Here is a 230,686-nt window from a genome sequence, read left to right on the forward strand (position 1 = left end):
CCCGCGACGTATTTGACCAGCGGGGAGTAGTGCAGGATCAGCTGCTCCCGCAGGCGTTCGTCGCCGGTGGCTTTGTAGGACCGCCACAGTTCGTCGAGCGAGGAGGGGGCGGCGGGGCGCGCGGCGCCGTCGTCGGCAGCCGCCGCCACTGCCGTGCGGTCAGGCCCGGAGGTGTGCTGAGGCATTCGTCGCCTTGAGCCGTTCTGCTGTGAGGTAGGTGAGGTGGACGAGCGGGCGCGCTCCCGTCGGCCACCTCGCGGACATGGCGTGACGGAGACGTCGCGGTAAGCGAGGGATGTCGGTGCGGTGCTGCGCGGATGCGGTCATCGCCTCAACCCTTTCACCCGATTGCCCCAAATCTATGGACCGCCTCGCCGTGCGGCGCCGTTCCTGGCGTCGATGCGGACCAACACCCAACGATCGCCTGCGCGTTCGACGAATCCCAGGGCGAGCAGCTCGTGGAGTCGTGTCAGCGCTTCGTCACGGCTGGTCCCCGCCTCGCGGGCCACCTCTCGCACGTCACTGCCGCCCTGTGCCGACAACGCGTCCAGCACGCGTGCCGTCACGGGAGGGAGCGTGTCGCGTGCGATGAGCGGCCCGCGGCGCGCCGGTGCGAGCTCCCCGATTCCGCCGACCATCTCGACCACTTCGGCCGGGTCGGTGACCAGGACGGCCTCGTTGCGCAGCAGTTCGTGCACGCCGGCGGAGAGCCCGCTGGTGATCGGGCCCGGGACGCCCATGGTGACGCGGCCGAGCGCCTGGGCCTTGCGGGCGGTGACCAGCGAGCCGCTGCGGTACGCGGCCTCGACGACGACCGTGCCTCGGGTCAGGGCGGCGATGACCCGGTTGCGGAGCAGGAATCTGGCCCGGGTGGGGTGTCCGCCGGGCGGCAGTTCGGCGATGACCAGGCCCTGTTCGGCGATGCGCTGGATCAACCCGGCGTGCGCCCGGGGGTATGGGGTGTCCAGGCTCGACGCCAGTACCGCGATGGTCGCGCCGCCCGCCGCGAGCGCCCCCCGGTGCGCGATCGCGTCCACGCCGTGCGCCGCGCCGGAGACCACCGCCCAGCCGCGCTCGGCGAGCCCGGATCCGAGGCCGGAGGCGACGTGCGAGCCGTAGTCCGAGCAGGCCCGGGCGCCCACCACGGCCACCGAGCGCAGCGCCCACAGCCGCAGTGACGGTGAGCCGCGCACCCACAGCCCGATCGGCCGGGCATCGCCCAGGTCGTCGAGTTGCCGGGGCCAGTCGAGGTCACCGGGGCAGATGAACCTGCCGCCGATCCGGTCGACGGCGGCCAGGTCGGCGGCGGGGTCGAGTCCGGTGGCGCGGAGCGCGCATCCGGCCAGCCGCTCGCCGGAGGCTCCGCTCGGTGGCGCCGCCGCGCCGGTCAGGGCCTGGTGCAGTTCGACCGGGCCCATGTCGCGCAGCCAGCGGCCCACCTTCTCGTCGCCGGGCTCCACCAGCCGGGTCAGGGCGGCCCGGGCCAGCCGCTCCTGCCACCCGACGCCGTACCAGCCCGGCGGGCCGCAGGGCGGGGCCGGGGCCTCGTCCCCGGGGCCGGCGCTCACCGCTCCCCCACCGGGACGGGAACTCCGCGGGACAGCCCGGTGCGCAGTTGCAGGGCATGGGCGACGTCGTCCGCGGTGGGACGGGCGTGTCCGGCGAGGTCGGCGATGGTCCAGGCGACGCGCAGCACCCGGTCCAGGCCGCGGGCGGTGAGCAGGCCGCGCTCCAGGTCCTGCTCGGCCTCCCGCAGGGCGCCGGGCTCGGGGTGGAAGCGGGTGCGCAGCTCATGGCCGGGCACCTCGCTGTTGGCGGCCCAGGGGGTGCCGGCGAGGCGGGCCAGGGCGCGGCCCCGGGCCTCGCGGACCCGGGCGGCGACCGAGGCGGTGTTCTCCGCCTCGCCCGGCGGGGCGGCCAGCTCGGCGCGGGTCACCGGGGCGACCTGGACGCGCAGGTCGACGCGGTCCAGCAGGGGTCCGGAGAGCCGTCCCTGGTAGCGGCGGATCGCCATCGGGGTGCAGTCGCAGCCGTCGCCGAACTGGGTGTGGCGTCCGCAGGGGCAGGGGTTGGCGGCGAGGGCCAGCAGGAAGCGGGCGGGCATGCTCATCATGCCGGCGGACCGGGCGACGACGACCCGGCCCGACTCCAGGGGCTGGCGCAGCGCGTCCAGTGCGCGGCCGCTGAATTCGGGCGCTTCGTCCAGAAAGAGCACGCCACGGTGGGCCAGGGATACCGCTCCGGGTCTCGGCAGGCCGTTTCCGCCGCCGACCAGGGCGGCCATGGTCGCCGAGTGGTGCGGTGCGCAGTAGGGCGGGGCGTCGACCAGGGGCTTGCCGGGCGGGAGCACCCCGGCCACCGAGTGCACCGCCGTGACCTCCAGGGCCTCTTTGGGGGTGAGCGGGGGGAGCAGCCCGGGCAGGCGTTCGGCGAGCATGGTCTTGCCCGCGCCCGGGGGCCCCATGAAGAGCAGGTGGTGGCCGCCCGCCGCGGCGACCTCCAGGGCCTTGCGGGCGGCGTGTTGTCCGGCGACCTCGGACATGTCGGGCCGGCCCGGGGGGCTGAGGGAGGTGGCGAGGACGCCGGTGCCGGCTCCGGCTCCGGGCACCAGCAGGCCGGAGAGCATGGCGTCCGGCCTGCCGTCCTCGGCGAGGTCTTCCTCCTCCTCGGGCACGGGGGCGTCGGTGAGCACGGCGATGAGCTGCCGCAGGCTGCGGACGCCGAGCACGGAGACGCCGGGGACCAGCGCCGCCTCGGCGGCGGTCTGCTCGGGGACGACGACCTGCTGGTAGCCGGCTTCGGCCGCGGCGAGGACGGCGGGGAGCACGCCGCGCACCGGCCGCACCCGGCCGTCGAGCCCCAGCTCGCCGATCATCATCAGGTGGGCGAGCTCGCGTGGGTCGATGCACTCGGCCGCGCCGAGCACCGCGCAGGCCACGGCAAGATCGAAGCCGCTGCCGCCTTTGGGGACGGAGGCGGGGCTGAGGCCGACGGTGAGTTTCTTCTGGGGCCATTCGGCGCCGGAGTTGACCACGGCGGCGCGGACCCGGTCCCGGCTTTCGACCAGGCTCTTGTCGGGCAGGCCGACGAGGGTGAAGGCGGCGACTCCGGGCTCGAGGTCGGCCTGGACCTCGACCACGACGCCTTCGACGCCGACCAGTGCGACCGAGCAGGTGCGGGCGAATCCCATCACTCCACCCCCCGCACGTGTTCGACGACGGGGGCGCCGCGGTCGGGCAGAGTTACGGCGACCACGTCGATGCGCACCCCGCCCGGCGGCGGGCCACCCCGCGGCTCCAGCCAGCGTTCGGCGAGCAGGCGCAGCCGCTCGGTCTTCTTCGGCGTGACGGCGGCCAGCGGGTGTTCGAAGGGGCCTGCTCTGCGGGTCTTGACTTCGCAGACGACCAGTGCGTCGCCGTCCCGGGCGACGATGTCGATCTCACCGGCGCGGCATCGCCAGTTCCGCTCCAGGACGACGATGCCCGCCTCGGTCAGTCGGCGAACCGCCAGGTCCTCGCCCCAGCGGCCGAGGGCCTGTCGGCCGAGTGAGCGGTCGGCCGGGGCCTGGCCGCCGGGCGGCCGCGTGCGTCCGGGCGGCCGGGCGCCCGGCGCCGGGGAACCTTGAGCCAGGGGATCTTGAGCCAGGGGCTTCGGTGAGCGGGCGCGGTCGGCGGATGCGGGGGATCGCCCCCGGGAAGACTGCGGCATCGGTACCACCTCCGGCACCGATGCTGGGGTCTGTGCGCCGCGCCCGGGGATCTTGGACGAATCCTGTGGACGGTCGACCGCTTGGGGATAACTCAGCCACCCGGAAGGTCGAGGTCGCTCTTGTTGAGCTCTTCGATGTTCACGTCCTTGAAGGTGAGCACCCGCACCTGCTTGACGAAGCGGGCCGGCCGGTACATGTCCCAGACCCAGGCGTCCGCCATGGACACCTCGAAGAAGACCTCGCCCTGGACGGAGTGCACCTGCATCTCGTAGTCGTTGGTCAGGTAGAAACGCCGCTCGGTCTCGATCACGTATTTGAAGAGACCGACGACATCGCGGTACTCCCGGTAGAGCTTGAGCTCCATCTCGGTCTCGTACTTTTCGAGGTCCTCGGCGCTCATGGCATGTTCCCCTTCAGCCGTGCGTCCCCCCATTGTGCGTCAGACACGCTCAGTCTCCAGGATCAGTGGAGTGGCCGGGGGGCCGTCGTCGAGCAGCGTACGCAGCAGTGCGGCGAGCCTGGTGGGATACACCGTCTCATGAGTGGTGGCCAGTTCCTCGCATGTCCACCAGCGGAGGCCGGTCACACTGCGCCGCTCCAGCTCGGTGAGCGCTCCCGGCCGGGCGTCGGTGGCCTGGGTGCGGCCGAGGAAGTACCACTCGTCCTGGTCCCAGCGGCGGCCGTCGAAGGGGAAGGAGCAGATGCGCCGCCAGATCACCGGGCCCAGCTCGACGTCGGTGATCCCGGTCTCCTCGGCCAGCTCGCGGCGGGCGGCCTGTTCCCGGGTCTCCTCGCCCTCCAGCCCGCCGCCGGGGGTGAACCACCAGGTCGAGGAGGGGTCGTCCGGCTCGTAGCCGTGCAGCAGCAGGATGCGGTCGTGCGGGTCGAGCAGGACCACGCGGGCGACCTTCCGCAGCCCGCCGTCAGCCATGGACGGCCTCCGTGGTGCGCTCCGGCCGCCGGTCCCGTCGGCGCGAGACCAGCCGGGCGATCGGCCCGTAGGCCGCGCCGGCCATGATCAGCACGGCGCCGGCGACGACGGCGATGGTGAGCGGGCGCAGCGGGCCGGGTTCGGAGATCCCGCCGGGCAGGTCCGCGAAGCCGGTGGGCCGCTCCAGCATGCCGAAGCCGTCCATGGGCCAGGCGGTGGCGTCGACCCGCGCGTCCACCGCGCCGGCCGGCACCGTGCCGTGGCTGCGGTCGGTGAGGTGCTCGGGCGAGTCCACGGAGTCGTTGCGGTGGTCGCCGAGGAGGAAGAGTTCGCCCTCGGGCACGGTGGCGCTGAACTCGCCGGGCGAGGCGGGCTTGCCGTCGTCGGGCAGATACGGTTCTTCGATGGGCTTGCCGTTGACCATGAGGCGGCCCTGTGCGTCGCAGCAGGCCACCTTGTCGCCGCCGACGCCGACGACACGCTTGACCATCGGCACGTCGCCCCAGACCTTGTCCCGGAAGACGACGACGTCGCCCCGGCGGACCTCGTCGCCGTCTATCCGCTCGGCCAGCACGCGCGAGCCCTGCTCGATGGTCGGGGCCATCGATTCGGTGGGGACGGTGTACGGCCGGTAGAGGATGGCGCCCCAGACGAAACCGCCGAGGAAGAGCACACAGCCGAGGGCCACGGCCAGCCCGGACAGCATCCTGCCCGGTCCGCCGCGGCCGTCACCCGTGCTTCGTGCTCCGCTGCTCATCCTGGTGCTCCCGCCTCGTCGTGCGGATCCTGGGGGATCTCGCGTAGAAGGTCCGGTTCCGTATGCCGTGGGGCATGGGAATCGCACCCTACCGGGCGGTTCGGACGCGCGTCAGCTGTCCTGTCGTCCGCCGGTCTCCGCGGTGGCCTTGCGGATCAGCCTGCGGCGGCGCCACAGCACGATGGGTGCCGCGCCGGCCAGCCCCAGGGCCGAGGGCGCCGCCGCCATCGCGGTGCTCAGCCCGGACTGTCCGAAGGTGTCCGGAACGGGCAGCGTGGCCCAGCGGTCGATCGGCCAGGCGACGACGATCGCCCGCCCCACGACATCGTCCTCGGAGATCGTGCCGTTGTGCAGGTTCTGGTGGTAGCGGGAGTCCATCGAGTCCTGCCGGTGGTCGCCCATCACCCACAGCCGGCCCTCGGGGACCTTGATCGGCCCGAACGGCTCGTCGTTGCAGGGGCTGTCGCCGGGGAAGATGTACGGCTCGTCGAGCGCCTTGCCGTTGACCTTGACCGGGCCGTACTTCTTGCACTCCACGGTGTCTCCGCCGACCGCGATGACCCGCTTGATCAGGTCCTTCTCGTCCGCCGAGGGCATCAGGCCGATCTTGCTGAGCACCGTCTGAATGCCTTCGGCCACGGGGCCGGAGTCGGTCTTCTCCGACTCCCTCAGCCAGCCGCCCGGGTCGTGGAAGACGACGACCTCGCCGCGCTCGGGCTTGGAGCCGAACCACGGGGTCAGCTTGTCGACCAGGACGCGGTCCCCGCGCTGGAGGGTGTTCTGCATCGAGTTCGAGGGGATGGAGAAGGCCTGCACCAGGAAGGTCTTGATCAGCAGCGCCAGCAGCAGCGCGATGCCGACCAGGATGGGCAGCTCCTTCCAGAAGGAGCGCTGCTTCTTCTTCGCGGCGGGCTTGCCGTCACCCTCGCCGCTCGTCCCGCTCTCGCCGTCCTCGGAGGCCGGTGCGCCGGGGGGCGGTCCGTCCGCGGCCGGTCCCTGGGAGGCGGAGCCCTCGGATGGGGGCTCGGCCTCCGGCGCCTGGGCCCGGTCGTCCGCCCCGGCCATGGACGGCCCGGGGGCGGGCGCCTGCTCCCCAGGCTTCCCCCCCGTCGTCCCGGGCTGCTCCTCGGGCTCTTCGTGACCGGATCGTGCGCCGACCGCCAAATCCCCCACATCCACTCCTCACGCCGCTCTGCCGTCTGCGCCACGGACGGCGCAGAACCACCACTCCCATAACGAGCGGGAGTTCCGCAGGGGTCGGGAGCCGGACCATTCCTTCCTGGTCCTTGGGGGCAAGACTATGCGCCGAACCGTCCGCCTGCGGATTGCTCGTCGGCGCGTCCCGCACCGAAGCATATGCGCCACGCTCCTCCAGCCGCCGCCAGTGGCCGAACGGCCAGGCGATCACCACGGCACGGCCGACCACCAGATCCTCCGAGATGGTCCCGTGCCCCTTTTCGTCGAGGTGGTAGCGGGAGTCCCGGGAATTGGCCCGGTGATCGCCCAGCACGAAGATCCGGCCCTTGGGCACCTTCACCTCGAACTCGATCTCCGAGGGCTTGTTGCCCGGGTGGATGTACGGCTCGTTGATCGGGGTGCCGTTGACGGTGACCCGGCCGTCCTTGTCGCAGCACCGCACGGTGTCACCACCGATGCCGATCACCCGTTTGATCAGGTCCTTCTCATCCTCCGAGGGGAGCAGTCCGATGAAGCTCAGGAACTGCTTGCCCTGCTTGATGCCCACCGGGTCGTCGTTCTTCGGCTTGGGCTCCTCGTCCAGCCAGCCGCCCGGGTCCTTGAAGACGACCACGTCGCCCCGCTCGGGCTTGGATCCGAACCAGGGGGTGAGTTTGTCCACCAGCACCCGGTCCCCGATCCGGATCGTCTGCTCCATCGAGCCGGAGGGGATGACGAACGCCTGGACCAGGAACGTCTTGAGGAACAGCGCGATCAGCAGCGCCACCCCGATGAGGATCGGGACCTCTCGGACCGCGGAGCGCCGGCGGCGCCGCTTGATCCGGCGCAGCGCCTTGCGCCGCTCGGCCCGCCCGCCGGTCGCCCGCCGCGTCGGGGTCGGGGCGGTCTGAGGATCCTCCGGTCCGCCGGTTGCGGGCTCGGCTTGCGGCTCGGTCGCGCCGACGCCGGTGACGGGCGCTCCGGGCCCGGTGACGGGGGCGGTGAAGGGCCCGGTGACAGGGGCGGATGTGACGGGGGCGGGAGTGGCGTGCCCGCGGCGGCGCGAGGACTTCGGCCGCCCACGGCTACCCATGGGCCCCGCCCGGCTCGGGGATCTTGTCGAAGGCCCGCGGCCGGTGCAGCCGGGTGAGCCTGTCCAGCGGCCAGCCGATCCAGTCGGCCCGGCCGATCACCTTGTCGACCGGCACCGAGCCGCCGCCCGGCGCGCCGAGGAGGTCGCGGGAGTCCCGGGAGGCGCTGCGGTGGTCCCCCATCAGCCACAGCCGGCCCTGGGGGACGACGATGTCGAACCGCACGCGCGAGGGCGCGTCCCCCGGGTAGAGGTAGTCCTCGTCCACCGGTCGGCCGTTCACCTCGATCCTCCCCCGTTCGTCGCAGCAGGTGACGCGGTCACCGCCGACTCCGATCACGCGCTTGATGTAGTCGGTCTCGGCCGGCTCGGCCAGCCCCACGGCGGCGCCCACCGTGCGGATCAGCCCGGTGACCGGGTTCTCGTCAGGCTCCTCCCGCACGAAGGAACCCGTCCCGTCGAAGACCACGACATCGCCGCGGCGCGGCTCATCACCGAAACGGTACGCCAGCTTGTTGACCAGCACCCGGTCCCCGGGCCGGAAGGTGTTCTCCATGGAGCCGCTGGGGATCAGGAAGGGCTGCACGAGGAAGCTGCTGACGAGCAGGGTGACCGTGCAGCAGATGGCGGCGATCAGGGCGTACGGCCGCCAGGTCCGCCAACGCGAAGAGCGCGGCCGCTCCGCCTGGCCCTCTTCGGGTTCGGCGGAGCGGTCGCGCTCGTGAAGCGTTGCGTCGGTGTCCATCGGCCAGAGCCTATCCGGCCCTGCCCGGACATCCGACACGTGTTCAGTTGTCGCGCTTCTCCTTGATCTTCGCGGCCTTGCCGCGCAGGTCACGGAGGTAGTACAGCTTCGCACGGCGCACGTCACCGCGGGTGACGACCTCGATCTTCTCGACGATCGGGGTGTGCACCGGGAAGGTGCGCTCGACGCCGACGCTGAAGCTGACCTTGCGGACCGTGAAGGTCTCGCGGACGCCCGAGCCCTGGCGGCGGATCACAACGCCCTTGAACTGCTGCACACGGGAGCGGTTGCCCTCGATGACGCGGACGTGGACGTTGACCGTGTCGCCGGGGCGGAAGGTCGGGATGTCGCTGCGCAGCGACGCGGCGTCGACGTTGTCGAGCAGGTGAGACATGAGTGTCTGCTTTCCTCGCTGATGCCACAGGTCATCAGCGGTATGTCGTGAGGAGTGTTCGGATGCCGGCCGGTCGGCGGGCGTCGTGTCCCCCTGTGGCAGGGGCGCGCGCCGGACGGATGGCAGCGGTCTATTCTTCCACGGCCTCGCCCGGCCGCCCAAATCGGCCGTCGGGGAGCTCCTGCCAGCCCAGTTCCGCCAGGATCTTCCGGTCGTGCTTGTCGAGCGCGGCTGGGTCGCAGCGTTCGATCAGGTCGGGCCGGTGGCGGGTGGTGCGGCGGAACGCCTCGTCGCGCCGCCAGCGGGCGATCTTGCCGTGGTGGCCGCTGACCAGCACCTCGGGGATGGAGCGGCCGCGCCACTCGGGGGGCTTGGTGTAGACCGGGCCCTCCAGCAGGTCGGCCATGGCGCCGGGCGCGAAGGAGTCGTCCCGGTGCGATTCGGCGTTGCCCAGGACGCCGGGGAGCAGCCGGGCGACCGCCTCGGTGATCACCAGCACCGCGGCCTCTCCGCCCGCCAGCACGTAGTCGCCGATGGAGACCTCGCGGACGTCGAGGCGCTCGGCGTAGTCCTCGATGACGCGCCGGTCGATGCCCTCGTACCGGGCGGGGGTGAAGACCAGCCAGGGCTTCGCCGACAGCTCGACGGCCAGCTCCTGGGTGAAGGGCCGGCCGCTGGGGGTGGGCACGACGAGCACCGGCAGCTCCTCGCCGGTGCCCGAGGCGATGATGTCGTCCAGCGCCTCGCCCCACGGCTCGGGCTTCATGACCATGCCGGGGCCGCCGCCGTAGGGCGTGTCGTCCACCGTGTTGTGCCGGTCGTGGGTCCACTGCCGCAGGTCGTGGACGCGTACGTCCAGCCGGCCGCGGGCCCGCGCCTTGCCGACCAGGGAGACGTTCAGCGGCTCCAGGTACTCGGGGAAGATCGTGACGACGTCCAGCCGCATCAGGACTCGCCCCCGCTGCCGGTTTCCTCGGCCGTGGCGGGGTCGGTGGCCCGGCTGCCGGCGATCTCCGCATCGCTGTCGTCCAGCAGGCCCGGCGGCGGGTCGACGACCGCGCGCTGGGCCTCCAGGTCGATCTCCGGGACCATCTCGCTGACGAACGGGATCATGACATCCCGGCCGTCGGGCCGCCTGACGACCAGCAGGTCCTGGTACGGCAGGTGGGCGATCTCGGCGATCCGGCCGATCTCGGTGCCGCCCACGGTGACCACGTCCAGGTCGACCAGCTGGTGGTCGTAGAACTCCTCGGGGTCCTCGGGGGTCTCCTCGGGGTCGACCTCCGCAATCAGCAGGACGTTCCGCAGCGCCTCGGCGGCGTTGCGGTCCTTCACGCCCTCAAAGCGCAGGAGCAGCCGGCCGCTGTGCACCCGGCCGGCCTCGATGGTCAGCGGCCCGGCCGAGGCGGGGTCGGTGGCGAGCACGGCGCCGGGCCCGAGCCGCAGCTCCGGCTCGTCGGTCCGGACCTCGACCGTGACCTCGCCCTTGATGCCATGGGCGCGGCCGATCCGCGCGACTACCAGCTGCACTGTCTCCTCAGTCCTTTCACGCACACGGGCCGGGGAGGGCCCAAGCCCTCCCCGGCCCGTGCCGGTGCTCTATCTTCTCGCTGCTCAGCGGACCTGGTCGACGTCGACGAGGTCGACGCGGATGCCACGGCCGCCGATAGCGCCCACGACGGTGCGCAGGGCACGCGCGGTGCGGCCGTTGCGGCCGATCACCTTGCCGAGGTCATCGGGGTGCACCCGGACCTCGAGAACCTGCCCGCGCCGCAGGTTGCGCGAGGCGACCTGCACGTCGTCGGGGTTGTCGACGATGCCCTTGACCAGGTGCTCGAGGGCCTCCTCGAGCATGCTCAGGCCTCGGTCGACTCGGTGGACTCGGCAGCCTCGGCCGCCTCGTCCGCCTTCTTCTCCGACTTCTTAGCCTTCTGGGTGATGGCCTCACCCTTCGGCTCGTCGCCGGCGTCCTTGGCCGCGGCCTCGAAGAGGGCGCGCTTGTCGGCCTTGGGCTCGGCGACCAGCAGCGGCGCCGGGGCCGGCAGACCCTTGAACTTCTGCCAGTCACCGGTGAGCTTCAGGATGGCGAGAACCGGCTCGGTCGGCTGCGCGCCGACACCCAGCCAGTACTGCGCGCGCTCCGAGTCGACCTCGATGCGCGAGGGGTTCTGCACCGGGTGGTACAGGCCGATCTCCTCGATGGCCCGGCCGTCACGGCGGGTGCGGGAGTCGGCGACGACGATGCGGTAGTGAGGCGAACGGATCTTGCCCAGACGCTTCAGCTTGATCTTGACTGCCACGGGAGTGGTGTCTCCTGGTCTTGACGTGGTGGGGCACGGGCGGGTTGCCACGTGGGGTTGCGGTACCCGAGTGCCCGATGGACGCGTCAGCCGGAGGAGAGAGGGGTCCTGGTCGGCTGTCGAGTACAGCTGACCATTGTGCCACACCACGGCAGCGCCGCCGCACGCCGATCACTCGCCGGGCGGCGGCCCTCAGCGTCGAAGAACGCCGGTGTCACCGGGGCCGCCGGGAGCTCCGCGCGGCAGCCCGGAGCGGACGACCGGCACCGCATGACGGCAGGCCGGACCGGGCCGTGGGCCCGCCGGGTGACGGGCCGGACCAGCGGCCCGCCGGGTGACGGGCCGGACCGGGCGGCGATCACCGTCTCAGGCGACGGCGGCCGCCTCCGGGATACGGAACGGCTTGCCGCAACCGCCGCACATGATCGGCGCCTGCGCCAGCACCGACGGCACGACGCGCACATTGCGGCCGCAGTCACAGACCGCCTTCACCCGCACTCCGCCCCCCGACGAGCCGTGCCGGGCGGCCGGGCCACGGAAGGTGCGCGAGGTGTCGGCGGTGGTGGCGGCGGTGTGCGCCTTGAGCGCGCGCTGCAGCCGGTCGATCGTCGGCCGGTACCGCCGTCTCGCCTCGGCGCTGAGGGTGACCAGGGAGAACCCACTGCTGGGATGCGGCTCCTCCGCGTGGTCCAGCCCCAGCTCCTCGGCGATCGCCAGGAACCGGCGATTGTGGTAGCGGCCGGCACGAGAGGTGTCCCGGATACCCCGGGCGGCGGCAATGCCGTGCACCGCTTCGTGCAGCAGCCTTTCGAAGGAGAGCTCCGATCCGCAGGCGGACGAGGACTCACCGATGAGGGATTCGGGCGCGGCGAGATCCGGCAGCTCGGAGTGGTGCCGTTGAATGTCGGCCCACGCCTGCGCCAGCTCCGCGGCGAGAACAGGTGGTGTCGTGCTCACGTCGTGACAACGACTCAGGTACGCCCAGTGTTCCGATTCCGGGCCATCTTAATAATTTGCACTTACCAGTCAGTTCCCGCCGATGGGCGCCGATGTGTCCTGACGAGGGCGGGTCCGCAGATCTGCGGATGAGAGCCCCCAGCCCCCGTCAAGACGGTACGTACCGGTGCCTTGGGGCTCAGTAGGCGCGCGCGACGATCGCGACGTTACCGGGGGCGTCGTCAGCATCCGGAACCGACCCGTCCGCAGCCACCAGGCAGCGGACCGAGACGGCCTGCTCGGCGAGCTTGGCCTCGCCCTCCGGGCCGAGGTCGGCCCACGGAATGCGCGCCCAGCCGCCGGCGACCGCGGCCTCGGCCGCCTCGCCGATGGTCCGCGCCTCCACGGTCTTCGCCTCGCGGCGCTCACGCGACTGCTGGAGCAGCAGCGCCTGGTCGTCCTCGAGCATCTTCGGCAGCAGCTCGGCCAGCGCCTCGATGCGCACCGGCTCCTTGCCGCCGGGGATCCGGCGGGCGACCATCGCGGTGCCACCCTCCAGATCGCGCGGGCCCACCTCGATCCGGACCGGAACGCCCTTGAGCTCCCAGTCGACCGCGCGACGGCCGAAGGGGGTGTCGGTGCGGTCGTCCACCTGGACCCGGATGCCCGCGGCCCGCAGCACGTCGCCGATCTCGCGGACCTTGGCGATCACCGCGTCGTCGCCCTTGATGGCGAGCACGACGACCTGCACATGGGCCAGCCGGGGCGGGACCCGCAGGCCGCTGTCGTCGCCGTGGGACATGATCAGGCCGCCGACCATCCGGGTGGAGACACCCCAGGAGGTCTGCCAGACCAGCTCCTGCTTGCCGTCCTTGGAGAGGTAGGCGGTGTTGAACGCCTTGGCGAAGTTCTGGCCCAGCTCGTGGCTGGTGCCCAACTGCAGCGCCTTGCCGTCGCCCATCATGCCTTCGAGGGTGAGCGTGTTGATCGCCCCGGCGAAGCGCTCCTTGGCCGTCTTGCGGCCCAGGACCACGTCGATGCCCAGCACGTTGACCATGAAGTCGGCGTAGACGTCGCGGTGGATGCGGGCGGCGTAGTCACGCGCGTCCTCGTAGCTGGCGTGCGCGGTGTGGCCCTCCTGCCAGAGGAATTCGCTGGTGCGCAGGAAGACCCGCGGGCGCATCTCCCAGCGGACCACGTTGGCCCACTGGTTGATCAGCAGGGGCAGGTCGCGGTAGCTCTGCACCCACTTGGAGAAGTACTCGTTGATGATGGTCTCGGAGGTCGGCCGGACGACGACCGGCTCCTCCAGCTCCTTGCCGCCGCCGTGGGTGACCACCGCCAGCTCAGGCGCGAAGCCCTCGACGTGCTCGGCCTCCCTGGTCAGGTAGGACTGCGGGATGAAGAGCGGGAAGTACGCGTTGGCCGCGCCCGCCGCCTTGATCCGCGCGTCCATCTCCTGCTGCATGCGCTCCCACAGCCCGTAGCCGTACGGCCGGATGACCATCGTGCCGCGCACCGGGCCGTTGTCGGCCAGCTCGGCCTTGTTGATCAGATCCTGGTACCAGCGCGGAAAATCCTCCGCCTGGGGGGTGAGAACGGGAGCCTTTGCCATGGCGACGATCGTACGGCGGCGGCGCACGGAAACGTGAATCGGGCCGGAGCGAAGCAGACACCGGCCGGACCCCTGGACGCGCGGGCGGATGCGCAGTTCTCTTGCTTACGGGCCCCTCGGCGAGGGCGCCGCACGGGGGAAGGAAGTGAACTCGGCACGGAACTCGGCGGATTGGGGCGCAATCAATGACACCCACGCTCGTCCAGCGGGACGACCCGTACCGTCTCTCCTTGACGACCAGCGAACCCCTTCCCCGGTCGTCGCCGGCAGGTCCCCGCGGCGCGGCGGACGCGGGGGACGCGATGGATCAGCACGCCGGGGCGGACGCACCCCACACCCTGGCGGACACGGCGTTTCCGCACGTCCGCGCCGACGACCGGGCACGGACCCAGGAGCTGCGGGCCCGCGCCGTCGACTGGGCGGAGATCCAGGAACGGATGCTGGTGCCGCTGTACGAGGCGGTCTACCAGCGGCTCGACGTCGGTCCCGGCACCCGCCTGCTCGGCCTGGGCTGCGGATCCGGGCTCGCCCTGCTGATGGCCGCCGCCCGGGGCGCCACGGTGGCAGGCACGGACCCGGACGACCGGCGCCTGGCACTGGCCCGGGAGCGGCTGGCGCGCGGCAGGCCGACGGGGGCGCCCGGGGGCGCACCGCCCGGTGGTGCGCGCGCAGAGCGCGGAGCGGGGGGCGCACACGGTGCATGGAGTGACAGAGAGCAGCCCGGGTCTGCTTCTGTGCGCCTGGCGGCCGGTCCGCCCGCCGGAGTGCGGGCGCCGGACAGCGCGCCCTTCACTCTGGTGACGGCGTTCGACCTGGCGGTGATGTCCGGCACCGCGACGGCGGTGGAGGCGCTGGGCGAGGCGGTCGCGCTCGCCGCGCCCGGCAGCGCGGTGGTGCTCGCGGGCTGGGGACCGCCCGAGCGGTGCACCACATCGACGGTGCTGCGGGTGGCGGCGCGGTTGGCGGACCCGGCGTACTCCCCCGGGCACGGGCAGCCGTCGCCGGGGGTGCCTCCCATGCCCCAGGGGCTGTGGGGGCGGGACGATCTGGAGATCCTGGCGCAGCGGGCCGGACTGCGGCCGGACGGGTCCGGCCGGGTGGCCTGCCCGTTCGGATACGCCGATGTGGCGAGCGCGGTGCGCGGGCTGCTGTCCACCGGGCTGTTCGACGCGGCGGAGCGGGCCACCGACCCGGCCCAGGTGCGCAAGGAGGTCACCGAGGCGGTGTACCCGCACCGGCGCCCGGACGGGACGGTGTGGATGCCGAACGTCTTCCGCTATGTCATAGCCCGTACGTCATAGCCCGGGTGTGAGCCGCCGGACGCTCCCGGCCGCGCCGCTTCGGATACGCGCGCGGGCGGCGTGCTCGCGCACGCCGCCCGCTTCACCGCTTGTGATCGCCGCTTACTTGGGCGGCAGCATGTCCCGGAACTCCTTGGGCAGTTCGAAGGAGCCGGCGTCCTGGCCCGCGCCGGGCAGCCCGAAGGCTCCGCCCGGCTGGCCGTCGGCGCCCGCCGCCTTCCGCTCCGCGGCGGCCTGCTCCTCGGCCTTCCGCTTCATCGGGTTACCCGAGCGCTGCTTGCCCTTGGCCTGCTTCTGCTTCTTCTTCTGCCGGCCGGGGCCGCCGCCCATGCCCGGCATCCCCGGCATGCCCGGCATGCCGCCGCCCTGGGCCATCCGGGACATCATCTTGCGGGCGTCGAAGAAGCGCTCGACGAGGTTCTTCACCGCGCTGACGTCCACGCCGGAGCCCTTGGCGATACGGGCGCGGCGGGAGCCGTTGATGATGGTGGGGTCCTGGCGCTCGGCCGGGGTCATCGACTTGATGATCGCGGCGGTGCGGTCCACGTCCCGCTCGTCGAGGTTGTTGATCTGCTCCTTGATCTGCCCCATGCCGGGCAGCATGCCGAGCAGCTTGGAGATCGAGCCCATCTTCCGGACCTGCTCCATCTGGGCCAGGAAGTCGTCGAGGGTGAACTCCTTCGGGCCCTTCGCCAGCTTGGCCGCCATCTTCTCGGCCTCGGCCTGGCTGAAGGTCTGCTCGGCCTTCTCGATGAGGCTGAGCATGTCGCCCATGCCGAGGATGCGGGACGCCATGCGGTCCGGGTGGAACGCGTCGAAGTCGTCCAGCTTCTCGCCGTTGGAGGCGAACATGATCTGCTTGCCGGTGATGTGCGCGATGGACAGCGCGGCACCACCGCGGGCGTCACCGTCGAGCTTGGAGAGCACCACACCGTCGAAGCCGACGCCGTCGCGGAAGGCCTCGGCGGTGTTGACCGCGTCCTGACCGATCATCGCGTCGACGACGAACAGGACTTCCTGCGGCTGCACCGCGTCCCGGATGTCCGCGGCCTGCTGCATCATCTCGGCGTCGATACCGAGGCGGCCCGCGGTGTCGACGATGACGATGTCGTGGACCTTGGTCTTGGCGAACTCGATGGAGTCCTTGGCGACCTGCACCGGGTCGCCCACGCCGTTGCCCGGCTCGGGCGCGAAGACGGCCACCCCGGCGCGCTCGGCGACGACGGAGAGCTGGTTGACGGCGTTGGGGCGCTGGAGGTCACAGGCGACCAGCAGCGGGCTGTGGCCCTGGCCCTTGAGCCAGCGGGCCAGCTTTCCGGCCAGGGTGGTCTTACCGGCGCCCTGGAGACCGGCGAGCATGATCACGGTCGGCGGCTGCTTGGCGAACCGCAGGCGGCGGGTCTCGCCACCGAGGATGCCGATCAGCTCCTCGTTGACGACCTTGATCACCTGCTGCGCGGGATTCAGCGCCTGCGAGACCTCGGCGCCCAGCGACCTTTCCTTGACCTGCTTGATGAAGGCCCGGACGACGGGCAGCGCGACGTCCGCCTCCAGCAGGGCGATGCGGATCTCGCGAGCCGTGGCGTCGATGTCCGCCTCGGAGAGCCTTCCTTTGCCCCGCAGGGTCTTGAAGGTATTCGCCAAGCGGTCGGAGAGAGTGTCGAACACGGCGCTCGTCGGTCCTCAGGGTCGGGGGCGGAGACAATCGCCATCCAGGGTATCCGGACGCGCAAGCAATGCGTCCCTGCCCGCCGGGAAGCGGCGGGCGGGGACGGAAAACCCCGCGACGGCGGGGACTCATATCCGCGAGGCCATCTCCCCAGACGACATCCTCGGATCACCCCCGCCTGCGCGGGGACCACGCCCTGCTCAACGCGACGCCAACACCGCGGGTCACGCCCTCACCGCAAGGCGTCCTCCACCGTCTTCGCCACGGCTGCCGCCTCCGCCTCCGTCAGCAGCGAGCCGTCCACCCACGTGACGTAGACCGTGTCCACCGCGTTCGCGCCCAGCGTGCTGACGTGCGCGCTGCGCACCATGACGCCCGCGGTCTCCAGGGCGCGGCCGATCCGGTGCAGCAGGCCCGGGGCGTCCTGGGCGCGCACCTCGATGACGGTGGCGAGCTGGGAGCCGCCCTGGGCGACCGTCACCCTCGGTGGCGGGGCGTGCACGCGGCGGCGCGGGTACTTCGCGTATGCCGCCTCGCGCTCGGCGAGCCGGGCCGCGATGTCGAGCGTGCCGTCCAGGGCGCGTAGCAGGTCCTTGCGGAGCCGGGCGGCCTGCGGGAGCGAGCCGTACTCGGCGGCGACCCGCCAGTCGAGCAGCAGCACCCCGGCGCCGGGGGTGGTGAGCTCGCCGGGGAGTTCGACGGCGTGCAGGTCGGCGGCGCGCACGGTCAGCCGGTGGAGGGCGAGCACCCCGGCCGCGGCGGCGAGCACGCCGGGCTGGTCGGGGACGGCGATGAGCAGTTCGACGCCGATCGGTTCGGGGCCGTCGTCCGCCCGGTCGCCCGGGTCGCCGGGGTGGTCGGCCTCGGGGCGGGGCTCGGGGCGGGCGCGCAGCGCGAGGACCGGGCCGCCGGTGCGCCATGCCTCGATGGCCAGCCGTTCCTGTTCGGCCGTCGGCTGCCGGGTGGCGGTGCGCTCGGTGTGCGGTTCCCCGGCGAGCTGGGCGGCGACGCGCCGGACGAGGTCGGCGACGAGCGAGCCGCGCCAGGCGCTCCAGGCCGCGGGGCCGGTGGCGAGTGCGTCGGCTTCGGTGAGGGCGTGCAGCAGTTCCAGGGTGCCGGCGCCGCCGACGGCGTCGGCCACCGAGCGCACGGTGGCCGGGTCGTCCAGGTCGCGGCGGGTGGCTGTCTCGATGAGCAGCAGGTGGTGCCGTACGAGGGTGGCCAGGACGGCCACGTCGGCGCGGTCGAAGCCGATCCGGGCGGCCACGTCGCGGGCGATGGTCTCGCCGACCACCGAGTGGTCGCCGGGCCAGCCCTTGCCGATGTCGTGCAGCAGGGCGGCGACCAGCAGCAGGTCGGGGCGGCTGACCCGGCGGCTGAGCGCGCTGGCCCGTACCGCGGTCTCCACCAGGTGCCGGTCGACGGTCCAGCGGTGGACCGGATTGCGCTGCGGGCGGCAGCGGACCCGCTCCCAGTCGGGCAGCAGCCGGGTGATGAGCCCCTCGGCCTCCAGCGCCTCCCACACCTCGACGGTGGATTCGCCGGCGCCGAGCAGCGTCACCAGCGCTTCCCTGGCTTCCGGTGGCCAGGGGACGGGGAGCGGGCGCACCTCGGCGGCCTGGCTGAACTGCCGGACCGCGTGCCGTGACAGCGGCAGCCCGGCCTGGGCGGCGGCCGCGGCGGCGCGCAGCGCCAGGACCGGGTCGCGCTCGGGGCGGGCGGTGCGGGCGGGCACCACCTCGCCGTCGTGTTCCACCACGCCCTCGGCGAGCGGGCTGCGCTCCCCGGCCGGGTCCGCGCCCGGCTGCCCGCCGCGCCGGCCGGCCTTGGGGGTGGCGGATCCCAGCAGGCCGCGGAGGCGGGGGCGGGTGGTGCGGGCGCGCAGCACCCGGCCGACCTCGCGCCAGGTGACGTCGCTGGCGTAGGCGACGGTGCGGGCGGCCTCGTAGATCTGGCGGAGCAGGGTGTCGGCGTCCAGCAGGCCGAGTCCGGCCGCGACCTGGTCCTGTTCCTGGAGGGCGAGCCGGTCGGTGGCCCGGCCGGTGGTCAGGTGGAGGGCGTCGCGGGTGTCGAGCAGCCGTCCGCGTGCCTCTTCGAGCCCCTCGCGGGGTGCGTCGGCCAGCCAGGAGGCGGCGACGGCGCGCAGTGCGGTGGCGTCGCGCAGTCCGCCGCGTGCCTCCTTGAGGTCCGGTTCCAGCAGGAAGGGGAGTTCGCCGTGGCGCTGGGCGCGTTCCTGGCACAGTTCGCGCAGCTCGGGGAGGCGGCGGGGGGCGTGGGCGCGCCAGTCGGCGAGGATGGTGGTGCGCAGGCTCGCGGTGAGGTCCGCGTCGCCGGCGATGTGCCGGGCGTCGAGGAGTCCGAGGTGGGCCTTGAGGTCCTCGGCGGCGGTCTTCCGGGCCTGTTCCGGGGTGCGTACGGAGTGGTCGAGGGCGAGGCCGAGGTCCCATACCGGGTACCAGACGCGATCGGCGAGGGCGGCCAGCGCGGTCGGGTCGGCCGACCCGTCGTGCAGCAGCAGGACGTCGAGGTCGCTGCGCGGGGACAGTTCGCCGCGGCCGTAGCCGCCGACGGCGACCAGGGCGACTCCGGGGGCGTCGCCGAGCAGCCGGGTGAGCCAGCGGTCGGTGAGGCGGGCGAGCTCGGCACGGCGCGGCGGCCCGGACCGCGGATCCTCCTGGAGGAGGCGCAGCCGGGCCGCCGGGTAGCCGCCGGGCTCCGAGTCGGGCGTCTGGGTCGTGGTGACACTTTCCGTCAACTCGGGTTCTCCCTGATCTTGTCCGGGTCGCTCGGGGACCGGTTGGCCGGGAGGACCGGGCGGACCGGGCGGTTGGTGCGCCCGGTCCGGTCCGCCGGCTCGATCCGCGGGGGCGGCTTGGAGGTCCTCCCTAGAGGGCGTCCGGGCCGCGCTCGCCGGTCCGGACCCGGACCGCGGTCTCCACGGGGACGCTCCACACCTTGCCGTCGCCGATCTTGCCGGTGCGGGCCGCCTTGACCAGGACCTCGATGAGGTCGTGGGCGTCGTCGTCCTCGGCCAGCACCTCGATGCGGACCTTGGGCACCAGGTCGACGGTGTACTCCGCGCCCCGGTAGACCTCGGTGTGGCCGCGCTGCCGGCCGTATCCGCTGGCCTCGGTGACGGTCAGGCCCTGGACGCCGAACGCCTGGAGGGCTTCCTTGATCTCGTCGAGCCGGTGCGGCTTCACGACCGCGGTGATGAGCTTCATGCGTCCACCTTCTTGCTGCGCGGCGCGGCCGCGGGGATCTGGTCCTTGGGGGCGGGGGCCACGCTACGCCCGGCCGCGGCGCCGCCGACCGCGCTGAAGTCGTAGGCGGTCTCGGCGTGGAACGCCTGGTCCACGCCGCTGATCTCGTCGTCCTCGGTGGCCCGGAAGCCGATGGTGGCGTCCACGAACTTGGCGAGGATCCAGGAGACGACGAAGGAGAAGGCCATCACCGAGAAGGCTCCGACGGCCTGCTTGCCGAACTGCTTCAGGCCGCCGACGCCGTCGGTGGCGAGGAGGCCGACCAGCAGGGTGCCGAGGACACCGCCGACGAGGTGGACGCCGACCACGTCGAGGGAGTCGTCGTAGCCCAGCTTGTACTTGAGGCTGACGGCCCAGGAGCAGACGACGCCGGCGATCAGGCCGATGGCGATGGCGCCGCCGGCGTTGACCGCGGCACCGGCGGGGGTGATGGCGACCAGGCCGGCCACCGCGCCGGAGGCGGCGCCCAGGGTGGTGAAGGCGCCGTGCCGCAGGCGCTCGTAGCCGAGCCAGCCGAGCATGGCGGCGCCGGTGGCGACCTGGGTGTTGAAGGCCATGTTGGCGGCGACGCCGTTGGCGGCGAGTGCGGAGCCGGCGTTGAAGCCGAACCAGCCGAACCACAGCAGGGCGGCGCCGAGCATCACCAGCGGCAGGCTGTGCGGCCGCATCGGGTCCTTCTTGAAGCCGATCCGCTTGCCGACGACCAGGACGGCGGCGAGCGCGCCGATGCCGGCGTTGATGTGGACGGCGGTTCCGCCGGCGAAGTCGATCACTTCGAGCTTGAAGAGCCAGCCGTCGGCCTGCCACACCCAGTGCGCGACCGGGAAGTAGACGACGCTGACCCACAGGGTGATGAACAGCGCCCAGGCGCTGAACTTGACGCGGTCCGCGAGGGCGCCGCTCATCAGGGCGGGGGTGATGATCGCGAACATCAGCTGGAAGAGGGCGAAGGCGAGGACGGGGATGCCTTCCTTGCCACCGGTCAGCGTCTCGGGGTCGATGCCCTTGAAGCCGATGTGGTCGAAGTTGCCCAGCAGCCCGCCGCCGATGTCGTCACCGAAGGTGAGCGAGTAGCCGTAGGCCACCCAGACGACGCTGACGATGCCCAGGCTGATGAAGGACATCATGAGCATGTTGAGGGCGCTCTTCACCCGCACCATGCCGCCGTAGAAGAAGGCCAGGCCGGGTGTCATCAGCATCACGAGCGCGGCACTGATCAGTACGAATGCGGTATCTGCGCCATTCAATGTCGACGTCTCCTCGAAAGCGACGGCCCGTGCGGGCGAGGACGGGGGGTGGGCCGGTTTTCGCCAAGACATTGACGCAGGGGGGTTTCCGTCGATGCCGCTCGGTGTTTCGCCGCAGTGACGAACCGGAAGCGGGTGTTACGGGCGGATGAACCGCAAGATCAAGCCATCTCCCGTCCGTTACCGTGCCGCAACCATGCCGAAGCCGGCCGCGGCGCGGCGCGGCCGGCTCAGGTCGGCATGTCGGTCCGGCAGGACGGATCCGGCCGGGTGGTGCCCGGTCTCAGCCGGGTCCCGGTCTCAGCCCGGGCCGGGCCTCAGCCGGGGCCCGGCCTCAGAGGAGGCGGGTCTTGGACCGCGGCCGGGTCTCAGACCGGGAGTCGGGTCTCAGACCGTGGCCGGGCCTCAGACCGCGGTCCGGGCCTCGGCGGAGTCCGGCATCTGCTCGGCGAGGCGCTCGCTGAGCTGGATCACGGCGGGCACGTCGCCGAAGTCGCGTACCGCGGTGTCCACGGTCTTGCGCAGCCGGTTGTTCACCCGCTCGGAACGGACCTTCCTGGCGAAGGGCAGCGCCTGCTCGGCGAGGACCACGCCCTGCTCGGGCTCGCGCTGGAGCAGGTGCACGGTGGCCATGCCGATGAGGTTGAGCGCGTAACTGCGCTGGTGACCGCCCTCCTGGTCCGCCTCCTCGCCGAACAGCTCGACGGCCCGCTGCATGAAGGGGGTGGCGAGGTTGGCGTAGGTGGGGCTGCGCCCGGCGACATAGGCGAGATCACGGTAGGAGTGGGCGTTCTCGGCGTTCAGCTCGGCCTCGGAGAAGAAGCGGATCCAGTCCGGGTCGCCGTCTCCCTTGCCGCAGTCGCTGAACGCGTCCTCGGCCATCCGCACCGCCCGGTGGCACTTGGTGGGCTGGCCGATATTGGCGTAGGCGCGGGCCTCCATCGCATACAGCATCGCCTGGGTCCGCGAGGTGGCGCTCTCCCGGCTGCCGTACTGGGCGAGGTGGATCAGCTCCAGCGCGTCGTCCGGCCGGCCCAGGTGGATCATCTGGCGGCTCATGCTGGAGAGGATGTACGAGCCCAGGGGGCGGTCCCCGGCCTCCTTGGCCGCGTGCAGGGCGAGGACGAAGTACTTCTGGGCGGTGGGCTGCATCCCGATGTCGTAGCTCATCCAGCCGGCCAGCTCGGCGAGCTCGGCGGCGATGGTGAACAGCCGCTTGGAGGTGTGCGCGGGATGCGACTCCTGGAGCAGGTCGGTCACCTCGTGCAGTTGGCCGACAACCGCCTTGCGACGCAGCCCGCCGCCGCACTGGGCGTCCCACTGCCGGAACATCACCGCGGTGGCCTCCAGCAGCTCCAGCTCGGGGCCGGAGAGCCGGGTGGGGCGCCGGGAGCGGTCCGCGGCCGACTGCTGCGGCAGCGCCGGGCCGGAGGGCGCGGGCGCCAGCCAGCGCTGCATCGACTCGACCAGAGCGGGCCCGGCGGCGAGCGCGAGCGAGGTGCCCAGGAAGCCCCGGCGGGCGAGCATCAGGTCGCTGCGGGAGAACTCGCTGAGCAGCGAGACCGTCTGCGGTCCGGCCCAGGGAAGGTCGACCCCGGAGACCGAGGGCGCCTGGTGTGCCGGGCGGAGCCCGAGGTCCTCGATGCCGACCACGCAGCCGAAGCGCTCCGAGAACAGCTCGGAGAGGATGCGGGGAATCGGCTCGCGCGGCTGCTCGCCGTCGAGCCAGCGACGCACCCGCGAAGTGTCGGTACTGACGTGGTGGGCACCCAACTGCCGTGCCCGGCGGTTCACTTGGCGCGCCAGCTCGCCCTTCGACCAGCCGCTGCGCATGAACCACGATCCCAACTGCGCATTGGGGCGCTTGTCAGCACTTCCGCCGTTGCCGCCCACTGGAGGCCCCCATCCCGCGAAATCTCTAGCCTGAATCCCCATCAGAATGCCTGCCACTGCGGCCAGTTGCTGTCCGTCCAGCTGCTTTTGAGCCAGTCGGCGAGCGGGCGCATCGCAGAATCGTTGCCTCCGGCATACCCACCGACCGAGGGCGGCACCCCATCTTCGTGCACTGAAAGTAACCTCGTGATCACTGTGCTCGCGAGGCGCTTCCGGGAAACGCCACCTTTCGCCACCCCTTCGAAGGAACTGCTGTCCCGGTTCGCACGATTCACTTGACCCAGGACGACCTGGAGTGGGTCCTGGAGTGGGTGCGGCGGCCGGGAAACCCCGGGCGGATTCGGGGGAAAAGCTTGCGGCGCACGCGGCGCGGCGCACCACCCGTCGTGCTCCGCCGCGCCGCCCGCGACCGGCGGCGACCCGCGCGCGGGGCCGGGACTTTCGGGTCGTAACCATCGAGGAAGCGACCCGTTGGAGGAGGCATGGGCTTCACGATCGGCGGCATCCGGGACAAGCGGTCCGGTACGCGGCGCCGCGGCCGCGCGTCCGACTGCACGACAGTGGCGGAGTACACCGGGCTGTGGGGCTGGGATGTGGTGCCCGGCGCGCGTGCCGCTCGGGCGCCCGGTTCCCGCAGAAACGAATGCTCATGCGGTGACGTGCGGTGTCCCGCGCCGGGGGCGCATCCGCTGGCGTTCGCGGCCCCGGTGCCGGCCGGCGCCACCCTCGACGACGCGGTGGCTGCCTGGTCCGAGGTGCCGGGCGCGGCCGTGCTGCTGCCGGTGGGCCGCTGCTTCGACGTGCTGGAGGTGCCCGAGCGGGTCGGCCGCCGGGCGCTGGTGCGGCTGGAGCGGATGGGTCTGCCCCTGGGCCCGGTGACCGCGACGCCGCACGGCGTCACGCAGTTCTTCGTGGCGCCCGGCGCGGCGGCCGAGTTGCCCGCCCTGCTGTACCGGATGGGCTGGGACGGCGCCGACCTCGATCTGCGCTGCCTGGGCCCCGGCGATCATCTCACCGCCCCGCCCTCCGACCTCGGTGGTCTCGGTCCGGTGCGCTGGCTGCGTCCTCCGTCCCTGGACACCGCGGCGTGCCCGCCGGAGGCCCGGTTGCTGCTGGGCACGCTGGCCTATGTCTGCCGCGGCTTCGGGCCGCTGTGCAACTGACCGGCCGATCAGACGACGGTGCGGCCCCCCTGGCATGAGGGGGGCCGCACCGTGGTGTGGAGCACATCCCAGCCGTGGCCGGGGGTTGATCAGGCGCCGTTGCCGATGAGGGCGTCGACGAACGCCTCCGGCTCGAAGGGCGCCAGGTCGTCCGCGCCCTCGCCGAGGCCCACCAGCTTCACCGGGACGCCCAGCTCGCGCTGGACGGCGACCACGATGCCGCCCTTGGCGGTGCCGTCGAGCTTGGTGAGCACGATGCCGGTGATGTCCACGACCTCCGCGAAGACCCGGGCCTGGACCAGGCCGTTCTGGCCGGTGGTGGCGTCCAGGACGAGCAGCACCTCGTCGACCGCGCCGTGCTTCTCCACGACCCGCTTGACCTTGCCCAGCTCGTCCATCAGGCCGGTCTTGGTGTGCAGTCGGCCGGCGGTGTCGATGAGGACGACGTCCGCGCTCTCGGCGATACCTTCCTTCACCGCGTCGAAGGCGACGGAGGCGGGGTCGCCGCCCTCGGGGCCCCGGACGGTACGGGCGCCCACGCGCTCGCCCCAGGTCTGGAGCTGGTCGGTGGCGGCGGCGCGGAAGGTGTCCGCCGCGCCCAGCACCACGGACTTGCCGTCGGCGACCAGGACGCGGGCCAGCTTTCCGGTGGTGGTGGTCTTGCCGGTGCCGTTGACCCCGACGACCATGACGACGCCCGGCTTCTCCTCGCCGTTGGTGCCCACCCCTGGCTCGGTGTGCACGCTGCGGTCGGCCTCGGTGCCGATCAGGTGCAGCAGCTCCTCGCGCAGCAGGCCGCGCAGCTCGTCCGGGGTGCGGGTGCCCAGGACCTTGACCCGCTCGCGCAGCCGCTCGACCAGCTCCTGGGTGGGCGCCACACCGACGTCGGCGGTGAGCAGGGTGTCCTCCACCTCCTCCCAGGTCTCCTCGTCGAGGTGCTCGCGGGAGAGCAGCGTGAGCAGGCCCTTGCCCAGCGAGTTCTGGGAGCGGGAGAGCCGGGCGCGCAGCCGGACCAGCCGGCCGGCCGTCGGCTCGGGCACCTCGATCGCCGGCGCCTCGGGCTCGGCGGGCGGGGCTTCGGGCGCCGCCTCGGCCTCCGGGGCGGGCGGGGCCTCGGTCGCCGGCAGGCCCACCTCTTCGATGGTCCGGCGCGGCTTCTCCAGTACGGGGGTTTCGGCCTCCTCGCCGACGTGCGGCTCGGCGGGCGGCGCGGTGACGGACGGGCTGCTCGGCGGGGCCGGCGGCAGCTGCTTCTTCTTGCGGCTGCTGACGACGAGCCCGCTGATCGCGGCGAGCGCGATCACAGCGATGGCTACAGCAAGGATGACGAATTCCATAACCCTCTCAGTATCAGCCACGTATGCGGAATCGCTGCCCCGTGTTTGGTGATGAGGACCAAAGCCTCCAATGGCTCAAAGTTGGAGCAAGCCACGATGGCATGCGACGCTGTGACGCGCGTAGAGTCCTGCGCGTTCCCCTGTACTCCGGTCGGGCCCCCGTCTGTCCACGGTCAGGTGCCCGACCCTCCCCGCACGGAGCTCCTCCCCATGGACCACTCCCCCGCTCCCGCCGCCGCCGACGGCGAAGGCGCCATCGAGACCCGAGGCATCGAACCGGTACCCGACAACGAGCGGCACGGCAGAGCGCGGGAGCTCTTCCCGACCTGGGTCGCCGCCAACATCAGTGTGCTGCTGCTGACCATGGGCGCGGGCCTGGTGGTGTTCAACGGGCTGAGCCTGTGGCAGGTGCTGCTCGTCGGTGTCTGCGCCTCCGCCGTCTCGTACGGCATGGTCGGACTGGTCTCGCTCGCCGGCAAGTGGGGCGGGGCGCCCGGGCTGATGCTCTCCCGCGCGACCTTCGGCGTCCGCGGCAACTACTTCCCCGGCATGATCCTTTGGATAGCCCGGTTCGGCTGGGAGACGATCAACGCGGTCACCGGCGCGTACGCGATCCTGACCGTGCTGAAGCTGCTGTTCGGCATCGAGAGCAGCACCCCGCTGATCGTCGTCACCCTCTTCGCCTTCGTCGCCTGCACCTTCCTGGTAAGCGGCATGGGCCGGAAGGTGCTGGCGGTCTGCAACACCTGGTCGACCTACCTCTTCGGCGCGTTCAGCGTGGCCGTGCTCGGCTACCTGATCGCCACCGTCCACTGGGACGAGGTCTTCTCCCGCCCCTCGGGCAGCACCTCGCTGCTGATCGCGGGCATCGGCACCATCGCGGCCGGCGGCATCAGCTGGGTCCCCTCCGGTCCGGACTTCACCCGCTACCTCCCCCGCCACACCAGCAGCCGCGCCATCGTGGGCACCACGGTCTCCGGCGCCGCGATCGTGGTCGTGCCGATGGTGCTGATGGGCGCGGTGATGGCGGCCTCCCGGCCGGACCTGGCCTCGGCTCCGGACCCGGTCTCCTTCCTCGGCGACGTGCTGCCGATCTGGCTGGCGGTCCCTTACCTGATCACGGCGCTGGTCGGCATGCTGCTGATCAACAGCCTGTCGATGTACTCGGCCGGTTTCACCGCGCAGACGATGGGTGTGAAGCTGCCGCGCGCGCTGGCGGTCAGCATCAACGCCGTCATCTCCCTGGTCGGCGGCCTGGTGCTGATGCTCGTCGCCAAGAGCTTCCTGTCTTCCTTCATCGCCTTCCTGACCCTGCTCGCCGTCTCCTTCTCGGCGTGGATCGGTGTCTTCTCCGTCGACATGGCGCGCCGCCGCCGGCGTGCGGTGCGCTATGACGAGGAGGCGCTGACCGACACCGGCCGGGGCAGCCGCTACTGGTACTCCGGCGGCTTCTGCTGGCAGGCGATGACGGCATGGGTGGCGGCGCTGGCCGTGGGTCTGTGCTTCACCAAGGTCGAGTGGTTCACCGCCCCGCTGGCCGACAGCTGGATCGGCCGCAACGGTCTGGGCTGGGCGGTGACGATCCTGGTCGCCGCGGTGCTCTTCGCGGTGCTGCCCGCCCCGCGCGAGGGTTCCGGTGAGGGGAGCCCGGCCGAGTCCGAGCGCGAGATGGCCTCCGCCGGCTGATCCGAGCATCGTCCGCGCCGTTCGGAAAACACCGCTGCCCCGGCTCGTGTGAGCCGGGGCAGCTGCGTGTGGAGAGTGGACTGGCGGGGGGTTAGCCCATCTCCTCCAACGCCTTGCCCTTGGTCTCCGGCACCCACTTGAGGATGAACGGGACCGAGAGCGCGGCGAAGACGGTGTACATGATGTAGGTCGCCGACAGGTTCCACTCGGAGAGGCTGGGGAAGCTGGCGGTGATGGCCCAGTTGGCGATCCACTGCGCGGAGGCGGCGACGCCCAGCGCGGCGGCGCGGATCTTGTTGGGGAACATCTCGCCGAGCAGCACCCAGACCACCACGCCCCAGGAGAGGGCGAAGAAGAGCACGAAGGCATGGGCCGCGATCAGGGCGACGGTGCCCTCGGTGTCCGGCAGCACGACGGTGTCGCCCGAGCCGGTCTTCGCCGAGAACGCCCAGGCCACCAGGGCGAGGGAGAGCGCCATGCCGACGGAGCCGATGAGCGCGAGCGGCTTGCGGCCGATCCGGTCGACGAAGATCATCGCGATCACGGTGCCGACGATGTTCACGATCGAGGTGGTGAACGAGTAGAAGAAGGAGCTGCTCGGGTCGACGCCCACCGACTGCCACAGCGTCGAGGAGTAGTAGAAGGCCACGTTGATGCCGACGAGCTGCTGGAAGACCGACAGGCCGATGCCGATCCAGACGATCGGCAGCAGTCCGAAGCGGCCGCCGAGCAGGTCCTTGAAGGTGGACTTCTCCTCGCTGTGCATGGCCTGCTCGATCTCGGCGACCCGGGCGTCGAGATCGACGTCCTTGCCCTCGACCTCGGCGAGCACGGTCTTGGCCTTGTCGATCTTGCCGACCGAGATCAGGAAGCGGGGCGACTCGGGGATGGCGAAGGACAGCAGTCCGTAGAGCGCGGCGGGCACGACCATCACGCCGAGCATCCACTGCCAGGCTTCGAGACCGGCGATCTCACCGCGCTGTTCGCCGTCGGCGAGGTTGAGGATGCCCCAGTTGACGAGCTGGGAGATGGCGATGCCGATGACGATCGCGGCCTGCTGGAAGGAAGCGAGGCGACCGCGGTACGCGGCCGGGGCGACCTCGGCGATGTAGGCCGGGCCGATCACCGAGGCCATGCCGATGCCGATGCCGCCGAGCACCCGCCACATGGCCAGGTCCCACAGCGAGAAGGGCAGCATCGAGCCGACGGCGCTGATGGTGAAGAGCACCGCGGCGATCTGCATGACCCGGATGCGGCCGATCCGGTCGGCGAGCCGGCCGGCGGTGGCCGCGCCGACCGCGGAGCCGATCAGGGCGATGGCGACGACCTGGGCGAGGGCCGCGGAGCCGATGTCATAGCGGCCTCGGATCGCCTCGACGGCGCCGTTGATCACGGAGCTGTCGTATCCGAAGAGGAAACCGCCCATCGCGGCGGCGGCGGTGATGAAGATGACGTGGCCGAGGTGCTCCGGTTGGGCCTTGCGGCCTCCGGGTTCCTTCGCCGTCGCGGTGGTGGTGGTCAACGTGAACTCCCTGACTCGATAACGTCGCCGAACCTTGAAGGTAAAAGCAACGTTGCAGACCCTATGCCTTCAAGTTTCGAAGTCAATAGCTTGTGACTAAGAAGTCTGGGCAGCTGACTATCGGGCTTGCCGAGCATCGACTTCAAGAAGTGAAGGGCGCAGGGAACCAGGGAGAGGCGGCGGAGCTCAGCGCAGTCGCTGGCTGATCACCTTGGAGACGCCGTCGCCCTGCATGGAGACGCCGTAGAGCGCGTCCGCGACCTCCATGGTCCGCTTCTGGTGGGTGATCACGATCAGCTGCGAGCTCTCCTGGAGCTCCTCCATGATGCGGATCAGCCGCTGGAGGTTGGTGTCGTCGAGCGCCGCCTCGACCTCGTCCATCACATAGAAGGGGCTGGGCCGCGCCTTGAAGATCGACACCAGCAGCGCCACCGCGGTCAGCGACCGCTCCCCGCCCGACAGCAGCGACAGCCGCTTGACCTTCTTGCCCGGTGGACGGGCCTCCACATCGACCCCGGTGGTGAGCATGTTCTCCGGGTCGGTGAGCACCAGGCGGCCCTCGCCACCCGGGAACAGCCGGGAGAAGACCCCCTCGAACTCCCGGGCGGTGTCCCGGTACGCCTCGGTGAAGACCTGCTCGACCCGCTCGTCGACCTCCTTGACCACCTGGAGCAGGTCGGCCCGGGTCTTCTTGAGGTCCTCCAGCTGCTCGGTGAGGAACTTGTGCCGCTCCTCCAGCGCCGCGAACTCCTCCAGCGCCAGCGGGTTGACCTTCCCCAGCTGCTGGTAGGCGCGCTCCGCGGCCTTGAGCCGCTTCTCCTGCTGGGCGCGTACGAACACCACCGGCTGGTTGCGCGGATGGTGCGGGTCCTCCGGCAGCTCCTCGCCCTCGGCCGGCGGGGAGGCGGGTACGAGCTGGTCGGGGCCGTACTCGGCGACCAGCCCGGCCGGCTCGACGCCCAGCTCCTCCAGCGCCTTGGTCTCCAGTTGCTCGATCCGCAGCCGCTTCTCGGCGCCCAGCACCTCACCACGGTGGACCGAGTCCGTCAGCTTGTCGAGCTCGGACTTGAGCTCGCGCCCCTGGTTGCGCTCGGCGACGAGCTCCTGTTCGCGGGCGGCCTTGGCTCGCTCGGCCGCGTCGCGTTCCGCCTCCGCCCGGAGCAGCGACACCTCGACGTGGGCGAGCAGCTGCCGGGCGCCGGACGCGACCGCGGCCGCCACCTGCGCCTCGTGCCGCAGCCGGGCGCGCCGCTGCTCGGCCCGCGCCCGCGCCTCGCGCTCCGCGCGCGCGGCGCGGTCCAGCGCGTCGGCGCGCCCCGCGAGCCCCTTGACGCGCTCCTCGTGCGTCCGCACCTGGAGCCGCGCCTCCATCTCGGTCTGCCGGGCGTTGGCGCCGTCGGCCGCCAGCCGGTCGCGCACCGAGGTGTCGGGCTCGTCGTCGGCGTCGGCGGCCACCTCCTCGGCCACGGCGAGCCGTTCGGCGAGCACCTCGGCCTCCTCCTGGGCGCGGAAAAGCGCCTCCTCGGCCCGGGCGGCGGCCGCGGTCGTCCGCTCCGCTTCCCCGGCGGCTGCCCGGGCCGCACCGGCGAGGCGGCCCAGAGCCTGCGCGACCTGCGACTTCTCCCGGTCGGCGGCGCTGCGCCGGGCGGCCAGTTCCTCGACGAGCGCGGCGGCGGCGGTGCGCCGCTCCCCCGCCGCGCGCTGCCGCTCGGCCAGCTCCTCGCACCGCACGTCCAGCTCGGCCAGCTCGGCGGCGGCCTCGTCGACCGCGGCCTGGACCTCCAGCAGGCTGGGCGCCCCGGCGGAGCCGCCCTGCGCCAGGTGCGTGCCGAGCAGGTCGCCCTCGGCGGTGACGGCCGTCAGACGCGGGTGCGCGGCGACCAGGTCCTCGGCGTCCTCCAGGGTGGGAACGACCACGACGTCGCGGAGCAGCCGCCGCACCGCGGCCACCAGGCCGGCGGGCCCGCGCACCAGCTCCGCCGCGCGCAGGGCGCCGTCGACGCCGGCCGCCTCCTCCCCGGTTGCCTCGGCGGCGTACGGCCCAACCTGTGCCGGAGCGGCCTGGTGCGTACCGGGGGCGGCCGAGGACGGCGCGCCGTGGCCAGTGGATCCGTCTGCCGCGGCGGGTCCGGCCGGCTCCGCGCCGAGCCGCGTGGACGTCCCGCCCGAGGCCGCGGCCTGGCCCGAACCGTCCGGGCCACGCCCCGATCCCGGCTCCGGGCCGCCGGGGCACGCTCCGGGCTGGGGGGCGCCGGGGCGCGCTCCGGAACCAAGAGAGAGGCCCTGCGCAGGAACGTCCGGGCCGGAACCGTGCGCCAGAGCCTCCGGCCTGGGCCCCTGCCCCGGCACTCCCGGCACAGGCCCGTCCCCTGGGACGTCCGGTCCGGGCCCCTGGCCGGGCACGGAAGGGGCGGGTCCGCCGGCGAAGCGGTCCGCGCCGGCCGCCCCGGGCTCGCCCGAGGAAGGGGCCGACGGGTCCGGTGGGCCGCCCAGCAGCAGGGTGGCGCGGCCCGCGTCCTGCTTGCGCAGCAGGCGCAGCGCTTCGGCGGCCGTGGCCGGGTCGGTGACGGCGAGCGCGTCGGCGGCGGCGCCCAGGGCGGCGGCGACCGGGATCTCGTGGCCGGGGGCGACGGTGAGGAGTTCCGCGGCCGGGCCGAGCAGCCCGGTGAGCCGGTCGGCGGCGGCCAGCAGCGCCCCGGTGCCGTCCTTTCTGCGCAGTCCCAGGGCGAGGGCGTCGTGCCGGGCGGCGGTCGCGGCGCGCTCGCGCTCGGCGGCGGTGGCGGCCTCGCGGGCCGCGCTGAGCAGGGCCTCGGCCTCGGCGAGCTCCTGTTTCGCGGTCTCGTGGCTGCCGGCCAGTTCCAGGTCGCCCGCGTCGAGTCCGTCGACCTCGGCCCGCAGGTGCTCGTACTCCTCCTCGGCGGTGACCGCCCGCTGCCGCGCCTCGTCGCGGGCGGCGGCCAGCCGGTCGATCTCGGCCTGGGCGGAGGCGGCGCGTCCGCGGGCCGCGTTCACCTGGCCGTGCAGCCGGGCGAGGCCCTCGCGGCGGTCGGCGATGGCCCGGGCGGCGTCCTTGAGCCGGCGCTCCTCCTCCGCCAGTTCACGCTCCAGTTCGGCGCGGTGCGCGGCGGTGTCCTCCAGGGCCCGGCTCGCCGCCTCCAGCGCGGCTTCCAGCTCGGCCTCCTGCTCGCGGATGCGGGCCGCCTCCCGCTCCATGTCCTCCGGGTCGCGTCCGCGCCGCTCCTCGGTGGGCGCCGAGGTGGCGCTCTTGACCCGGGCGTCGGCCAGGCTGATGGTGCCGCGGACCCGCTCGGCGAGCTGGGACAGCTCGTACCAGGTCTGCTGGGCCTGCTGGAGCCGGGGGGTGAGCTGCCGCACCTGCTCCTCCAGGGCGGTCTCCCGCTGCTGGGCGGTGCGCAGCCGCGCCTCGGCCGCCTCCTTGCGCTCCTTCAGCGCGGCCTCGTCGGCGATCTCGGCGCGCAGCGCCTCGCGCAGGGTCACCAGGTCGTCGGCGAGCAGCCGCAGCCGGGCGTCGCGCAGGTCGGCCTGGATGACGGCGGCGCGGCGGGCCACCGCGGCCTGCCGGCCCAGCGGCTTGAGCTGGCGGCGCAGCTCGTCGGTGAGGTCCTGGACGCGGGCCAGGTTGGCCTGCATGGCGTCCAGCTTGCGCAGCGCCTTCTCCTTGCGCTTGCGGTGTTTGAGGACTCCGGCGGCCTCTTCGATGAAGGCGCGGCGGCCCATCGGGTCGGCGTGGAGTACGGAGTCGAGCTGGCCCTGGCCGACGATGACGTGCATCTCGCGGCCGATGCCGGAGTCGGAGAGGAGTTCCTGGATGTCCAGCAGACGGCAGGTGTCGCCGTTGATCTGGTATTCGCTGCCGCCGTTGCGGAACATGATCCGCGTGATGGTGACTTCGGCGTATTCGATGGGCAGCGCGCCGTCGGAGTTGTCGATGGTGAGGGAGACCTCGGCGCGGCCCAGCGGAGGGCGGCCGGTGGTCCCGGCGAAGATGACGTCCTCCATCTTGCCGCCGCGCAGCGACTTGGCACCCTGCTCGCCCATGACCCAGGAAAGGGCGTCCACGACATTGGACTTGCCCGAGCCATTGGGGCCGACGACGCAGGTGATGCCCGGTTCGAAGCGCAGCGTCGTGGCGGAGGCGAAGGACTTGAAGCCTCTGAGGGTCAGGCTCTTGAGGTGCACGCCGTCGGACTCTACTCCCTGGTCCGGGCCCTCCCGATTCCGTCACCTTTTCGGTTTCGCCCAGGAGGGCGAGGGGCACAAAGGTCGGTAAGGAACGCCAGGGGTGCCGCTGGAGCAGCGTCGGGGCCGGGTGTCCGTGGGAATCCCGGGACACTCGGGGAGCGGGGGGAGATACGACGAAGGGACGCCGGGGCGTCCCTTGCAGATTCTCAAGCGGCTGACGTTTCAGCCTGACCTGCCCGAAGGCTTTGGTCAGGCGAGCGCAGGCTCCGCCTTGGGTACGTCGATGCCGTCGAGCAGCGAGTCGCTCCGGTGTGCGGCAGCCGAAAGCGCGTCGTTCTCGGCCTGGATCCGGATAAGCTCGGATTCAAGGTCCTGGACGCGCTGCTGAAGCCGTCGCATCTCGGCGAGGACTCGGGGGTCGGAGCCGCCGACGTAGCCGAGTAGCGCCTTTGCCATGATGGATGGTCCTCCACACTGAGTGACCGACCTAAGCGGTGTGGGTCGTGAGGGATTCGCACCCGCGATGTCTGTCATCATTGCGGTGCTCAATGCCAAACAATTAAGGTGCGCGGGGCTTCCAGCGTCTCACCAAAAAGTTTGACGGTCAACACGATCACACCCCGTATCGTCCGCCGAGCCCGGGGGCAGGCTCCCGCATATTCGGCGGAAGCGGCCCCTCCGCAGGCCCCGGAGGGGTGGAGAGATCATCCTTGAAAGGCAGCCTTCCACGGCGCGGCCCGATTGGCAACCACCTGCCCATTCCTCCCCCGCGCGGCTGCCTGCGGCACCCCTGGAAGAGGGGCCGGGGGCGCCCGGGGGCGGGTCCGTTCAGCGGGCCTCGAAGGTGTCGTATCCGCCGCGCGCGGTGTCCCAGATTTCCGTGACGCCGTCCACGCGGCCGGGCGTGTCGCCGCACTGCAGCCAGTCGAGCAGCTGTTCGCATTCCGCGCGCGGCCCCTCCGCCACGACCTGCACCCGCCCGTCGGCGAGGTTCGACACGAAGCCGACGAGGCCGCCGATGCGCAGCGCGTTGGCCCGGGTGAACCAGCGGAAGCCCACGCCTTGCACCCGGCCCCGGACCCAGGCGGTGAGGCGGACGTTCTCGTTCATATGGGAACGCTAACCGGCTGATTGTCCCCGGGACACATCGGCCCCGGCGGCCATGGCGTAGAGTCCCGGCCCAACACCACTCACCCGAACGGGTGAAAGACGCTTGCCGCCGATGACGTGAGGAAGGCAGTGGATGGGCCGCCATCGACGCTCTGCCCCCATACCCCCGGCAGCACCGCCGGCCGACCCCGAACCCGATCCGTCCTCCGGGCGCCGGCGGGCCGGCCACCGGGGCACGCGTCGTCGCGGTCCTCTGACCCCGGTACGGACCGGCCTGCTGGGCGCGTCCGCTGCCGTGGTGCTCGGCGCGGCGGCGATGAACTCCGGCATGCTGCCCGGCGGTGATCACATGCTCGGCGCGAACGACGGCGCCGGCCGGGTCCGCACCGACAGCCTCCCGACGAGCGACCCCGGCACCCAGGGCGTACCGTCCGCCACGCCGACCGACCGCGGCACCCCGTCGGCCAGCCGGAGCAGTGACCGCTCGAAGGCTCCCACCCGCGCCCCGAAGCCTTCCGCCGACCCGTCCCGGAAGCCGTCGGCCAAGCCGTCGCCGTCCCGGACGGCGGACCCGCGGGAGCGGACCGGGGACAGCGACACGCGGCCCACCCCCTCCCGGACGGCCACCCCCACGCCCCGCCCGAGCAGTACGCCGAGCACCCCCTCCGACCCGGAGACGGCCGCCGAACGCGAGGTGCTCGATCTGGTGAACCAGGAGCGGGCCCGGGCCGGCTGCTCACCGCTGACCGCCGACCCCGAACTCGCCGAACTGGCCGGGGACTTCAGTGCGGACATGGACGCCCGCGACTTCTTCGACCACACCGATCCGGACGGCCTGGACCCCTTCGAACGGGCCGAACAGGCGGGCGTCACCAACCTGGGCGGCGAGAACATAGCGCGCGGCCAGGCGAACGCGCAGTCGGTCATGGACTCCTGGATGAACAGCGCCGGCCACCGCGCCAACATCCTCAACTGCGACTTCCGCACCATGGGCGTCGGCGCGCACTTCGCCGAGGGCGGCCCGTGGTGGACCCAGGAATTCGGCTTCTGAGCCGGTCAGCGTCCCCGCGCCGCGAGGGAGGGACGTGGCGGACGCTGGCAGCGCGGGCAGAAGTAGCTGGACCGGTTCATCCAGGGGCGGCGGCGGATCGGCGTGCCGCAACGGCGGCACGGCTCGTCCTCGCGGCCGTAGGCGTCCAGCGACCGTGAGAAGTAGCCGGACTCGCCGTTCACATTGACGTAGAGGCTGTCGAAGCTGGTGCCGCCGGCAGCCAGCGCGTCGCTCAGCACCTCCCGGATGTGCCCGAGCAGTTCGGCGGTGCGTGGCCGGGCGAGGGTGGCCGTGGGCCGCTCGTAGTGCAGCCGGGAACGCCACAACGCCTCGTCGGCGTAGATGTTGCCGACGCCGCTGATCAGCGACTGGTCGAGCAGGGCGCGCTTGATGGTGGTGCGACGCCCGCGCAGCGCTTCGTGGAAGGCCGCGTCGTCGAACGCCGGGTCGAGCGGGTCGCGCGCGATGTGCGCGATGGCGTCCGGCAGCCCGTCGGTGGCGCCCGCGGCGACGCCGTGCAGCGACAGACCACCGAAGGTGCGCTGGTCGACGAAGCGCAGCTCGGTGCCGGCCGCCTCACCGAGCGCGGCGGGCACCGGCGAGTCGGTGAACCGGATGCGGATCCGCAGGTGCTTCTCGTCGGGCACGTCGTGCGGCTGGACCAACAGCTGGCCGCTCATGCCGAGATGGGCCAGGACGGAGATATCGGCGCCCTCGACGGGCAGCCACAGGTACTTTCCGCGCCGCCGGGCCTCGCCGATGCGCCGGCCGGTGAGGCGGGCCGCGAAGTCCTCGGCGCCGGCGGGATGGCGGCGGATTGCCCGCGGGTGCAGCACCTCGACCGAGGCGACGGTGCGGCCGCTGACCCAGCGGTCCAGCCCGCGCCGTACGACCTCGACTTCTGGGAGCTCGGGCAAGGGGTCTCCTCCGCGAGTGGCTCTTCTACGTGGGCAGCGCTTGCCGCCGAGAGCTGAGGTTTCGTATGCGAGGTGCGGCCGGTGGCCGGGTTGTGCCCACCCTCCCCCAGACTTCGTCCGGGGGTGCCCCCATCGCCCTGCGGAACGGCTGCCCACAACCGGGGGCAGGCGCGCCGGACGGCGGGAGGGGGTGGGGCCGGGTGCCGCCCGCAGTGCGGCGATTCGCCAGCCGCGCCCCGCGAGCGACCAGTAGATCGCCGCCGAGGACCGTGCCCCGGCCCGCACCCGACCACCCGCCGAACGTCAGCAGCCCGGCGAGCGGCGAAAGGGCACCATGCCCGCCGGTTGATCCGGACGGGCACGGCGCCCTGTCGTGCGTCTCAGCGCGCAGCGTCCTCCGCGGCGCCGGCAGCGGCAGCCGCCGCGGCCTCCGCCTTGGCGGCCTCAGCCTGCGCGGCGTCGGCGGCCGCGCGGATGGCCCGCCAGGCGGCTTCCGCCGCCTGCTGCTCCGCTTCCTTCTTGCTGCGGCCGGTGCCGGTGCCGTACGCGACACCACCGACGCGGGCAGCAGCCGTGAAGGTCTTCTCGTGGTCGGGACCCGTCTCCGAGACCAGGTACTCGGGCACGCCCAGACCCTCGGTGGCGGTCAGCTCCTGGAGGCTGGTCTTCCAGTCCAGGCCGGCGCCGAGGTTCGAGGACTTCTCGATGAGCGGGTCGAAGAGCCGGTGCACCAGTTCGGCAGCGGCGTCGAGGCCCTGGTCGAGATAGACCGCGCCGATCACCGCCTCCAGGGTGTCGGCCAGGATGGACGCCTTGTCCCGGCCTCCGGTGCCCTCTTCACCCCGGCCGAGCCGGATGAAGGCACCGAGGTCAAGGCCGCGGCCCACCTCCGCCAACGCGCGCGAGTTGACCACCGCGGCCCGCAACTTGGCCAGCTGGCCTTCGGGCAGGTCGGGGTGGATGCGGTACAGCGTGTCGGTGACCACCAGGCCGAGCACCGAATCCCCGAGGAATTCCAGTCGCTCGTTGGTGGGCAGACCGCCGTTCTCGTACGCGAAGGAGCGATGGGTCAGCGCACGCACCAGAAGGGCGGACTCAAGTTGGTACCCGAGCCGCCCTTCCAGAATCGTGTGGGACGAGGCTGTGTCCGTCGGCGTCTTCTTCGACGAAATGCCGTCTGACATGGAGCCTGTCACCCGCCGATCAGACCGCGAGGACCTGACGCTTGTTGTAGGTGCCGCAGCTCGGGCACGCGATGTGCTGCAGCTTCGGCTCCTGGCAACGCTCGCACGCAACCAGGGTGGGGACCGCAGCCTTCCACTGCGACCGGCGGTGGCGCGTGTTGCTGCGCGACATCTTCCGCTTCGGAACAGCCACGGCTACTTCTCCTGCTTCTCGTCGACGCCCGCTTCGGCGCCGCTCATCTCGTCCTTCTCGCCGCCCTGGATGGTCTCGGCGAGTCCCTGCAGTGCCGCCCAACGGTTGTCGACGGCGTCGTGGTGGTGGTCCGGGTCGTCCGCCAGCCGCGCCCCGCAGTCGGGGCACAGACCTGGGCAGTCTTCCTGGCACACCGGCTGCAGCGGCAGTGCCAGCACCACCGCGTCCCGCAGCACGGGTTCGAGGTCGAACATGTCGTCCTCGAGGAAGAGCCTGTCCTCCTCCTCGGCGTCGTCGTCCGAGTCCGCTTCGCGGCCCCAGGCGTCGGCGTCGGGGTAGGAGAACATCTCCTGGAAGTCCGCGTCGAGCTCTCGCTCCAGCGGCTCCAGACACCTTACGCACTCCCCCGTCAGCGGCGCACGGGCGGTGCCTGTGACAAGCACCCCTTCCATGACCGACTCAAGGCGGAGGTCGAGCTCCACGGTCGCGCCCTCACGCACCCCGATGACCTCGATGCCGAGATCCGCGGGTGCGGCGATCGAGCGGGAGAGGCGCTTGAGCGCACCGGGACGCCGACCCAGCTCGCGTGTGTCGAACACGAGCGGGGCACGGTGGTCGAGGCGGGCGTTCAGGGCTTCCTGCTTTCTACGCTGCGGCACGGACCGCCCGGCGCGATGCGCCGCGGGCAGCCGAGATCGCGGACGTACTCGCGACCGAAGAACCAGGGTACTGGACGGGTCGCCATAGACCCAATCCGAGCCCCCTCGTCTTCGGCCCGGGCACGGATCGGAAGGCGGGACCGGGCGCGGGGCGGAGCCGGCGGGCCGGCGACCGCACCCGCCCTAACGGCCCTGCTCGTACTCGCGCAGCTGGTCGAGGTTGATCATGCTGGTGTCGAAGAAGCTGGTCTCGTCCAGCGCGGCGGGAGCCTGCGGAGCGTGCTGCGGGGCGTGGGGATGGCCGACCGGCTGGCCGTGCGTGCCGCTGTGCGGGTCGGGCGCGGTGGCGTAGCCGCCGTCCTGGGCATAGCCCTGGTAGCCGTCGTAGCCGCCGTGGGTGTCGTAGCCCTGCTGCTGCCAGCCGTAGCCGTCCGACTGCGGGTAGCCGCCCTGCGTGGCGTACGCGTCGGCGGCCTGCGGGTACTGCTGCTGGTAGTCGTAGCCGCCCTGCTGGTAGTCCGCGGTGGCGTAGTAGTCCTGCTGGGCCGCGGGGGCGGCGGGCGGCGCGACGGGGGCGGGGGGCACGGCCGGGGCGGCGGGCACGGCGACGGCCTGGGCCTGGGCGAGGTCGGCGAGGTAGTCGTCGTCGCTGGCGCCGTGCGCGTACGCGGCCTCCTGGGCGTCCTGCGCCGCCATGTGGGCGCCGAGTTCGTCGGTGGGGCGGGCGCCGAGCAGCTTCTGCCGGCCCCGGCCGACCGCCTCGAGAGTCTTGGCCAGCACCGCGGCGACGGCGCCGAGCTTGGTGTCCACGTACTCGTCGGCCCGCTGCCGCAGGACCTGCGGGTCGGCGCTGCGCTCCGGCCCCTCCTCCGGCAGGCCGTTCGCCTCCATGGCGCCGGCGGGCGCGCGGCCCAGCAGCTTCTCCCGGCCGCGGTCCACCGATCCGAGGGTCTTGGTGAGCACGACCTCGAAGTTGGCGAGCTTGCTGTCGACGTAGTCGTCGGCCTCGGCGCGGATCTCCTCGGCCTCGGCGCGGGCCTCGGCCAGGATCCGGTCGGCCTCCTCCTGGGACTGCCGGGCGATCTGGGTGTCCGCGATCAGCGACTCGCGCTGGGCGTGCGCGGACTCGATGATCCGCTCCGCCTCCCGGCGGGCCTCCTCGACCACCTGCTCACGGCCGCCGAGGACCTCCTGGGCCTGGGCGAGGGAGCCGGGGAGCGCGGCGCGCACCTCTTCGAGCTTGGCGAGCAGCTCGGCTCGGTTGACCACGCACGAGGCCGACATCGGCATCGACCGGGCGCTGCCGACGGCTTCGACGATCTCGTCGAGCTTTTTCGATACGTCCACCTGGGTGCTCGCCACTCTCTTTGACGGATGGGCACGAACGGGACGACTGTACGGCCAGTCGTGTCCCGCCCGACACCTACTGACGGGCAGTCAGCCCGTCAGCGTCGGCCCAGCCGCGCGGTGAGCGCCTGGAGCACCTGCGGGGGCACCAGGTGGGACACGTCGCCGCCCCACGCCGCCACCTCCTTGACCAGGCTGGAGGAGAGGAAGCTGTAGGTGGGGTTGGTGGGGACGAAGAGGGTCTCCACGCCGGAGAGGCCGTTGTTCATCTGGGCCATCTGGAGCTCGTAGTCGAAGTCGCTGACGGCCCGCAGCCCCTTGACGATGGCGGGGATGTCGCGCTGCTTGCAGAAGTCCACCAGCAGCCCGTGGAACGCCTCCACCTGGACGTTTCCGTATTCGGCGGTGACCTCGCGGAGCAGCTCGATGCGCTCCTCGACGGTGAACAGCCCCTGCTTGGCCTTGTTGATCATCACGGCGACGTACACCTCGTCGTAGAGCCGGGAGGCTCGCGCGATGATGTCGAGGTGTCCGTTGGTGACGGGGTCGAAGGACCCCGGACAGACTGCGCGGCGCAACAGTGGTTCCTCGCTCTCCGGTCCGTTCATGACGCGTTGTCGCACGTCGAGGCGGCGCGACCGTACCAGAGCGTGCCCTCGCCGTAACGACGGGCCCGCAGCCCCTCGAACCCGGCGGGCCACCGGAATTCGCCGCCCCTGGTACTGCGCTCCACGGTGACCAGTGCGTCGGCCGTGAGCCAGCCGTTCTCGGTGAGTGTGAGGAGGATCTCCCGAAGATCGTCGTCGCCGACGGCGTAGGGCGGGTCGAGGAAGAGCACGTCGTACGGCTCCGCGGGCGCCGGCTGGGCGCTGATCTGCTCGGCCTTGGCGGTCCGCAGCTCGGCGCCGGGCAGCCCGATCGCCTTGACGTTCTCCCGGATGACCCGGGCGGCCCTGGCGTCGGACTCCACCAGCAGCACATGCCCGGCGCCCCGGGACAGCGCCTCCAGGCCGACCGCGCCGGAACCGCCGTACAGGTCCAGCACCCGCAGGCCGTGCAGCGAGCCGAGGAGCGATTCCCAGGTGGAGAACAGGCCCTCGCGCGCCCGGTCCGAGGTCGGGCGGGTGCCGGTGCCCGGCGGCACGGCCAGGCGCCTGCCGCCGGCTGCTCCGGCGATCACGCGGGTCATGGGTACGGCAGTCCTTCAAGTCGAAACGGTCGGACCCCCACGATATGCCCAGGCGGGTCTCGCCGATCAGGCCGGATCGGTGCGGCCCCTCAGCCCTTGTCGAGGTAGCGCTCGCGTTCGGCGTCCAGCAGGGCGTCGAGCGCGGTGCGCAGCTGGGGCAGCTCGGTGAGGTCGGGGTCGGCGGCGACGGTGGTGATCGCCTCTTGGCGGGCTGCCGCGATCACCTCCTCGTCCTCGATGACGGCCAGCATCCGCAGGCTCGACCGCACCCCGGACTGGGCCTGCCCGAGCACATCGCCCTCGCGCCGCTGCTCCAGGTCGATCCGGGACAGCTCGAAGCCGTCCAGGGTGCCGGCCACCGCCTCCAGCCGGGCCCGGGCGGGACTTGCCGGCGGCATGTCGGTGACCAGCAGGCAGAGCCCGGGGGCGGAGCCGCGGCCGACCCGGCCGCGCAGCTGGTGCAGCTGGGAGACGCCGAAGCGGTCCGCGTCCATGATCACCATGGCGGTGGCGTTGGGGACGTTGACGCCCACCTCGATGACGGTGGTGGCGACCAGCACGTCCAGCTCGCCGCCGGCGAAGCGCCGCATGACCTCGTCCTTGGCCTCCGGCTGCATCCGGCCGTGCAGGGCGGCGATCCGCAACCCCCGCAGCGGGCCGGCGGCGAGCTGCTCGGTGATCTCCAGCACGGCCAGCGGCGGGCGCTTCTCCGCGGCGTCTTCGGCGGACTTCTTCTTCGGCGGCTCCTCCTCGTCGCCGATGCGCGGGCAGACCACGTACGCCTGGTGGCCGGCCTCCACCTCCTCGCGGACCCGCTCCCAGGCACGGGCGAGGAAGTGCGGCTTGTCCTGGGCGGGCACCACATGGCTGGCGATCGGGGAGCGGCCGGCCGGGAGCTGGTCCAGCACGGAGGTCTCCAGATCGCCGAAGACGGTCATGGCGACCGTCCGCGGGATGGGGGTGGCGGTCATCACCAGCAGGTGGGGCGGTTGCTTGCCCTTCGAGCGCAGGGCGTCGCGCTGCTCGACGCCGAAGCGGTGCTGCTCGTCGACGACCACCAGCCCCAGATCGTGGAACTTCACCTTGTCCTCGATCAGGGCGTGGGTGCCGATGACGATCCCGGCCTCGCCGGTGGCCAGGTCGAGCAGCGCCGCCCGGCGGGCGGCGGTGCCCATCGAGCCGGTGAGCAGCACCACCCGGGTGCCCTGCTCGCTGCCGCCCAGCAGGCCCGCCTCGGCCAGCTCCCCCATCATCTCCACGATCGAGCGGTGGTGCTGCTGGGCGAGGACCTCGGTGGGGGCGAGCATCGCGGCCTGCCCGCCCGCGTCCACCACGCCGAGCATGGCGCGCAGCGCCACCATCGTCTTGCCGGAGCCCACCTCGCCCTGGAGGAGGCGGTGCATGGGGTGCTCGGTGGCCAGGTCGTCGAAGATCTCCTGGCTGACCTTGCGCTGGCCCTCGGTGAGCTCGAAGGGCAGCTTGGCGTCGAAGGCGTCCAGCAGTCCGCCGGGGGCGGGACGGCGCGCGACGGCGGGCAGCTGGGCGTCGGCGTGCCGGCGGCGGGCCAGGGCGACCTGGAGCACGAACGCCTCGTCCCACTTGAGGCGCTGGCGGGCGAGGGCGATGTCCGCCTTGGTGGCCGGGCGGTGGATCCGGAGCAGGGCGTCCGGCAGGGGGATCAGCCCCTGGCCCTCGCGCAGCGCGCCGGGCAGCGGATCGACCAGGCCCTCCCAGCCGGTGGCCGTGAGGGTGTCGAGCACCGCCCCGACGGCCTTTTCGATCTTCCAGGACTCCAGCTGGGCGCAGGCCGGGTAGAGGGGCCGCTGGTACTGGGCGAACGCCTGGACGGCTTCGGCGCCGTCGTCCTTGCCGAGCATCTCGTACGCGGGGTGGGCGAGCTGGCGGACGTTGCGGAAGACGCCGACCTTGCCCGCGAACATCCCGCGGCGGCCGGGCAGCAGCTCCTTCTGGTGGGCGTAGACGGCCCGGCCGAAGAAGACCAGCTGGAGCCGTCCGCTGCCGTCGGTGAGCGTGACCTCCAGCCGCTGGCCGCGGCCGTTGTTGAACTTCAGCACCCGGGCGTCGGCGACCTGCGCGACGACCGTGACGTGCTCGTCCAGCGGCAGGTCGTTGAGCCGGGTCAGCTCACCGCGCTCGGCGTACCGCCGGGGGTAGTGGTGCAGCAGGTCCCCGACCGTGTGCAGGTCGAGGTGGTCGGCCATCACCTTCGCGGTGCTGCCGCCGAGGATCTTCTTCAGTGGTTCGTCGAGCGCGGGCACGCAGTCCATTGCACACCACGGCTCTGACATTCCGGGTCCGTTCGGGGTCTGCGCCGGGTCTGCGCCGGGTCTTTTCCGGGGGCTACTCGATGCCGATGATCAACGGGACGGTGGGCTGCTCGCCGCGGTAGACCACCGTGTCGACGGCGAGATGGCCCGCGCGGACGTGCTGTGCGAGGGCGTCGGCGACCTCGTCGGCCACGCCCGCGCCGAGCACCAGGGTGACCATCTCGCCGCCCGCCGCGAGCATCCGGTCCAGCACGGCCCGCGCCGCCTGGGCCAGGTCGGGGCGGATGACCGCGACATCGCCACCGATCAGCCCGAGGACGTCCCCGGCCTGGCAGACCCCGGCCATGGTCCATGACTCGTGCTCGGCGACGGCGAGTTCGGCGTGGCGGGTGGCGCCCGCGGCGGCGGTCATGGCCACCACGTCCTCGTCGAAGCGGCGGCCGGGTTCGTGGACGGCGAGTGCGGCGATCCCCTGCACCGCGGAGCGGGTCGGGATCAGGGCGACCCGTACCCCTTCGGCACGGGCCTGCTCGGCGGCGGCCGCGGCGGGGTGCCGCCAGGCGGCGTCGTCGATCAGCAGCACCACCTCGCGGGCGTGCGCCCGCCGGATGGCCTCGAGGAGCTCGCCGCTGGCGGGGGGTTCCCCGGGGCGCGCGGTCACCACGGTGGCGCCGGAGTCGGTGTACAGCCGGGCCAGGCCGTCGCCGGGCACCACCGCGACCACCGCGCGCGGCGCCCGCTCGCCACGGGGGTCGGTCCGGTTCTCCGGGGGCTCGGGCGGCTGCGGGCAGGCGTCCTGGCGCGGGTCGCGGGCCGCTTCGGCCGCGGCCCCGAAGTGGGTGATGCGGATCCGGTACGGCCGGCCGGCGGCGATGCCGGCCTCCACCGCCGCGCCGGCGTCGTCGACATGGACGTGGACGTTCCACAGGCCGTCCCCGCCGACCACGACCAGGGAGTCACCGAGCGTGTCGAGCCGGGCGCGCAGCCGCTCGACGGCCGGGGTGTCGGCCTCCAGCAGGTAGATCACCTCGAAGGCGGGAGACGGGGGCTGCGCCGAGGGGGCCGGGACCGGCCCGGTCCGCGAGGCGCCGTCCGCCGTGCCCGGGCTCCCGGCGGGCGGTGCGGGGCGGTGGAGGCGGCCGTGGTCGGGGGCGGCGGGCCGGGCCGGGGGTTCGCCGGAGAGCGCCTCGGACAGGGCGCCGAGCACCGCGACCAGGCCGTAGCCGCCCGCGTCGACCACGCCGGCCCGGCCGAGGGCGTCGAGCTGGTCGGGGGTGGCCGCCAGGGCGGCGCGCGCGCCCTCCCAGGCGGCCCGGGCCACCGCGGCCACGTCGCCGGTCGCCCGGCCCGCGGTGTCGGCGGCGACCGCGGCGACGGTCAGCACGGTGCCCTCCACGGGGTGGGCCACGGCGGTGTACGCGGATTCGGCGGCGTGCCGCAGGGCGCGCTTGAGGGTGTCGGCCCCGGCCGCCGGGTGCCCCGCGGGCGCGGTGTCGCCGGGCGGCGTCCGGTCGTCGGAGGCCAGGACGTCGGCCAGGCCGCGAAGCAGCTGGGCCAGGATGGTGCCGGAGTTGCCGCGGGCGCCGATCAGGGCGCCGTGGGCCATGGCGCGTATCGCGTCGTCGAGGCCGGGGCGGGAGGCGTCACCGGTGGCGGCGTGCCCGGTGAAGGCGGCGTCGACGGCGTGCGCGGCGGACTCGGCGGTGAGGTAGAGGTTGGTCCCGGTGTCCCCGTCGGCGACCGGATAGACGTTGATGGCGTCGATGTCCTCGCGGGCCCGGCCGAGGGCGTCCAGCGTCAGTGCGCACCAGGTGCGTACCGCATCGGCATCAAGGGGGTACCCCCGGACGGAGTCTGGGGGAGTGTGCGGCACCTTGCGTCCTCCTGGATCCCGGGCGAACGGCCCGCGCGAGCGTCCTGCTCGCGGCGGGGTGATGGATGGGGGCTCACCGCAGAGTAGTCGCGCCTCGCGGGCCGGGTGGAGGGCCGCCCCCGCGCGGTTCGGGCCGGTCATGGTAGTTTCGTTCTGCTGGAGCGGCCGTTGTATGCTGCTCCGGTTGCCCGATGCGAATCGGGCTCTCCCCCTGGCACGGCCGGTCATTCACGATCCTGGCGCGCCGGGATTTCACCGTACGTGTATCTGAAGTCTTTGGAGTGACCCGTGGCTGCCAACTGCGACGTCTGCGGCAAGGGGCCGGGCTTCGGCAACAACATTTCGCACTCGCACCGCCGTACGTCCCGTCGCTGGAACCCGAACATCCAGCGTGTGCGTGCAGTGGTCGGTCGGACGCCGAAGCGCCTCAACGTCTGCACCTCGTGCATCAAGGCCGGCAAGGTCTCGCGCTGACGTTCCCGTCGCAGCGCAGCCCAGCCGGTTGCCAAGGCCGGTCCACCTGAGGGTGGGCCGGCTTTTGTCATGCCCGGGCGCCGGTGGGCCGGTCATCCGGGTGCCGGTGGGCTGGTGGTCCGCGCCGCCGGTATGTCAGTGGTCCGCGCCGCCGGCGGGCCTCAGGTCCGCCAGGCCCAGGCGTGGTCGACCGGCCCGATGCCCGCGCCGAGCGGGAAGCCGGCCGCGATGGCACCGGTGACGTAGGTCTTGGCCGCCTCGACCGCGGCCGGCACCGCCAGTCCCTTCGCCAGGTGCGCGGCGATGGCGCTGGCCAGGGTGCAGCCGGTGCCGTGGGTGTGCCGGTTGTCGTACCGCGGGGCTCGCAGCCAGTGCTCGGCGGTGCCGTCGGTCAGCAGGTCCACTGCCTGGCTGGTGTCCGCGGGCAGATGGCCGCCCTTGATCAGCACCCAGCGGGGGCCGAATTCCAGCATCGCGGCGGCGGCCCGCCGCATGTCGCGCTCGCCGGAGACGACCACGCCGGTCAGCTGGGCGACCTCGTCCAGATTGGGGGTGGCGACGGTGGCGGTGGGCAGCAGCTTGGCGCGGACCGCGCCGAGGGCCTCGGCGGCCAGCAGCGGGTCGCCGTGCTTGGAGACCCCCACCGGGTCCACGACCACCGGCGCCGGCAGCCCGTCCAGCAGCCCGGCGACGGTCTCGACCAGTTCGGTAGAGGCCAGCATCCCGGTCTTGACCGCGGCCACGCCGATGTCGTCGACGACGCTGCGGAACTGGGCGCGGACCGCCTCGGCGGGCAGCTCCCAGGAGCCCTGTACGCCCAGGGAGTTCTGCGCGGTCACCGCGGTGAGCACGCTCATGCCGTGCACACCCAGCGCCAGCATGGCCTTCAGATCGGCCTGGATGCCGGCACCGCCGCCGGAGTCGGATCCGGCGACGGTGAGCACCCGGGGCGGCACCGGGGCCGGGGAGGGTATCTGCGGCATGCCGCAGAATCTACCCGCCGCCGGTCACCGCCCACTCGCCGCCGTCACTCGGCGTCGGCGTCGTCCGCGAAGTGGTCCCAGCCGCCGTGCGCCCAGGGCGCCCCGTCCACCGTCACCTGGGGCAGCGCCGAGGGGTTGAGCACCTCGCCGATGACCTTCCAGCGGGCGGGCAGCTTCACGTCGGGCGGGAAGGTGGCCACGATCGCGTGGTCCTCTCCCCCGTTGAGCACCCACTGGAGCGGGTCCACACCCACCGCCTGCCCGATGTCGGACATCTGGGAGGGGATGTCGATGTCGCCCGAGCGCAGGTCGATGCGGACCTTGCTGGCCTCGGCGATGTGGCTCAGGTCGGCCACGAGTCCGTCGCTGACGTCGGTCATGGCGGTGGCGCCGAGGCCGGCCGCGGCCGGGCCCGCGTGGTACGGGGGCTCCGGGCGCCGGTGGGCCTCGACGAAGGCCCGCGGTGAGCGGAAGCCGCGGGCGAGCACCGCGTGTCCGGCGGCCGACCAGCCCAGCCAGCCGGTGACCGCGACAACGTCGCCGGGCTGGGCACCGGCCCGGGTGACCGGGTCGTGGTTGCGCAGGTCCCCCAGAGCGGTGATGGCGACGGTGATGGTGTCACCACGGACCACGTCGCCCCCGACGACGGCGGCACCGGCCACCTGGCACTCGTCGCGCAGCCCGTCCATCAACTCGCTCGCCCAGGTGGCGGGGAGGTCGGCGGGGACGACGAGGCCCAGCAGCAGGGCGGTGGGCACCGCACCCATCGCGGCGATGTCGGCGAGGTTCTGGGCGGCCGCCTTGCGGCCCACGTCATAGGCGGTGGACCAGTCCCGGCGGAAGTGCCGCCCCTCCAGCAGGACGTCGGTGCTGGCCACGACCCGCCGGTCCGGGGCGGCGACCACCGCGGCGTCGTCACCCGGCCCCAGCCGGACCGCCGGGGTGGTGGTCAGCCGGGCGGTGAGCTCTCTGATGAGCCCGAACTCCCCCAGCTCGCCCACGGTGCCTTTCACTGCGCTTCTCCTCCTGCTGTCGGTGTCCTCGGTATCGCCATGTCCGGAGTGCGGGCCGCCGCGGAGCGACCGCTCATCGGCACCGTCCCCCGGGGATGTGTGCGGCATCTCGTCGCCCCTCTACGCTTGTTCCGCGGTGCCCAGCGCGCCGCGCAAGCAGCGCGGGTCTCCCCGCGCCGCTCGGTGACGCGGTACCGTGGCGTCCCTTCTCCCCACATGATCCTCGTAGCCGCCCTGGAGGTTCCGTGGTACAGGCGTACATCCTGATCCAGACCGAGGTCGGCAAAGCGTCGACCGTGGCCGAAGTCATCGCGAAGATCCCCGGCGTGATCCAGGCCGAGGACGTCACCGGGCCGTACGACGTGATCGTGCGCGCCCAAGCCGAGACGGTGGACGAACTCGGGCGCATGGTGGTCGCCAAGGTGCAGCAGGTGGAAGGCATCACCCGCACCCTGACCTGCCCGGTCGTCCATCTGTAGCTCCCCCGTATGCTCTGCCGGTGAGTTCCTTGCCCCGCCGGCTGATCAGTCTGTCCACCGTCGCGCTGCTGCTGGTGGCGGCGGCCGGTTGCTCCGAGGAATCGGACGGGACCGCACAGCCTGCGGTTCCCACGCCGCCGGCCGCGGCCGTGGCGATGTGCCGGTCGCTGCACAAGGAACTGCCGCGGCGCGTGGACGGGCTTCAGCGGCGCGCGACCGAGCCCGCTTCCGACTTCACCGCGGCCTGGGGAGACCCCGCCGTCCAGCTGCGCTGCGGCGTGCCCAAACCTGATGTGCTCACGCCCGGCACCGAACACTACAACCCGATGCACGAGTCCGCCGAGATCAACGGCGTCGAATGGCTGTTTGAGAAGAGGGACGACGGCTACCGGTTCACCACGGTGCTGCGCAAGGCGAACGTCGAGGTGACCGTGCCGGGGACGTACGCCCCCGAGGTCGACGTGCTCATCGACCTCGCGGGCGCCGTGAAGAAGACGATCCCCTTCGGGATCTGATCCCCTTCGGGATCAGATCGCCCTCGGGTTCCGGTCGGCCTGAGATTCCCGATCGGTATCGGGATCCGGTCAGCGCAGGCCGGTCGAGCGGCGCAGCGCGGCCTGGATCAGCCGGTCCACCAGCTCGGGGTAGCTCACGCCGCTCTCCTGCCACATCCGCGGGTACATCGAGATGGGCGTGAAGCCGGGCATGGTGTTGACCTCGTTGATCACGAACTCGCCGTTCTCCAGCAGGAAGAAGTCGGCGCGCACCAGGCCCTCGCAGGAGACCGCGTCGAAGGCCCGTACGGCCAGCTCCTGGACCCGGGCGGTCTGCTCGGCATCCAGCGGCGCGGGCACCACGCCGGCGGCCGAGTCGATGTACTTGGCCTCGAAGTCGTAGAAGTCGTGGCTGCTGACCGGCGGGATCTCGGCCGGGACGCTGGCCCGCGGGCCGTCCTCGAACTCCAGCACCCCGCACTCGATCTCGCGGCCGCGCAGCAGCGACTCCACGATGACCTTCGGGTCGTGGCGGCGGGCCTCTTCGAGCGCCTCGTCCAGCCCCGAAAGGTCGTCGACCTTGGTGATGCCGATGGAGGAGCCGGCCCGGGCGGGCTTGACGAAGACCGGCCAGCCGTGGTCGCCGGCGAAGTCGACGATCTTCTTGCGGGCGGCGGCCGGGTCGGCCTCCCACTCGCGCGGCCGGATCACCTCGTACGGGCCGACAGGCAGCCCGAAGGAGATGAACACCCGCTTCATGTACTCCTTGTCCATGCCGACGGCGGAGGCGAGCACGCCGGCGCCGACGTAGGGCACTCCGGAGAGCTCCAGCAGGCCCTGGAGGGTGCCGTCCTCGCCGTAGGGGCCGTGCAGCATGGGGAAGACGACGTCCACGTCGCCCAGCGCCTTGGGCACCGCGCCCGGCTCGGTGTAGACGACCTCGCGGCTGGCGGGGTCGACCGGCAGCAGCACGGCGCCGTCCGGCGACTCGGCCAGCTCCTCGACGCTCGGCAGCTTGCGGTCGGCGATAGCCATCCGCTCGGGGGCGTCCGCGGTCAGCGCCCAACGGCCGTCCGCGGTGATACCGATCGGGATCACGTCGTACTTGGTCCGGTCGATGGCGGCCAGTACGGCACCCGCGGTGACCACGGAGATGGCGTGCTCGGAGCTGCGCCCGCCGAATACGACGGCGACACGCGGCTTGCTGCCGGAGGACGCGCCCGCAGGGAGCTGGGGGCTGCTTGGGGTGGAGGTCTCGCTGCTCATATCGGCTTGAGGTTACCCTGCGGTCGGCCGCGCGTCAGTGACGCTCGGGCTTGGCACTGCGAGCCATCAGCTCCTTGAGGGCCACCAGCGGTGGCTTGCCCTCGTGCACGATGTCCACCACGGTCTCGGTGATCGGCATGTCGACGTCGTGCCGGCGGGCCAGATCGAGCACGGACTCGCAGGACTTGACCCCCTCGGCGGTCTGCCGGGTGACCGCGATGGTCTCCTCCAGCGTCATGCCGCGGCCGAGGTTGGTGCCGAAGGTGTGGTTGCGGGACAGCGGCGAGGAGCAGGTGGCGACCAGGTCGCCCATCCCGGCGAGCCCCGCGAAGGTGTGCGCGTCGGCGCCCATGGCCAGGCCCAGCCGGGTGGTCTCGGCCAGGCCGCGGGTGATCAGCGAGGCCTTGGCGTTGTCGCCGAGCCCCATGCCGTCGGCGATGCCCACGGCGAGCGCGATGACGTTCTTCACCGCGCCGCCCAGCTCGCAGCCGACCACGTCGGTGTTGGTGTACGGGCGGAAGTACGGGGTGTGGCAGGCGGCCTGCAGGCGCTGGGCCACGGCCTCGTCGCGGCAGGCGACCACGGCGGCGGCGGGCTGCCGGGCGGCGATCTCCTTGGCGAGGTTGGGGCCGGTGAGCACCGCGACCCGGTCCGGGGACGCCTTGCCGACCTCCTCGATGACCTCGCTCATCCGCTTGGCGGTACCGAGTTCGACGCCCTTCATCAGGGAGACCAGCACGGTGTCGGCGGGCAGCAGCGGGGTCCACTCGGCCAGGTTGCCGCGCAGCGTCTGGGAGGGCACCGCGAGCACGGTGAACTCGGCGCCGTCCGCCGCCTCGGCGGGATCGGTGGTGGCCCGCACCGACCGGGGCAGCTCGACGCCGGGCAGGTAGTCCGGGTTGGTGCGGCCGGCGTTGATCGCCTCGGCCAGCTCGGCGCGGCGGCCCCACAGGGTCACCTCGCACCCGGCGTCGGCGAGCACCATCGCGAAGGCGGTCCCCCAGGATCCGGTGCCGTAGACCGCGCAGCGCGTCACTTGCTCTCCTCTTCGGCCGCTCGGGCCTTCCTGTGGTCGTACGGCTCGGCGGGGGCGGGCTCGCCGCGCACCTCGGCGAGCTGCTCGGTGATGGCGGCCATGATCACGTCGGTGGCGGCGCGCAGCACCTCGGCGGTGGGCTCCAGCCCGTAGAACTCGGACAGGTCGACCGGCGGTCCGGCCTGCACCCGCAGCGTCTTGCGCGGGAAGAGCCGCAGCTTCTTGTGCTTGGCGTACGGCGGCATGGCCTCGTTGGCGCCCCACTGAGCGACCGGGATGACCGGGGCCTTGGTGAGCAGGGCGACGCGGGCGGCGCCGGTCTTGCCGCGCATCGGCCACTGGGCGGGGTCGCGGGTGAGGGTGCCCTCGGGGTAGAAGGCCACGCACTCGCCCTTGTTGATGGCGTCGACGGCGGCCCGGAAGGCGTTCGCGGCGTCGGTGGACTCGCGGTAGACGGGGATCTGCTTCAGCCCGCGCAGGAAGGTGCCGACGAAGCTGCCCTTGAACAGGCCCGCCTTGGCGAGGAAGCGCGGGACCCGTCCGGTGTTGTACTGATAGTGCGCGTACGAGAGCGGGTCGAGATACGAGTTGTGATTGATGGCGGTGATAAATCCGCCTTCGGTCGGAATGTGCTCCATTCCGCGCCAGTCCCGCTTGAACAGAACCACCAGCGGCGGTTTTACCAAGACCGCTGCGGAGCGGTACCAGAAGCCGATTCTGCGGCCGGACACTCGGAACACCTCTCTTGACCCCTTGCTGACCTGCTGCCTTGCTGCCGTCCGGGCAGCCGCACAAGTGTCGCCCCAGGTACCCGGTCTGTCGAGAACACGGTAACCCCCGAGGTGAACCGGCGACTGAGGCAGTAGGTGGCGATCCTGTCAGCCGAGGGTCGTCGGTTGAGGGTGGTGGTGGGTGACGGGCGGGCGAGAATGAGGCTCGTGCGGACGGATGGAGCGCCTGTGACCTGGACCGTGGTGGTCCCGCTGAAGCCTCTTGCGCAGGCGAAGAGCCGGCTCGCCGGTGCCGTGCCGGGCGGCTTCCGGCCGCGGCTCGCGCTCGCTTTCGCGCAGGACACCGTGTCCGCGGCGCTGTCCTGTCCGAGCGTCCGCGATGTGGTGGTCGTCACGGACGATCCGCAGGCCTCGAGCGCGCTGGCCGCCCTGGGGGCGCGCGTCGTCCCGGATGCGCCGGCGCGGGCCGCGTGCGGGCCCGAGCGCGGGCCTGAGCGCGGACTGAACGCGGCGCTCGCGCATGGTGTGCGGATCGTGCGGGGCGCGCGTCCGCGGGCCGCGGTGGCGGCGCTCAACGCCGATCTGCCGGCGCTGCGGGAGGCGGAGCTGGCCCGGGTGCTGGCCGCCGCTGCCGGCCTGGCGGACGCGGCCGGCGGCGTGCGGGCCTTTCTGGCGGACGCGGCGGGCGTGGGCACCACGCTGCTGGCGGCCGCTGCCGGGGCCGAACTGGCGCCGGCCTTCGGCGGGCCGTCCCGCGTCCGGCACCGGGCCTCGGGGGCCCGGGAGATCTGCCTGAGCGGGGTGGACAGCGTGCGGCAGGACGTGGACACGGGCGCGGACCTGTGGGCGGCGACGCGGCTGGGTGTGGGGCCGTATACGTCGGCAGTGCTGGCGGCGGGGTCTCCTGGGTTTCCCCCGGCGATCCGCACGGCACCTCGGTGAGGCCGGCCGGTGCGCCGGTGGGGCTGGCGCCTTGGCGGTGGGTGGGTCGGGGGCGCACCGCGGCGTCTCCTCGGCGGCGCGACTACTGGTGCGTCGCAAGGTGATCCCGCGATGACCGCGCCTTCTGCGGGGAGCGCCCCGGTGCACCCCCTTCCGCCGTCCTGCCAGTTCCCGCCCGGTGGGGTGCCGGTTCCCGCCCGGTGGGGTGCCGGTTCCCCGGTGCCGCCCGTTCCCGCGGGGGGTATGCCGCGACGGGCGTCCGGCGATGGGCTGGGCCGTGCGGCGCGGGCCGCGCGGACTACGCTGCTGGGTATGCAGGCAACCGCGTACACGTACGACCCCGAGACCCGCGCCGGCAGTGTGCTGCTCGACGACGGCACTCCGCTGCCCTTCGACGCCGCGGCGTTCGACGCGGGCGGGCTGCGCCTGCTGCGGGTCGGCCAGCGGGTGCGGATCGAGGTCGACGGCGAGGGCGCGGAGCGCCGGGTCACCTTCGTCACCCTGCAGACCTTCTGAGCAGTCCCCGGGAAAACACCGCGGGCCGGGCTCCCCAGGGGAGCCCGGCCCGGCGCTGACGCTGCCGCTGGTTACTTCTTGCGGGCGGTGGTCTTCTTGGCGGTGGTCTTGCGGGCGGTGGTCTTCTTGGCCGGGGCCTTCTTCGCGACCGCCTTCTTGGCCGGAGCGGTCTTCTTCGCCGCGGCGGTGGTCTTCTTCGTGGGTGCCGCCTTCTTCGCAGCGGCGGTGGTCTTCTTCGTGGGCGCCGCCTTCTTCGCAGCGGCGGTGGTCTTCTTCGTGGGCGCCGCCTTCTTCGCGGCAGCCGTCGTCGCCTTCTTCGCCGGCGCGGCCTTCTTCGCCACGGCCTTCTTGGCGGCGGCCTTCTTGGCGGCGACCTGGAGGCTGCCCTTGGGCGCCTTCTTGACGGACACCTCGCCGCCCTTGGGAAGCTTCTTGGAGCCGCTCACCAGGTCCTTGAAGCCCTGCCCGGCACGGAAGCGGGGGACCGAGGTCTTCTTGACCCGGACGCGCTCGCCGGTCTGCGGGTTACGGGCGTAACGGGCCGGACGGTCCACCTTCTCGAATGAACCGAAACCGGTGACCGAAACCCGATCCCCCGCGACGACCGCGCGGACGATGGCGTCCAGCACCGCGTCGACCGCGTCGGCAGCGTTCTGCCGGCCGCCGAGCTTGTCCTGAATCGCCTCTACTAGCTGCGCCTTGTTCACGTCTTCCCCTTCGGAGACATTGCCAGAACGAATGTGTTCAAGCTTTTTCGCACGTTAGGCAGATATATACCGCAAATCAAACACGAAACGGGCTAATCACCCTTGTGCCGCAACGAACTCGACCGTCACGGACTTCCGTCGCTGTCGCTCTCGCTGTCTTGGGGGAAACGACCCGCGTCGAGGTCGTCCATCAGGCGGTCCAGACGCCGCGCCGCGTCTGTCAGATCGTGCTTCGCCGCTGCCGTGATGACCAGCAGCTTCCGGGACAGCGCCATCCGTACGCCCTCCGGGACTTGCAGTGTGCGCACCCGTGTGTGCGCTTCCTTCAAGCGGGCGGCGACGACCTCGTAGAGCTCGAGTTGGGCGTCGCGTTCCATGCGCTGATTGTGCCATCTGCGGCGAGTTGTCGCCTCATGGGCCCTCAACATGGCGATGCGCCGCTGGTCCGTGGACCAGCGACGCATCGTGCCAAACGTGCTCTGCGCAGGGAGAACCGGGGGCGTCAGACCTCAATCGTGCGGGGCTTGAAGGAGGGTCGCCCGGCCTCGTAGGTGGCGATGTCGGCCTCGTGCCTGAGGGTCAGGCTGATGTCGTCCAGGCCCTCCAGCAGCCGCCATCGAGCGTTCTCGTCAAGGTCAAAATCGGCCGTGATGCCCTCGGCTCGAACCTGCCGGTCGACCAGGTCCACGGTGACCTCGGTAGTCGGGTCGGCCTCGACCAGCTGCCAGAGCCGGTCCACGGTCTCCTGCGGCAGGACGACGGTCAGCAGACCGTTCTTCAGCGAGTTGCCGCGGAAGATGTCGGCGAAGCGCGAGGAGATCACGGCCTTGAAGCCGTAGTTCTGCAGCGCCCACACGGCGTGCTCGCGCGAGGAGCCGGTGCCGAAGTCGGGGCCGGCCACCAGCACGGTGGCGCCGCGGTACGCGCTCTGGTTCAGCACGAACTCGGGGTCCTTGCGCCATGCCTCGAAGAGCCCGTCCTCGAAGCCGTCGCGGGTGACCTTCTTCAGCCAGTGCGCGGGGATGATCTGGTCGGTGTCGACGTTGCTGCGGCGCAGCGGGACGGCCCGGCCGGTGTGCGTGGTGAATGCTTCCATGGTTCAGACTCCGGCGGGCGTGGGGACGTCGGACAGGTCGGCGGGAGAGGCCAGATGGCCGAGTACCGCGGTGGCTGCCGCCACCTGCGGCGAGACCAGGTGCGTCCGACCGCCCTTGCCCTGCCTGCCCTCGAAGTTGCGGTTGGAGGTGGAGGCGGAGCGCTCGCCGGGGGCCAGCTGGTCGGGGTTCATGCCCAGGCACATCGAGCAGCCCGCGTGCCGCCATTCCGCGCCGGCCGCGGTGAACACCTTGTCCAGCCCTTCCTCGACGGCCTGCAGAGCGACCCGCACCGAGCCGGGGACGACCAGCATGCGGACGCCGTCGGCCACCGAGCGGCCGCTCAGCACCGCGGCGGCGGAGCGCAGGTCCTCGATGCGGCCGTTGGTGCAGGAGCCGACGAAGACGGTGTCCACGGAGATGTCCCGCAGCGGCTGACCGGCCGTCAGACCCATGTACTCCAGGGCCTTCTCGGCGGCCAGCTGCTCGCTGGGGTCGGTGAAGGAGGCCGGGTCGGGAACCGAGGCCGACAACGGCGCGCCCTGGCCCGGGTTGGTGCCCCAGGTGACGAACGGCGCCAGCGTGGCGGCGTCGATGACGATCTCGTGGTCGAAGACGGCGTCCTCGTCGGTGCGCAGGGTGCGCCAGTAGTCGACGGCGGCGTCCCAGTCGGCTCCCCGCGGCGCGTGCGCACGGTCCTTGAGGTAGGCGAAGGTGGTCTCGTCCGGGGCGATCATCCCGGCTCGCGCGCCCGCCTCGATGGACATGTTGCACACGGTCATCCGGGCTTCCATCGACAGCTTCTCGATGGCGGAGCCGCGGTACTCGATGACGTAGCCCTGGCCGCCGCCGGTGCCGATCCTGGCGATGATCGCCAGGATCAGGTCCTTGGCGGTGACGCCATCCGGCAGCTCGCCCTCGACCGTGATCGCCATCGTCCGGAACGGCGCCAGCGGCAGCGTCTGGGTGGCCAGCACGTGCTCGACCTGGCTGGTGCCGATACCGAAGGCCAGCGCGCCGAACGCGCCGTGCGTGGAGGTGTGGCTGTCGCCGCAGACGACGGTGGTGCCCGGCTGGGTCAGGCCCAGCTGCGGCCCGACCACGTGGACCACGCCTTGCTCTACGTCACCGAGGGGATGCAGTCGGACACCGAACTCCGCGCAGTTCTTGCGCAGCGTCTCCAACTGGGCGCGGGAGACCGGGTCGGCGATGGGCTTGTCGATGTCGAGCGTGGGGGTGTTGTGGTCCTCGGTGGCGATGGTGAGGTCCGTGCGGCGCACCGGGCGGCCGGCCTTGCGGAGGCCGTCGAAGGCCTGCGGGCTGGTCACCTCGTGCAGCAGGTGCAGATCGATGAAGAGCAGGTCGGGCTCGCCTTCGGCGCGCCGGACGACGTGGTCGTCCCAGACCTTCTCCGCCAGTGTCCGTCCCATCGCTTTCCCTTCGGCCGACGGCACCGTCGGCCCAACTCGTCACGTCTGCGGACCCTGGTCCGCGGGCCGCACTTCCTACAGTGGCGGGTTCCTCGGAAAATTGAACTTGCGTTTCACACTGTGAGACGCAAGTATCGTTGCATGGACAACTCTAGCGGCGTCGGCGTTCTCGACAAGGCAGCTCTGGTTTTGAGCGCTCTGGAGTCCGGTCCGGCCACTCTCGCCGGGCTGGTCGGATCGACCGGGCTCGCGCGCCCCACGGCGCACCGGCTCGCGGTCGCACTCGAGCACCACCGGATGGTGGCGCGTGACATGCAGGGCCGGTTCATACTCGGTCCCCGGCTCGCCGAACTGGCGGCGGCCGCCGGCGAGGACCGGCTGCTGGCCACCGCCGGTCCGGTACTCACCCATCTACGGGACGTGACCGGGGAGAGCGCCCAGCTCTACCGTCGCCAGGGCGACATGCGGATCTGTGTGGCGGCGGCCGAGCGGCTGTCCGGACTGCGGGACACCGTCCCGGTCGGCTCCACGCTGCCGATGAAGGCGGGCTCCGCGGCCCAGGTGCTCATGGCCTGGGAGGAGCCGGAGCGGCTGCACCGCGGCCTGCAGGGCGCGCGTTTCACGGCCACGGCCCTGTCCGGCGTCCGGCGGCGCGGCTGGGCTCAGTCGATCGGTGAGCGCGAGCCGGGCGTGGCGTCCGTCTCCGCGCCGGTGCGCGGCCCCTCCAACCGCGTGGTGGCCGCCGTCTCGGTCTCCGGGCCGATCGAGCGCCTCACCCGCCACCCGGGCCGGATGCACGCCCAGGCGGTCATCGACGCGGCCGGCCGCCTCTCCGAAGCCCTCCGCCGCAACGGCTAGCCCACCGGCCGGCCAGACGCGCCTCCGGCCGCCACGGACCGGCCGGGCCCGTGCGGCGGCCGGTCGCGGCGCCGGAGCACGGGCGCGCCAGGGCGCGCGCCCGCCTGCCCAGCCGATGCCCGGCCCGCGCGGCCGGCCCGGCGCCCCCGCGCGCCCGGCCGGCATTCCGTGTTCCACGGGGCACAGCGGCCGTGCTGGGCGGCTATGGAGTAGGTGCCGGCGGCATTCCGTGGTCCACGGGGCACAGCACCGCCCGGGCACTCCCGCTTCCGGGGGCCCAAGGCGCCGTCGCACCGGGCCCGGGCCGCCCGACCGGTCCCGGGCCGCCAGACGCCCCGCAGACCGGCGCCCGCGGGCCCGCCGTTCGCCACGCGGCGCCCCGGGCCCCGGAAGCGTCACACTGGGCCTGGGCAGTGCCGCGGCGGGCCGAGCGTGGCCCCCGAAGGCGACGTCCCGGCCCGCCGACCGCCTCGGGAGCGCACAGCGGTCCAGACGCTCAGGGGTGCGGGGCCAGGCCTGTCCATACGGCGTTGACGGCGGCGCGGCGGACGGATGACGGGCGCGTCAGCGGCCGCGCGGGCGCGGTCCGCAGGACCTCGCGGCCTGCCGCCGCTGGGCAGCCGAGCCGCGGGCCCCACAGCGGCAGGGACCGCCGCGGGCAGGGGGACCGCCGGGCGGCCGTTCAGCGGGGCAGATCGTCAGCGGGAGAGGCGGTCGGCGGCGCGGTCGCCGCGGCGGCCTACCGGGACGACGCCGGTCGCCTGCCCCAGCCCGAACTCCGGCATGTTGATGTAGATCGACTCGTGGTGCCCGGCCGGCGCCACGTAGGTCTCGTGCCAGAAGCCGACCTTCCCCTTGCCGGCCCGCAGCCGGCGGTTGAAGTCCGCCCAAGCGGGCCGGTGCTGACCGTCGCGGTCGGAGGCGTAGGCCAACAGCTTCTCCGGGGACTCCCAGTACTGGACGACGTAGATCAGCCGCGGCGACCCCAGCAGCAGCCGGTAGCCGAGCAGCCCGCTCTCCTTGTCCCGCGACAGCTCCTTGAGCATCCGGGGCATCGCCGTGAACACCGGCCACCAGCTGCGCAGCGCGAGGAAGTTGTTGATCCGCATGCCGATGTGGAACACGGTGACGTCGCCTTCGGCCGCGGCGGTGTTGCGTCCTTCGATCAGCGTGCTGCCCATGGTCCGCACCTCTCACGAGAGTTATTGGATAGCGGCACTATCCATGCTTGGATAGTGCCACTGTCCAACGAAAGGCGCAAGGGATATGCGGCTGGCGGAGTTGAGTGAGCGCAGCGGGGTGGCCACCGCGACGATCAAGTACTACCTGCGGGAGGGGCTGCTGCCGCCAGGCGAGCGGGTCACGGCGACCCAGTCCGAGTACGGCGAGGACCATCTGCGGCGCCTGCGGCTGGTGCGGGCGCTGATCCAGGTCGGCCGCATACCGGTGGCCACGGCGCGCGAGGTGCTGGCCGCCACCGAGGACGAGACGCGGGATCTGAGCCGGCGCATGGGGGCAGCCGTCACCGCGCTGCCGCACGGGCCGGAGCCGGACGAGGACGATCCGGCGACCGAGGCCGCGCGCCGCCAGGTGGACGCGCTGCTGGAGCGGCTGGGCTGGCACAACTGCCGCGCGCTCGGCCACGGCTACCCCGCCCACCGCATGCTGGTGGCGGCCATCGCCGCGCTCGCCCGGCTGGGATATCCGCACGAGAGCGACCATCTGCTGCTGCACGCCCGGCTGGCGGGCGAACTGGCCGTGGCCGACCTGGATCTGGTGGAGACCTACGCCACACCGGCGGAGCGGATCGAGGCCGCCGTGGCGCTGACCGTGCTCTACGAGCCGGTGTTCCAGAGTCTGCGGCGACTGGCGCAGACCGAGCAGTCGCACCTGCGGCACGGCGGGGAGTGAGGAAAGCGAAAAGGCCCTCCACTGATGTGGAGGGCCTTTCCCTCAAGTACCCCCGACCGGATTCGAACCGGCGCTACCGCCTTGAGAGGGCGGCGTGCTAGGCCGCTACACAACGGGGGCAAGGATCTGATTGATCCAGCTGGGCTACCAGGACTCGAACCTAGACTAAATGAACCAGAATCACTCGTGCTGCCAATTACACCATAGCCCATGGTGGTTTAGACCAGTACCCCCGACCGGATTCGAACCGGCGCTACCGCCTTGAGAGGGCGGCGTGCTAGGCCGCTACACAACGGGGGCCCTAGCGATCTCGTAACGCGTTCGTACGGGATCTCCGTACCCCCGACCGGATTCGAACCGGCGCTACTGCCTTGAGAGGGCAGCGTGCTAGGCCGCTACACAACGGGGGCTTGGTCCTGCTGAGGACAGAAGACCTGCGATGAGATCTCCTGCTGGGGTACCAGGACTCGAACCTAGACTAAGTGAACCAGAATCACTCGTGCTGCCAATTACACCATACCCCACCAAAACTCAACCCCCTGAGGGGTTTTGTTTGGTTACGCCTCCCGCTCCGGCCTTTCGGCCCGCCCGGGCGGCGCAGGAAGAACATTACCCGATGCCGGACGGGCCACCAAAACGGGTATCCGCGCGGCGCAGCGCGGGCCGCGTCGGACGGTCTGCCGCCGCACGCTGGGCAAGGACCGCGGCCGGGGCTCCGGGGGCGGCCCGAGGACGCCGAAGGGGGCGACCGTCTCCGGTCGCCCCCTTCAGGAGCGTGTGCGAGGCCGTGCGGGCCTGTGCGCCCGCCCGTGCCCGAGGCGCGGGCGGGCGCACGGGTGCGCGGACGGGCGCGGGGCTCAGCCCGCGAGCTTGGCCAGGGCCGCGTCGACCCGGGCCAGCGTGCGCTCACGGCCCAGGATCTCCAGGGACTCGAACAGCGGCAGGCCGACCGTGCGGCCGGTGACCGCGACGCGGACCGGGGCCTGGGCCTTGCCGAGCTTGAGGCCGTGGCTCTCGCCGGCGGCCAGCACGGCCTCCTTGAGCGCCTCGGCGTTCCAGTCGGCGGCGGCGAGCTTCTCGCGGGCGGTCGCGAGCAGCGCGCCCGACCCCTCCTTCATCGCCTTGGCCCAGGACGCCTCGTCCTCCACCGGCTCCTCCAGGAAGAGGAAGTCGACGTTGGCGGTGATGTCGGACAGGACGGTGAGCCGGGTCTGGGCGAGCTCGGCCAGGGCCGCGAACGCCTCTGTGTCGAAAGCCTCCGGCTTCCAGGGGGCGTGCGGGGCCTTCAGCCAGGGGCCGCACGCCTCGATGAACGCCTCGGTGGACAGCCGGCGGATGTGGTCGGCGTTGATCGCCTCCGCCTTCTTGAGGTCGAAGCGGGCCGGGTTGGCGTTGACGTCCTTGATGTCGAAGGCCGCCACCATCTCCTCGATCGAGAAGAGGTCCTGGTCGGCGGAGAGCGACCAGCCCAGGAGGGAGAGGTAGTTGAGCAGGCCCTCGGGGAGGAAGCCGCGCTCGCGGTACAGGTTGAGGGAGGCCTGCGGGTCCCGCTTGGAGAGCTTCTTGTTGCCCTCCCCCATCACGTACGGCAGGTGGCCGAACTCCGGGATGCCCTCGGCGATGCCCAGGTCGATCAGCGCCTTGTACAGGGCGATCTGGCGCGGGGTGGAGGACAGCAGGTCCTCGCCGCGCAGCACGTGGGTGATCCCCATCAGCGCGTCGTCGACCGGGTTGACCAGGGTGTAGAGCGGTGCGCCATTGGCCCGCAGGATGCCGTAGTCCGGCACGTTCTCCGGGGTGAAGGTCAGCTCGCCGCGGACCAGGTCGGTGAAGGTGATCGGCTCGTCGGGCATCCGGAAGCGCACGATGTGGGTGCGGCCCTCGGCCCGGTAGCCGGCGATCTGCTCCTCGCTCAGCTCGCGGCACCGGCCGTCGTAGCCGGAGGGCTTGCCGGCCGAGCGGGCGGCCTCGCGGCGGGCGTCCAGCTCGGTGGCGGTGCAGTAGCACTCGTAGGCGTAGCCGGCCTCCTGGAGCTTGCGCGCCACGTCGGCGTAGATGTCCATCCGCTCCGACTGGCGGTAGGGCGCGTGCGGGCCGCCGACCTCCGGGCCCTCGTCCCAGTCGAAGCCGAGCCAGCGCATCGCGTCCAGGAGCTGCTGGTAGCTCTCCTCCGAGTCGCGGGCGGCGTCGGTGTCCTCGATCCGGAACACCATGGTGCCGCCGTGATGCCGGGCGAAGGCCCAGTTGAACAGGGCGGTGCGGACCAGGCCCACATGCGGGTTGCCGGTCGGCGAGGGGCAGAAACGTACTCGCACAGGGGCGGAGGGGGTTGCGCTATCCACGCTTGATCACCTTGTTGGTGAGAGTGCCGATGCCTTCGATGGTGACGGCGACCTCGTCGCCGACGACCAGGGGTCCGACACCCGCGGGGGTGCCGGTGAGGACGACGTCGCCGGGAAGCAGCGTCATCGCCTCGGTGATGTGCACGATCAGGTCCTCGATCGGGCGCACCATCTCGCTCGTACGGCCCAGCTGGCGCTGCTCGCCGTTGACGGTGCACATGACGCCGAGGCCGGCCGCGATGTCGGACGGGTCCAGCTCGGTCTCGATCCAGGGGCCGAGCGGGCAGGAGGTGTCGAAGCCCTTGGCCCGCGCCCACTGCTTCTCGCGCCGCTGCACGTCGCGAGCGGTGACGTCGTTCGCGCAGGTGTAGCCGAGGATGACGTCCTTGACGCGCTCCCGGGGGACCTCGCGGCACATCCGGCCGATGACGACGGCGAGCTCGGCCTCGTGGTTCAGCTCCTCGGAGAAGGAGGGGTACACGATGGGGTCGCCGGGGCCGATCACCGAGGTGGACGGCTTGAAGAAGGCCACCGGGACCTCGGGGACCTCGTTGCCCAGCTCGGCGGCGTGCTCGGCGTAGTTGCGCCCGATGGCGACGATCTTGTTGGGCAGGGTGGGCGGCAGCAGCCGCACCTTGCTCAGCGGGATCTTGGTGCCCGAGCGCTCGAAGTCGCCGTACGGGATGCCCTTGATGACGTCGAGGACGGGGCCGCCTTGGCTTGCGGCATCCCCTTCCACGACTCCGTAGGCGACGTTTCCGTCAAGGGAGAATCTGGCGATGCGCACGGAAGTGGCGCCCTTCGGTGATGCTGACCGGACTGACGCTCCAGGCTATCGCGGGGGTCTCTGCCCGCCGGTCGCCCGCCACCGCCCTCAGCCGACAGCCTCCGGCTGGAGCAATCGTCCGCCCGGTCAGCCACTCGTCAGGCGGTGGGGGCCTTCATCAGGACGGTGCGCCGCGGGTTCGCGGTCTGGGTGGGGAGGTCGACGGGGTGCTCCGGCTGCTCCGGGATCACGACCCGCAGTTCCTCGGCGTCCTTGAGGTGGGCCAGAGTGGTGCGCCGCGGGTTGGCTATGTTGCGGAACATCATCGTCGTCTTCACTGTGGGTCGACCCCTGCTGTCGTGTTGTCGTTTCGGTTGCCCGTGTAAAGCGTCAGGCTAGACGCGCCTATGCCCAGCGATCGGCACGGAAAGTCGCGATGACCATGTGAGTTTGCTCACGAATCAAAGGGCAAATAGGGCGAACAGGTCACCAAAAAGGACGTCAGGAAACGGACATTGCACACCTGAAGCAGACGTTCCGCTCTCGATCATGACTACCGGGACAGCCAGCACACAGAAGCAATACGCTGCTAAAAGTCCGATTTCAGTGCGGCGACTTTCTACGTCCCGTGATCCGGACCGCACTGAGGGTCACGCACATCACAGCCTTATGTCACGCCCTTGTTGGAGCCTGAGGCACTGTGCTGGAATTCCACGGACCGCCGCAGGAATCAGCCGGCGCGCAGGGGGCGCAAGACGAGAGGCGCCATGCGGCGGTGGCTCCTCTTGATCGATACGAAAGGTGTGCGCGCCGGTTACTCACGACCGCTACGGGGGGCTGCGGTCTCCCCATCGAAGACACCGTTCCGCCGCTCCGGCGGAGGAACGCCTGGTCCAGAGGTTGCGACGCTAGTGCAGGGACGTTTCAAGAGGGATGGCAGCGCTTCGGCGGACCCGGAGCCGCGCGGTGGGACCGACCGCGGCTCCTCGCCCCAGCGCGCCCAGACCACCGGCCTGACGCCGGCAGACCACAGCCCCGAGGCCGCGTCCGGCACGCAGCCGGGAGCGGCGGCCGGCGTCGACAGCGCCGAGCAGCCGCAGGCCAAGGCCCCCACCGGGCCCGGCTCCCGCTTCGCGCTGCGCAACTGGCGCATCAGCACCCGCCTCGTTTCGCTCCTCGCGCTCCCCGTGGTCGCCGCGACGACTCTGGGTGGTCTGCGTATCCAGAGCTCGCTGGACAACATCGAGCAGCTCGACCACATGAAGCTGCTCACCGAGATGACGCAGCAGGCCACCCAGCTCGCGGACGCCCTCCAGGAGGAGCGCGACAAGTCCGCGGGCACACTGGCCGGTGGCGGCAACGAGAAGAACGACCGCGTGGTCGCCCCCCGGGAGTCCACCACCCGGGCCATCGAGGCGTTCACCAAGGCCACCGAGAAGATCGACCCCGACGACCCGTCGATGGTCGGCGTCAACGCCACCCTGGTCGACATCTCCCGCCAGCTGCAGGAGATCCGCAGCGTCCGCGAGAACGCCTACGACGAGGACGGCGACATCGCGCAGACCGTCCAGGCGTACAACGAGATGATCACCTCGCTGCTGTCGCTGTCCCAGGACATGGCGCAGGCCACCAGCAACCGGGACATGATCAACAACACCCGCGCGCTGGCCACCTTCTCCGCCGCCAAGGAGTTCGCGTCCATCCAGCGCGCGCTCATCAGTGCCGCGCTGGCCAACCCCAAGGGCCCGCACCTCTCCGAGAACGACAAGCGCTTCGGCAAGTCGGCGCTGGACAAGCAGACCCAGGCGCTGCGCCGCTTCACCCAGATCCGCGGTGTCGACCGCTCCTCCCAGCTGCTGGAGCCGCTGTCCGGCGGGGTGCCCGACATCACCGCCGCGGACAAGTACGCCCAGCGCGTGATGCGCGACACCGGCGACAAGGGCCTGACCGCCCAGGACTACAGCGAGCTTGACTGGTACGACCAGGACACCATCAAGATCGAGAAGATGTCCCAGATCGAGCAGACGCTGCTCACCGAGATGGAACAGAAGGCCCGTGAGCTGCGCTCCGACGCGCAGCAGGACGCCCTCATCAACGGTGCGCTGATCCTGCTCGTGCTCGGCGTCTCGCTGGTCGGCGCGTTCGTGGTGGCCCGCTCCATGGTCCGCTCGCTGCGCCGTCTGCAGGACACCGCGCAGGACGTCGCCCAGAAGCGGCTGCCGGAGCTGGTCAAGCAGCTGTCCGAGTCCGACCCGCAGGACGTGGACACCTCCGTCGAGTCGGTCGGTGTGCACAGCCGCGACGAGATCGGCAAGGTGGCCGCGGCCTTCGACGACGTGCACCGCGAGGCGGTCCGCCTCGCCGCCGAGCAGGCGCTGCTGCGAGGGAACGTCAACGCGATGTTCACCAACCTCTCGCGCCGCAGCCAGGGCCTCATCCAGCGCCAGCTGTCGCTCATCTCCGAACTGGAGTCCCGCGAGGCGGACCCGGACCAGCTGTCCTCGCTGTTCAAGCTGGACCACCTGGCGACCCGTATGCGCCGGAACGGCGAGAACCTCCTCGTCCTCGCGGGCGAGGAGCCGGGCCGTCGCTGGACCCGCCCGGTCCCGCTGGTCGACGTGCTCCGTGCGGCCGCGTCCGAGGTGGAGCAGTACGAGCGCATCGAGCTGAGCGCGGTCCCGGCCACCGAGGTGGCCGGCCGGGTCGTCAACGACCTGGTGCACCTGCTCGCCGAGCTGCTGGAGAACGCCACGTCGTTCTCCTCCCCGCAGACCAAGGTCAAGGTCACCGGTCACGCGCTGCCCGACGGCCGTGTGCTGGTGGAGATCCACGACACCGGTATCGGCCTGTCCCCCGAGGACCTGGCCGCGATCAACGAGCGGCTGGCCAGCCCGCCGACCGTGGACGTCTCGGTGTCCCGCCGGATGGGTCTGTTCGTGGTCGGCCGTCTGTCCCTGCGACACGGCATCCGCATCCAGCTGCGGCCCTCCGACTCCGGTGGTACGACCGCGCTGGTCATGCTCCCCGTCGACGTCGCCCACGGCGGCAAGAAGGCGAGCCCGGCAGGTACGGGCAAGCCCGGGGCTCCGGCGGGGCCGGGCGGTGCCGCCTCCGGCGGTGGCGCCGGCCTGATCGGTTCTGCACCGTCGCGGCGCCAGGTGCCCGGCTCCGGTGCGCGGCCCGCGCTGCCCGGCAGCGGGGGCGGCCCGGCGGGCCGTCCGGCCGGTGCCGGTGCGCCCGGCGGCCGGGGCGAGGCCCCGTCCGGCGGCAGTCTCTTCGACGCCGGCCGTCCGCCCGGTGCGCCCGCCAAGGGCGGCCCCGCGGGCGCGCCCGGCGGCAGCGGCTCGCGTCCGGCGCTCCCGGTGCGCGGCGAGGGCACGTCCGTGGCCCCGCCGACCGGTGCTCCGGCCCGTGCCGAGTCCGGCGGCGACCGGGGTGACCGGGGCGGCCGTCCGCAGCTTCCGCAGCGTGGTGGGGCACCGGAGCTGCCGGCCCCGCAGCAGCCCGGCACCAGCTGGGGTGCGCGGCGCGCGGCCGGCGGCGCGGACGACTGGCCGGGCGCTCCGCGCCAGGCCGCGGACGCTCCGCGCGGTCACGACGAGGTGGACTCCGCTCCCCGCACCGCTTCGATCTCCCGTCCTCAGGCCGGCGACGGCCGGGGTCCGGGTGACACCGGTCAGTTCGCCCTGCCCGAGCTCGGCCAGGGCCCGGGTGACACCGGTCAGTTCCCCCGGCCGGACCTGGGCCAGGGTCCCGGTGACACCGGTCAGTTCCCGCAGCCGGAGCTCGGCCAGGGCCCCGGCGACACCGGGCAGTTCCCGCAGCCCCGGCACGAGGACACCGGCGCGCACGCCCTTCCGGGCGGCCCCGGCGACACCGGGCAGTTCGCGCGCCCGGAGCTCGGCCAGGGCCCGGGTGACACCGGTCAGTTCGCCCGGCCGGAGTTCGGCCAGGGTCCCGGTGACACCGGGCAGTTCCCGCGGCCGGACCTGGGCCAGGGTCCCGGCGACACGGGCCAGTTCCCGCTGCCCGGCAACGGCGCGCGGACCGGTGGCGGGTACCTGCCGCAAGGCGGTCCGGGCGTCGGGCTCGGCGGCCCGCAGGGTGCCGGGCGCGGCCCGGGTGACACCGGTGAGTTCCCGCAGCCGTCCACCGCGCTCGGGGGCTTCCCCGGCGAGGACCGGGAGGCGCTGCCCCCGGCCGGTCCGGGCGACGGCCGCACCCCGATCTTCGACACCATCGAGTCCAACTGGTTCCGTGGCCCGCAGGGCGGCGGGACCAACGGCCAGGGGCTGCCCGCCCCGCAGGACTCCGCGTCCACCCGGCCCGCCCAGCGCCGCGAGCCGCGGCCGGCGCCGGCGGGAACCGGTGGCAGCCCGAACGGACACGGCAGCGCCGGCGCGCCCGCGGGCGGGACGAACGGCTCCGCCGAGGGCTGGCGGACCTCGCCCAACGACGAGCGCTGGCGCCGCGCCGAGCAGGTGCGCGCGCCCGCCTCCGGCGGGGTCACGTCGTCCGGACTGCCGCGCCGCGTCCCGCGGGCGAACCTCGTGGAGGGCACCGCCCAGCAGCAGCCTCAGCAGGCCGGTCCGCAGGTGTCCCGCTCGCCCGACGATGTGCGTGGGCGACTGACCAACCTCCGCCGGGGCATTGCGCAGGGCCGTCAGGCCGGCAATGGTCCGGACGGCAATCACGATCGCGGCATTGGCCCGACTTACCAGCAGGAGCGTTAGTTGAGCCCGATGAGCCAGGCGGCGCAGAATCTGAACTGGTTGATCACCAACTTCGTGGACAACACCCCCGGGGTGTCCCACACCGTGGTGGTCTCCGCCGACGGACTCCTCCTCGCGATGTCCGAAGGCTTCCCCCGCGACCGCGCCGACCAGCTGGCGGCCGTCGCCTCCGGCCTGACCTCGCTGACCGCAGGAGCCTCCCGCATCTTCGAAGGCGGCTCGGTCAACCAGACCGTCGTCGAGATGGAACGCGGCTTCCTCTTCATCATGTCCATCTCCGACGGATCCTCCCTCGCCGTACTCGCCCACCCCGAGTGCGACATCGGCCTCGTCGGCTACGAGATGGCCCTGCTCGTCGACCGAGCGGGCGGCGTCCTCACCCCCGACCTTCGAGCCGAGCTCCAGGGCAGCCTGCTCAACTGACCGCCCGACCACCGTCCGTCCCGTCCGGCCACCAGGCCGGACGCCCCCCACCGGCACCGACCGACGGCACCACCGTCATCTGCTGTCCCGACCGGAGGATTCATGACCCCGCCATCCGCCTCGCCCGGCCCGTACGGCGACCATCATCACGCGTCGTACGGGGGCGAAGGCGACCAGCCGCTGGTTCGTCCGTACGCCATGACCGGCGGCCGGACCCGGCCGCGCTACCAGCTCGCCATCGAGGCGCTGGTCAGCACCACGGCCGACCCTGTCCACTTGCAGGGACTGCTGCCCGAGCACCAGCGGATCTGCCACCTGTGCCGGGAGGTCAAGTCGGTCGCGGAGGTCTCCGCGCTGCTGGCGATCCCGCTCGGCGTGGCGCGGATTCTCGTGGCCGACCTCGCGGAGGCCGGCATGGTGGCCATCCACCAGCCAGGGGGCAGCTCGGAGGCGGGGGGAACGCCGGACGTGACACTGCTCGAAAGGGTGCTCAGTGGACTTCGCAAGCTCTAACGGTGCGCCCGCCCGCGCCACCACCTCCGCCAAGATCGTGGTGGCGGGCGGCTTCGGCGTGGGCAAGACCACGTTCGTCGGCGCGGTCTCGGAGATCAACCCGCTGCGCACCGAAGCCGTGATGACCTCGGCTTCCGCGGGGATCGACGATCTGAGCCATGTGCAGGACAAGACCACGACGACCGTGGCGATGGACTTCGGCCGCATCACGCTGGACGACGACCTGATCCTGTACCTGTTCGGTACGCCGGGCCAGGACCGCTTCTGGTTCATGTGGGACGACCTGGTCCGCGGCGCCATCGGCGCCGTCGTCCTGGTCGACACCCGCCGCCTCGCCGACTGCTTCCCCGCCGTCGACTACTTCGAGAACAGCGGGCTGCCCTTCGTCATCGCCCTCAACGGCTTCGAGGGACACCAGCCCTACACCCCCGAGGAAGTCCGCGAGGCGCTCCAGATCGGGCCGGACGCGCCCATCATCACCACCGACGCCCGCCACCGCAGCGAAGCCAAGAGCGCACTCATCACGCTCGTCGAGCACGCGCTGATGGCCCGGCTGAAGTAGCGTTCCGGGCCCGCTGGGGCCCGTCAGCCCGCCACCCGTGTGTTGATCAACTGGGTTGCCGGGCCGGGAAGTTACGCCCCGGGGCGGACTGTGTCATGGGACACGGGCCGCCCCGGGCTTCATAACGTTTCGACAGAGATATATCCCGCTTCGAACACTCTCTGCTTACATGGCGTTTCAGCGTGCATATATTTGCTTCCACTTTTGACGCGACTCGGCCCTGATGTCCGTTTTTTCGGTGCGTCGGCCGGTCTTTCGCGCGTGGTGTCCAGTGTTTGGAATGCACCTGCCTGACGTGCTGGAATTCCATGAACTGGGCAGTAAAGGCTCAGCTGAGAACGGCACGACATCAGGTGCCGACGCCGAGAGGTTGTTGGTCGAGTGAGGCGAAGCAAGCCCGACTCCGCGCCGCCGCAGGCGCGGGGGAACTTCACCCCGCCGTCGCGCACAGCGGCGCCGGCCGCCGATGTGCCGGAAACTCCAGCTCCGCCCGCCGCGAAGAGCGGGCGGCTGTCTCCGCGCAACTGGCGGGTGCCCACCCGTCTGAACGCGATTCTGCTCATTCCGGTGCTGGTGGCCCTGGTCTTCGGTGGTTTCCGGGTGGAGTCCTCCATATCCACCTGGAGCGAGGCGCAGGACGCCGAGCGCACCGCCCGGCTGGTGCGCGCCGCCGGGGCGTACAACCACGCCCTGATAGACGAGCGCGACCTGTCCGTGGTTCCCCTGCTCACCGGCACCCACAAGGACGTCGTGACGCGGGTGCGGGCGGCCACCGACAAGGCCGCCGACGAGTTCCACCGGCGCGTCGAGGACATGCCGGACACCGAGAGCCTCAGGCGCCGTCTCGAGGCGTTCGAGGCCGTCGAGCCGCAGCTGGGCGCGCTCCGCCGGAACGCCTACACCTCCAAGCTTCCCGGCGTGCAGACCGAAGAGGGCTACGTCGCCGTCCAGCACCCGCTGATGGAGTTCGCCAACGAGCTCGGTCTGGGCACCGGCAACATCACCTCCTACGGCCGCACGGTCTACGCGATCTCGCTGGCCAAGGCCGCCCTGTCGCTGCAGCGGTCGATCGGCACCCACCTGCTGGTCAAGCCCGGCCCCACCGCGGCCGACAAGCGGATCCAGCTGACCGCCATGGCCTCCTACATCTACCTGGAGCGCATCGCGCTCGGTGAGTTCACCTCCGCCGGCCTGGAGGCGGACGTGAAGCTGCTGGAGGACACCGTCGCCGCGGCGAAGAGGCGCGGTGACCAGCTGCTCGCCGAAGCCCGTCAGAAGGCCGAGAGCGAGGGCAAGCGCTTCGTCGCCCCGCCGTCCATGGACGACATGCAGGAGGCCATCGCCGCGCCGAACGCCACGGCGGCCTCGCTCAAGGCGAAGGGCGTCACGGTCGAGGCGTACGCCGGTACCGCGACGGCCGAGTTCGACGCCTACCGCACGGTCGAGGTGGCGCTGGCCGACAAGGCCGTGAACGAGGCGGCGCAGATCTCCGCCGACGCCAAGCGCGACGCGATCCTCAACTCGGTGATCGTGCTGATCGCCCTGCTGGTGGCGTTCATCGTCGCGGGTCTGATGGCCCGCTCGATGAGCCGCAGCATGCGGCAGCTGCGGAACGCCGCCTTCGAGGTGGCCGAGCAGCGGCTGCCGATGCTGGTCGACCAGCTCTCCCGTACCGATCCGGGCCGGATCGACACCCGGGTGCAGCCGATCCCGATCACCACGCGCGACGAGATCGGCGAGGTGGCGCGCGCCTTCGACCAGGTGCACCGGGAAGCCATCCGGCTCGCCTCCGAGCAGGCGCTGCTGCGAGGCAACGTCAACGCGATCTTCACCAACCTCTCCAGCCGCAACCAGGGCCTCATCGAGCGCCAGCTGACGCTGATCACCAGCCTGGAGAACAACGAGGCCGACCCAGACCAGCTGGAGAACCTCTTCAAGCTGGACCACCTGGCGACCCGTATGCGCCGCAACGGCGAGAACCTCCTCATCCTCGCGGGCGAGGAGCCGGGCCGCCGCTGGAACCAGCCCGTCCCGCTGGTCGACGTGCTGCGTGCCGCCGCCTCCGAGGTGGAGAGCTACGAGCGCATCGAGATCGCCGGCGTGCCGGAGAGCGAGATCCACGGCCAGGCCGTCACCGACCTGGTGCACCTGCTGTCGGAGCTGCTGGAGAACGCCACCAGCTTCTCCTCGCCGCAGACCAAGGTGCGGGTCGCCGCGACCCGGCTGCCGGACGGCCGCGTCATGATCGAGATCCACGACAAGGGCATCGGTCTGACCGCCGAGGACTTCGCGGACATCAACCACAAGCTGGCCAACCCGCCGGCCGTGGACGCGGCCATCTCCCAGCGCATGGGCCTGTTCGTGGTCGGCCGGCTCGCCGACCGGCACGACATCCGGGTCCAGCTGCGCCCCTCGGGCGAGCAGGCGGGCACCACCTCCCTGGTCATGCTGCCGGACGCGATCACGCACGGCGGTGGCGGCGAGGAGATGCCCGAGGACGACTTCACGGTCTCCCGGATCGTCCCGGAGCAGCCGCACGCCACCCAGGAGGTGCCGAGCCTGCGGTCCGCCGCGGAGCTGGGCTTCGACGACTCCTCCTACGGCATGGAGCAGCTGGTTCCGCAGCCGCAGGGCGACGACATCGACCCGGTGGGACGCTCCCTCTCGCGTGGCGAGCGGCGGGCCACGCTGGAGGCGCAGACCTACCGCCAGGCGGACTATCCGGAATCGGGATACGCGGAGCAGGCGGACCATTCCCAGCAGTCGTACTTCGACTACAACTCCCCTGCGGAGCAGATGGGATGGGTCGAGAGTGACGCGTATCAGACTCCGTACGACACCTCGTACGGAACGCAAGCGGAATCGGCACCCGGCGTTCCCGAAGCTGCCCGGGAGCGCGTAGAGTTCCACCGTCCGGGACCTTCCCCGAGTGACAGCCCCTCGATGACCGACGCCGGTCTGCCGCGTCGTGCCAGGCAGTGGGCTGGGGCCGAGGAAGGTACGGCGGACGCGTCGGGCCCGAGCCCGGAGCGGGCGCCGGAGCAGCAGCCTCAGCGGCCCGCCCCCCAGCAGCCGGGGGTGCCCCTGCGGCCCGAGCCACTGGGCGGCGAGTCCGCCGGGGACGGTTCGGCGGACTGGACTTCGGCGAATGACGAGCGCTGGCACCGTGCCGAGCAGCTCCGTGAGCCGAAGGCCGGCGGGGTCACCGCCTCCGGGCTGCCCCGACGGGTACCCAAGGCCAATCTCGTCGAGGGGTCGGCCGCTTCGTCCCCGCAGGGCGGGCCGCAGGTCTCCCGCCTTCCGGAGGACGTGCGCGGCAGGCTCGCCAACCTGCGTCGCGGCGTCCAGCAGGCGCGGAACACGGGCGCGGACGGCAACACCTCGCAAGACCAGCATGACCACCAGGGCTTCGGCCCCGGCAGCACCTACGATCAGGAGCGTTAGTGTGAGCCCGATGAGCCAGGCGGCGCAGAACCTGAACTGGTTGATCACCAACTTCGTGGACAACACCCCCGGGGTGTCCCACACCGTGGTGGTCTCCGCCGACGGACTCCTCCTCGCGATGTCCGAAGGCTTCCCCCGCGACCGCGCCGACCAGCTGGCGGCCGTCGCCTCCGGCCTGACCTCGCTGACCGCAGGAGCCTCCCGCATCTTCGAAGGCGGCTCGGTCAACCAGACCGTCGTCGAGATGGAACGCGGCTTCCTCTTCATCATGTCCATCTCCGACGGATCCTCCCTCGCCGTACTCGCCCACCCCGAGTGCGACATCGGCCTCGTCGGCTACGAGATGGCCCTGCTCGTCGACCGAGCGGGCGGCGTCCTCACCCCCGATTTGCGGGCAGAACTGCAAGGAAGCCTTCTCAACTGACAAACAGACAGTGCGTTTCGTGCCACCGCGCCATAGGGTGCGGTGGCGCGACCGCAAAAATGGCGAGTTGGAGGAGGACAAGTGGAGACGCCCCCTAGCGGATACCCGTACGAGCGTGGGCAGCAGCACGAACCACAGCACGGTGCGCCGCTGCGTCGTTTCAACTTCCCCTCCTCACCCAGCCACCGCCAGCCACAGGTGCCGCCGCAAACGCAGCGGCCCGCTGCCCCGGGTCCGTCGTATCAACCGCCCCGGGCACCCCGTATACAGCCGGTGGAGCCCCGTAGGCGCGCTCCGCAGCCGTCTCCGACGGGCGGCTCGCACAACCCGCTGGTGCGTCCGTATGCCATGACCGGTGGCCGCACCAGGCCCCGTTACCAGCTCGCCATCGAGGCGCTGGTACACACCACGGCGGAGAACTCCCAGCTGCAGGGCCAGTTGCCCGAGCATCAGCGGATCTGCCTGCTGTGCCGGGAGATCAAGTCGGTCGCGGAGATCTCCGCGCTCCTCGGTATTCCCCTCGGCGTCGCCCGAATCCTCGTCGCCGACCTGGCGGAGGCCGGACTTGTCGCCATCCATCAGCCCGGCGGTGACGAGTCCGCCGGCGGACAGCCTGACGTGACATTGCTCGAAAGGGTGCTCAGTGGACTTCGCAAGCTCTAGCGATGCAGCTCGCTCCACCACCTCCGCGAAGATCGTGGTGGCGGGCGGCTTCGGCGTGGGCAAGACCACGTTCGTCGGCGCGGTCTCGGAGATCAACCCGCTGCGTACCGAGGCCGTGATGACCTCGGCTTCGGCAGGGATCGACGACCTGACGCACGCGCCCGACAAGACCACGACGACCGTGGCGATGGACTTCGGCCGCATCACGCTCGACCAGGATCTGATCCTGTACCTGTTCGGCACCCCGGGCCAGGACCGCTTCTGGTTCATGTGGGACGACCTGGTCCGCGGCGCCATCGGCGCCGTCGTCCTGGTCGACACCCGCCGCCTCGCCGACTGCTTCCCCGCCGTCGACTACTTCGAGAACAGCGGGCTGCCCTTCGTCATCGCCCTCAACGGCTTCGACGGACACCAGCCCTACACCCCCGAAGAAGTCCGCGAAGCGCTCCAGATCGGACCGGACGCGCCCATCATCACCACCGACGCCCGCCACCGCAGCGAGGCGAAGAGTGCGCTGATCACGCTGGTCGAGCATGCGCTGATGGCGCGGCTGCGGTAGGTCTTCGGCTTTCGGGGCTCTCCCCAGCTACCTCCCCCAGACTCCGTCCGGGGGTGCCCCCAGGGAGGTGCCCCCGCCCCGAACCCGGTCCTCAAACGCCGGACGGGCTGGATTTCTCCAGCCCGTCCGGCGTTTTTCGTGCGGTTGTGGTCAGCCCTGCCAGCTGTGCGGGGCGCGGAAGCCGGACTGCCGCTCCAGGCGGCGCCAGGGCGCGGTGGAGCGCCGCGGACGGGCCGTCGCGTGCCGGCGGTGGGCGGCGCCCGCGGCGGCGCGGGCGAGCAGGACCGCGGTGACGGCGGCGAGTTCCTCCGCGTCCGCGTGGCCCTTCTCGACGCGGACCAGGGTTCCGGTGGCGTGATCGCTGGGTGTGCTCACGGTGGTCTTCGTCTCCATGGATGCGTTACTGCGGCGGGTTGCCGTGCTTGCGGGACGGCAGGTCGGCGTGCTTGTTGCGCAGCATCGCCAGGGACCGGATGAGGACGGACCGGGTCTCGGCCGGGTCGATGACGTCGTCGACCAGACCGCGCTCGGCGGCGTAGTACGGGTGCATCAGCTCGGCCTTGTACTCCTTGACCATGCGGGCGCGCATGGCCTCGGGGTCGTCCGCGCCGGCGATCTGGCGGCGGAAGATGACGTTGGCCGCGCCCTCGGCGCCCATCACCGCGATCTCGTTGGTCGGCCAGGCGTAGGTCAGGTCGGCGCCGATGGACTGGGAGTCCATCACGATGTACGCGCCGCCGTAGGCCTTGCGCAGGATGACGGAGATCCGCGGCACGGTGGCGTTGCAGTACGCGTAGAGCATCTTGGCGCCGTGCCGGATGATGCCGCCGTGCTCCTGGTCGACGCCGGGCAGGAAGCCGGGCACGTCCAGCAGCGTGATCAGCGGGATGTTGAACGCGTCGCACATCTGGATGAAGCGCGCGGACTTCTCCGACGCCTCGATGTCCAGGACACCGGCGAGCGACTGCGGCTGGTTGGCGATCACGCCGACGACCTGGCCGTCCAGCCGGGCCAGGGCGCAGATGATGTTGGTCGCCCAGCGCTCGTGGATCTCGAGGTAATCGCCGTCGTCGACGATCTCCTCGATCACCTTGCGCATGTCGTAGGGGCGGTTGCCGTCGGCCGGGACCAGGTCCAGCAGCGCGTCACCCCTGCGGTCCGCCGGGTCCTCGGACTCCACCACCGGGGGGTTCTCCCGGTTGTTCTGCGGCAGCAGCGACAGCAGGTAGCGCACTTCCTCCAGGCACGACTCCTCGTCGTCGTAGGCGAAGTGCGCCACGCCCGAGGTCTCGGCGTGCACGTCCGCGCCACCCAGTCCGTTCTGGGTGACCTTCTCCCCCGTCACCGCCTGGACCACGTCCGGGCCGGTGATGAACATCTGCGAGGTGTCGCGGACCATGAACACGAAGTCCGTCAGGGCCGGCGAGTAGGCCGCGCCACCGGCGCACGGGCCGAGCATCACGCTTATCTGCGGGATGACACCGGAGGCGCGGGTGTTGCGCTGGAAGATGCCGCCGTAGCCGGCGAGCGCGGAGACGCCCTCCTGGATACGGGCGCCGGCGCCGTCGTTCAGCGACACCAGCGGCGCCCCCGCGGCGATCGCCATGTCCATGATCTTGTGGATCTTGGTGGCGTGGGCCTCGCCCAGCGCACCGCCGAAGATCCGGAAGTCGTGCGCGTACACGAACACGGTCCGCCCGTGCACGGTCCCCCAGCCGGTGATCACACCGTCGGTGTACGGCCGCTTCGCCTCCAGCCCGAACCCGGTGGCCCGGTGCCGCCGCAGGGGCTCCACTTCGTTGAAGGAGCCCTCGTCCAGCAGAAGATCGATCCGCTCCCGAGCCGTCAGCTTCCCCTTGGCCTTTTGTGCCTCGGTCGCCCGCTCGCTCGGACCACGCCGCACCTGCTCGCGGATGGCGTGCAGTTCGGCGACGCGCCCGCGGACGTCACTCGCCTCTTCGGGCGCACCTTCGAGATTGGTCATGGAATGACGGTACGTGGCCGGAGGCCATGACAGTCATGTCGGTTCCATACAACGTCGCGCGCGTTTTCGTGGGCAGGCGGAACAGAACCGCTCGGGCACTTTCCTGCGAGCCGCGGTGCGTACTGGGTTTTCGGCGAGGTGGACGGCTCTGTCGGCACCCCACAAACCTCGGGGTTGCGGCCTCGTCCCGCCGCCCGCGACCACCCGGACGGCTCAGAGCGCAACCACGCAGCGGTGGGTGGAGCCGGCGGTTCCGGTAATGATCTTCAACCGCAGCGTACCCGAGCTCTCCAGTACCTCCACCGTCGGGTCGTGCGCGGTCACCGCCCGTACCGGCCGCGACCAGACCACCTCCAGCGGGGTGCCGGACCGCGCCGGGTCGCAGGCGCACACCGTGGCGGTGGAACCGGTGCGGCGCACCAGCACGCTCGCCGGGCCGCTCACCCGAAGCCCGCCGGCGCTGCCCGGCTGGAGGAAGTTGACCGCGGTGACGCCCAGGGAGGCGATCCGCACGCCCTGGCAGCGGTCGGTGTTGGCCAGTACCCGGAGCCAGTGGCGGTCGGCCGCGCGGGCGGCCACCGCGCGCCGGCTCGCCCCCGGCATCAGCAGATAGGCGTAGGCGGCGCCGTCCGGGTCGGTGCCGTGGTCGTGCCAGAGGGTGAGGTAGTGGCGGGTGACCGGGTCCGGGGCACCGCCGGTGTTGATGTCCCGCCAGGCGCCGGTGCGGGCCTCGCGCAGCGCGTTCAGCCGGGCACCGCCGGGGAAGACGTAGCCGCCGTGGCCGGCCAGGTGGGCCCAGCGGGCGCGGGCGAAGGTGGCGCTCCAGCCGCTGCCGGCGGGCTGTGCGGCGCCGTCCACCAGCAGCGTGTTGCCGCCCTCGGCGCCGAGGTTGCGATGGTCGACGACGGTCTCCACGGCCGCGCCGTCCCGGGCGGTGATGCCGGCGCCCAGGCACACCACCGCGTCGGCGAGGCAGAACCAGGACTTGCGGGCCTCCATGGTGCTCGCCAGGCCCTTCAGGTGCTGGCCGACGGCGGCGAACTCGCCGTCCGTCGCGCCGCCGACCCAGCGCACCTCGGGCTTGGGTTCGCCCCAGCCGCCGCCCTCGTTGTCGCCGAGGCGCTTGGCGGAGACGGTGGTGCCGGGCAGCCGGTAGGGGTCGGCGGTGGGCCAGAAGGCATCGGAGTAGGCGTCGTGGCCGCCGAGCCGGTCCTGGCCGGCCCACCAGTAGAGCATCCCGGCTCCGGTGTGCCAGCCGCGCGGGTTCTCGCCGTTGCCGTTCTCGTAGTACGCGATCCGGTCCGAGGCCATGGCGATGTTCGCGGTCCAGCCGGGGCGGCGGTGCACGGCCCGGTCCATGGCGGCGAAGAGCCGGTGTCCCACCGGCTCGGCGGCGGGCGGCACGGCGCTGCCGGCGACCGCGTGCAGCCGGGCCAGGTCGGCCACGGCGAACTGCGGGTCGGTGAGCACCGGGTGGTGGACGTCGCGTTCGATGGCGCCCTTGACCAGGGCGTGCCAGCGGTCCCGCTCGGCGGCGCCGGCGTTTGACGCGAGCAGGGCGACGGCCGCCAGCAGCTGGTGCCCGCGCTGGTGGTCGCTCTGGATGACCCGGCCGCCGTCGCCGCGCTGCCGCCCCCGGCTGATCGCCCGCCCGGAGACGCTGTCCATCATCAGCCCGTTGTGCAGCAGCGGGGCCCACGCCCGCTCGACGCTGTCATGGATGATCCGCCGGGCCGGGTCGGTGATCTCCCAGGGCGATCCGGAGAGCAGGGCGAAGAGCCGCCCCAGGCCGTCCAGCAGCACATAGCCGTAGGTGCCGGAGTAGGCGACCCAGGTGTGCTGGATGAAGGAGCCGTCGGCGTAGAGGCCGTCGCCCCGGGTGACGTACGGGAAGACCGGCGAGAGCGCGTCGCGGGCGAGGGCGATCTTCCCGGCGGACGCGCCGAGGACGCCGCGCAGCGCCACCACCCGGCACAGGTCGACGCGGTTGGCGCCGGTGGAGGTGCCGGTGTAGTCGCCGAGCATGCTGTCCGGCACGAAGTGGTCGACGGCGGCCAGGGCACGGGCGCGCAGGGCCGGGTCGAGCAGCTCGTGGAGGATGGCGAGGGTGTCCAGCAGGAGCCGGGAGCTGCCGATCTGCCACTCCCACCAGTTGCCGTACCGGGTGGTGGCCGGGCTGTAGACGGTGCGGTCCAGGTGGTCCAGGCCCGAGATCACCGCGTCGGCGAGGGCGGGATCGCCGGTGAGAGCCGGATCGCCGGTGAGGCCGGTGCCGGGCTGGGCCCACGCCTGCGCCATGGTGTTCAGCCGGGCGTAGCTGCGGGTGATGCCGGAGGGCGGGTCGTACGGCAGGTCCGGCCAGAGCGAGCCGGGCGCGGGCCGCATGGCGGCGCGGTACGCGGCGGCGAGTTCGGCGCCTTGCCGCAGCCGGGAGGCGTACGGCTCGGCGCCGGGGTCGAAGCCGGAGCCGAGGGTGAGGTGGAGCCAGCGGTGGCGGAGGGAATCGAAGGGGTCGGCGCCGGCGCGTGCGCGGTTTGGGGGGAGGGCGAGAGCGAGGCCGAGTGCGCTGGTGGCAGCCACGAGGCCGCGCCGGGACCAGGTGCCGGGCGTCATCCTTCCCCACCCCGCCCCTTCCCGTAACCGGGGGCAAGCCCCCGGACCCCCGGACGCCCTCCGGGCGTGTCCTCAAGCGCCGGACGGGCTGGATTTTCCAGCCCCTCCGGCGATTGAGGAGCGGGGTCTGGGGCGGAGCCCCAGTTACGGGAAAGGGCGGGGTGGGGAACAAGAAGCCTCACGGGGCACCTCCTGCCGGGGCCAGTGGGACAGCCAGAGCGTGCCCGACGACCGCACGGTCCGCCACCCCCGGCGCGCGACCGGCGTACGGCCGGAAGGCGGCCGGCAGCAAAACGGCGCGGGACGCAGTCAGAAGTCGCCGCCGCCGAACCCGCCTCCGCCATCGAAGCCACCCCCGCCGTCGAATCCGCCGAAGTCCCCGGAGTCGAAGTCGGAGCCGGAGAAGTCGCCGCCGGAGAAGCCGTCGGTGTCGGCGTAGGCGGGGGTGGAGAGCATCGAGCCGAGCATGGTGCCCATCAGCAGTCCGGGCAGCAGGCCGCCGCCGAAGTACCCGCCGGCCCAGGGCCCGTAGGCCGGGCCCGCCTCCCAGTAGGGGCGGCGGCCGTCCGCGGTCTCGACGGTCCGGCCCATCGGCTCCTCGCCGTCGGCCAGCCGTGCCGCGTCCGCCGCGCAGACCGGGACCCGGCGGACCGGGGCGCCCGGCGGCGCCCAGTCGGCGTCGGTGGCGGAGGGGCCGTGCCGGGGGTCGAAGAAGCAGGGCGGGCGCCGCTCCGGCGGCGGCCGGCCGGCCCGGCGGGCGGCGAGCGAGGCCAGCGCGTAGCGCCCGTCCTCCAGGGCCGCGGTGACGCCGCGCACGTCGTCCGGGCCGGTGGCGGCGGCCATCCTCGACTTGGCCGTCTCGTACATGTCCAGGCCGCGTTCGTAGTCGGCGCGCATCGCGTCGTCGGCGCCCGGCTCGCCGGGGTGGAAGTCGAGCCGGTCGAGCTCCTCGCCGAAGGCCGTGATGTCCTCGTCGACGACCACGCGCAGCTTGGCCAGGGCGGCCCGCTCCTGGGCCGCGCGGCGGTGCCGGCGGCGCCGGGTGACCAGGAACGCGCCGGCGGCGGCCACGAAGAGGAGCATGCCGATGGTGATCAGGCTGCCGATGACGGAGCCCGCGGAGGTTCCGCTGTGCCAGGAGGCGGGGGCGTCTCCCCTGGCCTGGGCGATCGCGCCGTCGACGAAGTCGTCGAGCTGGGTGGCGGCGTCGCTGCCGCCGGCCGGTTCGACCGAGGCGACGAGGTTGTCGACGGCCCGTCCGGACATCACCGAGGAGTCGGCTCCGGCGTCGAAGCCGTCGCCGAGGCGGACCGCGTAGACGCCGGTGATGCCGGTCTTGGCGCGCAGGTCGCTGAGGAGGTTCCGCGCGGGGAAGTCGTCTCCGCGCGGGAGGACGGCCACGAAGACCGGCTTGTCGGCGTCCTTGATCTTCTCCGTCAGCGCGTCGGCCTCGGAGGTGGACAGCTGGTCCCGGGCGCCGGGTGCCACATAGACCGGGTCCTCGCGCAGTGCCTGGGCGGCGGCGTCGAGCCCGGTGGCGGGGGCGTCCGGTTGGGCGGCGGAGGCGCCGGGCGCCGCGGTGAGGAACGCCGCCAGCAGGGCCAGCAGCATTCCGGAGAGCAGCGCGAACAGCCTCGTCCCCATATCTCGAAATTACCCGAATGGGTCAATAAGCGATATGGGGCGCAATCTGCCTGGGGTGGGGTCTCGGGCGTCGGGCCGCGGGCCTCGGGTGCCGGACGGGCTCGGGGCCCGTCCGGCACCGGGGCCCGTCCGACACCAGGGGCGCCTCGGCACCGGGGGACGCGCGGGGGGCGCGGGCGCGCGTTACTCCTGCGGCTCGACGCCCGCACGCCGCAGCCCGTAGGCGTAGGCGTCGTCCAGCGCCTGCCAGGACGCGGCGATCACGTTCTCCGCGACGCCGACGGTCGACCACTCGCCCCGGCCGTCGGTGGTGGAGACCAGCACCCGGGTGGTCGACTCGGTGCCGTGCTTGCCCTCCAGGATGCGGACCTTGTAGTCGACCAGCTCCATCTTCGCCAGCTGCGGGTAGATCCGCTCCAGGCCGACCCGCAGGGCGCGGTCCAGGGCGTTGACCGGGCCGTTGCCCTCCGCGGTGGCGACGATGCGCTCGCCCTTGGCCCAGAGTTTGACCGTCGCCTCGTTGGCGTGGGTGCCGTCCGGGCGGTCCTCGACGATGGCCCGCCAGGACTCCAGCCGGTAGTAGCGCCGGGCGCGCCCTTCGACCTCGGCCCTGACCAGCAACTCGAAGGAGGCGTCGGCGGCCTCGTAGGTGTATCCGGCCAGCTCCCGCTCCTTGACGCGCTCGACCACCCGGCCGATCAGCTCGCGGTCGCCGCCGAGGTCGATGCCCAGCTCCTTGCCCTTGAGCTCGACCGAGGCGCGTCCGGCCATGTCGGAGACGAGCATGCGCATGGTGTTGCCGACCAGCTCGGGGTCGATGTGCTGGTAGAGGTCGGGGTCGACCTTGATCGCCGAGGCGTGCAGGCCGGCCTTGTGGGCGAAGGCGGAGACGCCGACGTACGGCTGGTGGGTGGAGGGGGTGAGGTTGACCAGCTCGGCGACGGCGTGCGAGATCCGGGTCATCTCGGTGAGCGAGCCGGGCGGCAGCACCTGGCGGCCGTACTTCAGCTCCAGCGCGGCGACGACCGGGAAGAGGTTGGCGTTGCCGACGCGCTCACCGTAGCCGTTGGCGGTGCACTGGACGTGGGTGGCGCCGGCGTCCACGGCGGCCAGGGTGTTGGCGACCGCGCAGCCGGTGTCGTCCTGGGCGTGGATGCCCAGCCGGGCGCCGGTGTCGGCGAGCACGGTGGCGACCACCGCCTGCACCTGGGCGGGGAGCATGCCGCCGTTGGTGTCGCAGAGCACGACCACGTCCGCCCCGGCCTCGTGGGCGGTGCGCACCACGCTCTTGGCGTACTCGGGGTTGGCGCGGTAGCCGTCGAAGAAGTGCTCGCAGTCGACGAACACCCGGCGGCCCTGGGAACGCAGATGGCTGACGGTGTCGCGGACCATCGCCAGGTTCTCGTCCAGGGTGGTACGCAGCGCCAGTTCGACGTGGCGGTCGTGCGACTTGGCGACCAGGGTGATCACCGGGGCGCCGGAGGCGAGGAGCGCGGCGACCTGGGGGTCGTCCTCGGCGCGGACGCCGGCCTTGCGGGTCGCGCCGAAGGCGACCAGTCGGGCGTGCTTGAAGTCGATCTCGGCGCGGGCCCGCGCGAAGAACTCGGTGTCGCGCGGGTTGGCGCCGGGCCAGCCGCCCTCGATGAAGCCGACGCCGAAGTCGTCCAGGTGGCGGGCGATGGCCAGCTTGTCCGCGACCGTGAGGTTGATGCCCTCGCGCTGCGCGCCGTCGCGCAGGGTGGTGTCGAAGACATGGAAGCTGTCGTCCGGGACGGTGGGGCCGGCCGGGACGGTATTGCTTGCGTCCGTCATGCTGATCTGACTCCATCTGGGATCTCGGTCTACCGGAAGGACCGGTTCCGCGCCCTCACAATGATCCCTCGCGCTCCGCGTCCCCGGCGCGGGTGGGCCGGGAAAACGAAAAGACCCCTCGCGGGTGCGAGAGGTCTGCGCGCGGGTCTGGGACACGGTGTCCGCGCCGTACCGGGTCGTACGGGGCGGTCACTGCGGACCGGCGCGCCTGCTGCCAATAATCATGGCGAACGAGAGCACGGTCGCAGTTTGGCACATGGGCGGCTGTGGGCCCTTGACCGTCTCAGGATGCGGGCGGCGCCGTACCTGGGGGCTCCGCCCCCAGACCCCCGCTCCTCAAGCGCCGGAGGGGCTGGGTTTCCGGCCGTCACGGGCTGGTTTCGAGTGACTCGTCGAGGAACTCGCGGATGTGGGTGAGGACGGACTCGCGGGTCGTGCCGGGGAGGCCGACGACCAGGTGGGTGCCGAAGCCGTCCAGCATGGCCCGCGTCCGTACCGCGAAGCGCTCCGCGTCCACCGCCGCCAACTCCCCTCGCGAGGCGCCCTCCACCAGCAGCGCGACCAGGTCGCGGTGCCAGGCCAGCTCCAGCTCCAGCTGTCGGGCGCGGGTGGTGTCGTCGGCGGCCTGCGAGCGGTTCCACACCTCCAGCCAGAGGGTCCAGCGCGGGTCGCGCACCGCGTCGGGCAGGTACAGCTCGACGAAGGCGTCCAGGCGCTCGCGGACCGGCAGCGGGCGGGCCAGTGCCGCCCGCCGCTCCGCGCCGAGCTGCTCCTCGCTCCACATCAGGGTCTGCAACAGCAGCTCGTCCTTGCTGTGGAAGTAGTAGAGGAGGTGGCCGCTGCTCATGCCGACCTCGCGGCCCAGTCCCGCCATGGTGAGCGAGGCCAGGCCGTGCTCGGCGATGGTGCGCATGGCGGCGGCCAGCACGGAATCGCGCGGCGGGCTGGCGCGCCGCTTGGTCCGCCCGTCCGGGGCCACTCAGGTCCCCCTCTCACCTGGTCATCCTGGTCATACCTGGGGCTGCTGCTGGGTGATGCAGTGTATGCCGCCGCCGCATGCGAAGATCTGGCGGGCGTCGACGAGCGTCACGGTGCGGGTGGGGAAGAGGCGGCGGAAGATCCCGGCGACCTGCTCGTCCCTGGGGTCGCCGAAGGCGCACAGCACCACGCCGCCGTTGCAGATGTAGTGGTTGACGTAGGAGTAGTCGACCAGTTCCCCATCGGCCTCGGTGACGGTCGGCGCGGGCAGTTCCACGACTTCCAGGGCGCGGCCGCGCGCGTCGGTGGAGTACCGCAGGAGCTTGACGATCTCCTGGCACACCTCGTGGTCGGGGTGGAGCGGATCGGGCTGGGTGTGCGCGACGACCACGCCGGGGGCGGCGAAGGCGGCGACGATGTCGACGTGGCCGCGGGTGCCGAACCGCTCGTAGTCGCGGGTCAGTCCGCGCGGCAGCCAGATCGCCTTGGTCGTGCCCAGGTGGGCGTGGAGTTCGGCCTCGACCCGCTCATGGGTCCAGCCGGGGTTGCGGCCCGGGTCGAGTTGCACGGTCTCGGTGAGCAGCACCGTGCCCTCGCCGTCCACGTGGATGCCGCCGCCCTCGTTGACCAGCGGTGAGGCGTAGCGGCGGGCGCCGGCCGCGCGGGAGACGAAGGCGCCGATCTCCTGGTCCTTGTCCCATACCGCCCAGTCCTGGGCGCCCCAGCCGTTGAACACCCAGTCGGCCGCGGCGAGCCTGCCGTCCTGGGAGGTGAGGAAGGTGGGGCCGATGTCGCGCATCCAGGCGTCGTCGAGCGGCGCTTCGACGACCTCGATGCCCGGGCCGAGGAAGGCCCGGGCCGCCCGGCCCTGCCCTGTGCCCGCGACCACCGTGACCGGTTCGAAGCGGCGCACCGCGCGGGCCACCGCGGACCAGGCGTGCCGGGCGCGCACCAGGGCTTCGTCGCCCTCCTCCCCGAAGGTGACGTTGGGGCCGGGCCACGCCATCCAGGTGCGGGTGTGCGGCGCCCACTCGGGAGGCATGCGGAAACCGTCGGCGGCTGGGGTGATGGTCATGGGCGTCCTTGGCTGGGGAGGGGGCGGATGAGAGGGCGGCGGCGCCGGGCCGCCCCGAAAGGACGTACCGGCTGCCTCCTTTGAGGACCTGGGGGCTGTGTCAGAGGAAGTACAGGCGGCTGAGGGAGACCTGGTCGGCCGGGTCCGAGCGCATCGGGGCGCCGTCGAGGGTGACCAGTCCGCTGCGGTCGTCCACGCGCACCTCGCCGACACGGGAGTTGCGGACGAGGTCGGCGGGGCCGATGCCGCGGGTGCCGCGCACCGCGACCCGCCGGCGCCGCGTGGGCATGGTGTCGCGCTCCCGCTGCACGGCGGCGCCGGCCACGAAGGCGACCGAGATATCGGCCGGGGTGGCGCCGTAGGCGCCGAACTGCGGGCCGAGCACGAGCGGTTCGCAGGTGTCGGTGGCGGCGTTGGGGTCGCCGGTCACGCCGTACGCGGGGAAGCCGGCCTTGAGCACCAGTTGCGGCTTGGCGCCGAAGAACTCCGGCCGCCACAGCACGATGTCGGCCATCTTGCCGACGGATATCGACCCGACCTCGTGGGCGAGGCCGTGGGCCAGGGCGGGGTTGATGGTGAGCTTGGCCATGTAGCGCAGCACGCGGGCGTTGTCGTCGTGCGCTCCGTCGCCCTCCATGGAGCCGAGTTCGGCCTTCATCTTCCCGGCCATCGCGAAGGTGCGGCGCACGGTCTCGCCGGCGCGGCCCATGCCCTGGGCGTCCGAGGAGGTGATGCCGATGGCGCCCAGGTCGTGCAGCACGTCCTCGGCGCCCATGGTGCCGGCGCGGATCCGGTCGCGGGCCATGGCCGCGTCGCCGGGCAGGTCGGTCTTCAGGTCGTGGACCGAGACGATCATGCCGTAGTGCTCGGCGACGGCGTCCCGGCCAAAGGGCAGGGTGGGGTTGGTGGAGGAGCCGATGACGTTGCGGACGCCCGCCATCTTGAGCACGTTGGGGACGTGCCCGCCGCCGCAGCCCTCGATGTGGAAGGCGTGGATGGTGCGGCCCTCCAGGACGGCGAGGGTGTCCTCGACCGCCAGGCACTCGTTGAGGCCGTCGCTGTGCAGGGCGACCTGGACGTCGTGGTCCTCGGCCACCCGCAGCGCGGTGTCCAGGGCGCGGTGGTGGGCGCCCATGTCCTCGTGCACCTTGAAGCCGCAGGCGCCGCCCTCGGCCAGCGCCTCGACCAGTGGCGCGGGGTGCGAGGAGGAGCCGCGGGCCAGGAAGCCGATGTTGACCGGCCAGGCGTCGAAGGCGTTGAAGGCGTGGCGCAGCGCCCAGGGCGAGTTGACGCCGACGCCCCAGACGGGGCCGAACTCCTGGCCGATGATGGTGGTCACGCCGGAGGCCAGCGATGCCTCCATGACCCGTGGCGACAGCAGGTGGACGTGGGTGTCGATGGCGCCCGCGGTGGCGATCATGCCCTCGCCGGAGACGATCGTGGTGCCGGTGCCGACGACCACGTCCACGCCGTCCAGGGTGTCGGGGTTGCCCGCGCGGCCGATGGCGTGGACGCGTCCCTCGCGGATGCCGATGGACACCTTGCGGATGCCCAGCAGGGCGTCGATGACCAGCACGTTGCTGATGACCACGTCGCAGGTGTCGCGGACCGCGGCGGCCTTCAGGTGCAGGCCGTCGCGGGCGGTCTTGCCGAATCCGGCGAGGAACTCGTCGCCGGGCCGCTGGGAGTCGGACTCGACGCGGACGACGAGGCCGGTGTCGCCGAGGACGACGCGGTCGCCGGCGCGGGGGCCGTGCACGGACGCGTAGTCGCGCGGGTCGATGGCGGTCATGCCAGGGCCTCCTTGCTCGCGGCGCCCCGGTAGCCGCAGGCGGCGGCTCGTTTGAGGGCCTGCTCTTTGGCGCCGGGCGCGTCCAGCTCCCCGTCGACCAGTCCGGCGAAGCCGATGGCGATCCGGTCACCGCCGATGGGGACGAGGCCGACCTCGGTGGTGGCCCCCGGGTCGAAGCGCTGGGAGGAGCCGGCGGGCACGCACAGCCGCATGCCGTAGGCGGCGGCGCGGTCGAAGTCCAGCCGGGGGTTGGCCTCGAAGAAGTGGAAGTGCGAGGTGACGCTCACCGGAACGGTCGCGGTGTTGGTGACGGCCAGCCGCACCGCGGGCACCGGTTCGGGGTCCGCGGGGCCGGGGATGACGGCGCCCGGCGCGGCGTCCCCCAGCGAGCCGGCGGATATCGGGTCGGACACCACCGCGAGCCGTGAGCCGTCGTCGAAGACCGCTTCCACATGCACCTCGGTGACGACGTCCGCCACGCCGGGCAGCACGTCGTCGGGTCCCAGCACGCCGCGGGCCGCCTCGATCGCCTCGGCCAGCCGCCGCCCGTCGCGGGCGGCCTCGCAGACCGTGTCGGCGATGAGCGCGGTCGCTTCGGGCACATTGAGCCGCAGGCCGCGCGCCCGGCGCGCCCGCGCCAGCTCGGCGGCACTGAACAGCAGCAGCCGGTCGCGTTCCGTAGGGGTCAGCCGCACTCCGTACACCTCCTGGATTTGAGCGGCACTCTAAACAAGATTTCACGGCTTGAGAAGGGGTTGACGGGAGCCTCGGCCTGGTTCAGATTGAACGCCACTCTAAGAGCCGCCGTCCCCGGCCCGCCCTACGTCCCCCCGGAGAAGCTCATGGCGATCGCGAGAGAACAGCGCGGAGTCGACACCATCCCCGACGAGGAACGCACCAGCTCACCGCGTGACCTGGTGAGCATCCTGCTGGGATCCAACCTCTGCCTCGGCGTGGTGATCTTCGGCTGGCTGCCCGTCTCCTTCGGCCTCGGCTTCTGGCCCTCGGTGACCTCCCTGGTCGCCGGAACCCTGGTCGGCACCGTGCTCACCGCGCCGCTCGCGCTGGTCTCGCTGCGCACCGGCACCAACCTGTCCACCTCCAGCGGCGCCCACTTCGGCGTGCGCGGCCGCCTGATCGGCTCGGTGCTCGGCCTGCTGCTCTCCCTCGGCTACACCGCGCTGACCCTGTGGGTGGGCGGCGACGCCGTGGTCGGCTGTCTGACCCGGATGACCGGGCTGCCCGACTCCGGGACCAGTTACGCGGTGGTCTACGCCCTGCTGGCCGGCTGCACCGTGGTCGGCGCGGTCTACGGCTACCGGCTGCTGCTGGGGCTCAGCCGTCTCCTCGCGGTCGGCATGACCGCGCTGCTGGCCATCGGACTGGTCGCGTACGCCGGGGACTTCACCACCGCCGCGCCCGCCGGCAGCGGCTACCTGCTGGGCGGCTTCTGGCAGACCTGGCTGCTGGCCGCCGTCTCCGCAGGACTCAGCGGCCCGATCGCGTTCATCACCCTGCTCGGCGACTACACCCGCTACATCTCGCCGCGCCGCCACTCCTCGCGCGCCGTCTTCTGGGCGTCCTGCCTGGGCCTGGTGCTCGGCCTGCTGGTGCCGCAACTGTTCGGCACCTTCACCGCGCTGGCGGTCGGGGCGGGCGAGGACTACGCGGGCCCGCTGGTCGCCGGGGCCCCGATGTGGTTCCTCCCGCTGCTGCTGCTCGCCGCCTCCGCGGGCTCGGTCGGCAACGCCGGCCTGATGCTGTACAGCATGGGCCTGGACCTGGACGCCATCGTGCCCCGCGCCACCCGCGCCCAGGCCACCTGCATCGTCGCGGTGATCTCCACGTTCTTCGTGTACGCCGGCCACTTCGCCTGGGACGCGCAGGACGCCATGACCTCGTTCGTGCTGCTGCTGACCGCCGTCGGCACACCGTGGGCCGTCATCACCGTCTTCGGCTTCCTGCGCTGCGGCGGTGTCTACGACGCGGAGGCGCTCCAGGTCTACAACCGCCGCTCGCGGGGCGGGGCGTACTGGTTCCACGCCGGCTGGCACCTGCGGGCCGCGGTGGCCTGGCTGGTCGGCGCGGCGGTGGGGCTGACCGCCGTGGCCACCCCGCTCTACTCCGGCCCGCTGCTCCCGTACACCGGCGACATCGACGTCAGCTTCCTGCTCTCGGCGGCGGTGACGGCGGGCACATACGCGCTGCTGACGGCCCGCGACCCCCGCCCGGCCACCCCGCTCCGCGCCAAGTCCCCGGACGACGCCCCTGCTCCGGCCGAGGCAGCCTGACCTTCGTCCTCGATCTCCCCCAGCTAACGCTGGGAGGTGCCCCCAGGACGGGCTGGATTGCCAGCCCGTCCTGGGGGTCCCCCCGGACGAAGTCTGGGGGAGATCGAGGACCGGGGCCCGGGGCGGAGCCCCGGATCAAGCAGAAAGGCGGTGCATCCAGCCGTGCGTGTCGGGCGCCGCGCCGGTCTGGATGTCCAGTAGCGCCTGACGCAGCTTCATCGTCACCTCGCCGGGCTGCCCGTCGCCCACCGTCCAGTCCGCGCGGGTGGACTTGACCGAGCCGACCGGGGTGATGACCGCGGCGGTGCCGCAGGCGAAGACCTCGGTGAGCGAGCCGTCCGCGTTGCCCTCGCGCCAGTCGTCGACGGAGATGCGGCCCTCACCGACCTCGTAGCCCAGGTCGGCGGCGATCCGCAGCAGCGAGGCGCGGGTGATGCCGGGCAGCAGCGAGCCGGACAGCTCCGGGGTGAGGATGCGGTTCCCGAACACGAAGTACAGGTTCATGCCGCCCATTTCCTCGATCCAGCGGCGCTCGATCGCGTCCAGCCAGACCACCTGGTCGCAGCCCTTCTCGGCGGCCTGCGCCTGGGCGACCAGCGAGGCGGCGTAGTTGCCGCCGGCCTTGGCGGCCCCGGTGCCGCCGGGAGCCGCCCGCACGTACTCCTCGGAGAGCCAGACCGACACCGGCTTCACCCCGCCGGGGAAGTAGGCGCCGGCGGGCGAGGCGATGACCACGAAGAGGTACTCGTTGGCGGGGCGCACACCGAGCCCGACCTCGGTCGCGAACATGAAGGGCCGCAGGTACAGCGACGCCTCACCGGAGCCCGGCACCCACGCCTTGTCCTGGGTGACCAGGGCGTCGCAGGCGGCGATGAAGGTCTCGACGGGCAGCTCCGGCATCGCCATGCGGCGGGCGGACGCCTGGAAGCGCTTGGCGTTCTCCTCGGGGCGGAAGGTCGCGACGCCGCCGTCCGGCTGCCGGTACGCCTTGAGGCCCTCGAAGATGGTCTGCGCGTAGTGCAGCGTCATGTTGGCCGGGTCGATGGAGAGCGGCGCGTACGGGACGAGCTGCGCGTCGTGCCAGCCCAGGCCTTCCGTCCACCGGATGGTCACCATGTGGTCGGTGAAGTGGCGGCCGAAGCCGGGCTTGGCCAGGATCTGCTCCCGCTCCGCGTCGGACAGCGGGTGCGAGGAGGGCTTGAGCGCGATCGTGGTCGTCGTCATGGGTTACGTGTCCTTCACCTTTGTTGTGTCGGACCGCGCTCACACGACGTCCGGCGAAGTTGCTAGGACGTCCGAGCTTTTCCTCATAGTGCGGCCCCACGTTCGATTATCGCTCGTGAGGGGCGGCCGAGGGAACGAGCGTGCGCGGCCTGGGTCGATGGTCGCACCCAACCGCGCGGTAGCACAGCCACCCACCCGGACGGGTTCCCGGGCGGGTGGGTGGCGATGCCGGTGCGCGGCTGGGTCAGCCGGTTACTCGGGTCGCGAGGGCGTCGCCGATCCGGTCGGTGGTGCGGGGGGCCGCCGGGTCGCGCTCGGCGAGGTCGGCCGCCACGGCCTCCTCGATCCGGGCCGCTTCGCCCTCGTACCCGAGGTGCCGCAGCAGCAGGGCGACGGAGAGCACGGTCGCGGTGGGGTCGGCCTTGCCGGTGCCGGCGATGTCCGGGGCGGAGCCGTGGACCGGCTCGAACATGGACGGGAAGGCGCCGGTGGGGTTGATGTTGCCGCTGGCGGCCAGGCCGATGCCACCGGTGACGGCGGCGGCCAGGTCGGTCAGGATGTCGCCGAAGAGGTTGTCGGTGACGATCACGTCGAACCGCTCGGGCTGGGTGACGAAGAAGATCGTCGCCGCGTCCACGTGCAGATAGTCCGTGGTGACGTCGGGGTACTCCTCGCCGACCTTGTCGAAGATCTTCTTCCACATGTGGCCGGCGTAGACCAGGACGTTGTTCTTGTGGACCAGCGTGAGCTTCTTGCGCGGCCGGGCGTCGGCGCGCTCGTAGGCGTCCCGGATGACGCGCTCGACCCCGTAGGCGGTGTTGACACTGACCTCGGTGGCCACCTCGGCCGGGGTGCCGGTGCGCAGGGAGCCGCCGTTGCCGGTGTACGGACCCTCGGTGCCCTCCCGGACGACGACGAAGTCGATGTCCGGCCGGCCGGCCAGCGGGGTGGCCGTGTTCGGGAAGAGCTTGGAGGGCCGCAGGTTGACGTAGTGGTCGAAGGCGAAGCGCAGCTTCAGCAGCAGCCCACGCTCCAGCACCCCGGAGGGCACGGACGGGTCGCCGATGGCGCCCAGCAGGATCGCGTCGTGCTGCTTGAGGGATTCCAGCTCGGCGTCGGGCAGGGTCTCACCGGTGGCGTGCCAGCGCTTGGCGCCGAGATCGTACTCCCGGGTCTCCAGCTTCACGTCCTGGGGAAGGACGGCGGTGAGGACCTTCAGGCCCTGCGCCACCACTTCCTGGCCGATTCCGTCACCGGGGATCACTGCGAGGCGAATGCTGCGAGACATACCCGGACCATACTCCGCGTCCCATTGCCTGACACGTACTGTCCGCCATACGGACAACGGGGCGGCCGTACGAGTTGCGTTCACCCGGCGTACCGGCGGGCGTTCCCTCGCCCTGGGACATTCGGCCCATGGCCGCTACCTCCCCGGGTTCGACCCCGTCCGCGTCCGCAGCCTCCGACACCCCCAGGACCGGCATCCCCGCGCGGTTGGCGGCGCGGATGTCGATGGCCGAGCAGCACGCGTACCTGCGCGAGAAGCTCTCCCGCCGCGGGGTGCTGCGCGGCGGCGCGGCGGCCGGCACCACGCTGGGCGCCGGGCTGCTGTCCACCTCGGCGTGCGGCGCCGACGGACGGCGCTCCCCCACGTCCACCCGGCAGCCCTTCCCCGGGGCGACCACCGTCGACGGCTCGCGGGTGGCGCCGTTCGGCCGCCATCTGGCGTTCGGCGCGGACCCGCGCACCCAGATGCGGATCTCCTGGCAGGTGCCGTTCGCGGTGCGCAGGCCGTATGTCCGCGTCGGGCTCAAGCCCTGGGAGCTGAGCCGCAAGATCGAGGCCGAGGTGCGCTCGCTGCACACCCCGCCGCTGAGCGAGCACCTGCCGGCGGTCGAGCAGCACTACCTGCACGTCGCGCTGGAGGGGCTGCGCCCGGGGGTGACGTACTACTACGGCGTCGGCCATGACGGCTTCGACCCGGCCGACCCGCGCCGCATGCACTCCATCGGGAGCTTCCGCACCGCCCCGGCCAGGCCCGAGAAGTTCGTCTTCACGGCCTTCGGCGACCAGGGGATCAGCTACGACGCACTCGCCAACGACCAGGTGATCCTGGGCCAGAACCCCTCGTTCCACCTGCACGCCGGGGACATCTGCTACGCCGACTCCTCCGGCCACGGCGCGCGGGGGGACGTCTACGACGCCCGGCTGTGGGACCAGTTCCTGGCCCAGACCGAATCGGTCGCCTCCCGGGTGCCCTGGATGGTGACGACCGGCAACCACGACATGGAGGCGTGGTACTCCCCCGACGGCTACGGCGGCCAGCTGGCCCGCTGGTCGCTGCCGGAATCCGGCCCGGACCCCCGAAAGGCACCGGGGATCTACTCCTTCACCTACGGCAACGTCGGCGTGGTCGCGCTGGACGCCAATGACGTCAGCTACGAGATCCCGGCCAACCGCGGCATCACCGGCGGCCGGCAGACCCGCTGGCTGGACCGGACGCTGGGGCGGCTGCGCGGGGACGAGGACATCGACTTCGTCGTCGTCTTCTTCCACCACTGCGCCTTCTCCACCACCTCCGCGCACGCCTCGGACGGCGGGGTCCGCGACGCCTGGGTCCCGCTCTTCGACAAGCACCGGGTCGATCTGGTGGTCAACGGGCACAACCACTGCTACGAGCGGACCGACGCCATCCGGGGCGGTGCGGTCGGCCGGCGGGTGCCCATCGGGGAGACCACCGACCCGGCGCGCGACGGCACGGTGTACGTCACCGCGGGCGGCGCCGGCGCCAAGCTCTACTCCTTCCCCGTGCCCGACAGCTACGAGCGCCACGAGAAGGACCTGGACGAGGTGGAGACGTACCACTGGACGAAGGGCCGGGAGAAGAACCCGGACACCGTGGAGTGGTCACGGGTGCGCTACACCGGCTTCTCGTTCCTCGCGGTCGAGGTGGAGCCGGGCAGCCGGCCGGCGATGCGGGTCACCGCGCTCGCCGAGACCGGCGAGCGCGTGGACCACTTCACGGTACGGAGATCCAGCCCCTCCGGGCGGAAACCCAGCCCCTCCTGACGGAACTCAAGCCCCTCCGGCGTTTCAGGAGCGGGGTCTGGGGCGGAGCCCCGGAAGAAGAATCAGTGCCCGGTAGCCCCGCCATTGTCACGGCGGTCCAGCGCCCGCTGAAGCGCCGCCGCGGCGTTCCGGCGGTCGGCGTCATCAGTGCGGCGCCGGCGGACGGCGGTGCTCGTCGTGCGGGAAGCGTGACGAGCCTGGTTCCGGTGGGCGGCAGCGGTCTCGGCCATGAGCATGTCTCCTCATTCGAAAAAAGCCCCGAGAGGGTGAATGCCGGAAGGGGCGGGGGCCCAGGGTGCGGCAGGGGTGACCTGCGCCCGCACCGGGCCGCAGCCGCCATCGCTCGATGGAGCGAGACGTTCGGCTTCTACAAAAGTAAGGGCTCCGGGCCGGACTGTCTGCACAGGTAGTCGGACGTCCTACTATCTGAGACGGCGACCACCGGGCCGCGCTTCTCAACCCAGGGCCGGCCGCCGGGTATGACACCGCCCCCGGGCGGCGCGAAGCCGGCCCGGGGGCGGGTGACCTGGGGGGACGGGGGAAACCGTCAGCCCATGTGCGGGTAGCGGTAGTCCGTCGGCGGGACCAGGGTCTCCTTGATGGAGCGGGTCGAGGTCCAGCGCATCAGGTTCTGCTTGGCGCCCGCCTTGTCGTTGGTACCCGAGGCGCGGCCGCCACCGAACGGCTGCTGGCCGACCACGGCGCCGGTGGGCTTGTCGTTGATGTAGAAGTTGCCCGCGGCGAAGCGCAGCGCCTCGCAGGTGGCGGCGGCCGCCGCACGGTCCTGGGCGATGACGCAGCCGGTGAGGCCGTAGGCGGAGGCGGACTCCATCTGCTCCAGCATCGCGTCGTAGTTCTCGTCCTCGTAGACGAAGACGCCGAGGATCGGGCCGAAGTACTCGTCCTTGAAGATCTCGTTCTCCGGGTCGGTGGAGACCAGGACCGTCGGGCGGACGAAGTAGCCCTCGCTGTCGTCGTAGGTGCCACCGGCCACGACCTCGATGGTCGGGTCGGCCTTGGCCCGGTCGATCGCTGCCTTGTTCTTGGCGAACGACCGCTCGTCGATGACGGCGGACATGAAGTTCGACAGGTCGCTGACGTCACCCATGGTGAGCGAGTCGACCTCGGCCGCGAACTGCTCCTTGAAGCCGTTCTCCCAGATGGAGCGCGGGACGTAGGCGCGGGAGGCGGCGGAGCACTTCTGCCCCTGGAACTCGAAGGCGCCGCGGGTCATCGCGGTCTTGAGCACCGCCGGGTCGGCGGAGGGGTGGGCGACGATGAAGTCCTTGCCGCCGGTCTCGCCGACCAGCCGCGGGTACGTCTTGTACTTCTCGATGTTGTTGCCGACCGTCTTCCACAGGTACTGGAAGGTCTTGGTCGAACCGGTGAAGTGGATGCCGGCCAGGTCGGGGTGGTTCAGCGCCACCTCGGAGACGTCCTTGCCGTCACCGGTCACCAGGTTGATGACGCCCTTGGGCAGACCGGCCTCCTCCAGCAGCTGCATCAGCAGCACCGCGGCGTGGGTCTGGGTCGGGGACGGCTTCCAGACCACGACGTTGCCCATCAGGGCCGGGGCGGTGGGCAGGTTGCCGGCGATGGCGGTGAAGTTGAAGGGCGTGATCGCGTAGACGAAGCCCTCCAGCGGCCGGTGGTCGCTGCGGTTCCACACGCCCGGGGAGTTGACCATCGGCTGCTCGGCCATGATCTGGCGGGCGAAGTGGACGTTGAAGCGCCAGAAGTCGACCAGCTCGCAGGGCGTGTCGATCTCGGCCTGCTGGGCGGTCTTGGACTGGCCGAGCATGGTGGAGGCGGCCAGGGTCTCGCGCCACGGACCGGCCAGCAGGTCGGCGGCCTTGAGGATGATCGCGGCACGGTCGTCGAAGCTCAGCGCGCGCCAGGCCGGGGCGGCGGCCAGCGCCGCGTCGATGGCGTCCTGGGCGTCCGCCTGAGTCGCGTTGGCGTAGGTGCCGAGCACGGCGGAGTGGTTGTGCGGCTGGACCACGTCGAAGCGCTCACCCCCGCCCATCCGCTTCTCGCCGCCGATGGTCATCGGCAGGTCGATCGGGTTCTGGGCGAGCTCCTTGAGCTTCGTCTCCAGGCGGGCGCGCTCCGGGGTGCCCGGGGCGTAGGTGTGGACCGGCTCGTTCACCGGCACGGGGACCTGGGTCACAGCGTCCATGGTGGCCGTGTCTCCTTCGTGTCTGGGGTCTGACGGGGAGCGGAAGGGCTGGGCTTTGAGCCAGCGGGCTCGGTCAGCCGCGGCTGACCAGCGACCGCGGACTGTGATCCCCGGGGGATAACCCCCGGACCCCCAGCCGGACGGTCGCGGCGGGCCTTCGGTCAGCCGCGGCTGACCAGCGACCGCAGGAAGAACGTGAGGTTGGCGGGACGCTCCGCGAGACGCCGCATGAAGTACCCATACCAGTCTGTGCCATACGGGATGTAAACCCGCATACGGTGACCTTCCGCCACCAGCCGCTCCTGCTCGGCCTCGCGGATGCCGTACAGCATCTGGAACTCGTACTCGTCCAGCTTCCGGCCATAGGCCCGGCCCAGCTCCTGGGCGATGGCGATCAGCCGGGGGTCGTGCGAGCCGATCATCGGGTAGCCCTTGCCCGCCATGAGGATCTTCAGGCAGCGCACGTAGGCCAGGTCGACCTCCCGCTTGTCCTGGAAGGCGACGCTCGCGGGCTCCTTGTACGCACCCTTGACCAGCCGCACCCGCGAGCCCTCACCGGCGAGCGCGTGGCAGTCGTCCTCGGTGCGGAACAGGTAGGACTGGACGACCGCGCCGGTCTGCGGGAAGCGCTTCCGCAGCTCGGCCAGGATCGCCAGGGTGGAGTCGACCGTGGTGTGGTCCTCCATGTCGAGGGTGACCGTGGTGCCGGCCTCGGCGGCCGCCTCGACGACCGGGGTGACATTGGCCAGCGCCAGGTCGTGACCGCCGGAGAGGGCCTGCCCGAAGGCGGAGAGCTTGACCGACATCTCGGCGCGCTCGCCCAGACCCTCATCCTTGAGGGCCGCGGTCAGCGCCAGGTAGGCGTCGCGGTTGCGCAGCGCCTCGACCGGATCGGTGATGTCCTCGCCCAGGTGGTCGAGGGTCACCTCCATGCCGCGGGCGCTCAGGGACCGTACGGCCGTCATGGACTCGTCCAGCCGCTCGCCGGCGACGAAGCGGTCCACCACGGGGCGGGTGACCGGCGTGGCCGAGACGATGCGGCGGATGGCGTCGCTGCGCGAGGCGGCGAGCAGCACGGGACCCAGCACGGGGCACCTCCGGTTGTGGTGTTCTGCGAGTGGCCGGTGCGACGGGAATGCGACGGCACCGTGACGGCCAAGATGAGCCACCGTGAAAACTAAGGATCTCTCCGATCAGCGGCCATCGACAGCTGTCACGCGTTCGTGGCCGGGATCTCAGACAGATGTATGACAATGGTGGTCCGGCCACCCTGCTCGCCTTCGAGGCGCGACGGGTGGGAGGCGGTGACCACATGCGGTGACCACACATCCGGTGACTACGGAAGGTGCGAGGAGCGGGAAGGGGCGGCGCGGCGGATGCGCGGTGGCTATCAGCAGCTGGTGGACGAGGTGTCGGCCACGCTCGGCGTGCCCGCCACGCTGGAGGACCGCGACTTCGTGCTGATCGCGTTCGGCGCTCATGACACCGACGACGACCAGGCCATGGACCCGGTCCGCACCCGCTCGATCCTGCGCCGGCGCTCCACGGCCGCGGTGCGCGCCTGGTTCGAGGCGTTCGGCATCGCCCGGGCGCAGGCCCCGCTGCGCATCCCGCCGGACCCGGCGGCCGGCGTCTTCATGGGCCGCATCTGCCTGCCCGCCCTCCACCGGGGCATCGTGCGCGGCTATGTCTGGCTGCTCGACGACGGCCATCTGGCCGATCTGGAGCTCGGCGGTCCGGGCAGGCCCGCGGACCCCCGGCTGGCCCAGGCGATGGAGACGGCGGCCCGCATCGGGGAGCTGCTGGCCGCCGAGGCGCGGGCCGACGCCCACCTCGGCGAGCTGCTGCGGGAGGTGCTGACCGGCACCCCGCCCGGCCGGGAGGCGGCACGCGGCGCGCTGCGGGAGGCGCTGCGCCAGGCGGCCGACGGGCCGCTGGCGGTGGTGGCGGTCACCCCTTGGCACACCGACGAGGCCACCACCCCGCCGGGCGTGCCGTCGGTGGCCGCGGCCTGCGCGATGCCGCCCGGCGAGGGACTGGCGGCGCTGGTGCGGCTGCGCACCGCGACGGCCGTGGACCCGGCCCGCACGGCGGCGGAGAACCTGCTGCGTTCCCCGCGCGCCGGCGGCGCCGCCCCCGCGGCCGGGGTCAGTGATCCGCGGCGCGGGCTGGACGATCTGCCGGACGCCTGGCGGGAGGCGCGGGCCGCCGCGCGGGCCGCGGCGGCCGAGCCGCGGTTCGGCCCGGTGGCGGCCTGGTCCGAGATCGGGCCGTACCGGCTGCTGACCTCGGTGGCCGGCGCCGCCCCGGACCCGGCGGTGCGCCCGCTGCTGGCCCCCGCACACGCCGAACTGGCCCGCACCGCCGAGGTGTTCCTGGACTGCGCGGGCCAGGCCGGGCGCACCGCCCAGGAGCTGGGCATCCACCGGCAGACGCTCTACTACCGGCTCTCCCGGGTGGAGCAGCTGACCGGCCTGGACCTGGACGCGGGCGAGGACCGGCTGCTGCTCCACATGGCCCTGAAGGCGGTCCGGCTGCGCTAGGTGGTGTCCGATGGGCCGCCGTGGGAGCAGGAGGGCCGCATACGCCTCCGCGGCCATCCCGCCCCACTGCCAGCCGGGTCAGCCGAGGTGGACGGCGGCCGGGCGGTCGGCGACGGCCCCGGGTCCCCGCTTCGGGCGGGGGGTGTTCATCAGCACGGCGACCACCACCGAGGCCGTCACCAGGATCGCGGCGGCCCAGACGAACGCTTCCGAGAAGCCCTCCACCAGCGCGGCCCTGCGCAGCTGCGGGGTGACCGGCGGACGCTGGCCGGCGAGGTGGTCGCTGGTGGCGCTGGTGGCGACGGTGTTCAGCAGGGCGGTGCCGATCGAACCGCCGATCTGCTGGGCGGTGTTGACGGTGGCGGAGGCGATGCCGGCGTCCTCGTCCCGCACGCCATGGGTGGCGTAGTTCATCGAGGGGGCCATCACCAGGCCCATCCCGAAGCCGACCAGCAGCTCCGCGGGGAGTACCCCGGTGGCGTACGGGCTGCTCGCCTCCAGCGGCACCAACAGCGCCACACCACAGGCGGCGATCAGCAGCCCCGGAGCGATCAGCGCGCGCGGCGGCACCCGGGGGATCAGCCGGGTCGCGACGCCACCCGCGCCGAGCAGCACGGCCGCGGTCATCGGCAGGAAGGCCACCCCGGTGCGCATCGCCGAGTAGCCCCTGACCAGTTGCAGGTAGTAGGTGAGGAAGAGAAAGAGCGCGAACATGGCGATCACCGAGAGGCCGACGGCGAGATAGCCCGCACCCCGGGTCCGGTCCAGCACCACGCGCAGCGGCAGCAGCGGCCGCGCGGCCTGCCGCTCCACCAGCACGAAGGCGGTCAGCAGGGCCACGCCCAGGGTGAGCAGCCCGTCGACGGCGAGCGAGTCCCAGCCCCGCGACTCCGCCTCGCTGCACCCGTACACCACGGCCACCAGGCCGGAGACGGCCAGGGCCGCGCCGGGGACGTCCAGGCGGACGCGGCCGGAGGCGGCCGGTGCGTCGGCCGGGAGGACAGAGCGGCCGAGGGCGGCGACGGCGGCGATCGGTACGTTGACGTAGAGGCACCAGCGCCAGTCGAGGTACTCGGTGAGCGCGCCGCCCAGGACCAGCCCGATCGCGCCGCCACCTGCCGCGATGGCACCGAAGACGCCGAACGCCATGGCGCGCTCGCGCGGTTCGGTGAAGCTCACCGCGAGCAGCGACAGCGCGGCGGGAGCGAGCAGCGCGGCGAACGCGCCCTGGAGGGCCCGGGCCGCGAGCAGCACTCCGAACGCGGGTGCGGCGCCGCCGAGGGCGGAGGCGACCGCGAAGCCGGTGAGGCCGATGAGGAAGGTCCGCCGGCGGCCGGCGTAGTCGGCGATCCGGCCGCCGAGCAGCAGCAGGCTGCCGAAGGCCAGGGTGTAGGCGGTGATGACCCACTGCCGGTCGCCGTCCGAGACCCCCAGATCCGCCTGGGCGGAGGGCAGCGCGATGTTCACGATGGTGATGTCGAGAACGATCATCAGCTGGGCCAGCCCGATGAAGATCAGTGACAGCCGGCGGCGGGAGTCGGCCGCGCGGGGTGTGCCCTGGCCGGTTCCGGCGGCCGCGCTTCTGCCCTTGCCTGTGCCCGTGTCTGTGCCCATGTCGGTGCCCTTTCGGGGGTTGCGGTGGGGGCGGCATCGCCAGCGTAGGGCCGTCACAAAAGAAATTCAACACGTGCTGAATAAACAATTCACCGCACGATGAAACAGCGAAGGGCCCGGCACCCGCTGTCGCGGATGCCGGGCCCTGAATCAGGCCGCTGGGGGTCAGTCGGTCAGATTGACCGCGCGGGCGCTGGTGGCGCCGATCTCGTCGGCGATCTCACTGAGTACAGCCGGCGGGATGGTGTCGTCGACGGTCAGCGCGACCATCGCCGCACCACCCGCCGTCGCCCGCGAGACCTGCATGCCGGCGATGTTGATGCCCGCCTCGCCGAGGATGCGGCCGAGGGTGCCGACCACGCCGGGCTTGTCGGTGTAGTGGAAGAAGGCCATGTGGTCGGCGAGCGCCAGGTCCACATCGTGCTCACCGACCGCGACGATCTTCTGCAGGTGCTTGGGACCGGCCAGCGTGCCGGAGATCGCGACCTCGCCGCCGGCGGCGAGGGTGCCGCGCACGGTCACCACGTTGCGGTGCTCGGTCGACTCCGAGCTGGTGGTCAGCCGCACCTCGACACCGCGCTCCTGCGCGAACAGCGGGGCGTTGACGTAGGAGACGGTCTCGTCCACGACATCCTCGAACACGCCCTTGAGCGCGGAGAGTTCGAGCACCTTCACGTCGTGCTGGGTGATCTCGCCGTACACCTCGACATCGAGGCGCACCGCGACCTCCCCGGCCAGCGCGGTGAAGATCCGGCCGAGCTTCTCGGCCAGCGGCAGCCCGGGACGGACGTCCTCGGCGATGACCCCGCCCTGGACGTTGACCGCGTCCGGCACCAGCTCGCCCGCGAGCGCCAGCCGCACGGACTTGGCGACCGCGATGCCCGCCTTCTCCTGCGCCTCACCGGTGGAGGCGCCCAGATGCGGGGTGGCCACCACGTTGTCGAACTCGAAGAGCGGGGAGTCGGTGCACGGCTCCTTGGCGAAGACGTCCAGGCCCGCGGCGGCGACCCGGCCCTCCTTGAGCGCGCTGGCCAGCGCCTCCTCGTCGACGATCCCGCCACGGGCGGCGTTGACGATCCGCACCTCCGGCTTGACCTTGTGCAGCGCCTCGTGGCCGATCAGGCCGATCGTCTCCGGGGTCTTCGGCAGGTGGACCGTGATGAAGTCGGAGACCTGGAGCAGCTCGTCCAGCGACAGCAGCTTGACGCCCATCTGGGCGGCGCGCGCCGGCTGCACATACGGGTCGTAGGCGACGATCTTCATGCCGAAGGCGGACATCCGCTGGGCGACCAGCACGCCGATGCGGCCGAGGCCGACGACGCCGAGGGTCTTCTCGCTCAGCTCCACGCCGGTGTACTTGCTCCGCTTCCACTCGCCGTTCTTCAGGGCGGTGTTGGCCTGCGGGATGTTCCGGGCGGTGGCGACGATCAGGCCGCAGGCCAGCTCGGCGGCGGTGACGATGTTGGACGTCGGGGCGTTGACCACCATCACGCCGGCCTTGGTGGCGGCGGAGACGTCCACATTGTCCAGGCCGACGCCCGCCCGGGCGACGACCTTCAGCTTCTTTCCGGCGGCGATGGCCTCGGCGTCGACCTTGGTGGCGCTGCGCACCAGGATGGCGTCGACGTCGGCGATGGCGGGGATCAGCTCGGCGCGGTCGGCGCCGTTGCAGTGCCGGATCTCGAAGTCCGGCCCCAGGGCGTCGACGGTGGCAGGCGACAGCTCTTCCGCGATGAGTACGACGGGCTTGCTCGACGAAGCAGTGCTCACGGGGTCCTCAGTCCTCACTTGTCCTCGGGATTCCCCCCGTGCCGCCTTCGGCTACGGGGAGGACGGCCGTCCCGACGGCCGCAGGCGGTGAAGGGGGCAGCCGCGTGGAAGACGCACGACGCTGTGAGCCTGAACGCGCTTGTGGGATGCAGTGTAGTGGCGCCGTGGCCGGAGTCTTACGCCGTGGCGGAAGTATCACCCGGTCGTGGCTGGACGCCTTGGACAAGCCACGGACCAGGCGGGACCGGCCTTGCCGGACGCCGCCGGTGCACCCCGGACGCAGGGGTGGCGCGGCACCGGGCGCACCCGGTGCCGCGCCACCGCCACAAGGCCTCACGCCTCGTCGTCGACCCAGCTCATGAGCTTGCGCAGCTCCTTGCCGGTGGTCTCCAGCAGGTGGTCGCCGTCGGCCTTCTTGTACTCGTCGTACTTCTTCAGGCCGCCGTGGTACTCGTCCATCCAGTTCTTGGCGAAGGTGCCGTCCTGGATCTCGGCGAGGACCTTCTTCATCTCCGCCTTGGTCTGGTCGGTGATGATCCGCGGGCCGGTGACGTAGTCGCCCCACTCGGCGGTCTCCGAGACCGACCAGCGCATCTTGCCCAGGCCGCCCTCGTACATCAGGTCCACGATCAGCTTCAGCTCGTGGAGGCACTCGAAGTAGGCGATCTCCGGCTGGTAGCCGGCCTCCACCAGGGTCTCGAAGCCGGCCTTGACCAGGGCGCTGGCGCCACCGCACAGCACGGCCTGCTCGCCGAAGAGGTCGGTCTCGGTCTCCTCGGTGAAGGTGGTCTTGATGACACCGGCGCGGGTGCCGCCGATGGCCTTGGCGTAGGACAGGGCGAGCGCGAAGGCACCGCCGGTGGCGTCCTGCTCGACGGCGGCGATCGCCGGGACGCCGCGGCCCTCCTCGTACTGGCGGCGGACCAGGTGGCCCGGGCCCTTCGGGGCGACCAGGGCGACATCCACGCCGGCCGGGGGCTTGATGAAGCCGAAGCGGATGTTGAAGCCGTGGGCGAAGAAGAGCGCGTCGCCGTCCTTGAGGTTCGGGGCGACGGACTCCTCGTAGATCTTGGCCTGGATCGGGTCCGGGACCAGGATCATGATGACGTCGGCCTCGGCGGCCGCCTCGGCGGGGGTCAGCACGCGCAGGCCCTGCTCCTCGGCCTTGGCCTTGGACTTGGAGCCCTCGTGCAGACCGATCCGCACGTCGACCCCGGAGTCGCGCAGCGACAGCGCGTGGGCGTGGCCCTGGCTGCCGTAACCGAGAACCGCGACCTTACGGCCCTGGATGATGGACAGGTCGGCGTCGGCGTCGTAGAAGAGCTCGGCCACTTCGGATATCTCCTAGCTTTCGGGTTGTGCGTCCCACCGTATGACGGGCGGGGTGACGGGGGCTTGAGGGTCTCGCCATCCGGTCCGGAACAAGGACCGAATGAGCCACGGATCGCGCGGACCGAGGACTTACGCGGACCGGTCCAGGGCGCGCAGCGAGCGGTCGGTGATCGAGCGGGCGCCGCGCCCTATGGCGATGGTCCCGGACTGCACCAATTCCTTGATGCCGTAGGGCTCCAGCATCTTGAGCATGGCTTCCAGCTTGTCGCTGCCGCCGGTGGCCTCGATCGTCACGGCCTCCGGGGAGACGTCCACGGTCTTGGCGCGGAACAGCTGGACGATCTCCACGATCTGGGAGCGGGTCTCGTTGTCGGCGCGGACCTTCACCAGGACGAGCTCGCGCTGGATCGCGGAGGCGTCCTCCAGCTCGACGATCTTCAGCACGTTGACGAGCTTGTTGAGCTGCTTGGTGACCTGCTCCAGCGGCAGTTCCTCGACGGTCACCACGATGGTGATGCGGGAGATCTCGGGGTGCTCGGTGACCCCGACCGCGAGCGAGTCGATGTTGAAGCCGCGACGGGAGAACAGGGCGGCGATCCGAGCCAGGATGCCGGGGGTGTTCTCCACCAGGACGGAGAGCGTGTGCTTGGACATGGCCTCGGTTGTCTCTCTCAGTCGTCTTCGCTGTAGTCGCCGAAGTCCGGGCGGACGCCCAGCGCCGCCTGGATCTCGTCGTTGGAGGTGCCGGCGGCGACCATCGGCCAGACCATGGCGTCCTCGTGGACGATGAAGTCCACGACGACGGGCCGGTCGTTGATGGCGTTGGCCTCGGCGATGACCTTGTCCAGCTCGGCCGGGTCCTCGCAGCGCAGTGCGACGCAGCCCATGGCCTCGGAGAGCTTGACGAAGTCCGGAACGCGGGTGCCGGCGCTGGGCTTCTTGCCCGCGGCGGAGCCGCTGTCGGACTCCGTCGCCTCCGGACCGGAGTGCAGCACGGTGTTGGAGTAGCGCTGGTTGTAGAAGAGGGTCTGCCACTGGCGGACCATGCCCAGCGCGCCGTTGTTGATGATCGCGACCTTGATCGGGATGTTGTTCAGCGCGCAGGTGACCAGCTCCTGGTTGGTCATCTGGAAGCAGCCGTCGCCGTCGATGGCCCAGACCGTGCGGTCCGGCTCGCCGGCCTTGGCGCCCATCGCGGCCGGGACCGCGTAGCCCATCGTCCCCGCCCCGCCGGAGTTCAGCCAGGTGCCGGGCTGGTCGTACTCGATGAAGTGCGAGGCCCACATCTGGTGCTGGCCGACACCGGCGGCGAAGATCGTGGCCTCCGGGGCGAGCCTGCCGATCCGCTCGATGACCTGCTGCGGCGAGAGGCTGCCGTCCTCGGGCAGGTCGTAGCCCAGCGGGTAGGTGCCGCGCCAGCGGTCGAGGTCGCGCCACCATTCGGCGTACCGGTCCTGGGCGCAGGGGCCGGCCTGCCCGGACTCCAGCTCGGCCTGGACGGCGACCACCAGGTCCGCGATGACCTCGCGGGCGTCGCCGACGATCGGCACGTCGGCGGTGCGGTTCTTGCCGATCTCCGCCGGGTCGATGTCCGCGTGCACGATCTTGGCGTGCGGGGCGAAGGAGTCGAGCTTGCCGGTGACCCGGTCGTCGAAGCGGGCGCCGAGCGCGACGATCAGGTCGGCCTTCTGCAGGGCGGTGACGGCGGCCACGGTGCCGTGCATGCCGGGCATGCCCAGGTGCTGGGGGTGGCTGTCGGGGAAGGAGCCGAGGGCCATCAGGGTGGTGGTGACCGGGGCGCCGGTGAGCTCGGCGAGCACCTTCAGCTCGGCGGTGGCCCGGGCCTTCATGACGCCGCCGCCGACGTAGAGCACCGGGCGCCGGGCGCCGGTGATCATGCGGGCGGCCTCGCGGATCTGCTTGGCGTGCGGCTTGGTGACCGGGCGGTAGCCGGGCAGGTCCAGCTGCGGCGGCCATTGGAAGGTGGTCCGGGCCTGGAGGGCGTCCTTGGCGATGTCGACCAGGACCGGGCCGGGGCGGCCGGTGGAGGCGATGTGGAACGCCTCGGCGATCGTGCGCGGGATGTCCTCGGCCTTGGTGACCAGGAAGTTGTGCTTGGTGATCGGCATGGTGATGCCGCAGATGTCCGCCTCCTGGAAGGCGTCCGTGCCGATCGCCTTGGAGGAGACCTGGCCGGTGATCGCGACCAGCGGCACGGAGTCCATGTGCGCGTCGGCGATCGGGGTGACCAGGTTGGTGGCTCCGGGGCCGGAGGTGGCCATGCACACGCCGACCTTGCCGGTCGCCTGGGCGTAGCCGGTGGCGGCGTGGCCCGCGCCCTGCTCGTGGCGGACCAGGATGTGCCGGACCTTCGAAGAGTCCATCATCGGGTCGTACGCGGGGAGGATCGCGCCGCCGGGGATACCGAACACGGTGTCGGCCCCGACCTCCTCGAGGGAGCGGATGAGGGATTGCGCGCCCGTGACGTGCTCGACGGTGGAGGGCTGCTGCTGCCCACCGCCACGGGCCCGCGGCTGCGGATGGTGGGACCCGGAGGCCTGCTCGGTCATCTGCATTCTCTTCTCGGAGACGAGGGTGTGTGCGGGGCCCTTCGGCCTGCTCGCACCGGGGTGTTTTGCGGGGGTATGGGGGTTCTGGTGCAACAAAAAACCCCTCGTGCCGTGAGGCAAGCGAGGGGAGCGCGTCGGGGGAGGTCCGCAGGGCCGGTGTCTGACCCTGCTTCAGCCGACGCGCTTTCCAATTACGAGAAGTCGGGTGCGCATGGCTCCGACCCTCTCCCCGACGCCGGTCGAGTGTCAAGTGGGTGGGACGGACGTCTCATTATTTGAGCGCAATGGGGGATGCGGATGGGCCTCCCCCGGACGCCTGGCGCCGTGCGGAGCCCCCGGGTGCACCGGGCCGCCGTGTGCCGCGCCACCGTGCGCACCGCTGCCGTGCGCACCGCCGCCGTACCGCACCGGCAGCGCGCCGCCGACCAGCACCGGCTCCTCGGCGCGCGGCACCGGGTAGCCGCCCAGGGCCAGCGCCCGGCGCAGCCGCTGCTCGTCCAGCGGCCCGGAGAAGGCCATGCCCTGCGCATGGGTGCAGCCCATGGCCCGCAGGGCCACGATCTGCTCCGGCAGGTCGACGCCCTCCGCCACCGATTTCATCCCCAGGTCGCCCGCGATGCGCAGCAGTCCGGAGGTGATCTTGTGCAGCCGGGAGGATTCCACCACTCCGTCGACCAGACCGCAGTCGAGCTTGAGGATGTCGATGGGGAGCCTGCGCAGCGCCCGGACGGCGGTGTAGCCGCTGCCGAAGCCGTCCAGCGCGATCCGCACGCCCAGCCGCCGCAGCGCGCCGAGCCGGTGCTCCAGCTCGTCCATGGGCACCCGCGGATCGCTGTCGGTCAGCTCCAGGATCAGCGAGCCGGAGGGCAGTCCGTACCGGGCGAGCAGGGTCTCCACACTCCGCGCCGGCATGGAGCGGTCCACCAGACGGCTCGCCGGGAGCCGCACCGACACCGGCACCGGGTGGCCCGCCTGCCGGCGCCTGGCCGCCTGCTCCACGGCCTCCTGGAGCATCCAGCGGCTGAGCTCGGCCACCTTGGCGGCTTCCTCGGCGCCACCGGAGCGGCCGTTCCCCGCGACGCGCAGGAATTCGGCCGGGGTGAAGAGGATGCCCTGCGCCGAACGCCAGCGGGCCTGGGCGGCGACGGCGGCGATCCGGCCGCCGGCGAGCTCGGCGACGGGCTGATGCAACAGGACGAACTCGCCCTCGTGCAGGGCGGCGCGGAGCCGGGTCGCGGCCTCCGCGCGCCGCACCACCTCGGCCTGCATCTGCGGGGCGTACAGCTCGACGCGGTTCTTGCCGGCGGACTTGGCGCGGTACATCGCCAGGTCGGCGTTGCGCATCAGGGCGCCGGGGCCGATGCCCGGCTCGGCGAAGGCCACCCCGATGCTGGCGGCGACCCGGACCTCGGTGCCCGCCTCCACGCGGTACGGCTGGGAGAGGGCGACCCGCAGCCGGTCGGCGATCTCCAGGATCCGGCACTCGCGGGCGGCGTGGTCGTCCTCGCCGTCGCCGAGGATGAGGGCGGCGAACTCGTCGCCGCCGAGCCGGGCGGCGCAGTCCCCGGAGCCGGAGCGCACCGACTCCTGGAGCCGCCGGGCGGCCTGCACCAGCAACTCGTCCCCGGCCTGGTGGCCGACGGTGTCGTTGACCGCCTTGAAGCCGTCGAGGTCGATGAAGAGGACGGCGGTGCCGGCGTCGGTGCGGCGGCGGCCGGCCAGCGCGTGCCGCACCCGGCGGGTGAAGAGCGCGCGGTTGGGCAGGTCGGTGAGCGGGTCGTGCTCGGCGTTGTGCTGGAGCTGGGCCTGCAGACGCACCCGCTCGGTGACGTCGCGGCTGTTGAAGATCAGGCCACCGTGGTGGCGGTTGATGGTGGACTCGACGTTGAGCCAGTCGCCGGCACCCGAGCGGAAACGGCACTCGATGCGGGTGGTGGGCTCGGCCTCGGGCGAGGCGGCCAGGAAGCGGCGCACCTCGTGCACCACCGCGCCCAGGTCCTCGGGGTGGATCAGCGAGGCGAGCTCGGAGCCGACCAGCTCGTCGGCGTCCCGGCCGTAGACCCCGGAGGCGGCGGGGCTGACGTACCGCAGCACCCCGGTCGGCGCGGCGATCATGATCACATCGCTGGAGGACTGCACCAGGGAGCGGAAGTGGTTCTCCTTCTGGGCCAGTTCCTGGGTGAGTGAGATGTTGTCCAGGAGCATGATGGCCTGACGGATGACGAGGGCGAGCACCACTCCGCAGGCGGTGAAGACCACCGTGCCGTCGACCGGCCGGCCGTGCAGCACGCTGTAGAGGACGCCCAGGGTGCACACCCCGGCGGCCAGGTACGGCGCCAGGGCGGCCAGCGAGCCGGTGATGGGCCGGGTCGCCGGCGTGGTCGCGGGCACCTGCTCGGCCTGCTGCTCGTCGGGGCAGGAGCGGGCCGCCCAGGGCGCGTAGGCGAGCAGGACGGAGCCGGCGAACCAGCCTGCGTCCAGGATCTGCCCGGAGCGGTAGTGCTCGTGCAGGATCGGCAGGGTGAACAGGGCGTCGCACAGGACGGTCAGGGCGAGCGCCCCGATGGCGGTGTTGGTCGCGGCGCGATTGCCCGAGGAGCGGCGCATGTGCAGCGCGAGCACCATGGAGACCAGCACGATGTCCAGCAGCGGGTAGGCCAGCGAGAGCGCGGCGCGGGCCACGCTGTCCCCGCCGAGCTGCGCGCTGTGGGCCAGCGCCAGGCTCCAGGAGAGGGTGAGCAGGGATCCGGCGATCAGCCAGGAGTCCAGGCCCAGGCAGACCCAGCCGGCCCGGGTGACCGGGCGCTTGGCGAGCACCAGCAGACCGATGATCGCCGGCGGGGCGAACATCACGAAGCAGAAGTCGGCGAGCGACATCGCGGGCACCGGCCGCTCCAGCACGACCTCGTACCAGCCCCAGACGGCGTTGCCCAGGCCGGCCATGGCCGAGGAGACCGCGAACAGTATCCAGGCCGGGCGGAAGCGGCCGTGGCGCGTCCAGGCGTACCACAGGCAGGAGGCGGCGGCGGCGAACGCGGCGACGCTCAGCCCGAAGTCCCCCATGATCAGTGCGGCCCGGGTCGATCCCCAGCCGAGCGTGGCGCCGATGGCATAGCCGCCGCACACCAGGGCCAGGGCGAGCTGCGGAAGGATTCCGGCCGCGCCGCCGGAGGTGACCGGCGGCCGGGCGAGCACCGCCCCGGTGGCGGTCACCGGACGGCCCTCCGGGGCGTCAACCGCCGTATGCGGGGGAGATGTTCCGCGCGTGGAGCGAGGGCGTGGGAGTGCCGTCGTCGCTGCTTGAGTCGCGTCGGGTCGTCGATCCATCCGTTGTGCATCGCCCGTCGCCCCCCTCACGTTCTGGTCCATCGCTGCCGCCGTTCGGTCGCTGGCGCAGCCCCCGCTCGGGACGATACACCAACCGGTCACACAGGGACATAGGTCATCTACGCAGCGTAATCGCCAGGAGTATTTACGGATACGGAACGCATACAATCAGTATCTGTGCGTGGTGCCAGCGGCATGTGGCCCCCCGGATCGGCTCTCAGCCCGCCTCTCGGCGGCCCCGTTCAGCCCGTCGTGGCGACGACGTTGTGCAGCGGCTCGCCCGCCGCGAACCGGTCCAGCTGCGCGCGCAGCAGCCGCACCGCCCGTGGCAGGTAGGCGGAGCTGGGCCCTCCCACATGCGGGGTGATGAGTACCCCAGGAGCGTGCCACAGCGGATGTCCGGCGGGGAGCGGTTCCGGGTCGGTGACGTCCAGCGCGGCACGCAGCCGCCCCGATTCCAGCTCCGCCAGCAGCGCCTCGGTGTCCACCACGGGCCCGCGGGCGACGTTCACCAGCAGGGCGCCGTCCTTCATCCGCGCCAGAAAACCCGTGCTGACCAGGGCACGTGTGGCTTCGGTGAGCGGCGTGCAGAGAATCACCACGTCGGCGCTGGGCAGCAGCCGCGGCAGCTCGTCGAGTGGATGCACGGGGCCGCGCTCGGTGGCGCGTCCGGAGCGCGCGATGCGCACCACCCGCTCACACTCGAAAGGTGCGAGCCGGTCCTCGATCGCACTGCCGATCGCACCGTACCCCACGATGAGTACGGTCTTGTCGGCGAGCGCCGGCCGGAAGGCGGGTCGCCACTCCCCCGCGTCCTGGGCGCGGACGAAATCGGGGATGCCCCGCAGCGACGCGAGGATCAGCGCGAGGGCGAGTTCGGCGGTGCTCGCGTCGTGCACCCCGCGGGCGTTGCACAGCCGCACCCCGGCCGGGAGGGCGGCGAGCGCCGGCTGCACGTCGTCGATGCCCGCGGTCAGGGTCTGGATGACGCGCAGCCCGGTCATGGCGGACAGCGGCCGCACCGAGACCTCCGCGCCCTTCATGTAGGGCACGCAGTAGAACGCACAACGCGCCGGATCGGTGGGGAAGTCGGGGCCGCCGTCCCAGTGGGCGTACTCCAGGCCCTCCGGGAGCCCGTCGATCTCCTCGGGCGGGATCGGCAGCCACGCCAGCGGGCGCCGCGACCGGGAAATTCGGCTGTGATCTGCGCTCATGTCAGGAGGCTATGCGAGAGGCCCGCGCGCGAGGACGTTAGTTTGGGAGATCGGGAACGGGAGGGATCAGACCAGGTGGAGCGCAGGACGATCGGGGCGACGGCGCTGAGGGTGGGCGCGATCGGCCTCGGGTGCATGCCCATGAGTTGGGCGTACACCGCCTCACAGCGGGACCGCGAGAATTCACTGCGCACCGTGCACGCCGCGCTCGACCGGGGCGTGACCCTGCTGGACACCGCCGACATGTACGGGCCGTACACCAACGAGCTGCTGGTGGGCCGGGTGCTCAAACAGCGGCGGGCGGACGCCTTCGTGGCCACCAAGTGCGGGCTGCTGGTGGGAGAGAACCACATCGTGGCCAGCGGCCGGCCCGGCTACATCAAGCGCGCCTGCGACGCCTCGCTGCGCCGGCTCCAGACCGATGTGATCGACCTCTACCAGCTGCACCGGGCCGACCCCGAAGTGCCGATCGAGGAGACCTGGGGCGCGATGGCCGAGCTGGTCGCGGCCGGGAAGGTGCGGGCGCTGGGGCTGTGCGCCTTCCAGAAGGCCGGGCGCGGCCCGCGCCGCGGCGCCGCCGGCGGCGGGCCGGGGGGACACCCCCTGAGCACGCAGGCGGCCGCGATACGCCAGTTGGAGCGGGTGCAGCAGATCTTCCCGGTGAGCTGTGTGCAGGCGGAGCTGTCGGTGTGGTCACCGGAGGCGCTTCAGGCGCTGGTCCCCTGGTGCGGGGCGCGCGGTGTCGGCTTCCTGGCCGCGATGCCACTCGGAAACGGCTTCCTCAGCGGCACTCTGACGCCGGGTCAGGGCTTCGAGCCGGACGACGTCCGGGCGCGGCATCCGCGCTTCACCGCGGAGATGATGGCGGCCAACCAGCCGATCGTGGCCGGGCTGCGCCGGGTCGCGCGGCGGCACGGGGAGTCCACCACACCTGCTCAGGTGGCGCTGGCCTGGCTGCTCGCCCAGGGCCGGCATGTGGTGCCCGTGCCGGGCACCAAGCGGGAGCGGTGGGCGGTCGAGAACGCGGCGGCCGCGGAACTCTCCCTGACGGCCGAGGACTTCGCCGAGATCGCGACGCTGCCGCCCGCCCAGGGCTCCTGGGACTAGGGGGCGGCCGAAGCGGCGGGAGATCATCACGCCGGGCCCGGTGGTGTAGAAGAATCGGTGCCGTCTTCCGGCACCGACGCCCCGCCACGCCCCCGAGAGGAACCGACCGTGCGACGTCCCGCAGTGACCGCCGTGTTCGCCGCCGCCGCGCTGCTGGCCGCGGGCTGTTCGTCCGATGGCGGCGACTTCCCCGCCGGCCGGCGCAGCGGCAGCCCCTCCGTGACGGGTGACGCCACCTCCCCGTCCTCCGGCGGCAGCCCCTCGCCGACCGTGTCGGGGGCGCCGGAGAAGGGTTCGGCGAAGGTGGTCCGCACGGTCGCCGGCGGCATCGAGTCGCCGTGGGGGCTGGCGCCGCTGCCGGACGGGGACCTGCTGGTCTCCTCCCGCGACACCGGGAAGATCTTCCGGATCGGGCGCGAGAGCGGCAAGAAGACCGAGGTGGGTTCGGTGGCCGGGGCGGCTCCCGAGGGCGAGGGGGGGCTGCTGGGGCTGGCGGTCTCCCCCGACTTCAGCAGCGACCACATGGTCTACGCCTACTTCACCACCCGCTCCGACAACCGCATCGCCCGAATGATCTACGACACCAAGCGGCCCCCCGGCGAGCAGCTCGGCGCGCCGGACACGATCCTGAGGGGCATCCCCAAGGGCGTGGTGCACAACGGCGGGCGGATCGCCTTCGGGCCGGACAAGATGCTGTACGCGGGCACCGGCGAGGGCGGGGACCGCTCGCAGTCCCAGGACAAGGAGTCGCTGGGCGGCAAGATCCTGCGGATGACGCCGGACGGCCGGCCGGTGCACGGCAATCCGGACGCCGACTCGGTGGTCTATTCGTACGGCCACCGCAATGTGCAGGGCCTGGCCTGGGACAAGGACAAGCGGCTGTGGGCCTCGGAGTTCGGGCAGGACACCTGGGACGAGCTCAACCTCATCCAGCCGGGCGGCAATTACGGCTGGCCCGAGCAGGAGGGCAAGGCCGAGGACGGGGAGACCGCCGAGGACGGGACGCGGCTGATCGACCCGGTCGAGCAGTGGAAGCCGGCCGACGCCTCGCCCAGCGGCATCGCCTTCGCCAAGGGGTCGCTCTGGATGGCCGGGCTGCGCGGGGAGCGGCTGTGGCGCATCCCGCTGCGGGGCACCGAACCGGTGGCCCGGCCGCAGGCGTTCTTCGAGGGCGAGTACGGGCGTCTGCGTACCGTGGTGGCGACCGACGACGGCGGATTGTGGCTGGTCACCAGCAACACCGACGGGCGCGGCGAGCCGGGCAAGACGGACGACCGGATCCTGCGGGTGGACATCAGCTGAGGGCCGGGGTTCTGGGCCGAGGGGCCGGAGTCCTAGGCCGGAAGGCGCAGTGACAGTGCCCTCGGCCGCTGCCTAGGATCATGAGTACGGCATCGCACGTCGGTCACCGGCTGGGTGAGGCGCGGAGGTGCCCGGGAGATGCCTACGGAGGCATTCCACGTGTCAGTCGAGTTGAACCACACCATCATCGGCGCCCGGGACCGGCAGGTCTCCGCCGAGTTCCTGGCGAACATCCTGGGTCTGGAGCTCGGTGAGCCCTGGGGCCCGTTCCTCCCCCTGGAGCTGGGCAACGGAGTCACCCTGGACTTCGCGACCAGCCCGGAGGAGACGATCGCCCCGCAGCACTACGCGTTCCTGGTGCCCGAGGACGAGTTCTCGGCCATGTTCGCGCGGATCAAGGAGACCGGAGCCGAGTACTTCGCCGACCCCGGCCGCAAGCGGCCCTGGGAGATCAACCGCAATGACGGCGGATACGGCGTGTACTTCATCGATCCGTCCGGCCACTTCATGGAGATCATCACCCGCCCGTACGGCAGCGGTGAGCCCTCCGGCCAGGGCTGACGGCCCCGGGGTGTCCGAGGTGCCTCCGCCACGTCGCGTCGGCCCACCGGACACCCCCTGATCCCGCTCAGCGGCGGATGCGCTCGCCCGGCGCCGCGGCCCCACCGGGCCGCTGCGCCGGCAGCGCCACCGGAGCCGCCCCGGTCCGCGCCGCCTCGGCTTCCGTGGCGGCCGCGGCTTCCGCGTCCACCTCGGCCCGGGTCGCGTCCTCGACCTCGGCGGTCTCCTCCGGCGGCTCGATGGTGATGCGCGGCAGCCACCGGTCCAGCCACTTCGGCAGCCACCAGTTGGCGCCGCCGAGCATGTGCATCAGGGCGGGGACCAGCAGCGTGCGCAGCACGAAGGCGTCGAGGGCGACCGCGGCCGCCAGGCCGATGCCGAACATCGCGATGATCCGGTCGCCGCTGAGCACGAAGGCGGAGAAGACCGCGATCATGATGACCGCCGCGGAGTTGATCACACGTCCGGTCTCGGCGAGTCCGACCCGGACCGCGACCCGGTTGTCGCGGGTCTGGCGCCACTCCTCGTACATCCGGCTGACCAGGAAGACCTGGTAGTCCATGGAGAGCCCGAAGAGCACCGAGACCATGATCACCGGCAGGAAGGGCTCGATGGGCCCCGGACTGCCGAGTCCCAGCAGGCCGCTCCCCCAGCCCCACTGGAAGATCGCGACCACCACGCCGAAGGAGCCGGCGACCGCGACGATGTTCATCAGTGCGGCCTTGAGCGGGATGCCGATGGAGCGGAAGGCGAGGAGCAGCAGCAGGCAGCCGAGGGCGACGACCACACCGACGAAGAGCGGCAGCTTGCTGACGATCATGGAGGCGAAGTCGTCGTAGCTGGCGGTCAGCCCGCCCACGTACACGTCGAGCGAGGTGCCCTTCTCGGCCTCCGGCACCACCTCGTGGCGCAGCCGCTCCACCAGGTCGGAGGTCTCCTGGGACTGCGGGGAGGTCTCCGGGATCACGGTGAGCACGCCGGTGCCGGTGCCGCCGCTCTGCGGGGCTCCGCTGACCGAGGCGACGCCCTCGGTGTCACGCAGGGTGTCGGCCAGCTGGGAGAAGGCCAGCTTGTCCGCGGCGCTGTCGATGTCGGCGGCCAGGGTGAGCGGCCCGTTGACGCCGGGCCCGAAGCCCTCGGCGATCAGGTCGTACGCCTGCCGGGTGGTGCTGCCGACCGGGTCGTTGCCCTGGTCGTTGCTGCCCAGGTGCAGGGAGAGGGTGGGCACCGCGATGATCAGCATCAGCACGGCGGCCAGGGCGCCGAGCAGCTTGGGGCGGCGCTCGACGAAGCGGGACCAGCGGGCGGTCAGGCCGGTGGGCACATCGGGCTGCGGGCCGTTCTCGGTCAGCTGCCGGCGCTCGCGACGGCTGAGCGCCTTCATGCCGATCACCCCGAGCAGGGCGGGCAGCAGGGTGACCGAGGCGGCCACGGTGAGCACGACGGTGAGGGAGGCCGCGACGGCGACGCCGTTGAGGAAGCTCAGCCGCAGCACCAGCATGCCCAGCAGGGCGATGCAGACGGTCGCGCCGGCGAAGACGACGGCCCGGCCGGAGGTGGCCACCGCCCGGCGGGCGGCCTCGGCCACCGGCAGCCCCGCTCTGAGGCCGCGCCGGTGCCGGGTGACGATGAACAGCGCGTAGTCGATGCCCACGCCGAGCCCAATGAGCATGCCGAGCATCGGGGCGAAGTCGGCGACCGTCATGGCGTGGCCGAGCAGTCCGATGCCGGCGTAGGCGGTGCCCACGCCGACCAGGGCGGTGGCGATGGGCAGCAGGGTGGCGGCGAGGGAGCCGAAGGCGAGGAAGAGCACCACGGCGGCCGCGGCGATCCCGATGATCTCGCTGAGGTGCCCGGTGGCGGGTGACTCGGTCAGCTCGATGCCCGCGCCGCCGAGCGCCACGGTCAGGTGGTCGTCGGCCGCGGCGTGTGCGGTGTCGACCACGCGCTGCACGTCCGCCTTCTCCAGGGCGTCGGCGGGCTTGTCGAAGGAGACGGTGGCGTAGGCGGTCTGCCCGTCCTGGCTGATCCGCTCCGCGCTCTGGGCGCCGTACGGACCGGAGACGGACGCGACGCCGGGCAGCCGCTCGATGCGGTCGAGGGTGGCGGTCATCCGCTCCTCGACGGCCGCGGCGCGTACCGTGCCGCGCTCGGTGTGCCAGACGATGGTGTCGGCGTCGCCGGCCTCGGCGGGGTTGGTCTTGGCCAGCAGCGCGGTGGCCCTGGCGGACTCGGTGTCCGGCACGCTGTAGTTCTTGGAGTACGCGGAGCCGGCGACAGCGGCTGCGGCGGTGACGCCCGCGAAGGCGGCCAGCCAGAGCACGATGACGACGAGGCGGTGTCGGAGACACCACCGGGCGAGTGCGGCCATGAACTGCTTTCCGGTTTGCCGCGCCGCCTGGGCGTAAGGGGGGAGCCCCTTTGCCCGTGGGCACGGGTCGTACGGTCGGGCAGAGGAAACCCGCCGTATGCGTCCGGCCCCGCGATCATGTGCGCGGCAAGGAGAGCGGCGAGTCCCTTCTGCACTGTGGCAGCCCGAAAAGATCCTTTGTCCCTTTTGTGGACTTCCCCACACGCCGGTCGGCCGACTGGACAGCTCCACTTTCCCGCTCGGCTACTGGCGGGTTTCCGCCCTCCGTGCGCCTCGGGTAGTGTTTCCGCGTCGCATAGTGAACGACTTTCAGGAGGTGAGACCGATTACCGCTGTAGCAGGTCGGGCTCCCCTCTCTCGCGACCGCACGGTCCCCTCGACATAGGTGGCCGGGGAGCCCCGTCGGATCCCGAAAGGCTCCCATGTCGCTCCCGTCGTCATCCTCCGCCGCCTCCCTGTCGGCCGCCCCCTCCCCACTCGCCCCCGCCTTCTCCTTTGTCGTGCCCCGGCTCCGCGCCGCCGGCTGCGTCTTCGCCGAGGACGAGGCGGAGCTGCTGATCTCCACCGCCCGCACCCCGGCCGAGCTGGACGCCATGGTCCGGCAGCGGGTGGACGGGCTGCCGCTGGAGCAGGTCCTCGGCTGGGCGGAGTTCTGCGGTCTGCGGATCGCGGTGGATCCCGGGGTCTTCGTGCCCCGTCGCCGCACCGAATTCCTCGCCCGGCAGGCCGCCGGGCGGATCGCCGGCCCGGCCGCGACCCGGTCCCCGCTCGTCGTGGTCGATCTGTGCTGCGGCTCCGGCGCGGTGGGCGCCGCGCTGGGCGCGGCCGCGGGCCGGGTCGAGCTGTACGCCGCCGACATCGACCCCGCGGCGGTCGCCTGCGCCCGCCGCAACCTCGCGCCCTTCGCCGGCCAGGTCTTCGAGGGCGATCTCTACGAGCCGCTGCCCGCCGGTTTGCGCGGCCGCGTCGACGTCCTGGTCGCCAACGCCCCGTACGTCCCCACCGAGGCGATCGGGCTGCTGCCGCCGGAGGCCCGGGACCATGAGCCGAGGGTGGCGCTGGACGGCGGCGCGGACGGCCTCGATGTGCAGCGGCGGGTGGCGGCCGCCGCCCCCGGTTGGCTGGCGCCGGGCGGCCGGCTGCTGATCGAGACCAGTGAGCGGCAGGCGCCGCTGACCGCCGAGGCCGTCGCCCGCGCCGGACTGATACCCCAGGTGGTCGAGTGCGAGGAGCTGTACGCCACGGTCGTCATCGGCACCCGGCGGTAAATACCCTGCGGATCAGTTCAACTGACATATGGAACAGGGCAGTTCCGGTTGATTGAGCGGAGCCGTCGAGGAAGGATCGACGGCGAAGCTTGCGTTATGAACCGGCACGGGCCGGATCGGCCCGTGCTGTTCTCCGCGTCGGACGACGCCTTCTTGACGGCCGCTTCCCCCGGCCCGTGAGAAGGAGAAGTCCCGATGTCGCAACCGCCTCCGCCGCCGCACCAGCCATACCCCGGCCCGGGGATGCCGCAGGCCGGTCCACCCGGTGTCGGCCAGGGAGCCCCGAACGGCTACCCCTCGCCCACTCCACCGCCCGGCGGCGGCGGTCGCCGGCGCGCCGATCGCCGACGATCCGGGTCGTCCCGGGGAGTGGTCATCGGGGCGGGGGCGGCGGCTCTGCTGCTCGTCGTCGGCGGCGTCTGGCTGGCCACGAAGGACGACGGGGGCGGCGGTGGCTCCCAGGAGCAGCAGGCCCCCCAGGCGCGCGTCCTCAGCTCCGTGCCCATGCCGAAGGGGCTCAGCAAGGACGACCCCATACCCGTCCCGGGCCTGTGGACGACCGACAAGAACTTCGTGAAGGGTGACGTCAACAAGATCGTCGGCTACCCGCTGGAGGGCGGCGAGCCCTCCTGGGAGATCCCGCTGGGCGGACGGCTCTGCCAGGCGTCACCGCAGGTCACCAAGGAGGGTATGACCGCGATCCTCTTCGAGAAGCCGGGGAAGGACCAGACCTGCACCCAGGTCGGCCTGGTGGATCTGAACAAGGGCAAGCTTCTCTGGAAGCGGGAGGCGGCCGACTCCTACGGATCGGCCTCCGACTTCGACTCGGTGACCATCGGCGGCGGCACGGTCGCCGCAGCGGCGGAGGTCGGCGACGGCGGCGCGGGCTGGACGCTGGACGGCAAGCCGGCATGGCAGCTCCAGGAAGACAAGGAGTGCGAGGACATCGGCTACGCCGGTGGCACCGACAAGATCGTCGCGATCCAGCAGTGCGGGGAAGCGGACACCCCGCCGCTGGACGTACAGACCATCGACCCCAGGACGCGGGCGGTCACCTCGACCTACAAGCTTCCCGAGGGCGTCGAGGACGCGCACATCCTCTCCACCGACCCGCTGGTCGTGGGCACCGCCAAGGAGTCGGACGACGCGGCCACCGGCATCGCCACCATCAGCGCCATCGACGACAGCGCCAAGGCGGGGAAGCTCCGCAGCGAGATCTCCATCCCGGCCAAGAAGTACGACACCGACTGCGACGCGGACATGGTGGACGTCTGCCAGGGCGCGGTGGTCAGCAAGGCGGCCGACGCCGTCTTCGTGGCCACCAACCAGGACGTCGAGGCCGCCACGTACAACGACGTCATCGCCTTCGATCTGAAGACCGGCAAGGAGGCCGGGAAGACCCCCGGCCTGGAGGGCGTCAATCTCAAGCTGCTCGGGCTCGACGAGGACGGGTCGGTGATCGCGTACCAGGAGTCCCAGCTCTCCGGCGAGGCCGGCGGGATCTGGCGGATCGACCCCGCATCCCGCAAGAAGACCCAGGTCTTCCAGACCGCGAGCGAGTTCCACGACAAGGAGTCGGCCTTCGACGCGGGCGGTGTGCACCACTACGCGAAGAAGCGCCTGTACATGGGCGAGGACCTGATCAGCGGGGACCCGAACGCCGTGGACAAGGACCACCCGCTGGCCATCGTCATCGGCACCAGCTGACCCGACCGAGGCCCGGATACGCCGATGGCGGCGGTGCTCCCTCTCGGGGGCACCGCCGCCATCGGCGTATCTGCCTTAAAAGGTCAGCCCTCGACGCCGAGCCGCTCGAGGATCAGCTCGCGCACCCGCGCGGCGTCGGCCTGGCCACGGGTGGCCTTCATGACCGCGCCGACCAGGGCGCCGGCCGCGGCGACCTTGCCGCCACGGATCTTGTCGGCGATCGCCGCGTTGGCCGCGATCGCCTCGTCGACGGCGGTGCCGAGCGCACCCTCGTCGGAGACGATCTTCAGGCTGCGCTTCTCGACGACCGCGTCCGGGTCGCCCTCGCCGGCCAGCACGCCCTCGATCACCTGGCGGGCCAGCTTGTCGTTGAGCGAGCCCTCCTTCACCAGCGCGCAGACCCGGGCGATCTGGACCGGGGTGATCTCCAGGGCGGCCAGCTCGACGCCGGTCTCGTTGGCGCGGCGGGCCAGCTCGCCCATCCACCACTTACGGGCCGCGGCGGCGTCCGCGCCCGCGTCGATGGTGGCGGTGATCAGGTCGATGGCGCCCGCGTTGAGCACGGACTGCATCTCGTGCTCGGAGATCCCCCACTCCTCACGGAGCCGGTTGCGGCGGAGCCGGGGCAGCTCGGGCAGCGTGGCCCGCAGCTCCTCGACCCAGTCACGCGCCGGCGCCACCGGCACCAGGTCCGGCTCGGGGAAGTAGCGGTAGTCCTCGGCCTCTTCCTTGACCCGGCCGGAGGTGGTGGAGCCGTCCTCCTCGTGGAAGTGCCGGGTCTCCTGGATCACCGTGCCGCCGGAGGTCAGCACGGCCGCGTGCCGCATGATCTCGAAACGGGTCGCCCGCTCGACGCTGCGCAGCGAGTTGACGTTCTTCGTCTCGGAGCGGGTGCCGAACTTCTCGACGCCCTTGGGCCGCAGCGACAGGTTGACGTCGCAGCGCATCTGGCCCATCTCCATGCGGGCCTCGGAGACGCCCAGCGCCTTGATCAGCTCACGCAGCTCGGCCACGTACGCCTTGGCGACCTCCGGCGCGCGGTCCCCGGCACCGACGATCGGCTTGGTGACGATCTCGATGAGCGGGATGCCGGCGCGGTTGTAGTCCAGCAGCGAGTGCGTGGCGCCGTGGATACGGCCGGTGGCACCGCCGACGTGGGTCGACTTGCCGGTGTCCTCCTCCATGTGGGCGCGCTCGATCTCCACGCGGAAGACCTCGCCGTCCTCCAGCTGGACGTCCAGATAGCCGTTGAAGGCGATCGGCTCGTCGTACTGCGAGGTCTGGAAGTTCTTCGGCATGTCCGGATAGAAGTAGTTCTTCCGGGCGAAGCGGCACCACTCGGCGATCTCGCAGTTCAGCGCGAGGCCGATGCGGATCGCGGACTCGACGCCGGTGGCGTTCATCACCGGCAGCGAGCCGGGCAGGCCGAGGCAGGTGGGGCAGGTCTGCGTGTTCGGCTCGGCGCCCAGCGCCGTGGAGCACCCGCAGAACATCTTGGTCTTGGTGCCGAGTTCGACGTGCACCTCAAGGCCCATCACGGGCTCGAAGGTGGCCAGCGCGTCCTCGTACGACACCAGTTCAGTGACGGTCACGGAAAACTAACCTCTCAGTCCCTCGGCACTCAGTCCGCGAGGACGTCGTCTTCGCCGAGGCGCTTGAGCTCTCGTACGAGCAGGGCGACGGTGGTGACGACGGCGGCGGCGGAGACCAGCGCGTCGAGGAACTGGAGCTTGTCCTCGTCGGCGCGGGCCGCCTTGATCTGCTTGGCGGCGCTGATGGCCCCGAACGCGGAGCCGCAGATGGACAGGTACAGACCGGGCTTGGACTTCTTGAAGCTCTTGGCCTTCTTGATCGCACTCACAGCGAAGGTGCCTCCTCAAGCAGCGGGTGACCCCACCGGGCGATGAACGCGGCCTCGACCGCGGCACCCACCCGGTACAGGCGGTCGTCGGCCATGGCGGGAGCGATGATCTGCAGGCCCACCGGCAGCCCGTCCTCCGGCGCGAGGCCGCAGGGCAGCGACATGGCCGCGTTGCCCGCCAGGTTGGTGGGGATGGTGCACAGGTCGGCGAGGTACATCGCCATCGGGTCGTCGACGCGCTCGCCGATCGGGAAGGCGGTGGTCGGCGTGGTCGGCGACACGATCACGTCGACCTGCTCGAAGGCCCGCTCGAAGTCCCGGGTGATGAGGGTGCGGACCTTCTGGGCACTGCCGTAGTACGCGTCGTAGTAGCCGGAGCTGAGCGCGTAGGTGCCGAGCATGATCCGGCGCTTGACCTCGGCGCCGAAGCCCGCCTCACGGGTGAGGGAGGTGACCTCCTCGGCCGACCGGGTGCCGTCGTCGCCGACCCGCAGGCCGTAGCGCATGGCGTCGAAGCGGGCCAGGTTGGAGGAGCACTCCGACGGGGCGATCAGGTAGTACGCGGAGAGGGCGAGGTCGAAGGACGGGCAGTCCAGCTCGACGATCTCGGCACCCAGCTCCTTCAGCAGCTCGACGGACTCGTCGAAGCGCTGCATCACGCCGGCCTGGTAGCCCTCGCCGCGGAACTGCTTGACCACACCGACGCGCATGCCGGTGACGTTGCCGTTGCGGGCCGCCTCGACGACCGGCGGGACGGGCGCGTCGATGGAGGTGGAGTCCAGCGGGTCGTGGCCGGCGATCACCTCGTGCAGCAGCGCCGCGTCCAGGACGGTACGGGCACACGGCCCGCCCTGGTCCAGGGACGAGGAGAAGGCCACCATGCCGTACCGGGACACCCCACCGTACGTGGGCTTGACGCCGACGGTTCCGGTGACGGAGGCCGGCTGGCGGATGGAGCCGCCGGTGTCGGTGCCGATGGCCAGCGGGGCCTGGAAGGAGGCGAGCGCGGCGCTCGACCCACCACCGGAGCCACCCGGGATCCGGGTCAGGTCCCAGGGGTTGCCCGTCGGCCCGAAGGCGCTGTTCTCCGTCGACGACCCCATGGCGAACTCGTCCATGTTGGTCTTGCCGAGGATGACGACGTCCGCTTCCTTGAGCTTGCGGGTCAGCGTCGCGTCGTACGGCGGGATCCAGCCCTCAAGGATCTTCGAGCCGACGGTGGTCGGCACGCCCTTGGTGGTGAAGATGTCCTTGAGCGCGAGCGGCACACCGGCCAGTGGCCCGAGCTTCTCGCCCCGCTCCCGCTTCTCGTCCACGGCACGGGCCTGGGCGAGCGCGCCCTCCCGGTCCACGTGCAAGAACGCGTGCACCTTCTCGTCGACGGCCTCGATCCGGGCCAGGTGGGCCTCGGTGACCGCGACGGCGGTGACCTCGCCGGACGCGATCTTGGCCGCGGTCTCGGCGGCCGTGAGCTTGGTCAGGTCTGCCATGGCGATCACTCCTCCCCCAGGATCTGCGGCACCTTGAAACGCTGCTGCTCCTGGGCCGGGGCGCCGGAGAGCGCGGCCTGCGGAGTCAGCGACGGACGGACCTCGTCCGGTCGCATGACATTGGTCAGCGGCAGCGGGTGAGAGGTCGGCGGTACGTCTTGGTCGGCGACCTCGGAGACGCGGGCGACCGCGCCGATGATGTCGTCCAGCTGTCCGGCGAAGTGGTCGAGCTCTTCGTCCTTCAGCTCCAGACGCGCCAGCCGGGCGAGGTGGGCGACCTCCTCGCGCGTGATGCCAGGCATGCAGCGATCCTCAGGGTGAGTGTGTTGGTTTCGCGGCCAATCCTATGGCGCGGGGGGTGCTGCGGGCGAAACGCTTATCGCCGTGCGGCGGGCGCCCGCGAAATCACCCCCGCCTGGCCCTGCGCCTCCCTGACCCGGGGCTCCGCCCCGGACCCCGCTCCTCAATCGCCGGAGAGGCTGGATTTTCCTGCTCGGGCCCTCCGTCAGGCTCCATCCGTGCCCGAACCGGGGCTCCGCCCCGGACCCCGCTCCTCAAACGCCGGAGGGGCTGAATTTTCCCGCCCGGATGGGATGAGTACGGGTCGTGGTCGCGACGATGGAAGGGACGGGGAGGTTTCGGGGCGGGCGCTGCGACGGCGGGAGGGGGCGTGCCGGGGCACTCCCCGCAGGGCAGTGAACCAAACGGACGTTCACCTTGCGATCGGGCAGACGGGTTCACTGCCCGAGGAGATGCCCCGGTGGCGCCCCCGACCCACCACCGGACAGCGCGTCCCCCACGCCGCCAGCAAAGGGCCGCGCTACGTCACCGGCTGATCCGCGACCGCCGGTTCGATCGCCGCAGGCGCCGCAGGCGCGCCCGGCAGCGGCCGCAGCGCCCCCTCGCCCCGCGCCCGCAACCACGCCGTCGTCTCCTCCGGCGGCATCGCCGCCGCCACCAGCCACCCCTGCACCGCATCGCACCCCAGGTCGCGCAGCCGCTCCCAGGTCTCGTCGTCCTCGACGCCCTCGGCAACCACACACAGCCCCAGCGAGTGCGCCAGATCGACCGTGCAGCGCACGATCTCCGCGTCCTGGGCGTCCACGGCCAGCCGGGCCACGAAGGACCGGTCGATCTTCAGCTCGCTGACCGGCAGCCGCCGCAGGTGGACCAGCGAGGAGTACCCCGTGCCGAAGTCGTCCAGCGACATCTTCACGCCGTGGCCGGTGAGCCCGGCCAGCGTGTCCGCGGCCCGCTGCGGGTCCTCCAGCAGCACGTGCTCGGTGATCTCCAGCTGGAGGGCGCCCGGCGGCACCCCGTGGCGGGCCAGCCGTCCGGCGACCGCGCCCGCGAAGCCGGGGGTGTGGACGTCGCGCGGGGAGACGTTGACCGCGACGGGCACCTCCAGTCCGTCCGCCCGCCACCGGGCGACCTGCCCGAGCGCGGTCTCCAGGACGTACTCGGTGAGCCGCGGCATCAGCCCGGAGCTCTCGGCTATGGCGATGAACTCGTCCGGGGGGACCCGGCCCCGGTCCGGGTGGACCCAGCGGACCAGCGCCTCCAGCCCGGCGACCTGGCCGTCGAAGCCGACTTTGGGCTGGTAGTGCAGCTCCACCTCGCCCGCGTCCAGGGCGCGCCGCAGATCGCCGAGGAGGCCGAGCCGGTCGGGGGTGTTGCCGTCGCGCCGCGCCTCGTAGACCTCGGCGCCGCTGCGGTCCCGCTTCGCCTGGTACATCGCGACGTCGGCGCGGCGCAGCAGCCCTTCGGCGTCCAGGGCGTGGTCGGGGTAGACGGCGACGCCGGCGCTGGCTTCCAGGACGAGGGTGAGGCCGTCCAGGTCGAGGGGGGAGCCGAGCGCGGAGATGAGGTTGCGGGCGACCCGCTGGGCGCTGGTGAGCGAGTCGGCGGTGGGCAGCAGCACCGCGAACTCGTCGCCGCCGAGCCGGGCGGCCTCCGCGCCGCGCGGCAGGGCGACGCGGAGCCGTTCGGCGATCTGGAGCAGCAGCCGGTCACCGGCCAGATGGCCGAGGGTGTCATTGACCGAGCGGAAGCGGTCGAGGTCGATCAGGACGAGGGCGGCGCGGGCCCCCGCCCGCTCCGCTTCGTCCAGGGCCGACCAGGTGCGGTCCAGCAGCCACTGGCGGTTGGGCAGGCCGGTCAGCGGGTCGCGCAGCTGCTCCTCGGCCCGGATGCGGGCGATCCACAGCGTGGAGTCGAGGGCGATCAGCGGCACCGCGAACAGCGGGAGCATCAGCGGCCGGTGGTCGGCGACGACCACGATGAGCGGGGCGATGCCCAGCAGCGCGATGCCGACCAGGGCCTGCCGGACCAGGGCGGAGCGGGCGACAGTGCGCAAGCTAGCGCCGGGCGGGGCGATGGCGCACCACAGCAGGGCGCGGGTGACCAGCAGATAGGTGAACGCCGACAGGGCCAGCTGGGGGGCGGCGGACAGCTCCCAGCCGTCGGGGTGCCAGGGGTTCTCCACGGAGGGGACGGTGCCACACGCGGCGAGGGTGAGCGCGGCGGCGCCGATGCCGAGGATGTCGACCGAGCCGTGCAGCAGCGCCGGCCGCCATCGGGTGCGGCGGGCTGCGCCGACCAGCACCACCACGGCCAGGCTGACCAGCACGGCCGGCATCCAGCCGAACAGCAGGAGGGTGGCGAGGGTTAACGCGGCGCCGGAGCCGGTACCGCCCCACCAGCGGTCGCGGCCCAGCGCGACCAGGTGGCCGACGATGATGCCGGTGAGCACGGCCAGTGACCATCCGACGGTGCCGGCGGGGAAGAGCGCGTGGCCGGCATCGTGCACTCGGAAGACGCCGATGGTGACGGCGAGCACCGACAGCGCGAGGGCTGCGGAGGGCAGGATCGGCTGCACCGCACCGCGCAGTCGGGACGCCGGGGCGGCGCTGTCGGTCGGTTCCATACCCGTCCCTCTCACAGCCGGCGGTGCCCGCACCATGGCAGGCGCACTCCTCAACAGTAGGCGGCCGATGGCGATGACGGGCGGCGATCGGCAGCGGTTGCCCGAATGCCACCCGACCATCCATAACCATCTGGTATGCGCTGTAAGGGTGATGCCCGCTGGCTATGCCCGGAACTACCCCCGGCCGGATATGGCCGGTCTCGTCTGCTCTGCGCGGTGCGGCCGGTGACGGCGCGTCACCTCGGAGTCGATCGGCGCGCGGGCACCGGGAGAACCCCGGGGGATTCCCCGGACGCCCGCGCGGCCGATCGGGTGAGGCGCTACTCCGTTGGGGTGAGGGCGACTTCGCGCGCGGCGTCGGGCCCCTGCTCGAGCAGGACGGCGAATCCGGCGTCGTCGAGCACCGGCACCTTCAGCTGCATCGCCTTGTCGTACTTGGAACCCGGGTTGTCGCCGACGACAACAAATCCGGTCTTCTTCGAGACGGAACCGGTGACTTTTGCGCCACGGCTCTGCAGGGCGTCCTTGGCGCCGTCCCTCGTATACGACTGGAGGGTGCCGGTCACCACGACCGTCAGCCCTTCCAGCGGGCGCGGGCCTTCCTCCTCGCCGCCCTCCTCCTCCATCCGGACTCCGGCGGCCCGCCACTTCTCGATGATCTGGCGGTGCCACTCCTCGGCGAACCACTGCTTCACCGAGGCGGCGATGGTCGGCCCCACGCCCTCGACGGCGGCCAGCTCCGCCTCGTCCGCCTCGGCGATGCGGTCGATGGAGCGGAACTCGCGGGCGAGCGCGTCGGCGGCCACCGGCCCCACGTGGCGGATCGACAGCCCGGTGATGATCCGGGCCAGTGGGCGCTCCTTGGCGGCCTCGATGTTCGCCAGCATCGCGAGGGTGTTCTTCTTGGGCTCGCCCTTCTGGTTGGCGAAGAAGGTGACGATCTTCTCCTCGCCGGTCTTCGGGTCGCGCTTGGGCAGGCCGCTGTCCGGGTCGAGGACGTAACTGCGGATGGGCAGCAGCTCCTCGACGGTCAGGTCGAACAGGTCGCCCTCGTCCCGCAGCGGCGGGGATGGGGGTGCCCCCTGCTCGAGCGGAGCCGAGAGCTCGGGGGAGGGCTCCAGCGGCTGGGTGAGGGCGGCGGCCGCGACATAGCCGAAGTTCTCGATGTCCAGGCATCTGCGGCCGACGAGGTAGAAGATCCGCTCCCGCAGCTGGGCCGGGCAGGAGCGGGCGTTCGGGCAGCGCAGGTCGACGTCGCCCTCCTTCATCGGCTGGAGCGCGCTGTCGCACTCCGGGCACTGCGCGGGCATCACGAACTCCCGCTCGGTGCCGTCCCGCAGATCGACGACCGGGCCCAGGATCTCCGGGATGACGTCACCGGCCTTGCGCAGCACCACGGTGTCGCCGATCAGCACGCCCTTGGCCTTGACCACGTCCTGGTTGTGCAGGGTGGCGAACTCGACCTCGGAGCCGGCGACGGTGACCGGCTCGACCACGGCGTAGGGGGTGACACGGCCGGTGCGGCCGACCCCGACCCGGATGTCGACGAGCTTGGTGTTGACCTCCTCGGGCGGGTACTTCCAGGCGATCGCCCAGCGCGGGGCGCGCGAGGTGGAGCCCAGCCGGCCCTGGAGCGGGATCTCGTCGAGCTTGACGACGACGCCGTCGATCTCGTGCTCCACCGAGTGCCGGGTGTCGGTGTCGCCGTAGTGCGCGATGTACGCCCGCACGTCCTCGATCGAGTCGACGACCTTGGCGTGCGCGGCGGTCGGCAGGCCCCACTCGCGCAGCAGCTCGTACGCCTGCGACTGGCGGTCGATGTGGAAGCCCTCGCGGGCGCCGACGCCGTGCACCACCATGTGCAGCGGCCGGGAGGCGGTGACCTTGGGGTCCTTCTGGCGCAGCGAACCGGCGGCGGCGTTCCGCGGGTTGGCGAAGGGGGGCTTGCCGGCCTCCACCAGGCGGGCGTTGAGCTCGTCGAACCGCTCGCGGGGGAAGTACACCTCGCCGCGGACCTCCACCAGCTCCGGCACCCGGTCGCCGGCCAGCCGGTCCGGGATCTCGGCGATGGTGCGGACGTTGGGGGTGATGTCCTCGCCGGTGCGGCCGTCGCCGCGGGTCGCGGCGCGGGTCAGCCGGCCGTGCTCGTAGGTGAGGTTGACCGCGAGGCCGTCGACCTTCAGCTCGCACAGGAAGTGGTAGGAACCGCCGCCCGCGGCCGGCGCGCCCAGCTCCCGGCCGATGCGCTCGGCCCAGGCCGCCAGCTCGTCGTCCTCGAAGGCGTTGTCCAGCGAGAGCATCCGCTCGCGGTGCTCGACCGCGGTGAACTCCGTCTCGTACGCCCCCGCGACCTTCTGGGTGGGCGAGTCGGGGGTGCGCAGCTCGGGGTGCTCTTCCTCCAGCGCCTCCAGCTCGCGCAGCAGCTTGTCGAAGGCCGCGTCGCTGATGACCGGGGCGTCCTTGACGTAGTACCGGAAGCGGTGCTCCTCGATCTGCTCAGCGAGCTGGGCGTGCTTCTCCCGTGCCTCGGCGGGCACCGCCGACTGCTGTTCGCCAGCCACCGTTCGTCCTTCCGTCTTCCGTCACTCAGGGTTGTCCGCGAGTGATCTCGCAGCCCGGACGCAGTGGGCCAGCGCGGCGCGCGCGTACCCGGGGGATGCGCCCGCCAGCCCGCAGGCGGGGGTGACCACCACGGACTCCGCGAGGGTCCCCGGCGACAGCCCCAGCCTGCGCCACAGCGTCCTGACACCCATGACGCTACCGGCAGGGTCTGACAACGGGCCGTCGGTTGTGGGCACGGCGCCGACGAAGAGCGTGGTCCCGGCCTCGACGGCCTCACCGATCGTCTCCTCCTCACGCTCGGTGAGCAGCGACAGGTCGAAGGAGACGGCGCTCGCCCCGGCCCGCCGCAGCAGCGCGAAGGGCACGGCGGGGGCGCAGGAGTGCACCACCACCGGCGCCTCCCCGGCCACGGACATCACCTCGCGCAGGGCGCCCTCGACGACGCCCCGGTCCACCGCCCGGTGGGTGCGGTAGCCGCTGGCGGTGCGGATCCGGCCGGTGAGCACCGCGGTCAGGGACGGCTCGTCGAGCTGGAGCACCAGCTCGGCGCCGGGCACCCGGCGGCGCACCTCGGCGAGGTGCGCGCGCAGCCCCTCGGCGAGCGATCCGGCCAGGTCCCGGCAGGCGCCCGGGTCGCTGATCGCGGCCTCGCCGCCGCGGAGTTCCAGGGCCGCGGCCAGCGTCCACGGCCCGACCGCGGACACCTTGAGCGCCCCCGTGTACCCCTGGGTGAACTCCTCCAGGGCGTCGAGGTCTTCGACCATCCAGGAGCGGGCCCGTTTGGTGTCCCGTCCGGGCCGGTCGCTGACCCGCCAGCCGCTGGGCTCCACATGGGCGTACAGCTCGACCAGCAGGCCGGTGGTCCGCCCGATCATGTCCGCGCCGGGTCCGCGCCCGGGAAGCTCCGGCAGGTACGGCAGCGTCTCCAGCGACCCGGTGACGGTCTTCGCCGCCTCCCGCGCGTCTCCGCCCGGCATCGACCCGATCCCGGTCGCCGCCCCCGGGCCCCAGCCGTGTCTCTTCTTCTCGCTCACCTGAGCAAGGTTACGAGCCGATGGGCCGCGAAGCGGAACCCGCACCCCGAGAATGCCGTCTTGACCTGCGGTTCGTCCCGCCGCACCGGTGCCGTCCCCGGCGCCCCGCGTGGCCCGAAGGAGGTCCTTGTGTTCGCCACCACCGTGTTTCTCGCCGTGCCCGCCCTCATGGGCTGCGCCGTGCTGTACGGCATGGCCCGCACGGCGCGGAAGGTGCGCCGGATCCTGGCGATCTGGCGGTCCGGGCACACCGCCGAGGCGATGGTGGTGCGGAAGTTCACCAAGGTGCACGGCAGCGGAGAGCGCACCTCCACGACCCTGCACCATGTGTACGAGTTCACCGGCCCCGAGGGGCGGCCGGTGCGGTTCGAGGAGGCGGGCGGACCGGTGAGCCGGGTGCAGGGCGATGTCCTCGTCGCGCACTACCACCCCGCCGACCCGCAGGCGGCGACGGTGCGCGCCCCGGGCGACTCGCGGATGCTGCGGGTGGCGGTGGGTCAGCTGGCCTTCCTCAGCGTCGTCCTGGTCTTCGTCGCCGCCTTCGCGTTCTTCGCCTTCGACTATGTCGCGACCGTGCAGTGCTGACCCGGCCGGAGCGGCCGGGTCAGCGGGTGTCCGACCAGGTCAGCCCTGAGGCCGTACCGACAGGTCCGTGATCTCCGCGTCGCGCGGCAGGTCGAGTGCGGTGAGGATGGTGGTGGCCACCGACTCCGGCGCGATCCAGCGCTCCGGGTCGTACTCCCTGCCCTCCTGCTGGTGCACCTTCTGCTGCATCGGCGTCGCCGTCCGCCCGGGGTAGACGGAGGTGACACGCACGCCGTTGCCCGCCTCCTCCGCGCGCAGCGCCTCGGCCAGCGCGCGCAGACCGTGCTTGGTCGCCGCGTACGCGCCCCACTGGGCGTTGGCCCGGAACCCGGCGCCGGAGTTGACGAAGAGCACATGCCCGCGCGCCGCGCGCAGCTGGGGCAGCAGCAGCCGGGTCAGCTCGGCGGGCGCGACCAGGTTGGCGGCCAGCTGCTGGTTCCACACCTTGGGGGTCAGCTCACCGATCGCGCCGAGCTCGATCACTCCCGCGATGTGCAGCAGCGAGTCCACCCGGTCGGGCAGCTGCTGGTGGCTGAGCGCCCAGGAGAGCCGCTCCGGCTCGCCGAGGTCCCCGACGATGGTCTTCGCACCCGGGAATTGTTCCGCCAGCTCCTTGGCCCGGCCGGCGTCCCGCGCCAGCAGCCACAACTCCTCGCCCCGCTCGGCCAGCCGCTCCGCGACGGCCGTCCCGATGCCGGAACCCGCCCCGGTGATCACATGTGTACCCATGGCCCCATAGGTACCACGCACCCCTCAGCGGACGCCGTGGCTCTCCTCCAGATACGCCATCGCACCGACCCCGTCCTCCGCGAAGAAGACCAGCTCGGTCAGCGGCACGGGAAGGAACCCTTCCTTCTCCATCCGCTGGAACTGCTCCTTGAGGCCGTCGTAGAAACCGGCCGCGTTGAGCAGGACCACCGGCTTGGCGTGCAGGTTGTGCTTCTTCAGCTCCAGGATCTCGGTCGCCTCGTCCAGCGTCCCGGTCCCGCCCACCATGATCACGATAGCGTCGGAACGGGCCAGCATCTCCGCCTTGCGCTCGGCGAGGTCCCCTGTGACCACCATCTCGTCGGCGTCCTCGCGGGCCTTGTCCTGGAGGAACTCCACGGACACCCCGACCAGCCGCCCGCCGCTCTCCCGGACCCCGTCCGCCATGACCTTCATCAGCCCGACGTCGGACCCGCCCCAGACGAGGGTGTGACCGCCCCGACCGATCAGCCCGGCGAATTCGCGGGCGGGAACGGTGTAACGATCATCGAGGTCAGCGGCGGAGCAGAAGACGCAGATGTTCATACGGGTACGGTAGCGGCCGCGCCGGGTGGCTGCGGCGGCTTGCCCGCCCCCAGCTCGAACCAGACGGTCTTGCCGCCGACCCCGAAGGGGTCCTCCCCGATCGCCAGCCCACCCCACCGGTCGGCGACCACGTCCAGGATGTAGAGCCCCCGCCCCCGCTCGCACTCCCCGTCGACGGCCTCCGTGCGGAACGCCAGCGGATCGGGCAGCTCCGAGCAGGTGTCCCACACGCTGACCCGGAGGACCGGCGACCACCAGGCGATTCGCACCCCGGCGGGGCCGTCGGCGTAGCGCACGGCGTTGGTGGCCAGCTCCGAGGCGAGCAGTTCGGCGCGCATGGTCAGCTCCGGGAGGCCATGGGCGTCGAGCACGGCCCGCAGGGTGGTCCTGGCGATCCCCGGCCCGCGCGGGTCACGCGGGATGCGGATCTCGTACTCCCAGGGCTCGTCGAACGGCGTCGGTGCGAGGTCTTCGGGCATGAGGGTGCCTCCGTGGGTTCGCCCGTTGGTGAGTGGCGCGCCTCACACCGTAAGCCTGACTAGCTAACCCGTGATACGGCTTTCGCTCGAACGGGTGAAGACGGATTTTTGAGCGGACCTTCGGGCTTGAGAACGGCAAACTGGCGGCAGTAAAGGGAGGTTGAGATGGCGAAAACAGGGCCGACTGTCCGGCAGCGCCGATTGGGTGCCGAGCTGCGACGGCTTCGAGAGGAAGCCGGGATGTCCGCACCGACGGCGGGTGGGCTCCTCGGCACGGATCGCACGATGATCTCCAACATCGAGAGCGGACGCTTCGGTGTCAGCGAGGAGCGCGTACGCCGCTTGGCGGCCATCTACCAATGCGACGACGACGCCCTCATCGACGCCTTGGCCCGGATGACCGAACGTCGACGGAAGCCCTGGTGGGAGGAGTACCGGGGCAAGATCCCGCCAGGCTTCCTGGACGTCTCGGAGATCGAGCACGACGCTCTGCGTCTGCGCACCGTCCAGACTGCGCATGTGCCCGGCTTGCTCCAGATCGAGGAGCACGCCCGCGCCCTCTTCGACCTCATCGTGCCTGCGCTGCCGCGCCTTGAGGTGGAACTACGCGTCGCACACCGCATGGCCCGCCGGGCGGTCATCACCAGGGACAAAGCGGCGCCGTTTATGGCGCTGATCCAAGAGGCCGCGCTGCGTATGCAGTTCGGTGGCCGTGAAGTGGCTCGCGCGCAACTGGCGCACCTGCTGGATTCAAGCGAACGCGACAACGTCACTATCCGCGTCATCCCGTTCGCGGCAGGCGGCTTTCCGATGGCCGGTGAGTCCGTCCTGTACGCCGAGGCGCTGAACCCGCGCTTGGACACGGTGCACATGGACTCGCCGACAGGCGCGGTCTTCATCGACTCCCCGACGCAACTTGCCCATTTCCGCAAGCGACTCGGCGCGATCGAGAAGGTAGCGTTGGCGCCGAAGGAGTCGAGGGACTTCATCCGCGCAATCGCCAAAGACGTGTGAGAGGTGCCATGCCCGAGCCGACCTGGACTAAGTCGTCGTTCTCCGAGGATGGCGGCAACGCCTGCGTGGAAGTGGCCAGCACGGGCGACAGCCGGATCGCGCTTCGGGAGAGCGACATCCCCGGCACCGTCATGACCACCCGCCCCGCCGCGCTGCGCGCCTTCCTGCACGCCGCGAAGGCGGGACGGCTGGACGACCTGCCCGCCTAGGGGTGGCGAGGCCGAAGGCCAGTCCTCCGGCGATGAACCAGGGGTTCCAAGGGCCCGTTCCCTCCCGTTCGCGTTTCACCGCCGGCCCTCAAGGGCATCGCGCCTGTCAGCGCACGGGCCGTCCGCTTCCTGCGGTAGCACGATGAACGCGGTTCCCTTGGTCAGGCCCTTGGGCTGATCAGAAGGCGTTCGTCTTGTAGACGGACCGGATCGTGCACTTCCCGACCAGGGTCTTCATGTCGTTGTCATAGCTCGTGACGGTGGTCTTGACCCGGCCGCTCTCGGTCTTGCCCGGGGCCAGGTCCCTGACCGAGTAGCTGGTGCTGCCCAGCACCTTCTCGTCCGACTTCCGCACGAACTGGACGGTGCCGTTGTAGTCCGCGTCACGGCGGGCGTTTCCGTTGGTGATGGAGTAGCTGAAGATCACGTTCCCCTCGCTCTCGCTGTCCCGCCTGATCTGACACCGGGTGAGCATGAAGTCCTGCTTGCCCTCGGTCACACCCGGCTCCGGGGTCGGGCTCGCAGGGCGGTTGTTCCTGCCGTCCGGGGTGTACGTGCTGCCGGACGAGCCCCGGCTGCCGCCGCTGGTCAGTCCGCCGTCACTCCGCCCGCCGTTGCTCAGCCCGCCGTTGCTCATTCCGCTGCTGGTGCCGCCGCCGTTGCCGCCCGAGGTGAATCCCCCGCCCTTGTCGGACGATCGGGAGCCGGAGTGGCTGGAGCCGCCGCACCCGCGGGCTCCGGTTGCGGTGATCACGACCAGAACGCATGCGGCCAGGGCGCGGGCATGGCGGAGCTTCACGTTTCAACCCCCGTTGAATCCTCGGATGACGAGCCAGGCAGAAAGGCCGAGTTGGCTACTTGACAGGCGCGCGTCACCCTAACACCCCTGGAACTCGGAGCCGCGCGGCAAGATCAATAACTCGTGGGGTGGCCTGGTGATCGTCGCCCTGACCCCACTGCCGCGAGTGCTCGACACCTCGGCGCTCTACACCTACTGAGCGGCAGCCGCCCGCGCCCGCTCCGTGGTGGCGATGGTCGCCGAGCCGACGACGCGGGTGCCGTCGTAGAGCACGATCGCCTGGCCGGGGGCCACCCCGCGCACCGGCTCGGCGAAGGAGACCCGCAGCTCGGAGCCGTCGACCAGTTCGGCGCTCACCGTCGTCTCGCCGCCGTGGGCGCGGAGCTGGGCGGTGTACGTGCCGGGGCCCGCCGGGGGCACACCGCACCAGCGGGGCTTGATGGCGGTCAGCGCGGTGACGTCCAGGGACGACTTGGGGCCGACCGTGACGGTGTTGTTCACCGGGGAGATGTCCAGCACATAGCGCGGCTTGCCGTCCGCCGCCGGGACGCCCAGCCGCAGCCCCTTGCGCTGCCCGATCGTGTACCCGAACGCGCCGTCGTGGGTGCCCAGCTTCCGCCCGTCCTCGTCGACGATGTCGCCCTCCGCCTTGCCCAGGCGGGAGGCGAGGAAGCCCTGGGTGTCGCCGTCGGCGATGAAGCAGATGTCGTGGCTGTCCGGCTTCTTCGCGACCGCCAGGCCGCGCCGCTCCGCCTCGGCGCGGATCTCGTCCTTGGTGGTGAGGGTGTCGCCGAGCGGGAACATCGCGTGCGCGAGCTGCCGCTCGTCGAGCACGCCGAGGACGTAGGACTGGTCCTTGGCCGCGTCGCTGGCGCGGTGCAGCTCGCGGGTGCCGTCCTCGCGGGTGACGATCGTGGCGTAGTGGCCGGTGCACACCGCGTCGAAGCCGAGGGCGAGCGCCTTGTCCAGCAGCGCCGCGAACTTGATCTTCTCGTTGCAGCGCAGGCACGGGTTGGGGGTGCGGCCCGCCTCGTACTCCGCGATGAAGTCCTCGACGACGTCCTCGCGGAAGCGCTCGGCGAGGTCCCACACATAGAAGGGGATGCCGATGACGTCGGCGGCGCGGCGGGCGTCGCGGGAGTCCTCGATGGTGCAGCAGCCGCGCGCGCCGGTGCGGAAGGACTGGGGGTTGGCGGAGAGCGCCAGATGCACCCCGGTCACCTCGTGCCCGGCCTCGGCGGCGCGGGCCGCCGCGACGGCGGAGTCGACGCCGCCGGACATGGCGGCCAGGACGCGCAGGCGACGGCCGTCGCGGGGGGCGTGCGGATCGGGTGCGCCGGGGAAGTCAGTCATAACCCCTCCAGGGTACGGGGCGACAGCGGACGGCCGCGCACCGCTTTTGCCGAAGATCGCGGGGTGCCGAAGATCGCGGGCAGGCGGAACGCGATGTCCGATCGCCGCCGGAAGTGATCGCGCCGGTCGCGCAGGGTGGGATGCGGCTCCCGGCCCGGCCGGCGCGAGCCATCCGGTCCCGTCCGTCCCGCGAAAGGTGATCCCTCCCATGCACGTGGTCCCCGGACTCAAGGTGCTGTACTTCGGAACACCGGTGGTCCTGATCAGCTCGCTCAACGAGGACGGCACCGCGAACCTCATGCCGATGTCCTCGGCCTGGTGGCTGGGCCAGTCCTGCATGCTCGGTGTCGGCGGAAGCAGCCAGACGCATGCGAATCTGCTCCGCGAGCGCGAGTGCGTGCTCAATCTGCCGTCCTCGGCGATGGCCGACGCGGTGGACCGGATCGCGCTCACCACCGGCAGGCGGGACGAGGAGATCTCCGAGTACCGGCGGAAGCAGGGCTACCGTCATGAGCCGGACAAGTTCGCCCTCGGGCGGCTGACCAGGCAGGCGTCGGAGCTGGTCAAGGCGCCACGTGTCGCGGAGTGCCCGATTCAGCTGGAGTGCAGGGTCGTCACGGCGCACCCCTTCCGGGATCCCGGCCTCGACGCGTACGCCATCGAGGTGGAGGTGGTGCGCGCCCATGTCGAGGAGGAACTGGTCATCCCCGGCACCGCTTACGTGGACCCGCTCGGCTGGGACCCGCTGATCATGAAGTTCTGCGAGTTCTTCGGTGGCGGGAGCAATGCGCACCCCTCGCGGCTGGCCGAGGGGTGGCAGATGCCGCACCAGCGGTCGCTGCCGGCGCGGACCTCCGTCGTCAGCTGAGCGTCAGCTGAGACCGGCGCCGCGGGCCCGCTCCACCGCCGGGCCGATCGCCTCGGCCACCGCGTCCACGTCGGCCTTGGTGGAGGTGTGCCCGAGGGAGAAGCGCAGGGTGCCGCGGGCCAGGTCGGGATCGGTGCCGGTGGCCAGGACGACGTGGCTGGGCTGGGCCACGCCCGCGGTGCACGCCGAGCCGGTGGAGCACTCGATGCCCTGCGCGTCCAGCAGGAGCAGCAGCGAATCGCCCTCGCAGCCGGGGAAGGAGAAGTGCGCGTTGGCCGGGAGCCGGCCGGCCGGGTCCGGGTCGCCGCCGAGCACGGCGTCCGGCACGGCCGTGGTGACGGCCCGGATCAGGTCGTCGCGCAGCGCGCCGACCTCGCGGGCGAACTCCTCGCGGCGGGCGGCGGCCAGCTCGCCGGCGACCGCGAAGGCGGCGATGGCCGGGGCGTCGAGCGTGCCGGAGCGCACCTGGCGCTCCTGGCCGCCGCCGTGCAGCAGCGGGACGGGGGCGTACTCGCGGCCCAGCAGCAGCGCGCCGATGCCGTACGGGCCGCCGATCTTGTGCCCGCTGACCGTCATCGCGGCGAGCCCGGAGGCGGCGAAGTCGACATCGAGCTGGCCGAACGCCTGCACCGCGTCGGCGTGCAGCGGGACTCCGAACTCGGCGGCGGTGGCGGCCAGTTCATGGACCGGCATGACCGTACCGATCTCGTTGTTCGCCCACATGACGGTGGCCAGGGCGACGTCGGAGGGGTCGCGGGCGATGGCCTCGCGCAGCGCCTCGGCGGAGACCCGGCCGTACCGGTCGACCGGGAGCCAGTCGATATTGGCGCCCTCGTGGTCGGCGAGCCAGTGCACCGCGTCCAGCACCGCGTGGTGCTCGACGGGGCTGACCAGGACCCGGGTACGGGCCGGGTCGGCGTCCCGGCGGGCCCAGAACAGGCCCTTGACGGCGAGGTTGTCGGCCTCGGTGCCGCCGGCGGTGAAGACCACCTCGCTGGGGCGGGCGCCGAGCGCGGCGGCCAGCGTTTCCCTGCCTTCCTCGACGGTGCGCCGGGCGCGGCGGCCGGCTGCGTGCAGCGAGGAGGCGTTGCCGACGGCGGTGAGCTGGGCGGTCATAGCCCGCACCGCCTCGGTGAGCATCGGGGTGGTGGCGGCGTGGTCGAGGTATGCCATGGTGTGACGATTCTACGAGCCGGGGCGGGGGCGTGTTGCGGGCGCGTCGGCGCACCCCCGCGCACACGTTCGGACGAGGCAGGGCCACCGCTCGGTGAACGCTGGGCCGCCGTCCGGCCCGGTGCTCGCGCGGGAGCGCGCTTTGGCCCTTACGGTCACGATCATGAGCGATGAGGTGGATGAGTCCGGCGAGCGGGGCGAGACCCGGGACGAGCGGTTCCGGCGGGGCATGCGGGTGCTGACGGAGATCGACGGCGAGGCCGGACAGCGGGTCATCGAGTCACTCGCCGGGATCTCCCCGGAGCTGGGGCACCAGATCGTGGCCTGGGGCTTCGGCGAGATGTACGCCCGCCCGGAGCTGGCACCGCGCGACCGGCAGTTGGTGACCCTGGGCATGCTCACGGCGCTGGGCGGCTGCGAGTCGCAGCTGGAGGTGCACGTGGGCGCGGCGCTCAATGTGGGGCTGAGCCCGGCGGAGATCGTGGAGGCGCTGCTGCACTCGGCGGGCTACTGCGGCTTTCCGCGGGCGATCAACGCGACGATGGTGGCGCGGAGGGTTTTTGTTGCGCGGGGGCTCGTGCCGCTGGGGGAGGGCGCGCCGGAGCCGGTGGACCCGATGTAGTTCCCGGGGCTCCGCCCCGGACCCCGCTCCTCAAACGCCGGAGGGGCTGGAATCCTCGGTCGCAGTGCTGCGGCGGTGCCAGGCCCTCGGTGCGCGCCAGCCGAAGCGCATGGCCATCAGCCGCAGCAGGAAGGCGACCGCCGCGGCCAGTGCGCTGGTGGTCGCGTTCAGCTGGTCGAAGCGGATGAGGAGTGCGGCGATCGTGGCCCCGACCATGGCCGGGACGGCGTAGAGGTCGCGGTCCCAGCGGAGCAGCGAGGGGACCTCGTGGGCCAGTACGTCGCGGAGCACACCGCCGCCGACCGCCGTGGCCAGGCCGAGCGTGGCCGACGCGGTGAGGCCGAGCCCGTAGTCGTGCGCCTTGGTGGTGCCGGTGACGCAGAACAGCCCCAGCCCGGCGGCGTCGAAGACCCCGACCGCCTTGGTGATCCGCTCGACCTCGGGGTGAAGGAAGAAGACGATCAGGGTGGCGAAGAGCGGGGTGACGAAGTAGCCCAGATCGGTGAAGGCGGTGGGCGGCACGTCGCCGATCATCAGGTCCCGGAACAGCCCGCCGCCCAGCGCGGTCACCTCGGCGAGCACCGCCATCCCGAAGACGTCGAAGTTCTTGCGGACGGCGAGGAGCGCGCCGGAGATCGCGAAGACGAAGATTCCGGCGATGTCGAGCGAGTGCTGGACGGAGGGGCTGAACAGGTCGGTGAGCACGCGACATTCTTACCTGTCGCGCACATGATCTCCGCACGTCGTCCGGGCGGGTGATCCGGGCGGGCCCGGTGGGGGCCCGCCCGGAGATCATCACTTCGCGGCGGGCGCGCTCTCGGCGGCGTCCTCCGGGTGGTGGCAGGCGGCCTGGTGGCCCGGGGCCAGCTCCACCAGCGGCGGGGCCTGGGTCTTGCAGACCTCCGTCGCCTTCCAGCAGCGGGTGTGGAAGCGGCAGCCGGGCGGCGGCGCGATCGGCGAGGGCACGTCGCCCTTGAGCAGGATCCGCTCCCGCTTGCCGCGCCGCTTGGGGTCCGGCACCGGCACCGCGGAGAGCAGTGCCTTGGTGTAGGGGTGGCGCGGGTTGTCGTAGAGCGAGGCGCGGTCGGCCAGCTCTACGATCTTGCCGAGGTACATCACCGCGATGCGGTCCGAGACGTGCCGGATGACCGACAGGTCGTGCGCGATGATCACATAGGTCAGGCCCAGCTCGTCCTGGAGGTCGTCGAGCAGGTTGACCACCTGCGCCTGGATCGACACGTCCAGCGCCGAGACCGGCTCGTCGGCGACGACCAGCTTCGGCTTCAGAGCCAGTGCGCGGGCGATGCCGATGCGCTGCCGCTGACCGCCGGAGAACTCGTGCGGGTAGCGGTTGTAGTGCTCGGGGTTGAGGCCGACCAGCGACAGCAGCCGCTGCACCTCGGCCTTGATCCCGCCTTCCGGGGTGACCCCTTGCAGCCGGAAGGGCGCGCCGACGATGGTGCCGACGGTGTGCCGCGGGTTCAGCGAGGAGTACGGGTCCTGGAAGATCATCTGGATGTCGCGGCGCATCGGGCGCATCGCGGCGGTGCCCAGGTGGGTGATGTCCCGGCCCTCGAACTCGATCGTGCCGCCGGTGGGTTCCAGCAGCCGGGTGATCAGCCGGCCCATGGTCGACTTGCCGCAGCCGGACTCGCCGACCACGCCCAGGGTCTCCCCCGGGCGGACGTCGAAGTCCAGCCCGTCGACCGCCTGGACCGCGCCCTTCTGCCGCTGGAGCAGCCCCTGCTTGATCGGGAAGTGCTTGACCAGGCCGGTGACCTTGAGCAGCGGCGCGGTCGACTCGGCGGGCTGCTCACCCTGTCCGGCGGCGGACCGCTCGGCGGGCTGCTCGGGCGCGGACTGCTCGGCGGCGTTCGGCTCGGCGGCGGGCTGCTCCGGGACCTGGTCCGCCGTCTCCGGGCTCTTCTTGATGTCCGTCACAGCTTCGGCGCAATCTCTTCGGTCCAGATGCGGGTGCGCTCCTCCGGCGCCATGTGGCAGGCGGAGAAGTGGCGCTCCGCCACCTCGCGCAGCTCCGGGCGCTCGGTGCGGGTGATGCCGTCCTTCGGCACGTCGGCGTAGGGGCAGCGGGGGTTGAAGGCGCAGCCGCTGGGGATGTTGATCAGGCTGGGCGGGGATCCCTTGACCGGGATCAGCCGCTCGGTCTGGTCGCGGTCGATGCGCGGCATCGAGCCGAGCAGGCCCCAGGTGTAGGGGTGCTGGGGCTCGTAGAACACCTTCTCGGCCGGGCCGCGCTCGACGCACCGCCCGCCGTACATCACCAGCAGGTCGTCGGCGAGCTCGGCGACCACGCCCAGGTCGTGGGTGATGACGATGACCGCGGAGCCGAACTCCTTCTGCAGGTCCCGGATGAGGTCCAGGATCTGCGCCTGGACGGTGACGTCCAGGGCGGTGGTGGGCTCGTCGGCGATCAGCAGCTCGGGGTTGTTGACCAGCGCCATCGCGATCATCGCGCGCTGCCGCATGCCGCCGGAGAACTCGTGCGGGTAGTTGTCCACCCGCTTGTCGGGCTGCGGGATGCCGACCCGGTCGATCAGCTCGATGGCGCGCCTGCGCGCCACCTTTTTGTCCACACTGTTGTGCACCCGGTAGGCCTCGACAATCTGGGCGCCCACTGTGAAGTACGGGTGCATGGCGGACAGCGGGTCCTGGAAGATCATCGCCATCTGGCGGCCGCGCAGGCGGCGCACCTCATCCGCCGGAGCGGACAGCAGTTCCTTGCCGTCGAACCAGATCTCCCCGGACATCCGCGCCTTGCCGCGCCCATACTGCCCCACGCGGTGTAGCCCCATGATGCCCAGCGACGTCACGGACTTCCCGGACCCGGACTCGCCGACGATGCCGAGGGTCTTGCCCCGCTCCAGGGAGAAGGAAAGCCCGTCGACGGACTTCACCAGACCGTCGTCGGTGGGGAAGTGCACTTTGAGGTCGCGTACTTCGAGGAAGGCGTCCGAGGGAGCCGGCGCGCCCGATCGCTCGGGTTCGGCGACGGCACCGGGCTTCTTCAAGTCGGTCACGAGAGCCTCACTCGGGGGTCGATCACGGCGTAGAGCAGGTCCACGATCAGATTGGCGATGACCACGGCACCCGCGGTGATCAGCGTGACGCCCAGGATGAGCGGGAGGTCCCGCTCTCCGATCGCCCGCACCGCCGCCTGGCCGAGGCCCGGCAGGCTGAACGTGGTCTCGGTGAGGATCGCTCCTCCTACCAGGGCGCCGAGGTCCATGCCCAGGATGGTGAGAATCGGAGTCATGGTCGAGCGCATCGCGTGCTTGCCGATGACCACCGGCTCGCGAAGTCCCTTGGCCCGAGCGGTGCGAATGTAGTCCTCGCCCAGGACCTCCAGCATGGTGGCGCGCGTCAGCCGTGCGTACATCGCCGCATAGAGGAAGGCGAGGGTGAGCCAAGGGAGGATCATCCCGCTGAACCACGCCGCCGGATCCTGCCCGAACTCGGTGTACTCATTGCTTACCCAGTCCAGGTTGTACGAGAAGATCGCCAGGGTGACTACGCCGGTGAAGTAAATCGGCAGTGAGACACCCGCGAGGGCCACGCTCATGGCCGTACGGTCCCACAGGGAACCGCGCTTGAGCGCGGAGACAATGCCGGTAACGACACCGCCGATCAGCCACAGGACACACGCACCGGCGGCAAGGCCGAGGGTGACCGGGAGCCGGTCGGTGAGGACCGGCCAGATCGCTTGCTCGTTCTTGAAGGAGTACCCGAAGCAGGGAGCCGAGCAGTGGACGGTGTCACCGCCGCCGGTGTAGTCGCGGCCGACGACAAGGCCGCGGACGAAGTCCCAGAACTGGACGATGATCGGGTCGCCCAGGCCCAGTTTCTGCCGGATGGCCTCGATGGCCTGGTGGTCGGTCTGCTTGCCGACGTACATCGTGGCGGGGTCGACGCCGGTCATCTTCGGAATGATGAAGAAGATGCCGAAGGTCACCAAGATGACGACCAACAGCGTCATGACGACGGCGAACAGCCGCCGGATGAGATATGCGAGCACTGCTCTCGGCCCGGCCGTGGCCCGGCGTCACCGGAGATCATCCGATGACACCGGGCCACGGCGCGCGGCCATCACCTGCCCTTCGTGCCTAGCGGCGGGTGCGCCGGAGCGCACGGGTGGGGGTTACTTCACCACGCCCAGCGAGGCGTAGTCGTAGCGGCCGTTGAAGGAATCCGCCGTGTAGACGTTGGTCAGTCGGGAGCTGCGCCAGATGATGTTCTTCTCGAAGACGAACGGCAGGTAAACCGCGTGCTCGGAGACCAGCTTGTTCATCTGGGAGTACAGAGCCGCGGCCTTGTTCTCGTCCAGCTCGTCCTGCGCCTTGGCGAACAGGTCGTCGATCTTCGGGTCGCTGAGCATGCTGTAGTTGTTGTTGCCGCTGTCCAGGATGTACTTGCTGCCCACCAGCGGCAGCGAGAAGCCCTGTCCGGTCGGGAAGTCAGGGGCCCAGCCCATGATGATGATCCCGTAGCCCTTGTCCTTGACGGTCTTCGGGCTGCCGATGATGCCGGACGTCTGCGAGCCGTCGAACTGGTCGATGTCGGCGTCGATGCCGATCTTCTTCAGCGACGCCTGCAGCGACTCGGCGGTGGCGACCTCGACCGCCTTGTTGTTACGGACGGCGATGGTGGTCTTGAAGCCGTTCGGCTTGCCGCACTTCTTCAGGGCTTCCTTCGCCTTGGCGGTGTCCGGCTTGCCCTTCAGCGCGCCGTACGGGTCGTACTTGGGGTCCGATCCCTTGACCGCCGGAGGCAGCATGTTGGTGCCGATGTCTCCACCGGCCTGCGGACCGCCGCGGGCGGTCTGCAGCGAGGTCTTGTTCGCACCGTAGATGACTGCCTTGCGGCATTCGATGTTGTCGAACGGCTTGACCGTCTGCGGGAAGACCGCGTAGCGGATGAAGCCGGTCGACGGGTTGTCGACGTTGCCGCGGTGCTTCTGCAGCGCCTCGACACGGCCTTCCTGGCCCATGCCGGTGGCGTTGAGGTCGACGTCGTAGTCGCCCTTGATGAGGCGCTTGTCCATCTCGTCGGCGTTGGTGATCAGCGTCAGTGTGATCTTGTTCGGGAGTGCTTTGCGGATGGGGTCGGAGGACTGCTTCCAGTTCTCGTTCCGGGACAGCACCATGGACTTGTTGGGCTCGTAGGAGTCCCACTTGTACGGGCCGGAGGAGAAGGGCTTCAGACCGTACTTGGACTTGGTGTCCTTGTCCTTGCGCACCGGCGAGGCGCTCGGCAGGGCGAGCATCTGCTCGAAGTCACCGTTGCGCTTCGGCAGGTGGAAGATGATGGTCTTCGCGTTCGGGGTCTCGATGGCCTTCAGCCCGAGCTTGTCCTTCGACTTGTCCTTGTACGGGCCCTTGTACTCGCCCTTCGGGTCAAGGGTGTCACGCAGGTAGACCGGGCCTCCGGACAGCACGTCCTGCGCCCAGACGCGCTCGATGCCGTACTTGATGTCCTGGGCGGTGATCGGCTTGCCGTCCTGCCAGGTGATGCCGTCACGCAGGGTGTACGTGTACGTCTTCCCGTCATCGGTGATTTTGGCTCGCGAGGTGGCGAGGTCGGGGACGAGCTCCTGACTCTCCTTCCCCGGCGCCGGCTTGTAGGAGATCAACTGCCGGGAGTAGTAACGCGCGTAGTCCCACACGAAGCCGTAGTAGCCGCGCGTGGTGTCCCAGGAGTCGGCGTCCTGAGTGCCGATGAACTTGAGGGTGCCGCCCTTCTTCTCGGACTTGCTGGCAACCTTGTCGATCGCGGCGTTGAAGCCAGCGCCGCTCCCGCCCTTGTCGTCGCCACCACCGCAAGCCGTGGTGGTCAGCAAAGTCGCGACGGCTACGGCCGCTCCCGCAACCAGTCTGCGCTTGGGTGTGCGTTGGGTTGTCACGATCTCGCACCTTCCATGGTGGTGACACTTGCCTGACATCGGGCCTCTCCGGTCATGCCTGGGGGCTCCATGTGAAGAAGTCAGCGATTCCCCTTCGGGTCCAGCGCGTCGCGCACACCGTCCCCGAGGAGATTGAAGGCCAGCACGGTCACGAAGATGGCCAGGCCGGGGAAGATCATGAAAGTCGGGGCGATGTTGTACGTACGCACAGCCGTCGAGAGCATCTGCCCCCACGAGGCGGTCGGCGGCTTGACTCCGGCACCGAGGAAGCTGAGCGCGGCCTCGGTGAGGATGTTGGTCGGGATCATCAACGTCATGTAGACGGTGATCGGCGCGACCAGGTTGGGCAGCAGTTCTTTGAAGAGGATGTAACGGTTTCCCGCCCCCAGGCTCCGCGCCGCCTCGACGTACTCACGCTCGCGCAACGACAGGGTCTGGCCGCGCACGATTCTCCCGACATACGGCCAGCCGAAGAAGCCGATCACCACGATAAGCACGCCCATCCGGACACCGGTACCGGACAGCCCCCACAGCTCGTTGGGCACGACCGAGACAAGGGCGAGGATGAACAGCAGCTGCGGGAAGGCGAGGAGCAGGTCCATCGTGCGGCTGATGATGGAGTCGACGACGCCGCCGAAGTAGCCGGCGATAATGCCGAAGATCGTGCCGAGCAACACCGCGAAGATCGCCGACGCGAACGCCACGATCAAGGAGATGCGAGTGCCGTAGACGACCCGACTGAAGACGTCTCGGCCGTTGACAGGCTCCAGCCCGAAGAGGAAGTCCTTGCTCATGCCGCCCCAGTCGCCGATCGGCTTGCCACCGAGCAGGGCGTCGATGTGCTCCGGGTCGTCATGAAAGTCATTCGGTGGATGACCGAACCAGCTGACGATCAGCGGGGCGAAGACAGCGACCAGGATCAGGAACAGCACGACGACGCCACCAGCCAGCGCGACCTTGTCCCGCTTGAGCCTGCGCCAGGCGATCTGTGCTGGAGAGCGTCCGGTGACCTTCTCAGCCGGGCCACCCTCGGCGACATCCACGGCCGCGGTCTCAGCCGCACTCGTGTCATGCAGTGGTGCCGTCATGCCCTGGGACCCCTCTCGGCCAGCGGTAACCGGCCTACGACCTGCCGCTGTTGCGGCCTGGTTCACATCACTGATGCAGGTGGTGCTGATGGTGCAGAAACGTTCACGGAGGGGTGGCGCGCGGTGACGGCGCCCCCTTGGAGCGGGAGTCTTCAACGCCGTCGCGATCACCCGCCAGCCCCCACGGGCAATGGATGCGCAACCGTGATGTGGCCCGACGAAACGCAGAAATGATCACTTCGCCCGGTTTAGATACTTTGGTCTCCTTGCTTGCCATTAAGGCAGCCAGTAGAGCCACCGCAGGAGCTGACGCTCTGTTACCCAACTCAATAAGCAAGTGAATTGAGCTTCATCTGAGGTTGAATGTGATAGCTGATTAAAGTAACCAGAATGCTTTCTTCCGCTGTCATCCATGGCTAGCCTCCTCTCATCTGGCGATTCCACGCCGAATGAGAGAAAGGGGAGAAAGTTGAATTCCACAAAGAAGCGAATCGCGTCCACGGGCATCGCGGCCTCCGCGCTCATCCTGGGGTCCCTGGCGATTCCCGGAGTTGCGTCGTCCGCATCGGCGACTCCCACTCCGCGCTGCAACACAGTCTTCTGGGTCAAGGCAGAGCGGTTTGGCAGCCCGTCCTACGCAACGATCGGGACCACCGTGGGCAAGAGAAACGGCGGCTCTTCGACCTCCACGCTCAAGTACGAGTTCAAGACCGAGAGGGAGCGGTCAACGACTTGGCAGAATGGCGGAGGCCTCAGCATTGACTTCGTCATCGGCAAGATAGAGGGGAGCACCCACTACAACGTCACCAAGTCCTTCAAGAGAGGCGTGAAGGTGACCGACACTTTGAAGGTGGGACCAGGCAAGCGGGGGTACGTGACGCCGATGGTGGAGTACCGCAGGTTCGACGTTAATGAGTGGGTTACAGACGAGAGCTGCCGAAGCTACGTGCACAAGCGGTACGGAATTTTCAAGGCCATAACGGCCGCCCCGTATTTCGCTGAATGCGTCTCCAGGAACCCTTGCACCCCTAAGCCGTAATTTACGGCACGCCGATCCATTAACCGGCTGGGCGGGAGAGGAAGATTCCCCCGTCCAGCCGGTTTGCGGTTGTACGTCGCCGAAGCTGTCCGCTCAGAAGGCATGCCGCGGCGGCGGGTAGCCGTAGCCGGGCGCCGGGGCGGGGGCGGCGGTGCCGTAGGCGTCGCGGTCGAAGAACGGGCGGGCGTTGGCCCGCATCCACATCGCGACGGGGTCGTGGGCGTCGGACATCGAGACGGTGGAGAGCGGGAGCCCATCCGGGAGCGCCCCGAGGGACTGCTGCATCATCAACCGCACCGATTCCACCGCGGTTTGGCTGGTGTCGTACAGATCCAGCCCGATCGCGAGATAAGGGGCACCGAGTGCCGGCTGCACCCAGGCCCGCCGCAATGCACGCACAACGGGCGTTCGGTGGGCATTCTGCCCCAACAGTGCGTAGAACTGCGGAATCTCGATCGCCGGTTCGCTGATCCGCAGCGGGCCGGCCGGCAGCCGGTCGAGGCCGCCCGCGATGCGCCGCAGGTCCAGCCAGGGGATGCCGACGCCACCACCGGGAGCGTGCGGGTTGAGCCACAGGCCGAAGCGGTCGGGGAAGAGCGCGGTGGCGATCTGCCGGCCGCCGACGACCTCGTGCGCGCGGGTCCAGCCGCTGGCGGACAGCTCCTGCTCGGAGGTGACGCAGGGCGCGTAGCCGAGGCCGTCGACGTCCATCTTTCCGTACCGGGCGTCGGGCGAGCCGGGCGTGCCGTGCCACAGCAGCATCCACACCTGACCGGCGGCCAGCGCGTGCAGCAGCGCCTCGTAGGCGTCGTACCCGCCGGGCGCGACCTGCTGGAGCAGCTGCTCGATCTGCCCGCCGTGGGATTGCGAGTCGCTGCGCTCCGCCCGCCAGTTAGCGCCAGCGCTCACCTGACTCCGCCCCTTCTCTTGGCCCGCACCACATCGCACCGGGGCATGCGGGTGCACCCCCTGCGGTCATCCAACCAGCTTACGAGTCCGTGCGGACTTCATCCCGGCGCGGTCACAGGTCACGGTCGTAGAACGGACGCACCCGCTCCAGCATCCAGTCGGCGACCGGGTCCTGGGCGATGTCCAGCAGGATCAGCTGCACCGGCCAGGGCACGGCGGCCGCGCCCAGCGCCCGACCGAGCGCCTCCAGCACCACGGCCTGGACCTCCGGAGTGGGCAGATCGAGCTGGACTCCGACGAAGAGCGCGGGCGGGTCGCCCTCGACGCTGGCCAGCGCCCGGCGGGCGGTGCGCACATCGGGCACGCCGCCGAACTCCAGCCCGGCGGCGGCGAGGAAGTCGACCGGCTCGTCCTGCCAGTCGGGCTCGAACAGCAGCACCCGGCCGCCGGAGGCGGGACCGTCCAGCTCGGTGCGGCCGGTCCGGCACAGCTGGGCGACGGCGGGCGGCGGCAGCGGCACGCCGACCGCGCCGCCCGGATTGACCGCGATGCCGACCTGCGGGGGCAGGCCGCGGGCGAACTCCACGGCCGGGGCCACGGTGAAGGACATGTGGTCTCCGACGACCTGCCGGAACTGCTGCTCGGAGCTGAACACCGGGACGTACGCGGCGCCTTCCAGCTCGATGGTCGCCAGGTCCAGGTCAGGGCTGTCCGGGCCACCGCCCTTGGGCAGCGGGACCCACACCTGGCTGCGGCCGAGCACCTCGACGATACGGGCGCCGGCGCCGGGGACGTCGAGCGAAGCGGCGAGGACGTCTTCGAGTTCGTTGGCGGGGAAGCCGCCGAGGTCACTGATGCTCATGTCGTCCAACCGCCGAATCGTCCAACCTGCACAGCACCCTAACGGCTCAGCCGCGACCGATCATCCCGCGGCCCGGCCCATACGAAGACGTCCGGCTCATTCGAAGACGATGTCACGCAGGGCGTTCACCGCGGGGCGGTCCAGCAGCACCACCGAAGCGCAGCCGCGCGGCGCCCGGCCGAGCTCGGCGTCCGCCACCAGGCGCCGCACCGCCTGACGGTGCCGCCGGAAGGCACGCCCGGAGACCCCGCGGCCGCGGGTGGCCTGTCCGTCCAGCGCGACCGCGGGCGGTACGTCCACCAGCAGCATGTGCAGCGTCCGGCCGCGGCGCCGGGCGTGCCGGGCCAGCCAGCGGCGCACCCAGGCCGGGGTGCCGCAGTCGTGCACCACCACGCTCGCCCCGGAGCGCAGCGCGCGGCGCAGCCCGGCGAAGTGCGCCAGCCGGACCAGCGGGCGGTAGAGGGAGTAGGGGAGCCGGTCGGGCAGCCGGGCCTCCCAGCGCTCACGGGTGTCGTGGGAGTCGATCCGCAGCACCGGGCCGCCGCGCAGGTCCAGCGGGGCCACGGTCCGCTGCATCAGGGTGCTCTTGCCGCTGCCCGGCAGCCCGGAGGCGACGACGAGGTCTCCGGCCGGGTAGCGCAGCTCCGCCACCCCCGGCGCCCCGGCCGCCGGGGTGCCGCGCAGGTCGCGCACCGCCCGGCCGGGCACCGGCCGGAACGCCGCCGGGCGCGGCGCGGCCGGGCGGCCGGGGAGCCGGGCCGGCTCCCTGCCCGTCCGCTGGATCCTGCGCTGCCCCTGCACCGTGATCGTCTCCTCAGGGGGTGTCCGACCGTTCTCCGCAGCGTCGCAATCCACGGCGACCCACCGGACACCCCCTAGGGGGTCCGGTCACCGCGGCCTACCCGAAGAGTGTCAAGGAACGGTAATGAAAGACAAGGACACCGATTCCGGACCGGGGGTTCCCTTGTGGCGGGCACATGCGATGATGTGCGCGCAACTGCATACCGGCCGCTTGAATCCGCGCGGGAGAGTCCCCGGCCCGGCACACCTGCCGAGCACCGGGGCGCCGAAGGAGCAAGTCCTCCCTTGAATCTCTCAGGCCCCGATACCGCGCGGGCGAGGCAGATCTGAAAAGCGAGCCGCCGCGGTGGCTCCACCGAAGGTGCAAATCGGACCCCTCGGGGTCACGGTGAAGCTCTCAGGTTCCGATGACAGATGGGGAGAAACCTCACCCATTCGCATCGCTGGGAGCTACGAGACATGACAGACGCCCCACGCCACACAGCCCTGGACGCGACCCATCGCGGGCTCGGGGCCACCATGACCGACTTCGCGGGCTGGGACATGCCGCTGCGCTACGGCAGCGAGCGGGACGAGCACAACGCGGTCCGCACCCGCGCGGGCCTGTTCGACCTGTCCCACATGGGCGAGATCACCCTCACCGGCCCGCAGGCCGGCCAGGCGCTGGACTACGCGCTGGTCGGCAACATCGGCGCGCTGGCCGTCGGCCGGGCCCGGTACACCATGATCTGCGACGCGGACGGCGGCATCCTGGACGACCTGATCGTCTACCGGCTGGCCGACGAGGAGTTCATGGTCGTGGCCAACGCCTCCAACGCCCAGGTGGTGCTGGACGCGGTGACCGAGCGGGCCGCGGGCTTTGAGACCACGGTGCGCGACGACCGCGACGCGTACGCGCTGATCGCCGTGCAGGGCCCCGCCTCCCCCGGCATCCTGGCCAGTGTGACCGACGCCGACCTGGACGGGCTGAAGTACTACGCCGGGCTGCCGGGGACGGTCGCCGGGGTCTCCGCGCTGATCGCCCGCACCGGCTACACCGGCGAGGACGGCTTCGAGCTGTTCGTGGACCCGGCGGACGCCGAGAAGCTGTGGCAGGCGCTGACCGAGGCGGGCGCGGAGGCCGGGCTGGTGCCGTGCGGGCTGTCCTGCCGGGACACCCTGCGCCTGGAGGCGGGCATGCCGCTGTACGGGCACGAGCTGACCACCTCCACCACCCCGTTCGACGCGGGTCTGGGCCGGGTGGTGAAGTTCGACAAGGCGGGCGACTTCGTCGGCCGCGCGGCGCTGGAGGCGGCCGCCGAGCGCGCCGCGGCCAACCCGCCGCGCAAGCTGGTCGGGCTGATCGCCTCAGGCCGCCGGGTGCCGCGCGCCGGGTTCTCGGTGGTGTCCGCCGACGGCACGGTGATCGGCGAGGTGACCTCCGGTGCCCCGTCGCCGACCCTGGGCAAGCCGATCGCGATCGCCTATGTGGACGCGGCGTACGCCGAGCCGGGCAGCGAGGGCGTCGCGGTGGACATCCGCGGCAGCCACGAGCCGTACGAGGTCGTGGCGCTCCCGTTCTACAAGCGGCAGCGCTCCTGACCCGCAGGCGGACGCAGTCTGGTGACGACTTCGTCACCTTGTCCCACCAGTCAAGACCGACGGCATATCCACACCCTCGCATCCAGGAGAATTCAGTCATGAGCAACCCCCAGCAGCTTCGCTACAGCAAGGAGCACGAGTGGCTGTCGCCCGCCGAGGACGGCGTGTCGACGGTCGGCATCACCCAGCACGCGGCCGGCGCGCTCGGTGACGTGGTCTTCGTCCAGCTTCCGGAGGTCGGTGCCCAGGTCGAGGCCGGCGAGACCTGTGGTGAGCTGGAGTCCACCAAGTCCGTGAGCGACCTCTACTCGCCGGTATCCGGTGAGGTCACCGAGATCAACGAGGACGTCGTCAACGACCCGGCGCTGGTGAACTCCGCCCCCTTCGAGGGCGGCTGGCTCTTCAAGGTCCGGCTGTCCGAGGAGGCCCCGGCCGACCTGCTCTCCGCCGACGAGTACACCGACTTCGCCAGCTGACCCGCCGCTCCTCACCTGATCGGGATTTCGATGTCGCTTCTCAACAGCTCCCTGCATGAGCTCGACCCGGATGTCGCAGCCGCCGTCGACGCCGAGCTCCACCGCCAGCAGTCCACCCTGGAGATGATCGCGTCGGAGAACTTCGCTCCGGTCGCCGTCATGGAGGCCCAGGGATCGGTCCTCACCAACAAGTACGCCGAGGGCTACCCCGGCCGCCGGTACTACGGCGGCTGCGAGCACGTCGATGTCGTCGAGCGCATCGCCATCGACCGGATCAAGGCGCTCTTCGGCGCCGAGGCGGCCAATGTCCAGCCGCACTCCGGGGCCCAGGCGAACGCGGCCGCGATGTTCGCGCTGCTCTCCCCCGGCGACACCATCCTGGGTCTGAACCTCGCCCACGGCGGGCACCTCACCCACGGCATGAAGATCAACTTCTCCGGCAAGCTGTACAACGTGGTGCCCTACCACGTGGACAGCGAGACCGGCCAGGTCGACATGGACGAGGTCGAGCGCCTCGCCAAGGAGAGCCGCCCGAAGCTGATCATCGCCGGCTGGTCCGCCTACCCGCGCCAGCTGGACTTCGCCGCCTTCCGCCGGATCGCGGACGAGGTCGGCGCGTACCTGATGGTCGACATGGCGCACTTCGCGGGTCTGGTGGCGGCCGGGCTGCACCCCAACCCGGTGCCGCACGCCCACGTCGTCACCACCACCACCCACAAGACCCTCGGCGGTCCGCGCGGCGGTGTGATCCTCTCCACCCAGGAGCTGGCCAAGAAGATCAACTCCGCGGTCTTCCCCGGTCAGCAGGGCGGCCCGCTGGAGCACGTCATCGCGGCGAAGGCGGTGTCCTTCAAGGTCGCGGCGTCGGAGGAGTTCAAGGAGCGCCAGCAGCGCACCCTGGAGGGCGCGAAGATCATCGCCGAGCGCCTCACCCAGGAGGACGTGCGCGAGGCGGGCGTGGACGTGCTCTCCGGCGGCACGGACGTGCACCTGGTCCTGGTGGACCTGCGCAACTCCGAGCTGGACGGCCAGCAGGCCGAGGACCGGCTCCACGAGATCGGCATCACGGTCAACCGGAACGCCATCCCGAACGACCCGCGGCCCCCGATGGTCACCTCGGGCCTGCGGATCGGCACCCCGGCGCTGGCCACCCGCGGCTTCACGGCGGACGACTTCCGCGAGGTCGCGGACATCATCGCCGAGGCGCTCAAGCCGGCCCGGGAGACCGAGCCGCTGAAGGCGCGGGTCACCGCGCTCGCCGAGAAGCACCCGCTGTACCCCGGGCTGTAATCACAGCTCCGGCCGTTCGACACCGGGCACCGCGCACACTGGATGGTGCGCGCGGTGCCCTGGTGCCCGCCGCACACCCCCCGCGGTCAGGCACCGCACGCACCACCGCCCACCCAGCAGACAAAGGGGTCCGCCACCGTGGCCATCTCCGTCTTCGACCTCTTCTCCATCGGCATAGGGCCGTCCAGCTCGCACACCGTCGGCCCGATGCGAGCGGCCCGGATGTTCGTCAGCCGCCTGAAGAAGGACGGCCTCCTCGCGCAGACGGCATCGGTCCGCGCGGAACTCTTCGGCTCCCTCGGCGCCACCGGGCACGGCCATGGCACGCCCAAGGCCGTCCTGCTCGGCCTGGAGGGCCACTCCCCGCGCACGGTCGATGTGGAGACCGCCGACGACGAAGTCGAGCGGATCCGCGCCACCAAGCGGCTGCGGCTGCTGGGCGCCGAGATCGGCGCCGCGCACGAGATCCCCTTCGACGAGCCGACGGAGCTGATCCTGCACCGCCGCCGCTCGCTGCCCTACCACGCCAACGGCATGACCCTCTTCGCCTACGACGCCGAGGGCCTGCCGCTGCTGGAGAAGACCTACTACTCGGTCGGCGGCGGCTTCGTCGTCGACGAGGACGCGGTCGGCCAGGACCGGATCAAGCTCGACGACACCGTGCTGAAGTACCCCTTCCGCACCGGCGACGAGCTGCTGCGGCTGTGCCGCGAGACCGGCCTGTCGATCTCCGCGCTCATGCTGGAGAACGAGAAGGCGTGGCGCACCGAGGAGGAGATCCGCGAGGGTCTGCTGGAGATCTGGCGCGTGATGCAGGCATGCGTGGCCCGCGGCATCTCCCGCGAGGGCATCCTGCCCGGCGGGCTGAAGGTCCGCCGCCGCGCCGCCCAGTCCGCCCGCCAGCTGCGCGCCGAGGGCGACCCGATGGCGCACGCCATGGAGTGGGTCACCCTCTACGCGATGGCGGTCAACGAGGAGAACGCCGCCGGCGGCCGGGTGGTCACCGCCCCGACCAACGGCGCGGCCGGCATCATCCCCGCCGTCCTGCACTACTACCTCAACTTCGTCCCGGGCGCCGACGAGGACGGCGTGGTCCGCTTCCTCCTCGCCGCGGGCGCCATCGGCATGCTCTTCAAGGAGAACGCCTCCATCTCCGGCGCCGAGGTCGGCTGCCAGGGCGAGGTCGGCTCGGCCTGCTCCATGGCCGCCGGCGGCCTGGCCGAGGTGCTGGGCGGCTCCACCGAGCAGGTGGAGAACGCCGCCGAGATCGGCATGGAGCACAACCTGGGCCTGACCTGCGACCCGGTCGGCGGCCTGGTCCAGATCCCGTGCATCGAGCGGAACGGCATGGCCGCGGTCAAGGCCGTCACCGCCGCCCGCATGGCCCTGCGCGGCGACGGCCGGCACCACGTCTCCCTCGACAAGGTCATCAAGACCATGAAGGAGACCGGCGCCGACATGAAGGTCAAGTACAAGGAGACGGCGCGGGGCGGACTCGCGGTCAACGTCATCGAGTGCTGACCGGATCGCGGCCGGGCCACGGCTCGGCCGCGGCCCGCGGACGCTAGTGGTGCCAGGCGCGCCCGCCGGTGTTGTGGATGAACCGCTGCAGCACCTTCAGGGTGGTCAGGTACTCCTCGTCGGAGATGCCCGCGTGCCGTTCCGTCCACAGCTCCTTCTGGAGGGCCGCGGCCTGGTCGTAGAAGGCCCTGCCCTCGGCTGTGATGCCGAGGCGCCCCTCGGGGTCTTCGGTGATCCAGCCCTGGGCGATGGTCTCGTCGATCTCCGACTCCATGGTTTCCGCGCCCGTGTCGAGGTAGTTCCGCAGCATGCGGGACACCTCGTCACGGGTCCTGACCGTGTCGGCCAGTGCGACCTGCGCGAGGACCCACCACTGCGGCTGGGTGGTGCCGATCTCGGCGAGGGCGGCCCGGGTGCGGGTGATGACGGCGTGGTAGGCGGCCCAACTCCAGTAGCCGATGGGCTGCTGGATCAGTTCGGCGTCGTTGTGCGAGTACTCCATGGCCGGTCCCTCTTGTCTGCTTGAGCTGGTTCGACAAGATCGACGGTAGAACCTCAACCTGACTTCAGGTCAAGGTGCTTCGGCCGGGTGCCGCCTCGTTCGGCCGAGCTGCCCGCCACCGCGGCCCGGGCCTGGGCGGCCAGGGCGCGGCGGTCGTGAAGGCCGGGCACCGGGTGCAGCGGCGGGTGGACGGTCAGGCGGGCGGTGAGGTCCGCGGCGCGCAGCACCCGGCGCAGCGAGCCTGCGAAGTCCTCGTCGCCGAGGAAGGCGGCCACCGTGGTCGGGTCGCGGCGCTGGAAGTACTCCAAGGTCACCGGCCGGATGGGGGCGCCCGCGTCGAGGGCGGCCTGGAAGGTGGCCCGGCGGAACGGGCCGCCGGTTCCGTGACACCAGGTGACGCCCTGTGGGAAGACCATCAGTGAGGTGCCGGAGCGCAGCAGGGCGGCCATCCGGGCGACGGTGGCTGGCAGTTCGCGCAGGCTGTCGCGGTCGATGAAGAGGGTGCCCGCGCGCCTGACCAGCCCGCCGAGCAGCGGCCACTGCCCCACCTGGCGTTTGGCGAGCATGGTGACGGGCTCGACGGCGAGCAGGGCGATGACGTCGACCCAGGAGATGTGGTTGGCGACCACCAGGGTGCCGGTTTCCGGGGTGCCGGTTCCGCCGGGCACGCTCAGCCGGACGCCGCCCCTCAGGTCCGCGCTCGGCGGGCCGTCCCAGGCGCCCGCGCCCGGCGGGCCGCACCGGAGCTCCAGGCCGATGCCGAGGGCGTCCAGCACCGCTTCGGCGCGCCCTCGCAGCACCGCGGGATCGGCGAGCCGGCCGGAGTCCGCGGCGGCCCCGGCGACCACCCGGGTCAGCGCCGCCGAGCGGCGCAGCGCGGTGGCGGCCGGCACCCGGGCGGTGTGCGGGCGGACGCAGTCCGGGGTGCACGGGGACCGGGCGGCCCAGACGTTCACCGGGATTCGCCGAGGAAGAAGCGCCGGTATCGGTCGCTGAGCCGCTCGGTGTCGAGGATGACGAAGAAGTCGGCGTCGTCGAAGTCCTTCTCGTGCTGGGGCGACCCGCACATCCAGGCGCCGACGCGCAGATAGCCGCGGAGCAGCGGCGGCAGCGCGGCGTAGCTGGGCTCGGGGGTCAGGGTGCGGGCGGGCATCCAGGGGTCGAGCGGGTGCACCCGCAGCTCGCGCGGGGCGGCGTGCCGGGTGGTGCCGAGCAGCCAGGCGTTGGCCGCGGCCTGCCCGCCGTCGGCGAGCGGGACAGAGGCGCAGCCGGCGAGGTAGCGGTGGCCGGAGAGCAGGACGTACCGGGCGAGCCCGGCCCACATCAGGTTGATCACCGCTCCGGAGCGGTGATCGGGGTGGACACAGGCCCGCCCGGCCTCGACCATCTGGGACCGGACCTCGGCCGGGAGCCCGCCGAGGTCGAACTCGGTGTCGGAGAAGAGGCGGTCGCCACGCCCCGGCGGCAGCAGCCGGTAGGTGCCGACCACCGCGCCGGAGGTGGTCTCCGTGACGATCAGGTGGTCCATCACGTCGTCGAACTCGTCCACGTCACGGCCGTCGGCGGTCGGCTCCAGCCGAGCCCCCCGCTCCTTCGCGAAGACCTGGTAGCGCAGCCGCTGGGCGGCGTGGATCTGCTCCGGGGAGTCCGCTATGGAGGTGACGTACGCGCTGGTGGTGGCCGCTTTTCCGGTGGCTGCCCGTTCGGTGGGCGGGTTTCCGGTGGTCGCTTCTGCCGTGGGCGCTATTCCGGTGGGCGCTTTTCCGGTGGGCGTGGAGAGCGTGGGCATCCCGGGCTCCGTTCGAAGGAAGTGCCGTGGTCGAGGCCACCTCCAGCTTCCGCGCGGTGTCGAACGTCGCGGTGTCCGGGCGATGATTCCAGCGCTTCCGGCCGGTGACGAAGTTACGCCGCGGGCGTGCCGAGATCCACCGGGATGGTCTCCCACCCGTGGACGATGAACGACCCGACGGGCAGCACCTCCTCGGCGGGTACCGCCAGCCGCAGATCGGGGAAGCGGGCGAAGAGCGCGGGCAGCGCGATCCTGGCCTCCAGACGGGCCAGCGGGGCGCCCAGGCAGTGGTGCACGCCGTGGCCGAAGGCCAGATGCTCCGAGGTGGCCCGGGTCAGGTCGAACCGCTCGGCGTCCTCCCCGTGCTTGGCCGGGTCCCGCCCGGCGGCGGCGAAGGCGGCGAGGATCGGGTCGCCCTGGGCGATGCGCGGGCCGCCGGGGATGTCGATGTCCTCCACCGCGAAGCGCAGCGGGATGCTGGCGATGCTGGGCGCCCAGCGCAGCGTCTCCTCGATGACGTCGCTCCAGTTGGCGCCACCCTCGCGCAGCAGCCGGTGCTGGTCGGGGTGGGTGAGCAGGGCGTGGACGGCGTTGCCGATGAGGTTGACGGTGGTCTCGTGGCCGGCACCGATCATCAGCAGCAGGGTGCCGATGAGTTCGTCCTCGGTCAGGTGGGAGCCGTCGTCGTCCCGGGTGGAGACCAGGAGGCTGGTGAGGTCCTCCCCGGGCTGCTCGCGCTTGACGGCGACCAGTTCGGCGAGGAGGACGGCGATGTCCTGCCCGATCTGGGCGGCCTCCTCGGCGGTGATCCTGGTGTCCATCATGTGCTCGATGAGCCGGGCCGCGTCCGGGCGCAGGTGCTCGGGGACGCCGAAGAGTTCGCAGATGACGGCCATCGGCAGCGGGAAGGCGAAAACGGCGCGCAGGTCCACCGCTTCGCCGGGCGGGGTCTTGGCCATGGCGTCCAGCAGTTCGGTGGTGATGCGCTCGACCTTGGAAGTCATCGCCTCGGTGCGCCGCGCGGTGAAGGCGGGGGCCACGAGCTTGCGCAGCCGGCGGTGGTCGGTGCCGTATGCGGAGAGCATGTTGACCGGCCCGAGCCAGTTCTGCAGCCAGGAGTCGTGGTGTTCGCCCTTGATCCAGGCCGGCCAGTGGCGGCGCGGGTCCCGGGAGACCCGCGGGCCGGCGAGCAGTTCCTTCAGCAGGGAATGGCTGGTGATCGACCAGGCGGTGATGCCGCCGGGCAACTCGACCAGGGTGGCGGGGCCCTGGGCGCGCAGCCGGGCGGCCTCGCCGTGGATGTCGGTGCCGGCCGGGTCTATCGGTGTCGGTATCAGGTACGCGGGGTCCGTCTGCCGTTCGTCGGTGGCGGGCTGCTGGTCCATGGGATGACTCCTGCCTGTTCAACGGGATCGGGCTGAACCGCACCGGAAGATGGCCGAGTGCGGTGTGGAACGGTCTTGAGCGTCACGGTAACCGGCCGCGGGGCACGGCGAGTTGGAGATCGCGAAGCCGGCCGCGGGACGGGCAGGCGGGCGGCGCGGAGTCATGGCGCGGCGTCGCTTCGCAGGGCCCGCAGGCCGCTCAGCACCCGGGCCAGCAGCTGCGGGTCGTGCCGCTGGGCCGGCGGCACCGGAACGCGGGCGCGGACGTGGCCCTGGTCGACCAGATCGGACACCAGCACCTTGACCACGCCGACCGGGAGCCGGACGTACGCGGCCACCTCGGCCAGCGACAGCGGCCCGCCGCACAGGAGTCGGACGATGCGGTGCCGGGGCGGGTCCACCCCGTCCGGCACCCGGTCCACGGCGGCGCTGAGCAGCGTCAGGGCGTCCAGGGTGGTGCGGGTGGGATCGATCCGGCCGCCGAGCGCCATGAACGCCGGCACCAGCGGTCTGCCCTCCCGGGGCGCGGGTGGAGTCATGTCGCGGGGCCCTCGTGGTGCGGGTCCTCGCCCTGCCGGTCCTCGTGGCGGGGTTCCGCGCGGTGCGGGTCGGCGCGGTGCGGGTCGGCGCGGTGCGGCTCCTCGTAGGGCGCGTCGTGGTGCGGCTGGTCCGCGTGGCGCGGGTTCGCGGGGCGGGGTGGGCCCTGCCACGGGTGCCGCTCGCGGGCCCGGCCGGGCTCGGGGGCATTCCGGGCGTCCCACAGATCGGCCGGGTCCTGGGCGGGCCCGGCGTCCGGGTTGAGCTGCGGCCCCTGCGGACCCGGCTGCCGCCCGTCCCGCGCGGCCCGCCCCGACGCGGTGCCGCGCTGGAAGGAGGCCCAGAGCGCCCCGGCCTCCTCCGGGCTGCGCCCGGCCGCCGCCGGCGTCCCGGCCTGGCCCGGCGCGTCCACCGGCGGCGTCTGCCGCGGAGCCGGCGCCCGCGGGGCGCGGCGCCTGCGGCGCGGCAGTCCGGCCCCGGTGTGGTCCGGGAAGCGGCCGGGGTCGCCCGCCGCCCCGGGCGCCGGGCCGGCGGGCTCGGCGGGGTGGGCAGGGTGGGGTCGCGACCCGTCGCCTCCGGTCAGCGGCGCCGCCACCGACATCGGGGTGGTCTCGTCCAGCATCGTCAGCAGCCGGCCGGGGATGTGCACCACCGCGCGGACCCCGCCGTACGGGCCGGCTTCGGCGACCGAGACGGTGAAGCCGAACTGCCGCGACAGCCGGCCGATGGCGGCGAAACCGGTCCGCGGCGGGTCGCCCAGCTCGGTGATCAGGACGGGGTGCAGCCCGGACACCATGCGGGTCGCGTAGTCGATCTCCTCCGGCCGCAGGCCGAGCCCGGCGTCGTCGACGACCACGAGCGCGCCGGTCTCGCCGTGGTGCAGGCCGACCTCCACCGGCGAGGTGGCGTGCGAGTGGTGGACGGCGTTGGCCAGCAGCTCGGTGACCGCGATCGCCACCGGTTCGACGGCACGCGCCACCACGCCGAGGGGAGCGGTGAGCCGGCTGGTGACCCGGACCCGCTCGAGGCCGGCGATACGGGACTGGGCGCCGACCACGATGTCCCCGAGATGGGAGTCGGCGCGGATGACTCCGGCGGTGGCCCCGCACGCCACCCCGGTGGCCTGGACGCGGCGCAGGATCTGCTCGTTGAGCCGGCTGAGCGCGACGGTGTCGTGGATGACGCGCGGGTCGTCGAACCGGTGCTGCATCTCGTTGATCCGGTCCTGCAGCTGGTAGCTCTTGGCCTGTAGGACCGTGGTGGTGCCGCGCACCATGGCCTGTGCCGCCTCGTCGATCCGCTGCCGCTCGGCGTGGACGGCCCGCGCCACCAGGTCGAGCACCGTGCGGTGGTCCCGGTCGGTCTCGCTGCCGAGCAACCCGGGGTGGGCGAGCGGGGGTACGCCGAGGGGGCCGTGGAGCAGGTGGCTGATGAGCGCCGGAAGCCGGGCGGTGGCCAGATGCCGGGTCTCCGCCGTCAGCTGACGCATCTCGGCGGTCAGGCGCGCGTTGTCCCGGGCGGCGGCCTCCAGTTCGGCGAGCGTCCGGGCGGCGCGGCGGCGGGCCTGTAACAGCAGGGGCAGCAGCACGGCCGCCGCGGGCGTGCCCAGCGCCAGGCACACGGTCAGCGCCTCCGGTAAGTCAGTCATCGCGGTCCTCGTTCGGGAACGGGCGGTGGCGGTCACGGTCCTTGGACGAGCGGCGTTCGCGACCTTTGAGGTTACGCCGCGGGGCGGGACAACTGCCATGGAGCCGCGAAGAGTTGGTGATCGCAAGCGCGCGCCTCCGGCCGGTCCGCCGCCCCGGGCGGGACGTTGCACGCCGTCCGTATCCGGGAACGCTGTGGGTAAGCCCTGGCCGGCCGTCCGCTTCCAGCCCGATCCCCCCGCCCCCCACGGCTCGTTGCGCTCCGAAGTCTCTCCCCCCGCAATTCCCTCCCCTGGAGGTGACCGCATGATCCGCGGCATCGACGTCAGCTCACACCAGTCCTCGTTCAGCACCGAGGGACTGTCCTTTGTGTTCATCAAGGCGACCGAAGGGCGCTCGTACATCAACCCGCGCCAGGCCGCGCAGGCCTCCAAGGCCCGCCAGGCGGGCTGCGTGCTGGGCTTCTACCACTTCCTGTGGCCCGGCAACATCGACGCCCAGGCCCGCTACTTCGTCGAGAAGTGCCTCTCCAGGCAGGGTGATCTGCTCGCCGTGGACTGGGAGACGACGAGCTCCGGCACCCGGGCGAGCAACGGCGAGAAGGACCGCTTCCTGCGCCAGGTGAAGGCGCTGCGTCCCACCCACCGGGTGCTGCTGTACTGCGGCCGGTATTTCTGGCTCCACCACGACACCACGTCCTACGCCGGGGACGGGCTGTGGATAGCCGACTACGTCACGGCGGGGAAGCCGCGCATCGAGGCGAAGTGGCGGATCCACCAGTACACCGACACGCCGCTGGACAAGGACGTGGCCGCGTTCAGCAGCAAGACGGCGATGCGGGAGTGGGCCGCGCCCTGACCCGCCCGGAGAACGCTTGACCGGCGGCCGTGCGGCTACCCTCGCGGGGACCCGCACGACCGCCGGTGCCGGCGCTGTCGGCGTCGCCGGCATGGTTGGCGCCCTGAGAGGGGACGCCTCAGCTCTCGCCGCCCTGGGACGCCCAGAACTCGTCGAAGTTGAGCAGGCCGTCGCCGTTGGAGTCGTGGGCGTTGATCACGGCCTGCGCGACGGTCTCCGTGACGTACGGGTCGCCCAGCTGGGCCATGACGCTCTTGTACTCGGCCGCGGAAATCAGCCCGTCCCCGTTGACGTCGAAGCGCTCGAACGCCTTCCGGGCCGTCTCGATGTCAGCCACCTGGGCCACCCCTTTCTGTGTGCGTGTACGACGCTGTGTGCGTGTACGACCAGCACAGATTAGCGACCCGGCGCGGGTGGCCGGTCAGTAGGAGTTGACCAGGGCCATGTAGCGGGGCCAGTCCCAGTACCGGCCGGGGTCGGTGTGGGTGGCTCCGGGCACCTCGACATGGCCGATGATGTGGGTCCGGGTCCTGGGGATGCCGTACCGGGTGCAGATGGCGGCGGTCAGCCGGGCGGAGGCCCGGTACATCGCGTCGGTGAAGTACTCGGGCTGGTCGATCCAGCCCTCGTGCTCGATGCCGATGCTGCGGGTGTTGTAGCTCCAGTTGCCGGCGTGCCAGGCGATGTCCTTCTCCCGGACGAACTGCCCGATGTAGCCGTCCGCCGAGGCGATCATGTAGTGGGAGGACACCTTGCGCGCGGGGTTCTGGAAGATCCGCATCGCGTCCTGGAAGGTCTCCTGGGTGACGTGGATGACGATGTAGTTGATCGCGTAGGACGTCGGGCGGTTGGAGACGGTGTAGTTGGAGCTGCTGGCCGGGATCCAGTGGGTCGTGGGGTAGGTGGTGTCCGCGGCGGTGTCGCTCCGGCCGCCGGCGTGGGCCGCGGTCGCCGCGGCGGCCGCGGCGGTGACGCCCAGCGCGGTGGCACCGAGCGCGGCGCCCGATCGCAGCAGGCCGCGCCGGGAGGGTTCGTGTCCGTGGGCTTCCATGGGGGCTCCCGATTCTTGGGTTGAACGGGACATGACGCGCGTAGCGTGCTGTCCTCATGTTGATGCTCTCGTCGGGGACATGCCAAGCTTTGCCGGGCAAAGAAAGAAACCGGAGCGCGGTCCACACCTCTGGCGCCACCCTGTCGGCCATCGAACCCTCCAGGGAGAGTGGTAACCGCATAAACATCAGCCGGACCTCTTATTTACCCAGCATTAACAAGGCAGGTGGCACACCTCACCTTGGATCGATCGGCAAGATGTCCGAATGATCGCCTTAAGTTATCAAATGAACCTTTGAAATGGGCGCACCCTGTCTGCGATAGTCGTGGTGCGACCCCCATTGACCCGGGCTCGGTCGTCATCCGCCGCGGCTCACACCCCCTTCGAGCCGCGGCACGCCGGAAGAGGCCCCGTTGTCGTCACGACGACGCAGGGGCCTCTTCGCGCTTCCCGGGCACAGCAGGGTGCTCAGCGGTCGGTGACGCGCATCTCGAACCAGGTCGTCTTGCCGCGCGGCAGCAGGTCCACGCCCCACCGGTCGGAGAGCTTGTCCACCAGCATGAGCCCGCGGCCGCTGATGTCCATCTCCTGCACCGGCATCAGACAGGGCAGGCCGCGGGAGGGATCGCGGACCTCCAGCCGGATCCAGCCGCGGCGGCGGTGCATGCGCAGCCCGAAGGTGCGGGCCCCGGTGTGCCGGACGGCGTTGCCGACCAGCTCGGAGACGAGGAGGACGGCGTACTCCGACAGCTGCGCCGAGAGCTGCCAGTGCCGCAGCAGGATCTGCTCGGTGAGCCGGCGCGCGGCGGCCGCGGACTCCGGGCGGGAGGGGAAGCGCACCTCGCCGATGGTGGGGTCGCCGAAAGCGTCGATCGCCCGCAGGGCCGCCGCCTCTTCCCCGGCCGGCACCCGCCGGGGAGCGGCCGCTTCCTCCATGGCCGGCACCTGCCGGGGAGCGGGTGCGGCGAAGTGCTCCTGCGGCTGCTCCATTCCCTCCAAGCCCGCCATGCCCCCCATGATGGCCGCCCGCGAGGCCGTCCGGGGCGGAACGACAGGATTCCGAAAACCCGGGGCGCGGGTACCACAGACCGGTTACGGCATATGCCAGTGGCAGGCAAAGGCGCGGAGCATCCCGCCTCACCAGCAATAACGCCGCGCGTATGAATGATCGCCCAGGGTACCGGACGGGGCGAGGTGACTCCTGACACAGCGGAGAAATAATTCGCCCGCACGGGGCACGCGGGGCGTCGGCGCGGCCGCCGTACGCCCCGGGCACCCCGAACGGGCCCGCATTCAGCGGAACTTGGCCTTGCCCGGGCCCTCTTCGACGAAGCTGCGCATGCCGATCTCGCGGTCCTCGGTCGCGAAGAGCCCGGCGAACCAGTTCCGTTCGATGGCCAGGCCGGTGTCGATGTCCGTCTCCAGACCCGCGTCCACGGACTCCTTCGCCGCCCGGAGCGCCAGCGCCGGGCCCTGGGCCAGCTTCGCCGCCCAGGCGTGCGCCTGCTCGTAGACCTCGTCCGCCGGGACGACCCGGTCCACCAGCCCGAGGGCGAGCGCCTCGTCGGCCTTCACCATGCGGCCGGTGAAGATGAGGTCCTTGGCGCGCGACGGGCCGACCAGGCGGGACAGCCGCTGGGTGCCGCCCGCGCCCGGGATCAGGCCGAGCAGGATCTCCGGCTGGCCCAGCTTGGCGTTCTCGGCGGCGATCCGGAAGTCGGCGCAGAGCGCCAACTCGCAGCCGCCGCCCAGCGCGTAGCCGGTGACGGCGGCGACCACGGGCTTGGGGATGCGTGCGACGGCGGTGAAGGAGTCCTGCAGGTCACGGGAGCGGGCCACCATCGCGGCGTGGTCCATGACCTGCATCTCCTTGATGTCCGCGCCCGCCGCGAACACCTTCTCGCCGCCCCAGAGGACCACCGCGCGCACATCGTCGCGGCGGGTGGCCTCCACGGCGACCTCGCGGAGCCGGTCCTGGGTGGCGACGTCCAGGGCGTTCATCGGCGGGCGGTCCAGGCGGATGGTGCCGACGCCGTCGGCGACCTCAAGGTTCACAGTCATGGGCGCAGGTTAGCGTGCGTTCACCCGCGCCCGGCAGCCCGCCGGCGCCGGGCACGGCCCGGCGCCGGACCGGTGACTTAGGCCTTCCACTCCTGCCACGACATGTTCCAGCCGTTGAGGCCGTTGTCGGGCGAGATGGTGCGGTCGTCGGAGTTCTTCACCACGACCACGTCACCGATGATGGACTCCTTGAAGAACCAGGCCGACGGGGTGCCGTTGGCCCCGCCGCCGCGCATGTCGCGCAGGCCCACGCAGCCGTGGCTGACGTTGGCCGAGCCGAAGGTCCCCGCCCCGGCCCAGTAGTTGCCGTGGACGAAGGTGCCCGAGGTGGACAGCCGCATGGCGTGCGGCACGTCCTTGATGTCGTACTGGCCGCCGAAGCCCACGGTGGCGCCGTTCATCCGGGTCACTTCGTACTTCTCGCTGATGACCATCTGGCCGTTGTACGTCTCGGTACCCGGCGCGCCCGAGGTGATCGGGATGGTCTTGAAGGTCTTGCCGTCCCGCTTGACCGTCATCGTGTGGGCCTTCGCGTCGACCACGCTGACCTGGCTGCGGCCGACGGTGAACTTCACCGTCTTGACCTGCTTGCCGTAGACCCCCGGACGGCCCTCGACGCCGTCGAGGTTGAGCTTGAGGGTCACCTTGGTGCCCGCCGCCCAGTACTTCTCCGGCCGGAAGTCCAGCCGGTCGTTGCCGAACCAGTGGCCCTCGATCGGCACCGCCGGGGAGGCGGTGACCGAGACGGCCTTCTCCACGGCGGCCGGGTCGGTGATCCCGCGGTCGAAGCGGAGCGAGACCGGCATGCCGACCCCGACCGTGGAGCCGTCCTCCGGCGTGAAGGTGCTGAGGAAGGTGGCCTTCGGGGTGAGGGTGGTGAACGTGGAGCGCTTCGTCGCCTCGCGTCCCTCGGAGTCCTTGGCGACGGCGTTCACGGTGTAGGTGGTGGCCGCGGCCAGATGGGCGTCGGGCACCCAGCTCGCGCCGTCGGCGGTGATCTTGCCGGGGATGGTGTGGCCCTCGCCGTCCGCGACCTTCACCGAGCTGAGCTTGCCCTCCTGGGCGGTCACCTTGAGCGCGCCGCTGGTGTCCACGTCGGCCGCCCCGCTCCTGGGCGCGATGGCCACCACCGCGGTGGAGTCACCCGTGGCCGCCTTGTCCCCGTTCTTGGCATCGTCGCCGGAGTCGTCTCCTCCACACGCCGTCATGGTGACCAGCAGCGCCCCCAGCAGCAGGGCGGAAGCCCCCTTGCGCCCCCGCGCTCTCGATATGCCCGACACCGTCACTGCTGACTCTCCCTCCGCACGGCCCGCGACCCCGCGGCCCCCCGTAATTCGCACGCACGCGCGCGTCGGCGCGTGCCAGGCGATAGATAACCACACCGTCTACCCAGTGCACTCCCCGCGAATGTCACCGTTCAGTACCGAGTGAGAGCGGTGATCCGAGTTGGGGTGAAATGTGACGGCGTGTGAGGGGGCCGGCGGGGCGCGCGTCGCCCGGGACGCCCGGCGGGCGGTGGGGCCCGGCGAGAGCGGTGCGCTCAGCGGCCGGCGAGGGAGGGGCTCGTGGCGGCCGCCGGCCGGGGCGCGGTGGGCCGGGGGCTCCGCGGGCCCGGCTCGGGCCGCGACGGGAGGGCCGAGCCCGCGCGCCAGGCGTCCCAGGACATGTTCCAGCCGCCGAGGCCGTTGTCCGGCGCCACCAGCCGCTCCCGGGAGTTGACCACCTCCACCACATCGCCGATCAGCGTGCGGGAGTAGAACCAGCCGGCCGCGGTCTGCGAGCCGCCGCCGCGCACGTCGCGCAGGCCGATGCAGCCGTGGCTGGTGTTGGCGGCCCCGAAGGTGGCGGGGGGTGCCCAGTAGTTGCCGTGCAGGAAGGTCCCGGAGGAGGTGAGCCGCAGCGCGTGCGGCACGTCGGAGATGTCGTACTCGCCGCCGAAGCCGACCGTCGAGCCGTTCATCCGGGTCTCCGGCAGCCGCTCGCTCACCACCATCCGGCCGTTGTACGTCTCATGGCCGGGCGCGCCCGCGGTCACCGGCAGCACCCCGAAGACCTGCCCGCCCCGGCGCACGGTCATCGTGTGGTCGGCCGCGTCCACCGTGCTGATCTGGGAACGGCCGATGGTGAACCGCACCTTCCGCTGCTGCACGCCGTACACCTCGGGAGCGCCCGGCACATCGCGCAGCCGCAGGTCCAGGGTGACCTCGGTGCCCGGTCGCCAGTACTCGCGCGGCCGGAAGTCCAGCCGCCGGTCGCCGAACCAGTGCGCGGCGACCTCGGTGTGCGGCCGCGCGGTGACGTGGATGCGGCGCTCCACCGCGGCCCGGTCGGCGATCGGGCGGTTGAAGGCGAAGGAGACGATCATCCCGGTGCCCACCGTCGATCCGTGCTCCGGCGAGAAGTAGCCGATGAACCGGTGCGCGGGCACGAAGGTGGTGAAGGAGGTGTTCCGGGCGGCGCGGCGGCCGCGTTCGTCCACCGCGACCGCCGCCACGGCGTACCGGGCGGCGAGCGCCAGGCGCGCCTCGGCCGGCCGCCATTCCCGGCGGTCGGCCGAGAGCCGCCCGGCCACCGGCGTACGGGTCCCGGCCTCGTCGGTGCGGGTGACCTTGACCCGCACCAGCCGCCCGCCGGGCACGGTGACGGACAGCCAGCTCTCGGGGCGGACGCCGCGCGCTCCGTCGTGCGGGGTGATCCGGATGGCTTCGACGGCCGGGCGCGGGGCGTCGTCGCTGCCGCCGAGGCGGCCCAGGCCGCAACCGGCGAGCGCCAGCAGCGCCGTGCCCGCCACGGCGACCCTTGCCCACAGCCTCCGGCTCGATCCATGTCTCACGTCCTCCCAACGACCACCCCCGCCTCCGGGAAACGAAATGGCCCGAATGATGCTGAACGGGGCGGAACGGCGGCCGATCCGGGCCCGTCGGCCTCGCGGGCAGCCAGGGGGTGGCCGGCGACCCCACCGCGAGCCCGCGTGCGACCGCGGCGCCGCGTCCGCCGCGAGTGCGGCGGCGGGCCCGGTGAGTGGTCCGCCGGTTCTGGGCAGAACTGGTGATGAGCACGGGATCGGAACCGCGTGGCACGGGACGCCGCGGGTGGGCCCGTACGGCAGCAACGCCGGTGAGCCGCCGAGCCCGCGAGCCGCCGGAGGCCACCACGTGTCGAGCGCAGCCGAGCAGCAGGAGACAGCCCACAACGGGGCGCGCGAGCCGAGCGCGGGCCGGCCGCCGTCCAAGCCGCCGACGGAGACCGAGCCAGGCACGGGCCGAGCGTCGTCCAAGCCGCCGGCGGACCCCGGGCCGGGCACGGGCCGGCCGTCGGCAAGGCCATCAGCGGAGCCGCCGGCATCGGCGACCGCGCCGGTCCGCCCGCCGGCCGCCGTCACGGTCCCCGCCCCGCGCGGCGGGAACCGCGCCGGCACACCCGGCGCGCCCGCGCTGCCGGGTTCCCCGCGGCGGCTGGGGGCATGGGTGGGGCCGGGCCCGGACGGCGCCGCGGGGACCAACTTCGCGCTGTGGGCGGGCGGCGCGGAGGTGGTGGAGGTCTGCCTGTTCGACGACGCCGGGCGCGAGACGCGCCACCGGCTGACCGAGCAGACGCACGGGATATGGCACGGCTTCCTCCCCGGCGTGGAGCCCGGGCAGCGGTACGGCTACCGGGTGCACGGCCGCTGGGACCCGTGGACGGGCGCCCGCTGGAATCCGGCCAAGCTGCTGCTCGATCCCTACGCGCGGGCGGTGGACGGCGAGTTCGGCGGACCCGGCTCGCCCGAGCCCGGCCCCGGCCCGCTACCGCCCGAGGTGTACGGGCATGTGCGGGACTGGCCGCAGCAGCATGTCGCCGACACCGTCCGGGACGACCGCGACTCGGCTCCGTACGTGCCCAAGGGGGTGGTCGTCGGGGACGATCCGGGCGACGGCTGGGGCGGACGGCGGCCGGGGACCGACTGGGCCGACACGGTCCTGTACGAGCTGCACGTCCGCGGCTTCACCATGCGACACCCCGGCATCCCGCCCGAGCTGCGCGGCAGCTACGCGGGGCTGGCGCACCCGGCCGCGCTGGAGCACCTGACCCGGCTGGGCGTCACGGCCGTGGAGCTGCTGCCGGTGCACCAGTTCGGGCACGAGGACCACCTGCTCCGCCGGGGCATGCGCAACTACTGGGGCTACAACTCCATCGGCTACTTCGCCCCCCACTCGGGTTACGCCGCCACCGGCACCCGCGGTCAGCAGGTGGGCGAGTTCCGCCGGATGGTGCGCGCGCTGCACGACGCCGGGATCGAGGTGATCCTGGACGTGGTCTACAACCACACCGCGGAGGGCGGCGAGCTGGGGCCGATGTTCTCGCTGCGCGGCATCGACAACGCCGGCTACTACCGGCTGCCGCCAGACCGGCGCCGCTACGCCGACCACACCGGGTGCGGCAACACCCTGGACGCGCCGCAGCCCCAGGTGCTGAGACTGATCATGGACTCGCTGCGCTACTGGGTCACCGAGATGGGCGTGGACGGCTTCCGCTTCGACCTGGCCGCCGCGCTGGCCCGGGGCGCCTACGACGTCGACATGCGCTCGCCGTTCATCGCCGCGGTCGCCCAGGATCCGGTGCTGCGCGAGGTGAAGCTGATCGCCGAGCCCTGGGACGTGGGCCCCGGCGGCTACCGGGTCGGGGCCTTCCCCCAGCCGTGGTCGGAGTGGAACGACCACTACCGCGACGCCGTCCGGGACTTCTGGCGCGGCGCCCTGCCGGACCTGCGGAACCTGGGCTACCGGCTGTCCGGCTCCAGCGACCTGTACGGCTGGGGCGGCCGCCGGCCCTGCGCCTCGGTCAACTTCATCACCGCGCACGACGGTTTCACCCTGCGCGACCTGGTCTCCTACGACCGCAAGCACAACGAGGCCAACGGCGAGGGGAATCGGGACGGCACGGACGACAACCGCTCGTGGAACTGCGGCACCGAGGGCGAGACCGACGACCCGGCGGTGAACGCGCTGCGCCGCCGCCAGCTGCGCAACCTGCTCGCCACCCTGCTGCTGTCCACCGGGGTGCCGATGCTCCTGGCCGGGGACGAACTCGGCCGCACCCAGGGTGGCAACAACAACGCCTACTGCCAGGACAGCGAGGTCGGCTGGCTGGACTGGGAGGCGGCGGCGCGCCCCGGCGGACCGGCGCTGACCGAGTTCGCCGCCCGGCTGATCCGGCTGCGCCGGGCGCACCCGGTGCTGCGCCGGGGCACCTTCTTCACCGGCCGGGCCGAAACCCCGGACGGCCCGCGCGATCTGGGCTGGTTCACCACGCGGGGCACCGAGATGACCGAGGCCGACTGGTACGCGCCCAGGCCCTGCCTGGGCATGTATCTGTCCGGGCGCGGCCTCACCGAGCGGGACGCCCAGGGGGCCGCGGTCACCGACGACAGCTTCCTGCTGATCCTGCACTGCGGGCCGGACCCGGTCGCGTTCACCCTGCCGGGCCCGCCCTGGGCGGAGGGGTATGAACTCCTCGTCGACACCTCACGGGAGGACGGCGGAGCCGCGCCGTCCGGCCCCCGGCTCCCGGCGGGCGCGCCGATCGAGGTGCCGGGCCGTTCGCTGCTGCTGCTGAGCGCCGTGGCGGGGCAGAAAACCGAGTGAGGGCTGTCAGGGCTGAACCGTACGCTCACTCCTGATGTCTGCGACGAGCCGAGCCCCCCAGCAAACCACCCCCGACTCCACCCGGTCCGCGGTGCGCTCGCTGCTGCGCCTGTGGCCGTACGTCCGGCCGGTCCGCGCCCGGCTCTTCGTGGCCTGCGGGGTGGGTACCGTCGCCTCCCTGCTGAGCCTGGTTATCCCGCTGGTCCTCAAGTGGCTGGTGGACGGCCCGGTGGCGGACCGGGAGCCGGGCGGGGTGTGGCTGGGCGGCGCGCTGCTGCTCGGGCTGGGCTTCGCGGAGGCGGGGCTGTTCGGTCTGCGGCGGTGGCTGGTGGCGCGTCCGCTGGCGGGGGTCGAGGCCACCATGCGGGCCGATCTCTACCGTCGTCTCCAGCGGCTGCCGGTCTCCTTCCACGACCGCTGGCCGTCCGGGCAGTTGCTCTCCCGGGCGACCACGGATCTGATGCTGCTCCGACTCTTCCTGGCCTTCCCGCTCACCTTCCTGGTGGTCAACGGCGTCACCATCGTGCTCGGCTTCGCGGTCCTCATGTCCCAGCAGTGGACGCTGGGGCTGGTCCTGCTGGGTCCGGTCATTCCGCTGGTCGTCCTCTGCTCGGTGTTCGAGGCGCGGTACTCCGCCGTCGCCCGCGTCGCGCAGGACCAGCTGGGCGATCTGACGACCGTGGTCGAGGAGGGCGTGCTCGGCATCCGCATCATCAAGGGCTTCGGGCGGCACCGCAGCCAGGCCCGTGCCTTCCGGTCGCTCTCGCGGAAGCTGCGCGGCACCGAGCTGCGCAAGGCGCACCTGCTCGCCACCCTGTGGGCGCTGATCATGGCGCTGCCGGAGCTGGCGATCGGGGCCGCGCTGGTGGTGGGCACGGTCCAGGTCGCCGACGGCGATCTCTCCGCGGGCACGCTGGTCGCCTTCCTCTCCACGGCGCTGGCGCTGCGCTGGCCGGTGGAGTCGGTGGGCTTCCTGCTGGCCATCAGCCAGGACGCGGCAACCGCCACGGACCGCTACTTCGAGGTGATGGACGAGCCGGAGGCGGCGGCCGGGGACGCGGCGCGGACCGCCTCCGGGACCGGAACCACCGGGGCAGCCGCCGGGGCCGGGCCGGACGGCCCGGCGCACCCCGGCAGGGCGCGCGACGGACTCCGCTTCACCGGCGTGCGGTTCGCCTATGCCGACGCGCCCCCCGGCGACCGCCCGGTGCTCGACGGCGTCGATCTGCACATACCGGCCGGGGAGTCGATGGCACTGGTCGGCGCGACCGGTTCCGGAAAGACCACGCTGACCGCGCTGGTCCCCCGGCTGCACGAGCTCACCGCGGGCACGATCACCCTCGACGGGCGGGACATCACCGCGCTCAGCCGGGAGGAGCTGCGCACGCTGGTGGCCGTGGCCTTCGAGGAGCCGACCCTGTTCTCCGCGACCGTGGGCGAGAACGTCACCATGGGCAGCGCCGGTGCCGGGCCTGAGGATCTGACCCGGGCCCTGGAGGTCGCCCAGGCCGGCTTCGTCACCCACCTGCCGGACGGTGTGCACACCCAGGTCGGCGAGCAGGGCCTGAGCCTGTCCGGCGGCCAGCGGCAGCGGCTCGCGCTGGCCCGCGCCGTGGTCGGCCGGCCGCGCTTCCTGGTGCTCGACGATCCGCTGTCGGCGCTGGACGTGCACACCGAGGCGCTGGTGGAGGCCGCGCTGCGCGAGGTGCTGGCCGACACCACCGCGCTGATCGTCGCGCACCGGCCCTCCACCGTGCTGCTCGCCGACCGGGTGGCGCTGCTCTCCCAGGGCCGGATCACCGCCGTCGGCACCCATCAGGAGCTGCTGCGGGACAACACCGAATACCGGCTGCTGATGTCCGGCGGCCCCGCCGAGGAGGACGAGGACCGATGACCACCTCCACCAGCGGCCCGCCGACCGCGAGGGACGACGGGCACGGCGGCGAACACGACTGCGAACACGACTGCCAACACGGCGGCGAACGCCCAGGTCCCGCCGCCGGGTCCGGCACCGCACGGGACGCGGACCGGGAGTTCGACCAGGACGTGCTGCCCACGCCCCCGGGCGCCTCCCGCACCCTGCTGCGCTCGCTCCTGGCCCCGCGGCGGGCCCGGGTCTGGCTGGCCGCCGTGCTGCTGCTCCTCCAGCAGGCCGCGGTCCAGGCGGGGCCGCTGCTGGTGGCGTACGCCATCGACAGCGCGGTCCCGGCCCTGCGCCGCGACGACAACGGCCCGCTGATCGCGGTCGCCGCGGCCTATCTGGGCTGCGCACTCGCGGCCGGCGTGCTGCAGTACGCGTTCATCCGCACCTCGGCCCGGGTCAGCCAGGACGTGCTGCTCGATCTGCGCGGCCGGATCTTCCGGCACGCCCAGGCGCTCAGCGTGGACTTCCACGAGCGGTACACCTCCGGGCGGCTGATATCCCGCGCCACCACCGATGTGGAGTCGCTGCGCGAGCTGCTCAACGAGGGGCTGGAGGAGCTCCTCGGCATCGTGATGTCGGTGGCGTATATCTCCGTGACGCTGGTCTTCCTCGACTGGGGCCTCGGCGCCGCGGCGGTGCTCTCCTTCTGGCCGCTGTATCTGCTGGTCCGGCTCTTCGACCGGCGCTCCAAGCGCGTGTACAGCAAGAAGTCCACCGCGATGGCGGCCGTCATCGTGAAGTTCACCGAGACCATGAACGGCATCCGGCCGGTGCAGGCGTTCCGTCGCGAGCGGGCCAACGACGCCGAGTTCGACGAGGTCAACCGCCGCCACGAGAAGGTGAACGGCGACTCCATCCTGGAGATGGCCCGTTATGTGGTGAATTCCCGGCTGGTGGCGAACACCGCGCTCGCCGCGATCGTGCTCTGGGGCGCCTACCGGGTCGCCGCCGGGGACCTGGCGCTGGGCGTGCTGGCGGCCGCGACGCTCTATCTGCGCCGGCTGTACGACCCCATCGACCGGCTGGGCATGTTCCTCAACTCCTACCAGTCCGCGGCCGCTTCGCTGGAGAAGATCGCCGGCCTGCTCGCCCAGCGGCCCTCCGTCCCCGAGCCGGCCGACCCGCGGCCGCTGCCGCCGCGCTCCGGCGGGCAGCCCGGCCGGGAGGTGGTCTTCGAGCGGGTGCGGTTCGCCTACCGCACCGGCGGCGAGGTGCTGCCGCGCTTCGACCTGACACTGCCGGCCGGGCAGACGGTGGCGGTGGTCGGCTCGACCGGCGCGGGCAAGTCGACCCTGGCCAAGCTGCTCGCCCGCTTCTACGACCCGAGCGGAGGCCGGGTGCTGCTCGATGGCGTGGACCTGCGCGAGCTGGCCACCCGGGAGCTGCGGCGCGGCGTCGTCATGGTGACCCAGGAGGCGTTCCTGTTCTCCGGCACGGTCGCCGAGAACATCGCCATCGGCCGCCCAGACGCCACCCGCGCCGAGATCGAGCAGGCGGCGAAGGCCATCGGCGCCCACGACTTCATCACCGCCCTCCCCGACGGGTACGACACCGACGTGCGCAAGCGAGGCGGCCGGATCTCGGCCGGACAGCGGCAGCTGGTCGCCTTCGCCCGCGCGCTCCTCGCCGACCCGGCGGTGCTCATCCTGGACGAGGCGACCTCCTCCCTGGACATCCCCGGCGAGCGGGCGGTGCAGCGGGCCATGCACACCGTGCTCAGCGGCCGCACCGCCGTCGTCATCGCGCACCGGCTCTCCACGGTGGAGATCGCCGACCGGGTGCTGGTGATGGCCGACGGCCGGATCGTGGAGGACGGCGCCCCGGCCGAACTCATCGCGGGCCACGGCCGCTTCGCGGATCTGCACCGCGCGTGGCGGGAGAGCCTGGTCTGAGTCAGTCGTCCACCCGGCCGTCGGCCAGTTCCCGGACCACGTCCAGCTGGCCGACGTGGCGGGCGTACTCCTGGAGCACGTGGAAGAGGATCCAGCCCAGTGAGGGAGCCTCCGCCGCCGTGGCGAAGCGGCCGCCGAGGGCGGCCTGACGGTCGGCCGGGACGCCGGCCACCAGTTCGCGGGAGCGGGCGCACTGGGCGTGGAAGCGGGCCGTCAGCGTCTCCAGGGTGTCGCCGTCGGGGACGTGCCAGCGGTCGTCGGGGCCGCGGTCGCCCCAGGGATCCTCAAGTGGCTCGGCAGCGAGCCCCCACTGGAACCAACGGCGCTCGACCCACGTCAAATGCCCCAGCAATTCCAGGGGCGTCCAGCCGGAGGGCAGTCGGCTGTGGCGCAATTCCCGCTCCGAGAGCCCGTCCAGCTTCCGCAGCAGCGCCTCCCGGTAGTAATCGAGGTAGGCATCCAGCAGCTCACGCGGGTCGGCGAGTGAATGCGGCGGTTCCGGGAGCGAGTTGGCGGGGTTCGTCATGGGCTCGATCCTATGGGCGAGCCGGCGGCCGGGCTCTGTCCACCGCGGTGTCGGGCGGTCCGGATTGCGAACACCAGTGCTTCACCAACGGACGTTTTCCGGCCAACTTATTGTCGCGCTCCTGACATACACGGGCCCTCGGTGGCACTCTTCCCTCCAACCGACGCACAGCCCCCCACGGCCCCCACCACCTGCGCGCCGGTGCTGCTTCGCAGCGAGTACCCCGGCACCTCCGTACTCCCGCACCTTCGCACTCAGGCACTTCGGCACCGCCGCACTTCCGCACCGCCGCACTCCGCGCATCTGTGCATCCCGTGCGCTGAAGTGCGCTCCGTGCCGTTCGGCACACCTTCCCCCACGTGTTCTGCCTCGCTCTGCCCGGGCGGCGACCCAACCGCCCGGTGGGACCCGGCCCGCGTCATCCCGCGGCCACCGCAGAAGGAGTCAGTGTGAGACCCACCCCCCATCGGCGTACCGTCGCGACCGGCGCGCTGGTCGCCGTGACGGCCATGCTCGCCGTCGGCCTGCAGTCCGGCAGTGCCACCGCCCGTCCCGACGAGTCGGCCCCGGCGGCCGGGAAGGTCGTCGCCAAGGCGCGGCCCGGCGCCCAGCCGGTGAAGCTGTCCCCCGCGCAGCGCGCCGAACTGATCCGGGAAGCCACCGCGACCCGGGCCGGCACGGCCAGGACGCTGGGCCTCGGGGCCAAGGAGAAGCTGGTCGTCAGGGACGTCACCCAGGACGCCGACGGCACCACCCACACCCGGTACGAGCGGACCTACGACGGGCTGCCCGTGCTCGGCGGCGACCTGGTGGTCCAGGAGTCGAAGGCCGGGAAGGTCCAGACCGTCGCGAAGGCCACCAAGGCCCGGGTCAAGGTCGCGAGCACCACCGCCAAGGTCACGCCGGCCGCCGCCGAGAAGGCCGCGGTCAGGGCGGCCGCTGCCCAGGGGTCGAAGAAGACGTCGGCCGCCAAGGCGCCGCGCAAGGTGATCTGGGCTGCCAAGGGCACCCCGGTGCTGGCCTGGGAGACCGTCGTCGGCGGCCTGAAGGAGGACGGCACGCCCAGTGAGCTGCACGTCATCACCGACGCCACGACGGGAAGGAAGCTCTTCGAGTTCCAGGGCATCAAGGAGGGCACCGGCAACAGCCAGTACAGCGGCCAGGTGCCGCTGGGCACGTCCGGCAGCTCCGGCTCGTACTCGATGACCGACACCACCCGCGGCAACCACAAGACCTACGACCTCAAGCACGGCACCTCGGGCACCGGCACGCTGTGCACCGACACGGACGACGTCTGGGGCGACGGCACACCGTCCAACCAGCAGACCGCGTGCGTGGACGCGCACTACGGCGCCGCCCTCACCTGGGACTACTACAAGAACGTGCACGGCCGTTCCGGTATCCGGGGCGACGGTGTCGGCGCGTACAGCCGGGTCCACTACGGCAACAACTACGTCAACGCCTTCTGGTCCGACTCCTGCTTCTGCATGACCTACGGCGACGGCTCGGGCAACACCCACCCGCTGACCTCGATCGACGTCGCGGCGCACGAGATGACCCACGGTGTCACCGCGGCGACGGCCAAGCTCGTCTACAGCGGCGAGTCCGGCGGGCTGAACGAGGCCACCTCCGACATCTTCGCCGCCGCGGTGGAGTTCAACGCCGCCAACAGCAGCGACGTCGGCGACTACCTGGTCGGCGAGAAGATCGACATCAACGGCGACGGCACCCCGCTGCGCTACATGGACAAGCCCTCCAAGGACGGCTCGTCCAAGGACAGCTGGTACTCGGGCATCGGCAACATCGACGTCCACTACTCCTCCGGTGTCGCCAACCACTGGTTCTACCTGGCCTCCGAGGGCAGCGGCGCGAAGGTCATCAACGGGGTCAGCTACAACAGCCCGACCTCCGACGGCCTCCCGGTCACCGGCGTCGGCCGGGCCAACGCCGAGAAGATCTGGTTCAAGGCGCTGTCCCAGCGGATGCAGTCCAACACCGACTACGCCGGCGCCCGCGAGGCGACGCTGTGGGCGGCGGGCGAGCTGTTCGGCGTGGGCAGCTCGACCTACAACAACGTGGCCAACGCCTGGGCCGGGGTGAACGTCGGACCGCGGGTGTCGGAGGGCGTCACGGTCACCCCGCCCGGTGACCAGACCAGCATCGTCAACCAGGCCGCCAGCCTGCAGATCAAGGCGACCAGCAGCAACTCGGGCGCGCTGTCCTACGCGGCCACCGGCCTGCCGACCGGCCTGTCGATCAACTCCTCGACCGGTCTGATCTCCGGCACCCCGACCGCCACCGGCACCAGCAGCGTCACGGTGACGGTGACCGACTCGGCGGGCAAGACGGGCACCGCGTCGTTCAAGTGGACCGTCAACACCAGCGGCGGCAACGTCTACGAGAACACCGCCGATGTGCAGATCCCGGACGCGGGCGCGGCGGTCACCTCCTCGATCACCGTCAACCGGCCGGGCAACGCCCCGAGCGCCCTGCAGGTGGGCGTGGACATCGTGCACACCTACCGCGGTGACCTGGTGATCGACCTGATCGCCCCGGACGGCACGGCCTACCGGCTGAAGAACTCCAGCGGCTCGGACTCGGCGGACAACGTGAAGACCACGTACACCGTGGACGCCTCCTCGGAGGTCGCGAGCGGGACCTGGAAGCTGCGGGTCCAGGACGTCTACTCGATCGACACCGGCTACATCAACAGCTGGAAGCTCACCTTCTAGCCGGAGCCGGGTGAAACCGGGGGCCTGTTCTCCCGTCGCGTGAACCGGACGCCGTCCGAGGTGACCACTCCCTCGGGCGGCGTCTGCGTGCCCGGCGCAAGCCGGAATCCGGCCACATGGCGTCAACTGCCGCCCGGCACCAGGGTCGTCCGGTTTCCGGAGTTCCGATGGCAGCGAACGGACAAATTCCGGCCGACCTGGCGGTAACCCCGTGACATGTACGCAGCTTGTGTGACAGTCTGCCCACGCGATTCGCACCCGCACCTCTTGTTACGGACCGGACGACACTTCCCCGTCGCCCGGCCCAACCCCCCACAGCAACGAGGAGTTCAGCGTGAGCAAGTCCTCTTCCATGCCCATGCACGCCCGCACCAAGCGTCGGACGGCCGCTGTCGCGGCCGGTGCGGCGGTCGCCGCGGCGGCCCTGATAGCCACCGGCATGACCACCGGCTCGGCCGGTGCCGCTCAGCCCAAGACCGCCAACACCGGCGCCATGGCCGTCAAGCTCTCCGCGTCCCAGCGCGCCGAGCTGCTGCGCGACGCCAACGCCACCAAGGTGGACACCGCCAAGGCGCTGGGCCTGGGTTCCAAGGAGAAGCTGGTCGTCAAGGACGTCATCAAGGACGCCGACGGCACCACCCACACCCGCTACAACCGCACCTACGACGGCCTGCCCGTCCTCGGCGGCGACCTGATCGTCCACGAGTCGAAGGCCGGCAAGGTCAAGGGCGTGACCAAGTCGGTCAAGGCCACCGTCGCGGTCGCCTCCGTCACCCCCAAGGTCGCCCCGGCCACCGCCGCGCGGTCCGCCGTCAAGCTGGCCAAGGCCGATGACACCGCCGCGGCGAAGAGCAGCCGCGCCCCGCGCAAGGTGGTCTGGGCCGCCTCCGGCAAGCCCGTGCTCGCCTGGGAGACCGTCGTCGGCGGCGTGCAGAAGGACGGCACGCCGAACGAGCTGCACGTCATCACCGACGCCACCACCGGAAAGAAGCTCTTCGAGTACCAGGGCATCGAGACCGGCAGCGGCGAGAGCCAGTACAGCGGCAAGGTGGAGCTCGGCACCTCCAAGGAGGGCTCCGGCTTCACCCTGAACGACGCCGAGCGTGGCGGTCACCGGACCACCAACCTCGACCACGCCGAGGACGGCGAGGGCGCGGCGTTCACCGACGACGACGACGCCTGGGGCAACGGCAAGGGCGACGAGCCGCAGACCGCCGCCGTCGACGCCCACTACGGCGCCGCCCTCACCTGGGACTACTACAAGAGCGTCCACGGCCGCGACGGCATCAAGGGCGACGGCAAGGGCGCGTACTCCCGGGTCCACTACGGCAACGACTACGTCAACGCCTTCTGGGACGATTCCTGCTTCTGCATGACCTACGGCGACGGTCAGGGCAACGACCACCCGCTGACCTCGATCGACGTGGCCGCACACGAGATGACGCACGGCGTCACCTCGGCGACCGCGGGCCTGGAGTACAGCGGCGAGTCCGGCGGGCTGAACGAGGCCACCTCCGACATCTTCGCCGCCGCGGTGGAGTTCAACGCCAAGAACGACACGGACGCCGGCGACTACCTGGTCGGCGAGAAGATCGACATCAACGGCGACGGCACCCCGCTGCGCTACATGGACAAGCCCTCCAAGGACGGCTCGTCCAAGGACGACTGGTACGACGGCGTGGGCAACGAGGACGTCCACCACTCGTCCGGCGTGGCCAACCACTTCTTCTACCTGCTCTCCGAGGGCAGCGGGCAGAAGGAGATCAACGGGGTGCAGTACGACAGCCCGACGGCCGACGGCTCCAAGGTCGAGGGCATCGGACGGGACAAGGCCGAGAAGATCTGGTATAAGGCCCTGACCACGTACATGACCAGCAACACGGACTACCACGCCGCCCGTGAGGCGACGCTGAAGGCCGCCACCGACCTGTTCGGCGCCGACAGCGCCGAGTACAAGGGCGTGGACAGCGCCTGGGCCGGAGTGAACGTCAAGTAAGACCCCTCGGGGGAACACTGAGTTACCCCCACATCGCGAGCGGTGCCCGAGAACTTTCACTTTCGGGCACCGCTCGTCGTTGTTTTATGGATTTGATCAGCTCTTTACCGGACATCTCAGCGTCAATCGGCAATATCGCCCGTGACATGAACGTGTGTTTGATGGCAATCTCTCCGGGCATGCGGCATCGCCGCACTTCTGTTTCGTTGGGGGGCGAATCAGCCTGCCCAACTCCCCCACAGCACAGGGAGTCTCCGCGTGCGTATCGGTTCCATATCGGGCCACAGACACCGCCGCACCGCCATCGTCGCCTCCGCCGCGACCGTGGCCGCCGCCCTCATCGCCGCTGCCGCCACCACCGGCTCGGCCGGAGCGGCCCCCGTCAAGAGCGGTGCCACCGGCACCGCGTCGCTGAAGCTGTCCGCCTCGCAGCGCGCCGAGCTGCTGCGCCAGGCCGACGCCGGCACCTCTGCCACCGCCTCGTCGCTGCGTCTGGGCGGCAAGGAGCGGCTCGTCGTCCGCGACGTCATCAAGGACGCGGACGGCACCACGCACACCCGCTACGAGCGCACCTATGACGGCCTGCCCGTCCTGGGCGGCGACCTGATCGTCCAGCGCTCCGCCGACGGCGAGACCGAGGACGTCACCAAGGCCACCGACGCCGCCATCAAGGTCGCCGACACCGACGCCGCCGTCGCCCCGGCCGGCGCCGAGAAGAAGGCCCTGGGCATCGCCAAGGCCGCCGGCGGCGACAAGGCCGACGCCGACGCCCCGCGCAAGGTGATCTGGGCCGCCACCGGCAAGCCCGTGCTCGCCTACGAGACCGTCATCGGCGGCTTCCAGGAGGACGGCACGCCGTCCCGCCTGCACGTCATCACCGACGCCGACACCGGCGCCAAGCTGTACGAGTACCAGGCCGTGGTGAACGCCACCGGTACCGGCAACAGCCAGTTCAGCGGCAAGGTGTCGCTGAACACCGACAAGAGCGGCAGCCGGTACGTCCTGAAGGACACCGCGCGCGGTGGCCACACCACCTACAACCTCAAGAACCTCGGGTCGGAGGACGACTACCTCAACGTCCCGAAGTGGCGCTACTACGACGCCGACAACAAGTGGGGCAACGGCACTCCGGCCAACGGCCAGACCGCTGCCGTCGACGCCCACTACGGCGCCGCGGTGACCTGGGACTACTACAAGAACGTCCTGCACCGCAAGGGCATCAAGAACAACGGCAAGGCCGCCTACTCGCGCGTGCACTTCGGCCAGAACTACGTCAACGCGTTCTGGGACGACGAGTGCTTCTGCATGACCTACGGCGACGGTGAGGGCAACAGCCACCCGCTCACCGAGCTGGACGTGGCCGGCCACGAGATGAGCCACGGTCTGACTTCGGCCACCGCCGGCCTGGAGTACAGCGGCGAGTCCGGCGGTCTCAACGAGGCCACCTCCGACATCTTCGGCACCGCGGTGGAGTTCTACGCCAAGAACCGCGCGGACGTCGGTGACTACCTCATCGGCGAGAAGATCAACATCAACGGCGACGGCACCCCGCTGCGCTACATGGACAAGCCCTCCAAGGACGGCTACTCCTTCGACTACTGGAAGCGGGGCATGGGGTCGGAGGACCCGCACCTGACCTCCGGCGTCGGCAACCACTTCTTCTACCTGCTCGCCGAGGGCAGCGGGCGCAAGGTCATCAACGGTGTGACCTACAACAGCCCGACCGTGGACGGCCGGACCGTCAAGGGCATCGGCCGCGGCAAGGCCGAGAAGATCTGGTACAAGGCGCTGACGACGTACATGACGTCGACGACCAACTACGCCCAGGCGCGCACCGCGACGCTGAAGGCGGCCAAGGCGCTCTACGGCCAGACCAGCCCCGAGTACAAGGCGGTCAACAACGCCTGGGCCGGCGTCAACGTCAAGTGACACCTGCCGGGGCGCACCCGGATGACCGGTGAGATGAGAACCGGGTGAGCCCCGCGCCGGGCGGGCTGGATTCGATCCAGCCCGCCCGGCGCCGTTTTTCCGCCCCCGGACGTGAGCCGCCCGGCGGGCCGGTCAGCGCATCAGCACCCCGGCGGACTCCGCCGCCGCCGGTGACACCACCGCGACCAGACCGGTCTCCACTCCGCCGGCCAGCAGCCGGTGCGCCGGCAGCACCCGGACCGTGTAGCCGAACGGCCCGGCCCGGTCCAGCTCCAGGGTGCCCTCGTAACTCCAGCGGCCGTCCAGATCCGGGCCGCCGGCCGGCTTGAGCGGGGTGCGCCGGGCGTCGCTGATCCGGTCGTCCTCGCCGACCCGGCCGGAGACCACCTGCACCTCCACATCGCCCGGCGCCAGGCCGCCGAGCGCGACCCGCGCCCGCAGCGGCAGGGCCGCCCCCAGCTCCGCCGCGCCCTCCGCGGCCCCGCCGGGCCCGACGGCCTCCACATGGTCGACCGCGACCTGGGGCCAGGCCCGGCGCACCCGGGCCTTCCACTCCGCCAGCTCCCGAGCGGCGCCCGGGTCCAGGGCGCGATGGGCCCGCGCCGCCGGGGCGTAGAGGTGCTCGACGTATTCGCGGACCATCCGGTCGGCGAGCAGCTTCGGGCCGAGGGCGGTGAGGGTGCGGCGGACCATCCCGATCCAGCGTTCCGGCTCGCCGGCCGCGTTCCGCTCGTAGAAGCACGGCGCGATCTGCCGCTCCAGCACGTCGTAGAGCGCCGCGGCCTCCAGGTCGTCGCGTCGATCGGGATCCGTCGCGGCGCCGTCGGCGGTCGGGATGGCCCAGCCGAAGTCCGGTTCGTACCACTCGTCCCACCAGCCGTCGCGCACCGAGAGATTGAGGCAGCCGTTGAGCGCGGCCTTCATCCCGGAGGTGCCGCACGCCTCCAGCGGGCGCAGCGGGTTGTTCAGCCAGACGTCGCAGCCGGGGTAGAGGGTGCGGGCCATCGCCATGCCGTAGTCGGGCAGGAAGACGATCCGGTGCCGCACCCGGGGGTCGTCGGCGAACCGCACCAGCTCCTGGATGAGGCGCTTGCCGCTGTCGTCGGCGGGGTGCGCCTTGCCCGCGACCAGCAGCTGCACCGGCCGCTCGGGGTGGAGCAGCAGCTCGGTGAGCCGGTCCGGGTCGCGCAGCATCAGGGTGAGCCGCTTGTAGGAGGGGACGCGGCGGGCGAAGCCGACGGTGAGGACGTCTTCGTCCAGGACGGTGTCGATCCAGCCGAGTTCCGCCGCGCTCGCGCCGCGCTGCCGCCATGCGGCGTACAGCCGGGCGCGCGCCTGCTCCACCAGCCGGGCGCGCAGGGTGCGGCGCAGCGCCCAGATCTCGGAGTCGGTCGGGCCGGCCTCGGGGAGCCGGGTCACCTCGGGGGCGACCCAGGTGGGGGCGTGCACGCCGTTGGTGATGGAGGTGATGGGCACCTCCCGCGGGTCGAAGCCCGGCCACAGGCCCGCGAACATCTCCCGGCTGACCTGCCCGTGGAGGGTGGAGACGCCGTTGGCGCGCTGGGCGAGGCGCAGTCCCATCACGGCCATGTTGAACAGGTCGGGCCGCCCCTCCGGCCAGGTCTCGGTGCCCAGCGCCAGCACCCGCTCCGGGGGGATGCCGGGCAGTTCCCCGTCGTCGGCGAAGTGCCGGGCGACCAGGTTGCGGTCGAACCGGTCGATCCCGGCCGGGACCGGGGTGTGGGTGGTGAACACCGTCCCGCCCCGCACCGCCTCCAGGGCGGCGTCGAAGCCGGTGCCGTCGGCGATGAGTTCACGGATCCGCTCCAGGCCGAGGAAGCCGGCGTGGCCCTCGTTGGTGTGGAACGCCTCCGGGGCCGGATGGCCGGTCAGCCGGCAGTAGGCGCGCACCGCGCGGACGCCGCCGATGCCCAGCAGCATCTCCTGGAGCAGCCGGTGCTCGCTGCCGCCGCCGTAGAGCCGGTCGGTGACCGAGCGCTCGCCGGGCGCGTTCTCCTCCACGTCGGAGTCGAGCAGCAGCAGCGGGACCCGGCCCACCCTGGCCTGCCAGACCCGGGCGCGCAGCAGTCTGCCGCCGGGCAGCGCGAGGCTGATCTGGGCGGTGTGCCCGTCCGCCTCGCGGAGCAGCTCCAGCGGCAGCTCGTGCGGGTCGAGGACGGGGTAGTGCTCGCGCTGCCAGCCCTCGCGGGTGAGGCTCTGCCGGAAGTAGCCGTGGCGGTAGAGCAGGCCCACGCCGATGAGCGGTACGCCGAGGTCGCTGGCGGCCTTGAGGTGGTCTCCGGCGAGGATGCCCAGGCCGCCGGAGTACTGGGGCAGGGCGGCGGTGATGCCGAACTCCGGCGAGAAGTAGGCGACGGCCGCGGGGAGTCGGGTCTCGGCGTCACCGTCCCGCCGGCCCTGCCGCTGGTACCAGCGCGGGCCGGTGAGGTAGTCGCGCAGTTCCTCGGTGGCGGCGGTGAGGCGGGCCAGGAAGGAGTCGTCGGCGGCCAGGGCGGCCAGCCGCTCGGCGGGGACGGTGCCCAGCAGCCGCACCGGGTCGCCGCCGGTGGCCTGCCAGCTCTCGGGATCGGCGGCGCGGAAGAGTTCGCGGGTCTCGGGGTGCCAGGACCAGCGCAGGTTGTGCGCGAGATCGCTGAGGGGTCGTAGGGGTTCGGGAAGGACGGGGCGCACGGTGAATCGACGAATGGCCTTCACGCTTCGACGTTAGCGGCGGATGTCGGCGGCACTCCGCCGATTCGCCCGCCGCCGCGGATTCCACCCGCCGGGCGGCACCCGATCCGGGCACCCGCGCGCCGGGCCGGGCGGGAAATCCAGCCCGTCCGGCGATTGAGGACACAAGAGCCCGATTGTGGCCCCGGTCACTGTGGGAAGGCTTCCTTCCTGCACCCCCCATGGCCCACCTCATCCGCCCACCAGAGTGAACGCGGACAGGAGCAGTCATGCCCGCAACCGGTCGACAGCCAGCGGAGCAGATACAAAGGACAAACGCCTTCAAAGACCATAAACCCGCGACGCCGCCAGGTGATCCCATGATCGGACGTATCCCCGTCCTGGACATCCGCCCGCTCATCGACTGCGGGCGCCGCCCCGCCAAGGCGGTGGTCGGCGAAACCTTCGAGGTCAGCGCCACCGTGTTCCGAGAAGGCCATGACGCGATCGGGGCCAATGTCGTCCTGCGCGACCCGGCCGGCCGCTCGGGGCCGTGGACGCCGATGCGCGAGCTCGCCCCCGGCACGGACCGCTGGGGCGCGGACATCACCCCCACCGCCGAGGGCCACTGGACGTACACCGTGGAGGCGTGGAGCGATCCGGTCACCACCTGGCGGCACCACGCCGAGGTGAAGATCGGGGCGGACCACGACATCGAGCTGGTGCTGGAGGAGGGCGCCCGGCTGCATGAGCAGGCCGCGTCCGGGGTGCCCAAGAACGACGGCCGGGAGGCGGTACTGCGCGCCGTCGACGCGCTGCGCGACGAGCGGCGCGCCCCCGCGGACCGGCTGACGACCGCTCTCGCCGCCGACGTGGTCACCGCCCTGGACCGGTATCCGCTGCGCGAACTGGTCACCGCCTCACGGCCGCTGCCGCTGCGGGTGGAGCGGGAGCGCGCGCTGTACGGCGCCTGGTACGAGTTCTTCCCGCGCTCCGAGGGGGCGGTGGTCGAGGAGGGCGCGCCGCCGGTCAGCGGCACTTTCCGCACCGCCGCCGAGCGGCTGCCGGCCATCGCCTCGATGGGCTTCGACGTGGTCTACCTGCCGCCGATCCACCCCATCGGCACCGCCTTCCGCAAGGGCCCCAACAACTCCCTGACCGCCGGCCCGCACGACGTCGGGGTGCCGTGGGCGATCGGCTCGGCCGAGGGCGGCCACGACGCGATCCACCCGGATCTGGGCACCCTGGCGGACTTCGACCGCTTCGTGACCCGGGCGCGCGAGCTGCGGATGGAGGTGGCACTGGACTTCGCGCTCCAGTGCTCGCCGGACCACCCGTGGGTCTCCAAGCACCCGGAGTGGTTCCACCACCGCGCCGACGGCACCATCGCGTACGCCGAGAACCCGCCCAAGAAGTACCAGGACATCTACCCCATCGCGTTCGACACCGACTTCCGCGGCATCGTGCGCGAGACGGAGCGGGTGCTGCGCTTCTGGATGGAGCACGGGGTGCGGATCTTCCGGGTCGACAACCCGCACACCAAGCCGGTGGTCTTCTGGGAGAAGGTGATCGGCGACATCAACCGCACCGACCCGGACGTGATCTTCCTCGCCGAGGCGTTCACCCGGCCCGCGATGATGCACACCCTGGCCGCCGTCGGCTTCCAGCAGTCCTACACCTACTTCACCTGGCGTAACACCAAGCAGGAGCTGACGGACTATCTGCGGGAGCTGACCGGAGACGCGGCCTCGTACATGCGGCCCAATTTCTTCGTGAACACCCCGGACATCCTCCACGCCCACCTCCAGGAGGGCGGGCGGCCCGCGTTCGAGTCCCGCGCGGTGCTGGCCGCCACCCTCTCCCCCACCTGGGGCGTGTACGCGGGGTACGAGCTGTGCGAGAACACGCCGCTGCGGCCGGGCAGCGAGGAGTACCTCGACTCGGAGAAGTACCAGCTCCGGCCGCGCGACTGGGCCGCCGCCGAGCGCGAGGGCCGCACCATCGCGCCGCTGATCACCCGGCTCAACCGGATCCGGCGGCACCACCCGGCGCTCCACCGGCTGCGCGGACTCCACTTCCACCGCGTCGACAACGACGCCGTGATCGCCTACTCCAGGCGCGTCAGCGACCCCCGCGAGGACTGCGTGCTGACCGTGGTGAACCTCGACCCCCACCACACCCAGGAGGCGACGGTCTCGTTGGACATGCCGGAACTCGGCCTCGACGGCTGCGAATCCTTCCCGGTGCGCGATGAGCTCACCGGCGAGACCTATCACTGGGGCAGTGACAACTACGTGCGCCTCGATCCGAGCCGTGAGCCGGCTCCGGCGCATGTGCTGTCGCTGCGACCGTCCTCACAGATCGGAGGGTCACCCACACCATGACCGTCAATGAGCCCGTCCCGGACACGTTCGAGGACACCCCCGCCAAGGACCGGGACCCCGAGTGGTTCAAACGCGCTGTCTTCTACGAAGTGCTGGTGCGCTCCTTCCAGGACAGCAACGGGGACGGCATCGGCGACCTCAAGGGGCTCACCGCCAAGCTGGACTATCTGCAGTGGCTGGGCGTCGACTGCCTGTGGCTGCCGCCGTTCTTCGCCTCGCCGCTGCGGGACGGCGGCTACGACGTCTCGGACTACACCGCCGTGCTCCCGGAGTTCGGGGACCTGGCGGACTTCGTGGAGTTCGTGGACGCGGCCCACCAGCGGGGCATGCGGGTCATCATCGACTTCGTCATGAACCACACCAGCGACCAGCATCCGTGGTTCCAGGAATCCCGCAGCGACCCCGAGGGCCCCTACGGGGACTACTACGTCTGGGCGGACGACGACAAGCAGTACTCGGACGCCCGCATCATCTTCGTCGACACCGAGGCCTCCAACTGGACCTTCGACCCGGTGCGCAAGCAGTACTACTGGCACCGCTTCTTCTCCCACCAGCCGGACCTGAACTTCGAGAACCCGGCGGTCCAGGAGGAGGTGCTGGCCGCCCTGCGCTTCTGGCTGGACCTGGGCATCGACGGCTTCCGGCTGGACGCCGTGCCCTACCTCTACGCCGAGGAGGGCACCAACTGCGAGAACCTCCCGCGCACCCACCAGCTGCTCAAGCGGGTGCGCGCCGAGATCGACGCCCATTACCCCGACACCGTGCTGCTGGCCGAGGCCAACCAGTGGCCGGAGGACGTCGTCGACTACTTCGGCGACTTCCACAAGGGCGGCGACGAGTGCCACATGGCCTTCCACTTCCCGGTGATGCCGCGCATCTTCATGGCGGTGCGCCGCGAGTCCCGCTACCCGGTCTCGGAGATCCTGGCCAAGACCCCGGCCATTCCCTCCGGCTGCCAGTGGGGCATCTTCCTGCGCAACCACGACGAGCTGACGCTGGAGATGGTCACCGACGAAGAGCGCGACTACATGTACGCGGAGTACGCCAAGGACCCGCGGATGCGCGCCAACATCGGCATCCGGCGGCGGCTGGCCCCGCTGCTGGACAACGACCGCAACCAGATCGAGCTGTTCACCGCGCTGCTGCTCTCCCTGCCCGGCTCGCCGATCCTCTACTACGGCGACGAGATCGGCATGGGCGACAACATCTGGCTGGGTGACCGGGACGCGGTCCGCACCCCCATGCAGTGGACGCCGGACCGGAACGCCGGCTTCTCCTCCTGCGACCCGGGCCGGCTGTACCTGCCGACCATCATGGACCCGGTCTACGGCTACCAGGTCACCAACGTCGAGGCCGCGATGTCCTCGCCGTCCTCCCTTCTGCACTGGACCCGGCGGATGATCGAGATCCGCAAGCAGAACCCGGCCTTCGGACTGGGCAGCTACACCGAGCTGCCGTCCAGCAACCCTGCGGTGCTCGCCTTCCTGCGGGAGACCCCCGCGACGGACGGCGGACCGGACGACCTGGTCCTGTGCGTCAACAACTTCTCGCGCTTCGCCCAGCCCACCGAGCTGGACCTGCGCGCCTACAACGGCCGGCACCCGGTCGAGCTGATCGGCGGCGTCCGCTTCCCCGCCATCGGCGAACTGCCGTACCTGCTCACCCTCGCGGGCCACGGCTTCTACTGGTTCCGGCTGCGCGGCCCCGAGCACCCCGCCGGCCGCACCACCCCGAACCGGGGGCAGGCCCGGACGGAGCCCGGCGGAGGCCACAGCCCCGCGGGCGCCGGGTGGGGGAACCCCCGGACGGAGTCCGGCGGAGGCCACCGCCCCGCCGACACCCCGAACGGCCACCGCCCCGCAGGCACCCCGAACGGCCACCGGCCCGCGGGCGCCGGGTGGGGGAACCCCCGGACGGAGTCCGGCGGAGGCCACCGCCCCGCCGACACCCCGAACGGCCACCGCCCCGCAGGCACCCCGAACGGCCACCGGCCCGCAGGCGCCGCGTGGGGGCACCCCCGGACGGAGTCCGGGGGAGGCCACAGCCCCGCCGAATCGGCCGCTAACTGACCCGCCGTCACCCGGCCGGCCCAGCCGTCCCGCCCGTACGCGTCCATCCCAGACGCGTACGGGCGTTTTCCGCACCGGGTCCCCTGGGCAGCCTCCCCGTACCACCGCACGGGCCGAGCGCATCGCGTACCACCGCAACGGCGCCGCCACCACGGCACCCGCCACGGGGTCGCCGTACGGACGATCCTCGCCCGCCTTACCCGGACTCCGTCCGGGGGTACCCCCACCGCGCCGTCGCACAGCTAATGCCACAATCCGGGACACTTTGTCCTATCTGTCGTGTGCCCCGGGGAAAGGACGCGACGCCATGCCGGAAGCTCCCTTCGCCCGGAGGACAGCGCACCCCTGGACGGTCGCGCCACGGGCCATGGGCGCGCATGCCCATGGTCCGACCGGGCTACTGCCGTCCCTCGCACCGCTGCTCGCCGAATGGCTGCCGAGGCAGCGCTGGTTCGCGGGAAAGGGCCGCCCGGTCACCGGCTTCACCCTCGTCTCCGCGACCGAGCTGCTGCCCTGCCCCGCGGGCGGCGCCACGCCGGGCCTGCTCCATCTGCTCGTCCGGGCCAAGCAGCCCGGCTCGCCGGCGGGAGAGCCGTCCGCCGACTGCTACCAGCTGCTGCTGGGCGTACGGGCCACCCTGCCGCCGCCGCTCGCCCCCGCCCTGATCGGCCGGCCGGCCGGCGGCCCGCTGCACGGCCACATCGTCTACGAGGCACTGTGCGATCCCCGGCTCGCCGCGGTGCTGCTGGAGCGGCTGCGGGTCCCCGGGCGGCTCGGGCCGCTGCTCTTCGTGCGCGAGCCGTCGACGACCATCCCCGCCGTGCTCCCCCCACGGCTGGTCACCGCCGAGCAGTCCAACTCCTCGGTCATCTTCGGCGAGACGTACATCCTCAAGGTGTTCCGCCGGGTCAGTCCCGGGGTCAACCCCGATCTGGAACTGCCGCTGGCCCTGGCCCGCACCGGATGCTCCCGGGTGCCCTCCCCCACCGCGTGGTTCGAGACCGCCCCGGCCGAGGGGGACGCGCCCTTCACCCTCGGCGTGCTCCAGCCGTATCTGGCCGGGTCCACCGACGGCTGGCAGCTGGCGCTGAGCGCGCTCTCCCACCGCGCCGACTTCACCGCCGCCGCGCACGCGCTCGGCCGGGCCACCGCCGAGGTGCACCTGGCCATGGCGAACGCCCTGCCCACCGCCGTACTGCGCCGGCCCCAGATCGAGCATCTGGCCGCCGCGATGTCCGCGCGCCTGGACGCCGCCGCCTCCGCCGTGCCCGCCCTGCACCCCTACCGCGCCCGGCTGCGCACCGCCTTCGACGACCTCGCGGCCCTCGGCCGGGCCGGGCGCACCTGGGCCGCCCAGCGCATCCACGGCGATCTCCATCTGGGGCAGGTGCTGCGGACGGCCGACGACGCGCCCTGGTCGCTCATCGACTTCGAGGGCGAGCCGTCCCGGCCGCTGGTCGAGCGCCGCCGCCCGCAGCCCACCGTCCGCGACATCGCGGGCATGCTCCGCTCCTTCGACTACGCCGCCGCGGTGGCCGGCCGCGACGCGGCACTCCGCTCCGCCGGCCCGGGGACGGCGGGCCGGCGGTCCTCCCCCGGCGCGGCGGCGCCCGGGGACCTGCGGCCGGGGCGCGAGGCGAGGGCCGCCGGCCACCGCGGCCGAGCGGCCGGGCAGGACGGTGGCGCGGCCGGCCGCGACGGCAGGGCGAGCGGCGAGCAACCCGCCGACTGGGCCGGGGCGGGGGACGAGCGGCCCGAGGACTGGTCCAGGGCGGAGAGCGAGCGGCCCGACGACCGCACCCGGGCGAGCGGCGAACGGCCGGAAGTCCGGGCCCGGGCGGACGGCGAGCGGCCCGGGGACTGGGCCCGGACGAGCGGCGAACGGCCCGAGGACTGGGCGCGGCTGAACCGGGCCGCGTACTGCGCGGGCTACGCCGCGGCCTCCGGCGCCGACCCCCGCGACGAGCCGGAGCTGCTGCGCGCGTACGAGACGGACAAGGCCGTCTACGAGGTGCTCTACGAGGCGCGGCACCGCCCCGACTGGCTGTCCGTCCCCATGTCCGCGATCCGCCGCCTGTCGGGTGTCACCCGTCCGGCGCAGGACCGCTGAACCGTTCCGCCACCCCCGCTGACCTGATCCCCCGTCACCCGTCCGGCCCACCGCAGCACCCCGTCCCGGGCCCCCACCGCCCGCACTGCCCGCTCCGTCCGCACCGCCCGCACCGCCCGTTCCGCACCCCCGCGACCGCCCCCGCCTTCCGACCGGGGCCCAAGGAGGACCTTTCCGTGACCGCACGACCGCCGTCCCCCGACCCGCACGGCGAGCCCCGTCCCGAGCGGGAACACCCGCCCCGCCGCTCCTCGTACACCCAGCCGCCCTCCCCCCGGGCCCCCCGCCTCCCCGGCGAGGAGCTGACCCCGCTGCCCGGCCCCCCACCCGCCGCACCCTCACCCGGGACCGGCACCCCGACCCCCCGCCCCGCCGAAGCCCGCCCGGCCCCGCCGACCACACCGCGCCCGGCCCCACCCGTGTCCGCGTCCGCCACCACTCCCGCCGCACCGCCGGACGCCGCGCCGCCTATGTCCGAGGCCGCCACCGGACGCGCGGCCGGCCACCCTGGCACCACCACCGCCGTACCCCCAGCCGGCCGCCCGGGCGCCACCACCGCCGCGCCCCCGGCCGGGCGCACCGGCAGCCCGGCCACGCCGCACGTCACGCCGCCCGCCGCGTCTTCCGGCGGCACCACGGCCCAGTCCGCGGCCCGTCCCGCCGAGGCCCGCACGGCCCCGCAGACCGAACCCCGTACGGTCCCGCCCCGGGAGGCCGCCATCGCCCCGCCCGACGACGCTCGGCGGAGCGGGTACGGAGGCACCGGGCGGGGCGCCGCCGCCTCCGTACCCGCACCCCCACCCGCCGCCGACGGCCCGGCACGGCCACCCGCCACTGCCCCCACCGCACCGCCGCCCGCCCGCGAGGGCCACGCGCGCCCGCCCGCCGCCGAACCCCCCACCCGCCAGGGTGACCACGCACGCCCATCCGCCACCGAAGCCCCCGGCGGCCAGGCGCGGTCCGCCGCCACCGGCCACCCCCTCGAGACGCGGGCCGCAGGCCACGACGCGCCGCCGCTGCACCCCGGCGACCGGCAGCGGCTGCTGGACGGCTCGCACCACGATCCCCACGGCCACCTGGGCGCCCACGCGCTGCCCGGCGGCGGGGTGGTCGTCCGGGTGCTGCGCCCGTTCGCCCGCTCGGTGGCGGTGACCGTCCAAGGGCGCAGGACCCGGCTCCGCTCGGAGGGCGACGGCTTCTTCACCGCCGTACTCCCGCTGCGCGAGGTCCCGGAGGACTACCGACTCCTCGTGGCCTACGACGGCGAGGAGACGGAGCTACACGACCCCTACCGCTTCCTCCCCGCCCTCGGCGACCTCGACCTGCACCTGATCAGCGAGGGCCGGCACGAGCAGCTGTGGCAGGCGCTGGGCGCGCGGCCCATGACCCACCAGGGCGTCACCGGCACCCGCTTCACCGTCTGGGCGCCGAACGCGCGCGGCGTCCGGGTCATCGGCGACTTCAACTACTGGGACGGCACCGCCTTCCCGATGCGGTCGCTGGGCCACAGCGGCGTGTGGGAGCTGTTCCTGCCCGGCATCGGCGAGGGCACGCGGTACAAGTTCGAGATCACCCGGCCGGACGGCAGCCACACCCAGCGCGCCGACCCGATGGCCCGGCGCACCGAGTGCCCACCCGCCAACGCCTCGATCGTCCACGTCTCCCACCACACCTGGCGGGACGCGGAGTGGATGGCGCGCCGCGACGGCGGCCGGGTGCACCAGTCGCCGTTCTCCGTGTACGAGGTGCACCTGCCCTCCTGGCGGCCGGGACTGAGCTACCGCCGGCTCGCCGAAGAGCTGCCCGCGTACGTCAAGGACCTGGGCTTCACCCATGTGGAGTTCATGCCGGTCGCCGAGCATCCGTTCGGCGGCTCCTGGGGCTACCAGGTCACCGGCTTCTACGCGCCCACCGCCCGCCTCGGCACCCCCGACGACTTCAAGTACCTGGTCGACGCCCTGCACCAGGCGGGGATCGGCGTCCTGGTCGACTGGGTCCCGGCACACTTCCCGCGCGACGAGTGGGCGCTGGCCGCCTTCGACGGCACCTCGCTGTACGAACACGCCGACCCCCAGCGCGCCGCGCACCCGGACTGGGGCACCCTGGAGTTCGACTACGGCCGCACCGAGGTGCGCAATTTCCTCGTCGCCAACGCCGTCTACTGGTGCCAGGAGTTCCACATCGACGGGCTGCGGGTGGACGCGGTGGCCTCGATGCTCTACCTGGACTACTCACGCGAGGACGGCGAGTGGTCGCCCAACGCGCTCGGCGGCCGGGAGGACCTGGACGCGGTCTCCTTCCTGCAGGAGATGAACGCCACCGTCTACCGCCGCTGCCCGGGCGTGGTGACCATCGCCGAGGAGTCCACCGCCTGGAACGGCGTCACCCGGGCCACCCACCACGTCGGCCCGGACGGCTTCGGCGGCCTCGGCTTCGGGCTCAAGTGGAACATGGGCTGGATGCACGACTCGCTCGGCTACGTCTCCCACGAGCCGGTGCACCGCAAGTACCACCACCACGAGATGACGTTCTCGATGGTGTACGCGTACAGCGAGAACTACGTGCTGCCGATCTCGCACGACGAGGTGGTGCACGGCAAGCAGGCCCTGGTCTCCAAGCTGCCCGGCGACTGGTGGCAGCGCCGCGCCACCCACCGCGCCTACCTCGGCTTCATGTGGGCCCACCCGGGCAAGCAGCTGCTGTTCATGGGCCAGGAGTTCGCCCAGGGCGCCGAGTGGTCGCACGAGACCGGCCCGGAGTGGTGGCTGCTGGACGACTCCTACCACTCGGCCGACGACCACCGCGGCGTACAGGACCTGGTCCGCGACCTCAACCGGCGGTACACCGCCACGCCGGCCCTGTGGCAGCGGGACACCGTGCCGGACGGCTTCGCCTGGGTCGACGGCGACGCCTGGGAGGACAACGTCTTCGCCTTCCTCCGCTTCGACGCGCAGGGCTCGCCGCTGCTGGCCGTCAGCAACTTCTCCCCCGTGGTCCGCCACGAGTACCGCGCCGGGGTGCCGGAGCGGATCGCCGCCTGGCGCGAGGTGCTCAACACCGACGCCACGGCCTACGGCGGCAGCGGCGTCACCAACCCCGACCCGCTCAAGGCCGACCGCACCCCCTGGCACGGCCGCCCCACCAGCATCCAGCTGACCCTGCCGCCGCTGGCCACGATCTGGCTCCGCCCGGCCTAGGCGACGCTGCCACCGGACGGGCCGGGCCTCGCGCCCCCGGCCCGCCCGGCGATGCCCCATGTGTCAGGGCGCGGCTACTTCGGGGTGACCCAGAGCTGCCGCTTGTTGGTGTTCGCCGCGTAGAGCTGGATCTTGGTGCCGTTGGCCGTCGAGCCGCCGGTCACGTCGAGCACCTTGCCCGAGGCGGCGTGCACGATCTGGCCCTTGGCGTTGACCGACCAGCGCTGCGACGCCCCGCCGTGGCAGTCGTAGAGACTGATCTTGTTGCCGTTGGTGCTCGCGTTGCGGTAGTCGTCCAGGCACTTGCCCAGCGCGCGGAAGGTCCCGTCCTTGCCCAGGATCCACGACTGCGTCGCCGAGCCGTTGCACGTGTAGAGCTGGATCTGCGTGCCGTTGGCGACCTTCCCGCCCTTGACGTCGAGGCACTTGCCGCCGAGCCCGGTCACCTTCCCCTGCGGAGGCACCGCCGCGCCGCCCCCCGCGGCGAGGTAGCGCAGCCCCTGCACGTCGAACTGCTGGACGTAGGTGCCAGCCCGCTTGTCGTGATAGCCGCTGTTGGTCTCCGTGCACATGACGGGCTTCTGGCCGGAGTCGCCGCCCTTGACGCAGTCCCCACGGGTCGAGCTGCGATCCGCGTGCGTCAGCCCCATCGTGTGGCCGACCTCATGGCTGATGTGGTTGCGCAGGAACGTCTCACCCCAGGATGGCGAGGGTTTGCCGTCCGCGGTGAAGAACGAGCTGTCGATGTAGGCGTGTCCGCTGGTCACGGTGGAGGGGATGGACTGGGAGTTGAACCCGCAGCTCAGGTTCTTGGTCCCCGACCCGTCGCGGACGATCTTCCACGGGCTGCCGTCCGTGGTCGGCACACACGGCCGCTTCAGCAGCCCGATGACGACCTCGCCCTTGGGCCTGGCGTAGTCCCAGCCCACCGGCTCGGTATCGACGGTGAACGGAAGGTTGGTGACGCGCCGCAGGTCCGCGACGGATGCCTTCACATAGCGGGCCAGCCAGTCCACGGACTTCTGGTCGTAGAACTTGACGGTGTAGCCGGTGGGCAGCAGCTTGCTCGCCCCTCCCGACTTCCACCCCTCGCCGTGCGGCGGCGCGGCCGCGGCCGTCTTCCGAGGGGATGCCGCCTTCAGCGACATCACGCCGTTCTCGAAGGTCGTCCCGTCGACGTCGGAGGTACCGAAGTCCGCGGCGTGCGGGTCGGAACCGGTCGCCGGCGCCCCTGCCGGCGCTCCTGCCGGGTGGTGCGCGGACGCCGGCGCCTTGTCGTCGGAGCCGAACGCACTGGGCGTGAGCTGCACGGCGGCCGCGACACCCGCCGCGGCGCACGCGGCAAGGATGGATACGCGACGCTTACGCGTCAGACGATGCTTGGCTGTGAATCGCAAGTCCCCGTTGGCCTTTCGCAGAAAGAAGGCATATCGACCCCGGTCGCTCACCAGTTCGGGAGCCCGGGGGCGAATCGATCATAGGGGAGATGCTTTCGGGGGCGATCGATTGATGCGCCGCAGTCGCCGCGCCTCGCCGGGCCCTTGAAAGGGGACGCACACTGCGTGACCTTTCACGTCGCAAAGTGACGATCCCTGCTGGGGCGGACGTGGGACCGGGTGCCGGGTGAGTGGGCGACGCGCCATAATCGGTGCCATGGCTGAGCCCGCACCGATGTCCTCTCCGCCTGCCGCCGCCGTGCTGCGCGCGCGGTATGAGGGCCGCCTGCCCGACTCGCTCGACGAACTCGCCGGCCCCGTGTGTGGTCAGGTCGAGCTGCCACTGCACGTTGCCTGGTCGGGTCTGCGTACGTACGACCTGGACCGACCCCGGCAGCGTATGAGCCTGTACCGGACGGTCCTGGCCGAAGGCCAGCGCGATGATCTGGTCGCCCTGCTCGACCGGGAGCTATTGATCGCCCAGTGGCCCGTCCTGCGCAAGCTGGTCAGCAGGCACATCCGCCAGGTGTGGGAAGACGCCTTCCCCTCGCTCGCCAGTCGCGTGTCGGCCGCGGCGTGAATCTCAGCGACCTCCACCGGCGGCTCCTGGCCGACGTCCTCGCCATCGGCAGCCCCTACCCGCTGGTCATCACCGGGGGATACGCCGTCCAGGCCCACGGACTGGTCGACCGCCTCAGCCAGGATCTGGACGTCGCCACCGAGAACCCCGCCCCCATGGCAGACATCGCCGATGAACTGCGGCAGGGCCTGACTCAACGAGGCTGGCGTGTAACCGTGATCAGTGTGGACCCGCTCTCCGCACGACTGGTGGCCACCGATCCCCGCACCGGTGAGGACTGCGAGGTGGACATCCTCAAGGAGAACCTCTGGTCAAAGCCGGCCCAGACCGAGCACGGTCCCGTTCTGGCTCTCGACGACGTCATCGGCACCAAGGTCCGTGCCCTGGCCGACCGCGGGGCCGTGCGGGACTTCATCGACGTGCACGCCGCCGCCGACTTTCGTACCACCAACGACCTCGAACGCCTCGGTGAGCGCCATGGCCGCGACGAGTTCCGCCTCCAGGATCTCCGCGACCGCCTCGCGGGCGTCGAGTGGTACGACGACGAGGAATTCACCGCCTACGGTCTTACGTCCGACCAGACTGAGGGGCTGCGCACCTGGGCCCAGCAGTGGGCGAGCGACCTCGACGAGCGGCTGAGCGCAGACACCTACGAGGACTACGACGCCTGACCCACGGATCAGGCTGCCGGGAACTCGCCGCGTTTGATGGCCGAGACGAAGGAGGTCCAGCCGCTCGGGGAGAAGACCAGCGCCGGGCCGTCGGGGTCCTTGGAGTCGCGGACCGGGACGACGCCGGAGGGTATGAGGTCGCGGGAGTACTCGACGCACTGCCCGCCGTCGCCGCCGCTGTAGGACGACTTGGTCCAGGCGAAGGTGCGGGAGAACTCGATGCACTGGCCCCCGTTGCCTTCGCTGTAGGACGACTTAACCCATGCGGCAGCGGACAGATCCAGGTCGGGGATCATGCGCGGTACTCCTTCAGCAGAGTCTTGATCAGGACCAGTGATTGATCCGGGGCCAACGCATGCGCCCTGAGCAGATCGTAGTCATGCAGAGCAGCGTCGACCGTTTGTGCGGAGTCGTGCATCCTGCCTCCTACCCGAGTCTCCGTGTACAACACGGTCGGAGAATCCGGGAACCGCAACACGGTGAAAGGCAGCGTCGAGGTGGCCGGGACACCTGCCGAGTACGGCATGACCTGGAGCTCGACTTGCGGTGAGGCGGCAGTCTCCAGCAGGTACGCAAGTTGTCCAGCCATGACCTCGGCGCCACCGACGACGGTTCGCAGACACGCCTCATGCAGGATGACCCACAGGTGCGGTGGGGGATTTCGCTCGAACACCTCACGTCGTCGTAGCCGTGCGGCGACCTTGTCCTCAATACCCTCCGCACTTGCCTGGGGGTTGGATACGCGGAAGACGGTCCGCGCGTAGTGCTCTGTCTGGAGCATGCCCATCAGCAGGTTCGTCGAGTGGTCCAGGATGCGCGATGCCTTTCGCTCCAGGTTGAGGTACGGGACGAACCACGACGGATGGTCCCCCTCATCGATCCTGCGAAGCATTCCCGCGAATAGCCCGTTCGTCCCGAACGCCAGGTCACAGCCCTCCGCGAACTTCTCGCTGGGGCGCACTTTGCCGGACTCCACCATGCTCACGTACGCCTCGGAATAGCCCGTGGCCTTGCCCAGGTGCTTCTGCGTGAGCTTGCGGCCTAGCCGTACCTGCCTGACGTCCATACCGAACCGCTGGAGTGGGTTGAAGTGCTCGGGCGGGGTCATCTCGTCCAAAGCCGTGACCTCTCGTCATGTGCGCGCGGTCAGCATCGCGGCAGGTCATCAACTTCAGCCCTGCCATTGAAGAGCCGCCATTCTACGGGCCGTTGCGTTCTCCTGGTGAGCAATCGACTACATCCGGTGCCCATCTGGAGGTGGCGACATGAGCGCCCAGGACGAGCCACACCCTGACCCCGACGAAGCCCCGACCCCCGAGGAACTGCTTGACGCGTGGGCGGACGAACTCACCGCCCGCATCCATGAGCACCAGGCCCTCCTGGGGCGCCGCCGTGACTGAGCCGCCGATCATCATCAAGGGCTCGGAGTGGATCCTGAGCCCGGAGACCGCCGAGGGTGCGCCGGGGGCGATCTACGGCGCGGAGTGCATGTTCTGCGACGCGACCTCCGGCCTGGTCGACGACGACGCTCGGCCCATCGAGGTGTGGGCCATCGAGCACACGCGAACGGTGCCGACGCACCGGCAGTACCTCGTCACCGTCCAGAAGCACTGGCGCGTCGACCCCAACCCGGAACGCCACGCGCTCGGCGCCGTGCTCGCCGTGCCCGAGGCGGCCACGGACGATCGCCACCCGGGAGGTCGGGCCCACGCTCGGCCCGGACCGTTACGCCGCGTCGCGGCGGCGGCCAGACGCTTGGCCCGCCGGGTCAGGCTCCTCGCCGGGCCGCTGTTCCTCCTCGCGGTGGTCGGATCGTGCGGCGTCACCGTCTGGACCGCCGTCACCACGAGCTGACCCACCACGCCACGACAGACGGTTTCCGGCCGATTTCCGGGCGTCAATGAAGTGCCCGTTCCGCCTTGCCTCCGGCATGAGCAAACGCTCCCGCGGGGCGGGAACTCGCCCCGCGGGCTGGCTTGTTCGGTGCCACGCGCCATTGCCGGGGAGACAGGCCACGGTCACGCTCGCACAACGTGCCTGCGTTTCAGCCATCCCCCACAGAGGCCATCCGACGAGCTACGGAGCGCCCATGACCACCATCAGCTGGAGCGAGGTTCCTCCCACCGTCCACATACCGCCGCTGTGGTGTCCGATCCCCCACACGCTGCATCCGAAAGCCGAGGGCGCGGACGCCCGCCTCTTCGCCTGGGCGAGGCGGTTCGATCTGGTCCGTGGCGGGCCCGCCGCCGAGCGGTTCCGCGCGGCCGGGTACGGCCACTTCTGCAGCGCTGTCTATCCCCGGGTCGTACGCCTGGACCTGATGTCCCAGTGGTGCGCCTTCAACTGGATCATCGACGACCTGCTGGACGAGGGGCACATCCGGACCACCCACGAGGAGCGGGTGCGGGTCTGCCGCGAGGTGCTGGGGCAGATGCCGGTGAACCTGCGGGCGCCCCGCGCCACCAGCCCGCTCACGGCGGCCGCCGCCGATCTGTGGCAGCGCACCGCACGGCCGATGACCGCCGCCTGGCGCAGACGGTTCCGAGCACACTGGGCGGACTACGCCGGGCAGTCGATGCTGGAGCGGGCGCCCGAGCGGCAGGGCGGCGGGGCGCCGTGGGCCTCGCGCTACACCCAGCTGCGGCGGCGCCGGATCTCCTCGGGCTGCGAGATGAGCTTCGACCTGGTCGAGGCCGGGAGCTTCCGCGAGGTGCCGGAGGAAGTGGTCTCGGCGGATGTGTACGAAGCGGTGCGCGCCGCGGCCTCTGACGCCATCGCCTGGACCAACGACCTCTACTCCATCGCCAAGGAGACGGCCCGCGGCGACCGCGACCACCTGGTGCCGTTCCTGGCCCGAACCGGCTCCGCGGGGTGGGACGGGGCGCTGGCCGACGCGGCGGGGATGATCAAGGAGGCCACGGTGGACTTCCTGCTGGCCTGCCGTGATCTGCGAGGGCTGAGAGCCGTGTTCGGGCTGGGCGACGCGGACTGGGCAGCGGTGGAGGAATCGCTGCGGGATCTCGGGGACTGGATCGCGGGCAGCCTGTACTGGCACCGCTGGTCGCCGCGGTACTCGGTGGTGGAGACGACCGCCCGCGGACAGGCGCCGAGCTACCTGGAGACGCATCTGGCCTGATGGGCGCGGGCAGCGCGCCGGACGCGGACGGGTGTTCAACACATCGCGGGGACTGAGGGATTCGGGAGGGTGGCGGACGCCCATACATGAAGGGGAGAGCGCTTTCACGCACGCCCGTACCGGCGTGTATCCGGCGTCCACCCCCTGGAGATGTTCTGTGAACACTCGTAGCAGTCGGACCGATCCCTCTCCCCGCAGACGCAACGGGCCGCTCGCGGCGCTGGCGGCGGCCGCCCTGGCGGCCGCCCTGGCGGCCGCCTCGCTGGCCGCGCCGGCGGGCGCGTCCCCGGCCGGGGGTGAGGTGCGGCGCACGCCCGGCTGGGAGCTGGCCTGGCGGGACGACTTCGACGGCGCTGCCCGCAGCCTGCCGTCGGCCGACATCTGGCAGTTCGACACCGGGCACGGCTACCCCGGCGGCCCGGAGAACTGGGGCACCGGCGAGATCCAGAGCTACACCGACTCGCCGCGGAACGTCCGACTCGACGGGCGCGGCCATCTGCGCATCACCCCGCTGCGGGACGCGGCGGGCGACTGGACCTCGGCGCGTATCGAGAGCAGGCGGGCCGACTTCAAGGCGCCCGAGGGCGGGGTGCTGCGCATCGAGGGCCGGATCCGGATGCCGAAGATCAACGGGGAGGCGGCAGCCGGCTACTGGCCCGCCTTCTGGGCGGTCGGCTCGCCGCTTCGCGGGCACTACTGGAACTGGCCGGGGATCGGCGAGTTCGACATCATGGAGAACGTCAACGGGATCAACACCGTGTGGGCGACGCTGCATTGCGGCGTCACGCCCGGCGGCCCGTGCAACGAGAACAACGGCATCGGCGCGCACAGCGCCTGCCCGGGGCCGAGCTGCCAGCGCGCGTTCCACACCTACCGCTTCGAGTGGGACCGCTCGGCTTCCCCGCAGCAGCTGCGCTGGTACGTGGACGGGCAGCTCTTCCATGAGGTCCGCCAGGACCGGGTGGATGCCTCCACCTGGGAGCAGATGACCGGCCACGGCGGTTACTTCGTGCTGCTCAACGTGGCGATGGGCGGCTCCTTCCCGGACGCGCTGGCCGGCGGGGCCACCCCCACCGCCGCCACCGTCCCCGGCAGGCCGATGCTGGTGGACTACGTCGCGGTGTGGACCCGGGCGGGCGACGGCGACGGCCCCGGCCGGGGCTGAGCACAGCCCCGGCCGGGGTGGAGGTGGGACGCGGGGTCCGGCGCACAGATCCGGGCCCGGCGCGCCCCACCGGTCAGACGGCCGCCGTCTTCTTCGGCGCGGCGTCGGCGGCGTCGGCAGCCTCCGCGGCTTCCGCGGTCTCGGCCGGAGCGTCCACGCCGCCGGCTTCCGGAGCACCGCCGCCGTGACCACCGCCGCCGTGGGCGTCGTCCATCAGCGTGGCCTCGTCGAACGGCAGTCGGCCGGCGAGGACCTCGGTCAGCCGCTCCCGGTCCAGCTCCTTGGTCCAGGTGGCGACCAGCACGGTGGCGACGGCGTTGCCCGCGAAGTTGGTCAGAGCGCGGGCCTCGCTCATGAAGCGGTCGATGCCGACGATCAGTCCGACGCCGTCGACGAGTTCGGGACGGTGGGACTGGAGGCCGCCGGCGAGGGTGGCCATGCCCGCGCCGGTGACCCCGGCGGCGCCCTTGGAGGCGACGATCATGAACAGCAGCAGCGAGACCTGCTGGCCGAGGGAGAGCGGGTCGCCCATCGCCTCCGCGATGAACAGCGAGGCCATGGTCAGGTAGATCGCGGTGCCGTCGAGGTTGAAGGAGTAGCCGGTGGGGACGGTGATTCCGGCCACCGGCTTGCTGACGCCCGCGTGCTCCATCTTCGCGATCAGCCGCGGCAGCGCCGACTCCGAGGAGGAGGTGGAGAGGATCAGCAGGAACTCCCGGCCGAGGTACTTCAGCAGCGCGAAGATGTTGACGCCGGTGACCAGCCGCAGGACCGTGCCGAGCACCAGGAAGACGAAGAGCGCGCAGGTGACGTAGAAGCCGATCATGATGACGGCCAGCGACTTCAGCGCGTCCGTGCCGGTCTCGCCGACCACCGCCGCCATGGCACCGAAGGCGCCGACCGGGGCCGCCCACATGATCATCGACAGGATCCGGAAGACCAGCTTCTGGATGTGGCCGATGCCGCGCAGCACCGGCTCGCCGGCCGTTCCCATCGCCTGGAGGGCGAAGCCGGCGAGGAGGGCGACCAGCAGGGTCTGGAGCACCTTCTCCTGAGTGAAGGCGGAGACCAGGGTGGTCGGGATGATGCCGAGGAGGAACTCCTCGGTGGACTCACTGGCACCGTCGGCCTGACCCTGCCCGGCCTTGGCGGCTTCCGCGGTGAGGTCCAGGCCGCTGCCCGGCTCCAGGACGTTGCCGACCAGCAGGCCGATCGCCAGCGCGACGGTGGACATCAGCAGGAAGTAGCCGAGGGCGAGTCCGCCCACCGCCCCGACCTTGGCGGCCTTGCGGACCGATCCGACGCCGAGCACGATCGTGCAGAAGATGATCGGCGAGATCATCATTTTGATCAGTTTGACGAATCCGGCGCCGATCGGCTTCAGCTCGACGGCCGTGTCCGGTGCGGCGAAACCCACCGCGATGCCGAGCAGCACCGCGCCGATCACGGCGAGGTAGAGGTAGTGGGACCGGTCCCGCCCGGTCCCCTCCGACTGGTGCTTCTCCGGTGGCGAGGTCTGCGCAGCCACGGGCGTCTCCTTCAAGTCCTGGCAAGTCCTGACGCGAGTACGTGCGGCTCAACACGTCCCGGACGGTCCCGGAGACTATGCACCCCCACTGTGACGGCGGTCACCCTTCCGTTCATTTCGTTCACGGAACATCCCACCATTTCGTTCACGGACATCCCATGTGCACACTGACGGGCATGCACGTCCCCCGTCCCCGCAGCCTGGCCGGCCAGCTGTTCGCCATCCAGGCCGTGCTGGTGGCCGTCGTCGTGGCGGGCTGTGCGGTGTTCGCGTACGTCACCGACCTGGGCCAGGCGGAGGCCGCCGCCCGCCGCCAGGCGACCGCCACCGCCACCGCCGTGGCCGAGTCCCCCTCGGTCGCCGCTGCCGTGCGGTCGGACGACCCGTCCGCCGCCTTGCAGCCGTACGCGGAGCGGGTGCGGGCGCGCACCGGCGTCACCTTCGTCACGATCATGGACACCCGGGGCATCCGCTGGACCCACCCGGATCCGGCCCTGATCGGGCAGCGCTTCCTTGGCCACACCGGGCCCGCGCTGCGCGGACGGACCTTCTCCGAGACCTACACCGGCACCCTGGGGCCGTCGGTGCGGGTGGTCACCCCGGTACGGGACGGCGGCCGGATCGTGGCGCTGGTCAGCGCCGGCATCACGGTGGACGAGATCAGCGCGCGGCTCCGCAGCCAGCTGCTCGCCCTGCTCGGAGTGGCGCTGGCGGCGCTGGCGCTGGGCGGACTGGGCACGTACATCGCGGGCGCCCGGCTGCGCCGCCACACCCACGGCAGGTCCGCCGCCGAGCTGAGCCGGTTGCACGACTACCACCAGGCCACCTTGCACGCGGTGCGCGAGGGGCTGCTGATGCTCGACGGCGGGCGGCGGATCGCGCTGGTCAACGACGCCGCCCGGGAGCTGCTCGGGCTGCCCGAGGACGCGGTGGGGAGGCTGGTCGCCGAGCTGGGTCTGCCGTCCGCGCTCACCGCCGCCCTGCTGGCCGGGGAGTCGCGGATGGACGAGCTGCATCTGACCGCCGAACGGGTCCTGGTGGTCAACACCTCGCCGGTCAGCAGCGGCGAGCAGCGCGGCACGGTGGTGACCTTGCGCGACCACACCGAGCTCCAGGCGCTCTCCGGGGAACTGGACTCGGTCCGCGGCTTCGCCGAGGCGCTGCGCTCCCAGGCGCACGAGGCCGCCAACCGGCTGCACACCGTGGTGTCGCTGATCGAACTCGGCCGGGCCGGGGAGGCCGTGGAGTTCGCCACCGCCGAGCTGGAGCTCGCCCAGGCGCTCACCGACCAGGTGGTGGCCGCGGTCGCCGAGCCGGTGCTGGCCGCCCTGCTGCTGGGCAAGGCCGCGCAGGCCAGCGAGCGCGGCATCGAGTTCGTCCTGACCCCGGACAGCCGGATCGACGACGGCCTGCTGCCGCCCGCCCTCCCGGCCCGCGACCTGGTGACGATCCTGGGCAATCTCATCGACAACGCGATGGACGCCGCGGCCGAGCACCGCGAGGCGGTGGGCCGGGCCCAGGTCCGGGTGACCGCGCGCGCCACCGGCGGGGAGCTGCTGCTGCGGGTCGCGGACACCGGCGCGGGGGTGGACGCGGCGGTGGCCGAGGAGGTATTCGTACGCGGTTGGACCACGAAGGCCGCGTCCGCGGAGGGCAGCTCTGTCGGGGCGGCGCCCGGCGTCGCGGCGTCCGCCGGAACCGCGTCCGCCGGAGCCGGGTCTGCCGCCAGGACCGGGTCTGCCCAGGCCGCGCCGCCAGGGCCGGGGCGCGGGCTGGGGCTGGCTCTGGTCCGGCAGGCCGCCGGCCGCAACGCCGGCACGGTCGGGGTCACCCGCGCCGGCATCGGCGGCGCCGAGTTCACCGCCCGCATCCCGCTGGCGCCCGCCGCCCCGCACCCCGAGCGGACCGCGCACCCCGAGAGGACCGCCCCATGAGCACACCGCAGGGCACCGGTATCCGGGTGCTCGTCGTGGAGGACGAGCGGGTGGCCGCCGACGCGCACGCGCTCTACGTCTCCCGGGTGCCCGGCTTCACCGTGGCCGGGATCGCGCACACCGCCGCCGAGGCCCGGCGGCATCTGGAGCGTTCGGCGATCGATCTGCTGCTGCTCGACCTCCACCTGCCCGACGGGCACGGGCTGGCGCTGCTGCGCTCGCTGCGCGGCGCGGGCCACGGTGCCGATGTGATCGCGGTGACCTCGGCCCGCGATCTCGCGGTCGTCCGGGAGGGCGTCTCGCTGGGCGTGGTGCAGTACGTGCTCAAGCCGTTCACCTATCCCACGCTCCGGGACCGGCTGCTGCGGTACGCGGAGTTCCGGGCCAGCGCCGGTGAGGCGAGCGGCCAGGACGAGGTGGACCAGGCGCTGGCCGCGCTGCGCACCCCCCGGCCCGCCGCGCTGCCGAAGGGGCTGACGCAGGCCACCCTCCAGGCGGTGACCAACGCGCTGCGCGGCGCGGAGGACGGGATCTCCGCGGCGGCGACGGCGGCCGGCGTCGGCATCTCGCGGATCACCGCCCGGCGTTATCTGGAGCATCTGGTCGATGCCGGCCGGGCGGTGCGCGCCCCGCAGTACGGGCAGGTGGGCCGCCCCGAGCTGGTCTACCGCTGGCTGAGCGGCGGGGATGCGACGCGTGGTCGCGGGGATTGATTTAGCACTCTGCGCGATCGTACGGTCACCGAACAGCCCCCAGAGGCCAGGAGGTCGTGCCCGTGCGCCCCACCGCCCCACTGATCCTCGCCGCGGCCCTCGCCGCCACCGCCTCGCTCACCGCCTGCGGCGGCGGATCCGGCGACCCGGACACCGTCAAGGTCGCCTACAACCGCAGCACCGACAACAAGAACCGGTTCAAGGACGACCGGCTCGCCGAGGTGAAGAAGGAGTTCGAGGAGGCGAACCCCGGCAAGAAGGTCAAGCTGATCCCGATCCAGGCCCCGGACAACGACTACGCGGCCAAGGTGCAGCAGATGATGCGGTCCCCCAGGACCGCGCCGGACCTGGTCTACGAGGACACCTTCCGGATCAACTCCGACATCACGGCCGGCTATCTGCGGCCGCTGGACGAGTACCTGAAGTCCTGGCCGGAGTGGGCCCAGTTCGAGGAGACCGCCAAGGCGGCGGCGAAGGCCGAGGACGGCAAGGTCTACGGCGTCCCGGACGGCACCGACACCCGCGGCCTGTGGTTCAACAAGGAGATCTTCGCCAAGGCGGGGCTGCCCGCCGACTGGCGGCCCCGGAACTGGGAGGAGATCCTCGACGCGGCCCGCACCATCAAGCGGAAGGTCCCCGGCGTCATCCCGCTCAACGTCTACACCGGCAGGGCGCCGGGCGAGGCGGCGGTGATGCAGGGCTTCGAGATGCTGCTCTACGGCACCGGCGAGGACCCGCTGTTCGACCCGGAGGCGGGGAAGTGGGTGGCCGGCGGCAAGGGCTTCCGGGACGCCCTCGGCTTCATCCGGACCGTCTACGCCGAGAAGCTGGGCCCGGACGTGTCCGACGCCCTCGATCCCAACGTCAACACCGCGGTGGCCAACGAGTGGTTGCCTTCAGGGAAGCTCGCCATCGCCCTGGACGGCTCCTGGATGGGCCAGAACTGGCTGAAGACCGGCGGCAGACCCTGGCCGGAGTGGTCGGAGGTGCTCGGCCAGGCCCCCATGCCGACCCGGACCGGCGCCGCCCCCGGCACGGTCTCCATGTCCGGCGGCTGGACGTGGGCGATCACCGCCAAGTCCGGCAAGCCAGACCTTGCCTGGAAGTTCATCGAGGCCCTCCAGACGAAGGAGAACGCGGTCCGCTGGGATGTGGTCAACGCCCAGATCGCGGTCCGCAAGGACGTCGCCGCGGACCCGGACTACCTGAAGTCGATGCCCGGCATCGACTTCTTCACCCGCCTGGTGGACACCACCCACTACCGGCCGGCGCTGCCCGTCTACCCCCAGGTGTCCGCCGCGATCGGCGAGGCGATGGAGGACGTGACCACCGGCGACGCCACCCCCGCCGAGGCCGCGAACTCCTACGACGAGGAGCTCGGCGACCTCACCGACGGCGCCGTGCTCAAACGGGACCGCTGACGGTGGCCGCCGCCCCGGTCAAGGCGGAGGCGGAGGCGTCCGGGCGCCGCCGCTCGCCGCGCCCCGCCCCGCCCCGCCGCCGCCCGCTGCGCTGGCTGCCGCTCGCCCCCGCCACCGTCCTGCTGCTGCTCTTCCTGGGCGGGCCGATCTGCTACTGCGTGTACATCGCCTTCACCGACATGCAGTTGACCGGGTCCTCCTCCACCAGCTTCGTCGGCCTGGACAACTTCCGGCGCGCCTTCGGGGACGAGGACTTCCGCAACGCCGTGGTGCTGACCCTTGTCTTCACCCTGGTCTCCTCGGTCATCGGCCAGAACACCCTGGGCCTGGCGCTGGCCGCGCTGATGCGGCGCGCCTCCCGCCCGGTGCGCACGCTGACCGGCGCGGTCGTCATCGCGGCCTGGGTGGTCCCGGAGATCGTCGCGGGCTTCCTGCTGTACGCCTTCTTCCGCCGCGAGGGCACCCTCAACGCCGTCCTGGACCAGCTCCATCTGCCGTCCCAGAACTGGCTCTACACGCTGCCGATCCTCGCCGTGTCCTTCGCCAACGTCTGGCGCGGCACGGCGTTCTCGATGCTCGTCTACTCCGCCGCGCTCGCCGGGATCCCGCAGGAGATCCACGAGGCGGCCGAGGTGGACGGGGCGAGCGGGCTGCGCCGCCTGTGGTACGTCACGCTGCCGATGATCCGCCGCTCCATCGGCACCAACCTGATGCTCAACACCCTGCAGACGCTCTCGGTCTTCGGCCTGATCTGGGCGATGACCCGCGGCGGGCCGGGCAACCGCAGCCAGACGCTCCCGGTGTTCATGTACGACCAGGCGTTCCTGAAGAGCCTGATCGGCTACGGCACCGCGGTGGCCCTGCTCCTGCTGCTGGTCGGCGCGTTGTTCTCGGTGGTCTACCTCCGTCTGATGCGCGAGGAGGTCTGAGGTGCCCGGCACCCCTTCCCCGATCCGGCGGCCGCGCTCCCGCCGCGCCCGGCAGAAGCTGGCCGCGGACGCTGCGCTGCTGGTGGTCGCCGCGGCGTTCACCGTCCCGCTGCTCTGGCTGCTGCTGGCCTCGGTGGACGGTGCGGCGGGGCTGCGTGTGGCGGCGCCCGACTCCCCCACCCTGGAGAACTTCTCCGCGGTGTGGACGGACGAGATCACCTTCACCCCGATGCTCAACAGCCTGCTGCTGTGTGGCGGAGGGGCGGTGGTGACGGTGGTGTGCGCGGCGCTGGCCGCCTATCCGCTCTCCCGCTTCCGGTCCCGGCTGGTGCGCCCGTACCTGCTGACCATCCTCTTCGCGACCTGTCTGCCGGTGACCGCGGTGATGGTGCCGGTCTATGGGCTGTTCGTACAGACCAACCTGATCGACACCCTGTACGGAACGGCGTTGTTCCTGGCCGCCTCCCAGCTCCCGTTCGCCGTCTGGCTGATGAAGAACTTCATGGACGGGGTGCCGGTGGCTCTGGAGGAGGCGGCGTGGACGGACGGCGCGTCCTGGCTTCAGACGCTGTTCCGGGTCATCCTGCCGCTGATGGGCCCGGGCATCGGGGTCGTCACGATCTACAGCTTCATCATGATGTGGGGCAATTTCTTCGTCCCCTTCATGCTGCTGCTCTCCCCCGACCAGCTCCCGGCCTCGGTCAGCATCTTCACCTTCTTCGGGAACTACGGTTCGATCGTCTACGGGCAGTTGGCCGCCTTCTCCCTGCTCTACTCGACCCCGGTGGTGCTGCTGTACGTGCTCATCGCCCGGCGGCTGGGCGGTGGTTTCGCGCTCGGCGGGGCGGTGAAGGGGTGAGCGCCGGGTGATCGTCCGACGGGAGTGGTAACCGTGGGTCAGGGGGAGATGGCAGCGTTATGACGTTGTCATAGCGAAGTCATGTAAACCTACCGGCCGACCGATACGGTTCGCTTGTGCATCCGTCCAATGGGGAGTCCCGGAACACGTCGTTCGAGCCCAGCGCCGCGCGCCAGCTCCGCGAGGCACTGGGCATGACGCACGCCCATGTCTCGTACGGCATCCACGCCGCCTACGGCCTCCAGGTACCGCCCGCGCTGGTGGCCGCCTGGGAGCTGGGCGAGGCGTTCCCCAGTGAGACGGAGTTGATCGCGCTCGCCGGCGCCCTGTGGTGCTCGCCCGGCGATCTGCTCGGCGCCCCCAGCACGCTGCGCGAACACCGGGTGGCGCAGGGCCTGGCTCCGGTCGACGTGGCGATGCGGATCGGCATGGACCCGCTCGCGTACGAGCGGATGGAGCAGTCCGGCAAGTGGTCCGGGAACGACAACCAGGCCGCGAAGATGGCCGAGGTGCTCAGGCTGCCGCTGCGCTCCTTCTTCCAGGTCACGGGGAAGGACCAGGCGCTGGCCGGGCTGCTCGCCTCGGCCGTCGACACCCGCTGGCAGGCGTACCTCAAGAAGATCGCCAAGTTGGTGCCGTTGCCCCGCCCGCAGTTGGAGGTGGCGCTGAAGTCCCTGCACGCGGACTACCAGACGCGGATGGCCGCCACCCTCAGCCGCGGCACGATCGGGGACAACGCCGCAGCCGAGGCCCGGGACTTCCTGGAGCACATCGTGGATCACTTCTGGACCCGGCTGGAGGGCGGCGGCGCCTGAGCCCGCAGCCCGGAAACCGGTCGCTCACCCTTCATTTGCCTCCGCGGGCTCGGGCCCATCCCCTCCGACCCCGGACACGCTCACCTGCCGCCCCTTCGGCGCCGCTTGCACTCATCAGGTGAATTGTCATTTTTATCCGACAACACCCCGTTGACGGGGTATTGAGTCAGAGGGCCGCCCTCAGGGCTGGGCGCTGGAGGGCGACGTTCCGACGCAGACGGGACCCTGACGCGCGGGGTGAGACGTTCACACGGCGGAAGGGTTTCCTCCATGGGCGAGATCGCCTACAAGGAGAAGTACGACGTCCTGATCATCGGCAGCGGTCCGGTGGGATGCACATTCGCCCGCAAGCTGGTCGAGGCCGGCAAGGACGTGCTGATGATCGACGCCGGCGCCCAGCTCTCCGGGCGCTACGGCGAGCACCTGAAGAACAGCTATCTGTACCAGAAGAACATCGACCTGTTCGTCTCCGTGATCAAAGGCCATCTGCTTCCGGCGTCGGTGGCGACGAACAAGGAGCCGGTCGTCACGCTGGACCCCTCGGCGTTCTCCTACGACCCGACGAAGTACGACGGCTTCTCGATGCGCAACCAGAACCCCGAGCAGCTCAAGCACGACAACCTCGCCGCCACCGCGTCCACCTACGCGGTCGGGGGCATGGCGACGCACTGGACCTGCGCCGTGCCCCGCTTCGACCTGGAGCTGGAGCGCACGTACAACGGCCGCCCGTATCCGATCCAGGACTCCACCATGCGCCGGCTCTACGAGGAGGCCGAGGGGCTGCTGCGGCGCAGCACCGATGTGTTCGCCTCCTCCGCCCGCCACCTGCTGGTGCGCGAAGCCCTGCTGGCGCGCGGCGGCGAGGACTTCCAGGACACCACGGAACTCCCGCTGGCGGTCTCCGACCGGGCTGACTCCGCGCAGACCGGGGCCGTCACCTGGACCGGCACCGACACGGTGCTGGGCGACCTCGCCGACCCGCTCCACAAGCCCCCGGCACCGGGCGGCTTCACGCTGCTCCCCGAGCACCAGTGCACCCGGCTGGAGGTCGCCGGCGCGGACCGCAAGCGGCGGGTGGAGTACGCGGTCGTCCGCAACCTGCGCGACGTCCGCAAGGAGATCCGGCTGCGGGCCGACACCTACATCCTCGCGGGCAACGCGGTGCTCACCCCGCAGCTGCTCTACGCCTCCGGCATCCGGCCGGCCGCGCTCGGCTGCTACCTCACCGAACAGCCGATGGCGTTCTGCCAGATCGTGCTGGACCAAGGGCTCATCGACGACATCGAGAAGTACCTGGAGAAGCATCCGGAGGCGCGCCGGCGGGTCCACGACTACCGGATGGCGCAGGAGAAGAAGGTGGCAAGCGGGGACACCTCGGCGGATCCGGTGCCCTTCCCACCGGCCGAGCGCGACCCCAACCTCTGGATCAGGGCGACGAAGAACCGGCCCTGGCACTGCCAGATCCACCGCGACGCCTTCACCTACGGGGCGGTGCCGCCCAACATCGACCCGCGGCTCATCGTGGACCTGCGGTGGTTCGGCATCACCCGGCCCCGGGCGGAGAACCGGGTGGAGTTCTCCGACACCTACCGGGACACCTTCGACATGCCGCAGCCGACGTTCCACTTCAAGCTCAACAAGGCGGAGCGCCAGGACACCGACCGGATGAACGAGCACATGCTGCGCACCGCGGGCGCGCTGGGCGGGTTCCTGCCCGGCTCCGAACCCGTCTTCCTCACCCCGGGCCTGCCGCTGCACATCGCGGGCACCACGCGGATGGGGACCAACCCCGGCGACAGCGTCGTCAACGAGCACTCCCGGGTCTGGGGCGTGCGGAACCTGGTGCTCGGCGGCAACGGCCTGCACCCCTACGGCAACGCCGCCAACCCCACTCTGACCAGCATGGCGATGGCCCTGCACGCGGCCGAGTCCATCCTCAAGAACCACACCGAAGCGTGAGGGAGTGCCCCGCATGACATCCGCAACGCCTGCCGCCGACCAGGGGATCCGTCTCGGCATCACTCCGACCTGCTGGACCAATGACGACTTCCCGCTGATCGGCGATCACATCACCTTCGAGCAGTGTCTGAGCGAGATCGCGCTCGCCGGCTTCGAGGGATGCAGCATCGGGCACAAGTTCCCGACGAACGTGCACGAGCTGGCGTGCGCTCTGGAACTGCGCGACCTCAGCGTCACCGAGCCCTGGGTGAGCACGTTCTTCACGGTGCCCGACGGGGAGGACCGGACGTACCGGGAATTCCGGCAGCGGCTGGAATTCCTCACCGAGCTCAACGAGTCCACCGACGCCGATCAACTCCGGGTCAAGTGCACCACCATCGGGGTGGCCGAGTTCGGCAACTCCATCCACCTGCAGACGCTGAGCCTGCGGAACAACAAACCCGTCTTCACCAAGGAGCAGTGGGACGCGCTGGCGGAGGGGCTGGACAACCTCGGACAGCTCGCCGCGGAGAAGGGTTTCGACCTCGCCTACCACCCGCATATGGGCACCGGCGTCCAAACCCAGGCCGACCTCACCACGCTGATGGAGCGGACCAGGAAGGAATACGTCCACCTGCTGCTCGACGTCGGCCATCTCACCTGGGCCGGCGGACATCCGATCGAGGTGATCAACGGTGACCACGGCGACCGCATCAAGCACGTCCATCTGAAGAACGTCCGGAAGAAGGTGCTCAACGATTCCTCGAAGGCCACGGCCTCTTTCCAGGAATACATCCAGGCGGGCATCTTCACCGTCCCCGGGGACCCGGCGGGCGTGATCTCCTTCGGCCCGATCATCGACGCGCTCAGGGCGCGGAACTACCGCGGCTGGCTGGTCGTCGAGGCCGAGCAGCAGTTCCAGCGGACCGGCCTCCAGCCGCTGTACTACGCCAAGCTGGCCCGCCGGCACCTGAAGGAGCTGGGTCTGGTCACGAGCGCGGGCAAGGAGTAGGGCAGATGGTCACGTACACCGAACCGAAGCTCAAGGTGCCGAATTTCGAGCAGGAGCTGGTCGCCGACCAGTTGAACGACGGGTACTGGCTGGAGTCCCCCGATATCGACCAGGACGGCAAGCCGGACCTCTTCGGCCACGGAATCGGCATCGGCGAGATCTACTGGTACCACAATCCGGACTGGACCCGGCGGCTCCTGGCCGACAAATTCCATATGCCGATCGGCGCCCACTACGCCGACATCACCGGCAACGGCTATCCGGACGCCGTCGTCTGCTACGAGTTGTACGGCCCCGGCGGCAGGATCGACGACCCGGACCCCAAGGGCGGGAAGATCGACTGGATGGAGAACCCGGGCGATCAGGTGCACAGGGACGGCCGGTGGAAGCGGCATTACATCGGCCGGACCACCGCCATGCACCGCCTGCGCGTCGGCCACTTCACCCGCACCGACCGGCTGGAGGTGATGGGCGTGCCGTGCGTCGGCGCGACCGATGTGCACGGGCTCATCCCCGTCACGCTGTTCACCCAGCCGGACAATGTGCAGGACGCCGACGAGTGGCCGCGCACGGTCGTCGACGACCTCCATTTCCGCATGATCCACGGAGCCGAGAAGAAGGAGAACCTCATTCCCGGCTCAGATCTCGACTCGATGCTGCTCGCCTCCGAGGAGGGCATCACCTGGCTCTACTTCGACGAGAAGAAGCGGAAATGGAACCGGATCCTCATCGGCACCGGCGAACTCAGTCAGTACGAGGAGACCACGTACAAGGGCAGCGGCGATGTGAACGTCGGCCGGATCGGCGACGACCCGTTCGCCTATGTGGCGGCGACCGAGCCCTTCCACGGCAACACCGTCGCGGTCTACCTCAAGGACAAGGACGGCCCGCAGTCTCCGGCACAGGCGCGGTGGCGCCGGGTGGTGCTGGACGTCTACGGCGACCCCAACGAGCTCGGTGAGGGGCCAGGGCACCAGGTCGTCTGCGCGGACTTCGACGGCGACGGCGACGACGAGTTCCTGGTGGCGCTGCGCGGCCCCTGGCCGTGGCAGGGCGTCATGTACTACAAGGCGCTGGACCTGGAGAACGGGATCTTCACCAAGTGGCGGGTGTCGTCCGAGTCGACCGCCCGCATCGCGGTGGCGGACTTCGACGGCACCGGCAGCCTGGACTTCGCGACCATCGCCTACAAGGTGGAGAAGTACTACGTCGCCAAGGAAGCCAAGCTGCTGGTCTTCCACAACCGGATGCTGGGCGGCAACCACTCCTCCGAGAGCCCCTCGACCATTCCGGAGTGAAGCGCCGGGGCCGCACCCGGGCGTCACCGGCGGTGACGCCGACGTCCGACAGGTGCCCCGCCCGACGCCGGCGCCGTGCCCCCGTCCCCGAGCCGGGACCGGACGGGGGCACCCGCGCGAACGGTGGCTACCCCCGGGTGCTACCGCCGGGTTTTGACCATGGCCAGCCCCGTGGGCGGCCCCGGATCCGTAGGTTCGCATGACGTGCCGGCTTGGCTGTTCGGGCCCTATGCCCGCCGCGGCGGTGCTGCCTACGGTGTGCGCGTGCACCAGCCGTCCCCGCCCTTCGACGCCCCCGCCGCCCGCCGCATGCGGGAGGCCCTGGGCATGACGCACGCCCATGTCGCGCACGGCATCCACGCCGCCTACGGCCTCCAGGTACCGCCCGCGCTGGTGGCCGCCTGGGAGCGGAACGAGGCGGCCCCGACGACCGCCGAGCTGGCGGCGCTGGCCGGCGCGCTGTGGTGCGCGCCGGGCGATCTGCTGTCGGCGCCCGCCAATCTGCGCGAGCACCGGATGGCGCGCGGACTGGCCGCCGCGGACCTGGCCCGCCGCATCGGCATGGACTTGCGCGACTACCAGGAGTCCGAGCGCACCGGGCGCTGGCGGGGCAGCGAGCGGCACGATGTACTGCTCGCCGAGGTGCTGGGGTTGTCCCTGCCGGAGCGGTTCCGGCTGACCGGCCGGGACGCCAGGCTGGCCGAGATGCTGCGGGGCTCGATGACCACCCGCTGGCAGGCGTACGCCCGGCCGATCGCCAAGGTGGTGCCGCTGCCGCGCAAGCGGATCGACGCGGTGCTGGAGCGGCTGCACGGCGAGTACCAGTCGCGGATGGTCGCCTCCCTCAACTGGGGCGAGGGCGACAGCGCGGCGGAGGCCGGGGCGGCGGGCAAGCGGTTTCTGACGGAGGTCGTGGACCGCTTCTGGGAGCTGGTGCTGCCTTGAGAGACCAGCCCCTCCTGGGGGCACCTCCCAGCGGTAGCTGGGGGAGATTGAGGAGCGGGGTCCGGGGCAGAGCCCCGACTAAAAGACAGACTCCGCTTCGTTCATACGGTCAGCCGGCACCCTCTTCAGCTCCGTCACCGCGTCCGCGATCGGCGCCATGACGATGTCGTTGCCGCGCAGCGCGGTCATCATGCCGAAATCACCGCGGTGCGCGGCCTCCACCGCATGCCAGCCGAAGCGGGTGGCCAGCACCCGGTCGTACGCCGTGGGTACACCGCCGCGCTGGACGTGGCCGAGGATGACCGGGCGGGCCTCCTTGCCCAGGCGCCGCTCCAGCTCGACCGCGAGCCGGTTGCCGATGCCGGCGAACCGCTCGTGGCCGTACTGGTCGATCTCGCCCTTCTGGTACTCCATGGAGCCCTCGGCCGGGTGCGCGCCCTCGGCGACGCAGATGACGGCGAACTTCTTGCCGCGCGCGAACCGCTCCTCGACCATCTCCACCAGGTCGTCGACCTCGAAGGGCCGCTCCGGCAGGCAGATGCCGTGCGCGCCGGCCGCCATGCCGGACTCCAGCGCGATCCAGCCCGCGTGCCGCCCCATGACCTCCACGACCATCACCCGCTGGTGCGACTCGGCGGTGGTCTTGAGCCGGTCCATCGCCTCGGTGGCCACGCCGACGGCGGTGTCGAAGCCGAAGGTGCGGTCGGTGGCGGAGATGTCGTTGTCGATCGTCTTGGGCACGCCGACGACCGGCAGTCCGGAGTCGGAGAGCATCCGGGCGGCGGTCAGGGTGCCCTCGCCGCCGATCGGGATGAGGACGTCGATGCCGTAGTCGCGGGCCAGTTCCTTGGAGGTCTCGCACGCCTCGCGGAGCCGGGCGCGCTCCAGCCGGGAGGAGCCGAGGATGGTGCCGCCGCGGGCCAGGATGCCGCTGACCGCGTCCAGGTCGAGCTTGCGGTGGCGCCCCTCCAGGAGGCCCTTGAAGCCGTCCTCGAAGCCGATGACCTCGTCGCCGTGCCCGGCCACGGCCCGGTGCACGACGGACCGGATCACAGCGTTGAGGCCGGGGCAGTCGCCGCCTGCGGTGAGAACTCCGATGCGCATCGTGCTGTGTCTCCTGCTCCCTACTGGTACATGTGAGCCAGTCCGATTGTTTCACGGGTGGAGCCATGCCGCGTCACGCGGCGTCACCCCCATACCGGCGAGCGCTTTATCCGCGGGCGCAGGTATTGTCAAGAGGTCAGGGGTATTTCTTCTGGGGGTTTCCGGCCTTTTTGTGGCCGGAGGTAGTCAGTCAGACCGTCAAGGGATCGGAGAGCACGCGTGACGCGCAGCGTGTACGTGACCGGGATCGACCGTGGCGACGGCCGCCAGGTCGTCGAGCTGGGAGTCATGGAGCTCCTGACCCGCCATGTCGACCGGGTCGGGGTCTTCCGGCCCCTGGTGCACGACAACCCCGACCGGCTCTTCGATCTGCTGCGGTCCCGCTACCGGCTCAGCCAGCCCCCCGGCACGGCGTACGGCATCACCTACGACGAGGCGGCCGCCCTCCAGGCCGAGCGGGGCACCGACGAGCTCGTCTCCGAGCTCGTCGGCCGTTTCCACGCGGTGGCCCGGGACTACGAGTACGTGCTGGTGCTGGGCAGCGACTACGCCGGCAGCAGCCTCCCGGACGAGCTGGGGCTCAACGCCCGGCTGGCCAACGAGTTCGGCGCCTCGGTGATCACCGTGGTGGGCGGCCAGGCGCAGGCCGCGGACTCGGTGCGGGCCGAGGCGCGCAACGCCTACCGCGCCTACCGGGCGCAGGGCTGCGACGTGGTCGCCCTGGTGGTCAACCGGGTCGCGCCGCAGGACCGGGCCTCCATAGCCGAGCGGCTCGCCGCCCGCCTCCCCGTCCCCTGCTACGCGCTCCCCGAGGACCCCTCGCTCTCCGCGCCCACCGTCGGCCAGGTGGTGCGCACCCTCGGCGCCGAGGTGCTGCTCGGCGACGACGCCGGGCTCTCCCGGGACGTGCGCGACTTCGTCTTCGGCGGCGCGATGCTGCCGACCTTCCTGCCCGCGCTGACCGACGGCTGCCTGGTGGTCACCCCCGGCGACCGCGCGGATCTGATCGTCGGCGCGCTGGCCGCGCACAGCGCCGGATCCCCGCCGATCGCCGGGGTCCTGCTCACCCTGGACGAGCGGCCCGGCGAGGACATCCTCGCCCTCGCCGCCCGGCTCGCCCCGGGCACCCCGGTGATCTCGGTGCCCGGCAAGAGCTTCCCCACCGCCGAGCAGCTGTTCTCCCTGGAGGGCAAGCTCAGCGCCGGCACCCCGCGGAAGGCGGAGACCGCGCTCGGCCTCTTCGAGCGCCATGTGGACACCGCCGAGCTGACCAACCGCATCTCGGTGGCCCGCTCCGGCCGGGTCACGCCGATGATGTTCGAGCACGAGCTGATCGAGCGGTCCCGCTCGGACCGCCGCCGGGTGGTGCTCCCGGAGGGCACCGAGGAGCGGGTGCTGCGCGCCGCCGATGTGCTGCTGCGCCGCGATGTGTGCGACCTGACCCTGCTGGGCGGCGAGGAGGCGGTCCGCAAGCGCGCCGCCGAACTCGGCATCGAGCTCGCGGACGCGGCGATCGTCGACCCGCAGACCTCCCCGCTGCGGGAGCGTTTCGCCGAGCGGTACGCCCAGGTCCGCGCCCACAAGGGCGTCTCGTACGAGCTGGCCTACGACATCGTCGCCGATGTCTCCTACTTCGGCACCCTGATGGTCCAGGAGGGACTGGCCGACGGCATGGTCTCCGGCGCGGTGCACTCCACCGCCGCCACCATCCGGCCCGCCTTCGAGATCATCAAGACCGCGCCGGACGCCCAGATCGTCTCCTCGGTCTTCTTCATGTGCCTGGCGGACCGGGTGCTGGTCTACGGCGACTGCGCGGTCAACCCGGACCCGAACGCCGAGCAGCTGGCGGACATCGCCATCCAGTCCTCGGACACCGCCGCCCAGTTCGGGGTGGAGCCGCGGATCGCGATGCTGTCGTACTCCACCGGCACCTCCGGCTCCGGCGCTGACGTCGACAAGGTGCGCAAGGCCACCGAGATCGTCCGCGAGCGCCGCCCGGACCTGCTGGTCGAGGGCCCGATCCAGTACGACGCGGCGGTGGACCCGGCCGTGGCGGCCACCAAGCTGCCCGGCTCGGAGGTGGCGGGCCGGGCGACCGTGCTGGTCTTCCCGGACCTGAACACCGGGAACAACACCTACAAGGCGGTGCAGCGCTCGGCCGGCGCGGTCGCCGTCGGTCCGGTGCTCCAGGGCCTGCGCAAGCCGGTCAACGACCTGTCGCGCGGTGCGCTGGTCCAGGACATCGTCAACACCGTCGCGATCACCGCCATCCAGGCCCAGACCCAGACCGTTCCCACACAGAAGGCACCCTCCGCGTGAAGCCCACCCGAGTCCTCGTACTCAACTCCGGCTCCTCCTCGCTCAAGTACCAGCTGCTGGACATGGCGACCGCGGGTACGGCCGGCGGCTCCGCCGAAGGCCGGCTCGCCTCCGGCATCGTGGAGCGGATCGGTGAAGGACCGGTCGCGGACCACGAGGCCGCGCTGAAGCAGGTCGGGGCCGAGCTGGCCGCGCAGGGCGTGGGGCTCGACTCGCCCGAGCTGGCGGCGGTCGGCCACCGGGTGGTGCACGGCGGCACCCGGTTCACCGAGCCGGCGCTGATCACCGACGAGGTGGTCGCGGAGATCGAGAAGCTGGTCCCGCTGGCGCCGCTGCACAACCCGGCGAACGTCTCCGGCATCAAGGTGGCCCGGGGCCTGCGCCCGGACCTGCCGCAGGTCGCGGTCTTCGACACCGCCTTCCACTCGACGATGCCGGAGGCCGCCGCCCGGTACGCCATCGACATCGACACCGCCGACCGCTTCGGGGTGCGGCGCTACGGCTTCCACGGCACCTCGCACGCGTACGTCTCCCGGGCCACCGCCGATCTGCTGGGCAAGGACCCGTCCGAGATCAACACCATCGTGCTGCACCTGGGCAACGGGGCCAGCGCCTCCGCCGTCCGCCAGGGCTCCTGCGTCGACACCTCCATGGGTCTGACCCCGCTGGAGGGCCTGGTGATGGGTACCCGCTCCGGCGACCTGGACCCGGCGGCGATCTTCCACCTGGCCCGGGTGGGCCGGATGTCCACCGACGAGATCGACACCCTGCTGAACAAGCGCAGCGGGCTGGTCGGCCTGTGCGGGGACAACGACATGCGGGAGATCGGCCGCCGGATAGGCGAGGGCGACCCGGCAGCCCGGCTCGCCTTCGACATCTACATCCACCGGCTGCGGAAGTATGTGGGCGCGTACACCGCGGTCCTCGGCCGGGTGGACGCCATCGCCTTCACCGCCGGGGTCGGCGAGAACTCGGCGGCGGTCCGCGAGGCCGCGCTGCACGGCCTGGAGGGGCTGGGCATCGAGGTGGACGCGGTACGCAACGCGGTACGCGCCTCCTCGGCGCGGCTGATCTCCGCGCCGGAGAGCCGGGTCGCGGTGGCGGTGGTGCCGACCGACGAGGAACTGGAGATCGCCACCCAGACGTACGCCCTGGTCAGCGACTGATCATTGGTTGTTCGCACAGCTCAAATATTCCGCCCCGAAACAAACCGATAGGATCTGCCTCATGCGCCGTTCCAAAATCGTCTGCACCCTGGGCCCTGCCGTCGACTCCTTCGAGATGCTGAAGACGCTGATCGAGGCCGGCATGAACGTGGCCCGTTTCAACATGAGCCACGGCACCCACGCGGAGCACGAGGAGCGCTACCACCGGCTCCGCAAGGCGACCGAGGAGACCGGGCACGCGGTCGGCGTCCTCGCCGACCTCCAGGGCCCGAAGATCCGGCTGGAGACCTTCGCGGACGGCCCGGTGGAGCTGGTGCGCGGGGATGAGTTCACCATCACCACCGAGGACGTCCCCGGCGACCGCACCATCTGCGGCACCACCTACAAGGGGCTGCCGGGCGACGTCGCCAAGGGCGACCAGGTCCTGATCAACGACGGCAACGTCGAGCTGCGGGTGACCGAGGTCGAGGGCCCCCGGGTGAAGACGATCGTCATCGAGGGCGGCGTCATCTCCGACCACAAGGGCATCAACCTGCCCGGTGCGGCGGTCAACGTCCCGGCGCTGTCCGAGAAGGACATCGAGGACCTGAAGTTCGCGCTGAAGCTGGGCGTCGACATGGTCGCGCTCTCCTTCGTCCGGGACGCCGCCGACGTGCGCGACGTGCACCGGGTGATGGACGAGGTGGGCCGCCGGGTGCCGGTGATCGCCAAGGTCGAGAAGCCGCAGGCGGTCGCCAACATGGAGGGGGTCGTGCTGGCCTTCGACGGCGTCATGGTGGCGCGCGGCGACCTGGCGGTGGAGTACCCGCTGGAGAAGGTCCCGATGGTGCAGAAGCGGCTCATCGAGCTGTGCCGCCGCAACGCCAAGCCGGTGATCGTCGCGACCCAGATGATGGAGTCGATGATCACCAACTCGCGGCCCACCCGCGCCGAGGCGTCCGACGTCGCCAACGCGATCCTGGACGGCGCCGACGCGGTGATGCTCTCCGCCGAGTCCTCGGTGGGCCAGTACCCGATCGAGACGGTCAAGACCATGTCCAAGATCGTCCAGGCGGCGGAGGAGGAGCTGCTCTCCAAGGGCCTCCAGCCGCTGGTGCCGGGCAAGAAGCCGCGCACCCAGGGCGGTTCGGTGGCCCGCGCGGCCTGCGAGATCGCCGACTTCCTGGGCGCCAAGTCGCTGGTGGCCTTCACCAAGTCCGGTGACACCGCCCGCCGCCTGTGCCGCTACCGCACGCGTCAGCCGATCCTGGCCTTCACCACGGACGTCTCCACCCGCAACCAGCTGACGCTGAGCTGGGGCGTGGAGTCCTACGTGGTGCCGTTCGTGGAGAACACCGACGCGATGGTGGACCTGGTCGACGCCGAGCTGCTGAAGCTCAACCGCTACACCGAGGGCGACACCATGATCATCACGGCGGGCTCGCCCCCCGGCGTCCCCGGCACCACCAACATGGTGCGGGTGCACCACCTGGGCGGCGAGAGCTGAGCCTTTTCGGCTCCCGATCTCGCGTCGCGGCCGTCGCTCCCCTTCACCGGGGGCGGCGGCCGCCGTCGTTGTGCGGCGCGCTCAGGCCATGGCCCACAGGGTTGGGTCGTGCGGTTCCTCCGGCGGCGGTGCGGGCTCAGGCGGTGCCGACTCAGCCGGTGCGGCTTCGGCCGGGGCGTCCTGCCCCTCGGGCTCCGAGGGCTCTTCGAGGCCGTAGACCTCCGCGAACAGATCCGCAACGGCCCGGTTGTTCACCTCGGGCGTCACGTCGGGAGTCCGGGGGCGCATCCCCACATAGGCCCCCACCTCGTCCAGCAGCTCGATCGCCTTGCCCGGAAGCCGGCCCGTCAGGTGCCGGGCGGACAACGCGGCGATGGCCTCCAGCGCGCCCGTGGTGATGGTGACGTGGTGGTGCTCGGCGTACTCGGGGCGCAGGCCTGCCAGGATCGCGACCGTGTCGGCGTGCGTGGGTTCGTCGATGCGGAGGGTCTGCGTCTGCCGTGCGAGCTCCGGACGTCTGGCCTCGAGTTCCGCGGCAGCCTCGTCATCGATGACGGCGATGACCCGCACCTCACCCCGTTCGACGAAGTCGGTGATCATCCGCAACAGGTCCACCGGCCCCGCCCTCGCGCGCAGAGAGTGGTCCAGGTCGTCCAGGAACAGCACGGGTACACCGCGCTCACGTATGGCGTGCACGGCATCCCGGAACTTCTCCGAGGGATCGCCGGGCTCGTTCCCATGCGTCCAGTAGAACCCGGCCAGGTCCACCGCCCAGATCCGGGCCTTGGCCAGCGACGCCGGCGCCTCGCCCCGGGCCAGCCGCTCGGCCAGGCCGATGATCACGGACGTCCGCCCGGTGCCGGGCGCGCCCACCAGCAGCGCGTTGTTGCGCGACTTGCGCAGCAACACCCGCATGACGGCCTCGATCTCCCGGCCGCGCCCCGCCACCGTGGGGCCGGCGGCCTGCCGCGCCTCCTCGGTGAGATCGCGCAGCCAGCCGGCGAGACGCTCGGGAAGCGGCGCCGGGCCGGGCGGCGCCGACTCCCCGCTCACCCCCTTGAGTTCCAGCACCTCACGGCGTGCCGACTCCAGATCGACCCCGAAGCGCCCCAGAATCTCTGCGGCGGACGCCTCGCCCTCACGCACCAGTCCGAGCAGGACGTGACCGGCCCCGATGTGGTCGTGCTTGTGGTGCAGCGCCTCCCTGAGTGACAACTCCAGCACCTTCTTCGCGCGCGGAGTGAAGGGGATGTGGCCGTACACCTCCTCGGTGCCGCGCCCGATCGTCAGCAGCACCTCCCGGCGCAGCGTCTCCAGGTCGACGCCGAGACCCTCCAGCGCCCGGCTGCCGGTGTTCCGGCCTTCGGCGATCAGTCCCAGCAGCAGGTGCTCGGTGCCGATGTACCGGTGGCGGAGCTGCCGGGCCTCCTCCTGCGCCAGTACGACGACCCGCCGGGCCTGGTCGGTGAACCTCTCGTACACCCCTCAGCCCTCCTGGGGGCCGTCGACGCGGTCCAGCAGTCGTGTCAGGTCCCGGGCGGTGCGCTCGGTGTGCGGATGGTGCGGGCCCAGCACCCGCTCCCGGTCGGCGAAGAGCTCCTTGAGCAGCGCCACTGCCTCGTCCTCCTCCCCCGCCCGGGCGAGGTTGTGGGCCAGCATGTGCGTGGTGCGCAGGGTGTGCTCGTCGTCCGGACCCAGCACCCGCCTGCGGTCGATGAGCAGCACCCGGAGCAACCGGATCGCCTCCGCCCGCCGGCCGGACTCGCCGAGGCTGACGGCGAGGAACTGGCGGGTGCGCAGGGTGTCGCGGTGGTGCGGCCCCAGGAAGTCGATCTGCAGGCGCAGCACCCAGTTCAGCAGTTCCACCGCTTCCCCGGGGTCTCCCGCGCCGCCTGTCGCGTGCGCGTACCACTGCCACACGCGCAGGTTCTCCTCACGTTCGGCAGCCGACACCGGCGGCCGCTGCCGCGCATCCACCAGATCTCCCAGTTCGGCGACGGCTTCGAGGAAGTGGCCCGCCGCGCACAGCGCTACCGCGGCGTCGAGCCGCTCCCTCCGCGTGACCGGCCCATGCGCCCGGTTGCGGCCCAGCGCCAGCCCCTCCGCGGTGCGGGTGACGCGCTTGAGCGGGGTCGGCAGGCCCTCCGCCGTCATCGTCCGCACCAACTCCGCGTAGAGGGTGTCGAGTCCGAGGAGCGGCGGACCGTCGGGAATGCCCTCGCGCAGCAGCCGCAGCAGCCGGCCGGTGAAGGCGGTGTTGTCCTCGCCGTCCAGGACCAGCGAGACCTCGTGGGCCTGCGAGGAGGTGAGGACGTAGGAGCCCTCCACCTCGATCTGGTGGCTCACCGTGGCGGCCGGGGAGGCCAGGGTGCCGCCTAGTGCGCGACCGGAGAAGCAGCAGTCGAGGATGATCACCTTGGTGGTGGCGGGGCTGTCGAGCACGATGTCGCGCACCCGTTCGTAGGCGAGCGAGCCGAGTTCGGGGTCGGCCCATTCGCTGCGCGGCAGGGCCAGGTGGAGGTCGTGGCGGCGGGGGCCGATCAGACCGTGTCCGACGTACGTCACCAGCAGCAGGTCCTCCGCCGCCTGGGCGGCGGTCTTCAGGGCGCGCCCGGTCTCGATGAGGTCGCCGGTGTCCAGCAGCGTGGTGCAGTGCGCGGCGGGCAGCACGCCGTGCTCCGGGTCGGTCAGCGCGGCGGCGAGGTCCGTCACGGTCTTGGCGACCACCGGCAGCGGCGGAAGTTCCGGGTCCGTGTAGGTGCTCGTGCCGATCAGGACCGCCCGCGAGCGCTCGGGATCGGGCAGCCGCATGGCTAGCCCTGGTCTCCGCCCCGCACGCCCGGTGCGCCGGGCTCGCCGTCGGCGCGCAGTGCCTGCCGGAGGATCTCCTCGACGGACCTGTTGCTGATGTTCTTGGCGTCGATCTCCAGGATCCGGCCGTCGGGCCCGTGCACCTTGACGGCGAGACCCGACCGGCGGCGGTGGATCAGCCAGGCGCGCAACGCGGTGCCCAGGACGGGCAGGCTCGCGCCGGACACGATGAGCATGTCGGAGAGGGCGCCCATCTCGCCGGGCCCCGGGCGGACCGGCCTGCGGCGGACCCGCCCGGCCAGCCGCGGCTCGCCGCGCAGGAAGTCGATGAGGGATTCCAGCTCCGCGACCGGGTCCCCCGCACCACCCACCGAAATCCAGATCTGCACCCCTGCCCCCGCTTCCGCTCCCGCGCACCAGGCGTCCACGCGCCCCCGCTCCCCGGCGGTCGACACACGGTAAGCATAAGCTCACGGCGCGCTCCATGCGCTCCATGCGCCGGTGGGCGCCGCCCCAACTGGGGTGGCGCCCACCGGTGTTGCCCTCCGGATGGAGGGCCTGCGGCTCCCGAACGGGTCTCGGGCGGGGGTCACCCCCCGGTCTTGTAGGCGTGCATGCCCGGGATGGTCAGGGTGCCCCCGAACTGCCCGGCCTGGATCACCTTGACATCGGTGAAGAACAGCTCCGGGAGGGTCAGCGGCGGCGGGGCCTTCGGCGAGAAGGTCACCGGGATGAGCCCGAGCAGATTGCCGCTCAGCTCCTCGGTGTACATCGTCACCTCACCGTCGCTGATGGTCGAGGTGCTGCCCTTGCGCGCCTCCACGTTCTGGGTGGTGCCCGCCGGGCCGACCACCAGCTGGTGCAGGTCCTTGATGTCGACGCCCGAAGCGCGGAACTTCAGGACCTTCTTGATCTTCCCGCTGTAGGTCTTCACCTCGACGATGCCGTCGTACTTCAGCCCGTGCAGCGAGAGCTTGGAGCTGCGCAGCACCCAGGGGTCCTCGGGCAGCAGGGCCTCGGCCCGCTCGGTCTTGGCGTTGTTGTACGCCTCGGCGTCGTACTCCGGACAGGGGTAGCCCTGCTCGCCGTCGGTCGACGAGGACGAGCCGGAGGACGAGGGAGTGGGCGTCGGGGTGGCCTTGTCGGCCGTGTCCCGCGCCGTGTCCTTGGCGTCCTCGACCGTGTCCTGGGCCTTGCCGGCGGTGTCCTTGGCTCCGTCGGCGGCCTTGTCCACCGCGTCCACCGCGTCCACCGCGTCGTCCGCATCGGCCGCGGGCTTGGTCGGCTCGGGCTCCGCGTCGGCCTTCGGGGTGGCCGTGGGGCTCGGCGCGGTGCTCGGCTCGGCCGGCGCCTGCGTCTGCTCGCCGGAGTCGCCGTCGAAGAGATCCACGACCTTGTCGCCAAGACCCAGCGGGTCGAGCGGGTTGGTGGACTCCTCCTCGGAGGGGGCCGGGCTCGGGGTGGCGCTGGACTCCTCGGGGGCCGGTTCGGGCTTGTCCTCGGCCGGCTCGGACGGCTTGGGCTCGGGCTCGGGCTTGCTCGCGCCGCCGGACGGGGACGAGCTGGGGCCGGGGCTCGGCTCGGCCTTCGGCTCGTCGGTCTGGCCGCCCTTGTCGGCCTGGTCCTCGGCGGTCTGGTCCGACTGGTCCTCGCCGGTCTGGTCCTTCGCCTTGTCGGCCTCGTCGGTCTGACCGGCCTCGTCGGGCTGGCTGACGCACGGCCCGGCCTTGAAGTCGCCCCGGGGGTCGGCATTGGCGAGCTGGGGGGTGAGCCCCATGCCCATCAGCACCGCCGTCGGCATGGCGGCCAGGGCTATCGCCTTGCCCGCGGGCATCTGGAGGCGATTGAGCACCGACTTCTTCGGCGCCGCGTGACGCGGCCCCGCCTTCACCCGGCGCGTGCTGTCCGCCTGCTGCGCGTCCCGCGCACCCGGCTTCTCCTCACCCGGCACGGTGCCTCCCATTCCTGGATTCCTGGTCGGGCGCGGTCCCGGCACCGGCCGGTTCCGGCAGGCCCTCGCTCGGCCCGCTGTCCTCGGCGCCCTGGTCGTCCCCGGTGTCCGGGGAGGGCGCGGGCCCGTCGGCGGTCCGCGCCTTGGGCTGTGCCTCACCGGGCGCCCAGGCGACCCCCATCGCACCGCCGAAGAGGGCGAGCAGGAAGCCCACCACCAGGCCGCCGAAGTTGGAGACGGGGATCGATACGAGGCCGAGCAGGATGGCGGCCACGCCCGCGAAGGTGCGTACCAAGGGCTGGAACCACATGGACACGCCGAGCACCATCAGAAGCACGCCGATGATCAGCGAGCCGGATCCGGTGGTGGTGGCCAGCCGGACGCTCAGCTGGCCCATGGTGAGGTTGTGGTAGGGGATGTACGCGATCGGCACCCCGGCCAGGAACGTCAGGAGCCCTGCCCAGAACGGTCGCTGCCAGCGCCACGCCCGGAAGGACATGCGCACGCTGGTGAAGCGGTTGATACGGTCACGCGCCCCCGGCGACACGGCACTCATCGAAAACAGCTCCCTGGGGCTGGCCGATCTTGTCGATCGGAAGTCTTCGTGCGTCTTGACGGGTGAGCGCGGGTGAGGGGTGGCGCACCAGGACGACCCCCCACCCTCGCTCAGTGCGTCAGAAGCACTCGTGCTTGCCCTTCTTGACACTCATCGAGAGGCCAGAGAGCTTGAAGGTGCCCGCGCTGGTCGCCCAGGCGGTCTGCTTGACGTCGGTCAGGGTCGCCGAGTCGGCTTCCTGAGCGAAGGAACCGGGAACGATCCGGTCACCCTTCTTGACGCCCGGCCCCTTGGTCGTGTCCTCGGCCGCCACACCGATGTTGATGTCGCGGAACACCGCGTCGGCGTCCAGCTGGTCGAGATCGATGTAGAGGTTCTTGGCCTCGACCGGCTTGTCGCCGTTACCGGCGCGCAGCTGCAGCGACACATCGCCGAACAGCGGCACGGGGATGACGACGGACTGGCACAGACCCTTGATCTCGGCGCTCTTGAACGCCGACACCGCGACGGGGATGTTCTTCCCGCCGTGCTGGGCCTCCATGGACCCGTACTGAACGAAACCCTCACCGTCGAGACGATCCGCGGTGACCTTGAACTGCTGACCGGACACCGCGAACGATGCCGCGAGCGCGCCCTGAGCCACGGCCACACCTATCGCGGCCGTTGCAGCGACGCTCGGGACCATGACGACGGCGAACCGCTTCCATCTGGTCCCGCCACGAGCCACGGACTGCATGACTTTCCTCCTTCTCGGACGTACATCTCCGGCCGGGGTCGACCGACCCCGAACCTCGGATGGGAGAAGTGCTACGTCCTCGGGAAGGAGAGCGCCCCGCCCCGGGCGCGGACCGCGCACCGAAACACCGACGATCACCCCCGAGCGACAACCACTGGGCCACGCTCCCGCGCAACCAGGTCGGACAGGCCCTGCCGAGTGGCAGAGACCCCCCTGTCCAAAGGCCGGCGTCACTGCCGCCGGCCTGCTCGGTGGGGACCCATCTCCGTGTCGCCGCCCGGATGGTTGCCGGGTTGCTGGAATGGACCGAGCTTGGCCGATCGTGGTCCATTCACGCGCCGGACACAAGGGGTTCGTTACTTGCGAGTAACGGCCGGATAACCGGCATGCTGCTGATCCATAGAGGCCGGGCACGGAACGTCGCCACGACCCACCCGGAAAGAGGGGGACATGTCACCCAGGTCCGGACAAGAGACCCCGTCGCCCTTACCGCACGTAACAGCGGCCGCGTTTACCAAGATTTGGTAAAGCGCGGCCGCATGCGTTTGACAGGGGTGCGAAATCAGAACAGTACGCGAGCGAGTGCACTACGGGCAGTGACCACCCGCGGGTCCTCCGCCCCGATCACCTCGAACAGCCCCAGCAGATGGACCCGGGCGGCCTCGCGGTCCTCGCCCGCGCTCCGCTGCACCGTGTCGACCAGCCGCCCGAAGGCGTCCTCCACGTGACCGCCGACCAGGTCGAGATCGGCCGCCGCGATCTGCGCCGGCACATCCCCCGGGGCGTCGGCCGCGGCCTTGCGCACCTGCTGCGGGTCGACGCCCTGCACCCGCTTGAGCAGTTCGGCCTGCGCCAGCCCGAGCTTGGCCTCGGCGTTGCCCGGGTCGTCGGTGAGCACGTTCTTGTACGCCTGGATGGCACCGCCCAGGTCACCGGCGTCCAGCGCCTCGTGTGCCGCGGCGAGCGCGCCGTCGTACGGGGTGGCGGGAGCCGCGGGCCGCACGCCCTCGGCGCCTTCGCCACCGGGCGCGACCGGGGCGCCGACGATGCCGAACTGCTGCTCGGCGGCGAGGATCAGCTGGTCCAGCACCTGGCGGATCTGGGCCTCGGGGGCGGCTCCCTGGAACAGCGGCACCGGCTGGCCGGCCACCACGGCGAACACCGCGGGGATGCCCTGGACGCCGAACTGCTGGAAGAGCATCTGGTTGGCGTCGACGTCGATCTTGGCGAGCACGAACCGGCCCGCGTACTCCTCCGCCAGCCGCTCCAGCAGCGGGCCCAGCTGCTTGCACGGCTCGCACCACTCGGCCCAGAAGTCGATCACGACCGGGACTTCGGTGGAGCGCTGCAGGACTTCCTGCTGGAAGCCCGCCTCGTCGACATCGATCACCAGACGGGAGGGGGCGGGTGCTCCGGTGCGGGCCGCCTCGGCGCGCGCCTGCTCCGCCTTCTGCTTCGCTTCCCCGGCCGCCTTCACCGCGGCGAGGTCGACCACTCCACTCATGGACATGTTCCGTGGCTGCATGGGTACATCCTCCCCCCTCCGCACGGCGATCGGAAAAAGCCGGTGGCCGATGCCCGCGCCGCTCCGGGACGAACGCGCGAGAAGTCGCGATACTCGAAAGCTGAAGCAGGCTGGTGCTCGTGAAGCAACGCGCCGGGTCCCCACCTGGCGCCAGTGGTCATCACTCTTTCGCTACGGCTCGTAGCGTAACTGGAAGCGGTGGTGGATCGCCACGGAATCGCCGTGATCTGCCTCACGCCAGAGCGTAACCATACTGACGGGTATCGTCACCGCCATGAATCCGCCCGCCCGCCGCACCGGCCGCCCGCGAAGCGCCGACGCCGATCGCGCGATCCTCGACGCGACCCGCGCGGCGCTGGTGGAGCTGGGCTGGAGCAAGCTGTCGATGGGGGACGTGGCGGCGCGCGCCGGGGTCGCCAAGACCACCCTCTACCGCCGCTGGGCGAACAAGAACGAGCTGGTCGTGGACGCGGTCGCGGCCGTCTTCGACGAGCATCTCCAGCTGCCGGACCTCGGCAGCCTGAAGGCTGACATCGAGGCGGTGGTGCTCAGCTTCGCCGGTCTGCTGGAGCTGCCCGAGACCCGGACTGCGCTGATGGCGGTGGTCGCCGAGTCCACCCGGGACGAGGCCCTGCGCGACCGCATCCGCGCCGCGATCGTGGACCGGCAGAAGCACCTGGTGCTGGTCGGCCGGGCCCGCGCCCAGGCGCGCGGCGAGCTCCCCCCGGAGGACGACCCGGCGGCCGCGGCGCGGACCGCCGACCTCATCTTCGACGTGATCGCCGGCGCGGTCGTCCACCGGGCGCTGGTCAGCGGCGAGCGCGTCGACGAGCCCTGGGTACGCGAGTTCACCGCCCTGCTGCTGCACGGTCTGGCCGCCGCCACGAGCGGCGGCCGGGAACCGGACGCGGGCCGGCGACCGGGGACGGACCCCGGCCGCCGGGAGCCTCAGAAGCCGGCCGGCTCGATGTAGACGCCCCACTCGTCGCGCAGCGCGTCGCAGATCTCGCCGAGGGTGGCTTCGGCGCGCACCGCGTCCAGCATCGGGACGATCATGTTCGAGCCGTCGCGGGCGGCGGCGAGCATCTCCTCCAGCGAGGCGCGCACCCGGGCCTCGTCCCGGGCGGCCTTGCGGGCGCCCAGCACGCGGACCTGCTCCCGCTCCACCTCGTGGCTGACCCGCAGGATCTCCAGGTCGCCGGTGACCGAGCCGGTGTGGCAGTTGACGCCCACGACCCGCTTCTCGTCCTTCTCCAGCGCCTGCTGGTAGCGGAAGGCGGACTCGGCGATCTCGCCGGTGAACCAGCCGTCCTCGATGCCGCGCAGGATGCCGGAGGTGATCGGGCCGATGGGGTGCTGCCCGTCGGGCACGGCGCGGCGGCCGCGCTCCCTGATCTGGTCGAAGATCTTCTCGGCGTCGGCCTCGATGCGGTCGGTCAGCGCCTCGACGTACCAGGAGCCGCCGAGCGGGTCGGCGACATGGGCGACGCCGGTCTCCTCCATCAGCACCTGCTGGGTGCGCAGCGCGATCTCGGCGGCCTGCTCGCTGGGCAGCGCGAGGGTCTCGTCCAGGGCGTTGGTGTGGAGGGAGTTGGTACCGCCCAGGACGGCGGAGAGCGCCTCGACCGCGGTACGCACGACGTTGTTGTACGGCTGCTGCGCGGTGAGCGAGACACCGGCGGTCTGGGTGTGGAACCGCAGCCACTGCGCCTTGTCGCTCTTTGCGCCGTAGACGTCGCGCATCCAGCGGGCCCAGATGCGGCGGGCGGCGCGGAACTTCGCGATCTCCTCGAAGAAGTCGATGTGCGCGTCGAAGAAGAAGGACAGGCCGGGGGCGAAGGTGTCCACGTCCAGGCCGCGGGAGAGGCCGAGCTCCACGTATCCGAAGCCGTCGGCGAGGGTGTAGGCCAGCTCCTGGGCGGCCGTCGCGCCGGCCTCGCGGATGTGGTAGCCGGAGACCGAGAGCGGCTTGTACGCGGGGATGTAGCGCGTGCAGTGCTCCATCAGGTCGCCGATCAGGCGCAGGTGGGGCTCGGGCGGGAAGAGCCACTCCTTCTGCGCGATGTACTCCTTGAAGATGTCGGTCTGGAGCGTGCCGTTGAGCACGGCCGGGTCGACGCCCTGCCGCTCGGCGGCGACCAGGTACATGCAGAACACGGGCACGGCCGGGCCGCTGATCGTCATCGAGGTGGTGACGTCCGCCAGCGGGATGTCCTTGAACAGGACCTCCATGTCGGCGGCGGAGTCGATGGCGACACCGCAGTGGCCGACCTCGCCGAGCGAGCGCGGATCGTCGGAATCCCGGCCCATGAGGGTGGGCATGTCGAAGGCGACGCTCAGGCCGCCGCCGCCGTTGCCCAGGATCATCTTGTACCGCTCGTTGGTCTGCTCGGCGTTGCCGAAGCCGGCGAACTGGCGGATGGTCCAGGTTCGGCCGCGGTAGCCGGTCGGGTGGAGACCGCGGGTGAACGGAAACTCGCCGGGCCAGCCGATCCGCTCGAAACCGGTGACGGTGTCGCCGGGGGCAGGACCGTAGACAGGCTCGACCGGGTCTCCGGAGAGCGTGGTGAAATCCGCGTCGCGCTTGCGCGCCGCGTCGTACCGGGCCTGCCAGCGACGGCGGCCTTCCTCTATGGCGTCAGCGTCCATGCTCTCGAATTTACTAGGACGTCCAAGTAAATGTCGATGGCATTAGTAGGACGTCCTAGTAAATATTCGAAACCATCCGCCGCACGAGTGGCTCGTGCGGCGGTCCAGGACGGCTCAGGCCTCGGCGACCGCCGGGGACCCGGCCTCGATCAGCGGCTTGATCTCACGGGTGACCCGCGGCTCGACGAAGAAGGAGGCGACCGGGATGCACCCCACCAGCAGCACCCACAGCAGCTTGCCCAGCGGCCACTTCGCCTTGGACCCCAGGTCGAAGGCGAAGACCACGTAGATGATGAAGAGGACACCGTGGATCTGCGAGATCACCATGGTGTCGCCGGTGTCGAAGCCGTACTTCATGACGATCGCGGCGGTGAACACCAGGAGCCACACCGCGGTGACGTACGCCATCACGCGGTAGCGGGTCAGGACATTGGACTTCATGGCGTCGAGCGTAACGACCCGATTTGCGCGATCTTCGCGCGGGTCACCCGATCGCGCGCTCAGCTCTCCTCGAAGTCCCCCGCGGCGATCCGCAGCGGGCGCAGCATCGCGAAGATCTCCGCGCACTCCTCGTCGTCGTACGCCCCCAGCCCGAAGTCCACCGCCATCAGATCGCGGGTCGCCGCGTCAGCCACCTCGCGGCCCTTGTCGGTGATCGAGGCGAGGGTGCCGCGCCCGTCGTTGGGGTTCGGCCGCTTGGCCACCAGACCTGATCTGACCAGGCGGTCCACGGTGTTGGTGACCGAGGTGGGGTGCACCATCAGCCGCTCGCCGATCTTCGACATCGGCAGCTCGCCGGCCTTGGAGAAGGTGAGCAGCACCAGCGCCTCGTACCGCGCGAAGGTCAGTCCGTACGGCTTGACGACCGCGTCCACCTGGCTCAGCAGAATCTGGTGGGCCCGCATGATCGAGGTGATGGCACCCATGGACGGGGCGGAGCCCCACCGCCGCTTCCAGAGCTCGTCGGCGCGCGCGATGGGATCGAAGGGCAGACTGAGGGGTTTGGCCACGCCGAAGACCCTACCGGGCGGTCATATTTCAGGCTTCGGGATCTCGGTAATTGGACCGGGCACGGTGCCGTCGCCTGCCGGGCAGCGGCCCGGCGATGCGTCAGGGCGACGGCCGGCACCCGGCCGTCGCCCTGGGGAGATCACGCGTTGACGATGCCTTCCTTGCGGGCGCGGGCGGCGATGACGCTCGCCTCGGCCTCCCGCTTGAGCTTGCGGTCGGCGTAGAAGCCGCCGAAGGGCACGACGGCGAGCACGAAGTAGACGGCCGCGGTCTTCACGTCCCACTTGGTGCGGTTCCAGGCGTCCGCCCAGAAGACCACGTAGAGGATGAACAGCACGCCGTGCACCAGGCCCATCGGCAGCACCGCGTTGAATTCCGTCGTGCGCTTGAGCACCGAGCAGGTGAGCAGCAGCGGGAAGGACACGGCCTCCGGCACGGAGACCAGGCGGAGCCGGCGGAGCGCGGTGGCGGTCTTGAAGTCCATGGAGGAGAACCTTCGGGGCTCGGGGGCAGGCAGCGATCGAGCTTGTGCTTGTCTTCACAAGCTCCGGCCCATTGTCGCAGGAGACCCGACGATCACTGCCCCGGGGGGCCGGGGTCGCGGTCCGGGCGACACCGCGGGGTCGCGGGTCCGGGCCGCGGTCCGGGTCGCAGTCCGGGCTGCGGTCCGGGCTGGCCCTGGAGTGCCGCCCGGGCGAACCCTGAGCCAACCCCGAGACCGCCCTCGCGAGGGTGACGGTGGGTGACGGGTGGGCTACCGTCGGATGCGTGGCTCAGTTTCGGCTCCAGGGGAGCAAAGTGCTCGCCGTCGACCTGGCCGGCGGTTCCGTCATGGCCAGGAACGGATCGATGGTCGCCTACGACGGCGAGATGACCTTCAAGAAGAAGACCGGTGGCGGTGAGGGGCTGCGCGGCATGGTGACGCGGCGGCTCACCGGTGAGCAGATGGCGGTGATGGAGGTGAAGGGGCACGGCACGTGCTACTTCGCCGACCGCGCGAGCGAGGTCAACCTGGTCGCGCTGCACGGCGAGAAGCTGTTCGTGGAGGCGAGCAACCTGCTGTGCACGGACGGCGGGCTGCGCACCGGCACCAGCTTCACCGGGCTGCGCGGCTCGGCCCGGGGCAACGGCCTGTTCACCACGACGGTGGAGGGCACCGGCCAGGCGGCGATCCTGTCCGACGGCACGGCCGTGGTGCTGCGCGTCACGGAGCAGATGCCGCTGCACGTCGACCCGGGCGCGTACATCGCGCACACCGGCGGCCTGCGGCAGCACTTCCAGTCGGGGGTGAACTTCCGCACCCTGATCGGCGAGGGGTCAGGGGAGGCGTTCCAGATCCGCTTCGAGGGCGAGGGGCTGGTCTATGTGCAGCCCAGCGAGCGCGACACCTGGGGAGGTGAGACCTGATGGCGTTCACCTCGGTCAACGCGAAGATGGTGCGGGCCGATGTGGTGCCCGGGCAGACGCTGTTCAGCCAGCGCGGGGCGATGCTCGCGTACACCGGGGAGGTGCGCTTCACGCCCAGCGTCACCGGCGGGCAGGGCGGGGTGATGGGCATGATCGGCCGCCGGGTGGCGGGCGAGTCGACGCCACTGATGACCGTGGAGGGCAGCGGCGCGGTGATGTTCGGCCACGGCGGTCACCACGTCCAGGTGATCGACCTGTGGGGCGACACCCTCTGGGTGGAGGCGGACCGGCTGCTGGCCTTCGACGGGACACTGCGGCAGGGCACGATGTTCCTCGGCTCGCAGGGCGGGGTGATGGGCCTGGTGCGCGGTCAGGTCACCGGGCAGGGGCTGTTCACCACGACCCTGCAGGGCCACGGCTCGGCGGCGGTGCTGGCGCACGGCGGGGTGATCGAGCTGCCGATCGTGCCCGACCGCCCGGTGCACGTCGACCCCCAGGCGTACGTGGCGCACCGCGGCGAGGTGCGCAACAGGCTCTCCACCGCGCTCGGCTGGCGGGACATGGTCGGGCGCGGCTCCGGTGAGGCGTTCCAGCTGGAGCTGTCCGGCACCGGCAAGGTGTACGTCCAGGCGTCGGAGGAGAAGCTGTGAGCGCACTCGCCGGGCAGGGCGGCGGGCCGGTGATCCATGACGCGGAGACGCTGCCCGTCAACGACAACGTCAATCCGTACGCCTTCAGCGTGGCTCTGGACGGCCAGTGGTTTCTCCAGCGGGGGAAGATGATCGCCTACTACGGGCGGATCGACTTCCACGGGGTGGGACTCGGCCGCCTCGACCGGCTCATCGCGGGCAGCTTCCACTCGCCGCTGCACGCCGGGGAGTGGGTGGTGGCCGAGGGGCGCGGCACCATGGTGCTGGCGGACCGGGCGTTCGACGTCAATTCCTACGACCTGGACGACGGGAACCTCACCATCCGGTCCGGGAACCTCCTCGCCTTCCAGCCCTCGCTCTCCCTGAAGCAGTCGATCGTGCCGGGCTTTCTGACACTCATCGGCACCGGCACCTTCGTGGCGGCGTCCAACGGCCCGGTGGTCTTCATGGAGCCGCCGATCAGGGTGGATCCGCAGGCGTTGGTGGGCTGGGCGGACTGCCCCTCGCCCTGCCACCACTACGACCACCAGTACCTGCGCGGCTTCCTGGGCGGGGTGCGGGCGCACACCGGGTTCGGCGGGACCTCCGGGGAAGAGCACCAGTTCGAGTTCGTCGGGGCAGGGACAGTCCTGCTGCAGTCGACCGAAACGGTCATGAACGAGCAGCCGACGGGGCAGAACGGGGGTACCGGTTCGTGAGCGACAGGGTGCGGAGTGTAACGTCGAACGGGTGACCTCTAGCCCGACACATCCATTGGTTCAGAATTCAACTTCTCTAGGTAGAATACATCCCATGGAGACCGAGAACGGCACCCGCTGGCTCAGCGACGAGGAACAGCGTGCCTGGCGGACCCACCTGGACGTCAGCCGACTACTCACCTACCAGCTCGAGCGGGACCTCCAGCCCTTCGGGCTGACCATCAACGACTACGAGATCCTGGTCAACCTCTCCGAGTCCGAGGGCCACCGGATGCGGATGAGCGACCTCGCCGCCGCCACCCTCCAGTCCAAGAGCCGCCTCTCCCACCAGATCACCCGGCTGGAGACCGCCGGGCTGGTCCGCCGGGCGAACTGCGAATCGGACCGGCGCGGACTCTACGCCGTACTCACCGACACCGGCTGGGAGACCATGCGCAAGGTCGCCCCACACCACGTCGACTCCGTCCGCCGGCACTTCATCGACCTGCTCTCCGCCACGGACCTGCAGGCGCTGCGCGACTCCCTCACCCCGGTCGCCGAGCACCTGCGAGCCCAGCGCAACCAGCCCTGACCACGATCGCCACACCCAAGGCGACACCGCAGGGACGGAATCCGCGCCTCAGACGGACGGAATCCGCACCTCGAACAGCGCACCGCCGCCCGCCGCCTCGCCGACGGTGAGCGTGCCCGCGTGCCGCACCACCACGTCCCGCGCGATGGCGAGGCCGAGCCCGGCCCCGCCATCGTCGCGGGCGCGTGCCTCGTCCAGGCGCACGAACCGCTCGAAGATCCGCTCCCGCTGGTCCTCGGGCACCCCGGCGCCGTCGTCGGCCACACCCAGCACCGCCTGACCGCCCTCGGCCCGCAGCGAGACCCGCACCCGGCTCGCGGCATGCCGCTGCGCGTTGTCCAGCAGATTGCCCAGCACCCGCGCCAGCTGGCCGCGCGAACCGGCGACCGTCACCTCGGCCGACCGGACCAGCTCCACCGGCACCCGGTCCCCCGGGCGCTGGGCCAACTCCTCGCGGACCAGCGCCGCAAGCTCCACCCGGCCACTCGCCGGTGGCCGCTCCCCCGCGTCCAACCGGGCCAGCAGCAACAGATCGGCGGCCACCCGCTGGAGCCGCAGCACGTCCTCCACCGCC

194 protein-coding genes, 5 tRNA genes, 1 pseudogene and 2 riboswitches (2 of these 202 running past the window's edge) are annotated in these 230,686 nt (G+C 71.6%); of the genes and pseudogenes, 72 read left to right on the forward strand and 128 right to left on the reverse strand.

Translation table 11 applies throughout. The annotated features are described in order from the left end of the window. From whiG to proS, 17 genes are all read right to left on the reverse strand, one after another. Nucleotides 1-185: the beginning of an RNA polymerase sigma factor WhiG gene (gene whiG, locus AC4BDD_RS07370; protein ID WP_490690166.1), read on the reverse strand. Its footprint begins 655 nt before the window's first position; the window shows 185 of its 840 coding nt (coding positions 1-185); the start codon lies at nt 183-185; the stop codon falls past the left edge of the window. A gap of 174 nt (nt 186-359) precedes the next feature. Then, nucleotides 360-1,568, reverse strand: coding sequence for a DNA-processing protein DprA (dprA, locus tag AC4BDD_RS07375; RefSeq protein WP_490690167.1), 1,209 nt, complete (start codon nt 1,566-1,568; stop codon nt 360-362). Then, a complete protein-coding gene (locus AC4BDD_RS07380; protein ID WP_490690168.1) occupies nt 1,565-3,190 on the reverse strand; it encodes a YifB family Mg chelatase-like AAA ATPase in 1,626 nt (541 codons plus the stop codon). The genes dprA and AC4BDD_RS07380 overlap by 4 nt, the downstream gene beginning before the upstream one ends. Next, nucleotides 3,190-3,510: a YraN family protein gene (locus tag AC4BDD_RS07385; RefSeq protein WP_490691698.1), complete on the reverse strand. Its 321-nt coding sequence runs from the start codon at nt 3,508-3,510 to the stop codon at nt 3,190-3,192. The genes AC4BDD_RS07380 and AC4BDD_RS07385 overlap by 1 nt, the downstream gene beginning before the upstream one ends. 290 nt (nt 3,511-3,800) lie before the next feature. Beyond that, nucleotides 3,801-4,109, reverse strand: coding sequence for a DUF2469 domain-containing protein (locus tag AC4BDD_RS07390; protein WP_009714730.1), 309 nt, complete (start codon nt 4,107-4,109; stop codon nt 3,801-3,803). A 39-nt stretch (nt 4,110-4,148) separates the two neighbouring features. After that, nucleotides 4,149-4,640: an NUDIX hydrolase gene (locus AC4BDD_RS07395; RefSeq protein WP_490690169.1), complete on the reverse strand. Its 492-nt coding sequence runs from the start codon at nt 4,638-4,640 to the stop codon at nt 4,149-4,151. After that, on the reverse strand, nt 4,633-5,397 hold the full coding sequence (gene lepB / locus AC4BDD_RS07400; RefSeq protein ID WP_490690170.1) for a signal peptidase I: 765 nt from the start codon (nt 5,395-5,397) through the stop codon (nt 4,633-4,635). Before lepB (AC4BDD_RS07400) ends, AC4BDD_RS07395 begins: the two co-directional genes overlap by 8 nt. 111 nt (nt 5,398-5,508) lie before the next feature. After that, nucleotides 5,509-6,270, reverse strand: a complete 762-nt coding sequence (gene lepB, locus AC4BDD_RS07405) for a signal peptidase I (protein ID WP_490691699.1) — start codon at nt 6,268-6,270, stop codon at nt 5,509-5,511. 46 nt (nt 6,271-6,316) lie between these two features. Then, a complete protein-coding gene (lepB, locus tag AC4BDD_RS07410; protein WP_490690171.1) occupies nt 6,317-7,666 on the reverse strand; it encodes a signal peptidase I in 1,350 nt (449 codons plus the stop codon). Continuing rightward, nucleotides 7,659-8,408 (reverse strand): signal peptidase I, encoded by a 750-nt coding sequence (lepB, locus tag AC4BDD_RS07415; protein ID WP_490690172.1) that lies wholly within the window; start codon nt 8,406-8,408, stop codon nt 7,659-7,661. The genes lepB (AC4BDD_RS07410) and lepB (AC4BDD_RS07415) overlap by 8 nt, the downstream gene beginning before the upstream one ends. Nucleotides 8,409-8,451: 43 nt before the next feature. After that, a complete protein-coding gene (rplS, locus tag AC4BDD_RS07420) occupies nt 8,452-8,802 on the reverse strand; it encodes a 50S ribosomal protein L19 (protein ID WP_304464196.1) in 351 nt (116 codons plus the stop codon). Nucleotides 8,803-8,932: 130 nt separating this feature from the next. Continuing rightward, a complete protein-coding gene (gene trmD, locus AC4BDD_RS07425) occupies nt 8,933-9,748 on the reverse strand; it encodes a tRNA (guanosine(37)-N1)-methyltransferase TrmD (RefSeq protein ID WP_490690173.1) in 816 nt (271 codons plus the stop codon). Further along, the gene (gene rimM, locus AC4BDD_RS07430) at nt 9,748-10,332 is read right to left on the reverse strand and encodes a ribosome maturation factor RimM (protein WP_490690174.1); all 585 of its coding nucleotides are present in this window, start codon (nt 10,330-10,332) and stop codon (nt 9,748-9,750) included. Before rimM ends, trmD begins: the two co-directional genes overlap by 1 nt. Before the next feature lie 84 nt (nt 10,333-10,416). After that, nucleotides 10,417-10,656, reverse strand: a complete 240-nt coding sequence (locus AC4BDD_RS07435; protein ID WP_007266827.1) for an RNA-binding protein — start codon at nt 10,654-10,656, stop codon at nt 10,417-10,419. A gap of 2 nt (nt 10,657-10,658) precedes the next feature. Beyond that, nucleotides 10,659-11,102 carry a 30S ribosomal protein S16 gene (rpsP, locus tag AC4BDD_RS07440; RefSeq protein ID WP_490690175.1) on the reverse strand — a complete coding sequence of 148 codons (444 nt, stop codon included), beginning with the start codon at nt 11,100-11,102 and terminating at the stop codon, nt 10,659-10,661. 366 nt (nt 11,103-11,468) lie between these two features. After that, on the reverse strand, nt 11,469-12,059 hold the full coding sequence (locus AC4BDD_RS07445; RefSeq protein WP_490690176.1) for a hypothetical protein: 591 nt from the start codon (nt 12,057-12,059) through the stop codon (nt 11,469-11,471). A gap of 178 nt (nt 12,060-12,237) precedes the next feature. Next, the gene (gene proS / locus AC4BDD_RS07450; protein ID WP_490690177.1) at nt 12,238-13,653 is read right to left on the reverse strand and encodes a proline--tRNA ligase; all 1,416 of its coding nucleotides are present in this window, start codon (nt 13,651-13,653) and stop codon (nt 12,238-12,240) included. Nucleotides 13,654-14,090: 437 nt separating this feature from the next. Here proS and AC4BDD_RS07455 point away from each other — a divergent pair, with 437 nt between their 5' ends. Beyond that, a complete protein-coding gene (locus AC4BDD_RS07455) occupies nt 14,091-14,954 on the forward strand; it encodes an SAM-dependent methyltransferase (protein ID WP_490691700.1) in 864 nt (287 codons plus the stop codon). 102 nt (nt 14,955-15,056) lie between these two features. Here the strand turns inward: AC4BDD_RS07455 and ffh are convergent, their stop codons facing one another. The 5 genes from ffh to nsdA all read right to left on the reverse strand — a co-directional run bounded on the left by ffh (nt 15,057) and on the right by nsdA (nt 22,966). After that, entirely contained in the window at nt 15,057-16,622 is a 1,566-nt protein-coding gene (gene ffh / locus AC4BDD_RS07460; protein ID WP_490690178.1) for a signal recognition particle protein, read from the reverse strand. A 233-nt stretch (nt 16,623-16,855) separates the two neighbouring features. Next, entirely contained in the window at nt 16,856-19,378 is a 2,523-nt protein-coding gene (locus AC4BDD_RS07465; protein WP_490690179.1) for a [protein-PII] uridylyltransferase, read from the reverse strand. 130 nt (nt 19,379-19,508) lie between these two features. Beyond that, entirely contained in the window at nt 19,509-19,847 is a 339-nt protein-coding gene (locus AC4BDD_RS07470; protein ID WP_490690180.1) for a P-II family nitrogen regulator, read from the reverse strand. Beyond that, entirely contained in the window at nt 19,844-21,133 is a 1,290-nt protein-coding gene (locus tag AC4BDD_RS07475; RefSeq protein WP_490690181.1) for an ammonium transporter, read from the reverse strand. Before AC4BDD_RS07475 ends, AC4BDD_RS07470 begins: the two co-directional genes overlap by 4 nt. Before the next feature lie 405 nt (nt 21,134-21,538). After that, nucleotides 21,539-22,966, reverse strand: a complete 1,428-nt coding sequence (gene nsdA, locus AC4BDD_RS07480; protein ID WP_490690182.1) for a transcriptional repressor NsdA — start codon at nt 22,964-22,966, stop codon at nt 21,539-21,541. A gap of 542 nt (nt 22,967-23,508) precedes the next feature. Between nsdA and AC4BDD_RS07485 the strand changes: the two genes are divergently transcribed. Then, on the forward strand, nt 23,509-24,189 hold the full coding sequence (locus AC4BDD_RS07485; protein WP_490690183.1) for a bifunctional DNA primase/polymerase: 681 nt from the start codon (nt 23,509-23,511) through the stop codon (nt 24,187-24,189). Nucleotides 24,190-24,278: 89 nt separating this feature from the next. On the opposite strand, the gene ftsY is transcribed toward AC4BDD_RS07485, so the two are convergent. Next, nucleotides 24,279-25,526 carry a signal recognition particle-docking protein FtsY gene (gene ftsY, locus AC4BDD_RS07490; RefSeq protein WP_490690184.1) on the reverse strand — a complete coding sequence of 416 codons (1,248 nt, stop codon included), beginning with the start codon at nt 25,524-25,526 and terminating at the stop codon, nt 24,279-24,281. Nucleotides 25,527-25,736: 210 nt separating this feature from the next. Between ftsY and AC4BDD_RS07495 the strand changes: the two genes are divergently transcribed. Then, nucleotides 25,737-27,212: a purine-cytosine permease family protein gene (locus AC4BDD_RS07495; protein WP_490690185.1), complete on the forward strand. Its 1,476-nt coding sequence runs from the start codon at nt 25,737-25,739 to the stop codon at nt 27,210-27,212. A 91-nt stretch (nt 27,213-27,303) separates the two neighbouring features. On the opposite strand, the gene AC4BDD_RS07500 is transcribed toward AC4BDD_RS07495, so the two are convergent. From AC4BDD_RS07500 to AC4BDD_RS07515, 4 genes are all read right to left on the reverse strand, one after another. Next, complete coding sequence (locus tag AC4BDD_RS07500; RefSeq protein ID WP_490690186.1) at nt 27,304-28,734, reverse strand: sugar porter family MFS transporter; 1,431 nt, start codon at nt 28,732-28,734, stop codon at nt 27,304-27,306. A gap of 186 nt (nt 28,735-28,920) precedes the next feature. After that, nucleotides 28,921-32,934 (reverse strand): AAA family ATPase, encoded by a 4,014-nt coding sequence (locus AC4BDD_RS07505; RefSeq protein WP_490690187.1) that lies wholly within the window; start codon nt 32,932-32,934, stop codon nt 28,921-28,923. Nucleotides 32,935-33,186: 252 nt separating this feature from the next. Next, nucleotides 33,187-33,393 (reverse strand): hypothetical protein, encoded by a 207-nt coding sequence (locus AC4BDD_RS07510; RefSeq protein ID WP_490690188.1) that lies wholly within the window; start codon nt 33,391-33,393, stop codon nt 33,187-33,189. A 372-nt stretch (nt 33,394-33,765) separates the two neighbouring features. Beyond that, the gene (locus AC4BDD_RS07515; RefSeq protein ID WP_490690189.1) at nt 33,766-34,047 is read right to left on the reverse strand and encodes an acylphosphatase; all 282 of its coding nucleotides are present in this window, start codon (nt 34,045-34,047) and stop codon (nt 33,766-33,768) included. A 133-nt stretch (nt 34,048-34,180) separates the two neighbouring features. Here AC4BDD_RS07515 and AC4BDD_RS07520 point away from each other — a divergent pair, with 133 nt between their 5' ends. Next, on the forward strand, nt 34,181-35,098 hold the full coding sequence (locus AC4BDD_RS07520; RefSeq protein WP_490690190.1) for a CAP domain-containing protein: 918 nt from the start codon (nt 34,181-34,183) through the stop codon (nt 35,096-35,098). A gap of 5 nt (nt 35,099-35,103) precedes the next feature. On the opposite strand, the gene mutM is transcribed toward AC4BDD_RS07520, so the two are convergent. The 9 genes from mutM to AC4BDD_RS07565 all read right to left on the reverse strand — a co-directional run bounded on the left by mutM (nt 35,104) and on the right by AC4BDD_RS07565 (nt 44,748). Next, nucleotides 35,104-36,015, reverse strand: a complete 912-nt coding sequence (gene mutM, locus AC4BDD_RS07525) for a bifunctional DNA-formamidopyrimidine glycosylase/DNA-(apurinic or apyrimidinic site) lyase (protein ID WP_490690191.1) — start codon at nt 36,013-36,015, stop codon at nt 35,104-35,106. 380 nt (nt 36,016-36,395) lie between these two features. After that, the gene (gene rnc, locus AC4BDD_RS07530; RefSeq protein WP_490690192.1) at nt 36,396-37,199 is read right to left on the reverse strand and encodes a ribonuclease III; all 804 of its coding nucleotides are present in this window, start codon (nt 37,197-37,199) and stop codon (nt 36,396-36,398) included. Nucleotides 37,200-37,218: 19 nt separating this feature from the next. Beyond that, on the reverse strand, nt 37,219-37,392 hold the full coding sequence (gene rpmF, locus AC4BDD_RS07535) for a 50S ribosomal protein L32 (protein WP_361538710.1): 174 nt from the start codon (nt 37,390-37,392) through the stop codon (nt 37,219-37,221). 2 nt (nt 37,393-37,394) lie between these two features. Further along, nucleotides 37,395-37,991: a YceD family protein gene (locus AC4BDD_RS07540; protein ID WP_490690193.1), complete on the reverse strand. Its 597-nt coding sequence runs from the start codon at nt 37,989-37,991 to the stop codon at nt 37,395-37,397. Between the two features lie 243 nt (nt 37,992-38,234). Continuing rightward, nucleotides 38,235-39,398 (reverse strand): DivIVA domain-containing protein, encoded by a 1,164-nt coding sequence (locus tag AC4BDD_RS07545; protein WP_490691701.1) that lies wholly within the window; start codon nt 39,396-39,398, stop codon nt 38,235-38,237. 98 nt (nt 39,399-39,496) lie between these two features. Then, the gene (coaD, locus tag AC4BDD_RS07550; protein WP_490690194.1) at nt 39,497-40,006 is read right to left on the reverse strand and encodes a pantetheine-phosphate adenylyltransferase; all 510 of its coding nucleotides are present in this window, start codon (nt 40,004-40,006) and stop codon (nt 39,497-39,499) included. Next, nucleotides 40,003-40,587, reverse strand: coding sequence for a 16S rRNA (guanine(966)-N(2))-methyltransferase RsmD (gene rsmD, locus AC4BDD_RS07555; protein ID WP_490690195.1), 585 nt, complete (start codon nt 40,585-40,587; stop codon nt 40,003-40,005). Before rsmD ends, coaD begins: the two co-directional genes overlap by 4 nt. An 89-nt stretch (nt 40,588-40,676) precedes the next feature. Further along, a complete protein-coding gene (gene recG, locus AC4BDD_RS07560; RefSeq protein WP_490690196.1) occupies nt 40,677-42,875 on the reverse strand; it encodes an ATP-dependent DNA helicase RecG in 2,199 nt (732 codons plus the stop codon). A 73-nt stretch (nt 42,876-42,948) separates the two neighbouring features. Continuing rightward, nucleotides 42,949-44,748 (reverse strand): DAK2 domain-containing protein, encoded by a 1,800-nt coding sequence (locus tag AC4BDD_RS07565; RefSeq protein WP_490690197.1) that lies wholly within the window; start codon nt 44,746-44,748, stop codon nt 42,949-42,951. A gap of 288 nt (nt 44,749-45,036) precedes the next feature. Here AC4BDD_RS07565 and rpmB point away from each other — a divergent pair, with 288 nt between their 5' ends. Next, nucleotides 45,037-45,222 (forward strand): 50S ribosomal protein L28, encoded by a 186-nt coding sequence (rpmB, locus tag AC4BDD_RS07570; protein ID WP_003957616.1) that lies wholly within the window; start codon nt 45,037-45,039, stop codon nt 45,220-45,222. 161 nt (nt 45,223-45,383) lie between these two features. Here rpmB and thiD read toward each other — a convergent pair whose 3' ends face one another. Next, entirely contained in the window at nt 45,384-46,205 is an 822-nt protein-coding gene (gene thiD, locus AC4BDD_RS07575) for a bifunctional hydroxymethylpyrimidine kinase/phosphomethylpyrimidine kinase (RefSeq protein ID WP_490690198.1), read from the reverse strand. A gap of 44 nt (nt 46,206-46,249) precedes the next feature. Further along, nucleotides 46,250-47,218, reverse strand: coding sequence for a thiamine-phosphate kinase (locus AC4BDD_RS07580; RefSeq protein WP_490690199.1), 969 nt, complete (start codon nt 47,216-47,218; stop codon nt 46,250-46,252). A gap of 245 nt (nt 47,219-47,463) precedes the next feature. Between AC4BDD_RS07580 and AC4BDD_RS07585 the strand changes: the two genes are divergently transcribed. Continuing rightward, nucleotides 47,464-47,697, forward strand: coding sequence for an Lrp/AsnC family transcriptional regulator (locus tag AC4BDD_RS07585; protein ID WP_490690200.1), 234 nt, complete (start codon nt 47,464-47,466; stop codon nt 47,695-47,697). 20 nt (nt 47,698-47,717) lie between these two features. After that, a complete protein-coding gene (locus AC4BDD_RS07590; protein WP_490690201.1) occupies nt 47,718-48,212 on the forward strand; it encodes a DUF3515 domain-containing protein in 495 nt (164 codons plus the stop codon). Between the two features lie 69 nt (nt 48,213-48,281). Here AC4BDD_RS07590 and AC4BDD_RS07595 read toward each other — a convergent pair whose 3' ends face one another. The 3 genes from AC4BDD_RS07595 to AC4BDD_RS07605 are packed head-to-tail and all read right to left on the reverse strand — an operon-like array spanning nt 48,282 to nt 51,224. Beyond that, nucleotides 48,282-49,457, reverse strand: coding sequence for a D-alanine--D-alanine ligase family protein (locus AC4BDD_RS07595; protein ID WP_490690202.1), 1,176 nt, complete (start codon nt 49,455-49,457; stop codon nt 48,282-48,284). 34 nt (nt 49,458-49,491) lie between these two features. Next, nucleotides 49,492-50,442, reverse strand: coding sequence for an NAD(P)H-dependent glycerol-3-phosphate dehydrogenase (locus tag AC4BDD_RS07600; protein WP_490691702.1), 951 nt, complete (start codon nt 50,440-50,442; stop codon nt 49,492-49,494). A 47-nt stretch (nt 50,443-50,489) separates the two neighbouring features. Continuing rightward, entirely contained in the window at nt 50,490-51,224 is a 735-nt protein-coding gene (locus AC4BDD_RS07605; protein ID WP_490690203.1) for a lysophospholipid acyltransferase family protein, read from the reverse strand. 198 nt (nt 51,225-51,422) lie between these two features. Here AC4BDD_RS07605 and cofC point away from each other — a divergent pair, with 198 nt between their 5' ends. Both cofC and AC4BDD_RS07615 read left to right on the forward strand, forming a co-directional pair. Beyond that, complete coding sequence (gene cofC, locus AC4BDD_RS07610; RefSeq protein ID WP_490690204.1) at nt 51,423-52,166, forward strand: 2-phospho-L-lactate guanylyltransferase; 744 nt, start codon at nt 51,423-51,425, stop codon at nt 52,164-52,166. Nucleotides 52,167-52,478: 312 nt separating this feature from the next. Beyond that, nucleotides 52,479-52,682, forward strand: a complete 204-nt coding sequence (locus tag AC4BDD_RS07615; protein ID WP_490690205.1) for a hypothetical protein — start codon at nt 52,479-52,481, stop codon at nt 52,680-52,682. 71 nt (nt 52,683-52,753) lie between these two features. On the opposite strand, the gene AC4BDD_RS07620 is transcribed toward AC4BDD_RS07615, so the two are convergent. From AC4BDD_RS07620 to leuC, 4 genes are all read right to left on the reverse strand, one after another. Further along, a complete protein-coding gene (locus AC4BDD_RS07620; protein ID WP_490690206.1) occupies nt 52,754-53,389 on the reverse strand; it encodes an HU family DNA-binding protein in 636 nt (211 codons plus the stop codon). A 125-nt stretch (nt 53,390-53,514) separates the two neighbouring features. Continuing rightward, nucleotides 53,515-53,766 carry an SCO5555 family protein gene (locus tag AC4BDD_RS07625; protein WP_490690207.1) on the reverse strand — a complete coding sequence of 84 codons (252 nt, stop codon included), beginning with the start codon at nt 53,764-53,766 and terminating at the stop codon, nt 53,515-53,517. Nucleotides 53,767-53,891: 125 nt separating this feature from the next. Then, the gene (gene leuD / locus AC4BDD_RS07630; RefSeq protein ID WP_490690208.1) at nt 53,892-54,485 is read right to left on the reverse strand and encodes a 3-isopropylmalate dehydratase small subunit; all 594 of its coding nucleotides are present in this window, start codon (nt 54,483-54,485) and stop codon (nt 53,892-53,894) included. Nucleotides 54,486-54,488: 3 nt separating this feature from the next. After that, a complete protein-coding gene (gene leuC, locus AC4BDD_RS07635) occupies nt 54,489-55,913 on the reverse strand; it encodes a 3-isopropylmalate dehydratase large subunit (protein WP_490690209.1) in 1,425 nt (474 codons plus the stop codon). A 141-nt stretch (nt 55,914-56,054) separates the two neighbouring features. Here leuC and ndgR point away from each other — a divergent pair, with 141 nt between their 5' ends. Continuing rightward, nucleotides 56,055-56,771, forward strand: a complete 717-nt coding sequence (gene ndgR, locus AC4BDD_RS07640; RefSeq protein WP_490690210.1) for an IclR family transcriptional regulator NdgR — start codon at nt 56,055-56,057, stop codon at nt 56,769-56,771. A 698-nt stretch (nt 56,772-57,469) separates the two neighbouring features. Here ndgR and AC4BDD_RS07645 read toward each other — a convergent pair. Beyond that, nucleotides 57,470-57,952, reverse strand: coding sequence for a DUF4188 domain-containing protein (locus tag AC4BDD_RS07645; protein WP_490690211.1), 483 nt, complete (start codon nt 57,950-57,952; stop codon nt 57,470-57,472). An 85-nt stretch (nt 57,953-58,037) separates the two neighbouring features. Here AC4BDD_RS07645 and AC4BDD_RS07650 point away from each other — a divergent pair, with 85 nt between their 5' ends. Continuing rightward, on the forward strand, nt 58,038-58,682 hold the full coding sequence (locus tag AC4BDD_RS07650; protein ID WP_490690212.1) for a MerR family transcriptional regulator: 645 nt from the start codon (nt 58,038-58,040) through the stop codon (nt 58,680-58,682). 47 nt (nt 58,683-58,729) lie between these two features. Here AC4BDD_RS07650 and AC4BDD_RS07655 read toward each other — a convergent pair. The 8 genes from AC4BDD_RS07655 to AC4BDD_RS07690 all read right to left on the reverse strand — a co-directional run bounded on the left by AC4BDD_RS07655 (nt 58,730) and on the right by AC4BDD_RS07690 (nt 62,128). After that, nucleotides 58,730-58,802: transfer RNA gene (locus tag AC4BDD_RS07655), tRNA-Glu, on the reverse strand. Nucleotides 58,803-58,821: 19 nt separating this feature from the next. Then, nucleotides 58,822-58,893, reverse strand: a tRNA-Gln gene (locus AC4BDD_RS07660). A gap of 16 nt (nt 58,894-58,909) precedes the next feature. Next, a tRNA-Glu gene (locus AC4BDD_RS07665) sits at nt 58,910-58,982 on the reverse strand. A 37-nt stretch (nt 58,983-59,019) separates the two neighbouring features. Then, a tRNA-Glu gene (locus AC4BDD_RS07670) sits at nt 59,020-59,092 on the reverse strand. A 42-nt stretch (nt 59,093-59,134) separates the two neighbouring features. Further along, nucleotides 59,135-59,206: transfer RNA gene (locus AC4BDD_RS07675), tRNA-Gln, on the reverse strand. 333 nt (nt 59,207-59,539) lie between these two features. Continuing rightward, the gene (gene gltX / locus AC4BDD_RS07680) at nt 59,540-61,024 is read right to left on the reverse strand and encodes a glutamate--tRNA ligase (RefSeq protein WP_490690213.1); all 1,485 of its coding nucleotides are present in this window, start codon (nt 61,022-61,024) and stop codon (nt 59,540-59,542) included. Next, on the reverse strand, nt 61,017-61,811 hold the full coding sequence (locus AC4BDD_RS07685) for a fumarylacetoacetate hydrolase family protein (protein ID WP_490690214.1): 795 nt from the start codon (nt 61,809-61,811) through the stop codon (nt 61,017-61,019). Before AC4BDD_RS07685 ends, gltX begins: the two co-directional genes overlap by 8 nt. A gap of 137 nt (nt 61,812-61,948) precedes the next feature. Beyond that, the gene (locus tag AC4BDD_RS07690; RefSeq protein WP_490690215.1) at nt 61,949-62,128 is read right to left on the reverse strand and encodes a hypothetical protein; all 180 of its coding nucleotides are present in this window, start codon (nt 62,126-62,128) and stop codon (nt 61,949-61,951) included. Nucleotides 62,129-62,701: 573 nt separating this feature from the next. Between AC4BDD_RS07690 and AC4BDD_RS07695 the strand changes: the two genes are divergently transcribed. The 8 genes from AC4BDD_RS07695 (at nt 62,702) to AC4BDD_RS07730 (ending at nt 73,111) form a co-directional block, all read left to right on the forward strand. Then, nucleotides 62,702-66,523, forward strand: coding sequence for a sensor histidine kinase (locus tag AC4BDD_RS07695; protein WP_490690216.1), 3,822 nt, complete (start codon nt 62,702-62,704; stop codon nt 66,521-66,523). A gap of 9 nt (nt 66,524-66,532) precedes the next feature. After that, nucleotides 66,533-66,946: a roadblock/LC7 domain-containing protein gene (locus tag AC4BDD_RS07700; RefSeq protein ID WP_135337964.1), complete on the forward strand. Its 414-nt coding sequence runs from the start codon at nt 66,533-66,535 to the stop codon at nt 66,944-66,946. Between the two features lie 102 nt (nt 66,947-67,048). Next, a complete protein-coding gene (locus tag AC4BDD_RS07705) occupies nt 67,049-67,459 on the forward strand; it encodes a DUF742 domain-containing protein (RefSeq protein WP_490690217.1) in 411 nt (136 codons plus the stop codon). Next, nucleotides 67,440-68,021, forward strand: a complete 582-nt coding sequence (locus tag AC4BDD_RS07710; protein WP_490690218.1) for a GTP-binding protein — start codon at nt 67,440-67,442, stop codon at nt 68,019-68,021. The genes AC4BDD_RS07705 and AC4BDD_RS07710 overlap by 20 nt, the downstream gene beginning before the upstream one ends. 381 nt (nt 68,022-68,402) lie before the next feature. After that, nucleotides 68,403-71,465, forward strand: a complete 3,063-nt coding sequence (locus tag AC4BDD_RS07715; protein ID WP_490690219.1) for a sensor histidine kinase — start codon at nt 68,403-68,405, stop codon at nt 71,463-71,465. Nucleotides 71,466-71,475: 10 nt separating this feature from the next. After that, nucleotides 71,476-71,889 (forward strand): roadblock/LC7 domain-containing protein, encoded by a 414-nt coding sequence (locus tag AC4BDD_RS07720; RefSeq protein WP_135337964.1) that lies wholly within the window; start codon nt 71,476-71,478, stop codon nt 71,887-71,889. Between the two features lie 81 nt (nt 71,890-71,970). Then, the gene (locus tag AC4BDD_RS07725; RefSeq protein WP_490690220.1) at nt 71,971-72,552 is read left to right on the forward strand and encodes a DUF742 domain-containing protein; all 582 of its coding nucleotides are present in this window, start codon (nt 71,971-71,973) and stop codon (nt 72,550-72,552) included. After that, nucleotides 72,533-73,111, forward strand: a complete 579-nt coding sequence (locus AC4BDD_RS07730) for a GTP-binding protein (RefSeq protein WP_197990503.1) — start codon at nt 72,533-72,535, stop codon at nt 73,109-73,111. Before AC4BDD_RS07725 ends, AC4BDD_RS07730 begins: the two co-directional genes overlap by 20 nt. A 150-nt stretch (nt 73,112-73,261) precedes the next feature. On the opposite strand, the gene AC4BDD_RS07735 is transcribed toward AC4BDD_RS07730, so the two are convergent. The 9 genes from AC4BDD_RS07735 to ureA form a co-directional block, all read right to left on the reverse strand. Further along, complete coding sequence (locus AC4BDD_RS07735; protein WP_490690221.1) at nt 73,262-73,504, reverse strand: acyl-CoA carboxylase subunit epsilon; 243 nt, start codon at nt 73,502-73,504, stop codon at nt 73,262-73,264. 7 nt (nt 73,505-73,511) lie between these two features. Further along, nucleotides 73,512-75,095 (reverse strand): acyl-CoA carboxylase subunit beta, encoded by a 1,584-nt coding sequence (locus AC4BDD_RS07740; RefSeq protein ID WP_490690222.1) that lies wholly within the window; start codon nt 75,093-75,095, stop codon nt 73,512-73,514. A 213-nt stretch (nt 75,096-75,308) separates the two neighbouring features. Further along, a complete protein-coding gene (locus AC4BDD_RS07745) occupies nt 75,309-77,708 on the reverse strand; it encodes a polysaccharide lyase 8 family protein (protein ID WP_490690223.1) in 2,400 nt (799 codons plus the stop codon). A 309-nt stretch (nt 77,709-78,017) separates the two neighbouring features. After that, nucleotides 78,018-79,352, reverse strand: a complete 1,335-nt coding sequence (locus AC4BDD_RS07750; RefSeq protein WP_490690224.1) for a hypothetical protein — start codon at nt 79,350-79,352, stop codon at nt 78,018-78,020. 183 nt (nt 79,353-79,535) lie between these two features. After that, nucleotides 79,536-81,164 (reverse strand): citramalate synthase, encoded by a 1,629-nt coding sequence (cimA, locus tag AC4BDD_RS07755; RefSeq protein WP_490690225.1) that lies wholly within the window; start codon nt 81,162-81,164, stop codon nt 79,536-79,538. Between the two features lie 367 nt (nt 81,165-81,531). Beyond that, nucleotides 81,532-82,077, reverse strand: coding sequence for a TetR/AcrR family transcriptional regulator (locus AC4BDD_RS07760; protein WP_490691703.1), 546 nt, complete (start codon nt 82,075-82,077; stop codon nt 81,532-81,534). Between the two features lie 96 nt (nt 82,078-82,173). After that, entirely contained in the window at nt 82,174-83,217 is a 1,044-nt protein-coding gene (locus AC4BDD_RS07765) for an agmatine deiminase family protein (protein ID WP_490690226.1), read from the reverse strand. 100 nt (nt 83,218-83,317) lie between these two features. After that, a complete protein-coding gene (locus tag AC4BDD_RS07770; protein WP_490690227.1) occupies nt 83,318-85,009 on the reverse strand; it encodes an urease subunit alpha in 1,692 nt (563 codons plus the stop codon). Beyond that, nucleotides 85,006-85,704: an urease subunit gamma gene (gene ureA / locus AC4BDD_RS07775; protein WP_490690228.1), complete on the reverse strand. Its 699-nt coding sequence runs from the start codon at nt 85,702-85,704 to the stop codon at nt 85,006-85,008. Before ureA ends, AC4BDD_RS07770 begins: the two co-directional genes overlap by 4 nt. A 153-nt stretch (nt 85,705-85,857) precedes the next feature. Between ureA and AC4BDD_RS07780 the strand changes: the two genes are divergently transcribed. After that, entirely contained in the window at nt 85,858-87,300 is a 1,443-nt protein-coding gene (locus AC4BDD_RS07780; RefSeq protein ID WP_490691704.1) for a cytosine permease, read from the forward strand. Nucleotides 87,301-87,435: 135 nt separating this feature from the next. On the opposite strand, the gene AC4BDD_RS07785 is transcribed toward AC4BDD_RS07780, so the two are convergent. Both AC4BDD_RS07785 and AC4BDD_RS07790 read right to left on the reverse strand, forming a co-directional pair. Further along, nucleotides 87,436-88,524 (reverse strand): branched-chain amino acid aminotransferase, encoded by a 1,089-nt coding sequence (locus AC4BDD_RS07785; protein ID WP_490690229.1) that lies wholly within the window; start codon nt 88,522-88,524, stop codon nt 87,436-87,438. A gap of 244 nt (nt 88,525-88,768) precedes the next feature. After that, nucleotides 88,769-89,812 carry a 3-isopropylmalate dehydrogenase gene (locus tag AC4BDD_RS07790; RefSeq protein WP_490690230.1) on the reverse strand — a complete coding sequence of 348 codons (1,044 nt, stop codon included), beginning with the start codon at nt 89,810-89,812 and terminating at the stop codon, nt 88,769-88,771. Between the two features lie 128 nt (nt 89,813-89,940). Between AC4BDD_RS07790 and AC4BDD_RS07795 the strand changes: the two genes are divergently transcribed. After that, nucleotides 89,941-91,593 carry a fibronectin type III domain-containing protein gene (locus AC4BDD_RS07795; RefSeq protein ID WP_490690231.1) on the forward strand — a complete coding sequence of 551 codons (1,653 nt, stop codon included), beginning with the start codon at nt 89,941-89,943 and terminating at the stop codon, nt 91,591-91,593. A 547-nt stretch (nt 91,594-92,140) separates the two neighbouring features. Here the strand turns inward: AC4BDD_RS07795 and pruA are convergent. Continuing rightward, nucleotides 92,141-93,772 carry an L-glutamate gamma-semialdehyde dehydrogenase gene (gene pruA, locus AC4BDD_RS07800; protein WP_490690232.1) on the reverse strand — a complete coding sequence of 544 codons (1,632 nt, stop codon included), beginning with the start codon at nt 93,770-93,772 and terminating at the stop codon, nt 92,141-92,143. Nucleotides 93,773-93,933: 161 nt separating this feature from the next. Continuing rightward, nucleotides 93,934-94,860, reverse strand: coding sequence for a proline dehydrogenase family protein (locus tag AC4BDD_RS07805; protein ID WP_490690233.1), 927 nt, complete (start codon nt 94,858-94,860; stop codon nt 93,934-93,936). Between the two features lie 288 nt (nt 94,861-95,148). On the opposite strand from AC4BDD_RS07805, the gene AC4BDD_RS07810 reads away from it, so the two are divergent. After that, complete coding sequence (locus AC4BDD_RS07810) at nt 95,149-96,315, forward strand: PucR family transcriptional regulator (RefSeq protein ID WP_490690234.1); 1,167 nt, start codon at nt 95,149-95,151, stop codon at nt 96,313-96,315. A gap of 78 nt (nt 96,316-96,393) precedes the next feature. Here the strand turns inward: AC4BDD_RS07810 and AC4BDD_RS07815 are convergent, their stop codons facing one another. The 7 genes from AC4BDD_RS07815 to AC4BDD_RS07845 form a co-directional block, all read right to left on the reverse strand. Beyond that, a complete protein-coding gene (locus AC4BDD_RS07815) occupies nt 96,394-97,929 on the reverse strand; it encodes an MFS transporter (RefSeq protein ID WP_490690235.1) in 1,536 nt (511 codons plus the stop codon). A gap of 165 nt (nt 97,930-98,094) precedes the next feature. Continuing rightward, on the reverse strand, nt 98,095-99,699 hold the full coding sequence (gene serA / locus AC4BDD_RS07820) for a phosphoglycerate dehydrogenase (RefSeq protein WP_490690236.1): 1,605 nt from the start codon (nt 99,697-99,699) through the stop codon (nt 98,095-98,097). A 333-nt stretch (nt 99,700-100,032) separates the two neighbouring features. Further along, nucleotides 100,033-101,031 (reverse strand): ketol-acid reductoisomerase, encoded by a 999-nt coding sequence (ilvC, locus tag AC4BDD_RS07825; RefSeq protein ID WP_490690237.1) that lies wholly within the window; start codon nt 101,029-101,031, stop codon nt 100,033-100,035. Nucleotides 101,032-101,160: 129 nt separating this feature from the next. Next, nucleotides 101,161-101,685: an acetolactate synthase small subunit gene (ilvN, locus tag AC4BDD_RS07830; RefSeq protein ID WP_490690238.1), complete on the reverse strand. Its 525-nt coding sequence runs from the start codon at nt 101,683-101,685 to the stop codon at nt 101,161-101,163. Between the two features lie 17 nt (nt 101,686-101,702). Continuing rightward, nucleotides 101,703-103,607 (reverse strand): acetolactate synthase large subunit, encoded by a 1,905-nt coding sequence (locus tag AC4BDD_RS07835; RefSeq protein ID WP_490690239.1) that lies wholly within the window; start codon nt 103,605-103,607, stop codon nt 101,703-101,705. A 240-nt stretch (nt 103,608-103,847) separates the two neighbouring features. Beyond that, the gene (locus AC4BDD_RS07840; protein WP_490690240.1) at nt 103,848-106,814 is read right to left on the reverse strand and encodes a putative bifunctional diguanylate cyclase/phosphodiesterase; all 2,967 of its coding nucleotides are present in this window, start codon (nt 106,812-106,814) and stop codon (nt 103,848-103,850) included. Nucleotides 106,815-107,170: 356 nt separating this feature from the next. Then, nucleotides 107,171-108,142 carry a 2-hydroxyacid dehydrogenase gene (locus AC4BDD_RS07845; protein WP_490690241.1) on the reverse strand — a complete coding sequence of 324 codons (972 nt, stop codon included), beginning with the start codon at nt 108,140-108,142 and terminating at the stop codon, nt 107,171-107,173. A gap of 75 nt (nt 108,143-108,217) precedes the next feature. On the opposite strand from AC4BDD_RS07845, the gene AC4BDD_RS07850 reads away from it, so the two are divergent. The 3 genes from AC4BDD_RS07850 (at nt 108,218) to AC4BDD_RS07860 (ending at nt 111,112) form a co-directional block, all read left to right on the forward strand. Further along, complete coding sequence (locus AC4BDD_RS07850; RefSeq protein WP_490690242.1) at nt 108,218-109,249, forward strand: aldo/keto reductase; 1,032 nt, start codon at nt 108,218-108,220, stop codon at nt 109,247-109,249. Nucleotides 109,250-109,357: 108 nt separating this feature from the next. Then, the gene (locus AC4BDD_RS07855) at nt 109,358-110,551 is read left to right on the forward strand and encodes a PQQ-dependent sugar dehydrogenase (protein WP_490690243.1); all 1,194 of its coding nucleotides are present in this window, start codon (nt 109,358-109,360) and stop codon (nt 110,549-110,551) included. Between the two features lie 159 nt (nt 110,552-110,710). Continuing rightward, nucleotides 110,711-111,112 carry a VOC family protein gene (locus tag AC4BDD_RS07860; protein ID WP_490690244.1) on the forward strand — a complete coding sequence of 134 codons (402 nt, stop codon included), beginning with the start codon at nt 110,711-110,713 and terminating at the stop codon, nt 111,110-111,112. A gap of 67 nt (nt 111,113-111,179) precedes the next feature. On the opposite strand, the gene AC4BDD_RS07865 is transcribed toward AC4BDD_RS07860, so the two are convergent. Then, a complete protein-coding gene (locus AC4BDD_RS07865) occupies nt 111,180-113,483 on the reverse strand; it encodes an MMPL family transporter (protein ID WP_490690245.1) in 2,304 nt (767 codons plus the stop codon). Between the two features lie 422 nt (nt 113,484-113,905). Here AC4BDD_RS07865 and AC4BDD_RS07870 point away from each other — a divergent pair, with 422 nt between their 5' ends. After that, nucleotides 113,906-114,751, forward strand: coding sequence for a putative protein N(5)-glutamine methyltransferase (locus AC4BDD_RS07870; RefSeq protein ID WP_490690246.1), 846 nt, complete (start codon nt 113,906-113,908; stop codon nt 114,749-114,751). 195 nt (nt 114,752-114,946) lie between these two features. Then, a complete protein-coding gene (locus AC4BDD_RS07875) occupies nt 114,947-116,458 on the forward strand; it encodes an outer membrane protein assembly factor BamB family protein (protein WP_490690247.1) in 1,512 nt (503 codons plus the stop codon). Nucleotides 116,459-116,541: 83 nt separating this feature from the next. On the opposite strand, the gene gatB is transcribed toward AC4BDD_RS07875, so the two are convergent. The 7 genes from gatB to AC4BDD_RS07910 form a co-directional block, all read right to left on the reverse strand. Next, on the reverse strand, nt 116,542-118,050 hold the full coding sequence (gatB, locus tag AC4BDD_RS07880) for an Asp-tRNA(Asn)/Glu-tRNA(Gln) amidotransferase subunit GatB (RefSeq protein ID WP_490690248.1): 1,509 nt from the start codon (nt 118,048-118,050) through the stop codon (nt 116,542-116,544). A 29-nt stretch (nt 118,051-118,079) separates the two neighbouring features. Beyond that, nucleotides 118,080-118,319: a hypothetical protein gene (locus AC4BDD_RS07885; RefSeq protein ID WP_490690249.1), complete on the reverse strand. Its 240-nt coding sequence runs from the start codon at nt 118,317-118,319 to the stop codon at nt 118,080-118,082. Then, nucleotides 118,316-119,809, reverse strand: a complete 1,494-nt coding sequence (gene gatA / locus AC4BDD_RS07890) for an Asp-tRNA(Asn)/Glu-tRNA(Gln) amidotransferase subunit GatA (protein WP_490690250.1) — start codon at nt 119,807-119,809, stop codon at nt 118,316-118,318. The genes AC4BDD_RS07885 and gatA overlap by 4 nt, the downstream gene beginning before the upstream one ends. A gap of 5 nt (nt 119,810-119,814) precedes the next feature. Beyond that, on the reverse strand, nt 119,815-120,111 hold the full coding sequence (gene gatC, locus AC4BDD_RS07895) for an Asp-tRNA(Asn)/Glu-tRNA(Gln) amidotransferase subunit GatC (RefSeq protein WP_490690251.1): 297 nt from the start codon (nt 120,109-120,111) through the stop codon (nt 119,815-119,817). 518 nt (nt 120,112-120,629) lie between these two features. Continuing rightward, the gene (locus AC4BDD_RS07900) at nt 120,630-122,735 is read right to left on the reverse strand and encodes a putative bifunctional diguanylate cyclase/phosphodiesterase (RefSeq protein ID WP_490690252.1); all 2,106 of its coding nucleotides are present in this window, start codon (nt 122,733-122,735) and stop codon (nt 120,630-120,632) included. Between the two features lie 320 nt (nt 122,736-123,055). Continuing rightward, nucleotides 123,056-125,296 (reverse strand): NAD-dependent DNA ligase LigA, encoded by a 2,241-nt coding sequence (gene ligA / locus AC4BDD_RS07905; RefSeq protein ID WP_490690253.1) that lies wholly within the window; start codon nt 125,294-125,296, stop codon nt 123,056-123,058. Between the two features lie 21 nt (nt 125,297-125,317). After that, a complete protein-coding gene (locus AC4BDD_RS07910; protein ID WP_490691705.1) occupies nt 125,318-126,274 on the reverse strand; it encodes a methionine synthase in 957 nt (318 codons plus the stop codon). Nucleotides 126,275-126,460: 186 nt separating this feature from the next. On the opposite strand from AC4BDD_RS07910, the gene AC4BDD_RS07915 reads away from it, so the two are divergent. After that, entirely contained in the window at nt 126,461-126,916 is a 456-nt protein-coding gene (locus AC4BDD_RS07915) for a DUF3592 domain-containing protein (protein ID WP_490690254.1), read from the forward strand. A gap of 39 nt (nt 126,917-126,955) precedes the next feature. Here AC4BDD_RS07915 and AC4BDD_RS07920 read toward each other — a convergent pair whose 3' ends face one another. From AC4BDD_RS07920 to AC4BDD_RS07930, 3 genes are read right to left on the reverse strand one after another with little or no spacing between them, the layout of a single operon-like run. After that, the gene (locus AC4BDD_RS07920; RefSeq protein WP_490690255.1) at nt 126,956-127,645 is read right to left on the reverse strand and encodes an SDR family oxidoreductase; all 690 of its coding nucleotides are present in this window, start codon (nt 127,643-127,645) and stop codon (nt 126,956-126,958) included. A 24-nt stretch (nt 127,646-127,669) separates the two neighbouring features. Then, nucleotides 127,670-128,209 carry an LOG family protein gene (locus AC4BDD_RS07925; RefSeq protein ID WP_490690256.1) on the reverse strand — a complete coding sequence of 180 codons (540 nt, stop codon included), beginning with the start codon at nt 128,207-128,209 and terminating at the stop codon, nt 127,670-127,672. Then, complete coding sequence (locus tag AC4BDD_RS07930; RefSeq protein ID WP_490690257.1) at nt 128,206-128,688, reverse strand: ATP-binding protein; 483 nt, start codon at nt 128,686-128,688, stop codon at nt 128,206-128,208. The genes AC4BDD_RS07925 and AC4BDD_RS07930 overlap by 4 nt, the downstream gene beginning before the upstream one ends. A gap of 240 nt (nt 128,689-128,928) precedes the next feature. Here AC4BDD_RS07930 and AC4BDD_RS07935 point away from each other — a divergent pair, with 240 nt between their 5' ends. Beyond that, entirely contained in the window at nt 128,929-129,702 is a 774-nt protein-coding gene (locus tag AC4BDD_RS07935; RefSeq protein WP_490690258.1) for a helix-turn-helix domain-containing protein, read from the forward strand. A gap of 8 nt (nt 129,703-129,710) precedes the next feature. Next, nucleotides 129,711-129,911: a DUF397 domain-containing protein gene (locus AC4BDD_RS07940; protein WP_490690259.1), complete on the forward strand. Its 201-nt coding sequence runs from the start codon at nt 129,711-129,713 to the stop codon at nt 129,909-129,911. A 178-nt stretch (nt 129,912-130,089) separates the two neighbouring features. Here AC4BDD_RS07940 and AC4BDD_RS07945 read toward each other — a convergent pair whose 3' ends face one another. Together AC4BDD_RS07945 and mnmA are read right to left on the reverse strand one after the other, a co-directional pair. After that, entirely contained in the window at nt 130,090-130,665 is a 576-nt protein-coding gene (locus AC4BDD_RS07945; protein WP_490690260.1) for a hypothetical protein, read from the reverse strand. 237 nt (nt 130,666-130,902) lie between these two features. Beyond that, a complete protein-coding gene (gene mnmA / locus AC4BDD_RS07950) occupies nt 130,903-132,063 on the reverse strand; it encodes a tRNA 2-thiouridine(34) synthase MnmA (protein ID WP_490690261.1) in 1,161 nt (386 codons plus the stop codon). A gap of 208 nt (nt 132,064-132,271) precedes the next feature. On the opposite strand from mnmA, the gene AC4BDD_RS07955 reads away from it, so the two are divergent. Next, nucleotides 132,272-132,931: a flavin reductase family protein gene (locus tag AC4BDD_RS07955; RefSeq protein ID WP_490690262.1), complete on the forward strand. Its 660-nt coding sequence runs from the start codon at nt 132,272-132,274 to the stop codon at nt 132,929-132,931. A 3-nt stretch (nt 132,932-132,934) separates the two neighbouring features. Here the strand turns inward: AC4BDD_RS07955 and AC4BDD_RS07960 are convergent, their stop codons facing one another. After that, nucleotides 132,935-134,104, reverse strand: coding sequence for a cysteine desulfurase family protein (locus AC4BDD_RS07960; protein WP_490690263.1), 1,170 nt, complete (start codon nt 134,102-134,104; stop codon nt 132,935-132,937). Nucleotides 134,105-134,267: 163 nt separating this feature from the next. On the opposite strand from AC4BDD_RS07960, the gene AC4BDD_RS07965 reads away from it, so the two are divergent. After that, complete coding sequence (locus AC4BDD_RS07965) at nt 134,268-134,726, forward strand: carboxymuconolactone decarboxylase family protein (RefSeq protein WP_490690264.1); 459 nt, start codon at nt 134,268-134,270, stop codon at nt 134,724-134,726. A gap of 30 nt (nt 134,727-134,756) precedes the next feature. Here AC4BDD_RS07965 and AC4BDD_RS07970 read toward each other — a convergent pair whose 3' ends face one another. From AC4BDD_RS07970 to AC4BDD_RS07995, 6 genes are all read right to left on the reverse strand, one after another. Then, nucleotides 134,757-135,431, reverse strand: a complete 675-nt coding sequence (locus AC4BDD_RS07970; protein WP_490690265.1) for a trimeric intracellular cation channel family protein — start codon at nt 135,429-135,431, stop codon at nt 134,757-134,759. Between the two features lie 90 nt (nt 135,432-135,521). Further along, nucleotides 135,522-136,514 carry an ABC transporter ATP-binding protein gene (locus AC4BDD_RS07975; RefSeq protein WP_490691706.1) on the reverse strand — a complete coding sequence of 331 codons (993 nt, stop codon included), beginning with the start codon at nt 136,512-136,514 and terminating at the stop codon, nt 135,522-135,524. 149 nt (nt 136,515-136,663) lie between these two features. Continuing rightward, nucleotides 136,664-137,764 carry an ABC transporter ATP-binding protein gene (locus AC4BDD_RS07980; protein WP_490690266.1) on the reverse strand — a complete coding sequence of 367 codons (1,101 nt, stop codon included), beginning with the start codon at nt 137,762-137,764 and terminating at the stop codon, nt 136,664-136,666. After that, nucleotides 137,761-138,759 carry an ABC transporter permease gene (locus AC4BDD_RS07985; protein ID WP_490690267.1) on the reverse strand — a complete coding sequence of 333 codons (999 nt, stop codon included), beginning with the start codon at nt 138,757-138,759 and terminating at the stop codon, nt 137,761-137,763. The genes AC4BDD_RS07980 and AC4BDD_RS07985 overlap by 4 nt, the downstream gene beginning before the upstream one ends. Before the next feature lie 123 nt (nt 138,760-138,882). Then, complete coding sequence (locus tag AC4BDD_RS07990; RefSeq protein ID WP_490690268.1) at nt 138,883-140,643, reverse strand: ABC transporter substrate-binding protein; 1,761 nt, start codon at nt 140,641-140,643, stop codon at nt 138,883-138,885. A gap of 80 nt (nt 140,644-140,723) precedes the next feature. Then, the gene (locus AC4BDD_RS07995; RefSeq protein WP_490690269.1) at nt 140,724-141,731 is read right to left on the reverse strand and encodes an ABC transporter permease; all 1,008 of its coding nucleotides are present in this window, start codon (nt 141,729-141,731) and stop codon (nt 140,724-140,726) included. A 412-nt stretch (nt 141,732-142,143) separates the two neighbouring features. Here AC4BDD_RS07995 and AC4BDD_RS08000 point away from each other — a divergent pair, with 412 nt between their 5' ends. Next, the gene (locus AC4BDD_RS08000) at nt 142,144-142,770 is read left to right on the forward strand and encodes a hypothetical protein (RefSeq protein ID WP_490690270.1); all 627 of its coding nucleotides are present in this window, start codon (nt 142,144-142,146) and stop codon (nt 142,768-142,770) included. A gap of 93 nt (nt 142,771-142,863) precedes the next feature. On the opposite strand, the gene AC4BDD_RS08005 is transcribed toward AC4BDD_RS08000, so the two are convergent. The 3 genes from AC4BDD_RS08005 to AC4BDD_RS08015 all read right to left on the reverse strand — a co-directional run bounded on the left by AC4BDD_RS08005 (nt 142,864) and on the right by AC4BDD_RS08015 (nt 145,342). Beyond that, nucleotides 142,864-143,679: an enhanced serine sensitivity protein SseB C-terminal domain-containing protein gene (locus AC4BDD_RS08005; protein ID WP_490690271.1), complete on the reverse strand. Its 816-nt coding sequence runs from the start codon at nt 143,677-143,679 to the stop codon at nt 142,864-142,866. Nucleotides 143,680-143,791: 112 nt separating this feature from the next. Further along, nucleotides 143,792-144,541: an enhanced serine sensitivity protein SseB gene (locus tag AC4BDD_RS08010; protein ID WP_490690272.1), complete on the reverse strand. Its 750-nt coding sequence runs from the start codon at nt 144,539-144,541 to the stop codon at nt 143,792-143,794. A 96-nt stretch (nt 144,542-144,637) separates the two neighbouring features. Next, on the reverse strand, nt 144,638-145,342 hold the full coding sequence (locus AC4BDD_RS08015) for an AAA family ATPase (RefSeq protein ID WP_490690273.1): 705 nt from the start codon (nt 145,340-145,342) through the stop codon (nt 144,638-144,640). A gap of 212 nt (nt 145,343-145,554) precedes the next feature. Next, a riboswitch (glycine riboswitch) is annotated at nt 145,555-145,662 on the forward strand. Beyond that, nucleotides 145,663-145,766, forward strand: a riboswitch (glycine riboswitch). 35 nt (nt 145,767-145,801) lie between these two features. Here AC4BDD_RS08015 and gcvT point away from each other — a divergent pair. From gcvT to AC4BDD_RS08035, 4 genes are all read left to right on the forward strand, one after another. After that, the gene (gene gcvT, locus AC4BDD_RS08020; protein ID WP_490690274.1) at nt 145,802-146,923 is read left to right on the forward strand and encodes a glycine cleavage system aminomethyltransferase GcvT; all 1,122 of its coding nucleotides are present in this window, start codon (nt 145,802-145,804) and stop codon (nt 146,921-146,923) included. A gap of 98 nt (nt 146,924-147,021) precedes the next feature. Then, the gene (gene gcvH, locus AC4BDD_RS08025) at nt 147,022-147,399 is read left to right on the forward strand and encodes a glycine cleavage system protein GcvH (protein ID WP_490690275.1); all 378 of its coding nucleotides are present in this window, start codon (nt 147,022-147,024) and stop codon (nt 147,397-147,399) included. Nucleotides 147,400-147,429: 30 nt separating this feature from the next. Continuing rightward, nucleotides 147,430-148,689 carry a serine hydroxymethyltransferase gene (gene glyA, locus AC4BDD_RS08030; RefSeq protein WP_490690276.1) on the forward strand — a complete coding sequence of 420 codons (1,260 nt, stop codon included), beginning with the start codon at nt 147,430-147,432 and terminating at the stop codon, nt 148,687-148,689. A gap of 138 nt (nt 148,690-148,827) precedes the next feature. Further along, entirely contained in the window at nt 148,828-150,210 is a 1,383-nt protein-coding gene (locus AC4BDD_RS08035) for an L-serine ammonia-lyase (RefSeq protein ID WP_490690277.1), read from the forward strand. Between the two features lie 43 nt (nt 150,211-150,253). On the opposite strand, the gene AC4BDD_RS08040 is transcribed toward AC4BDD_RS08035, so the two are convergent. The 6 genes from AC4BDD_RS08040 to AC4BDD_RS08065 all read right to left on the reverse strand — a co-directional run bounded on the left by AC4BDD_RS08040 (nt 150,254) and on the right by AC4BDD_RS08065 (nt 156,071). Continuing rightward, nucleotides 150,254-150,712, reverse strand: coding sequence for a MarR family winged helix-turn-helix transcriptional regulator (locus AC4BDD_RS08040; protein WP_490690278.1), 459 nt, complete (start codon nt 150,710-150,712; stop codon nt 150,254-150,256). Nucleotides 150,713-150,765: 53 nt separating this feature from the next. Continuing rightward, nucleotides 150,766-151,668, reverse strand: a complete 903-nt coding sequence (locus AC4BDD_RS08045; protein ID WP_490690279.1) for a lysophospholipid acyltransferase family protein — start codon at nt 151,666-151,668, stop codon at nt 150,766-150,768. Next, nucleotides 151,665-152,501, reverse strand: coding sequence for a GNAT family N-acetyltransferase (locus AC4BDD_RS08050; RefSeq protein ID WP_490690280.1), 837 nt, complete (start codon nt 152,499-152,501; stop codon nt 151,665-151,667). Before AC4BDD_RS08050 ends, AC4BDD_RS08045 begins: the two co-directional genes overlap by 4 nt. Nucleotides 152,502-152,614: 113 nt before the next feature. Continuing rightward, nucleotides 152,615-153,886 (reverse strand): cytochrome P450 family protein, encoded by a 1,272-nt coding sequence (locus AC4BDD_RS08055; RefSeq protein ID WP_490690281.1) that lies wholly within the window; start codon nt 153,884-153,886, stop codon nt 152,615-152,617. A 161-nt stretch (nt 153,887-154,047) separates the two neighbouring features. Further along, nucleotides 154,048-154,425 (reverse strand): DUF742 domain-containing protein, encoded by a 378-nt coding sequence (locus AC4BDD_RS08060; protein WP_490690282.1) that lies wholly within the window; start codon nt 154,423-154,425, stop codon nt 154,048-154,050. Continuing rightward, the gene (locus AC4BDD_RS08065) at nt 154,422-156,071 is read right to left on the reverse strand and encodes an ATP-binding protein (RefSeq protein ID WP_490690283.1); all 1,650 of its coding nucleotides are present in this window, start codon (nt 156,069-156,071) and stop codon (nt 154,422-154,424) included. The genes AC4BDD_RS08060 and AC4BDD_RS08065 overlap by 4 nt, the downstream gene beginning before the upstream one ends. A gap of 304 nt (nt 156,072-156,375) precedes the next feature. Here AC4BDD_RS08065 and AC4BDD_RS08070 point away from each other — a divergent pair, with 304 nt between their 5' ends. Continuing rightward, complete coding sequence (locus AC4BDD_RS08070) at nt 156,376-156,927, forward strand: glycoside hydrolase family 25 protein (protein WP_490690284.1); 552 nt, start codon at nt 156,376-156,378, stop codon at nt 156,925-156,927. A 118-nt stretch (nt 156,928-157,045) separates the two neighbouring features. On the opposite strand, the gene AC4BDD_RS08075 is transcribed toward AC4BDD_RS08070, so the two are convergent. From AC4BDD_RS08075 to AC4BDD_RS08100, 6 genes are all read right to left on the reverse strand, one after another. After that, nucleotides 157,046-157,264: an EF-hand domain-containing protein gene (locus tag AC4BDD_RS08075; protein WP_490690285.1), complete on the reverse strand. Its 219-nt coding sequence runs from the start codon at nt 157,262-157,264 to the stop codon at nt 157,046-157,048. 84 nt (nt 157,265-157,348) lie between these two features. Continuing rightward, entirely contained in the window at nt 157,349-157,978 is a 630-nt protein-coding gene (locus AC4BDD_RS08080) for an N-acetylmuramoyl-L-alanine amidase (protein WP_490690286.1), read from the reverse strand. Nucleotides 157,979-158,446: 468 nt separating this feature from the next. Further along, entirely contained in the window at nt 158,447-158,995 is a 549-nt protein-coding gene (locus tag AC4BDD_RS08085) for an ATP-binding protein (protein WP_490690287.1), read from the reverse strand. 276 nt (nt 158,996-159,271) lie between these two features. Further along, entirely contained in the window at nt 159,272-160,039 is a 768-nt protein-coding gene (locus tag AC4BDD_RS08090; RefSeq protein WP_490690288.1) for an enoyl-CoA hydratase/isomerase family protein, read from the reverse strand. A 77-nt stretch (nt 160,040-160,116) separates the two neighbouring features. After that, on the reverse strand, nt 160,117-161,247 hold the full coding sequence (locus AC4BDD_RS08095) for a L,D-transpeptidase (RefSeq protein WP_490691707.1): 1,131 nt from the start codon (nt 161,245-161,247) through the stop codon (nt 160,117-160,119). A 332-nt stretch (nt 161,248-161,579) separates the two neighbouring features. Continuing rightward, nucleotides 161,580-162,830, reverse strand: a complete 1,251-nt coding sequence (locus AC4BDD_RS08100) for a L,D-transpeptidase (RefSeq protein ID WP_490690289.1) — start codon at nt 162,828-162,830, stop codon at nt 161,580-161,582. 364 nt (nt 162,831-163,194) lie between these two features. On the opposite strand from AC4BDD_RS08100, the gene glgX reads away from it, so the two are divergent. From glgX to AC4BDD_RS08115, 3 genes are read left to right on the forward strand one after another with little or no spacing between them, the layout of a single operon-like run. Continuing rightward, nucleotides 163,195-165,663 carry a glycogen debranching protein GlgX gene (glgX, locus tag AC4BDD_RS08105; protein ID WP_490690290.1) on the forward strand — a complete coding sequence of 823 codons (2,469 nt, stop codon included), beginning with the start codon at nt 163,195-163,197 and terminating at the stop codon, nt 165,661-165,663. Nucleotides 165,664-165,697: 34 nt separating this feature from the next. Beyond that, nucleotides 165,698-167,557, forward strand: coding sequence for an ABC transporter ATP-binding protein (locus AC4BDD_RS08110; RefSeq protein ID WP_490690291.1), 1,860 nt, complete (start codon nt 165,698-165,700; stop codon nt 167,555-167,557). After that, the gene (locus AC4BDD_RS08115; protein WP_490690292.1) at nt 167,554-169,479 is read left to right on the forward strand and encodes an ABC transporter ATP-binding protein; all 1,926 of its coding nucleotides are present in this window, start codon (nt 167,554-167,556) and stop codon (nt 169,477-169,479) included. Before AC4BDD_RS08110 ends, AC4BDD_RS08115 begins: the two co-directional genes overlap by 4 nt. A gap of 1 nt (nt 169,480) precedes the next feature. On the opposite strand, the gene AC4BDD_RS08120 is transcribed toward AC4BDD_RS08115, so the two are convergent. Further along, complete coding sequence (locus AC4BDD_RS08120; protein WP_490690293.1) at nt 169,481-170,005, reverse strand: DinB family protein; 525 nt, start codon at nt 170,003-170,005, stop codon at nt 169,481-169,483. 449 nt (nt 170,006-170,454) lie between these two features. Between AC4BDD_RS08120 and AC4BDD_RS08125 the strand changes: the two genes are divergently transcribed. The 3 genes from AC4BDD_RS08125 to AC4BDD_RS08135 all read left to right on the forward strand — a co-directional run bounded on the left by AC4BDD_RS08125 (nt 170,455) and on the right by AC4BDD_RS08135 (nt 176,662). Continuing rightward, nucleotides 170,455-172,737 (forward strand): M4 family metallopeptidase, encoded by a 2,283-nt coding sequence (locus AC4BDD_RS08125; RefSeq protein WP_490690294.1) that lies wholly within the window; start codon nt 170,455-170,457, stop codon nt 172,735-172,737. Nucleotides 172,738-173,071: 334 nt separating this feature from the next. Beyond that, complete coding sequence (locus AC4BDD_RS08130) at nt 173,072-174,733, forward strand: M4 family metallopeptidase (protein ID WP_490690295.1); 1,662 nt, start codon at nt 173,072-173,074, stop codon at nt 174,731-174,733. Nucleotides 174,734-174,991: 258 nt separating this feature from the next. Beyond that, nucleotides 174,992-176,662, forward strand: coding sequence for a M4 family metallopeptidase (locus tag AC4BDD_RS08135; protein WP_490690296.1), 1,671 nt, complete (start codon nt 174,992-174,994; stop codon nt 176,660-176,662). 132 nt (nt 176,663-176,794) lie between these two features. Here the strand turns inward: AC4BDD_RS08135 and glgP are convergent, their stop codons facing one another. After that, nucleotides 176,795-179,377 (reverse strand): alpha-glucan family phosphorylase, encoded by a 2,583-nt coding sequence (gene glgP, locus AC4BDD_RS08140; protein ID WP_490690297.1) that lies wholly within the window; start codon nt 179,375-179,377, stop codon nt 176,795-176,797. Nucleotides 179,378-179,712: 335 nt separating this feature from the next. On the opposite strand from glgP, the gene AC4BDD_RS08145 reads away from it, so the two are divergent. The 4 genes and pseudogenes from AC4BDD_RS08145 to glgB all read left to right on the forward strand — a co-directional run bounded on the left by AC4BDD_RS08145 (nt 179,713) and on the right by glgB (nt 189,092). Further along, nucleotides 179,713-181,716, forward strand: a complete 2,004-nt coding sequence (locus AC4BDD_RS08145) for an alpha-1,4-glucan--maltose-1-phosphate maltosyltransferase (protein ID WP_490690298.1) — start codon at nt 179,713-179,715, stop codon at nt 181,714-181,716. Continuing rightward, nucleotides 181,713-183,425, forward strand: a pseudogene (treS, locus tag AC4BDD_RS08150) (maltose alpha-D-glucosyltransferase); the annotation flags it as partial. The gene AC4BDD_RS08145 and the pseudogene treS, both read left to right, overlap by 4 nt. A 667-nt stretch (nt 183,426-184,092) precedes the next feature. After that, complete coding sequence (locus AC4BDD_RS08155) at nt 184,093-185,895, forward strand: maltokinase N-terminal cap-like domain-containing protein (protein ID WP_490690299.1); 1,803 nt, start codon at nt 184,093-184,095, stop codon at nt 185,893-185,895. A gap of 176 nt (nt 185,896-186,071) precedes the next feature. Further along, nucleotides 186,072-189,092 (forward strand): 1,4-alpha-glucan branching enzyme, encoded by a 3,021-nt coding sequence (gene glgB, locus AC4BDD_RS08160; RefSeq protein WP_490690300.1) that lies wholly within the window; start codon nt 186,072-186,074, stop codon nt 189,090-189,092. A gap of 74 nt (nt 189,093-189,166) precedes the next feature. Here the strand turns inward: glgB and AC4BDD_RS08165 are convergent, their stop codons facing one another. Continuing rightward, entirely contained in the window at nt 189,167-190,402 is a 1,236-nt protein-coding gene (locus tag AC4BDD_RS08165; protein WP_490690301.1) for a ricin-type beta-trefoil lectin domain protein, read from the reverse strand. A gap of 343 nt (nt 190,403-190,745) precedes the next feature. Here AC4BDD_RS08165 and AC4BDD_RS08170 point away from each other — a divergent pair, with 343 nt between their 5' ends. Then, nucleotides 190,746-191,108: a hypothetical protein gene (locus AC4BDD_RS08170; RefSeq protein WP_490690302.1), complete on the forward strand. Its 363-nt coding sequence runs from the start codon at nt 190,746-190,748 to the stop codon at nt 191,106-191,108. Beyond that, nucleotides 191,105-191,779, forward strand: coding sequence for a nucleotidyl transferase AbiEii/AbiGii toxin family protein (locus tag AC4BDD_RS08175; protein ID WP_490690303.1), 675 nt, complete (start codon nt 191,105-191,107; stop codon nt 191,777-191,779). The genes AC4BDD_RS08170 and AC4BDD_RS08175 overlap by 4 nt, the downstream gene beginning before the upstream one ends. Before the next feature lie 8 nt (nt 191,780-191,787). Here the strand turns inward: AC4BDD_RS08175 and AC4BDD_RS08180 are convergent, their stop codons facing one another. Then, nucleotides 191,788-192,075, reverse strand: a complete 288-nt coding sequence (locus AC4BDD_RS08180) for a DUF397 domain-containing protein (RefSeq protein WP_490690304.1) — start codon at nt 192,073-192,075, stop codon at nt 191,788-191,790. Next, nucleotides 192,072-192,896, reverse strand: coding sequence for a helix-turn-helix domain-containing protein (locus AC4BDD_RS08185; protein ID WP_490690305.1), 825 nt, complete (start codon nt 192,894-192,896; stop codon nt 192,072-192,074). The genes AC4BDD_RS08180 and AC4BDD_RS08185 overlap by 4 nt, the downstream gene beginning before the upstream one ends. 148 nt (nt 192,897-193,044) lie before the next feature. Between AC4BDD_RS08185 and AC4BDD_RS08190 the strand changes: the two genes are divergently transcribed. The 4 genes from AC4BDD_RS08190 to AC4BDD_RS08205 all read left to right on the forward strand — a co-directional run bounded on the left by AC4BDD_RS08190 (nt 193,045) and on the right by AC4BDD_RS08205 (nt 196,080). Continuing rightward, nucleotides 193,045-193,179, forward strand: coding sequence for a hypothetical protein (locus AC4BDD_RS08190; RefSeq protein ID WP_490690306.1), 135 nt, complete (start codon nt 193,045-193,047; stop codon nt 193,177-193,179). Beyond that, a complete protein-coding gene (locus tag AC4BDD_RS08195) occupies nt 193,172-193,633 on the forward strand; it encodes a DUF7848 domain-containing protein (RefSeq protein ID WP_490690307.1) in 462 nt (153 codons plus the stop codon). The genes AC4BDD_RS08190 and AC4BDD_RS08195 overlap by 8 nt, the downstream gene beginning before the upstream one ends. A gap of 235 nt (nt 193,634-193,868) precedes the next feature. Next, entirely contained in the window at nt 193,869-194,915 is a 1,047-nt protein-coding gene (locus tag AC4BDD_RS08200) for a terpene synthase family protein (protein WP_490690308.1), read from the forward strand. A gap of 157 nt (nt 194,916-195,072) precedes the next feature. Further along, on the forward strand, nt 195,073-196,080 hold the full coding sequence (locus tag AC4BDD_RS08205) for a glycoside hydrolase family 16 protein (RefSeq protein ID WP_490690309.1): 1,008 nt from the start codon (nt 195,073-195,075) through the stop codon (nt 196,078-196,080). Between the two features lie 73 nt (nt 196,081-196,153). On the opposite strand, the gene AC4BDD_RS08210 is transcribed toward AC4BDD_RS08205, so the two are convergent. Beyond that, nucleotides 196,154-197,608, reverse strand: a complete 1,455-nt coding sequence (locus AC4BDD_RS08210; RefSeq protein ID WP_490690310.1) for a cation:dicarboxylate symporter family transporter — start codon at nt 197,606-197,608, stop codon at nt 196,154-196,156. Between the two features lie 176 nt (nt 197,609-197,784). Here AC4BDD_RS08210 and AC4BDD_RS08215 point away from each other — a divergent pair, with 176 nt between their 5' ends. The 10 genes from AC4BDD_RS08215 to AC4BDD_RS08260 all read left to right on the forward strand — a co-directional run bounded on the left by AC4BDD_RS08215 (nt 197,785) and on the right by AC4BDD_RS08260 (nt 209,472). Beyond that, nucleotides 197,785-199,542, forward strand: coding sequence for a sensor histidine kinase (locus AC4BDD_RS08215; protein WP_490690311.1), 1,758 nt, complete (start codon nt 197,785-197,787; stop codon nt 199,540-199,542). Then, on the forward strand, nt 199,539-200,255 hold the full coding sequence (locus AC4BDD_RS08220; protein WP_490690312.1) for a response regulator: 717 nt from the start codon (nt 199,539-199,541) through the stop codon (nt 200,253-200,255). The genes AC4BDD_RS08215 and AC4BDD_RS08220 overlap by 4 nt, the downstream gene beginning before the upstream one ends. Nucleotides 200,256-200,317: 62 nt before the next feature. Further along, nucleotides 200,318-201,676, forward strand: coding sequence for an ABC transporter substrate-binding protein (locus AC4BDD_RS08225; protein ID WP_490690313.1), 1,359 nt, complete (start codon nt 200,318-200,320; stop codon nt 201,674-201,676). Nucleotides 201,677-201,678: 2 nt separating this feature from the next. Then, complete coding sequence (locus AC4BDD_RS08230) at nt 201,679-202,605, forward strand: carbohydrate ABC transporter permease (RefSeq protein ID WP_490690314.1); 927 nt, start codon at nt 201,679-201,681, stop codon at nt 202,603-202,605. A gap of 1 nt (nt 202,606) precedes the next feature. Continuing rightward, complete coding sequence (locus AC4BDD_RS08235) at nt 202,607-203,464, forward strand: carbohydrate ABC transporter permease (protein ID WP_490690315.1); 858 nt, start codon at nt 202,607-202,609, stop codon at nt 203,462-203,464. Nucleotides 203,465-203,580: 116 nt separating this feature from the next. After that, nucleotides 203,581-204,279 (forward strand): helix-turn-helix domain-containing protein, encoded by a 699-nt coding sequence (locus AC4BDD_RS08240; protein ID WP_490690316.1) that lies wholly within the window; start codon nt 203,581-203,583, stop codon nt 204,277-204,279. 270 nt (nt 204,280-204,549) lie between these two features. Beyond that, nucleotides 204,550-206,238, forward strand: coding sequence for a GMC oxidoreductase (locus tag AC4BDD_RS08245; protein WP_490690317.1), 1,689 nt, complete (start codon nt 204,550-204,552; stop codon nt 206,236-206,238). Between the two features lie 13 nt (nt 206,239-206,251). Further along, entirely contained in the window at nt 206,252-207,229 is a 978-nt protein-coding gene (iolE, locus tag AC4BDD_RS08250; protein WP_490690318.1) for a myo-inosose-2 dehydratase, read from the forward strand. A gap of 5 nt (nt 207,230-207,234) precedes the next feature. Next, entirely contained in the window at nt 207,235-208,527 is a 1,293-nt protein-coding gene (locus tag AC4BDD_RS08255; RefSeq protein ID WP_490690319.1) for an FG-GAP repeat domain-containing protein, read from the forward strand. 264 nt (nt 208,528-208,791) lie between these two features. Beyond that, nucleotides 208,792-209,472, forward strand: a complete 681-nt coding sequence (locus tag AC4BDD_RS08260) for a helix-turn-helix domain-containing protein (RefSeq protein ID WP_490690320.1) — start codon at nt 208,792-208,794, stop codon at nt 209,470-209,472. A gap of 78 nt (nt 209,473-209,550) precedes the next feature. Here the strand turns inward: AC4BDD_RS08260 and AC4BDD_RS08265 are convergent, their stop codons facing one another. Continuing rightward, nucleotides 209,551-210,576 carry a 6-phosphofructokinase gene (locus AC4BDD_RS08265; protein WP_490690321.1) on the reverse strand — a complete coding sequence of 342 codons (1,026 nt, stop codon included), beginning with the start codon at nt 210,574-210,576 and terminating at the stop codon, nt 209,551-209,553. A 219-nt stretch (nt 210,577-210,795) separates the two neighbouring features. On the opposite strand from AC4BDD_RS08265, the gene pta reads away from it, so the two are divergent. The 3 genes from pta to pyk all read left to right on the forward strand — a co-directional run bounded on the left by pta (nt 210,796) and on the right by pyk (nt 215,547). Next, nucleotides 210,796-212,895, forward strand: coding sequence for a phosphate acetyltransferase (gene pta, locus AC4BDD_RS08270; RefSeq protein WP_490690322.1), 2,100 nt, complete (start codon nt 210,796-210,798; stop codon nt 212,893-212,895). Then, a complete protein-coding gene (locus tag AC4BDD_RS08275) occupies nt 212,892-214,061 on the forward strand; it encodes an acetate kinase (RefSeq protein WP_490690323.1) in 1,170 nt (389 codons plus the stop codon). The genes pta and AC4BDD_RS08275 overlap by 4 nt, the downstream gene beginning before the upstream one ends. Before the next feature lie 61 nt (nt 214,062-214,122). Continuing rightward, nucleotides 214,123-215,547 carry a pyruvate kinase gene (gene pyk, locus AC4BDD_RS08280; RefSeq protein WP_490690324.1) on the forward strand — a complete coding sequence of 475 codons (1,425 nt, stop codon included), beginning with the start codon at nt 214,123-214,125 and terminating at the stop codon, nt 215,545-215,547. An 81-nt stretch (nt 215,548-215,628) separates the two neighbouring features. Here the strand turns inward: pyk and AC4BDD_RS08285 are convergent, their stop codons facing one another. The 7 genes from AC4BDD_RS08285 to AC4BDD_RS08315 form a co-directional block, all read right to left on the reverse strand. Then, nucleotides 215,629-217,029, reverse strand: coding sequence for a Clp protease N-terminal domain-containing protein (locus AC4BDD_RS08285; protein ID WP_490690325.1), 1,401 nt, complete (start codon nt 217,027-217,029; stop codon nt 215,629-215,631). Between the two features lie 3 nt (nt 217,030-217,032). Further along, nucleotides 217,033-218,358 (reverse strand): caspase family protein, encoded by a 1,326-nt coding sequence (locus AC4BDD_RS08290; protein WP_490690326.1) that lies wholly within the window; start codon nt 218,356-218,358, stop codon nt 217,033-217,035. 2 nt (nt 218,359-218,360) lie between these two features. Continuing rightward, nucleotides 218,361-218,813 (reverse strand): effector-associated constant component EACC1, encoded by a 453-nt coding sequence (locus tag AC4BDD_RS08295; RefSeq protein ID WP_490690327.1) that lies wholly within the window; start codon nt 218,811-218,813, stop codon nt 218,361-218,363. 134 nt (nt 218,814-218,947) lie between these two features. After that, nucleotides 218,948-220,321, reverse strand: coding sequence for a hydrogenase expression protein HypF (locus tag AC4BDD_RS08300; RefSeq protein WP_490690328.1), 1,374 nt, complete (start codon nt 220,319-220,321; stop codon nt 218,948-218,950). Next, nucleotides 220,299-220,865 carry a DUF6114 domain-containing protein gene (locus tag AC4BDD_RS08305; protein ID WP_490690329.1) on the reverse strand — a complete coding sequence of 189 codons (567 nt, stop codon included), beginning with the start codon at nt 220,863-220,865 and terminating at the stop codon, nt 220,299-220,301. Before AC4BDD_RS08305 ends, AC4BDD_RS08300 begins: the two co-directional genes overlap by 23 nt. A gap of 118 nt (nt 220,866-220,983) precedes the next feature. Further along, nucleotides 220,984-221,601, reverse strand: coding sequence for a DUF6230 family protein (locus tag AC4BDD_RS08310; RefSeq protein WP_490690330.1), 618 nt, complete (start codon nt 221,599-221,601; stop codon nt 220,984-220,986). Nucleotides 221,602-222,163: 562 nt separating this feature from the next. Then, nucleotides 222,164-223,126, reverse strand: coding sequence for a tetratricopeptide repeat protein (locus AC4BDD_RS08315; RefSeq protein WP_490690331.1), 963 nt, complete (start codon nt 223,124-223,126; stop codon nt 222,164-222,166). Between the two features lie 274 nt (nt 223,127-223,400). Here AC4BDD_RS08315 and AC4BDD_RS08320 point away from each other — a divergent pair, with 274 nt between their 5' ends. Next, nucleotides 223,401-224,099 (forward strand): TetR/AcrR family transcriptional regulator, encoded by a 699-nt coding sequence (locus tag AC4BDD_RS08320; RefSeq protein WP_490690332.1) that lies wholly within the window; start codon nt 223,401-223,403, stop codon nt 224,097-224,099. Here the strand turns inward: AC4BDD_RS08320 and icmA are convergent. From icmA to AC4BDD_RS08340, 4 genes are all read right to left on the reverse strand, one after another. After that, the gene (gene icmA / locus AC4BDD_RS08325) at nt 224,075-225,775 is read right to left on the reverse strand and encodes a coenzyme B12-dependent isobutyryl-CoA mutase large subunit (protein ID WP_490690333.1); all 1,701 of its coding nucleotides are present in this window, start codon (nt 225,773-225,775) and stop codon (nt 224,075-224,077) included. The two genes, AC4BDD_RS08320 and icmA, sit on opposite strands and share 25 nt — an antisense overlap. A gap of 114 nt (nt 225,776-225,889) precedes the next feature. Continuing rightward, nucleotides 225,890-226,216 (reverse strand): DUF3817 domain-containing protein, encoded by a 327-nt coding sequence (locus AC4BDD_RS08330; RefSeq protein WP_490690334.1) that lies wholly within the window; start codon nt 226,214-226,216, stop codon nt 225,890-225,892. Between the two features lie 59 nt (nt 226,217-226,275). Further along, entirely contained in the window at nt 226,276-226,785 is a 510-nt protein-coding gene (locus AC4BDD_RS08335; RefSeq protein WP_490690335.1) for a MarR family winged helix-turn-helix transcriptional regulator, read from the reverse strand. 140 nt (nt 226,786-226,925) lie between these two features. Next, a complete protein-coding gene (locus AC4BDD_RS08340; protein WP_490690336.1) occupies nt 226,926-227,270 on the reverse strand; it encodes a DUF3817 domain-containing protein in 345 nt (114 codons plus the stop codon). A 284-nt stretch (nt 227,271-227,554) separates the two neighbouring features. Here AC4BDD_RS08340 and AC4BDD_RS08345 point away from each other — a divergent pair, with 284 nt between their 5' ends. From AC4BDD_RS08345 to AC4BDD_RS08360, 4 genes are all read left to right on the forward strand, one after another. Next, nucleotides 227,555-228,193 carry an AIM24 family protein gene (locus AC4BDD_RS08345; protein ID WP_490690337.1) on the forward strand — a complete coding sequence of 213 codons (639 nt, stop codon included), beginning with the start codon at nt 227,555-227,557 and terminating at the stop codon, nt 228,191-228,193. Then, nucleotides 228,193-228,843, forward strand: a complete 651-nt coding sequence (locus AC4BDD_RS08350) for an AIM24 family protein (protein ID WP_490690338.1) — start codon at nt 228,193-228,195, stop codon at nt 228,841-228,843. The genes AC4BDD_RS08345 and AC4BDD_RS08350 overlap by 1 nt, the downstream gene beginning before the upstream one ends. Further along, entirely contained in the window at nt 228,840-229,541 is a 702-nt protein-coding gene (locus AC4BDD_RS08355) for an AIM24 family protein (protein WP_490690339.1), read from the forward strand. Before AC4BDD_RS08350 ends, AC4BDD_RS08355 begins: the two co-directional genes overlap by 4 nt. Nucleotides 229,542-229,635: 94 nt before the next feature. Beyond that, nucleotides 229,636-230,112 carry a MarR family winged helix-turn-helix transcriptional regulator gene (locus AC4BDD_RS08360; protein WP_490690340.1) on the forward strand — a complete coding sequence of 159 codons (477 nt, stop codon included), beginning with the start codon at nt 229,636-229,638 and terminating at the stop codon, nt 230,110-230,112. Nucleotides 230,113-230,160: 48 nt separating this feature from the next. Here AC4BDD_RS08360 and AC4BDD_RS08365 read toward each other — a convergent pair whose 3' ends face one another. After that, a protein-coding gene (locus tag AC4BDD_RS08365) for a sensor histidine kinase (protein WP_490691708.1) crosses the window boundary here: on the reverse strand, nt 230,161-230,686 show its final stretch. Its footprint extends 1,022 nt past the window's final position; 526 of the gene's 1,548 nt are visible here — the last part of the coding sequence; its start codon lies off the right edge, out of view — the gene reads right to left on this strand; it ends in the stop codon at nt 230,161-230,163.

This window comes from Streptomyces sp. JLBT605, from assembly GCF_058215555.1.

Bases quoted from the DNA above. Each gene is read 5' to 3' on its own strand.
- AC4BDD_RS07380 (WP_490690168.1), bottom strand. From the start codon at position 3,190: ATGGGATTCGCCCGCACCTGCTCGGTCGCACTGGTCGGCGTCGAAGGC.
- AC4BDD_RS07390 (WP_009714730.1), bottom strand. From the start codon at position 4,109: ATGAGCGCCGAGGACCTCGAAAAGTACGAGACCGAGATGGAGCTCAAG.
- AC4BDD_RS07395 (WP_490690169.1), bottom strand. From the start codon at position 4,640: ATGGCTGACGGCGGGCTGCGGAAGGTCGCCCGCGTGGTCCTGCTCGAC.
- lepB (WP_490690170.1), bottom strand. From the start codon at position 5,397: ATGAGCAGCGGAGCACGAAGCACGGGTGACGGCCGCGGCGGACCGGGC.
- lepB (WP_490690171.1), bottom strand. From the start codon at position 7,666: ATGGGTAGCCGTGGGCGGCCGAAGTCCTCGCGCCGCCGCGGGCACGCC.
- lepB (WP_490690172.1), bottom strand. From the start codon at position 8,408: ATGGACACCGACGCAACGCTTCACGAGCGCGACCGCTCCGCCGAACCC.
- rplS (WP_304464196.1), bottom strand. From the start codon at position 8,802: ATGTCTCACCTGCTCGACAACGTCGACGCCGCGTCGCTGCGCAGCGAC.
- trmD (WP_490690173.1), bottom strand. From the start codon at position 9,748: ATGCGGCTGGACGTCGTCACGATCTTCCCCGAGTACCTGGAGCCGCTG.
- AC4BDD_RS07435 (WP_007266827.1), bottom strand. From the start codon at position 10,656: ATGCTCGAGGAGGCCCTCGAGCACCTGGTCAAGGGCATCGTCGACAAC.
- proS (WP_490690177.1), bottom strand. From the start codon at position 13,653: ATGGCAAAGGCTCCCGTTCTCACCCCCCAGGCGGAGGATTTTCCGCGC.
- AC4BDD_RS07455 (WP_490691700.1), top strand. From the start codon at position 14,091: ATGCTGGTGCCGCTGTACGAGGCGGTCTACCAGCGGCTCGACGTCGGT.
- AC4BDD_RS07470 (WP_490690180.1), bottom strand. From the start codon at position 19,847: ATGAAGCTCATCACCGCGGTCGTGAAGCCGCACCGGCTCGACGAGATC.
- nsdA (WP_490690182.1), bottom strand. From the start codon at position 22,966: ATGCGCAGCGGCTGGTCGAAGGGCGAGCTGGCGCGCCAAGTGAACCGC.
- AC4BDD_RS07485 (WP_490690183.1), top strand. From the start codon at position 23,509: ATGGGCTTCACGATCGGCGGCATCCGGGACAAGCGGTCCGGTACGCGG.
- ftsY (WP_490690184.1), bottom strand. From the start codon at position 25,526: ATGGAATTCGTCATCCTTGCTGTAGCCATCGCTGTGATCGCGCTCGCC.
- AC4BDD_RS07495 (WP_490690185.1), top strand. From the start codon at position 25,737: ATGGACCACTCCCCCGCTCCCGCCGCCGCCGACGGCGAAGGCGCCATC.
- AC4BDD_RS07510 (WP_490690188.1), bottom strand. From the start codon at position 33,393: ATGGCAAAGGCGCTACTCGGCTACGTCGGCGGCTCCGACCCCCGAGTC.
- AC4BDD_RS07515 (WP_490690189.1), bottom strand. From the start codon at position 34,047: ATGAACGAGAACGTCCGCCTCACCGCCTGGGTCCGGGGCCGGGTGCAA.
- AC4BDD_RS07520 (WP_490690190.1), top strand. From the start codon at position 34,181: ATGGGCCGCCATCGACGCTCTGCCCCCATACCCCCGGCAGCACCGCCG.
- rnc (WP_490690192.1), bottom strand. From the start codon at position 37,199: ATGTCAGACGGCATTTCGTCGAAGAAGACGCCGACGGACACAGCCTCG.
- coaD (WP_490690194.1), bottom strand. From the start codon at position 40,006: ATGAACGGACCGGAGAGCGAGGAACCACTGTTGCGCCGCGCAGTCTGT.
- rsmD (WP_490690195.1), bottom strand. From the start codon at position 40,587: ATGACCCGCGTGATCGCCGGAGCAGCCGGCGGCAGGCGCCTGGCCGTG.
- recG (WP_490690196.1), bottom strand. From the start codon at position 42,875: ATGGACTGCGTGCCCGCGCTCGACGAACCACTGAAGAAGATCCTCGGC.
- thiD (WP_490690198.1), bottom strand. From the start codon at position 46,205: ATGCCGCAGATACCCTCCCCGGCCCCGGTGCCGCCCCGGGTGCTCACC.
- AC4BDD_RS07595 (WP_490690202.1), bottom strand. From the start codon at position 49,457: ATGAGCAGCGAGACCTCCACCCCAAGCAGCCCCCAGCTCCCTGCGGGC.
- AC4BDD_RS07600 (WP_490691702.1), bottom strand. From the start codon at position 50,442: ATGGTGCTCGCCGACGCCGGGTGCGAGGTGACCCTGTGGGGCCGCCGC.
- cofC (WP_490690204.1), top strand. From the start codon at position 51,423: ATGAGGCTCGTGCGGACGGATGGAGCGCCTGTGACCTGGACCGTGGTG.
- AC4BDD_RS07615 (WP_490690205.1), top strand. From the start codon at position 52,479: ATGCAGGCAACCGCGTACACGTACGACCCCGAGACCCGCGCCGGCAGT.
- AC4BDD_RS07625 (WP_490690207.1), bottom strand. From the start codon at position 53,766: ATGGAACGCGACGCCCAACTCGAGCTCTACGAGGTCGTCGCCGCCCGC.
- leuD (WP_490690208.1), bottom strand. From the start codon at position 54,485: ATGGAAGCATTCACCACGCACACCGGCCGGGCCGTCCCGCTGCGCCGC.
- leuC (WP_490690209.1), bottom strand. From the start codon at position 55,913: ATGGGACGGACACTGGCGGAGAAGGTCTGGGACGACCACGTCGTCCGG.
- ndgR (WP_490690210.1), top strand. From the start codon at position 56,055: ATGGACAACTCTAGCGGCGTCGGCGTTCTCGACAAGGCAGCTCTGGTT.
- AC4BDD_RS07645 (WP_490690211.1), bottom strand. From the start codon at position 57,952: ATGGGCAGCACGCTGATCGAAGGACGCAACACCGCCGCGGCCGAAGGC.
- AC4BDD_RS07650 (WP_490690212.1), top strand. From the start codon at position 58,038: ATGCGGCTGGCGGAGTTGAGTGAGCGCAGCGGGGTGGCCACCGCGACG.
- AC4BDD_RS07700 (WP_135337964.1), top strand. From the start codon at position 66,533: ATGAGCCAGGCGGCGCAGAATCTGAACTGGTTGATCACCAACTTCGTG.
- AC4BDD_RS07705 (WP_490690217.1), top strand. From the start codon at position 67,049: ATGACCCCGCCATCCGCCTCGCCCGGCCCGTACGGCGACCATCATCAC.
- AC4BDD_RS07720 (WP_135337964.1), top strand. From the start codon at position 71,476: ATGAGCCAGGCGGCGCAGAACCTGAACTGGTTGATCACCAACTTCGTG.
- AC4BDD_RS07735 (WP_490690221.1), bottom strand. From the start codon at position 73,504: ATGGAGACGAAGACCACCGTGAGCACACCCAGCGATCACGCCACCGGA.
- AC4BDD_RS07740 (WP_490690222.1), bottom strand. From the start codon at position 75,095: ATGACCAATCTCGAAGGTGCGCCCGAAGAGGCGAGTGACGTCCGCGGG.
- AC4BDD_RS07745 (WP_490690223.1), bottom strand. From the start codon at position 77,708: ATGACGCCCGGCACCTGGTCCCGGCGCGGCCTCGTGGCTGCCACCAGC.
- AC4BDD_RS07750 (WP_490690224.1), bottom strand. From the start codon at position 79,352: ATGGGGACGAGGCTGTTCGCGCTGCTCTCCGGAATGCTGCTGGCCCTG.
- cimA (WP_490690225.1), bottom strand. From the start codon at position 81,164: ATGACGGACGCAAGCAATACCGTCCCGGCCGGCCCCACCGTCCCGGAC.
- AC4BDD_RS07760 (WP_490691703.1), bottom strand. From the start codon at position 82,077: ATGCGCACCATCGCCGAGCACGGCCTGGCCTCGCTCACCATGGCGGGA.
- AC4BDD_RS07765 (WP_490690226.1), bottom strand. From the start codon at position 83,217: ATGACCATCACCCCAGCCGCCGACGGTTTCCGCATGCCTCCCGAGTGG.
- AC4BDD_RS07770 (WP_490690227.1), bottom strand. From the start codon at position 85,009: ATGACCGCCATCGACCCGCGCGACTACGCGTCCGTGCACGGCCCCCGC.
- AC4BDD_RS07785 (WP_490690229.1), bottom strand. From the start codon at position 88,524: ATGACGACGACCACGATCGCGCTCAAGCCCTCCTCGCACCCGCTGTCC.
- AC4BDD_RS07790 (WP_490690230.1), bottom strand. From the start codon at position 89,812: ATGTCTCGCAGCATTCGCCTCGCAGTGATCCCCGGTGACGGAATCGGC.
- AC4BDD_RS07795 (WP_490690231.1), top strand. From the start codon at position 89,941: ATGGCCGCTACCTCCCCGGGTTCGACCCCGTCCGCGTCCGCAGCCTCC.
- pruA (WP_490690232.1), bottom strand. From the start codon at position 93,772: ATGGACGCTGTGACCCAGGTCCCCGTGCCGGTGAACGAGCCGGTCCAC.
- AC4BDD_RS07810 (WP_490690234.1), top strand. From the start codon at position 95,149: ATGCGCGGTGGCTATCAGCAGCTGGTGGACGAGGTGTCGGCCACGCTC.
- AC4BDD_RS07815 (WP_490690235.1), bottom strand. From the start codon at position 97,929: ATGGGCACAGACACGGGCACAGGCAAGGGCAGAAGCGCGGCCGCCGGA.
- ilvN (WP_490690238.1), bottom strand. From the start codon at position 101,685: ATGTCCAAGCACACGCTCTCCGTCCTGGTGGAGAACACCCCCGGCATC.
- AC4BDD_RS07835 (WP_490690239.1), bottom strand. From the start codon at position 103,607: ATGCAGATGACCGAGCAGGCCTCCGGGTCCCACCATCCGCAGCCGCGG.
- AC4BDD_RS07845 (WP_490690241.1), bottom strand. From the start codon at position 108,142: ATGAGCGCAGATCACAGCCGAATTTCCCGGTCGCGGCGCCCGCTGGCG.
- AC4BDD_RS07865 (WP_490690245.1), bottom strand. From the start codon at position 113,483: ATGGCCGCACTCGCCCGGTGGTGTCTCCGACACCGCCTCGTCGTCATC.
- AC4BDD_RS07870 (WP_490690246.1), top strand. From the start codon at position 113,906: ATGTCGCTCCCGTCGTCATCCTCCGCCGCCTCCCTGTCGGCCGCCCCC.
- AC4BDD_RS07875 (WP_490690247.1), top strand. From the start codon at position 114,947: ATGTCGCAACCGCCTCCGCCGCCGCACCAGCCATACCCCGGCCCGGGG.
- gatA (WP_490690250.1), bottom strand. From the start codon at position 119,809: ATGGCAGACCTGACCAAGCTCACGGCCGCCGAGACCGCGGCCAAGATC.
- gatC (WP_490690251.1), bottom strand. From the start codon at position 120,111: ATGCCTGGCATCACGCGCGAGGAGGTCGCCCACCTCGCCCGGCTGGCG.
- AC4BDD_RS07900 (WP_490690252.1), bottom strand. From the start codon at position 122,735: ATGGAACCGACCGACAGCGCCGCCCCGGCGTCCCGACTGCGCGGTGCG.
- AC4BDD_RS07910 (WP_490691705.1), bottom strand. From the start codon at position 126,274: ATGCCGGGCGGAGACGCGCGGGAGGCGGCGAAGACCGTCACCGGGTCG.
- AC4BDD_RS07920 (WP_490690255.1), bottom strand. From the start codon at position 127,645: ATGGGTACACATGTGATCACCGGGGCGGGTTCCGGCATCGGGACGGCC.
- AC4BDD_RS07925 (WP_490690256.1), bottom strand. From the start codon at position 128,209: ATGAACATCTGCGTCTTCTGCTCCGCCGCTGACCTCGATGATCGTTAC.
- AC4BDD_RS07930 (WP_490690257.1), bottom strand. From the start codon at position 128,688: ATGCCCGAAGACCTCGCACCGACGCCGTTCGACGAGCCCTGGGAGTAC.
- AC4BDD_RS07935 (WP_490690258.1), top strand. From the start codon at position 128,929: ATGTCCGCACCGACGGCGGGTGGGCTCCTCGGCACGGATCGCACGATG.
- AC4BDD_RS07940 (WP_490690259.1), top strand. From the start codon at position 129,711: ATGCCCGAGCCGACCTGGACTAAGTCGTCGTTCTCCGAGGATGGCGGC.
- mnmA (WP_490690261.1), bottom strand. From the start codon at position 132,063: ATGACTGACTTCCCCGGCGCACCCGATCCGCACGCCCCCCGCGACGGC.
- AC4BDD_RS07955 (WP_490690262.1), top strand. From the start codon at position 132,272: ATGCACGTGGTCCCCGGACTCAAGGTGCTGTACTTCGGAACACCGGTG.
- AC4BDD_RS07960 (WP_490690263.1), bottom strand. From the start codon at position 134,104: ATGGCATACCTCGACCACGCCGCCACCACCCCGATGCTCACCGAGGCG.
- AC4BDD_RS07965 (WP_490690264.1), top strand. From the start codon at position 134,268: ATGAGCGATGAGGTGGATGAGTCCGGCGAGCGGGGCGAGACCCGGGAC.
- AC4BDD_RS07995 (WP_490690269.1), bottom strand. From the start codon at position 141,731: ATGACGGCACCACTGCATGACACGAGTGCGGCTGAGACCGCGGCCGTG.
- AC4BDD_RS08000 (WP_490690270.1), top strand. From the start codon at position 142,144: ATGGCTAGCCTCCTCTCATCTGGCGATTCCACGCCGAATGAGAGAAAG.
- AC4BDD_RS08010 (WP_490690272.1), bottom strand. From the start codon at position 144,541: ATGAGCATCAGTGACCTCGGCGGCTTCCCCGCCAACGAACTCGAAGAC.
- gcvT (WP_490690274.1), top strand. From the start codon at position 145,802: ATGACAGACGCCCCACGCCACACAGCCCTGGACGCGACCCATCGCGGG.
- gcvH (WP_490690275.1), top strand. From the start codon at position 147,022: ATGAGCAACCCCCAGCAGCTTCGCTACAGCAAGGAGCACGAGTGGCTG.
- glyA (WP_490690276.1), top strand. From the start codon at position 147,430: ATGTCGCTTCTCAACAGCTCCCTGCATGAGCTCGACCCGGATGTCGCA.
- AC4BDD_RS08040 (WP_490690278.1), bottom strand. From the start codon at position 150,712: ATGGAGTACTCGCACAACGACGCCGAACTGATCCAGCAGCCCATCGGC.
- AC4BDD_RS08050 (WP_490690280.1), bottom strand. From the start codon at position 152,501: ATGCCCACGCTCTCCACGCCCACCGGAAAAGCGCCCACCGGAATAGCG.
- AC4BDD_RS08055 (WP_490690281.1), bottom strand. From the start codon at position 153,886: ATGGACCAGCAGCCCGCCACCGACGAACGGCAGACGGACCCCGCGTAC.
- AC4BDD_RS08060 (WP_490690282.1), bottom strand. From the start codon at position 154,425: ATGACTCCACCCGCGCCCCGGGAGGGCAGACCGCTGGTGCCGGCGTTC.
- AC4BDD_RS08065 (WP_490690283.1), bottom strand. From the start codon at position 156,071: ATGACTGACTTACCGGAGGCGCTGACCGTGTGCCTGGCGCTGGGCACG.
- AC4BDD_RS08070 (WP_490690284.1), top strand. From the start codon at position 156,376: ATGATCCGCGGCATCGACGTCAGCTCACACCAGTCCTCGTTCAGCACC.
- AC4BDD_RS08080 (WP_490690286.1), bottom strand. From the start codon at position 157,978: ATGGAAGCCCACGGACACGAACCCTCCCGGCGCGGCCTGCTGCGATCG.
- AC4BDD_RS08085 (WP_490690287.1), bottom strand. From the start codon at position 158,995: ATGGGGGGCATGGCGGGCTTGGAGGGAATGGAGCAGCCGCAGGAGCAC.
- AC4BDD_RS08090 (WP_490690288.1), bottom strand. From the start codon at position 160,039: ATGACTGTGAACCTTGAGGTCGCCGACGGCGTCGGCACCATCCGCCTG.
- AC4BDD_RS08095 (WP_490691707.1), bottom strand. From the start codon at position 161,247: ATGACGGCGTGTGGAGGAGACGACTCCGGCGACGATGCCAAGAACGGG.
- AC4BDD_RS08110 (WP_490690291.1), top strand. From the start codon at position 165,698: ATGTCTGCGACGAGCCGAGCCCCCCAGCAAACCACCCCCGACTCCACC.
- AC4BDD_RS08115 (WP_490690292.1), top strand. From the start codon at position 167,554: ATGACCACCTCCACCAGCGGCCCGCCGACCGCGAGGGACGACGGGCAC.
- AC4BDD_RS08120 (WP_490690293.1), bottom strand. From the start codon at position 170,005: ATGACGAACCCCGCCAACTCGCTCCCGGAACCGCCGCATTCACTCGCC.
- AC4BDD_RS08145 (WP_490690298.1), top strand. From the start codon at position 179,713: ATGATCGGACGTATCCCCGTCCTGGACATCCGCCCGCTCATCGACTGC.
- AC4BDD_RS08155 (WP_490690299.1), top strand. From the start codon at position 184,093: ATGCCGGAAGCTCCCTTCGCCCGGAGGACAGCGCACCCCTGGACGGTC.
- AC4BDD_RS08170 (WP_490690302.1), top strand. From the start codon at position 190,746: ATGGCTGAGCCCGCACCGATGTCCTCTCCGCCTGCCGCCGCCGTGCTG.
- AC4BDD_RS08180 (WP_490690304.1), bottom strand. From the start codon at position 192,075: ATGATCCCCGACCTGGATCTGTCCGCTGCCGCATGGGTTAAGTCGTCC.
- AC4BDD_RS08190 (WP_490690306.1), top strand. From the start codon at position 193,045: ATGAGCGCCCAGGACGAGCCACACCCTGACCCCGACGAAGCCCCGACC.
- AC4BDD_RS08200 (WP_490690308.1), top strand. From the start codon at position 193,869: ATGACCACCATCAGCTGGAGCGAGGTTCCTCCCACCGTCCACATACCG.
- AC4BDD_RS08215 (WP_490690311.1), top strand. From the start codon at position 197,785: ATGCACGTCCCCCGTCCCCGCAGCCTGGCCGGCCAGCTGTTCGCCATC.
- AC4BDD_RS08220 (WP_490690312.1), top strand. From the start codon at position 199,539: ATGAGCACACCGCAGGGCACCGGTATCCGGGTGCTCGTCGTGGAGGAC.
- AC4BDD_RS08245 (WP_490690317.1), top strand. From the start codon at position 204,550: ATGGGCGAGATCGCCTACAAGGAGAAGTACGACGTCCTGATCATCGGC.
- iolE (WP_490690318.1), top strand. From the start codon at position 206,252: ATGACATCCGCAACGCCTGCCGCCGACCAGGGGATCCGTCTCGGCATC.
- AC4BDD_RS08255 (WP_490690319.1), top strand. From the start codon at position 207,235: ATGGTCACGTACACCGAACCGAAGCTCAAGGTGCCGAATTTCGAGCAG.
- AC4BDD_RS08265 (WP_490690321.1), bottom strand. From the start codon at position 210,576: ATGCGCATCGGAGTTCTCACCGCAGGCGGCGACTGCCCCGGCCTCAAC.
- pyk (WP_490690324.1), top strand. From the start codon at position 214,123: ATGCGCCGTTCCAAAATCGTCTGCACCCTGGGCCCTGCCGTCGACTCC.
- AC4BDD_RS08290 (WP_490690326.1), bottom strand. From the start codon at position 218,358: ATGCGGCTGCCCGATCCCGAGCGCTCGCGGGCGGTCCTGATCGGCACG.
- AC4BDD_RS08300 (WP_490690328.1), bottom strand. From the start codon at position 220,321: ATGGGAGGCACCGTGCCGGGTGAGGAGAAGCCGGGTGCGCGGGACGCG.
- AC4BDD_RS08305 (WP_490690329.1), bottom strand. From the start codon at position 220,865: ATGAGTGCCGTGTCGCCGGGGGCGCGTGACCGTATCAACCGCTTCACC.
- AC4BDD_RS08310 (WP_490690330.1), bottom strand. From the start codon at position 221,601: ATGCAGTCCGTGGCTCGTGGCGGGACCAGATGGAAGCGGTTCGCCGTC.
- AC4BDD_RS08315 (WP_490690331.1), bottom strand. From the start codon at position 223,126: ATGCAGCCACGGAACATGTCCATGAGTGGAGTGGTCGACCTCGCCGCG.
- AC4BDD_RS08320 (WP_490690332.1), top strand. From the start codon at position 223,401: ATGAATCCGCCCGCCCGCCGCACCGGCCGCCCGCGAAGCGCCGACGCC.
- icmA (WP_490690333.1), bottom strand. From the start codon at position 225,775: ATGGACGCTGACGCCATAGAGGAAGGCCGCCGTCGCTGGCAGGCCCGG.
- AC4BDD_RS08330 (WP_490690334.1), bottom strand. From the start codon at position 226,216: ATGAAGTCCAATGTCCTGACCCGCTACCGCGTGATGGCGTACGTCACC.
- AC4BDD_RS08340 (WP_490690336.1), bottom strand. From the start codon at position 227,270: ATGGACTTCAAGACCGCCACCGCGCTCCGCCGGCTCCGCCTGGTCTCC.
- AC4BDD_RS08350 (WP_490690338.1), top strand. From the start codon at position 228,193: ATGGCGTTCACCTCGGTCAACGCGAAGATGGTGCGGGCCGATGTGGTG.
- AC4BDD_RS08360 (WP_490690340.1), top strand. From the start codon at position 229,636: ATGGAGACCGAGAACGGCACCCGCTGGCTCAGCGACGAGGAACAGCGT.